The sequence below is a fragment of the Halomonas zincidurans B6 genome (genome assembly GCF_000731955.1).
GTDB classification, from domain to species: Bacteria; Pseudomonadota; Gammaproteobacteria; order Pseudomonadales; family Halomonadaceae; genus Modicisalibacter; species Modicisalibacter zincidurans.
Genome location: NZ_JNCK01000001.1, coordinates 2,725,409 through 2,951,048 on the forward strand (window position 1 = coordinate 2,725,409; position 225,640 = coordinate 2,951,048).

Here is a 225,640-nt window from a genome sequence, read left to right on the forward strand (position 1 = left end):
CGTGGAGCCTTGCCGGAGGCGATGTCGAGCAAACGCTGAACGTGGCACGCCGCTCCGGCCTGCAACGATTCGAGTCGCTCGATGTCGATGCATCGGGTCATCTTGACATCGAAGACTACGACAACCAGCGCCGCGAGATCGAGCTGCGCCTCGACGGCAGCGATTTCTCGACCATCGGAGTGGACAATGCCTGAACGCAACGATTCACGCCAGAGCAACGCTCGCCATGCCGGCGCCGGCCGGGACAATGCCGCCTGGCAAGCGGCGAGGGCCTGGCAGGCCCGTGCACGCCGCGCGCGGCCTTCCGCCACGATGAGCGGCCCGCGGCTGTTCTTCACCTGGCTGATATTCGGCGTGCTGATGCTCGTCGGGACCGCACTCGGGCTGTTCTTCCTGCTGGTCGGCTGGCTGATGCTGCCGCTGGTACGCCATCGCATGAAGAAGCAGGCCGAGGCGTTTCGCGCCCGTCACGCCAGGAATATCGGCGGCAGCGACGCTGCTCGCCACGAGACCCGACCAGGCCGGCAAGAGGTGCTGGAGGGCGACTACGAAGTGCGTGACGAACCCTCTCGTTCGGCGCGGGACCGTGACGGGTTCGACTAGCCGGTTCCAGCGGGGCGAGCAAAAAAAGCCCGCGCCGGGGTTGCGCGGGTCGAGGTGGGTGGAGCTTCGATGCACTCGGAACATGCATAAGCCGGTCTGGTTGGCCTCCAGACACTTCAAGCCTAGGGTCTGCCCGGTCATGCTTCCAATGCATCATCGCCATTGGAGCGATAACGCGAAACAATCACACGCCACCTCGCCCGGCGGACCCGCACCCAGCGAGAACCTGGGCAGGATGGCATGGCTGCGCGGCGCCGGTCGCCGAGCGAGGTGGCTATTCGATGGCCTCGTAGGGCAGCCCGACGTAGTTCTCGGCGATGGTGGTCAGTCCCGCCCGGCTGGCGGTGTAGTAGCCGAGTTCGGCCTGCTGGATGCGTCGACCGAAATCCTCCTGATCGGAAAACCTGTGCAGGTTGGCGGTCATCCACCACGAAAAGCGCACCGCCTTCCAGACCCGCCGCAGGCAGATTTCCGAATAGCGCTCGATCAGCTCGACGCGCCCTTCCCGGTAGACCTCGAGCATGATCCGATAGAGCGTGCTGACGTCGCTGGCCGCCAGATTGAGCCCCTTGGCCCCGGTGGGCGGCACGATGTGCGCGGCATCGCCGACCAGAAACAACCGCCCGTAGCGCATCGGCTCGGCGACGAAGCTGCGCAGCGGCGCGATGCTCTTCTCGATCGAGGGGCCGGTGACCAGCCTGGCGGCCACGTCGTCGGGCAGGCGCGCCTTGAGCTCGGCCCAGAAGCGCGCGTCCGACCACGCCTCGAGCTGCTCGCCCTCGGGCACCTGCACGTAGTAGCGGCTGCGCCTCGCCGAACGCATGCTGCACAGCGCGAAGCCGCGTGCGTGGCTGGCATAGATCAGCTCGTCGGAGACCGGCGGCGTGTCGGAGAGCACGCCCAGCCAGCCGAACGGATAGGTGCGCTCGAAGGTCTTGAGCCGCTCGGCGGGGATGGTCTGCCGCGATACGCCATGGTAGCCGTCGCAGCCGGCGATGTAATCGCACGCCAGGGTCTGGCGCTGGCCGTCCTTGACGAAGGTGACATAGGGCGATTCGCCGTCGACGTCGTGAAGCTGCACGTCATCGGCCTGGTAGAGCGTCGTCGCCCCGGCTTCGCGGCGCGCCGCCATCAAGTCGCGGGTGAGTTCGGTCTGGCCGTAGACCATGACCGTCTTGCCACCGGTCAGTCCGGCGAGGTCGACGCGCACGCGGCGGTTCTCGAAAGCCAGCTCGAAGCCGCCATGCGTCAGCCCCTCGGCATCCATGCGCTCGCCGACACCGGCTTCGCGCAGCAGATCGACCATGCCCTGCTCGAGCACGCCGGCACGAATGCGACTCAGCACGTACTCGCCGGAGCGGCGTTCTAAAATCACGTTGTCGATGCCGTGACGATGCAACAGCTGGCCCAGCAACAGCCCGGAGGGGCCGGCGCCGATGATCGCGACCTGCGTCTTCATGATGGGGACTCCTTCGTGCCGGCCGGGGCGAACGCCGCTGTTCGGCTCCGTCATCGGTCGGCTCGCTATCGATGAATGGTATTTTTCATCGAATCGCGACGGCGAATAAGGCAGAATTCGGACTAAAATCGAGACATTCGCAAGATCTCCCCCTGACTTTGGTCTAGCCCGACGGTGATATCCGCAGGAGCACAGCGCATGGCCGATTGGCCGCACGACATCGTTCCGGTCTTCCAGCTGTACGGCGAGACCGGCCACTGGCCGACCCCCGACCTGCTGCACTGCGAGTCGATCGCCGCACGCAGCCGCCTGCACGACTGGCACATCAAGCCGCACCGCCATGCCGATCTGCTGCACCTGCTGCATATCGAGGCCGGCCGGGTGCAGCTGCATCTCGAGGGCCGCGAACGCGATCTCCAGGGGCCGCTGCTGATCGTCGTGCCGGCCGTGGCGATTCACGGCTTCCGCTTCTCGAGCGACATCGACGGCCACATCATCAGCCTGGCCAAGCCGCTCGCCGCACACCTGCAGGCGCGTCTCGCAGCGCTCGGCGAAGTGCTCGCCCGACCCGCGCCCTATCCACTGGCCGAGCAGCCCGAGCAGGCCGTTATCGCCGAGCTGGTGACGCGCATCGACGACGAATACCGCCAGCCGGCCCAGGGCCGAGGGGCGCTGCTGCACGCCCTGGTCCAGGCGCTCGCCGTGCAACTTGCGCGGCGCGCCGAGCGGCGCCGGCCGCAACGCGTCATGGCCCACGACCGGGGCCAGGGCCACCTGCAACGTTTCCAGGCGCTGATCGAGGCACGTTACGCCGAGCAGCCGAGCATCGAGACGCTGGCCGGCGAACTCGGCGTAACCAGCGCGCATCTCAACACCCTGTGCCGGCGCCTGGCCGCACGCAGCGCCCTGCAACTGCTTCACGAGCGCTTGCTGCTCGAGGCCAAGCGCCAGCTCACCTACACCAACATGACCGTCGGCCAGATCGCCGATGGACTGGGGTTTTCCGAGCCGGGCTATTTTGCCCGCTTCTTCAAGCGCCACACCGGCCAGTCGCCCAAGGCGTTTCGCCTGAGCCGCTGACGCCCCGGTGCAGGGCCCGACACGCAAGCGCCCCGCACGAGGCGGGGCGCTTGGCCGTATCGCGATACCCGCGCGTCAGAGCAGCTTGAGATACTTGGCGTGATAGCGCAGATGGTCGTCGATGAAACTGGCGATGAAGAAGTAGCTGTGGTCGTAACCGGGCTGGCGGCGCAGGGTCAGCGGATGGTTGTTGGTCCGACACACCGTCTCGAGACGTTCGGGCTTGAGCTGCTCGTCGAGGAAAGCGTCGGCCTCGCCCTGGTCGATGAACAACGGTTGCCGCGAGACGCCCTTGACCACCAGTTCGCAGGCATCGTACTGGCGCCAGTCGCCGCGCTCCTCGCCCAGGTAGTTCTTGAAGGCCTTCTGGCCCCATGGCGCATCCATCGGGTTGACCACCGGGGCGAACGCCGATACCGAGGCGAAGCGGCCCGGCTGGCGCAGCGCCAGCACCAGCGCGCCGTGGCCGCCCATCGAGTGGCCGCTGATCGCCTCGCGGCCGTTGAGCGGAAAGTGCTGGCGCGCCACCGACGGCAACTCGTCGTTGACGTAATCGTACATGCGATAGTGGCGTGACCAGGGTTCGCGCTTGGCGTTGAGATAGAAGCCCGCGCCGGAACCGAAGTCGTAGCTGTCGTGCTCGCCGGGCAGGTCGAGACCGCGCGGGCTGGTGTCGGGGCAGATGATCGCCATGCCCAGCTCGGCGGCGAGCCGCTGCGCGCCGGCCTTCTGCATGAAATTCTCGTCGTTGCAGGTCAGCCCCGACAGCCACCACAACACCGGCACCTTGCGCTCCTCGGCCTGTGGCGGCAGGTAGATCGAAAAGACCATCTCGCAGTCCAGGCTACGGGCATGGTGCCTGTAGCGTTTGAGCCAGCCGCCGAACGACTTGGTGGCGGAAACCAGCTCCAGCGATTCGGACATGCTCATGCAGCCTCCTTACTCAATAATGCAGCACACTGCGGATGCTCTTGCCTTCATGCAACAGCTCGAAGGCCGCGTTGATCTGCTCGAAGGGCATGTCATGAGTGACGAACTCGTCGATCTTGAGCTCGCCGTTCATGTAGCGCTCGACGTAGCCGGGCAGCTCGCTGCGGCCCTTGACGCCGCCGAACGCCGAGCCTTTCCAGACCCGCCCGGTGACCAGCTGGAACGGCCGCGTGGCGATCTCCTCGCCGGCCCCGGCGACGCCGATGATGATCGATTCGCCCCAGCCCTTGTGGCAGCACTCCAGCGCCGAGCGCATGACGTTGACGTTGCCGATGCACTCGAAGGAATAGTCGACGCCGCCGTCGGTCAAGTCGACGATCACCTGCTGGATGGGATCCGAGTAGTCCTTGGGATTGACGAATTCGGTGGCGCCGAACTGGCGCGCCAGTTCGAACTTGTCCGGGTTGACGTCGATGGCGATGATGCGTCCGGCCCGGGCCATCTGCGCGCCCTGGATCACCGCCAGGCCGATGGCGCCGAGACCGAACACCGCGACGGTCGATCCCGGCTCGACCCTGGCGGTGTTGAGCACCGCGCCGATGCCGGTGGTGACCCCGCAGCCGAGCAGGCAGATCTTGTCCAGCGGCGCCGCCTTGGAGACCCTGGCCAGCGACACCTCGGGCAGCACGGTATATTCCGAGAACGTCGAGCAGCCCATGTAGTGATGCAGCGGCTGACTACCCAGCGAAAAGCGCGAGGTGCCGTCGGGCATCAGCCCCTTGCCCTGGGTGGCGCGCACCGCGCTGCACAGGTTGGTCTTGCCCGACAGGCAGAACTTGCACTGGCCGCATTCGGCGGTATACAGCGGGATCACGTGATCCCCCGGCGCCAGGCCGGTGACGCCCTCGCCGACTTCCTCGACGACGCCGGCGCCCTCGTGGCCCAGCACCGAGGGAAACAGCCCCTCCGGATCCGCTCCGGACAGCGTATAGGCATCGGTATGGCAGACGCTGGTGGCGACGATGCGCACCAGCACTTCACCGGCCTTTGGCCCCTCCACGTCGATTTCGGTGAGTTCCAGCGGCTGGCCGGCTTCCCAGGCAATGGCGGCGCGTGATTTCATCGATGATCCTCCTGATTCGGTCGGTTGGGCGTTACGAGCGGCGTAGCGGCCCCAGTCTGAACCTGCTCAGTCTAAGCGCTTCGCGGTCGCCGATAAACGCCATGGCCGTCGAGAAATTGTCGAGCAGCGACGCTGCAGCGCCGGCAAGCATCGCGGCCCTCGTCGAAGGGAGCGTCAGGAGACTGCGGCGCGCTATGGCGCACCGCGTGCGAGGCCCATCCGCCATGCCGGCCCTTTGCTGGCCCTTTACTGGCCCTTTGCTGGCCAGCGCAGGATCTCACTTGGGCACCGGCCCCTCATCCCCGGAATGGGCATTGCTCATGCGCATGGCCGCCTCGGTGCCATCGAAGAAGATCGGCCGCACGCTGTCGTTGAGATAACAGTCGTCGAACTCGGCGACCCGCGCCAGCGCCTCGGGATCGGGTAGCGTGACGTGGTGACGCTCGCGCAGCACCAGTCCCTGCTCGCGGAACGCCGAGAACGTCCGGCTGACGTGCACGGCACTCAGGCCCAGCGTGTCGGCCAGCTGCTCCTGGGACAATGGCAGGCGAAAATCACCGTCGCTCAGCGCGCCGGTCTGCAACAACCGCAGGTACATCTCGTAGATGAAATGGGCGAGTTTCTGGTGGGCGGTGCGCCGCGCGAGGTTGACCAAGCGCTCGGTGAGCAACGCCTGCTGGCGGCTGGAGATCGCGAACAGGATCGCCGTCAGGGTGGTCGACTGGTTGAAGATGTCGAGCAGTCGGCGATGCGGGAAATGGCAGATCACGCCGTCGTCGATCATCGCTACGCCGGCCAGGCGCTGGGAGAAGGCGAATTCGCGCAAGCCGATGATGTCGCCGGGCAGATAGATCTCCAGGATCTGCCGACTGCCGTCGCCGAGATTACGGTAGGAATAGGCCCAGCCACGGCTCAGGGTGCAGAACTCGCTGGCGGGGTCTTCCTCTTGCCACAGGACGCTGCCGGCCTTCACGTGTCCCGGGCTCTCTTCGAGACGCAGCAATAGCTTCTTGTCATCGTCCGACAAGCGACAGAAATGATTGAAGTGACGAATGATGCAACTGTCCTGAAGGTTCATTCGGCGGGGTCTCCGGTTGGCTCGCTTCAGCGTCTTGCGTTATGTTCATGAAATGGTGTTCGGCTACTGCGGTTGCAAGGGTGTCGCATTTGCCTTTTTTCTTCCGATAACCCAGGTTAATAAAGCCTCTCGACAGCTGCCAGAAGTTGTTCTATACCCATTCCTTCTTGCCGGCCGGCGCTTCGCTGGCCGTCGCCGGGCGCGGCACCCCGGAAATCGACGTCAATTGTTCCTCGATCCAGGCCTCGACCTCGATCAGCACCGCTTCCGGCGTGCGCCCTTGGGTAGCGATCGGCGCACCGACCACTACGTTCAGGGGCCCTGGATTCTTGACCCAATGCCGCCCGGGCCAGCGCTCGCCGGCATTGTGCGCCACCGGCAGCACCGGCACGCCGGCCCGACAGGCGATCACCGCGCCGCTCTTGTTGTAACGCCGCCGCTGGCCCGGCTCGACCCGCGTGCCTTCGGGAAAGATCAGCACCGACAGGCCTTCGCGCAAGCGCTGCGGACCCTGCGAGAGGACCTGTTTCATGGCCCGCGCCGGGCGCGAGCGATCCAGCGCGATCGGGTGCAATAGCCGCAGCGCCCAGCCGAACAGCGGCAGATTGAGCAGCTCCTGCTTGAGCACGGTGCATACCGGCGGCTTGAGTATCTGCAGGAACAGCGTCTCCCACTCGCATTGATGGTTGGCGAGGATCACCACCGGCCCCGCCGGCACGTTGTCGCGCCCGCGCACCGTGTAACGCACGCCACAGACCCGCGCGAACCAGCCGACGATGAAGTGATTATAGAGATTGAGCAGCCGATAGCGGCCGGCCAGCGGCAACAGCGGCGTGATCGGCAGACACAGCAGACCGAATACCAGGATGGCCAGGAAATAGCCGACATAGAAGATCGCGCTGCGAATCGCGTTCATGGCGCCTCCTGAGCCTGATAGGCCTGGCACCAGGTGTCCAGCATGCGGCCCAGCTCGAGCCGCCAGGGTTTCTGGTGGACGCCGAAGGCATCCAGCACGCGCCGGCAGTTGAGCACCCGTCTCAGCGGTTGATCGTGGTGATGGTTGAGCGCCTTCAGCTCGCCGAGCGTCACCTGCTTGCCGAGCCCCTCGAGACGCGTCGCCAATTGGGTGCGCACCACCGAGGCAAAGGTATAGCCGCTGACCGGCTCGATTCCGGCCAGATGATAGGCGCCCCAGGCATTGGCGCCGCAGCCCTGCTGCTGAAGCATGCCGATCAGGGCCAGCGCCACGCAGTCCACCGATGTCGGGCAGAAGATGATGTCTTCGGCGACCCGGACTTGGCGGCCGGCCATCAGCGTATCGATCAACTCGGTCAGCCAGGCCCCGGCGCCTTCGAGGGCGAACAGCGGCCCCAGGCGCACGATAAGGTGGCGGGCGTGTTGCTCGCGCACCCGGTTGCCGGTCACGATCAGCCGACGCAGGTTCTCGTCGCGAGGCGAGGGAATCACGTGCTCGTCGATCGGCGTGTCGGCGCCGTCTTCGTAGAGCTGGTCGGACACGCACCAGACCAGCGGCATATCGTTGCGCTGGCAACACTCCAGCGCCCCCTCCACCGCTTCCGCATGGGCCATGACCGCCGATGGATCGGCATCGCTCGGCTGTACCAGCGGCGGAATCAGCACGGCATCCGGTGCCACTTCAGCGAGCCGCTCAGGGTCGAGGGCCAACCCTTCCTCGATGATCAGCTCGGTGTCCCCCCGCCGGTTGGCCTCGCGTGCCAGCGCCAGGCTCAAGCAGTGGGGGGCGTCCAGAATCAACAACTTCACGGCGCTTCCCTTGTAAAATTGGCTTCGCGTTCAACGACGCGGCGTGCAGCGCGACTCAGCCCGGCAAACGGTGTCCATACTTAGCACTTCCGCCGAAAGCTGTCATCCGCGTGCGTTCTCATCGCGGCTCGCTTGCGGCACTCTAGTCGAACGCGCCTGTAGCGTTTTCGACGAGGAGCCCATGACCACACAACCGCAAAATCTCTGGAACGCCCGCACCCGGCTCGGCGAAGGGCCCTTATGGTCCAGCGAGTACCGCTGCCTGCTGTTCGTCGACATCCTCGCCAGCCGCCTGCTGAGCTATACCCCGGACAGCGGCGAAACGCGCAGCTGGCCGCTCGAGGAGGCCTGCTGCTGGCTGGCGCCGCATGCCGGTGGCGGGCTCGTCGCCGGGTTACGCTCGCGCCTCGTGCATCTCACTCTGGACGGCGGTTCGCCGCGTATCCTGGAGACCCTCGCCGAACCGGTCGCCGACACCTCCGGCCATCGTCTCAACGACGGCAAGGCCGACCCCCGGGGTCGGCTCTGGTTCGGCAGCATGGACAATCGGGAGCAGGCGGCCAGCGGCCGACTGTTGCGCTTCGACAAGCGCGGCCTGCACGAGATGGACCGCCCCTACACGGTGACCAACGGTCCGGCGATCAGCGCCGATGGCGGCACGCTCTACCACACCGATAGCCCGGCGCGGGCGATCCATGCCTTCGATCTGGCCGACGACGGCACGCTCGCCAACAAGCGACTACACATCCGCTTCAGCGAGGAGGACGGCTTCCCCGACGGCATGACGCTGGACGCCGAAGGCGGCCTGTGGGTCGCCCACTGGGATGGCGCCCGGGTGACCCGCTTCCTGGCCGACGGCCGCCGCGACCGGGAGGTTCGCCTGCCGGTCTCGCGCGTTACCTGCTGCACCTTCGGCGGCGACGATCTCGCCACGCTGTATATTACCACCGCCGCCGAGGGCTGTGATGCACAAAGCCAGGCCGGCGCCCTGTTCAGCGTGCGCCCGGGCATTCACGGCCTTTCGCCGTGTGCCTATCGGCCGTGATCGGCTGCGTGCGCTGGCGATGCCCATCGCATCGGCCGAGACGAACACTGGGCAAGCGCTCGTGCAGCGCGCACCTTACGTCGTGGAGCGCTGTCCCGCCAGGTCGGGATAGTTACATGAAGACATTCTGATAAAAATAAACCTACGTTATCGCGCCGTTCCACTGAGCATGGTTTCTTTGCGTTTTCAAGATCTTGTCGCTGGAGACGTGCGTGCGGAACGCAACCAACCCCATGTTGAAGCGCTTGAGCGCCCTGGTTTCGCTGACAGATGGCGAGATCGAACTACTCGAAGGCCTGACCTTCGAGATGCGCAAGGTCACCGCTGGCGAGTGGCTATGGCATGAAGGCGACAGCGCCGACTCGCTGCTGGTCATCAGCGAGGGCTGGGGTTGTTCGGCGCGCTATCTGAGCGACGGTAGCCGGCAATTGTTCGCCACCTACCTGCCGGGCGATATTCTGGGAATCTTCGAGTTGTTGAGCGGAATACGCCGCAACGACGTGTCGATGCTCACCGATGGTCGAGTCTGCGAGTATTCGTATTCGAGCATCTTCACCCTGCTGAACGCTTCGAATAGCGTGCGCTCGGCGCTGTTCGTGATCGCCAATCAGCATCAGGCCATGCTCGCCGAACGGCTGGTCAGCGTGGCGCGCCGCAATGCCCGCGAGAGTCTGGCGCACTTTCTCTGCGAATGCCGTGCACGCCTGCTGGAGTTCCTTCCCGACGATGTCGATGGCTTTCAGCTACCACTCTCGCAGCAGGATCTTGCCGATGCGCTCGGCATGAGCACGGTGCACATAAGCCGCACCTTCTCGGCATTGGCCTGCCAAGGACTGGTAAGGCGCCAGCATTTCCATATAGTGATCCTCGACCCGCAGCGCCTGGCCGAGATGGCCGATTTCGACGATCACTACCTGAACTGTGACAAGCGGATCCTGACCATCAACAAGCCGATTTCGCTTCCTGAACCAGTCGCCACAGAATGGCTGGCCTCATTGAAGCAAGACTCCAAGAGCCGCCCTTCTGCCGAAGGCGACGAACCGACGGCATCCAGCTAGCCGGAATCAACACGGCACTTCGCTGTAGCGACACGATAAGCCAGCAATTAGCCAACGAACGGGCTCATCGCTCATGGCCGAGTGCCCGCCAGACGAGCATATCAGCGAACGGCGGACCGGTTTCTTCGAGTGTCGGCAGCATGAAGCGCTCGCCATGACAGACGTTGCAACACAATTCCAGCGTGACTTTCAACATCGACGATCCCTTCCTTTCTAAGCGTCGCGGTCGCGTTCAGGCCGCTTCGGCGGTCCTCTTCCAGCAGGTGCTGGCGGCGTTCGCCCGAACGGGCCGGCCTGACGGCTCCACGTTCCTTGCAGTTACCCGATCAATGAGTATCGTCTGGCTATATGCTAGCCTTGCGTACCTACCACCCCATGTACAACATGCGTATAGTAATTTGCTGTTTCTTGCTCCGTTGACACTTACCGAACCCTGCTGATCACCTTGAAACCGACCATGCGTGACCGCTGGCCGCAGACTCCAGACAGGGTAGCGAAGGACGGTGAAGTTTGCCGGGCTCTTCATCGAGCCGGCTGCGACTGACAGGAACTTTCAGCGACACCGCTGGGCGACAACCAACCGGCAGGCCAGTGCCGCCGTTACATGGAGGTTTAACGTGCCGAAATCGCGCAATATCCCTTGGCTGGGCCACTGGCTGGGGCTGGTCTTGATGATGCTCTTCACCCTGCCGGCATTCGCTCAGGACGCCTCCACGTCTTCGAACGTCGCGCCACCGGAACAGTCGGGGCCAGCCTACGCCACACTCGCCGACCTGCTCGAGAACGAGACTTCACGGCAGCGCTTGATCGAGGAGTTACGCTCACTGGCCGAGACGACTACGCCCGGCAAGCGTGCGCTCCCTGCCGAGGCCCCCAGCGCCGGGGCCGTGGCCGAGCAGGCGCCCAGCGACCAGCGCCCCGAGCAGGTCTCTCTGGCGCGGCGCCTGGCGGTAATGACCAGCAGCATCGCCGGCGATATCGGCGGCCAGTTCGCAGCCCTGACAGCCGCTCTAGGCGGGCTATTCGCCCCCCAGGCCAATGCCGGCCCGGGCATCGACACCGCCGCCGTGCTCAACGCGACCATCAACCTGGGCCTGGTGATCATCGCCACCTTCGTGGCGTTCTTTATCTTGCGGCGCCTGGGTCACCCGCTCTTCTCGCGCATCAGCCAGTGGTCTCGCGCCGGCGAAGGGCGCAGCGCGCTGCTGCGCTTGATCGGCGCCGTGGCGATTGCCGCGCTGATTGACGTGCTCATCGTCGTGCTGGCCTATGTCGGCGGTAATCTGATTGCCACGTTCGCCATCGGCGCTAGCGGTAGCCTGTCGACCCAAGCCTCGCTGTTTCTCAACGCCTTCTTGATCATCGAGCTTATCAAGGCGACGATTCGCATGCTGTTCTCCTCGCACTATCAGGGCCTGCGCCTGGTACCCATCGCCGCCGACGAAGCGCGACGCTGGAACCGCTGGCTGGCCACGCTCACCGGCTTCGTCGGCTATGGCATGCTGGTGCTGGTACCGATCGTCAATTTCAACCTGTCACCGGCGCTGGGCCAGGGAATCGGCCTGGTCATCATGCTGCTGGCGTTCATCTACGCCACGCTGATGGTGCTCAAGAACCGCACCAAGGTGCGTGCCGCCCTCGAAGCCAAGGCCGAACAGGCCACCATGGGTCCCAGCCGGGTGGCCCTGCAGCTGTTTGGCAAACTCTGGCATCTACTGGCCATCGGTTACTTCCTGGTCGTCCTGCTGGTCAGCATCGTGCGTCCCGAAGACGCCCTGCCGAGCGTTGCCGCGGCGACCCTGCGGACATTGATCATTGCCGGGCTTGGCCTGCTGCTGTCGGGCGTGCTCACTCAATTGATCGGCCGGCGCATCACGCTCTCCGACGATCTGCGACGCAAGCTGCCCAAATTGGAGACGCGGCTCAATGCTTACATTCCCACCTTTCTCAAGGTAATCCGCGCGATCATTCTGATCGCCGTGACACTGCTGGTACTCAACGCCTGGGGCATCTTCGACCTGGCCGCCTGGTATGCCACCGAGGCCGGCCGCGGCACGGTCAGCAAGCTGATCAACGTGATCATCATCCTGGCGGCCGCCTGTGTTCTGTGGGTCGCCCTGGCCAGCCTCATCGAGCACCGGCTCAACCCGGAGACCGGCACCGGCGAGCCGACCGCCCGCGCCAGGACGCTGCTCAGCCTGTTTCGCAATGCCCTGGCGATCGCCCTGATCACGCTGACCGCAATGATCGTGCTGGCCGAGATCGGCATCAACATCGGCCCGCTGATCGCTGGCGCCGGGGTGCTGGGCCTGGCGATCGGTTTCGGTGCCCAGAAGCTGGTTCAGGACATCATCACCGGGGTGTTCATTCAGGTGGAGAACGCCATGAATACCGGCGATGTGGTCACCGTCGGCGGTATCACCGGCACCGCCGAGCGGCTGAGCATCCGTTCGGTGGGCATCCGCGATCTGGCCGGCACCTACCACATCGTGCCGTTCTCCAGTGTCGATACCGTCTCCAACTACATGCGTGAATTCGGCAACCATGTCGGCGAGTACGGCATCGCCTATCGCGAGAGCATCGACGACGCCATCGCCCAGTTGGAACTCGCCTTCGAGGATCTCAAGGCTAGCGAGGGACACGGCAACAAGCTGCTGGCGCCGCTGACCGTGGCCGGCGTGGTGGCGCTGGCCAACAGCTCGGTCAACATCCGCGTGGTGATCAAGACCACGCCGGGCGATCAGTGGGAAGTGGGGCGTGCCTACAATCGCCTGGTCAAGCTGCGCTTCGACGCCGCGGGTATCGAGATTCCGTTTCCGCACACCACGTTGTATTTCGGCGAAGACAAGGAGGGCGGCGCACCGCCGGCCAATATCCGTCTGGTCGAGGAACGCCGCCAGGCCGTGGATGCCCGCCCCGAAGCGGATAATTCCGGCGACAATGCAGCGCCGCCGGTCTATCAGGTCAGCGACCCGTCTCACCGCAAGCCCGATAGCGACGACGTCGACGAGCCACAGGAACGCTGACGCCGGAGCGATCACCCAGGCCCCGGCGCCGAAGCCATTGCCTTAGCCTTCGCGGCGCGGGATCGCGCATAAATTCGCCCCGCTTAGGCGGGGCGATCTCGTTGAACCATCCATTAAATGGGGGCGCGCTGTAAGGCACGGTGACGCCCCAACCAACGTCGGCCACGTCCTCGGGCCCGGCCGCTGACTGAGGTTCCAAGCTCCCCCGGCTTTGCCAGGGTCGGCTCAGCCAGCGGCGGGATCGGCGTCCTCTTTGCGATGTCGATCATCGAGGCCTTCTATGTCCGAGTGGTTCATGCGGGCAACTTCATTCTCGGCGGCCTCGCGGCTAGCGAATACGCCGATGGTGGCACCAGTGTCGCTGTCGTAGACCTCGTATTCGGAGGCCTCGGCATCTTCATTCCGGGAGTCTGGCAGTTTGCGCCAGGTGATGGTCTTCTTGAGCATCGCGAATTGCCTCCTTGGCGGGATGTCGCTCGAGTGTGGCACAGGGAGGGCCGTGTATCGAAGCGCCAGCGGCTCTGAATGCCGTCTGCCCCGCGCCCTGCGCATGGCTTTCCTGGTTACGTGGCACAGGAGTCGGGCACTCTGCGAGTGTGATACAAGGGCTCGCCTTTACAACGGCATTTTTCATCTCGACGATCTACAGGCCAGGCTGCCAAACTCTGAACTGACGTTTATGCTGCACGTCTTGCTAAGGACAGTAAGAAATGGAAAATGATCGCTCATTACATATCTGCCGCCATTGTTGGACGCTCGTATATATCCAGCATGCGCTGGATGCCATGCCACCTGCTTGTCCGCAATGCCACCGCCATGAATATGCGCCTGTCGTCAGTTCCGCTACCGGCCGTACACCCAAGGCCCTTGGGCATCTCCTGGTTGCCGGGATGCGCCAAGACTTGTCGGCGTAGGAGTGGCTGGGTATGTTGTGAGTGACATTCAACCCAGTGAACCGGGAGTGGCAGCATCGAAACCCTGAGTAAGGCCGCACTTGTTACCGGCGGAGCGACCCGCATCGGTCGTTTCCTTGCGCTGCACCTGGCGCAGCAAGGCTATGATATTGCGTTGCACTACCGTCACTCCAGCGAGCAGGCGATACAGGTAGCCCAAGCGATTCGCGACATGGGCCGGGGCTGTGAGTGCCTGCCCTGCGATTTCCATCTGGGCGATGTCGAGGCGCTCATCCCGCGCGCCAAGGCGCGTTTTCCCAAGCTCTGCGTCCTGGTCAACAGCGCGTCGGCCTATGCGGCAGCGGCCATTGCCGAAACGCCCAGATCGCTGCTGGAGGAGCAATTCGCGGTCAATCTCTTCGCCCCCTTCCGACTGACACGCAGCTTTGCCAGCGAGATCGGCGAGGGTGATATCGTCAACATCCTGGATAACAAGATCGCATTCAATCAGCCAGCCTATGCGGCCTATCTGCTCGCCAAGAAAAGCCTCGGCGAGCTGACCCGCATGGCGGCCCTGGAGTTCGCGCCACGCATTCGCGTCAACGCCATTGCACCCGGCGTGGTGCTACCGGCCTCGGTGCGTAGCGACGACTACCTGGCCTGGCGTCATGGCGGCATTCCGCTGGCGCGCCAGGGCGAGCTGGACGAACTGGGTCAAGCGCTCGACTATCTGCTGAAGAATCGCTTCGTCGCCGGGCAGACGCTGTTCGTCGACGGAGGGGAATCGCTCAAGCGTGAGGGGCGTCACTCCGAGAATTACCCCGGCGATCGTTGAGACGCGGCCATGCCGCTGCGTAAACGCTAAAAGCCGACGGCAAATGAGGATTGCCATCGGCTAGTGCCAACAAGCAGGTCAGGCCTTCTTGCCTCCTTCCTGACGCGTGGCCTTGGAGCCCTTGGGGCGCACGTAGAGTACCAGCGCATGATCGACGAGTTCGTAACCGTGCTCTTCGGCAATCTCATGCTGGAGCCGTTCGATGCCATCGTCGAAGAATTCGACGATCTTGCCGCTTTCCAGGCAGACCATGTGATCGTGATGTTCCTCTTGGGAAACCTCGAACAGGGCGTGGCCGCCATCGAAGTGATGACGAATGACCAAGCCAGCAGCTTCGAACTGAGTCAGCACGCGATACACGGTAGCCAGACCGACATCTTCACCGGCATCCAGCAATGCCTTGTAGACGTCCTCGGCGCTGAGATGGGTCTCCATGTTTCGAGACTTCTCTAGAATTTGCAGGATCTTGACGCGAGGAAGCGTGACTTTCAGCCCTGCCCGGCGCAATTCATGGTTCTGGTCGGCCATGGTTACTCTTCGCAGTATCGTGGTGGGTCGGTTATGATCGACCAAAGCAACGATAGTGAAGAACGGGGCCAAATGCAAAACCTGATCAAAATAGTCATCTTCTCCCTGGTGCTGGTACTCGTCAGCGGTTGTAGCTACCTAAGCGTCTACAAGCGCGACTTGCCCCAAGGCAACCTGATCACCCAAGACATGCTGGCGCAGCTCGAACTCGGCATGAGCCGTGAGCAGGTACAGTATGTAATGGGCAGTCCGCTGCTCGAAGCACCCTTCAATGGCAACCAGTGGGATTACGTGTTCCGTCTGGACGAAGCTTACGGCGGTGTCATCTACAAACGCCTGACGCTGACTTTCGACAATGATCGTCTGGTCGACATTCAGACCTTTGGCGATCTCGACACCAACGTCGATCTCAAGCCGGAGAGTGGGCCTGGCCCGGCAATGCAGGACAATGCGTTGCCGGAGGGCGTGATCGACGCGACACCCAGTCGTACTACGTTTCAAGATGAGCCGATCGAGTAATCGCCCAACGGCCGAGCGATTACGGGGCCCGGCTATTGACCCGCCGAACGATCGGCGCGTCGCCGCCGGGCCTGCTTGGGATCGATGAGCAACGGGCGATATACCTCGACTCGATCGCCGGGTTGCAGGGCATGTAAATGGGGGGCGCGCAGGACCTTGCCGTAGATGCCCAGCGGCGCCTGCGCAAAAGCCGATTCCGGCAACTCGGGAAAGAAGCGACCAAGGTCCGCCTTATGAACGGCCTCACGTGCCGTCGTGCCTGTGGCCAGCGTCAGGGCAACGACCTTCTGTCGCTGGGGGAGCGCGAAAGCCACCTCGATGTCGATCATTTCAGCTTCTTCGCATGCCTCAGTAGCGACCATAGACATCATCGGCACGTCGCGTGAAAGAATCCACCAGCTGGCTGGCGACCTGGCTGAACAGCTTGCCGAACGCCATACCGAGTATGCGATTGGAGAACTCGAAGTTCATTTCCAGGGATACCTTGCAGGTATTCTCGCCCATCGGCGTGAACAGCCACTGGCCCTGCAGACGCTTGAACGGGCCGCTGACCAGCGAAAGTTCGATGCGCTCGGGCGGACAGAGATCGTTGCGTGTGGTGAAGCTCTGCTCGACGCCGGCCTTGGCCAGCGTCAGTTCGCCGATCAGGTGATCTTCGTCACGCTCGATGAGTCGGGTACGCCGACAGCCCGGCAGAAATTCGGGGTAGCGTTCGAAATCGTTGACCAGATCGAACATGGCCTGGGCGGAATGTCGCACCAATGCGGACCGATTGACCGTGGGCATGTACCTCTCCGCTGACTTCCCTGTGACTGGAGCGTATCATGGCTATTTATATCGCCAAGCCCTTGAAGGATATCATGCCTCACTCCATATGGGGCCTACCGGGCGTCACCGCATAGCGACATACGAGGATCCATGGGCAAGAAGAAAGCCGACAAGGCGGGCAGCAGCGCCATTGCCCTCAACAAGAAGGCGCGCTTCGAATACCACATCGAGGAAACCTTCGAGGCGGGTCTGGCGCTGGCGGGCTGGGAAGTAAAGAGCCTGCGAGCGGGCAAGGCCCAGCTGACCGATACCTACATTCTGGTCAAGAATGGCGAAGCCTGGTTGCTGGGCAGCCATTTCATGCCGCTCAACACAACCAGCACCCATGTGCTGGCCGACCCGACGCGCACCCGCAAGTTGCTGTTGCACCGCAAGGAGATCGCCAAGATATTCTCGCGCACCCAGGACAAGGGTCATACCTGTGTGCCGCTCAAGCTGTACTGGAAGAAGAACCTGGTGAAGTGCGAATTGGCGCTCGTCACCGGGAAGAAACAGCACGACAAGCGTGCCACGGAGAAGGAGCGCGACTGGAACCGTCAAAAGGCGCGCATCATGCGCGACAGCAGGTGAGGGAAGTAGCGATGCGGGTTTTACCTGAGCAAAACGCTCTGGTATAATCTGCCACGTCATGGGGGCGACATGGCTTCGACGCTGGTGACAACCCCTGAGGTGCATGCCGAGAGCGTGATGTATCTCGTAAATCCAACATCACGATTAAATAGTCGCAAACGACGAAAACTACGCTCAGGGCGCGCTGGCAGCTTAAAAACTGCTGGTGTTAGCCTGGCCCCGAAGCGATGTGCCCATTCATCGTGGACGGGAGACGAGCGCAAAGTAATGGGATCGCGATTGGCGGCGCCTTCACGTCAATCGTCAAACTTAAGAAGGCTCGCGTTGCTGGATCCTGCCCGTCGGAGTCAGCAACGCTAAAACAAAAGACGGAACTAAGCATGTAGAGCCAATGGGCGAGTGCCGGCGGACGGGGGTTCAATTCCCCCCGCCTCCACCACTCAAGCATACGAATCAAGCACCTACGGGTGCTTTTTTCGTTTCCAGGGGCATGGTTCGGGCTGTTTCGGGCATGCCGTGGACAGCCTCCAAATTGCAGGAACGGAGACGTTCACCATGGCGCGCTACGCCCCCCCCAGCACAGATACCAAGCCAGACGGGTTGAATCGTCGGGATTGGCTAAGGGTCGGAACTGGCTAAGGTGTTGAATATTGGTGGGCCCAGCTGGACTCGAACCAGCGACCAAGGGATTATGAGTCCCCTGCTCTAACCAACTGAGCTATAGGCCCTACGTTGCGCGGGCGTATGATAGCGAATGGAAATGGCTGAGACCAGCGCCCGGCTGCTATTCTCGCCACGGCCAATCCACCGGGAGGAAACGACATGGACGTTCGATACGCATCAATAGACCAGCGCTTTCGTCGCCTGGCCAGCACCCTACTGATCGCCCCGCTCGCGGCCGGGTTGAGCCTGTCGGCGCATGCCGCCTGGCAACTCGACCCCGAGCAGTCGCAGGTGACCGCCACCATCGTCGAGGTCACCCCCAACGGGCCGCTGCCGCGTACCCACCGTGTCAGTGGCCTGCAGGGCGAGTTGAGCGACGCCGGCACCCTGCGCGTGCCGTTGCGCTTCAACCAGACCGACGTCGCCGAGCGCCTGGGCCAGATGCCGTCATGGCTCTCGGGGCTGACCGACGCGCCGCTGGCCACCGTGACCGCGTATTTTCCCGCCCAGCGCCTCGATGAGTTGACCGTCGGCGAGTCGTTGACCGATACGGTGACCCTGGAGGTGCAGAGCAACGGCGGGCGCCGCCAGGAACCATTGCAGGTGCGCTTCACCCGCGAGTCCAGCGCTGTCATCCGGCTGCGCAACGCCGAGCGGGTGGTGATGGACGGCAGCGCGCTGATGGCCAATCAGAACGCCCGCGGCATCCTGCTGTTGCTCGGCTACGAGGAGATCGGCGACGAGATTCCTGTCGAGCTGGACGCCACCCTCGTCGATCGCTGAACCGATGCCCGACGCGCCGCGCACCGCTTCCCTGCCCGCCTGCCTGGGTCCGTGGCTGAACGCCTGGCCGTGGGCCGAGGCGCTGCCCGGCGCTCAGTGGCTGGCACTGCGCTACGCCAAGTCGGCGTTCACGTTTGAGGCCTGGTCGCAGGCGGCGGTTACACCGCCCGATGCGCTGTGTCGCGCCGCGTCCAAGCGCCAGCTTGAATTCCTCGCCGGCCGGCTGTGTGCCCGCGAGGCCCTGAATGCGCTGACTGGCGAACCCCACGTGCCGGTGATCGGCGCCGGCAAGGCACCGCACTGGCCGGCAGGCACGGTCGGCTCGATCACTCATGGCGGCGACCTGGCCGCCGCGCTGGTCGCCCGCGTGGAGTGCTGGCGCGGTATTGGCCAGGACGCCGAGGCGCTGCTCGGCGAGGCGCGCGCCGAACGCCTGGCGCCGCAGATCCTCACCCCCGCCGAGCGACACTGGCTCATTGGCTTGCCGGCGGATCAGCACGGCGAATTCGTCACGTTGGCATTCTCGCTCAAGGAGAGCCTGTTCAAGGCGCTGTTTCCGCTGGTCGGCGTGCGCTTCTATTTCCAGGACGCCGAGTTGATCGTCTGGAACAGCGAGGCGCAGCAAGTAACACTGCAACTGCTCACGCCCCTCGCCCCCGACTGGCCCGACGCCAGCCGGTTGCATGGCCAGTACGCCCTGCTGGATGGCTACCTGATCAGCATGGTGGCTATTCCCGCCTAGACGATAGGCCGCGAGCCATCATTCGCATGATAATTAAATAAGAATCACTATCATTAGCTTTCGCCTTTATTCTAGCATCTTTGACCTGCTTACACAGCAAGGGCAAACAGGTATTGTTAGCAAGGGACCCATAATGAAGAAGACAATGACACTTAGTCTCGCTGTCGCCGCCAGCACCTCGGCGCTACAGCTACAGGCTCAGGAAACCCAGGACACCATGGTGGTGGTCGGCTCGCGCACGCCGACCGAAATCAGTCCGATCCCCGGCGCCGTCTGGGTGGTCGAAGAGGAAGAGTTGCAGCAGCAGATACGCAGCGGCCAGACTCTGAAGTCGGCACTTGGTAAGCTGATTCCTGGATTCGATTTCGGCTCTAGCACTAATCGTACCAGCTTTGCACAGAACTTCCGCGGACGTGATGCCTTGGTAATGATTGATGGCGTCTCACTGAATAACTCTCGGAGCCTGTCACGCCAGTTCGATTCCATCGATCCTTTTAATATCGCGCGGATTGAAGTGCTCTCCGGCGCCAGCAGCCTTTACGGTGGCGGAGCTACCGGCGGGATCATAAATATCGTCACCAAGAAAGGTGATGCAGGTGGGCCGCGCTTCGAGAGTGAAATCGGATTAACCTCTGGGTTCAACAACTCAGACGATCTGGACAAGCGTGCCGCACAGTCCATCGCCGGCGGTAACGACAAGGCTCAGGGCCGTTTGGCGGTTGCCGTGCAGGAAAACGGCTGGTTCTACGATGCCGATGGCGACATTATCACTCCGGATATCGCCCAGTCAGGGCTTCAGGGCAACCGCTCTGTCGATGTAATGGGTAGTCTGAGTGTCGATCTCGGCGATACTCAGAGGCTCGACTTCACAGCTCAGTATTACAACTCTTCTTTCGAGGGAGACAAGGGGCTCTATTACCCTAACTACACGACGGGCTCCACCTACTCCGAGCAGATTCAGGGCAGCGAAGTCCGTGACGGTTACGAGTCAGATGTCGATGCCGAAACCGACCGCATTTACCTGAATGCGAACTACCACAATCGGTCGTTGCTTGGTCAGGAATTCTACGTCCAAGCCTATCATCGGCAGGAATCTTCGGTATTTCATCCTTTCCCAGGTACATCGACATTCACAATATCGGAGCAGAATACCGACCTGACAGGCGCCAAGGCCGCCTTCACGGCTAACATCAGCGATCCGTTCAGCCTTACCTACGGTATCGATCTATCCCGCGAGGAGTTCGATTCGAAGCGATATACCCTTGCCGTCTCCGAGGGCGGATTAGACCTCGACCAAGTCTCGGTACTCGACCCCTATTACCCCGCTTTCGAAGCGGATACCTATGCTGGTTTCGTTCAGGCCGATTATCAACTGACACCTCAGCTCCTGCTATCCGGTGGGGCCCGTTTCGAACAGACAGACGTAGACGTCGCGCCACAGGGTGGCAACGATGGCGGCGAGAATGACTATGACGTATCCCTGTTCAACGCCAAGGCATTGTATGACTTCGAAAATGGACAGCAGGCTTGGCTGGCCTACACACAGGGCTTTGAAATTCCTGATATCGCCAAGGCCTATCGAGGCGTCAGCTTCGATATCTCTAGTAACCCAGTAGACGGTATCAAGACGGAGCAGATCGAAGCCGGCTGGCGACTCTCGAACGGCGACTGGCAGACTCAGATTGCGGCGTACTACAGCTGGTCCGATAAGGATATCGGCTATCTCTACAGTGACTCCGACGAAAACATCGAGATTGGTGTGACTACCATCGACAAGGATGTCAGGACTTATGGAGTCGAAGGGCAGGTACAGCGCTTCGTTGGTCAGAATTGGTCTTTCGGTTCCAACTTCAACTGGGTCCGCTCCGAAGAAAAACGTGACGGAGAGTGGGTCAAGGCCAGCGTGACCGAGGCCAGCCTGCCTACAGCTACCATCTTCGGCGAATGGTCGGACCTCGATACTCGTGCTCGCCTGCAGGCAAGCCGTGCATTCAGCATCGAGGATGATGCCGGCTACGAAATCGATGGGTTCATCACAGTCGATGTTATTGCCAGTCAGGATACCGATTACGGCACGTTCAGCTTGGGGATCGATAACCTGCTGAACGAGGACTACACCACTATTTGGGGTCAGCGTGCTGCGGTGTTTTATGAAGTCTACGGCGCTGATTCGCTGTGGGATCTCCAGGGCCGTGGCCGCACCTACAGCCTGACCTGGTCTCACCAGTACTGATCTATCTTGATACTGTTCGTATCGTTTGCGCCCACCTCTCGCGGTGGGCGTTTTTCTTGCCCTGCTGTCCCGTTCCCGCCGCGACACAAGGCGCTACATAAGGCGACTTGACTTTTTCTATTAAATAACAATAATTCGTATTAACATTTGAGACTCAGGATGCCCTTGTGTTGCCACACCCATGGCGAATCAGCGCCAGCGCCGCACTGCTCGGCCTCGGCCAGAATGGACTGCTCGTCGCCCTACCGGTGCTGGTGGCCCGTTTCGAACTGACCCTCGCCCAATGGGCCGGGTTGATCATGGCCGGCTCGATGCTGTTCGTGATCGGCAGCCCGTTCTGGGGGCGAATGGCGGATCGCCACGGCAGCCGGCCGGTGGTCATCCAGGCGCTGGCCGGTTACATCGTCAGCTTCATGCTGATCGCGCTCATTTTGTGGTTTTCCGCCGCTCATGGCCTGCCCACCCCGGCGCTGCTCGCCGGCCTGCTCGCTGCCCGGGCGATCTACGGCTTGAGCGTGTCCGGCATGGTTCCGGCCTGCCAGCAATGGGCGGTGGCGCTCGATGCCCAGGCAGCAAGCGGCCGGGGCCGCGTCGCGGCACTCGCCACGGTCAGCGCGGGACTCAGCACCGGGCGCCTGCTGGGCCCGCTGGTCGCCGCCGCCAGCCTGACATTGTCGGCCTATGCGCCGTTCGTGACGATGCTGCTGGCCGGCCTGCTGGCGTTGCTGTTGGTTCGCGGTATCGCCAACCCGATCGCAGGACCTGTCGATCCTCAGCCGAGCGTCCGGCTGCCCGCACCGCGCAATGGTGTCTTTCTGATCCAGGCGCTGCTGCTGGCGATGTCGGTGTCGCTGATGCAGCTCGGCCTGCCGGCCGCGCTACAAGCCGCGCTGCCGATCTCCGCCGAGCGGGCCAGCCACCTGATGGGACTGCTGCTGTCGCTCGCCGCCGGCGGCGCGCTGCTGGCCCAGCTCGGCGTGATTCGCAGCCGGCGTCTCGCCTGGCCGGCCCTGCTGGGCATCGGCGGGCTGGCGATGACCGCCGGCTACGCCCTACTGGTGCAGGCCCACGGCCTGCCACTCTTCGCGGCGGGGGTCGTCGTCGCCGGCATCGGCGCGGCACTCGCCGTGCCCGGCTACACCGCCGGGGCGGCCGTTCATCAGGCCCAGGGCGCCAGCGCCGGCTACCTGGCGATGGCCCACACCCTGGGCTACGCCGCCGCCATGCTGTGGGTCGCCAGCCTCTCGTCCGAATACCTGCTGCCGCTTGCGCTGGGCGCCGCCGCCGTGCTGCTCGCCCTGGTGCCGCTGGCCCGATACCTGACGATCCGGATCGAGTACCGCATCGAGCCCGCAGGTCCCGCTAACCGCTCAAGGAGGAAGAACGGATGGCTTTACGCCTCAATAGTTAACGCTTCCCATTCGCCATCACCTAGCCACTACCGATCAGGAGCCTGCGATGACTCATCCCCGACTCGCGACGGCCGCCACCCGCCGCCAGACGCTCGCCCCGAGCGCCATCGCCAGTTGGCGCATCGATGCCCACAACGACCTGCCGGCCAGCTGTTTCTGCAATGCGTTGCTGCGCGAGACCCAGGGCTGGCAGCGGCTGCAGACCGCCAGCGGCCCGGTCATCCGCTTGCCGGTTACCGAGGGCGTGATCTGGCTGCGCCTGCGCCATATCAGCGCCAGCGGCGAGTGTCGCTTCCTGTGGCCGGCCTACTTCGGCGCCCATGGTCACGACGGCGCTACGCAGCCACTGGACTTCGCCACGCTGCTGGAACACGTGCTGGCCACTGCGGCCCTGGTCGGCCCGCTCGCTGCCGAGCAGCGCGAGACGTTTCGTCAGCGGGTGCTCGAGAGCCGCACCAATACCCGCCAGAGCCTTGCCGAGCGCGACGATCTCGATCATCTGCAGTACGGCCCGCTCACTTTCGCCGAGGCCGAGCAGGGCCTGCTGGCCGGCCATGCCTTCCACCCGGCGCCCAAGTCCCGCGCGCCGTTCGATGCCGAGCAGGCGCGTCGCTATTGCCCCGAGCACCGTGCCCGGGTGGCGCTGGCCTGGTGGGCGGTGGCGCCACGTGCGCTGGCGTCGGCCTCGAGCCGCCCGCAGATCGCCGGGGAACTGGCCCATGCGCTGCTGCCCGAGTCGCTCGCCGGCGAATTGCCCCCGGGCTTCACGCCGCTTCCCATGCACCCCTGGCAGGCCCGCCATCTGCGCGAGCAGCCCTGCGTGCGCGCCATGGAGGCCGACTGCCGCCTGGTATGGCTGGGCGAGAGCGAGACCCTGTGGTACCCGACCTCGTCGCACCGCTCGCTTTATGCGCCGAACGCACCGTGGATGGTCAAGGGCTCGCTGTCGGCGCGGCTGACCAATTCGCTGCGCCTGCTCAGCGAAAAGGAGGTCACCCGCGGCGTGCGCCTCGACGCCTGGATGCGCGAGCTCGACACCGCGCGCCGCTTCCCGGGCTTCGCGGTAATGCAGGAACCGGCCTGGCTGGGCTGGCGCAACGCCTGCGGCGATCCCGACCCGGAGAGCCTGGCGGTGCTGCGCGAGAATCCGCTCGCCGACGCCGCGGATGGCGAGACGCCGGTGCTCGCCACGCTCACCCAGCAGCCCTTCGACCAGGCCGGCCTGAGCCTGCTCGGCGCACGCCTGGTGACGCTGGCCGGCGAACGCGCAGCGGCACCCGGCGCAACGGCGCCCGGCACAGCGACACTCGCCGAGACCGCCCGCGGCTGGTTCGCGGCCTACTGCGAGCGCGTACTCACGCCGCTGTTCGGGCTGCTGGTGGAGGACGGCATCGCCCTGCTCGCCCATCAGCAGAACATCGTCCTGCGCCTCGACGACGGCTGGCCGGTCGGCATGTACTACCGCGACTGCCAGGGCAGCGGCGTCACCCAGCACTTCCTCGCCCGGCATTTCGAGCTGGTCGATGCGCCGCCCGAGAACCTCTGGACGCGGGAAACGGTGCGCCGCTACTTCCCCTACTACCTGCTGATCAACTCGACCTTCGCGGTGACCAGCGCGCTGGCCGCCGACGGCCTGGTCGACGAGCACCTGCTGCTCGACGACCTGCGCGATCACCTGAACGCCCTGCGCGAGCGCCTGGTCGGCGACCTCGACTGTCTCGAGCACGTGCTGAGCGCGCCGACCCTCGACGTCAAGGGCAACTTCTTCTGCTACCTGAGCGGCGTCAACGAGGCCACGCTGGGCGACCCGGCACGCCTCTACCGCCCGCTCGCCAACCCGCTCGTCGGCGACGCCGGCGATCACGTTCTGGACGATTCATTGCGCCAAGGAGCCCTGGCATGACCACGACCCTCACCAGCCCCGCCGCTGCCGCCAGCGACGTCAGCGACAACGCCGCCTCGGCGACCTTGACCGAACGGCCGGACGGCCGGACGGCGCCGCCATGCTGGCCTGCCCCGCGAGCCCGCCGGCCTCGCTGATAGGCTATCTCGACGCGCTGTTCGCCGAACGCCGCGGGTTAGCCACGCTGATCCTCGACGAGGCCTGGCGCGCGCACCCCGACTGGGTGCCGCTGTGCGCCGCGCTGGGCAGCCCGCAAGTGCATCGCGCGGTCTTCTACCAGCAACCCTGGCACTGGCTTCGTCATGCCGCCACCGATCCCGCCACGACGCCCTTCGATCCCGGCCTCGGCCGCCCTCGGCGCCCGCCCAAGCCCCGCGGCGAGGTCTACCGGCGCACAGCTCCCGGGCTGGGGCGGGTCTTCTCGCTGCGCGTCATCGACCCCGAGCGCGACCTGGAGCGCTTCGTACGCTGGATGCACCTGCCGCGGATCGCCGAATTCTGGGAGCAGGCCTGGTCCCGCGACGAACTGGCGGCGTTCGTCGAGGCACGCCTGGCCGACGCCCATACCCTGCCGTTGGTCGGCGAGATCGACGGCCGGGCGTTCGGTTACTTCGAGCTCTACTGGGCGGCCGAGGATCGACTCGCCCCCTACTACCCCTGGGAGGCCTTCGATCGCGGCCTGCACCTGCTGGTCGGCGAGCAGGAGTTCCGTGGCGCGCACTTCGTCGACGCCTGGCTCGCCGGACTGTCGCACTACGCTTATCTCGCCGAGCCGCGCACCCGGCGGCTGGTGCTCGAACCGCGCCACGACAACGCCCGGCTGTTTCGCCATCTCGAGCGCCTGGGGCTGCACGCCCAGCGCGACTTCGACTTCCCCCACAAGCGCGCCACGCTGGCCATGGGCCGGCGCGAACGGTTCTTCTCGGAGGTGTTGTGATGCAGACCCTCGACGCCGCCCTGGCGCACCACTGGCCGGCCGCCAACCGCGCGCTGATCGCCAAGATGATCGGCGAGCTCAGCTACGAGCAGATCCTCGCGGCCACCGCTGACGGCGAAGACAACGGCTATCGTCTCGAGCTGGGCGCAGCCGGCGTGTGGCGCTACCGGGCCCGCCTCAACCTGTGGGGCCAGCCGATGGTCGACCCGCAGAGCCTGACTCCGCCGCCCGGCGAGCGCCCCGAGGCCGCCGACTTCCTGCTCGCCCTGGCCCCGGCGCTGGGCATGCACGACGGCCAGGTCGCCGAGCATCTCGAGGACCTGTTCGCCACCCTGCGCGCCGACTGCCAGCTGCGCGAGGCCCGCCGCGGGCTGAGCGCCAACGCCGCCATCCGCCTGGCCGAGCCCGAACGCCAGCGGCTGCGCCAGGCGCTCGCCGAGCGGGTCGCCTACCCGGCGGACTACCGCCTGCTGCCGGTGCACCCCTGGCAGTGGCAGCAGATCCTCGCCGAGCCGGCCGCCGCGGTGCTGTCGCATGCTCAGTATGCGCGCCTGGAGACCGCGCCCTATCGCTATCACGAACTGTTCGGGGTGATCTGGCGCGAATCGCTGGTGCCGCGCCTGGGCGACGATGAACAGGCGCTGTTGATGGCCGAACTGATGCAGTGCGACGAACGCGGCCGGCCGTGGCTGGCCGCCTACATCGACGCCTCCGGCGTGACCGCGGATCGCTGGCTGATCCGGCTGTTCGAGGCCACCCTGGTGCCGATGTGGCACCTGATGTGCCGCTATGGCGTGTCGCTGATCGCCCACGGTCAGAACCTCACCGTGATCCTGCGCGACGGGGTGCCGCATCGCCTGGCGCTGAAGGATTTCCAGGGCGACCTGCGGCTGGTCGACGAGGAGTTCGCCGAGGCCGCCGACCTGCCCGAAGCGCTCAAGCGCGTCACCGTGCGGCTGCCGCCCGACAAGCTGATCCACGACCTGCAGACCGGCCACTTCGTCACCACGCTGCGCTTCATCGCCCCGCTCGCCGAGTCCTGCGGCGTCTCGGAGACGCGCTTCTACCGGCTGTGCGGCGCGGTGCTCGAGCGCTATGTCGCGCGCCATCCCGAGCTCGCCGAGCGTTTCGCGCGCTTCGACCTGTTCGCCCCGCGCATCCTGCGCCTGACCCTCAACCGCGCCAAGTTTCTGCACGCCACCGACCATGCCGCCGAGCGGATGCTCGCCGAGATGCAACTGACGGTCGCCAACCCGCTGCATCACGCCGGTGCTCAAACGCCCGACAAGGAGGTGCTGGATGCCTGACAGGCCCATTCACCACGGTGCTTTCGATCTCGCCGGCCTGGGCGCCGGCCCGTTCAACCTGAGCATCGCCGCGCTCGCCGACAGCCACGTGCCGACGCTGCGCACGCGCTTCTTCGAGCGCCGGGAGACGCTCAGCTGGCATCCCGGCATGCTGCTGCCCGATACCCACCTGCAGACCGGCTTCCTCAAGGACCTGGTCACTGCGGTGGCCCCCGACAGCCCGCATTCGTTTCTCAACTACCTGGTCTGTCACCGGCGCTTCTATCGCTTCGTCAACGCCGAGCTGCCGACCCTGAGCCGCGCCGAGTTCTCCGACTACCTGCGCTGGGTGGGCGGGCGCTTGAGCTCGGTCGAGACCGGCAACGCGGTACGCGAGGTCCGCCTCGACCTCCATGGCTTCCGGCTGTCCTGCGACCACGGCAGCTACCGCGCCCGTCACCTGTGCCTGGGCACCGGCAAGGCGCCGTGGCTGCCGCCCTTCGCCGAGGCGCTGCACGGCCCGCAGTGCCTGCATGCCGCCGAGATCGCCCACGTCGAGCGCGACTTCACCGGCCAGCGGGTGGCGATCGTCGGCGGCGGACAGAGCGGCGCGGATATCTTCATCAACGCCCTGCGCGGCCACTGGGGCCGGCCCGCCGAACTCAACTGGCTGTCGCGTCGGCGCAACTTCCAGCCCCTCGACGAGACCGCGTTCACCAACGAGTACTTCACCCCCGAGTACACCCGCGGCTTCCACGGCCTGCCCGAGGAGATCCGCGAGCGCGAAGTCGCCGCCCAGAAGCTGGCCAGCGACGGCATCACCCCCGCCGCCCTGCAGGCGCTCTACCGTGAGCTCTATCACCGCTTCGACGTGCTCGGCGAGCCACGCTGGGCACGCCTGCTGCCGCATCGCAGCGCGGTGGAACTGCGACGCCAAAGGCCCGGCTTCCACCTGACCACCGAGCATGGCCTGAGCGGCGAGCGGGAAACCTTCGACGCCGATGTGGTGATCTTCGCCACGGGCTTCTGCTCACGCCTGCCGGAGTGCCTGGCGCCGCTGGCCGGACGCCTGGAGCGCGACGCGCGCAGCGAGCTGGTGCTCGGTGCGCATTTCGAGGCCCGCTGGGATGGCCCGGCGAGCCATCGGCTGTACGCCGTCAACGCCGGCCGCCACAGCCACGGCATCGCCGAGCCGCAACTCTCGCTGATGGCCTGGCGTTCGGCGACGATCCTCAACCACGCCTGCGGGCGCGAAGTGTTCGACCTCGGTGACGATGCCGGGCCGATCGTCTGGCAGCCGTTCGTCGAGCGTGACGCCTGGGCGCGGGCGATCTAGCGCGCCGGAATGACTATTGATAACAATTCGTATTTAATTTACCCTCTGCGGCTCGGGACACTGGCACGTATGCAACGGATGCCGCGCCAGCGTCCCGTCCTGCCCATCGCAGCACGTTCGCCCGCACGCGGAGTCCGTCATGTTCCAAGTCAATGCCGCCAGCTTCGCGATCAACGGCAAAACCCTGCTGGAGCCCACCGATCTGCGCTTCGACGAGGGCCGGGTCTACGGCCTGATCGGCCATAACGGCTCGGGCAAGTCGACGCTGCTCAAGCTGCTCGCCCAGCAGCAGAGCGCCAGCCAGGGCGAGATCCGGCTCGACGGCCGGCCGCTGGCCGATTGGGGCAACCGCGAATTCGCCCGCCAGGTCGCCTACCTGCCGCAGCATCTACCCGGCGCCGAGGCGCTGACCGGCCGCGAACTGGTGGCGTTCGGCCGCTACCCCTGGCACGGCCTGCTGGGGCGCATGAGCGACGAGGATCGTCGGCAGATCGAGCGCGCCATCGCGCTGACCCACACCGAGGCGTTTGCCGACCGGCTGGTCGATACGCTTTCCGGCGGCGAGCGCCAGCGCGTGTGGTTGGCGATGCTGATCGCCCAGGGCAGCCGCTTTCTGCTGCTCGACGAGCCGTTGGCGGCGCTCGACATCGCCCATCAGGTCGAGGTGCTGGCGCTGATCCGCAAGCTGTGCCGCGAGTTGCAGCTAGGGGTGATCATCGTCCTGCACGACGTCAACATGGCCGCCCGCTACTGCGATCACCTGATCGCCCTGCATAGCGGCCGGCTGCTCGCCCAGGGCGCGCCCAGCGAGCTGATGTGCGACGCCACCCTCGAGGCGATCTACGGCATCCCGATGCGGGTGATGGCTCACCCCGGCGGCGAGCATCCGATCGCCGTGCTGCATTGAGTCCCGATCGAACCGGCCCTGGAGCCCGAGTGTCGCCAATCCGCCCGCCCCATACCGCTTCGTCGCTGATCGCGGCCCTATTGCTGGCGTTGTTGAGCGGGCTGCTGCTGGCGCGCCCGGCCAGCGCCGACGTTTCGTCGAACACGCCGCCGCGCCTGGCCACCATCGACTGGACCATCGCCGAGACCCTGCTGGGGCTCGGCGTGACGCCGCGGGGCATCGCCCAGACCGGCGCCTATCGCGACTGGGTCGGCGCGCCGGAGCTACCCGCCACGGTGGCCGACCTGGGGCTGCGCGCCCAACCCAATCTCGAGCTGCTCGCCGACCTGGCCCCCGAGCGCATCCTGATCTCGCCGATGTTCGCCTCGCTTGAATCGCGCCTGTCGCAGATCGCCCCGGTCTCGACGGTGGCCCTCTATGCCCGCGAGGGCCCGCTGTGGCCCAACCTGCTGGCCGCGACCCGAGAGATCGCCGAGCTGGCCGGTCGCCCGCAGGCCGCCGAGCGGCTGATCGCCGCCAGCCAGGCACGTATCGCAGCGCTGGCCGACACGTTGCCGCCGATCGAGCGGCCGCTGTTGATGGTGCAGTTCATGAACGCTCGCCATGTGCGCATCTTCGGCGAAAAGTCCCTTTACGACGCCGTGCTCGACCGGCTGGGGCTCGCCAACGCCTGGACCGGCGCCACCAACAGCTGGGGCTTCTCGCTGGTCGGCCTCGAGGCGCTGGCGGGTATCGACGCGCGCCTGGTGGTGGTCGAGCCGCTGCCGGCCGGCGTCGAAGCGGCGCTGGCCGACAGCGGCCTGTGGCGCCGCCTCGAGCCGGTACGTAACGACCGGGTGGTTACCCTGCCGCCGGTCTGGAGCTTCGGCGGGCTGCCCTCGGCGCAGCGCTTCGCCGAGCAGCTGGCCGCTGCGCTGCGCGCGGCCGAAAGGAATGCAGAGGACGACATTCCATGACAGCGACCGCCGCCCACGTCGCACGGCGCCGCCGACTCACCCCGGGGCGCGCCTGCGCCGCGTTCGCCGTGCTGACCCTGGCGCTGGCCTGGTTGGCGGTGGATGCTCAGATGGGCCTGAGCGAGGCCCTCGAGGGCTTGTTCGGCCCCGCAGACGACGCCATCGGCCAGTGGGTCGCGTACTACAGCTTCTGGCCGCGGCTGGGCATCGCCTTGCTGGCCGGCGGCGGGCTGGCATTGGCCGGGGTGCTGATGCAGCAGGTGTTGCGCAATCCGCTGGCCGCGCCGACCACGCTGGGGGTGGCCAGCGGCGCCAACCTGGCACTGCTGGCGGCGACGCTGTTCGCTCCGGGGCTGCTGATGCTGGGTCGCGAGTGGGTAGCGCTGGTCGGCGGCGGGCTGGCCATGGGGCTGGTCTTCGCGCTGGCCTGGCGGCGCGGGCTGACGCCGATGGTGGTGGTGCTCGCCGGGCTGGTGGTCAATCTCTACTTCGGCGCGCTGAGCGTGGTGCTGCTGCTGTTCAATCAGGAAGCGCTCAAGGGCCTGATGATCTGGGGCGCCGGCTCGCTGGCCCAGAACAACTGGGAGGGCGTGATCTATCTGCTGCCGCGCCTGGCGATCGCGTCGCTGCTCGCGCTGGCGCTGATCAAGCCGCTGACGATCCTCGAGCTCGACGACGCCAACGCCCGCAGCCTGGGCGTCTCGCTCAAGCAGATGCGCCTGGCCGGGCTGGGGCTGGCGGTATTCATCACCGCCTGCGTGGTCAGCGTGGTCGGGGTGGTCGGCTTCATCGGCCTGGCCGCGCCGGCCATCGCGCGACTGCTGGGGGCGCGCCGGCTGGGCGCGCGGCTGCTCTGGGCGACGCTGCTCGGGGCCTTGCTGCTGACCGCCACCGACCTGCTGCTGCAGCGCTTCTCGGGTCAGCTGCCGACGCTGATTCCCACCGGGGCGACAACCGCCGCGCTGGGCGCGCCGCTGCTGCTGTGGCTGATCCGCCGCCTGCACCTGGGCGGCCAGCGCCCGCGCGTCGAGGTCGGCGAGCCATCCGTCTCGCACGGCACGCCGCGACGGCTGGCCGGCGTGCTCGGCGTGGCGCTGCTGCTGGCCACCGGCATGAGCCTGCTGGTCGGCCAGGGCACCGAAGGCTGGCAGACGCCGCTTTCCAGTGGCGACTGGTCGACGCTGCCGTGGCGCTGGCCGCGGCTGCTCGCCGCCGCCGGCGCAGGGGTGCTGCTGGCACTCGCCGGGACGCTGATCCAGCGGGTCACCGGCAACCCGATGGCCAGCCCGGAAGTGCTGGGTATCAGCGGCGGCACGGCGATCGGCCTGATCGTCGCGCTGCTGCTGGTCCCGGGTATCGGCTACCTGGGGCTGATCGGCGTGGGCACGCTGGCGGCGCTGGTCACCCTGGCGGTGTTGATCGCGCTCAACCGGCGCAACGGCTTCCAGCCCGAACAGCTGCTGCTCACCGGGGTGGCGATCACCGCACTGTTCGACGCCGTGCGCAGTTTCATCCTCGCCGGCGGCGATCCGCGCGGTCAGCAGATCATCGCCTGGATGTCCGGCTCGACCTACTACATCGACGCTCCGGTGGCGATCGTCGTGCTGGGCCTGGCCGTGGTGCTGGCGATCGCCGCCACGCCGTTCGCCCGCTGGCTCGATCTGCTGCCGCTCGGCGCATCCACCGCCCAGGCGCTGGGCGTCAACGTCGCCCGCGCCCGGCTGTTGCTGCTGGGGCTGGTGGCGCTGCTCACCGCCTGCGCCACCCTGGTGGTCGGCCCGCTGTCCTTCGTCGGCCTGCTGGCCCCGCACATGGCCCGACTGATGGGCTTCAAGCGCGCCCGCGAGCACCTGCTCGGCGCCACGCTGATCGGCGCGCTGCTGATGGTCCTCGCCGATTGGCTGGGCCGCCAGCTGCTGTTTCCTCAGGAGATTCCCGCCGGGCTGGTCGCCACCCTGCTCGGCGGCGCCTATTTCATGTGGGGGCTGCGTCGGCTCTAAGGAAACACTGCATAAATGCCTGCGCGGGCAAATCGCTGCGTTGTGCGGTGCGCGGAATCCTCACATATACCCCATATGCTCCGGTTCCTGTGCGCCGTACGCCTTGCGCTTCAATCCGCTCGCCTATTTATACAGCGTTTCCCTAGCAGCGACGCCAACCTGCCAGTGCTCGCCCCCTCCCCTTCGACTCATCATCCTGCCATCCCGCCCTCGCCAAGATATAGCGCACAAAACGTGCGCTTTTCCTTACTAAAGCGGCACATCCATGCGCCGATAATCCGTTCGGTTGCCAGGTAACCTGATTCACGGATGCCTCCCGGGCGAATGAATGCCTACTGTCGCAGCGTCCACGACGCCCTTCACTGCCAGTCGCGACAGCCCTCTCGTTAGCCACGACCATCGCCGCCGGCTTCATCTTTTCGATGGCCCGGCGCTCGAGACATCCATTCAGAGCAAATGATTCCATGCGCGCAACGATCGACTTCAAACTCCGTAGTGAATGGAACGGCGGTGCCGTCTACGAGGTGTTCATCACCAATTCGGGCAGCGACCCCATCGCCGACTATCAATTCGGCTTCGACCTGCCCGGCGCCATCACCGACATCTGGAGCGCCTCGATCATCGCCCACGCCGGCGAGCGGTATGTCGTCGGCGACAGCGGCAGCGACAGCGATATCGCCCCCGGCGAAACCGTTCGCTTCAAGTTCAAGGTCGCCACCGAGAGCGGCGAGCGCCCCGCCAACTTCACGCTCAACGGCGAGTTGCTCGGCATTGACGATGCCACTTCACCCCCGACGCCGGTCATCGAGGCCCCCGAACCGGATGCAAGCGACGACGCGCCGGTCAGCGTCCCGAGCGAATTCCAGTTCATCGACAAGGCGCTCAGCGTCGACAGCGCCATCAGCGTCGAGACCTTGCAGGCGCTGATCGACGGTGCCCCCGAGGGCGCGGTCATCCAGCTGGCCGCGGGAAACTATCGCTTCGATGATTCGCTCAGTATCGAACGCTCCGACATCGCGCTGATCGGCGCCGGTTCCGGCGCAACCCGCATCACCTTCACCGACCAGGCGCTGGCCAACGACAAGGACACCGGAATCCTGGTGGAAAGCACCGCGACCCGCTTCGCCGGTCAATTGCAGCGCGACGTCGCCGAGGGCAGCGACACCCTGACCCTGGCCAGCGGTCACGGCCTTGCGGCAGGCGATACCGTGCGCATCTGGCAGGACAACGACCCGGCCTACTTCGAGGCGATCGGCGACACCTCCTGGCAGAAGAGCGATGCGCCGCTTCGCACCAGCATGGCCAACGTCCTCGCCGTCGACGGCGACACGGTCACCCTGGATCGCGGCGTGCATTTCGATTTCGCCGGTGGCGAAGCCAAGATCGAGCAGTTCGATGCGCTGGAAAACGTCACCCTGGCGGGCTTCAGCGTCGCTTACGAGCTCGGCGAACCGGACCCCGGCCTGTTCTCCAACACGCTGTCGTCGTTCACGGATTACCAGGCGATCAAGCTCAACGGCACCGTGGCTAGCGAGCTCAGCGACATTCAGGTCATCAACGGCCCCGGTACCGCGTTCGAATTCGCCCTGGCGCTCGACCTCAAGGCCGACTCGCTGGGCGCCCACGGCAGCTTCAACAAGGGCAGCGGCGGTATCGGCTATGCCTACGAGCTGCGTGAAAGCTACGACGGCGTGCTGACCAACCTGGAAGACTCGGGCATGCGTCACAGCGTGCTGTTCGCTTCGTGGCGCTCCTCGGTGGGCAACGACATCGAAGTCAGCGCCACCGACCGCGACATCAACTTTCACGGCGGCCAGGACCACGACAACAGCGTGCGGGTCGGCCAATCGATCCGCAGCGCCGAGAACGACGCCATGTCGACCTCGCTGTGGATCAACGCCGGCGGCGAGAGCTTCGGCGCCATCACCGACATGGCGACCAACCAGGTCACTTTCGACTACCTGGTCGGCTCGCGGCGCGACGATGTCATTCAGGGCAGCGACGACGGCGTCTATCTCGATGGCGCCCTGGGCCACGACCGGCTGACCGGCGGTGCCGGCGACGATCTGCTGCGCGGCGGCGACGGCTGGGGCAACGACATCCTCGATGGCGGCGAGGGCTTCGACACCGCGCTGTTCGATCATGCCTTCGGCGACTACAAGTTCCGTGACAACGGCGACGGCAGCTGGTCCTTCGACGGGCCCGGCGACGACGACACCCTGATCGACATGGAACAGGCCCGCTTCGCCGACGGCATGCTGCTCGACCTGCGCAGCGGCGTCGTCGCGCAAGGCGAAGTAGCGACGATTCCCAGCGCCGAGGAGATTCTCGCCAACGATCCCCATGTCGAGGATCCGCAACCCAGCGTAACCTCGCGCGATGAAGACACTGTCGCCACGCTGCCGGTCGAACCGCAAGTGCCTGTCGGGCCGTCTGAGCCTGCCGCGCCGGATGCGCCCGAAGAAGCCCCGGCCCCGAGCTTCTCGGTGGAACTGGAAACCGTCAGCCGCTGGTCGAGCGGCTACGTGATGCGCGTGAACCTCACCAGCATCGCCGACACCACCGTCGACAACCCGGAAATCGCCTTCGGCCTGGATGCCGACCTGACCACGCTTTACAACGCCACGCTGCTGAACACCGAGAACGGCCGTTACACCGTCGCTTACGAGGGCGGCCGCCAGACGCTGGAGCCCGGCGAGACCCTGAGCTTCTCGTTCAAGGCCTATGCCCCGGAAAGCGCGATTCCCAAGGACCTGACCTTCAACGGCTACGCCGTCGAAATGGATCGAAGCGTCCTGCAGACCGGTGGCGAAACCGACGCCAGCAGCGATACGTCGCCAGACCTGATACTGCTGGGTGACGCAGGTGACGACCTGCTGTTTGGTCTCGGCGGCAACGACAGCCTCTCGGGCGGCAACGGCGACGGCATCACCGATATGGCCATCGAGCTGGTGGGCGGCAATGTCAACGGCGCCGACGGGTTGATCCTGTAACCGCTCAAACGCCAGCGACGGTTGAAATTGCGCATTCAGGCCCTATGTTGAGTAACAGGCGCGATGTAAAGAAATGCCAGGCGGTGTAAGGAAGTAACCGTCTCTTTTTCACGGTCGGCAACGGCCGGCTTCATGCCTCCGGCGTTTCAGCGGCGCCAGTAAGGCGCGAAGGACGAAACGTCTGGACACTCGAAAAGGACTTTGTACAAGGAGAGCCAGATCATGGATATGCACAAGCCGTTCAACAAAGCCCTGCTCGCCACGCTTGCCGCCGGCACGCTGAGTGTCGGTGGGCTGGCCTGGGGTGCGCCTCAGGGACTGTATTCCGCCGATGAATTGACCGACGCCGACGTCTACAGCAAGGACAACCCATCCGAGGATATCGGCGACGTCGAGGACGTGCTGCTCGACGAGAACATGAAGGTCAGCGGCCTGGTAATCGACACCGGCAACCTGCTCGACATGGGCAGCAAGCAGTACGTCATCCAGACCGGCAAATTCACCGTCGAAACCCAGAATGGTGACGATCTCGAGAATATCGCATATCAGGTGCGTGTCGACCTGACCGAGCAGGAAATCACTCAGCAACCCGAATATACCAATGACTGGTGGGCGCAGACCAAGCAGAACACCAGCCAGGCTTGGCAGAACACCAAGGAAACCGCACAGAGCGCCTGGGAAAGCACCAAGGCAGCCACTTCAAACGCCTTGACGGAAGCCGGTAATGCCCTGAGCGAGGCCGGTAACGAGACCGAACAGGCCGCTCAAGAGGCAAGCAACGAAACTCAGGAGGGATTCGACCAGAACAACTGATTTGCTGCCCTAATGGCGCCATAAAGCCCGGTCGATGATAAACCGGGCTTTTTTATGGTTCTTCGCGGATCAGCGTAAAACGTTTGGGCCCCGCTATTGGGAATAAACTCCCTCCCACGCAAACCAGCCTGGATGGCCCACTGGAGCATGGGGACTCCTGTGGGAGGGAACTTGTTCGCGATGATCTGGGCCGCATTTCCCGGCAAAATGCGATGAACCTCTTTTATGGCTGCTAGCAGGGCATTGTTAGCCCGATTGGCTTACCAGCGGTACTTGAGACTGCCGATCACACTGCGCGACTCGCCGTAGTAGCAGTAGTAATCGCAACCGCTGACGTACTCTTCGTCGGTGATGTTGTTGACGTTGACCTGAGCCGTCCAGTGGGCGTTGAAATCGTAGCGGGCCATGGCGTCGTACAGAGTGTAGGACGGTACGTCGCGATCGATACCGCTGCCCGGACTGGCCGCGGTTTCGCCCACATAGCGCATGCCACCGCCGACCGACAAGCCTTCGACGGCGCCGGCCGAGAAATCGTAATCCAGCCACGCCGATGCCATATGATAGGGAATGAGCGGTGCGCGCTGGTCCTGTTGGCTTTCGCTGACGTCGACGCGGGTGTCGGTGTACGTATAGGACGTGGTCAGCTTGAGATTGTCGGTCAGGTAGCCGACACCCTCGATCTCGAAGCCGGTCGAACGACGCTCGCCGATCTGCCGCTGCGGTCCGGCCTCGCTGGTGATGAGGGTGTTGTCTTCGGTCAGATCGAAGGCCGCCACCGTGACATAGCCATCAAAGCTGGCTGGAGCGTATTTCACGCCCACTTCGAACTGCTTGCCCTCGAGCGGTTCATAGGCATTGCCATCGGCATCGGAGCTCGCCAACGGCGTGAACGACTCGCTGTAGCTGGCATACGGAGACAGCCCGTTGTCTGCCAGGTACATGACCCCTGCTGACAGCGACAGTTGATTGTCGTCGTAGCTCTGACGGGTCGTGGCGGTTTCATCGCTGCTTTCCACCGAATCGTGCCGCGCACCGAGCAGGAATATCCAGTCCTCATTCAAGCGAAACTGATCCTGCACATAGAGCCCCAGCTGTTTCTTGTCGACGTCATGGTCGATGAAAGCGGCCTCGCGGACCGGCGTGTAATTGCCGTACTCGGGGTCGAACACGTCGATCGTGCCGAAGCTGAAACTGTCGCCATCGGCATAGCCGAGATCCAGATTCTGATAATCGACACCTACCAGGAAGGTATTCTCGAAGTCCGCCCCGTAAGTACGGGCGATCAGCCGATTGTCAATGGTATAGGCATCGTAGTCGCCATCACGATAGATGATCCCCCGGCCCACGTTACGCGACGTATTGGACGGAAAGGGGTAGACACTGCGCAGATCGAGATCCAGATGGCTATAGCGGAAGTTCTGCTGGAATTCCCAGGTATCGTTGAGTCGGTGCTCCAACTCGTAACCCAACGACACCTGAGTCTGCTCGATGTTGTCGTAACCCGGCTCGCCGAGATTGGTATCGCGATCGATCTTGCCGAACGGCGTATCGTATAGCGTTCCGTAGGCCGGGAAGAACGCCGTGGTCGGTACGCCCTCATCCTTCTGCACACTGGCCAGGAAGGTCACCGTGGTGTCTTCCGAGAAATCGACGGCGAGGCTCGGCGCGAAGTAGTAGCGCTCCTTTTCGGTGCCCTCGAGTTCGCCATCGCCGTCACGATACAGGCCCACCATGCGATAGCGCATGTCGTCCCGCCCGGTGACCGGGCCCGATACGTCCACCCCGACCTGGCGGTGGCCTTTGTTGCCGGCCTGCACTTCGAACTCACCGCGCGGCTCCTCGGTGGGGCGCTTGCTGATGGCATTGATCACCCCGCCCGGAGGCGCCTCGCCGTAGAGGATCGAGGCCGGCCCCTTGAGCAGTTCGACACGCTCCAAGCCAAAGGGCTCGGTCATCCACCAGAAATAGCCGCCGGTGCGGAACAGCCGCAAGCCATCCTGGTATGTGGAACCTTCAGCGCTGAAACCGCGCAGGAACATCCAGTCGGCGTTGTTATCCGAACCGTAGGGCTGCGAAACGACCCCTGAGCGGTACTGGAAGGCCTCGTCGTACTTGGTCACCGCACGCTTTTCCAGCTCGTCCTCATCGACCATCGAAGTGGTCCGCGGCGTTTCCAGCGCCGGCGTGTCGACCTTGAGGGCGGTGCCCATGATGACCATGGTTTCGCTGTCTTCGCTGGCGGTCGTAGCGGCCGAGTCCTGGGCCAGCGCGGCCAGCGGCAGCGCCAGCAGCGCGCCGGACAGCGACAGACCCAGCGCACGGCGGATCGTCAGCGACAAACGCAGGTCCGTCGCGGCAGGAAATGAGATGTGGGACATGGGAGCCTCGAATGATCGGATGGGCTGTTCTTGGTTGTTAACGCGCATGATAAAGATTTTTATTTAGCGTCACAACGGAACTTGGCTCATCGCGAGCTGCCCGGCCACTTTCGACTCCCCTTCAACCAATGCGCGACACCGCATCGCGGCTCGCATGGGCGCGCTGCTCGCCGGTCAACTCGCTCAACTGGCCATCGCGCATCTCCAGCAGGCGATCGGCGTGCTCGAAGTAGCTATCATCGTGGCTGATCGCGAACACCGTCAGGCCCTGGTCGCGCATCGCCGGTAACAGTTCGCGGTAGAACACTCGCCGGAAGCTCGGGTCCTGGTCGGCGGCCCATTCGTCGAGCAGCAGGATGTCGCGCTGCTCGCAGATTGCCACCAGCAGCGCCAGCCGCTTGCGTTGGCCCTGGGAGAGTTGCCGCGAGGTCACCCGCTGGTCGACGAATTCAAGCTTCTCGCGCATGTTGAGACGCTCGAGCCAGGCCTCGACCAATGCCGGGTCGGCGCCGCCTCCCTGCGGCCCCATCAACTGGTCGAAAAGATAGAAGTCGGTGAACACGCTGGCGAAACGCTGGCGATAGGCTTCCCACCGGCGATCGTCGATGAGCGTGCCGTCGACGAGGATCTCGCCCGACTGCGGGTGGTAGAGCCCAGTCAGCAGACGCGCCAGGGTCGACTTGCCGCTGCCGTTGCCGCCGATCAGGAAGATCTGCTCGCCGCGATGCACCGTGAGATCGAGCGGCCCGACGGCGAAGCCGGGCTTGTCGCCGAGCGGGGCATAGCGAAAACTCACGCCGCGAAGTTCGATGCATTGCCAATCGGCCGAGGCGTCTGCGATGTCAAAGCCCTCGCGGTCCTCGGCGAGCCGCAGCGATTCGAGCTTGTTGAACGCCACCTGGGCGCTGAGCAGGGTCGGCAGCGCCCCCACCGCGCCGATCAGCGGGGTGCGCAGGAACAGCAGCGCCAGGGCGTAGGTCGCCGCCACCGTGGTATTGGCCCAGCCCAGGCCATTGGCCAGATAAAAAGCCACGCCGATGGCGCCGAGCATCATGATGTTGGCCCAGTTGTTGGCGCTCAGGTGGAAGGTGTCGGCGCAGATGACGTGATGGCGATAATCGCGCGAGGCGGCATCGAAGCTTCCGCCGTATAGCCGCCGGGCACGATAGCGGTTGAGCGAGAGCTCCTTGCGACCGCCGATCACCGCCTCGTAGTTCTGGTAGAGCCGGTCCTCGGATTCGCGGACCAGATTCAGGTGATGGTAGACCCGCGAGACCAGCCACCAGCCGATCAGCATGGTCAGGGTGATCCACAGCGCGGTGACCGCCAGCATCGGTGCCGACAGATAGCCGAGATAGACGGCCGTGGCGACGGTCAGCACCACCCCCTGGACCAGCTCCGGCAAGCGCACGAAGGCGATGGTGACGTTGCGCACATCGCTCGACAGACTGGCCAGCAGGTGCGCGCTGCCCAGCTGCTCGAGGCGCTCGATCGGGGTGTCGAGCATGCGCTTGATCAGCCGCCCGCGCAGATGATAGACGAACCAGTGACCCAGCATGGTCAGCGCCAGCTGCGCGCCCAGCGATATCGCCAACAGCAGTACCAGCAGACCGATGAAGCCCGGCAAGGCGGTCAGCGCGCTGGCGGTGTCGGCGATCATCCGCTGGTTGATGAACGCGATCACCCCCACGCCCAGCCCGGCGCTCGCCAGGCTCAGCGCCATCACGCTGATGAACGGCCAGCGGTAATCGCGAAAGACGACGCGCAGCAACTCCATGCCAGACCCCGAACGTAGCAGTTTGGCGCCTACCTTTGGGCAAAACGCCCATGGCGTCAATGAAGCATTATCATTTGCCAAGCCATCAGACGGCGGGGATCTCACTCGGCGCTGTCGCTCGCATTTGCCGCCGAGGCTAGCGAACGCTATCGATCCGCGGCTCCCGGAACGCATCGGTAGGCACACCGAACCGATCGGATAAACCACATATCTGGCGCCAGTTCAGTGTGCGTTTGCCTGAAAGAACAGCCGACACCACCGATTGGGCCCCGACTTCCGGAAGGTCGCCCTGAGAAATATCGTGCTCCTGCATGAGGTAACGCAGCACCTCGGCACTCGAAACGCGAGGCATGGGACGATGCTCTTCGTCATAGGCTTCGATCAGGTCGCCGAGACGAGACGCCAGGCTGGCCAGCACGTGATCCTCGTCGTCACCGACAATCTCGAGAATGTCATCCAAGGCTTCGACCTTGGCGTCGTACTCGTCATCGTTTTCAGGCATCTGGAGCAAGGGCGCGACATGGCTCCAATGCTTCTTCGCTTCATCGAGCAGTGCGTTCATGGGGATTTCCTCCATCTGCCCTTGTCGTAATCGACGTGATCCAGAATTTCGTGGATGTACACCCTCTTGGCGCGATAGTGGACGATGGCGATGAGCCGAATTTTGTTGCCGCCGATGTCGAAGACGTGATAGCGGCCGACCTTATCGGTTGCCGGGAAAATGCCCTTCATCGCGGCGAAATCCTTGGGCTCGCTGGCCTTCATGATGCGATACCACGCCTCGAGCGCCGTGGCGATCCGAGGCCATTTCTCCATGGCTTCCCAGATGCGCTTCTGCGTGATGATGTGCATACAAACCTTTCCCTGTTCTGGTTCTGTGTATAGTAAAGCAGAATGCTGTATTCGTATAGCATTCTGCTATATATCGAATTGCTATGCGCTGCATTGCCTACTTGCTACTACATGCCACCAATGATCAGGCCATGCACACCCCGGTCGATCAGGGTATCGATTACCTTGCCCAGAGTATCGAGCGAGACCGTGTTGTCCGCGGCGAACGGAGTTACCACCGGCGTCCAGATACCATCGAAATTCATATAGCACCTTGTGATTGTTGGCTTAGGGTTGATCAATCGATGGTAAGAGGGAGGCCCTCCCTGGAAAAACGACATTTAATCCCAGGAAACAATGACCAGACGTTATGACCCATGTTTTATGGGAACACTCGAGACAGCGCGCCAAAACACTGTGTTTCCGGTGTCGACGTTGCACCGCAGCGTGACGACTGGCGACAATAGGCCGCTCGTCTCCCAACCAAGGACTGTGCATGCTCGCCGAACTCTTCGCGGTGATGGCCCCGGTATTCTTCGGCGCCAGCCTGGGTTATTTCTGGATACGCCTGGGCTACGACTACCCGGTCGAGTTCGTCACCAAGCTGGTCTTCAACATCGGCACGCCGGCACTGGTGCTGGCTGCGCTGGGCAACGCCGAGATCGACGCCCAGAGCTTCGGCCGGACGATGCTCGGCACGCTGCTGGTGCTCGCCGCGATGGGCCTGGCGAGCGTGCTGATGGCCAGGCTGTTGGGCAAGAACTGGAAGGTCATCGTCTCGCCGATGATGTTTCCCAACACCGGCAACATGGGCCTGCCGGTGACGCTCTACGCCTTCGGCAGCGCCGGCTTCGCCTACGCCATCACCGCGATGGTCGCGGTATCGCTGGTCCAGTTCACCTTCGGCGCGCTGCTCGCCAGCCGCAGCGGCCGCCCGCTGCGTACCCTGGCGCGCACGCCCACCGTCTACGCGATCCTGATCGCCACGGCGCTGCTGCTCACCGACACCACCCTGCCGCGCTGGCTGGCCAATACCGTGGACCTGATCTCGGGTTTCAGCGTGCCGCTGATGCTGATCACCCTCGGCGTGTCGCTGGCCAGCATCCAGGTCAAGAGCATCGCCGCCGGCTTCAAGTTCAGCCTGCTGCGGATTCCCGCCGCCGCGGCGATCGCCTACGGGGTAGCTCAGTTGCTCGGCCTGCCGCCGCTGGCGCAGAGCGTGCTGGTGCTGCAGATGAGCATGCCGGTGGCGGTCTACAACTACCTGTTCGCCCAGCGCGCCCGGCGCGAGCCGGAATTCGTCGCCGGCCTGGTGTTCTGCTCGACGCTGCTGTCGTTTCTCTACCTGCCGGTGCTGCTGGCGGTGCTGAACTGACAGCCGTCTGCCCGCCCGCGATCCACGAGACAGTCACAAAAAACCCCGGGCCATTGATGGCTCGGGGTTCTGGCGCTCCACGGCGGCCATGGGCAGCCGCTAGAGTGGATCAGTTACGCTTGAGCGCGGCTCCGAAACGCTTGTTGAAGCGCTCGACGCGGCCGCCGGTGGTCGCCTGCTTCTGCTTGCCGGTGTAGAACGGGTGGCAGTTGGAGCAGACGTCCAGATGGAAATCGTCGCTGGCCGTGGTACCGATCGAGTGGGTCGCACCACACGAGCAGGTTGCCGTGACCGTCTTGTATTCCGGATGGATACCTTGTTTCATCGTGAAGCCTCATGAAGCGGTGTGCCGCCACCCGATCCTGAATCGCTGTTCGGTCGAGCACCGCACACGGGTTGTGAGTAACCGGTTGACTTCCCTGCCTCGCCAGCAACGGCCGTAGCGCCAGCAGCGTGTCAAGATCAGGAAAGGCCGGATATTATAGCAGAACCAGCAGCGGAGGCCAATTGTCAACCACCCCCCCCGAAAGCCCGGCGCCCGGCGTGCTGGGCGTCGCCGTGCCCACGCCCTTGCGCCGCCTGTTCGATTATCGTCCCTGCCAGCCGGCGCCCTCGCGGGGCTGGCAGCCGGGGCTGCGGGTGCGGGTGCCACTGGGCAAGCGCGAGGTGGTCGGCGTGGTTGTCGAATGTCGCGACACCAGCGACTTCCCGCTCGATCAGTTGAAGCCGGTGGTGGCCTGGCTGGACAGCGAACCGCTGCCCGAGGACTGGCTGTGGCTGTGCCGCTTCACCGCGCGTTACTACCAGCACTCGCTCGGCGACACCCTGCATCAGGCGATGCCGGTATTGCTGCGCCAAGGTCGGCCGCTGGAGGCGCGCATTCGCGAACGCTGGCAGCTCACCGCCAGCGGCCGCGACATCGACCTGGCCCGGCTGGGCCGCGCCCGACGCCAGGTCGAGCTGCTCGAACTGCTGCGCCAGCATCCGCGCGGCGTGGTCAGCTCGGTGATCGGCGCCCAGGGCTTCACCCGCGCCCAACTGCGTGCGCTGGCCGACAAGGGACTGATCGACTGCCACGAGGAACCGCTGACCGCCGCGCCGGCGCCCAGTCACGGCGGCCTGCTCGCCGAGCCCTCGCTGAGCCTGAACCGCGAGCAGGCCACGGCGCTGGCCGAAATGCACGAAGGCCTGGATCGCTATCATCCCTGTTTGCTGCACGGCGTCACCGGCAGCGGCAAGACCGAGGTCTATCTGCAACTGATCGAGGCGGTGGTGGCGCGCAACCGCCAGGCGCTGGTGCTGGTGCCCGAGATCGGCCTCACCCCGCAGACCCTGGCGCGCTTTCGGCGGCGTTTTCGGGTCTCGGTGGTCGCGCTGCACTCGGGGCTCAGCGATGCCGAGCGCCTCGACGCCTGGGAGGCCGCCCGCGCCGGTCGCGCGCCGATCGTCATCGGCACCCGTTCGGCGCTGTTCACGCCGCTGGCGCGCCCCGGAGCGATCATCGTCGACGAGGAGCACGACGGCTCGTTCAAGCAGCAGGACAGCCTGCGCTACCATGCCCGCGACCTGGCGATCGCCCGTGCCCATCGTCACGGCATCCCCATCGTGCTGGGCAGCGCCACGCCGTCGCTGGAAAGCCTGCTCCAGGCGCGCGCCGGCAACTATCGCCACCTGCGGCTGACTCGCCGACCCAGTCATCACGCGCCGGCGCGGCTCGAACTGACCGACCTGCGCGGCCGCCCGCGCCAGGGCGGGATGATTCCACCGACCATCGACGCCATCCGCCAGGCGCTGGCCGCCGGCAACCAGGTGCTGGTATTCATCAATCGGCGTGGCTTCGCCCCCACCCTGGCCTGCCATGCCTGCGGCTGGCTGGCCGAGTGCGACCACTGCGACGCGCGGCTGACCCTGCACCGCCAGCCGCCGCAGCTCACCTGTCACCATTGCGAACGCCAGCGCGGCCTGCCCGACGCCTGCCCCGAGTGCGGCAGCGCCGACCTGCGCCCGCTGGGCACCGGCACCGAGCGCAGCGAGGAAACCCTCGCCGCGCTGTTTCCCGAAGTGCCGGTGCATCGCATCGACCGCGACAGCACCCGGCGCAAGGACGCCCTCGAAAACACCCTCGCCGAGATCCGTCGCGGCGAACCGTGCCTGCTGGTGGGCACGCAGATGATCGCCAAGGGCCATCATCTGCCGCATGTCGCCCTGGTAGTGGTGGTGAATGCCGATGCGGGGCTCTACGCCAGCGACTTTCGCGCGCTCGAGCACAGCGCGCAGCTGCTGGTTCAGGTCGCCGGACGGGCCGGGCGTGCCGAACGTCCCGGCCGGGTGCTGGTGCAGACCCTGCACCCCGACGACCCGCATCTGCGCCTGCTCGCCGAGAGCGGCTACGACGCGCTCGCCGAGACGCTGCTCGAAGAGCGCCGGCTGGCCGCCCTGCCGCCCTACCGCTTCATGGCCCTGCTGCGCCTGGAAAGCCCGCGCGAGGCCGATGCCACGGCGCTGGCCGGCGAGGCCGCCGGCCAGCTGCGCCAATGGCTCCGCCACCGATGGAGCGCCGCCAGAATCGCTATCACGTGCAGTTGATGCTGTCGGCAGCCAAGCGCGGCCCGCTGCACGAAGCCTGCGCCTGGCTCACCGCCTGGCTGGAACGCGCGCCGGGCGCGCGCCGGGCGCGCTGGGCGCTCGATGTCGACCCGCAGACGTTGAGCTAACGCCACGAGCCACGAGCCACGAGCCACGAGCCACCGAAGCCCGAAGCCCGAAGCCCGAAGCCCGAAGCCCGAAGCTGACGTTGTGGGTTTAAAGCCCGGCCGCAATTGCCGATAATGGCCGCCCAAATGCTCGCACGCGAGCGACGCTTACACGCCTTCAGCGGCGCGCGACCCGCCTTCATCGCTCGCGCTCCCAGGCCACAGGACTGCACGCAAGCCACATGAAAGACACCATCATTGCACTGCTCGACGAGGCCCTGGCCACGCTCAAGCAGCAGGGCATCGTGCCCGCCGACGCCTCGCCGGCCTACAAGGTCGATCCCGCCAAGGACAAGGCCCACGGCGACTACGCCAGCAACCTGGCGATGACCCTGGCCAAGCCGGCCGGCAAGCTGCCGCGCGACGTCGCCCAGGCGCTGATCGAGGCGCTGCCCGCAAGCGATGCCGTACGCAAGGTCGAGATCGCCGGGCCCGGCTTCCTCAATTTCTTCGCCGCCACCGACGCCGTGGCCCAGGTGGTCGCGGCGGTCCTCGACAGCGGTGACAGCTTCGGGCGCAGCATGCTCGGCGCCGGTCGCAAGGTGCAGGTGGAGTTCGTCTCGGCTAACCCCACCGGCCCGCTGCACGTCGGCCACGGGCGCGGCGCGGCGGTCGGCGACTGCCTGTGCCGGCTGCTCGAGGCCAGCGGTTTTGAGGTCACCCGCGAGTTCTACTACAACGACGCCGGCGCGCAGATCAACAACCTGGCGCTGTCGGTGCAGGCCCGCGCCAAGGGTCTTACCCCCGACGACGCCGGCTGGCCCGCCGACGGCTACCGCGGCGGCTACATCGGCGACGTGGCGCACAGCTACCTGGCCGGCGAGACCGTCGACGCCGACGATCGTCACGTCACCGCCAAGGCCGACCCCGAGGATCTCGACGCGATTCGCGACTTCGCGGTGGCCTACCTGCGTCGCGAGCAGGATCTCGACCTCAAGGCCTTCGGCGTGGCCTTCGACGTCTACTTCCTCGAGTCCTCGCTGTATGCCGACGGCAAGGTCGAGGCCACCGCCGCCAAGCTGGTCGACGGCGGCCACACCTACGAGGCCGACGGCGCGCTGTGGCTGCGCACCACCGACTTCGGCGACGACAAGGACCGGGTGATGCGCAAGCAGGATGGCGGCTACACCTACTTCCTGCCCGACGTCGCCTACCATCTCGACAAGTGGCAGCGCGGTTTCGAGACGGTGATCAACGAACAGGGCGCCGATCACCACTCGACGGTGACCCGCGTGCGCGCCGGCCTGCAGGCGCTGGAAACCGGCATTCCCGAGGGCTGGCCGGATTACGTGCTGCACCAGATGGTGCTGGTCACCCGCTCCGGCGTGGAAGTCAAGCTCTCCAAGCGCGCCGGCAGCTACGTCACCCTGCGCGATCTGATCGACGAGGTCGGCCGCGACGCCACGCGTTACTTCCTCGCCGCGCGGCGCGCCGACTCGCAACTGACCTTCGACATCGACCTGGCACGCTCGCAGTCCAACGACAACCCGGTGTACTACGTGCAGTACGCCCACGCCCGGGTGTGCAGCGTGATGCGAAAGGCCGAAGCCGATGCGCGGCCGTTCGATCACGACCTGGCGCTGGCCAACCTGGCGCTGCTCGAAACCGACCAGGAGAAGGCGCTGATGAATCGCTTGGCCCGCTATCCCGAGGTCGTCGCGCACGCCGCCGCCAGCCGCGAACCGCAGCAGATCGCCCAGTATCTGCAGGATCTCGCCGCCGACTTCCATACCTGCTACAACGCCGTCAAGGTGATGGTCGACGACGCGGCGCTGCGCAACGCCCGCCTCGCGCTGGGCCTGGCCACGCGCCAGGTGCTGCGCAACGGGCTCGACCTGCTGGGCGTCAGCGCGCCCGAGGAGATGTAAGCCATGGCCCGCACCGCCGCACAAAGCTCGAGCCGCAAGCGCGCCCCGGCGAAGGGCGCCACCGCACGTCGCTCCCAGCGCAAGCAGCCCAGCGAGGGGCTGCGCGTGCCGGGCTGGCTATGGGCGCTGGCGGGCCTGGTCGCCGGCTTCGCGCTGGCCCAGTACTTCCAGCAGTCGGCGCCGCCGATGGCGACGTTGATGCCCAAGCCGGCCAGTCAGGCGCAGGCACCGTCGTCGGCCACGTCTTCGTCGTCGGGCAAGGCGCAAGCCCCGGCCCAGGACGAGGCGCGCATGCCGACCTTCGAGTTCTACACCCTGCTGCCCGAGTCCGAGGTGGTCGCACCCAAGGTCGAGGCCTATCAGTCCACGCCACGCCCCAACGACGCGGCCGACGCCGGCCAGGCCGCGCAAGCCGCTGGAGGCGGCAGCTTCATGCTGCAGGCCGCTTCGTTCAAGAACGCCGCCGACGCCAAGCGCCTTGCCGGACGCCTCAAGAACCTCGGCCTGCTGGCCAAGATCACCACGGTCCAGGCCAACGGCAACCAGACCTGGCATCGCGTCCAGGTCGGTCCCTACGAAGACACCCGCGAACTCAGCCGCGCTCAGGATCTGATGGTCACCCAGGGCATCGAACCGCTGATGATCAAGCTGCAGAACTGAAGCCGGCCGCCACCGTGGCCGAACCCGGCCGGCGGCGGATGGGGTCTTCTTTTCCGACGATCCGGCGCGCCATCGGCTCTTCCAGCGCGGGGCGATTGCCCCTTTCGCTTGATTTCCGGGCACCTCGCCCGCATCTCACGATGCATAGCCTTGTTCGAGCACTTTGATTGAACACATAGCCTTGCCGCGGCACTGCCCCGTCACGCAATGCCCCATTCGTCACCGGGCGTCACACGTCAACTCGGCGCCCCGCAACGGAGTTTCCGCCACATGACCACGATCGTTTCCGTGCGTCGCGATGGCCAGGTGGCCCTGGCCGGCGATGGCCAGGTCTCGCTGGGCGACACGGTCCTCAAGGGCAACGCCAGCAAGGTGCGCCGATTGTATCGCGGCCAGGTGCTGGCTGGTTTCGCCGGCGGCACCGCCGACGCCTTCACGCTGTTCGAGCGCTTCGAGTCGCAGCTCGAGAAATACCAGGGCCACCTCACCAAGGCCGCCGTCGAGCTGGCCAAGGACTGGCGCACCGACCGTGCCCTGCGTCGCCTCGAGGCGATGCTGGTGGTCGCCGACAAGACCGCCTCGCTGATCATCACCGGCAACGGCGACGTGGTCGAACCCGAGCGCGGCATCATCGCCATCGGCTCAGGCGGTAACTTCGCGCTGTCGGCGGCCCGCGCGCTGCTCGAGAACACTCAGCTGTCGGCCCGCGAGATCACCGAGAAGTCGCTCGACATCGCCGCCGACATCTGCGTCTACACCAACCACAATACCGTGATCGAGGAGCTCGCCTGACATGTCCCAGATGACCCCCCGCGAGATCGTCCACGCCCTCGACCAGTTCATCATCGGCCAGCACGACGCCAAGCGCGCGGTGGCGATCGCGCTGCGCAACCGCTGGCGGCGCATGCAGCTCGACGACGAGCTGCGCCCCGAGGTGACGCCCAAGAACATCCTGATGATCGGCCCCACCGGGGTCGGCAAGACCGAGATCGCCCGGCGCCTGGCCAAGCTGGCGCGCGCGCCGTTCATCAAGATCGAGGCGACCAAGTTCACCGAGGTCGGCTACGTCGGCCGCGACGTCGAGTCGATCATCCGCGACCTGGTCGAGATGGCGATCAAGATGGTTCGCGAGCAGGCCAAGCAAGAGGTCGCCCACAAGGCCGCCGACGCCGCCGAGGATCGTATCCTCGACGCGCTGCTGCCGCGCCCGCGGGGCAGCGAGTACGACCACGCCCGCGACGAGTCGTCGACCCGCCAGACGTTTCGCAAGAAGCTCCGCGAAGGCCAGCTCGACGACAAGCAGATCGATATCGAGATCACCCCCCAGGGCGGCGGCTTCGATATCAGCACCCCGCCGGGCATGGAGGAGATGACCAACCAGCTGCAGAACCTGTTCTCGAGCATGAGCAAGCAGAAGCCCGAGTCCAAGCGGGTCACCGTCAAGGAGGCCTGGCCGCTGCTGCGCGACGAGGAAGCCGCCAAGCTGGTCAACGACGAGGAGATCAAGCGCCGCGCCGTCGAGGCCGTCGAGCAGCACGGCATCGTGTTCCTCGACGAGATCGACAAGGTCGCCAGGGGCGGCGGCAACCAGAGCGGCGCCGACGTCTCCCGCGAGGGCGTGCAGCGCGACCTGCTGCCGCTGATCGAGGGCTCGACGGTGTCGACCAAGCACGGCATGATCAAGACCGATCACATCCTGTTCATCGCTTCGGGCGCGTTCCACCTGTCCAAGCCGTCGGACCTGATTCCCGAGCTGCAGGGTCGGCTGCCGATCCGCGTCGAGCTCTCGGCGCTGAGCCCCAACGATTTCAAGCGCATCCTCACCGAGCCCTCGGCGTCGCTGACCCGCCAGTACCAGGCGCTGATGGCCACCGAGGGGCTTGAGATCCAATTCACCGAGGACGGCATCGCGCGGATCGCCGAGATCGCCTGGCAGGTCAACGAGGGCACCGAGAACATCGGCGCGCGGCGCCTGCATACGGTAATGGAGCGCCTGCTCGAGGAAGCCTCGTTCAAGGGCGGCGATTTGCAAGGCCCGCTGACCATCGACGCCGCCTACGTCGATTCCCAGCTTGGCGATCTGGCCAAGGACGAGGATCTGTCGCGGTATATCCTCTGACGAGAAGCTGTAAGCTTTAAGCTGCAAGAGCGCCGCTTCGCGGCTGGAAGAGAAGAGCAACCCAGAATGGTGTTCTTCTCTTTCATTTGCATCTCTACCTGGCCCAGCCCAAAACTTACAGCTTATAGCTTATAGCTTATAGCTAGGAGTTTTCTTATGACCGCCCCGATCCCCACCCGCGTGCATTATCATCAGCAGGCCCGCGAACTCGAGCTCGGCTACGCCGACGGCCAAAGCTACCGGCTCTCGGCCGAGTACCTGCGCGTGTACTCGCCCTCCGCCGAGGTCCGCGGCCACGGCCCGGACACCGCCAAGTTGCAGACCGGCCAGAAATTCGTCGGCCTGAAGAACATCACCCAGACCGGGCGCTACGCGCTCAAGCTGCATTTCGACGACGGCCACGACACGGGGCTGTACAGCTGGGACTATCTCTACGACCTGGCGGTCAACCAGGACGCCTACTGGGCGGACTATCTCAAGCAACTCGCGGACGCCGGCGCCTCGCGCGAGCCGCTGGGCATTCCGCTCAAGCCGGTATAGCCTCGGCGCCGTACCCAGAGCCACGCACAGACAAGCCGGCCGGGCGGCGCTACAATGGCGGCCACATCGCCCCGCCTCGATCCGTCACGGCCATTTTCGCGCCGTGCCCGACCGGGTATCGTCGGGGCCTGCGAGTAGCTCGCCGGCATATATGAAGGGATGCTCATGAACAAGCGCACGACTCACTTCGGCTACCAGGAAGTTCCGGTCGACGAGAAGGCCGCCCGGGTGGCCGATGTCTTCCATTCGGTGGCCAGCCGCTACGACCTGATGAACGATCTGATGTCGATGGGCATCCATCGACTCTGGAAGCGCCTGACGCTGGAACGCTCGGGGGTGCGCCGCGGTCACCATGTACTGGATATCGCCGGCGGCACTGGCGACCTGACGCTCAAGTTCGCCCAGCGCGTCGGCCCCGCCGGGCGCGTGGTGCTCGCCGACATCAACGCCTCGATGCTGCGCGTCGGCCGCGACAAGCTGCTCGACCAGGGCGTCGGCGGCAACGTCGAATACGTCCAGGCCAACGCCGAGTGCCTGCCGTTTCCCGACAACAGCTTCGACTGCATCACCATCGCCTTCGGCCTGCGCAACGTCACCGACAAGGATGCCGCGCTGGCCTCGATGGCCCGCGTGCTCAAGCCCGGCGGCCGGCTGCTGGTACTGGAATTCTCCAAGCCGGTGCACGGCGCGCTGTCGCGGGTCTACGACGAATACTCCTTCCGCCTGCTGCCCAAGATCGGCGAGTGGGTCGCCCACGACGCCGACAGCTACCGCTACCTGGCCGAGTCGATCCGCATGCACCCCGACCAGGAAACCCTCAAGGCGATGATGGAGCGGGCCGGCCTCGAGCGGGTCGAGTACAGCAACCTGACCGGCGGCATCGTCGCCCTCCACCGCGGCATCAAGCTGTGAGGATTCGATGGCGTTGACTCCCCCCCTGTTGCTGGCCGCCGCCGAACGAACCCTGAATGCCCTGCTTGCCCGCGACCCCGCCGCGCCCAGCCGGCTGCGTCAGCTGGCCGGCAAGCGCCTGCTGCTGCGCCTCGAACGCCCACGACTGGCGGTGCTGGTCGGCTTCCACGAGCGGGGCCTGGACCTGGCGCAGGCCCCCGACGCCGAAGAAAGCGACGCCGACGCGCTACTCGAGATCGACAACGAGGCGTTGAGCGCGCTGCTCGCCGGCGAGTCGCTGGAGCGGCTGATGTTCTCGGGCCGCTTGTCGCTGCGTGGCCAGACCCACCTGCTCGAGGCTACCCGCACGCTGCTGATGGATATCGACCTCGACTGGGAGGCCAGCCTCGCCGAGTGGCTGGGCGACGTGCCGGCCAACGCGCTGGCCGAGGGCCTGCGGCGCTTCGCCGAATTCGGCCTGCGCAGCCAGCGTGAACTGCGCGCCGACCTTGCCGACTACGTCTTCGAGGAGGCGCGGCTGCTCCCCGGTCAGGCCCAGCGCGAGGTACTGCGCGATCACCTGACCGAGCTCGAGATCGCCACCGACCGTCTGGAAGCGCGCTTCGCCCGCCTCGAGCGCAAGCTCGCCGCACGCCGGGAGCGCGCCACGTGAACCTGCGACTGCTGCGCATTCTATGGATCGTCGCCCGCTATCGTCTCGACACGCTGGTGCCGCTGGATCGACTGCCGGCACTCTTGCGCCTGGCCTTCCGGCTGTCGCCGCTGCGCCTGTTGCCGGTCGGCCGCCACTCGCGCGGGCTGCGTCTGCGCCTGGCCCTGGAGGCGCTGGGGCCGATCTTCGTCAAGTTCGGCCAGATGCTCTCGACCCGGCGCGACCTGCTGCCGCCGGACATCGCCGACGACCTTCGCAGCTTGCAGGACCAGGTGCCGCCGTTCCCCGGCGACCAGGCGCAGGCGTTGATCGAGGAGGCGCTCGAGTGCTCCATCGACGCCGCCTTCGCGCGCTTCGACACGACACCCATGGCCTCGGCCTCGGTGGCCCAGGTCCACGCCGCCCGGCTGCACAGCGGCGAGGAGGTGGTGGTCAAGGTCATCCGTCCGGGAATCGACCGCGTGATGCGTCAGGACATCGCCCTGATGTACATCCTGGCGCGGCTGATACGGCTGGTCCCCGAGGCGCGCCGGCTGCGCCCGGTGGAAGTGATCGCCGACTACGAGGCGACGCTGTTCGACGAGCTCGACCTGCACAAGGAGGCCGCCAACACCTCGCAGCTCAAGCGCAACTTCAAGAATTCGCCACTGCTCTACGTGCCGTCCATCCATTGGCCGCTGACCCGCCGCCAAGTGCTGGTCCAGGAGCGCATCTACGGCATTCCGGTGGCCGACATGGTCAGCCTCGAGGCCCAGGGCACCGACCTGCGCAAGCTCGCCGAGCGCGGCGTGGAAATCTTCTTCACCCAGGTGTTTCGCGACAACTTCTTTCACGCCGACATGCACCCGGGCAACATCTTCGTCACCCGCGACAAGCCCGACGACCCGCAGTACATCGCCATCGACTGCGGCATCGTCGGCAGCCTGACCCGCGAGGACCAGGACTACCTGGCGCGCAACCTGCTGGCCTTCTTCCACCAGGATTATTACCAAGTGGCGGCGCTGCACATCGAGTCCGGCTGGGTCGGCGAAGGCACCCGCGCCAACGAGTTCGCCGCGGCGATCCGCGCGGTATGCGAGCCGATCCTCGAGAAGCCGCTCAAGGACATCTCCTTCGGCCAGGTGCTGCTGGGGCTGTTCCAGACCGCGCGACGCTTCAACATGGAGGTTCAGCCGCAGCTGGTGCTGTTGCAGAAGACACTGCTCAACATCGAGGGCCTGGGCCGCCAGCTGTATCCCGACCTGGACCTGTGGAAGACCGCCAAGCCCTATCTCGAGCGCTGGATGCAGGAGCGCGCCGGACCGCGCGGCTTCTGGGCCTCGTTCAAGAAACAGGCGCCGGAGCTCAGCCATCAGTTGCCCGAGTTGCCGGTACTCGCCCATCAGGCCTTGTTGCAGGTCGAATCCGAGCGCCGCCAGCGCCATCAGCAGGTCGAGACGCTGCAGCACATCGACCGCCACCTGGCGCGCGCCGGGCGCAGCACCCGGCGGCTGCGCCTGGGGGCGCTGGCACTGGCGCTGGCGCTGGCCTGGCAGCCGCTCTGGCAGTGGGCCGAGCAACAACCGTGGCCGGTGCTCGCCGGCGCCGCGCTGGGCGTGATGCTGCTCGCCTGGCGCTGAAGCGCTCCCGGCAAGCGGCGCTCTTACAAGCCTCCAGGCGCCTTGCGTTTACGATTCCCCCACTCAGGACTGTCATCGATGAGCGATACTCTCAAACAGCTCGCCGACGTGCTCGATCAACGCCGCCACGCCGATCCCGATTCCTCGTACGTGGCCTCGCTGCACCACAAGGGCCTCAACAAGATTCTCGAGAAAGTCGGCGAGGAAGCCACCGAGGCGATCATCGCCGCCAAGGATGCGACCAATGGCGGCGCCGACGAACGTCAGGCACTGGTCGCCGAAACCGCCGACCTGTGGTTTCATAGCCTGGTGATGCTGTCGCATCTGGGCATCGATTCGCAGGCGGTGCTCGACGAGCTGGCGGGGCGCTTCGGCATCTCCGGGCTCGACGAGAAAGCCGCCCGCGACACGCAATGAGCGAGGGTCCGCCGACCCCAGAGGAGAAAGTCATGTTAGGTGGCATCAGTATCTGGCAGTTGCTGATCGTTCTCGGCATCATCATTCTGATCTTCGGCACCAAGAAACTGCGCAATGTCGGCACCGACATCGGCGGCGCCGTCAAGGGTTTCAAGAGCGCCATGAACGAAGAGGACAAGGACAAGAAGGACGACGCCAGCCAGCGTCAGGTCCGCCACGACGACGAAGGCCAGACCTTCGACGCCAGGGCCGAGCAGCGCGACACGGCCGAGCAAGAACGCAAAGAGCCGAAGTAAGCCGCCATGTTCGATGTGGGTTTTCTCGAGCTGATGCTGATCGGCGTGGTCGGCCTGCTGGTGCTGGGCCCCGAGCGCCTGCCCAAGGCGGCGCGCACCGCCGGGCTGTGGATCGGCAAGGCCAAGCGCACCGTGGCCAACATGCAACGCGAGATCAACGCCCAGCTCGAGGCCGAGGAGCTGCGCCAGAAACTCAGCGAGCAGGAAAAGAAGTTCAACGCCGGCCTGGGCAAGGCGCGTCGCGAGCTCGAAGGCAGCGGCGAGCCGCGACGCCATGACGAGGATCGCGCCGAGCCCGACGAGGCAAGCCAGCAGGCCGCCCACGAACCCGTCGAGCCGGCCACGACGCCGGTCGATCCGACACCGACCGCCGCCGACAAGGACGCCACGCCGCGATGAGCGACTCCCCTCACTCGTCTGATGACCAGGGCTCGGATCCCTCCCAGGCCCAGGCGCCGCTGATCGAGCACCTGATCGAGCTGCGCTCGCGGCTGATGCGCGCGGTGATCGCCATCCTGGTGATCTTCGCCGCGCTCTACGCGTTTTCCAACGACATCTACACCTTCGTCGCCGATCCGCTGATGGCGCTGCTGCCGGAAGGCTCGCAGATGATCGCCACCGAGGTCGCCTCGCCGTTCCTGGCGCCTTTCAAGCTGACCCTGGTGGTGGCGGTGTTCATCGCCGTGCCGTTCGTGCTGCACCAGGCCTGGGCGTTCATCGCCCCCGGCCTCTACGCGCACGAGAAGCACCTGGCGGTGCCCCTGATAGCCTCGAGCGTACTGCTGTTCTACGGCGGCGCGGCGTTCGCCTACTATGTGGTCTTTCCGCTGCTGTTCAACTTCTTCGTGCACACCGGGCCGCAGGACGTCGCGGTGATGACCGACATCAACCAGTATCTGAATTTCGTGCTCAAGCTGTTCTTCGCCTTCGGCGTGGCCTTCGAGATTCCCATTGCCACCTTCCTGCTGATCTGGACCGGGGCGACCAGCGTCGGGAGCCTGGTCAGGAAACGCCCCTACGTGATCCTCGGCTGCTTCGTGGTGGGCATGCTGATGACCCCGCCCGATGTCGTCTCGCAGACCTTGCTGGCGGTGCCGATGTGGCTGCTCTACGAGGTCGGCATCGTCGCCGGAAGCCTGTTGCAGCGTCGCCGTGGCGCCGATGCGGAAGAGCCCGACGGCGCCGACTAGCCCGGAAGGCGGCCGGCAACGCCACCCGAACGCCGCTCTCCTGCTGAATGCCGACGTCTTGCCGTGGTTATCCGTGCGCTTGCCGACATTGATATACTCGAAGCTATCAGCGTCATTGTCATCGCCTTGTCACATGCGCGGGGCATGGTGGACGACAATGACGGTCGCGTCCCTTCACGACCGGAGAAACCAGCTTGAGCCTGCTAACCCAACGCCAGTATCCGAATACGCGCATGCGGCGCATGCGCAAGGACGACTTCTCGCGGCGCCTGATGCGCGAATCGACGCTGACCCCGGACGACCTGATCCTGCCGGTGTTCGTGCTCGAGGGCGAGAATCGCCGCGAGGCGGTGGCGTCGATGCCCGGCGTCGAGCGCCTGTCGCTGGACCTGTTGATCGAAGAGGCACGCGAAGTCGCCGCGCTGGGCATTCCCGCGCTGGCGCTGTTCCCGGTGATCGATCCGGCCCAGAAGAGCGAGCTCGCCGAGGAAGCCTACAACGCCAGCGGTCTGGTCCAGCGCAGCGTGCGCGCGCTCAAGCAGGCCTGCCCTGAGCTCGGCCTGATCACCGACGTCGCGCTCGATCCCTACACCAGCCACGGCCAGGACGGCATCCTCGACGAGCACGGTTACGTGCAGAACGATCGCAGCGTCGCGACGCTGCTCAAGCAGGCGCTGTCGCACGCCGAGGCCGGCGCCGACATCGTCGCGCCCTCGGACATGATGGATGGGCGAATCGGCGCGATTCGCGCGGTGCTCGAGCAGGAGAACCTGCACAACGCACGGATCATGGCCTACTCCGCCAAGTACGCCTCGCGCTACTACGGCCCGTTCCGCGACGCGGTGGGCTCGGCGGGCAACCTTGGGCGCGCCGACAAGACCACCTACCAGATGGATCCGGCCAACGCCGACGAGGCGCTGCACGAGACCGCACTGGATCTCGCCGAGGGCGCCGACATGGTGATGGTCAAGCCGGGCATGCCGTATCTCGATGTGCTGAGTCGCATCAAGCGCGAGTTGCAGGTGCCGACCTTCGCCTACCAGGTCAGCGGCGAGTACGCGATGCACATGGCCGCCTTCGAGAACGGCTGGCTGGAAGCCGATACGGTGATTCTCGAGTCGCTGATGTGCTTCAAGCGCGCCGGTGCCGACGGCATCCTGAGCTACTTTGCCAAGCGCGCGGCGCAATTGCTCAACCGATAGCGGCGGGCTGCGCCCTTGCCGCGCTGGAGTCGCCCGATGGAAGAAACGTCGAACCAGCCCGTGCCGTCCACCGACACGGCGGGCAGCGATGCCACCAACGAGGCACCGTTGCGGGTCAATCGCACCCGCACCGGCATTCACGCCAAGCCGACACCCTCGCCGGAAGCCGAGCTCGACGATCCGTCGCTGTACTTCAATCGCGAGCTCTCGCACCTGCAGTTCAACATTCGCGTGCTCGAGCAGGCCCTGGACGCCTCGCATCCGCTGCTCAACCGGCTGATGTTCCTGTTGATCTTCTCGTCGAACCTCGACGAGTTCTTCGAGATCCGGGTCGCCGGCCTCAAGCACCAGTTGGCGCTCGGCCACGAGGACGCCAGTGCCCCCGACGGCCTGCCCCCGCGTCGGGTACTCGCCGAAATCTCGCGCATCGCCCACGAACAGACCGAGCGTCAGTATCGCATCCTCAACGAGGTGTTGATCCCCGCGCTCGAGGAGCAGCGCATTCGCTACCGGCGCCGTGTGCAATGGACCCCGCCCCAGCGCGACTGGGTCCGCGAGTATTTCGACGAGGAGATCGCGCCGGTGATCAGCCCGATCGGGCTGGACCCTTCGCACCCCTTCCCGCGGCTGGTCAACAAGAGCCTCAATTTCATCGTCGAACTCGAGGGCAAGGATGCCTTCGGTCGCGAAGGCGGCCTGGCGATCCTGCCGGCGCCGCGCTCGCTGCCGCGGGTCATACGCCTGCCCGATGCGCTCGCCGAGCCGGGCTATACCGACTACGTGTTCCTGTCGTCGATGATCCACGCCCATGCCCAGGAGGTCTTTCCGGGCATGGAGGTGCGCGGCTGCTACCAGTTTCGGCTGACCCGCAACGCCGACCTGACGGTCGATCCCGAAGCGATATCCGACCTGGCCTCGGCGCTACGCGGCGAGCTCCTGGCGCGGCGCTACGGCGACGGCGTGCGCCTGGAGGTCGCCGACAACTGCCCCGACCGGCTCGCCCATTTCCTGCTCAAGCAATTCGAGCTCGGCGAGCCGGATCTCTACCGGGTCAGCGGCCCGGTCAACCTGACCCGCATGATGTCGGTACTCGGCGATATCGAGCGCGCGGACCTGCTCTACCGGCCCTTCATTCCCGGGCTGCCCAAGAGCCTCAAGGCCGACGGCAGTCTGTTCGAGGCAATTCGTAGCAACGACATTCTGCTGCATCACCCCTTCCAGTCGTTCGCGCCGGTCGAGGATCTGCTGCGCGAGGCCGCCCGCGACGCCGACGTGCTGGCGATCAAGCAGACGCTGTATCGCACCGGCGCCGACTCGAGCATCGTCGGCGCGCTGGTCGACGCGGCGCGCAACGGCAAGGAAGTCACCGTGGTCATCGAGCTGCGCGCGCGCTTCGACGAAGCCGACAACCTGGCGCTGGCCTCGCGCCTGCAGGAAGCCGGGGCGATCGTCATCTACGGGGTGATGGCCTACAAGACCCATGCCAAGATGCTGCATATCGTGCGCCGCGAAAGCGGCGAGCTGCGCTACTACGTTCACCTGGGCACCGGCAACTACCATTCGAAGACCGCCAAGCTGTACACCGACTACAGCCTGATGACCGCCAACGAGACGCTGTGCGAGGACGTCCACCGGGTCTTCCAACAGCTTTCGGGGATGGGCAAGCCGCGCACCATCGCCAGGCTGCTGCACGCGCCCTTCGTGCTGCACCAGCGATTGATCGAGATGATCGACCGCGAAGCCAAGGTCGCAGAGATGGGCAAGAAGGCTCACCTGATCGTCAAGTGCAACTCGCTGACCGAGCCGCGGCTGATCCGCGCGCTGTATCGCGCCTCGCGGGCCGGGGTGAGCTGCGATTTGATCATTCGCGGAATGTGCTGCCTGCGCCCCGGGGTGCCCGGCATCTCGGACAACATCCGGGTGCGCTCGAATATCGGCCGCTTTCTCGAACACACCCGGGTGTTCTATTTCCACAACGACGGCAAGCCCGAAACCTGGGCGTCGAGCGCCGACTTCATGGAACGCAACATGTTCCACCGGGTGGAGACCTGCTTCCCGATTCTCGACAAGAAGCTCGCCCAGCGGGTGCGCAAGGACCTGGAGACCTATCTGGTCGACAACTGCCAGAGCTGGCTGCTCCAGGAAGACGGCAGCTACTTGAAGCAGGACCCCTGTGCCAGCGCCCCGGTCAGCGCCCAGGAGACGCTGCTCTACGCCTATGCCAGCAAGGCGTAGCTCGCCCTGACATCCTCTGCCCGACAGACTCCTAGGAGTCTGTCGGGCTTGGCCGATCGTCACGAGAAGCACGGGTTTCGAGTCAAATTTATCGATCGATTGAGGCGAATAGCGCGCTATTTAACGAAATGGATCGATGGAATTGGCCGAAAGGCCGGGATTCGCAGTAGGTCAGTATCAAGTCCGACGGGCTCCTAGTAGGCGCGACGCCGATAGCGACGGTAGCGCGGGTACCAGAAGCTGCGCTCGATCGCCGCGCGCAGCATCTCGTCACTGGAGCTCAGCGCGACACCCTCTTCCTGGGCCTGCTTGGCAACGTCGAAGGCGATCGCCTCGCTCAGCTCGCGAATGTCCTTGAGCGCCGGCAGCAGCGCGCCCTCGCCGTACTCGACGATCGGCGCGCCGTTGGCCAGCGCGTTGGAGGCCGCCATCAGCATGCCGTCGGTGACCCGCGTGGCATTGGCCGCAACCACGCCGAGGCCGACCCCGGGGAAGATATAGGCGTTGTTGCACTGGGCGATGGGAATCTTGCGGCCGTCGACGGTCACCGGCGGAAAGGGACTGCCGGTGGCCACCAGCGCCTGGCCGTTGGTCCAGTCGAGGATGTCCTGGGGCATCGCCTCGGCACGCGAGGTGGGGTTGGACAGCGGCATCACCAACGGGTTGGGGCAGTTGGCGTGCATGCCACGAATCACCGTCTCGCTGAACAGCCCCTTCTGCCCCGACACGCCGATCAGGATCGTCGGCTGGGCCTGCTCGACCACGTCGATCAGCTGGCTGCCCGGCCAGTCGGCGACGATCTCGCGCGGCTGGGCCAGGCGCTGCTGGAAGTCGTGGAGCCCTGCCATGTCGTCGGTCAGCAGGCCGTTGCGGTCGACCATGAAGATGCGCTCGCGGGCCTGCTTGTCGCTGAGACCGTCCGCCTTCATCGCGACGATGATCTGTTCGGCGATGCCGCAGCCCGCCGAACCGGCGCCGACGAACGTCACGCGTTGATCGCTGATGCGCACGCCGCGCGACTTGCAGGCGGCCAGCAGGGTCCCCACGCAGACCGCCGCGGTGCCCTGGATGTCATCGTTGAAGCAGCACAGCTCGTCGCGATAGCGCTCGAGCAGCGGCATGGCGTTGGTCTGAGCGAAGTCCTCGAATTGCAGCAGCACGTTGGGCCAGCGGCGCTTGACCGCCTGCATGAACATGTCGATGAACTCGTCGTACTCCTCGTCGCTGATGCGCTTGTGGCGCCAGCCCATGTACATCGGGTCGTCGAGCAGTTGCTGGTTGTTGGTGCCCACGTCGAGCATGATCGGCAACGTGTAGGCCGGGCTGACGCCACCGCAGGCGGTATACAGCGAGAGCTTGCCGATGGGGATGCCCATGCCGCCGATGCCCTGATCGCCGAGCCCCAGGATGCGCTCGCCGTCGGTGACCACGATCACCTTGACCTTGTCCTTGGTGGCGCTGCGCAGGATGTCGTCCATGTGCTCGCGGTCGGGGTAGGCGACGAAGATCCCGCGATGGTTGCGGTAGATGTTGGAAAATTCCTCGCACGCCTCGCCGACTGTCGGCGTGTAGATGATCGGCATCATCTCCTCGAGATGTTCCTCGAGCAGGCGGAAGAACAGCGTCTCGTTGTCGTCCTGGATCGAGCGCAGGTAGATGTGCTTGTCGAGATCGTTCTTGCACAGGCGGTATTGACGATAGGCGCGCTCGGCCTGTTCCTCGATGGTCTCGACATTCTGCGGCAGCAAGCCGATCAGATTGAAGTCGATGCGCTCCTTGAGCGTGAACGCGCTGCCCTTGTTGAGCAGCGGCATCTCCAGCAGTGACGGGCCGGCGTAGGGGGTGTACAGGGGACGCTTGACGTTTTCGCTCATCTCTCGACTCGAGGTTGGTTCAAGGGTGTCGGCGGGCCCCTATGCGCGTCTGACGCGCAAAGAGCCGAACGCAGTCCAGTGGCGTAAAGATAACACGCCAGCCCCCCGTGCGCCGCCGCCGGACGCGCGCGTCCGGCTTCGCCCCAGCATGACGGCGCTCAGAACCCGTCTTCGACAGTTGAAGCCTCCGGACAAACGCGCTTCAGCGCCCTTCCAGGGTCCGCCGCGGACGCTCGAAGAACCATGGCCGCAGCTTCACGCCCAGCATGTTGCCGGCAAACGCCGCGACCAGCCACAGCCAGCCGTGCAGGCTGCCCGAGGCGATGCCGCCGAAGTAGGCGCCGATGTTGCAGCCGAAGGCCAGCCGCGCACCGTAACCCAGCAGCAATCCACCGATGACGGCGGCCACCACCGAGCGCAGAGGAATGCGCCAGTTCGGCGCGAAGCGCCCGGCCAGCGAGGCGGCTATCATTGCCCCGAGGATGATGCCCAGGTTCATCACCGTGGTGATGTCCGACCACACGCTGGCCCTGAGCGCCTCGGCGTTGCCGGGCAGTTGCCAGTAGCCCCACTGACTGACGTCGCCACCCAGCGCCTCGAAGCCCTTGGCGCCCCACAGCGCGAACGCCGAGGTGATGCCCCAGGGCCGCCCGGCCAGCCACAGGGTGATGAAGTTGAGCAGCGCCAGGCCCACCGCCCCGGCGAGCAGCGGCCACGGCCCGCGCAGCCAGCGCGAGCCATGCCGGGTGTCGTGTTCCGGTGTCGCCTCGAGCCCGCCGTGACGCCGCCGCTCCACCAGCACCGTGACGCCGGCGATCGCCGCGAACAGCACCACGCTGACGGCGATGCCGCCGCCGGCGCCGAACACGTCGACCAACGACACCGGCTGAAAGGCCGGCAGGCTGGTCCACCAACTGAAGTGCGCGGTACCGATCAGCGAGCCGACGATGAAGAACACCAGGGTGATCAGCATCCGCGCGTTGCCGCCACCCACGGTGTATAGCGTGCCCGAGGCGCAGCCGCTGCCCAGCTGCATGCCCAGCCCGAACAGAAAGGCCCCGACCAGCACCGAGATGCCCACCGGCGCCACGAACCCGTTGACCGGGGTGCCGAACAGCGACCCGGCGCCCAGCGCCGGAAAGAACAGCACCACCGCCAATGTCAGCATCACCATCTGTGCGCGCAAGCCACGCCCGCGACGCTGGAGAATGAACACCCGCCAAGCTGCGGTGAAGCCGAAGGCGGCATGATAAAGCACCACGCCAAAAGCGCCACCGACCAGCACCAGCGCCGCCAGGCGCGGGCCGAAAGCGATCCCCAGCGCGACGACGCCGATCGCCAGCAACAGACCCGGAATCCAGGTCGTCGGCGCCATTCGCGGTGCCGCTATGCTTGTCTGCGCCATTCCTGCCTCCGTCAAAAGTCCGATTCGAATAGTTAAGAGCCTAGCTTCTAAGCTGAATAGTGTGAAATGCATAAAAGAAATCGCAACAATAACTTTTTCGCATGAAAAAACGGAGCCCAAGGCTCCGTTCGGTCGCTGTTCATGTCATGGCTCATCGCGCAACGCACCCGTCATGCGCCGGCGACTCGACGTGTTTTAGGCGAAGCGCCCCAGGCCCACGCTCTGGCGTAGCCGATCCATCAACGGCGCGGCCTCGGCGCGGGCGCGTTCGGCCCCCTTCTTCAGCACGTCCTCGATGTACCCGGGGTCCTCCATCAGCGCCAGATAGCGCTCGCGCGGCTCGCGCAGATGCGCGTTGAGGTATTCGAACAGCGAGTCCTTGGCCTCGCCCCAGCCAATGCCCTCGGCGTAGCGCCGACGCATCGCCTGGCTCTCCTCGGCGCTGGCGAAGGCCGAATAGATCTGGAACAGCGTGCAGCCGTCGGGATTCTTGGGCTCGCCCGGCTCCAGCGAGTTGGTCTTGATCTTGCGCACCAGTTTCAAGAGCTTCTTCTCGGAGACGAACAGCGGAATGGTATTGTTGTAGCTCTTGGACATCTTGCGCCCGTCGAGCCCGCCGAGCACCTCGACCTTCTCGTCGACCACCGCCTCGGGCAGGGTGAAGTACTCACCCTTGTAGAGGTGATTGAAGCGCCCGGCCATGTCGCGGGCCATCTCGATGTGCTGGATCTGATCGCGGCCCACCGGCACCTTGTTGGCGTTGAACATCAGGATATCGGCGGCCATCAGCACCGGGTAGCCGAACAGCCCCATGGTCACGCCCTTGTCGGGATCGGAATTGCCCGCCGCCTCGTTGTCGGCAACCGCCGCCTTGTAGGCGTGGGCGCGATTCATCAGCCCCTTGGCGCACACGCAGGACAGCATCCAGGTCAACTCGGGAATCTCGGGAATGTCCGACTGGCGATAGAAGATCGCGTTGTCGGTATCCAGGCCCAGCGCCAGCCAGGTCGCGGCGATCTCGAGGCGCGAGGCCTCCACCCGCTTGGGGTCTTGGCACTTGATCAGCGCATGCAGGTCGGCGAGGAAATAATAGGACTGGACGCCGGGGTCCTGGCTCTCGGCGATGGCCGGCTTGATGGCGCCGACATAATTGCCGAGATGCGGCGTGCCGGTGGTGGTGATGCCGGTAAGAACGCGAGTCTTGTGCATGGCAATAAAGGTGTCTGCAAGCGATGGCAAAGACGCCAGTGTAACGCGCCAAGGCTTTTCAAAGCGACCGCCACCACTACCCTTGCCACCCCGACTGATGCCGGGGTGGTGGAATGTGCCTGACGGGCTCAGCCGGTCAGGCTGACCGGGTCGACGCTCTCCAGACCGAAGGCACTGGCCACCGCCGGATGGGTCACCTGGCCATCGTGGACGTTGAGCCCGGCCATGAAATGCCGATCCTCGGCCAACGCCCGCTGCCAGCCCTTGTCGGCCAGCGCGGCGATGAACGGCATGGTGGCGTTGGTCAACGCCTGGGTGGACGTACGCGCCACGGCGCCGGGCATGTTGGCCACGCAGTAGTGCACCACGCCGTCGACCACGTAGGTGGGCTCGGCGTGGGTGGTCGCCTTGCTGGTCTCGAAGCAGCCGCCCTGGTCGATGGCCACGTCGACCAGCACGCTGCCGGGCTTCATGTCGGCCAGCATGGCGCGAGTGATCAGCTTGGGCGCCGCGGCGCCGGGCACCAGTACCGCGCCGATGATCAGGTCGGACTCGCGCACCGCCTCCTCGAGCGCGTCGGCGGTCGAATAGACGGTATGCAACCGGCCCTGGTAGCGATCATCCAGGGTCTCCAGGCGCGGGATGGACTTGTCGAGCACGGTGACCTCGGCACCCAGACCCAGCGCCATGCGCGCGGCGTTCTCGCCGACCACCCCGCCGCCGATCACCGTCACCCGCGCCGGCGCCACCCCGGGCACCCCGGGCAACAACACGCCCGCGCCGCCCTGGGCCTTCTCCAGGCTGTGCGCCCCGGCCTGCACGGCCATGCGCCCGGCCACGGTACTCATCGGCGCCAGCAGCGGCAGGCCGCCCTGGGGCGCGGTAATGGTTTCGTAGGCGATGCAGGTAGCGCCGCTGGCCATCAGGTCGCGGGTGAGCTTCTCCTCGGCGGCCAAATGCAGGTAGGTGAACAGCGTCTGCCCCGCGCCGAGCCGGGCGACCTCATCGGGTTGGGGCTCCTTGACCTTGACGATCAACTCGGCGTTCTTCCATAGCGCCTCGACGTCGGATTCGAGGGTCGCGCCCGCCGCCTCGTAGGCGGCGTCGGCGAAGCCCGAGCCGTCGCCGGCGCCCTGCTCCACGGTGACCCGATGGCCGCGTTCGACGAGTTCGCGCACCCCGGTCGGGGTCAGGGCGATGCGGTATTCGTGATTCTTGATTTCCTTGGGCACGGCGATCTTCATGGCTGTCACTCCTGCGACGAATAGCGGATTATCTGCCATTAGTACAACACAGCGTGGCGGGTGCGATAGAAGCCGAATAAAAACGAAGATTTATTCGGCATGCGGGATTTCAGACAGCAATATCTGCTGTCCAAAATGCGCAGACAGCAAGCTTTCGGGCGCGGCTCAGGTCGGCTCCTCGACGAGCGCCCGACCATAGATGTCGCGATAGTCCATCGGCATGCGCCGCGCCCGGCCGCTGGAAAGCTCGATGCAGGCGAAGCGCGTACGGGCGCGCAGCAGCGTCGTGGCGTCGCTGTCGCGCACCAGCTGGAAGCGGCGGGTCAGGGTCAGACGGCCGTCGCAGGCGACGATCCAGGTCGCCAGCTCGAGCGAATCGCCGGCACGTGCCGGCGCCAGATAATCCAACTCGTGACGATGGACCGCCATCGCCCGGTCGTGGCGGCGATAATCGTGGATGTCCAGGCCGAGATGCTGCGAATGCGCCCAACTGATGCGCTCGATCCAGCGCAGATACTCGGCGTTGTTGGCGTGCCCGTAGGCGTCGATGGCAGCCTCTTCGACCTCGATGCCGATCACGAAGGGCGACGGCAGTTCCCAGCTCATCACGGGCTCCTGTCTTGCGATTTTCTCCACGGTGGGCGGGGGTCAACCCGGGCGCGCCGTACCGCACTGCCAGCAGGCGTCGAATACGCCGTCGAGACGTTCATGGCACTGTGGGCAGACCCACACCTGCAAGGGTCGCGCGGGACCCGCCAACGCTTCGTCGAGTAGCGCTTGTGCCGCGGTCATCTGGCGACTCTCGACCCACACCGCCGGTTCGCAATCGCCCGGCGGGAGCTCGCCGGCGCCGCCGCCGAGCGTGGTATTGCGCAACTCGCAGGCGATGCCCGCGGCCTCCAGCACGTTGCGGACATGGGCCACCACGAGCAGGTTGGCATGCTGGTAGAGCCGCACCCAGGTCATCGCATCGGCGCTCAGTCGCGGAACACGCGAACCCCGAGCGCCTTGAGATAGGCAGTCTCGGGGATCGACGGGTGCACCGGGTGATCCGCCCCCTGGCCGCCCTGATAGATCAGCTGACCATGACGGTCCTGATGGCGCACCGCGCCGCGCACGCACTCAACCAGGCGCTCCGGCGTCAGGTGCATCGAACACGAGGCGCTCATCAACAACCCGTCGCGGCCCAGCAGGCGCATCGCCTCGCGGTTGAGCCGCGCATAGGCGCGTTCGCCGTTGGGGATGTCCTTGCGCTTCTTGATGAACGCCGGCGGATCGAGGATCACCACATCGAACTGCTCGCCGTCCGCCTTGAGCGACGCCAGCGCCTCGAAGATGTCCGCCTCGCCGATCGCCACCCGATCGCCCACCGCGTTGAGCGCGGCGTTCTCGGCGACCCGTTCGAGCGCCTCGCCGCTGCGATCGACGCACAGCACTTCGGCGGCGCCGTGGGCGGCGGCCTGCACGCCCCAGCCACCCACGTAGCTGTACAGGTCGAGCACCCGCCTGCCCTCGACCAGAGCGTTGAGCCAGGCGCGGTTGGCGCGGTGATCAAAGAACCAACCGGTCTTCTGGCCATCCACTACCGGGGCGGCGAAGCGCACGCCGTTCTCTTCCAGCAGCACCTGGTCGGGCAGCTCGCCGTGGACTACCTCGACATGGCTCTCGAGCTGCTCTTGGCGGCGCCCCGAGGAGTCGTTCTTGAACACGATGGCGCGCGGTGCCAGCACCTTGTCCAGCGCAGCGACGATCTCCTCGCCGAGACGCTCCATGCCCAGCGTGTTGAGCTGCACCACCAGCACGTCGCCGAAGCGGTCGACGACCAGCCCCGGCAACAAATCGCCCTCGCCGAACACCAGGCGGTAGAAGGGCTTGTCGAACAGCCGCTCGCGCAGCGCCAGCGCCTGGTTGAAACGGTGCACCAGCAGCGAGCGATCCAGGCGCACGTTGACGTCGCGCGAGACCACCCGCGCGCAGATCAGCGAGTTGGGGTTGACGTAGGCGATGCCCATCGGCTTGCCGCTGGCCGCCTCGATGACGGCCTGGGCACCCGGCTCGACGCCCTTCAGGGGCGTCTCCTGGGTGTCGATCTCGTTGGAGTAGAGCCACAGATGACCGGCCTTGAGGCGGCGATCGGCGTTCTTCTTGAGGCGCAGGCGTTCAGTCACGGGGACTCCGGTTCAGGTCATCACGATGTTGGCATTTTAACGCGCTCGCGCCCCCCGGGGGAAAGCCCGCGGCCGCACGCGCGTCAGGTCTGACAATGGGCGCAGAACACGCTCGCCCGCTGCCCCAGGGTGATCAGGCGCAGCTCGCCGCTACAACGCCGGCAGGCCTGGCCGGCGCGACCATAGACGTTGAGCCGCTGGGCGAAATAGCCGGGCTCGCCGGTGCCGCTGACGAAATCGCGCAGCGTGGTGCCGCCCTGGGTGATCGCCGCGGCGAGCACCTCGCGAGCGGCCGCGGCGAGGCGCGCGTAGCGCTCGCGGGAGACGCGCCCGGCGGCCCGGCGCGGGTCGATTCCGGCGAGAAACAGCGCCTCCGCGGCATAGATGTTGCCGACACCGACGACCACCGCGTTGTCCATCAGAAACGGCTTGACCGCCAGCCGACGGCCCCGCGACAGCCGGTAGAGCCGCTCGCCGGTGAAGTCCGGCGACAGCGGCTCGGGGCCGAGTTTGGCCAGCCGCGGATCGCTGCGCACGTCGCCCTGCAGCCAGTCGACGAAGCCGAAGCGGCGCGGATCGTGATAGCGCAGGATCATCCCATCGTCGAGCACCACGTCGACGTGGTCGTGCTTTTTCGGCAAGTCGCCGAGGCGGGCGATGCGCAGGCTGCCCGACATGCCCAGATGCCAGAGCAGCGCGCGTCGCTCCGCGTGCGGCTCGCTCAGGGGGATCGTCAGGTACTTGGCGCGGCGCCCCAATTCGCCGATACGCCGCCCGACCAGCGCCTGTTCGAAATCGGCCGGCACCGGGGTGCGCAGGCGGCGTTCGCGAACGATCACCTCATTGATCTCGCGACCCTCGACGTAGGGGGCGATGCCGCGGCGGGTGGTCTCGACTTCGGGCAACTCGGGCATGCTGGGCTCCGTGGCTGACAGCCCGTGACTGGCCGGGCGGACCGGATACGAAAAGACCCGGCGCACGGGGCCGGGTCTTTTCGGGCAGGCGCCACGCCTGCGGTGGAAGCAGTTAAGCCTCGAAGCAATCGATAAATCGACGAGCAGCGTCAAGCGCAAGGCGCACGGCGTGCAGAAAGCGAGACATAACGGGTTGTTAGGCGAGCTTTCGAGCACCGCGCAACGCAGCGATTGGCGTGCGCAGGCATTTATCGACGCTTCGTTACTTGATCTTGGCTTCCTTGTACATTACATGCTTGCGAACGACCGGATCGTACTTCTTGAATTCAAGCTTGTCCGGGGTATTCCGCTTGTTCTTGGCGGTGGTGTAGAAGTGGCCGGTACCGGCGCTGGACACCAACTTGATCTTGTCACGCATGGACCTAACTCCCGTTAAATGCGCTCACCGCGCTTGCGAATTTCGGAAAGCACCGTGTCGATGCCTTTCTTGTCGATGATCCGCATACCCTTGGAGGAAACGCGCAGCTTGACGAAGCGCTTCTCGGCTTCCACCCAGAAACGGTGGGTGTGAAGATTGGGCACGAAACGGCGACGCGTCTTGCGCTGGGAGTGCGATACGTTGTTACCAGTCACCGGACGCTTGCCGGTAACCTGACATACTTTGGACATTGGAGCCTCCAACCGCTGGGCGAGTTGTTCAAAACCTGTCGGGCAAACCGGGAAGAGAGAATGGCAGGTAACCGCCTTCCGCCCCTTAATTAACCCAAGGAAGTCAAAGGGCGTACGTTATACCAGAGCCCCGGCGTCTCGGCAAGCGAGGAAAGCCCGATTGCCCCGAAACGCGGCGATTCTAGCGATTCTTGTCGCCGGCGCCCATGGTTTCCCTTACAGCCAGCCGCGTTCGGCGAACGACACCACCTCGCCGTCGCCGACCACGAAGTGATCGAGCACGCGAATCTCGAACAGCTCCAGCGCCTGCTTCAGACGTTCGGTGATGCGCCGGTCGGCGTCGCTGGGCTCGGCGACGCCCGACGGATGATTGTGGGCGAAGATCAGCGCCCCGGCGCCCAGCTCCAGCGCCCGCTTGGCCACCTCGCGTGGGTAGACCGAGGCGCTGTCCAGCGTGCCGCGGAACAGCGACTCGAAGCGGATCACCCGATGCTGGGTATCGAGGAACAGCGCGGCGAACTCCTCATGTCCCAGGTGGCGCATCTGCGACGCCAGGTAGGCCCTGACCAGCGTCGGCGAGGTCAGCGCCCCGCCGCGCTCGAGCTGGCTGGCCAGGTGGCGGCGCGACAGTTCGAGCACCGCCTGCAGCTGCACGTACTTGGCCTCGCCCAGGCCGTGCTCGGCGCAGAAGCGCTCGCGGTCGGCCTCGAGCAGCGGCCGCAGACCGCCGAAGGAACCGAGCAGGTCGCGGGCCAGGTCCACCGCCGAGCGCCCCTTGACGCCCACGCGCAGGAATATCGCCAACAGCTCGGCATCGCTGAGCGACTGCGAGCCGAGACTCATGAGCTTTTCGCGCGGCCGCTCACCTTCCGGCCAGTGTCGGATTGCCATGCATCACCCGCGAGTCAAAGAAGGCGGTGGGCTGCACGCTGACCGCGGCGCGCCCATGAAAAGCGAGACAAGTCGTCAAGCGAGAGCCCTCAGGGCGGTCGTCATCGCCAACGGCTCGTCGAGGTCGTTCAGGGTATAGGTACTGGGCGGTAAACAGCGGCGATCGGGTATCGATGTCATGACAGGCTCTTGTCGTTGGTTGTCAGGGCGTGGGCGAGTAACGCGCTCGCTCATGGCCGGCCGGTAGTGTCAGTGTATCAGCGAATTTGCATACGTGGTCCTGCCGACATGCCGCCAAGTCAAGGCGGCCCGACTATCGACCAAGGTCTCATCGCGCCTGCTGCCAATCCAACTACCATACTAGTTATATCAGGCAGCCGAAGACCATCGCCATGACGCCGTCGTTACTCGCGCTCTGGGAAGAACAGCCGGAAAGCAACGTCCGCCAGCGCCTTTATGCAGTGCTGCGTCAATCGATCATTCGCATGACGCTGGCGCCCGGTCAGGCGCTCTCCGAGAAGGAGATCGCCGAGACCTTCGCCGTCAGCCGCCAGCCGGTGCGCGAAGCGTTCATCCGGCTATCCGAGGCCGGCCTGGTGGAAGTACGTCCGCAGCGCGGCACTTATGTAGTGCCCATCTCGCAGGCCGCGGTCATGGAGGCGCGCTTCGTACGCGAGGCGCTCGAGGCGGCGGTTGCCCGCTCGGCCGCCGAACAAGGCCTGAGCAAGGCGGTACTCGACGAACTCCGCGAACTGATCGTGCGCCAGAAACGCTGTACCGACAGCGACGATCACGACCGCTTCTATCGCCTCGACGAAGCCTTTCATCGCACGCTGTCGCTGGGCGCTGGCCACGACGCTGCCTGGGGCGTCACCCAGGAGGTCAAGGCCCAACTGGACCGGGTGCGCTATCTGAGCGTGCCGGACGCCACGCCGATCGCCACGCTGATCGAACAGCACACCGCGATCCTCGACAGTGTCGCCGCAGGCGATGCCGATGCGGCCGAGCGCGCGGTCAAGGCGCACATGCGCGAGATCCTGCGCTCGCTGCCCGAACTCATCGCGCGCCATCCCGGTTTGTTCGACGCCGCCAGCGCCCCACTTTTCGCCACCGGGGACCCGGCATGACGATTCGCGACGCCGAAATCTGGTGGTGCTGATGCTGGTGGCGTACATCCCCGCGCTGTCGCTGTGGCTCCCCAACCTGCTGCTCGGGGAGTGACCGATCCTGTGCCGGCCACCGGCGCTCGCGGCGCCGGGGCCATTCCGACCAACCTCGAATCCTCGATGGAGTAGCGAATCCATGGAACACACCTGGCGCTGGTTCGGCCCCAGCGACCCCATCAGCCTGGCCGATGTCCGCCAGACGGGCGCCACCGGCATCGTCACCGCACTGCATGAGATCGCCAACGGCGAGACCTGGCCGGAAGCCGCGATCGCCGAACGCAAGGCGCTGATCGAGGCCGCCGGCCTCGCCTGGTCGGTGGTCGAGAGCGTGCCGGTCCACGAAAACATCAAGCAGCGCCGCGGCGACTGCGAGTGCTATATCGCGCGCTACCAGCAGACGCTGCGCAACCTGGCGGCCTGCGGCATCGACGTGGTGTGCTACAACTTCATGCCGGTGCTCGACTGGACGCGCACCGACCTGGCCTGGCCGCTGCCCGGCGGCGGTACCGCGCTGCGCTTCGAGCAGACCGCGTTCGCCGCCTTCGACCTGTACCTGCTAAAGCGCCCCGGGGCCGAGCGCGACTACAGCGACGCCGAACGCGCCGACGCGCGCCACCATCTCGATGGCCTCGACGACACGGCGCGCCGGCGACTGGTCGATACCCTCATCGCCGGGCTGCCCGGCGCCGAGGAGCACTACACCCTGGCGCGCTTTCGCCAGGCGATCGCCGACTACGCCACGATCGATGCCGTTCGGTTGCGCGACAACCTGGGCCACTTCCTGCGCGCCATCGTGCCGGTGGCCGAAGAGGTCGGCATCCGGCTGGCCATCCACCCCGACGATCCGCCCCGCTCGCTGTTCGGCCTGCCGCGGGTGGTCTCGACCCCCGACGACGCCCAGTGGCTGCTCGACGCCGCGCCCAGCCCGGCCAACGGCCTGACCTTCTGCACCGGTTCCTATGGCGTCAGTGCGGCGATCGATCTGGTGGCGATGGGCGAGCGTTTCGCCTCGCGCATCTATTTCGCCCACCTGCGCGCCACCCGCCGCGAGTCCGACCCACGGACCTTTCACGAGGCGGCGCACCTCGGCGGCGACGTCGACATGGTCGGGGTGATCAAGACGCTAATCGACGAGGAGCGCCGCCGCGAGCGCGACGGCGGGCCGCGCCTGCCGCTGCGCCCCGACCACGGCCACCACTTGCTCGACGACCTGCACAGAGACACGCGCCCCGGCTATCCGCTGATCGGCCGCCTCAAGGGCCTCGCCGAGCTGCGTGGCGTCGAGACCGCGGTCCGCCGGTTGACACGCTAACCGCCCGCGGCCGGCTGACGGGCGATGACGCAAAGCCCCCGGCAGGATGATAAAATCGAATCCCGAACGTTCCAGGGGTGAACCGTCATGTCACAGCTGGCCGCCACGCCATTGATCGGCAAGCGCATCCTGCTCGGCATCAGCGCCGGCATTGCCGCCTACAAGAGCGCCGTGCTCGCGCGCCTTTTGAAGAAGGCCGGCGCCGAGGTGCGCGTGGTGATGACCGAGGGCGCCCAGGCCTTCATCGCCCCGCTGACCCTGCAGGCGCTGACCGGCGAGAGCGTGCGCACCTCGCTGCTCGACCCCGAGGCGGAAGCCGGCATGGGCCATATCGAGCTGGCGCGCTGGGCCGAGCTTATCCTGATCGCCCCGGCCACCGCCGACCTGATGGCGCGGCTCGCCCATGGCCACGCCGACGACCTGCTGACCACGCTGTGTCTGGCCACCCACGCCGAATGCGTCATGGCACCGGCGATGAACCAGGCGATGTGGGGCCACCCGGCGACCCGCGACAATGCCCGTCGCCTCGAGGGCTACGGCTGGCGATTGCTGGGTCCCGATTCCGGCGACCAGGCCTGCGGCGACGTCGGCGCCGGGCGCATGCTCGAGCCCGAGGCGATCGTCGCCGGGCTTTCTGTAACGCCCGGGGCCGCGTCTGCCATGGCGCCCGAAGACGCGCCTCTTTCCATGGCGCCCGAAGACGCGCCTCTTTCCATGGCGCCCGAAGACGCGCCGAGCGCATCCGAATCATCGCCGCAGGCCGACGACGCCCGCGGGCTGACGGTGACCATTACCGCCGGGCCGACTCGCGAAGCCCTCGATCCGGTGCGCTATCTCTCCAACCACAGCTCGGGCAAGATGGGCTATGCGCTGGCCGCCGCGGCCGCGAATCGCGGCGCCCGCGTGCGCCTGATCAGTGGCCCGGTGGCGCTCGCCACGCCGGCCGGCGTGGAGCGCATCGATGTGACTTCGGCCGACGAGATGCTCGCGGCGGCCCGCCAGGCGGCCGGCGACAGCGCCATCTTCATCGGCTGCGCGGCGGTCGCCGACTACCGCGCCGAACAGATCGCCGCGCACAAGCTCAAGAAGAGCGCCAACGATGACGGGATGACCCTGAAACTGGTCAGGAACCCCGACATCATTGCCCTGATCGCCGAGGCTCGTATTAACGCCAGTGTTAGCGAAAGCGCCGCCGCCAGCCCACGGCCGTTCATGGTCGGTTTCGCCGCCGAGACCCGCGATCTCGAGAGCTACGCCCGCGACAAGCTCGAGCGCAAGAACCTCGACATGATCGTCGCCAACGACGTCTCGCAAGCCGGGCTCGGCTTCGGCGCCGACGACAACGCCGCGCTGGTGCTGTGGCGCAATGCCGCCGTCGAGCCCGGGCGCGCCGAGCTGCCGGCGCAGAGCAAGGCCCGCCTGGCCGAGGCGGTGATCGACCAGGCGCTGCGCGGTTATCGTGCAATGCGCTCCGGCCCATCGACCGCAGAAGTTCCGCCCGCCGCGCCGCAACAGGATCCCCAATGAGCGATACAACCCTCGATACAGTCAGCGATACCGCCGTCACCGATACTGCCAACCCCGAGCCGCTGCGTCGCCAGCCGCAGTTGGCGGTCAAGATCCTCGACGAGCGGGTACGCGACTACCCGCTGCCGCACTACGCTACCCAGGGCAGCGCCGGCATGGACCTGCGCGCGCTGCTCGATGCGCCGCTGACGCTGGCGCCCGGCGCCTGCGAGCTGGTGCGCACCGGGCTCGCCGCGCACATTGCCGACCCGGGCCTGGCGGGAATGATCCTGCCGCGCTCGGGACTGGGCCACAAGCACGGCATCGTGCTCGGCAACCTGGTCGGATTGATCGACTCCGATTACCAGGGCGAGCTGCTGATCTCGGTGTGGAACCGCGGCCAGACGCCGTTTACCCTCGAACCCGGCGAACGCCTGGCCCAGTTCGTGCTGGTCCCGGTCGTTCAGGCCGAGATCGAGATCGTCGAAGACTTCGCCGCCAGCCAGCGCGGCACCGGCGGCTTCGGCCACTCCGGCCGCCGCTAGGCGGCACCTCGACACACGCTGACCAACGAGCCAACTAGACTGGAGGCAGCCGCCAACTGGCCGTTTCCCGTCGTCTACCAAGGAGGGACCCCATGAGCGAGATTACCCCGTCCATCTTCCGCGCCTACGATATCCGCGGGATCGTCGATGACACCCTGACCGAGCAATCCGTCGAGCTGATCGGCCGGGCGATCGGCAGTGAGGCCGCCGAGCGCGGCGAGCGCTCGGTGATCGTCGCCCGCGACGGCCGGCACTCCGGTCAGCGCTTGCAGGCGGCGCTGATCAAGGGCCTGACCGCCGCCGGCCGCGATGTCGTCAATATCGGCATGGTGCCCACCCCGGTGCTCTACTACGCCACCAACACGCTGGGCGACGGCACCTCGGGGGTGATGGTCACCGGCAGCCACAATCCGCCGGACTACAACGGCTTCAAGGTCGTGCTGGGCGGCGAGACGCTCTCCGGCGAGGCGATCACCGCGCTCTACCAGCGCATCGCCGACGACGACTTCGCCAGCGGCGAGGGCCGGGTCCGCGAGCAGGACGTGGGCGAGGCCTATCTGGACCGGATCATCGGCGACGTCACCCTGAGCGGCAAGATCAAGGCAGTGGTCGACTGCGGCAATGGCGTGGCCGGCACGCTGGGGCCCACGCTGATCGAGCGCCTGGGCGCCGAGACCGTGCCGCTGTTCGCCGATGTCGACGGCGACTTTCCCAACCACCATCCCGATCCCGGCAAGCTCGAGAACCTCCAGGACCTGATCCGCACCGTCAAGGAAACCGGCGCCGACATCGGGCTGGCCTTCGACGGCGACGGCGACCGGCTCGGCGTGGTCACGCCCAAGGGCGAGGTGATCTACCCCGACCGCCTGATGATGGCCTTCGCCGAGGACATGCTCGAGCGCAACCCCGGCGCGCGGGTGATCTTCGACGTCAAGTGCACCGGCAACCTGGCCAAGGTGATCGAAGAGGCCGGCGGCACCCCCGAGATGTGGCGCACCGGACACTCGCTGATCAAGGGCCGGATGAAGGAGACCGGCGCGGCACTGGCCGGCGAGATGAGCGGTCACATCTTCTTCAAGGAGCGCTGGTACGGCTTCGACGACGGCCTCTACGGCGCGGCGCGGCTGCTCGAGATCCTCTCCAAGCAGCAAGACGATGCCGACACGTTCTTCCATCGCTTCCCGCAGGATCTGGGCACTCCGGAACTCAACGTCCACGTCACCGACGACAACAAGTTCGCCATCGTCGAGCAACTGGCCCGCGAGGGCGACTTCGGTGACGACGGCGTCAAGACCACCCTCGACGGCATCCGCGTCGACTACGCCGACGGCTGGGGGCTGTGCCGCGCCTCCAACACCACGCCGGTGCTGGTGCTGCGCTTCGAAGGCAAGACTCAGGAGTCCCTGGAGCGCGTCCAGGCGCGCTTTCGCGACGCCCTCAAGCAGGTCGTCCCCGACGCCGAACTGCCCTTCTGAGCCGGCTCTCCGAGCACTGTCCCCAAGAACCGGGCCCGCGCCGCCGCCGGCAGCGCGGGCCGATCCAACCGATGGAGAATCGCCGATGAGCGAACACCCCCGGGACCCGCGCCAGGTGGTCGAGGTCCTGTCCGAAGCGCTGCCCTACATCCAGCGCTTTTCCGGCAAGACCGTGGTCGTCAAGTACGGCGGCAACGCCATGACCGAACAGACCCTGGTCGACTCCTTCGCCCGCGACATGGTGCTGATGAAGGAGGTCGGCATCAATCCGGTGGTGGTGCATGGCGGTGGCCCGCAGATCGGCGAGCTGCTCGGCAAGCTCAAGATCGAGTCGCGCTTCGTGGGCGGCATGCGCGTGACCGACGCCGAAACCATGGACGTCGTGGAAATGGTCCTCGGCGGGCTGGTCAACAAGGGCATCGTCAACCTGATCAACCAGTGCGGCGGCAAGGCGATCGGCCTGACCGGCAAGGATGGCGGCCAGATTCGCGCCCGCCAGCTCAAGGTCGAGCAGCACAGCGCGGAGATGCGCGTGCCCGAGATCATCGACATCGGGCATGTCGGCGAGGTCGAGCACGTCTCCACCGAACTGATCGAGATGCTCACCGCCCGCGATTTCATCCCGGTGATCGCGCCGATCGGCGTCGACGCCCAGGGTCGCAGCTACAACATCAACGCCGACCTGGTGGCCGGCAAGATCGCCGAGGCGCTGAATGCCGAGAAGCTGATGCTGCTGACCAACGTCGCCGGGCTGATGAACGCCGCCGGCGAGGTATTGACCGGGCTGTCCACCACCCAGGTCGACGCGTTGATCAGTGACGGCACCATCCATGGCGGGATGCTGCCCAAGATTCGCTGTGCGCTGGAGGCCGTCAAGGGCGGCGTGGCCAGTTCGCACATCGTCGATGGCCGGGTGCCCCACGCCACCCTGCTGGAGATCTTCACCAACGCCGGGGTCGGTACGCTGATCACCGATGCGACGAACCAGGAATAGGGCATACACGACCTTTGCGGTTTGCCCCGGCAAGGAGCCGCCAGTAGGATTAGCGTAACCATAAAATATTATTAGAAGAACGACATGACGCAGGCGACAACCAAGCAGAGCCGCCGGGAGCAGATTCTCCAGGCGCTGGCGCTGATGCTCGAGGAAGACAGCGGCAAGCGTATCACCACGGCATCGCTGGCCCGCCAGGTCGGCGTTTCCGAGGCCGCCCTCTACCGCCATTTCCCCAGCAAGGCGCGCATGTTCGAGGGGCTGATCGAATTCATCGAGGCCACGCTGTTCGAGCGCATCCGCCGGATACTCGACGAAACGCCCGAGGCGCTGCCGCGCTGCCAGCACATCCTGATGCTGTTGCTGGGCTTCGCCGAGAAGAACCCGGGCCTGTGCCGGCTACTCAACGGCGACGCCCTGACCGGCGAGACCGCCCGCTTGCGAGTGCGCATGGGCCAGCTGTTCGAACGCCTCGAGACCCAGCTCAAGCAGATCCTTCGCGAGGCCGAGATCCACGAAGGGCTGCGCCCGGTGCTGCCGGTCTCTTCGGCCGCCAACGTGCTGCTGGCCTATGCCGAGGGGCGCATCGGCCAGTACGTGCGCAGCGATTTCAAGCGCCTGCCGACCAGCCACTGGGACGAGCATTGGCCGTTGCTATCGCGCGACCTGCTGGTTGCCGTGACCCAGGCCAGCCGCGCCTAGCCGGCCGCGCCTAGCCGGCTTCAAGCAACGCCCTGCCCGTCGTGGCAGGGCGTTGCGGCCCGGGTCTAGAGCATGTTGCGCAGCACGAAGTGCAGGATGCCGCCGTGACGATAGTACTCCAGCTCGTTGGCGGTATCGATGCGGCACTTGGCGTCGAGCGTCTTCTCGCCCTTGCTTGATGCGATGGTCACCTTGACGGTGCCGCCCGGCTCCAACTCGCCGAGGCCCTCGATGGAAAACGATTCGTCACCGGTCAGGCCCAGCGACTTGCGGTCCTCGCCCTCGGGGAACTGCAGCGGCAGCACGCCCATGCCGATCAGGTTGGAGCGGTGGATGCGCTCGTAGGATTCGGCGATTACCGCGCGCACGCCGAGCAGCAGCGTGCCCTTGGCCGCCCAGTCGCGACTCGAGCCGGTGCCGTATTCCTTGCCGGCGACCACCACCAACGGCTTGCTCTCCTCGGCATACTTCATTGCCGCATCGTAGATCGCCAGCTGCTCGCCGGACGGCACGTGACGCGTGTAGCCGCCCTCGACGTTGTCGAGCATCTCGTTTCTGATGCGCACGTTGGCGAAGGTGCCGCGCATCATCACCTCATGATTGCCGCGCCGCGAGCCGTAGGAGTTGAAATCCTTGGGCGCCACGCCGTGCTCCTGCAGGTAGCGACCCGCCGGGCTGTCGGGCTTGATCGCGCCGGCCGGCGAGATGTGGTCGGTGGTCACCGAATCGCCGAGCATCGCCAGCACGCGGGCGTCCTTGACGTCCTCGACCGGCTCGGGTTCCTTGCCCATGCCCTCGAAGAACGGCGGATGCTGGATGTAAGTGGAATCCTTGGACCACTCGTAGACCTTGCTCTCGGGAATCTTCAGCGATTTCCAGGCTTCGTCGCCATCGAACACCTCGGCGTATTCCTTGCGGAACATGTCGGTGCGCACCCGCTCGACCGCCTCGGCGATCTCGGCCTGCGACGGCCAGATGTCCTTGAGATAGACCGGCTGACCATCCTTGCCGGTGCCCAGCGGCTCCTTGGACAGATCGAGGCGCACGTTGCCGGCCAGCGCGTAGGCTACCACCAGGGGCGGCGAGGCCAGCCAGTTGGTCTTGACCAGCGGGTGCACGCGGCCTTCGAAGTTACGATTGCCCGAGAGTACCGAGGCCACGGTCAGGTCGCCGGCGTCGATGGCCTTCTCGACCGACTCGGGCAGCGGCCCGGAATTGCCGATGCAGGTGGTGCAGCCATAGCCGACCAGGTTGAAGCCGAGTTCGTTGAGGTCGTCCTGGACACCGCCCGCCGCCAGGTAATCGGTGACCACCTTGGACCCGGGCGCCAGCGAGGTCTTGACCCACGGCTTGGTGGCCAGGCCCTTCTCGACCGCCTTGCGCGCCAGCAGGCCGGCGGCCAGCATTACGCTGGGGTTGGAGGTATTGGTGCAGGAGGTGATCGCGGCGATCACCACGGCGCCCGGGTTGAGCTTGAAGCGCTCGCCGTCGATCTCGCAGTCCTGGCTGTCGCTGTGCTCGTAGTGGCGATGGCTGTCGTGCAGTTCGACGTCGTCGACGGCGTGACCGCCCTCGGAATTCCACTTGGCTTGGTCCTCGGCGGGGGCGTCCGGTGCTTCGGATGCCATGAGCTTCTCGAAGGTCGCCTTCATGTCGGTGAGCGCGACTCGGTCCTGGGGGCGCTTGGGGCCGGCCAGGCTGGCTTCGACATCGTCCATGTCGAGCTGCAGGGTATCGGAGTAGATCGGCTCGTGGCCCGGCTCGCGCCACATGCCCTGAGCCTTGGCGTAGGCCTCGACCAGTTCGATCTGGGCGTCCTCGCGGCCGGTCAGGCGCAGGTAATCCAGGGTCTGCTCGTCGACCGGGAAGAAGCCGCAGGTGGCACCGTATTCGGGGGCCATGTTGGCGATCGTCGCGCGGTCGGCGACCGGCATGTCCTTGAGGCCGTCGCCGTAGAATTCGACGAACTTGCCGACCACGCCCTTCCGGCGCAGCATCTGGGTCACCGTCAGCACCAGATCGGTGGCGGTAATGCCTTCGCGCAGCTTGCCGGAGATCTTGAAGCCGATCACTTCGGGGATCAGCATCGACACCGGCTGGCCGAGCATCGCCGCTTCGGCCTCGATGCCGCCGACGCCCCAGCCGAGTACGCCCAGGCCATTGATCATCGTGGTGTGGGAATCGGTACCGACCAGCGTGTCGGGATAGGCGAAGGTCTTGCCGCCCTCGTCCTTGGTCCACACCGTTCGGCCCAGGTACTCGAGATTGACCTGGTGGCAGATACCGGTGCCCGGCGGCACCACGCGGAAGTTGTCGAAGGCCTGCTGCCCCCAGCGCAGGAATTCGTAACGCTCGAGGTTACGCTCCATCTCGATGGCGACGTTGTCCTTGAACGACGAGGGATCGCCGAAGCGATCGACCATCACCGAGTGGTCGATGACCAGGTCGACGGGGGACAGCGGGTTGATGCGCGCCGGGTCTTCGCCGAGGCGCTCCACGGCGTCGCGCATCGAGGCCAGGTCGACGACTCCGGGCACCCCGGTGAAGTCCTGCATCAGCACCCGCGCGGGGCGGTAGCCGATCTCGCGGGTCGAGCGCGCCGCCTGCTGCCAGTCGACCAGCGCCTGCATGTCTTCGGTCGAGACGCTGTCGGTATCGGCAAAGCGCAGCTGGTTCTCGAGCAGGACCTTGAGCGTGAAGGGCAGGCGATCGATGTTGCCGAGCGCCTTAGCGGCCTTGGGCAGACTGTAATAGTGATAGGTGTTCCCTCCGGCCTCGAGGGAACTCAGGGTATTCGGCGTGTTTTCGGCGCTCATGGACTCTCCTCCTTAATACCAAGCGGGGCTAGCACGTCACCATCGACGGGTGCGGCTGGCTGGTGTGGCGACGTATCCTTGGCCACCCTGCGTGGCACTGAACAGCGCCGTTGCGACTGGCCGATGCCGCTTGCCCGAATGTCAGGTTCTTGAATGACGTACCCAGATACTACGCTTGAGACAGCGATTGTCGACACATCCTGTTGATTATTGCTGATCATCACCTTGTCATGATAGGCGCTGAATTCAACCGCCAGCCAGCGTTCGAGCCAGGCGACCGCGCTGGCAGAGACGCGCATGGCGCCGGGTTGGTCATTCACCCTTGAAAGCGTCTGCAACGATACCCATATCGTTGCTCACCAAGGCGTCACGCAAGCGAGTCGCGCCATGCACGAAGCAATGCTTGCCTCACGACCGGTCAGCTGCCCGTATTGCGGCACGCCGTTCGAATTGCTGGTCGATGGCAGCCAAGGCAGCCATTCCACCTGGGAGGACTGCCCGCGCTGTTGCGCACCGATTCAGGTCAGCGTCGACGTGGCGGAGCCGGACGGCAGCGTGCAGGCCGTGACGCTGGCGCGCGACGACGATGTTCTCTAAGCGGACGCTGTTTGTCCGCGATTCCGTCATCCCTCCATGGCGAGGGCGGATATGCAAAGACGCTTTCGATAGATATTGACTATGCCTGCCATTGGCGTTAACTAATTGGCAGACAAGAGGTGCGACTTTAGTCTAGTCCGTTATCTTTTCAAACCCCTCTAACCTCGAAGGACTAACCTCAAGGAGAAGTTGCATGAGCGTATTGGTTGGACGTCAGGCACCGGATTTCGAAGCGGCAGCAGTCCTCGGCGACGGCACCATCGTCGAGAACTTCAAGCTGTCCGACAGCCACGGCAAGCTGCGCGTGCTGTTCTTCTGGCCGCTGGATTTCACCTTCGTTTGCCCGTCCGAAATCATCGCCCACGACAACCGTCTGGCACAGTTCAAGGAGCTGGGCGTCGAGGTGATCGGTGCGTCCATCGATTCCCAGTTCTCGCATTACGCCTGGCGCAAGACCTCGCCGGATGCGGGCGGTATCGGCGAAGTCGGCTTCCCGATCGTCGCCGACGTCAAGCACGAGATCGTTCAGGCCTACGGCATCGAGCATCCGGAAGCTGGCGTCGCCATGCGCGCCTCCTTCCTGATCGATGCCAACGGCGTCGTTCAGCACCAGACCGTCAACAACCTGCCGCTGGGCCGTAACGTCGACGAGATGCTGCGCATGGTCAAGGCGCTGCAGCACCACGAGAAGCACGGCGAAGTCTGCCCGGCCGGTTGGGACGAAGGCAAGGAAGGCATGAAGGACACCGCGGAAGGCGTTGCCAAGTACCTCGGCACCCATTCCACGAACCTGTAAGCCTTCACGGCTTCATGGGGCGGCCGAGGGCCGCCCTTTTGCCGTCTGGGCTGCGCCCGACGCTGCCAATGCGAAGGCGAAGCCAGTCAACGAGCGGTGCCGTCGTCCGGCGGCGCCTTGCGTGAGAGGATCAATTCATGAGTGAAGTGCGACACGAGCGCCTGATCATCCTCGGCTCCGGCCCGGCCGGTTACAGCGCGGCCGTCTACGCGGCGCGCGCCAACCTGAAGCCGCTGCTGATCACCGGCATGGAAGCGGGCGGTCAGTTGACCACCACCACCGACGTCGACAACTGGCCGGGCGACGCCGACGGGGTCCAGGGTCCCGAACTGATGGAGCGCATGCGCAAGCACGCCGAGCGCTTCGATACCGAGGTACTGTTCGATCACATCGACGAGGTGGAGCTGCGTCATAAGCCCTTCACGCTCAAGGGCAGCAATGGCACCTATACCTGCGACGCGTTGATCGTCGCCACCGGTGCCAGCGCCCGCTACCTGGGCTTGCCCTCCGAGCAGCGATTCATGGGCCAGGGCGTGTCGGCGTGCGCCACCTGCGACGGGTTCTTCTACCGCAATCAGCAAGTCATCGTGGTGGGCGGCGGCAACACCGCCGTGGAAGAGGCACTGTACCTTTCCAACATCGCTTCCACGGTGACGCTGGTCCATCGCCGCGACAGCCTGCGCGGCGAGAAGATCCTGCAGGACAAGCTGTTCGAGAAGGTCGACACCGGCAACATCGCCGTCGAATGGAACCAGGTGGTCGAGGAAGTGCTGGGCGACAACACCGGGGTGACCGGGGTACGCCTGCGCTCGACCCTCGACGGCAGCCAGCGCGAGCTTTCCGCCCCGGGGGTGTTCATCGCCATCGGCCACACGCCCAACACCGGCATCTTCGAGGGCCAGCTGGAGATGGCCAATGGCTATATTCGGGTGCGTTCGGGGCTCGAGGGCAATGCCACCGCGACCAGCGTGCCCGGCGTGTTCGCCGCCGGCGACGTGATGGATCACGTCTATCGTCAGGCGATCACCTCGGCGGGCAGCGGCTGCATGGCGGCGCTGGACGTCGAGCGCTATCTTGAGGGGCTCGATTAGGAGGGGCTCGACTAGCCACGCGACGGCACCGGGCTTCGAAAGTCCTGCTGCGAAGCACCTGACCCCCGCCGGCTTGCCCGCGGGGGTGTCGCGTTTGCAGCAGCCGCTGGCATCAATCTCAATAATGCGGGGGGCGCTCGTCCGCGTCGCTGGTACCCGGTGCATCGAGCGCTGCAAGGGTCTGGTGCTGATCGCGCAGGCGCTGCTGCATCAGCGCGTTGACCCGCTCCAGGCGATCGAGTCGCTGAGCCTGGCCGGCGAGGGCCTGGTCGAGGGTGTCGAGCCAGTGCTCCTGATAGGCCAGGCGGCTCTCCAGCGCTTCGAGGCGCGCCTCCAGGCGGGTGAGCGTGTCATTTTCGATCATGCTAGAATCGCTCCGCTGTGTGTTGCCGTTCATCGCGACACCTTACCCTATGTTCGAAACCCATCGGCACTCGCCGACGTTTCGAATAATAGTTGAGCTTGGAATCATCGCGCTTCGCAACGATCGCTCTTCGAAGCACCGCCCGTCGCACGCGTGGCGTCAGGCCGTCATTGTCAGCACAACAAGAGAGTCCGAGGTCCATGAATCGAAAGGTATTGCTCCGCTGTAGTCTCATCAGTCTCCTGCTTGCCGCTCCCGCCCCGCTGTTGATTGCCCTGTTTGCATCGCTGGTCGACGGCGCCCTGACCGGGGCCCTCGAACAAGCGTTGACCCTGGATGGCATCGAGCGCATCTATGTCGCCAGTGCGGTGGCGGTGTTTCTGATCCTGCTGGTCGCCACCCTTGCCGTGCACAGCCTTACCCCCCAGCTCGTCAACCTTGCCGAGATCGAGAACGACGATCGCGAGATGGGCGAGGTGAAGTGGTTCAACGTCAACAAGGGCTACGGCTTCATCACCCGCGACAACGGGGAAGACGTGTTCGTGCACTTCCGGGCGATTCGCGGCAAGGGTCACCGGACCCTGGCCGAGGGTCAGAAGGTGCGCTATCACGTGATCAACAACGAGCGCGGCCTGCAGGCCGACGACGTGACCGTCATCACCTGAACGCGGCGCTCCCGCGTATGACCGGACGCCCCGGTCGGCTCGTGCCGGCCGGGGCGTTTGCGTGTCGATGCTACTGGCCGGAATCCGGCCAGGTAATGGCACCCTCGTGACCGTCGGGACAGACCTGCCAGAAACGATCGGGGTCGTCGCCCGGCTGCCAGCCGCCCAGCGAGCAGCGTACCTCGCAGGCCAGTGCGGCGACCGCCGCGCGGGCACAGTCGATATCGCGCGGCCAGGGGGTGGCGGCGCTGTCGAACCACAGGCTGGCGAAGCCGTCGGCGGCGTTCTCGACCAGCAGGATCGGCACCAGCGCGCCCTCGCGATGGCCTTGGCCGCGCCACTTGCGCTTGCCGGCGGGCACCAGCGGCGCGGCATCGAGTTGCGAGCCGAGCCAGGCATTGAGGCGTTCGAGCGAGGCGTCGGCCAGGTAGATCTCGATGTCGGGATAGCGTTGCATGGCGAACCTCAGGTGAACAGCCGTTTGATGATCGCTTCGTAGGCCTGGCTCAGGGTATCGAGATCGGCGGCGCGCACGCGTTCGTTGACCTTGTGGATGGTCGCGTTGAGCGGGCCGAGCTCGACCACCTGGCTGCCCAGCTGGGCGATGAAACGGCCATCCGAGGTGCCGCCGGCGGTCGACAGCGCCGGCGTCTCGCCGGTGGCGTCATTGACCCCGGCGAGCACCGCCTCGATCAGCTCGCCCCGGGCGGTCAGGAACGGTTCGCCGTTGAGCGTCCAGTCGAGCCGATAGTCGAGGCCGTGGGCGTCGAGAATCGCCTCGGCGCGTTCGCGCAGCTGCTGATGGGTGACCTCGGTGGAGTAGCGGAAATTGAACACCACTTCCAGTTCGCCGGGAATCACGTTGCTCGCGCCGGTGCCCGCGCGCAGGTTGGAGATCTGAAAACTGGTGGCGGGGAAGAAGGCGTTGCCGTCGTCCCAGTGTTCGCGGCACAGCGCATCCAGCGCCGGCGCCGTGGCGTGGATCGGATTGTGCGCCAGGTGCGGATAGGCGACATGGCCCTGCACGCCCTTGACGTGCAGCACGCCGCCCAGCGAACCGCGCCGGCCGTTCTTGACGGTGTCGCCGAGCCGCTCGCTGGACGAGGGCTCGCCGACGATGCAGTAATCCAGCCGTTCGTGGGCCTCGCGCAGGTGCTCGACCACCGCCCGGGTGCCGTCGATGGCGGGGCCCTCCTCGTCGGAGGTGATCAGAAACGCCAGCCGTCCCGGGTGCTCGGGGTGCGCGGCGACGAAGCGCTCCACCGCGGTGAGCATCGCCGCCAGACTGCCCTTCATGTCGGCGGCGCCGCGCCCGCACAGCTCGCCGGCCTCGTTGATGTACGGCTCGAACGGCGGCGTGTGCCACTGCGCCTCGGGGCCACTGGGCACCACGTCGGTGTGGCCGGCGAAGGCCAGCACCGGGCCGTGGTGGCCGCGCACCGCCCAGAAGTTATCGACATCGCCGAAGGCCAATCGCTGGATGCTGAAGCCGAGACGCTCGAGGCGCTCGATCATCAGCGCCTGGCAGCCGGCATCGTCGGGAGTCACCGAGACGCGGCGCATCAGCTCGATGGCCAGCTCCAGCGTCGCTGACAGGGGCTGGCGGGTCGCGGCAGTGGCGGACGTGGACATGGCGGTTCCGGATAGCGGCGGTTGGGGCGCCCGGTCGGGGCGCCACGGATCAATTGTGGGCATGCAGCGCTTCGTTGAGCGCCACGGCGCTCTTGTTGGTCAGGCATTCGACACGCCCGTTGAGCGAGTTGCGCCGCAGCAGCAGGTCGCTCTGGCCGGCCAGTTCGCGGGCCGCCAGCTTCTCGACTTCCTGGCCCTGATCGTCGAGTACCGCGACCTTGGTGCCGGCGGTGATGTACAGCCCGGCCTCGACGGTGCAGCGATCGCCCAGCGGGATGCCGATCCCGGCATTGGCGCCGATCAGGCAACCCTCGCCGACCTTGATGACGATGTTGCCGCCGCCGGACAGCGTACCCATGGTCGAGCAGCCGCCGCCGAGATCCGAGCCCTTGCCGATCATCACCCCCGCCGAGACGCGGCCTTCGATCATCCCCGGGCCTTCGGTGCCGGCGTTGAAATTGACGAAGCCCTCGTGCATCACCGTGGTGCCCTCGCCGAGGTAGGCGCCCAGGCGCACCCGCGCGCTGTCGCCGATGCGGATGCCCTTGGGCACCACGTAGTCGGTCATCTTGGGAAACTTGTCGACGCAGTCCACGGACAGCGGACGGCCCTCGAGACGTGCCTTGAGGCGCCGGGCGGGCAGCTCCTCGATGTCGATGGGGCCCTCGTTGGTCCAGGCGATGTTGCGCAGCAGGCCGAACATGCCGGTCAGGTCGATACCGTGCGGCTTGACCAGCCGGTGCGACAGCAGGTGCAGCTTGAGATACACCTCCGGCGCGCTCTCGGGCGGCTGATCGAGCGCGATGAAGGTCGCCACCAGGGGGCGCCGGCTGGCTGCCAGTGACGTGGCGAGCTCGGCCTGCTCGGCGTTGCCGGCGGCCTTGAGGGCCTCGGCCAGCTTGCCGCAATGCTCGGGCAGAAAGCTCACCACGGCGTTGCCGGCGGGGGCGTCGAGCGCCTCGCGGGCGGCCTCGGCCAGCGCGCTTTCCGGCTGGAACAGCGGCGCCGGGTAATAGACGTCGAGCCAGTCGCCCTGGGTGTTCTGGTTGCCGATTCCGAGTGCGAAACTCAGCATGCGATTCTCCTGAAGTCTCTTTGATAAGTGTCGTGAGTCGGTGCGCCCGGCCCTGCGGCGTCCGGCATTGCTGCGATCTAGGGTGCCGAGGCGTTCAGGCCGGCATAACCGTCGCGGGGCAGGCCGACCAGCAGCCGCTCGCCGGTGTCGAGCAGCGGGCGCTTGAGCAGTGTCGGCTGGGCGAGGATCAGCGCGCTGGCATGCTCGGCATCGCTGCGCGCCGCCTGTTGCTCGGCGGCGTCCAGGCCGCGCCAGGTGGTGCTGCGGGTGTTGAGCAGCGTGGCCAGATCAGCCATGGCCAGAAAGCGTGTCAGCCGCTCGCGGTCAAGACCGTCGTCGCGCAGGTCGTGATAGCGATAATCGATGCCCTGGGCGTCGAGGGCCTTGCGCGCCTTGCGGCAGCTGTCGCAGTTGTTGATGCCGTATAACGTGTTCATGGGCCGGGTCGGTCCTGATTCGAGAGCGGGTCGAACGTGTCGCTCGTGGGAAGCGTGGATGCGTCGGCGCCAGGGCAGGATTGTCTTGTCATGGGTGCCGTGGGGCGCGAAGCCACCGATTATAGGCAAGCCGTGGGGTTCCCCTCAAATGCGCCGGCCGTGCATGTCATGCCAGGAGCTGAGCGAAAATTCGGCTCAAGTACGAGTCGCCATCGCGAAGCGTGGCAGAAGCGTGCCCCGATTCGTTTTTTCCATGCCAATCCAGACGCAATACACCGCGTTTGATCATGTCTTCGGCTAGTTCCATTTCCTTATCGGTCGGCGAAGAGCCTTTCCAGCGCCCCAGCGGCGACTTATCGCGTAGTAGGATGAATGAATGGATGGACCACTTTCGCTCCGTCCGGCCTTGCAGTTGTTTTGCCAGCTCGACGAGCTGGCCACTGGTGGCGACACGCACCTTGTCGTTCATGCCATCTACACCCTTCAGGCCGAGATCGTCCTCCTTGACGATGCCGGTCTGGCCCTTGGGGTCGAACAGGGCCAGCGTGGTTCTGTTGGCCTTGTCATCGACGATCCAGAGCACGAAATCGGGATAGAAAACGCGGGTTTCGCCTTCCAGATAGATGCCGATCGAGCGCAGCGACTCGACGTTGCGCATCAGGTAAAACTCGCGATGGTCGCGGGGATAGTTGACGTCGATGAACGCCAGGATGTCGCGAAGGAATTTGCGCTCGCCCGCGTTGAGGCTGTCCGGCGATATGCCGATACGCTTGAGTTTATGCTTCTTGAGTAGCGTATCGGCGGCTTCGCCGAGTAGCGGCTCGTATATATGGTAATCGCCTTGGGCTTCCTCGAGATCGAGCTGAATCTGCTGGTTCAGTGAGGCATCGTTCTCGAAGGCGACCTTCTGCGTCTGGTCCGCGAACTCATAAGTCAGGGTGTAGCGATCGATAAAATCGCCGCGCGCGTCCGGCGCATTCTGGCGTACGGTCTCAAAACGATACTGACGCCTGTCGATGTCATAACGCACCTTGTGGAACATCTTTTCCAGCAAATCGCGCTGCACCTCTTCCAGCAGGCGCTCGATGACCGGCCAGTTGCGCTCGCTCAGTGGCTGGTCGTAAAGCACTTCCTTGGTCGGCGCGAGCAGCGCCGCCAGGGTAAGAGGCTGGCTGGCGCCGTCATGGTTCACATACAGCTGCACACGTTGCTGGCTACACCAGATCCGCAGGCGGGTTTGCAGCCAATCGCTGGAGACGAACAGCGCCTGGTCCGCGAGGCACGCTTTCAGGCTAGCCACCAGGTTGTGGCCCGGTTGGCTGCGGTCCGCACGGTAATCGAGGCTGAAACCGGGGTTGGCCAGCCGGCCGCTGAATACATCGCCTTGCTGCGTTCCGTCTCGCTGAAATCCGTCTTGCTGAAACCCGCCTTGCTGAAATCCGTCTCGCTGAAAATAGTGCCAATGCCATTCATGCGTCGCGGCGTTCAGCGTGATGCGCAAGGGCGAATCGAAATCGGCACGTCCTACCTTGAAGGTATGCAGCTTGTGTTGATACTCGGTGAACGCCAACGGCGCACGTTTTTGCTTGTGCGTGCCCACCTGCACGACGGCGGGCTTCACCTCGAGGCTGTAAGGCCCGGCAATCGCCGGCAGGTCTTTTTCCAGTGCTTTGAGAAAGACTTCCAGCCATGACCGGTTGAGGCTGTAGACGTTCAAGGTCTCCAGGCGGCGCAGTTGGCTATCCGGCGTATCGTCCGCCACCAGCGCCGCATAATCGGTGCAGTGTTCTTGATGGCGACGCTTGCCATCCCCGCGCAGGCCTTTCAGGCGCACGCCACGCCCGAAGATCTGGATGATCTTGTTGCCCTTGCTCGAGCCGAGGTTGATCAGACCGATGATCGATACCCGAAAGCAGTTCCAGCCCTCGGCGAACTTGCGGCTGCCGACCAGCACATTGATCGGCGAGCCCACGTCATCGATGGCGTCGAAGTGATAGCGCGCATTGACGATCGGCGCCTTGCTCAATGTCACCCGCGGCTCGCCATTGGCGTCATGCAACTGCGGGTGCGCCTCACACTCCTTGAAGAACTTGTCGCCGTTGCCGACGTTGATCAACCCCCAGTATTGACCATCGCCCCAGGACAGCCAGATCTCATCGGCCACGCCCGGCGAGCGGGTCAGGGTCAGCTTGCCGCTGTGCTGGTCGTTGAAGATGGGGGAATAGGCCTCGCGATCGGTGGCATCGAGATGCGCGAGCCAGACCACGAAGCGGCGAATGTCCGAAACCTCGTCCTTGGCGGTGCCTTCCTTTCTGGGGTCTTCCACCGTATTGCCCATGTAGGCCAGCAGCGGCTTGTCGGGGAAATGCCCGGCGAAGGGCAGCTCGCCGGCGCCATGCGCCTGGCTGACGGTCAAGTGCTCATGCGCGGTGAGTTTTTCACGCAGGGTATCGAAGGTGCTGGCGAAGAAGGCGGCATCGCCCTTGCCGGTATCGGCGAAGCGATCGTCGGCCAGGCTCTGCAGGGCGTAGTCCTTGCCGTAGCCATCCTTGAAGAAGCGGTAATAGTTGTAGTCGTAGACGATCTGTTCTTCGTAGTCGCGCACATGCGTATCGCTGATACCGTGATAGGTTGCCGAGTATTCGAACAGAAAAGCGTTATCCGGCTTGAGCAGTTCCTGACGCAGTTGCTTGAAGGCGCCGACCTCCTTGCCGCCGCTGGCCAGGCCGATATGGCCCTCATCCACCAAGATCAGGCGGAACAGCCGGGTGCTGTCCGGCATGTTGAAGAAACCGGGTTCCTTGTTGAGTAGCGCGCCGGTGGTGGCGACCGTGAGCTTGATGCGGTTGTTGTACAGGCGGTTCAGCTGGCGGACCACTTCGCCCAGCTCGCGCTCATGCTGCTCGATCAGGTTGACGCCCGGCGTGGTCAGGATGATCTGCAACTCGTCGAAGGCTGCGCCGCCGCCAATGTGTGCGATGTATTGCAGAATATTGAGATGCATCAGCAGCGTCTTGCCGCTGCCGGTGGCCATCCAGTACGCCAGCGCTTTTTGCTCGGCAAAACTCTTGCCGGCGCGCTTTTGCTCCAGCACATGCTCGGTGAAATACAGCGCCAAAATCTGGTAATAGCGTAGAGTAAAGGGGCGCGAAAGCAGCTGGTTGTAGTCGTTCAGCCACTTCTGAATCTTGCGCCCCATCGGCTTGGGCAGGCCGCTGCTCTGGCGCGAGGCGAAGCTTTCCACCTGTTTCTGATAGTCGCGTTCATGCCCTTCGGCACGCGCGGAAAACTCGCCCAGCAGCTCGTGCTTGAGATGGTTGTAGAGTTTTAGCTCCATTGTGCCCCCCGCAAGAAGTCGCTGGCCTGAATCAGGTAGGTGTCGAGCTCCAGCCGGCGCAGGTCGGCATCGAAGTTCAGCTCCAGGCGCTGAATGCGGCTGACGCCCTGAGCGTCGGCATAGTGGGCGAGGATGGCGTGCAGGTTGGTGGTGTCGTCTTCGGCGGGATCGATATCGCGAAACACCACCAGCGTGCCGTGGGTGGTTTCCACGGCCAGATACTGCCGGTCGAGATCTGGGTGGGTGTCAGGGCGATACACGCGGCGCGACTTGACCCAGTAGCCCTGCAAATAGCACCAGGTTTCCATCAGGTCGATGGGTTTTTCTTCGCGGGCCTTGCCGATGCGCAGCGTTTGGCTGAACGGCCGGGAAACATCCAGCGAGCTGGACAGACTGTTCTGTTCGGGACGGAACAGGTAGTTGACCGGGATCTGTTGGGGTAGCGCGGCTTCGTCCCAGTGCGTACGCGGCTGGCCGCTATCGTCCAGTGCCAGGTTGTCGAGCAGGTCTTCGTATTGCTCGAGGCGCTGAACCTTGATGATGCCCATCCAGTTAACATCTGATATGGGAACTCCATCCCGCCAGCGGCCGGCATGCATTGTCCTGGTGACTCGTGGTTTGAGAATGGAGTCGAAGTAGTCCCCCATCTCCGCCAGTACAAAACGCCTCCTCTCATTATCCCGTCTATTGAGGGCGATCACAGCCTGTGCTGTGGTTCCCGAGCCGGCAAAGTAGTCCATCACGATATCATCACCTTCAACGATGAAGGGGAGTAAGCTTTCCAGAAGCGCCGAGGGCTTGGGGTTGCTAAATTTCTTTCCCTTCGGGAACATGGCGCGAAGGTCGTTGGCACCGGAGCGGCCATCTAGCTTGATGATGCTGGATAGCTTATCTTCAAATTCGTGGGCATAAACCTTCAGCTCTACGATCTTGTTCTCATCTTCGCCGAAAAGAATTCGGTCTTCGTCCATCAGCCGTTTCATAGTGGTTTCAGGAAAGCGGTAGCCCATCAATGGCTGCTTGCAAGGTCGCCCGGTATCAGGATGGATGAAATCATAGCGATAGCCTTCCTTGCCAGGGTTGTGTACGCTTTGACTACCAGTGTAAACACCTCCGTGGTCAATGTATTTGTATCTATCCATTTGGCCAAGGAATGGCTTGTTTTCCTTGAACCATTTTGCATATTCTTTTTTTAATTCTTTTTCATCGCTATGCTTTTCTGAAAGGGTATTTGCTATTTCGATAAGGGATTTTTTGGCATCAGATATGGCGCTTTTCCATTCGCTTTCTACATTGCTCAATGATTTTGCATAGGAAATAATGTACTCATGTTCATGCGCTATACGTGTGGGATTATTGTCAGTGGCATTGTGCCAGACGATTTCACCTATCTTGTTATTTCCACCCAATGTGGTTGCGAGGATTTCCTGAAGACTATTTCTTTCATTCTGGTCGATTGACGAGAAAATGACGCCATTTTGCGAAAGAAAATTCCTCGACACTGAAAGCCGGTCATGCATCATGCTCGCCCAGCTCGAATGCCGGAAGCTGTCCTTATACAGGAAGCCGTCGCCGCCGGTGTTGTAGGGCGGGTCGATATAGATGCACTTGATCTGTTCGCGGAATTTCTCCTGCAATAGATTCAGCGCCTGCCAGTTCTCCGAATTAATTAACAGGCCATCGGTCTGCTCGTCGAGATCGTCGAATTCGGCCAGGCTGAGCAGGTCATCCTGAAAGGTGGGGTCGCTTTCACGGTAGAGGCGGGTATCAACCACCAGGGTGGGATGCTCGGCGAGTTCGCTGGCGGTGCTGACATCGACCTTGAAAACATCGCGCCACTCGTCGCGCTGGGCCACATTGGCGAAAACCCGCGCATGGAAGTGCGCCGGGAGCTTGCCGACTGACACGAGATAGTGGGTATCGACCACCTTCTTCTTCAGCTCGAACAGACCTTTCTGGAAATTCTCGATGGCGGCGAGAAAACCAATCAGCGTATCCGCGACCTGATTGAAGGTGCGGGCGATCAGGGTGGTGGCGTTGTCCTCGCCGGCATGCAATAGCGCGTCGAGATCCGAGAAGATCACCTGCTTGATGAAGCGGCTTTTCTCGCGGGTGAGGAAACCCTGCAGATCCTTGTGGATAAAGTAGTCGGCGTCGTTGCCAACGTAGAACTTGTTGAGGTTACGGTCGATCTGCCACAGCGCGCCGGCAATCCAGTCTTGCTCCAGCTCTTGCTGGCGCTCGCCGGCATTGCCGCCCAGATCGGCGAACTCGCTGCGCTTGGCCAGCTCTTCAAGATATCTCTCGAACTTGAGGCGCAGCTGGCCGATGCCCTTGATCTGGCCGCCGTCGCTCTTGTCGAAGTCGTCGGTCAGGTCATTGAATAATGGCTTGCCGGGCTCGGGATCGCTTTTGTCGGGCTTCTTGTGCAGATAGGGCGTTAGGTCATCACTGCCTTGAAAAACCGTCTGCCACAGGCGGGTGTACAGCGCGATCTTGGGGGTGGAACTCACCGCCAAGGCGAAACGCACCTGCCAGACGGTTTTTTCATCACCTTCGGCACCTTGCTCGGCAATGGGCTGAATATCCACCAATCGATAATGCTTGCTGTCGGCGTCCTTGTTGTTGTTGCGCTCGCTGGTTTGGCTCTGTTCATTGTCGCCGTGGGTCAGGCGGAATTCCAGCCACTGGCCGGCGACCTGGCAGCGCACGCTATGAAAGCCGTTGCCGGTCTTGATGTAATAGCTGTCCTTGTGCTTCCAGTGGAACAGCGTGTCCGAGCCGTCGTAGTCGGCTTCGTAGGGCACCTTGAAGGCGCTGGTGGCACGGGTGTTGTAGCCGAAGTCACCGTTCTGGTAGTACAGCTCGAAGAAGTTGAGCAGGTGGTTGTAGACCTTGGTTTCCAGCTGTTCGGCAGAGAGCTGGCGGGTCTCGAGGAAGTTGGTCAGCTGGGCTTCGGCCTGTTCGCGCTGCTCATCGCTGAGCACCGGCATGGTGAACAGGCTCCTAAAGCGGGATTGCGCATTTTCATCGTCGGGGTTTTCCGCCACGGCCTGCCAGAGCGGACGGCCCATGTCACCGAATTGGGCGGCAAAGGCCGCCAGCCAGTGGCGTGCGGTTTCGCTCTGACTGTTATGTACGCTACCCAGGGCGTGATTGACGGTACTGCGCAGGCTGTTGTCCGCTTCGCCATCGATGAAAGACTGGATGAATTGACGCTTCAAGCGCGTGATGCGGTAAATGCCGAAGTCCAGGTCGTGGGCCTCGAACTGGAACATGTCCTTGAGGAAGCGGCGTAACTGGTCGAAGGCTTGGATCGGTGCGGTCATGGTTGTCCAAAAGTGTTCGGTAACAAGCTGAGACGTGGTTGAATATCATTTTACTGTATGTTTATCCATTTTGCGCCCCGGCCTTTCCCCGTCGGTTTGACTAGCCCTTCGGCTTTCAGTGCTCGTAGTACTAGGCGCACGGTATCGCGGCTAATGCCGGGACAACTCTCTTCCAGTTCGGAGATCGAAAAAGGTAGGGTGCGATTAAGCGCTTCGGCACGAACCCGATCGCTTTTATTCCCCCGGCTGTTGTCAATGGTGCCGACACGCGCTTCAAACTCCTTATAGGCGCGCAGCAGAGCGCCCCAAAAGTAGTCGAGCCAGGGACGGGCGTTATGTTGGCCTTCGTGCCAGCCCTGGGAACTGGTTTCGAGGGTTTCGTAGTAGCTCTCCTTGGATTCCTCGATTATACGCTCCAGGCTGATGAAGCGACCCACGTCATAATCGAAATGATAGAGCAGTACGAGTGTCAGCAATCTGGCCATACGTCCGTTGCCGTCTGGAAAAGGGTGAATACAGAGAAAGTCCAGGATGGTGAGTGGGACCAGTACGAGAGGGTCGGCCAAATGACGATCCAGGGCATGTTGGTAGCAATCCACTAGCTTGTTCATGGCCATGGGGGTTAGGTGCGCGGCGACTGGCTGGAAGCGAACACGACTGCTGCCATCAGGCCCTTTCTCGATGATGTCATTGTTGGTTGCTTTCCAATTCCCGCCATCCTGCGGCATATAGCGGTAGAGAAGGGCGTGCAGTTGTCTGACGACTCCCACGGAAAGGGGCATATCGCTTGCCGATTCATGAATCAGTGCCAGCGCATCGCGGTAACCCGCCAGTTCCTGCTCGGAGCGGCTTTTAGGCGTAGCGTTGCGTACTATCAAGGGTTTGAGCCGACTGGGCTTTACTACGACGCCTTCGAGGCGGTTAGAAGATTCAGCTGACTCGATGACTGCCACTTGTTTGAGATCACGTAGCACTTCCGGTGACTGAATGGTGAATAGTTGTTGCTTTCCGCGATGCTCTCCTAGCGTACGCAAGGTGGCAAGTTGCAAGCCGTCATAGCGCAGCCTATCCAGAAATTCAGGTGAAAGTGAATGCATGCCGCCCCCTTATTGGAAGGGGAGCATAATAGCTTCAATGGGGTAATTTTTCACCAGTTTGCCCTTATTTTTGCTTTGTTACCCTATTCCTATGGACGAGTGCTTTGTCTGGCCTTTTTTGTCGGGTTGTGTCAAACGCTCAGCATCTCGCGCAGCCGTTCGCGCAGCGCCGCCTGGCGTTCGGGGTCGATGAGCGGCTCGCCGTTCTTGTCGGTGATGAAGAACACGTCCTCGACGCGCTCGCCGAGGGTGGCGATCTTGGCCGCCGACAGCGCGATGTGCTGCTCCATGAAGATCCGCCCGACCCGCGCCAGCAGCCCCGGGCGGTCGGGGGCGATCAGTTCGAGCATGGTCCGCGCGTTGGCCGGGTCCTGTTCGATCAGTACCTGGGTGGGCACGCGGAAGTGCTTGAGCTGGCGCGGGGTGTGGCGATTGACGATCTGCGGGTAGTCGTCGGGATCGTCGAGCTCCTCGACCAGGTACGCGCGCATGCGCTCGAGCCGCGCCGCTTCCCGGATCGGCTCGTTGGCGTCGTCGAGCACGATGAAGGTGTTGAGCGTCCAGTCGTTGCTCGAGGTGGCGATGCGTGCATCGTGGATCGACAGGTCGAGCTGGTCCATGGCCGCGGCGGTGGCGGCGAACAGATCGTCCACCGAGCGGGTATGGATGAACACCTTGGTGCCGCCTTCGCTGGTGTCCTCGGCGGGCGCGCTGACCAGCACCAGCGGCAGCTCGGAGCCGGCGTGGGCGAGGATGCCCTGGGTCTGCCAGACGATCTCGCTGGGCGTGTATTGCATGAAGTAGTCGTCGCCGAGGGTGTCCCACAGCACCTCGACCCGGGCGACGTCGGCGCCCAGGGTGCGCAGCAGGCCGAGTGCCTCGGCGCGGGTCTCGCGGACCCAGTCGTCGCGGTCGATGGGGTTTTCCAGGCCGCGGCGCAGGGCGCGCTTGGTCTCGCCATGCAGCTGGCGCAGCAGCGCGGCGCGCCAGCCGTTCCACAGCGAGGGATTGGTGGCGGTGATGTCGGCGACGGTGAGCACGTAGAGATAATCGAGATGCACCTCGTCGCGCATCTGGTGGGCGAACTCGCGAATCACCTCGGGATCGGAGATGTCGCGCTTCTGGGCGGTCTTGGACATCAGCAGGTGGTGCTCGACCAGCCAGGCGACCAGCCGGGTGTCGCGGGGCGACAGGCCGTGACGCTCGCCGAACTCGGCGACGTACTGGGCGCCGATCAGCGAGTGATCGCCGCCGTGGCCCTTGCCGATGTCGTGATAGAGCCCGGCGATCCATAGAAGCTCGAGCTTGGGCAACTGATGGATCAGCGTGGCGGCGACCGGAAAGTCCTCGCGCCCGGCGGTCTCGCGGAAGCGCTGGATGAACTTGAGCAGGCGCAGGGTGTGGGCGTCGACGGTGTACAGGTGGAACAGGTCGTGCTGCATCAGCCCCACCGCCTGGCCGAACTCGGGCAGGTACTTGCCGAGGATGCCGTAGCGGTTCATGCGCCGCAGCTGGCGCGGCACGTTGCCGCCGCTGCGCAGCAGTTCCATGAACAGGCTCTGGTGGCGCAGGTCGTCGCGGAAGGCCTCGTCGATCATGTGGCGGTGATCGCGGATCAGGCGGATGGTCTCGGCGCGCACGCCCTCGATGCCGGGGTGCTGGGCCATCAGCAGGAACAGCTCGAGCAGTGCGGCGGGACGACGGCGGAAGACGCCGGGGTGGCGCGCCTGGATGTAGCCGCCGCGAATCTCGAAGCGGGCGTTGAGTGGCTGGATCTCGAGCGCCTCGTCGCCGCGCAGGATCATCTCGTCGAAATGCTGCAGCAGCATGTCGTTGAGCCCGGCCAGCGCGGTGACATGCCGGTAGTAGCGCTTCATGAACTGCTCGACGCCGAGTCCTTGGTGGCTGTCGTTAAAGCCGAACAGCTCGGCGATGGCGCGCTGATGGTCGAACAGCAGACGATCCTCGGCGCGCCCGGTGAGGGTATGCAGGGCGTAGCGGACCTGCCACAGGAAAGCCTGGCCCTGGCTGAGGATCTGCAGCTCGGCGTCGTTCATGAAGCCCTGGGCGACGACGTCCTCGTAACGCAGCGGGCCGAAATAGCGCTTGGCCACCCAACCGATCATCTGGATGTCGCGCAACCCGCCGGGCGAGCTCTTGAGATTGGGCTCGAGCTGGTACTCGGAGTTGTTGTGCTTGTAGTGGCGGGCGATCTGCTCCTGCCACTTGGCTTCGAAGAACTGAGCCGGCGGCCACATGTGGCGGCTCGACAGGCGCTCGGTCATGGCCTCGCGCAGGCGTTCGGGGCCGGCCAGGGTGCGCGTTTCCAGCAGGTTGGTGATGACCGTGACGTCGGCGCGCGCCTCGCGCTCGCAATCGGCCAGCGAGCGCACGCTGTGGCCGATCTCCAGGCCGATGTCCCAGAGAAAGGTGATGAAGGCAGTGAGCGGCTCGCGATAGGGGGCGTCGTCGTCGTGCTCGAGCAGCAGCAGCAGGTCGATGTCGGAATGCGGGTGCAGCTCGCCGCGACCGTAGCCGCCCACCGCGAGCAGCGCGACGCCGGCATCGGGCCAGGGGTGGCGGGTCCAGGCCGTCTCGAGCAGCCGATCGAGGCACCAGGCCCGTCCGTGAATCAGGTCGCGGATGTCGGCGCCGTCGCGAAAGCGTGCGTCGAGGCGCGTCTGGATGTCGCGCAGCGCCTGCTTGTACAGCGGGACCGGCGGGCGACCGGTGTCGAGTTCGGCGCGAAAGTCGGCGACGTCAAACAGGCTGTCGTCGGCCACGAAGCGGTAGTGATGCAGCAGCATGCGAAACGACTCTCCAGGCGGCGACGAAGGGCGGGTCAACGAAGACGGCGGTCAGCCGTCGAGAAACGACAGGTCCTCGTCGTGGCGCGCCGTGGTGACGATGCAGCCGCCCCTGGTGACCACCAGCGTATGCTCCCACTGCGCCGACAGACTCTTGTCGCGGGTGACCGCCGTCCAGCCATCCTTGAGCACCTTGGTCTGGTACTTGCCGGCATTGATCATCGGCTCGATGGTCAGGCACATGCCCTCCTTGAGGATCAGGTCGTTATGCTGATCGTAGCCGTCATAATGCAGTACCTGCGGTTCCTCGTGGAAGTTCTTGCCGATACCGTGCCCGCAGAAGTCGCGCACCACGCTGTAGCCGTTGGCTTCGGCATGGGCCTGGATCGCCTTGCCGATGTCGGACAGCCGGGCGCCCTCCTTGACGATCGCCAGCGATTTGTAAAGGCACTCCTGAGTGATCTGCGAGAGGCGTTCGCCCTTGATGTTCTCGCCGATCAGGAACATGCGGCTGGTATCGCCGTAATAGCCGTCCTTGATCACGGTGACATCGATATTGAAGATGTCGCCCTTCTTCAAAAGCTTGCTGAAGTCGGGAATGCCATGACACACCACGTGGTTGAGCGAGATGCAGGTGGCGTGCTGGTAACCGTGATAGCCGATGGTGGCCGATGTGCAGCCCAACTCCTGCTCCAGATAGTCCTGGCACAGCTTGTCGATCTCGCCGGTCGAGACGCCCGGACGGACATGCTCGGCAATCATCTCGAGCACCTGGGCGGCGCAGCGTCCGGCTATCTTCAGCTTCTCGATATCGTCGGGGGTATTGATCGGGACGTTCATGGAATCTCGGGTCGGGAAATGGGGCCGTGAGTGGCCTGATAAGGCCCGGCCGGCTTCATCTTGGCGGTCATCTATGGTATAAAGCCGCGCGCTTGACTGCAAACCGTACTCCGCCTTGGCGCCTCGTCTCGACATTGCATCTGCCGAGCACGGCTTCAGAGCGCGGCGTCAGGCGACAAGCAATCAATGCCTTGAAAAACACACATGCACCGACACATGGTCCCGGGTGCCGTCGGCGAAACACTCGTCGCGGTCGGATCCATGGGGTGCATGGAGGCCTAACCCGATACATCAGGAGTCATTCCCATGGCGCAAGTCAATATGCGTGACCTGCTCAAGGCAGGCGCCCACTTCGGGCACCAGACCAAGTACTGGAACCCGAAGATGAGCAAGTTCATCTTCGGCGCACGCAACAAGATCCATATCATCAACCTCGAGCACACCCTGCCGGCGATCAACGACGCCGCCGCCGTGGTCGAGAAGATGGCCGCTTCCAACAACAAGATCCTGTTCGTCGGCACCAAGCGTGCGGCCAGCAAGATCATCAAGGAAGAGGCCCAGCGTGCCGGTCAGCCGTTCGTCAACCATCGCTGGCTGGGCGGCATGCTGACCAACTACAAGACCATCCGCGTGTCCATCAAGCGTCTGCGCGAGCTGGAAGCCATGCACGAAGATGGCACCTTCGCCAAGCTGACCAAGAAAGAAGTGCTGATGGCCACCCGCGAGCAGGACAAGCTCGAGCGCAGCGTGGGCGGCATCAAGGATATGGGCGGCCTGCCCGACGCGCTGTTCGTGGTCGACGTCGACCATGAGCGCATCGCGATCAACGAAGCCAACAAGCTGGGTATTCCGGTGATCGGCGTGGTCGATACCAACTCGAACCCCGATGGCGTCGATTACGTCATCCCCGGTAACGACGACTCGATCCGCGCCATCCAGATCTACGTGCAGGCGATCGCCGATGCCAGCGCCAAGGCGAAGGAAGGCCGTCCCGACGAGTTCGTCGAGGTAACCGAGAGCATCGAGAGCAACCCTACCGAGAGCAACGAAGTCGCCGAGTGATCGATAGCGGGCCCGCCCGCGCGGCGAAGCCGTCCGGGCAGGCCGATGGGGGCCAGGCCCCGGCTATCAAGCTTGGCTCGGCGCGCCGGGTCTCTGCGATCCGACGCGCCGAGCGCCTACGTTGCTTTGCGTTATTCGACGTCGACAATTTTCAGAGGTATTCACCATGGCAGCTATCAGCGCATCGCTGGTCAAGGAACTGCGTGAACGCACCGGGCTCGGCATGATGGAGTGCAAGAAGGCGCTCACCGAGGCGGACGGCGACATCGAGCGAGCGATCGAGGACCTGCGCAAGAACTCCGGTCTCAAGGCCGCCAAGAAGGCCGGTCGTACCGCCGCCGAAGGCGCGGTGGTGACCCGCGTCGCCGACGACGGCCGCTGCGGCGTGATGCTCGAGGTCAACTCCGAGACCGACTTCGTCGCCCGGGACGACAACTTCAAGGCCTTCGCCGAGAAAGTCGTCGCCAAGGTCTTCGAGACCAGGAGCGAAGACGTCGCCGCGCTGATGGACGGCGAGCTGGAAACCGCCCGCGAGCAGCTGGTACAGAAGATCGGCGAGAACATCAGCGTGCGGCGTGCGGTGGTCGTCGAAGCGCCGGCCGACGGTGTGGTCGGCGCCTACGTGCACAGCGGCCGCATCGGCGTGCTGACCCAGCTCAAGGGCGGCAATGCCGACGCGGCCAAGGATGTCGCCATGCACGTCGCGGCGATCAACCCGCTGGTGGCGCGTCCCGAGGACATGCCCCAGGAGCAGCTCGACAAGGAAAAGGCGATCATTCTGGCCCAGCCGGACATGGCCGGCAAGCCCGAGCAGATCGCCGAGAAGATGGTCCAGGGCCGTCTCAAGAAGTACCTGGCCGAGGTCAGCCTGACCGAGCAGCCGTTCGTCAAGGACCCCAACACCTCGGTGGCGGACTACGTCAAGTCGCACGGCGGTGAAGTGGTTGGTTTCACGCGCTTCGAAGTCGGCGAAGGCATCGAGAAGGAAGAAGTCGATTTTGCCAAGGAAGTCATGGAACAGGCTCGTCGCAGCTGAGGTCCTAGCTTCTGGTTGTTGCATGGCGTGCGCTTCGGCGCACGCCATTGTGTATCCGGCCGGTGGTTTTAGGCGCTAGCGCCGGCTGCCCACTTTTCCGCTGTTACCAGGAGAGACGCCATGCCCGCCCTTCCCGACCCGAATGTCAGCGTCGCACCGCGCAGCGACAAGCCCGCACCGCGCAGCGACAAGTCCGCACCGCGCAGCGACAAGTCCGCACCGCGCAGCGACAAGTCAAAGTACAAGCGGATCCTGCTCAAGCTGTCCGGCGAGGCGCTGATGGGCGATGGCGAGTTCGGCATCGACCCCAAGGTGCTCGACCGCATGGCGCTGGAGATCGGGCAACTGGTCGGTATCGGCGTCCAGGTCGGCATCGTCATCGGCGGCGGCAACCTGTTCCGTGGCGCGGCGCTGCATGCGGCGGGCATGGAACGCGTGACCGGTGACCATATGGGCATGCTGGCCACGGTAATGAACGCACTGGCCATGCGCGATGCCCTGGAACGCTCGAACATCCGCTCGCGGGTGATGTCGGCGATCCCCATGAGCGGCGTGGTCGAGCACTACGACCGGCGCACCGCCATTCGTTATCTCACCTCGGGCGACGTGGTGATCTTCTCCGCCGGTACCGGCAACCCCTTCTTTACCACCGACTCCGCGGCCTGCCTGCGCGGCATCGAGATCGATGGCGACGTGGTGATCAAGGCCACCAAGGTCGACGGCGTCTACGACAAGGACCCCGTGCGTCACTCGGATGCCGTCAAGTACGAGCGACTGGGTTACGATGAAGTGCTCGACCGCAAGCTGGGGGTCATGGATTTGACCGCCATTTGCCTGGTACGGGACCATGACATGCCGGTGCGTGTATTCGACATGACCAAGCCCGGGGCGTTGTTGAACCTGGTCGTGGGTGGTAAGGAAGGTACGCTGATAGACAGAGGTTGAAACCGTGATCAACGACATCAAGCAAGACGCCGAAGCGCGAATGAAGAAGACTCTCGAGTCGCTGCAGACCAACTTCCACAAGATCCGCACCGGGCGCGCCCATCCGACGATTCTGGATTCGGTCACCGTGGAGTACTACGGCGCGCAGATGCCGCTCAACCAGGTGGCCAGCGTCAACGTCGAGGATGCCCGTACCCTGGCCGTGGTGCCGTGGGAGAAGTCGATGGTGCCCAAGGTCGAGAAGGCGATCATGACCTCCGACCTGGGACTCAATCCGGCGACCGCGGGCAGCGTGATCCGCGTGCCGATGCCGGCGCTGACCGAGGAAACCCGTCGCGGCTACATCAAGCAGGCCCGCGGTGAAGCCGAGAACGCTCGCGTGGCGGTGCGCAACGTACGCCGCGATGCCAACAGCGACATCAAGGCGCTGCTCAAGGACAAGTCGATCACCGAGGACGATGAGCATCAGGGTGAAGAGGCGATCCAGAAGCTGACCGACAAGTATGTCGCCGAGATCGACAAGCTGCTGGAAGCCAAGGAACACGACCTGCTGCAGGTCTGAGCCGGAGCGGGCGGCGCGCGTTGCGCCGTCCGTCTCTTACGCCCGCCAGGCGAGATAGCATGACACAACAGCAGACCGACAATCTGCCACGCCACGTGGCGATCATCATGGACGGCAACAACCGTTGGGCGCGTGCCCACGGGCTGCCCGGCACGCGCGGTCATCGTGCCGGTGTCGAGGCAGTGCGCGCGGTGATCCGACGCGCGGCCGAGCGGGGCATCGAGACACTGACGCTGTTTGCCTTCTCGAGCGAGAACTGGAAGCGCCCGTCGAGCGAGGTCAGCGCGTTGATGGAACTGTTCCTGATGGCGCTCAAGCGCGAGGTCAGAAAGCTCCATGAGCACGACATTCGCCTGACCGTGATCGGTGAGCGCGAACGCTTCTCGAGTTCGATCCAGGAACACATCGAACGCGCCGAGGCGCTGACCGCCGACAATCACGGCCTACACCTGGTAATCGCCGCCAACTATGGCGGCCATCGCGACATCGCCCTGGCTGCACGACGCCTGGCGGCGCGGGTCGAGGCCGGCCAACTCACCGCCGAGGCGATCGACGAGCAGTTGCTCGAGCGTGAGATCGACCAAGGCCGCGTGCCGCCGGTCGACCTGTGCATTCGCACCAGCGGCGAGCAGCGTATCTCCAACTTCCTGCTTTGGCAGCTGGCCTACTCCGAGTTCTATTTCTCGCCGCTGTTGTGGCCCGATTTTTCGGCGGATGCCTTCGATGCGGCACTCAACGATTACTGCCGGCGTCAGCGGCGCTTCGGGATGACCCAGGAACAGATCGAGGCCCGGGGTGCTTAAGCAGCGCATCATCACCGCCGCGATCCTGGGACCGCTGATGGTCGCCGGGCTGTTCGGCCTGGACGGCGGCGGCTTCGCGATCTTCACCGGTGGCGTGGTGGCGCTGGCGGCCTGGGAATGGGCCAATCTCGCGGGTATCGTCCGACTGGCGCCGCGGCTTGCTTACGTCGCCGCACTGGTGGCGCTGATGATCGTCGGCTGGTTCAGCGGCGCCGTACACGCCACCTGGCCGCTGTGGCTGGCCCTGGGCGGCTGGTTGCTAAGCCTCTACTGGGTGGCGCGCTATCCCGATGGCGGTCACCAATGGCGCTCGACCCCGCGGCGCGCGCTGATCGGCATGTGGGTGCTGCTGCCATGCTGGGTCGGGTTCGTGCAGTTGCGTGCCGACGGCCTCGAATGGCTGCTCTATGTACTGCTGCTGGTGTGGCTGGCCGATATCGGCGCCTATTTCGCCGGCCGACGCTTCGGACGTCGCAAGCTGGCGTCCCAGGTCAGTCCCGGCAAATCGTGGGAAGGCGTCTACGGCGGCATGATGGTCACCGCCCTGCTGGCGCTGGGCTATGCCACGGGCCTGTCGCTGAGTATCGCCGACACCCTGTGGCTGGTCGTCGCCACCTTGCTGGTCACGCTGGTCTCGGTGCTCGGCGACCTGCTCGAGAGCATGTTCAAGCGCTGGCGCGGAATCAAGGATTCGGGGCGAGTGCTGCCGGGCCACGGCGGCATTCTCGATCGTATCGACAGCCTCACCGCCGCAGTACCGCTGTTCGCCCTGCTGCGGTTATGGCTGTGACACGCCGAGTCGTGAAATTCTCGGCCGCGAGGAGATCCGCATGAGCGAGCTTTCCGTCACGCCGCGCCGTCAGCGGGTCACCGTGCTGGGCGCCACCGGTTCCATCGGCGTCAATACCCTGGACGTGATTGCCCGCCATCCCGATCGCTACCGAGTCCACGCGCTCACCGCGGGCCGGCGTCGCGAAGCGCTGCTCGAGCAATGCCTGTTACACCGCCCGGCGGTCGCGGTACTCGCCGCCGAGCACGATGCCGCCTGGCTGCGTGACCGGTTGGCGGCGGCCGGGCTCGGCACCGAAGTGCGCGCCGGCGCGACGGCGCTCAGCGAGGTCGCCGAGGCCGCCGAGGTCGACGTGGTGATGGCCGCCATCGTCGGCGCCGCGGGGCTGTTGCCGACGCTGGCGGCGGTGCGTGCCGGCAAGCGCGTGCTGCTGGCCAACAAGGAGGCGCTGGTGATGTCCGGGGCACTGTTCATGGACGCCGTCGAGCGCCATGGCGCGACCCTGCTGCCCATCGACTCCGAGCACAACGCCATCTACCAGTGCCTGCCCCCCGGGCGCCGCGGCGGGCTCGGCGAAGCCGGAGTCGAGCAGTTGCTGCTGACCGCCTCGGGCGGGCCGTTTCGTGGCTGGACGCCCGAGCAGCTGCGTGCGGTGACTCCCGAACAGGCCTGCGCGCATCCCAACTGGTCGATGGGCCGCAAGATATCGGTGGATAGCGCCACGCTGATGAACAAGGGGCTCGAGCTGATCGAGGCCTGCTGGCTGTTCGCCGCGCACCCCGAACAGATCCAGGTGGTCGTGCATCCGCAGAGCGTGATCCATTCGATGGCCGCCTACAGCGACGGTTCGGTGATCGCCCAGCTGGGCAACCCGGACATGCGTACGCCGATTGCCTTTGGCCTGGCCTGGCCCGAGCGGATCGACGCCGGCGTCGCGCGGCTCGACCTGTTCGAGGTCGCACGGCTCGATTTCGAACCGCCCGACGAGGCGGCCTTTCCCTGCCTGCGCCTGGCCCGCGAGGCGATGGCTACCGGCGGGACCGCGCCGGCCGTGCTCAATGCCGCCAACGAGGTCGCGGTCGGGGCGTTTCTCGCCGGTCGGCTGGCCTTCGCCGCGATCGGCGAGGTCGTCGAGGGGGTGCTCGCTACGCGCGAGGTGCAACCGGCCGACGAGCTGGCTATGATTCTCGACGAGGATGCGCGGGCCCGCGAGGATGCTGCCCAGCGAATTGCCGCCCAGCGACCGAGGCGTTAACGCGAGGAGAGAAAGATGGACGCGATTCAGAATGTCCTGGCGGCCATCGTGGTGCTGGGGCTGCTGATCACCTTTCACGAGTTCGGGCACTTCTGGGTCGCGCGGCGCTGCGGTGTCAAGGTGCTGCGCTTCTCGGTGGGCTTCGGCAAGCCGCTGTGGTCGCGCTTCGATCGTCATGGCACCGAGTACGCGATTGCTGCCATCCCGCTGGGCGGCTACGTCAAGATGCTCGACGAACGCGAAGGCCCGGTGGCCGAGGAGGAGCTCGATCGCGCCTTCAATCGTCAGGGGGTGTGGGCGCGGATCGCCATCGTCGCGGCGGGACCGCTGGCCAACTTCCTGCTGGCGATTGCCGCCTACTGGCTGATCTTCGTGATGGGCACCAGCACCGTGGCCCCGGTGATCGGCCCGGTGGCGCCGGATTCGCCGGCAGCGCGCGGCGGGCTGGCGAGCGGCCAGGAAATCGTCGCGGTGCAGGGCGATGCCACACCGACCTGGGAGGCGGTCAACCTCGAACTGCTGTCGGCGATCGGTGCCGACGGCTCGCTCGAGATCGCGACCCGCGACCCCGAACGCAGCGACCAGGCGACGAGACGCTATCAGGTGCCGGTGTCCGACTGGCTGGTCGGCCAGGACCCGCCGCAGCCGCTGACCACCCTGGGCGTGACCCCCTGGCGTCCGGCGACACCGGCGGTACTTGGCCAGGTGCTCGACGACGGCGCCGCCGCGCAGGCCGGACTGCAGACCGGCGATCGCATCGTGGCGGTCGACGGCGAGCCGATCGGCGAATGGATGGCTTTCGTCGAGCGGGTGCGGGCCAACCCGGGCAAGACCCTGACGCTGCGCGTCGAGCGCGACGCGGCAACCCGCGAGATGAGCTTGACCCCGCAGCGTCGCGAGCAGGACGGCGAGGCGATCGGCTATATCGGCGCCGGCGTCGAGCCGGTCAGTTGGCCCGAGAGCTACCGCCGCGAGATTCGCTTCGGCCCGCTGGACGCGGTGGCCGAGGCAGTGACCCGGACCGGCGAGATGACCGTACTGACGCTGGATTCGATCCGCAAGATGCTGATCGGGCTGATTTCACCGAGCAACCTGTCGGGGCCCATCACCATCGCGCGTATCGCCGGCGAGACCGCACGCAGCGGACTGGAAAGCTTCGTGGCCTTCATGGCCTATCTGTCGATCAGCCTGGGGGTGCTCAACCTGCTGCCGATCCCGGTGCTCGACGGCGGCCATCTGCTGTATTACGTCATCGAGCTGATCCGCGGGCGGCCGGTGTCCGAAGCGGCTCAGTCGGCCGGCTTGCGCATCGGCCTGGCGCTGGTTGGAACGCTGATGGTGATGGCGCTGTATTTCGACCTGATGCGTTTGTAGAAAGATGGCTGGCGGTGAGAAATGCCCTGCGGGGCCGTGTTAGGGTGACGCGCGGCAAGCGCCATGGTTGGCCTTGTCAGTTACCCGCGTAAATGTATAAGGTGCCTGTTCAGCGAGCCGGCGGAACAACTCGAGCGAAGCGAGCGCATGAAACTCAAGACCATCGGATTGGCGGCACTGCTGCTATGCAGCATCCAAGTGGCCCAGGCGGCCCCCTTTACTGTTTCCGACATTCGCGTGGAGGGGCTGCAGCGGGTTTCGGCCGCTTCCGTCTTCAACGCCTTCCCGGTTTCCGCCAGCGAGCGCGTCGACGACCGTCAACTGGCCGATGCAGCCAAGCAGCTCTTCGACACCGGGCTGTTCGAGGATGTAAGCCTGGCTCGCGACGACGACGTGCTGATCATTCGCGTCGAGGAGCGGCCGTCGATCTCCCGCGTCGAGATCGACGGCAATTCGCAGATCTCCGACGAGGATCTGCGCAAGGGCCTGTCGGATCTGGGGCTGGCCGAAGGTCAGGTCCTGCAGCGCGCTTCGCTGGAGGAGGTCCAGCGTCAGCTGGAACAGCTCTATCAATCCCAGGGTCGCTATAGCGCCAGCATCGACGCCTCGGTCGAACCGGTTGATCGCAATCGCGTGCAGGTCAACATCAACGTCAACGAGGGCAATGTCGCCAAGATTCGCCAGATCAATATCGTCGGCAATCAGGCGTTCGACGACGAGACCCTGCGCGAACTGATGCAGCTCGAAGACCGTCCCGGCTGGCTGTTCGGCTGGTTCTCCAACGACGAATATTCCCGCGAGAAACTCTCCGGCGATCTCGAGTCGTTGCGTTCCTATTATCTCGATCGCGGCTATGTGAATTTCGCCATCACCTCGACCCAGGTCGCGATCAGTCCCGACAAGTCGAAGATCTTCGTCACCGTCAATGTCGACGAGGGCAAGCGTTATCGCATCGACGAGATCGGCTTTGCCGGCGATCTCAAGATCGCCGAGAGCACGGCGCGTTCGCTGATCACTGCCGAGACGGGCGATATCTATTCGCGCAGCGCGCTCACCGAGTCCGCCGAGGCCTTGCGCCAGAAGCTCGGTGCCGAGGGCTTCGCCTTCGCCACCGTCGAAAGCGTGCCCGAGGTCGACGCGGACAGCGACACCGTCGATGTCACCTTCCTGGTCAAGCCCGGGCGCCGGGCCTACGTGCGACGCATCAACTTCAAGGGCAACACCACCACCCAGGACGAGGTGTTGCGTCGCGAAATGACCCAGATGGAGGGCGCGCCGGCCTCCACCGACAAGATCAGCCAGTCCAAGCAGCGCCTCGAACGGCTGGGCTTCTTCCGTCAGGTCGATGTCGAGACCCGTCCGGTTGCCGACGAACCCAACCAGGTCGATGTCACCTACAATGTCGAGGAGCAGCCGTCAGGTTCGATCTCGGCCAGCGTCGGCTTCTCGCAGACCGCAGGGGTGATCTACGGCGCCTCGCTGTCGCAGAAGAACTTCCTCGGCACCGGCAACAAGGTGAATGTCGGCGCCCAGCGTAGCGACACCTATACCAACCTGAACTTCGGTTTCACCGACCCCTACTGGACACTCGACGGCATCTCGCGCGGCTATAACCTGTTCTACCGCGAGACCAATTACGAGAATTCCGACATCTCGACCTACTCGACCGACTCCTACGGCGGCAGCATCAATTTCGGCTACCCGATCAACGATCTCAGCCGCTTGAACTTCGGCGTGGGCCTCGAGGAGCTGAGCGTCAAAACCTACGACGATACCCCGCTGGAGATCGTCGAGTACGTCGACAGCCAGGGCAAGGACGCATCCAGCTACAAGCTGACCGCCAGCTGGACCCGCAACAATCTCGATCGCGGCATTCTACCCACCGCGGGCAGCTACCAGCGCGTGTCGCTGGAAACCGCGGTGCCGGGTTCCGACGCCGAATATTACAAGCTGCGCTACCGTGGCCAGAAGCTGTTCGAACTGAACCCCGACTGGTCGCTCAAGTTCGCTTCCACGCTGGGTTACGCCGACACCATCGGCAACGACCCCTATCCGTTCTACCAAAACTTCTATTCCGGCGGGCTGGGCTCGGTACGCGGCTACTCGGGCAATACGCTAGGGCCGAAGACCCTCGGTCCCGCCGGTGGAAGTAAGGATACTCTGGGCGGCAATGTGCTCCTCGAGGGCTCCGTCGAGTTGATCTACCCGTTCCCATTCATCGAGGACCGTCGCTCGCTGCAGACCACGGTGTTCCTCGATGCCGGCAACACCTATCTGACCGAATGCTATGACCTGCCCGAAGGCTACGAATCGAACTGCGAAAGCGGCGTTCGTCTCGGTGACCTACGCTACAGCGCCGGCCTGGGGCTTTCCTGGCTGACGCCGGTGGGGCCGCTGACCTTCAGCGTCGCCCAGCCGCTCAACGCCAAGGACGACGATGAATCCCAGGTCTTCCAGTTCTCCCTCGGTCAGACGTTCTGATGCCGGCCGAGTCCGCAACCAGGGAGACGCTGGCATGCGCAAGCTAACCGGCGTGCTGTGCCCGTCGGGGGCGCTGTTCGCCCCTGTCTGCGCCTACGCCTACGCCAACGACGTCGCGCGTCACGACGTGCAGGTGCTCGATCACGAGACCGTCGTCCACATGAACGGCGGTCTCGACCTGACTCGGGAAGTGACCGCAATCCTCAATGCCAACTGAGGTGCCGAGCGTTCTGCCGCCGGCCTCGCCGACATGAAGACGACCAAGACCTTTTCCTGCTCGCTGGGCGAGCTGGCCACGCGACTGGGGGCGACCCTCGTCGGTGACGGCGAACGCCGGGTCAGCGGCCTGGCGACGCTCAGCGATGCCGGCCCGGACGATATCAGCTTTCTCGCCAACAAGGCGTATCTCAAGTATCTACCCGCAACCCGGGCGGCCGCGGTACTGCTGCACCCGGCCCATGTCGCCGACTGCCCGGTCGCGCGTCTCGAGCTGGACAACCCTTACCTGGCCTACGCCGAGCTCTCGCGGCTGTTCGATCCCATGGCGATGCCTCAGGAGGCCGGCGTGCATCCGTCGGCGATGGTCGCCGAGGACGTCTCGCTAGGCGCCAACGTGCGTATCGAGGCCCAGGCGGTCGTCGAACGCGGCGCGGTGCTCGGCGACGACGTAGTGATCGGCCCGGGCAGCGTGATCGGCGCCGACTCGTCGCTGGGTGCCGGTTCGCGGCTGTACGCCAATGTCACCGTCTATCACGGCGTGACGATTGGCGAACGCGCCATTCTGCACAGTGGCTGCGTGATCGGTGCCGACGGCTTCGGCTTCGCCCACGACGGCGCGCGCTGGCACAAGATCGCCCAACTGGGCGGGGTGATCATCGGCGACGAGGTCGAAGTGGGCAGCTGCTCGAGCATCGATCGCGGCGCGCTGGGCGATACCCTGATCGGCGATGACGTCAAGATCGACAGCCAGGTTCAGATCGCCCACAACGTGCAGATCGGTGCGCACAGTGCGCTGGCCGGCTGTGTCGGCATCGCCGGTTCGACCCGGGTCGGTCGTCATTGCATGCTGGGCGGTGGTGTCGGTCTTTCCGGCCACCTGACGATCTGCGACGGCGTGCAAGTCACCGGCATGAGCCTGGTCACCAATTCGATCACCGAGCCCGGCGTCTACTCGTCGGGTACCGGCGCCATGCAGAACGCGCTATGGCGCAAGAATGCCGTGCGTTTCAAGCAGTTGGACGATATCGCCAAGCGTCTTAGTCGGCTTGAGCGCGACGCGCGTCAGTCTTGAGGCTGTAAGACGCCCGTAGCAACGCTATAATCCCCCGTCACTTCACAGGCAGCTGGCCTGCCCCAGCATTGCCTGCGCCGCTCGGACAGGCGTGACGCACTATCAGAGGTTGCATCGATGATAATGGACATCAACGAAATTCGCGAGTATCTCCCTCACCGCTATCCATTCCTGCTGGTCGATCGGGTGATGGAGCTGGAACTCGGCGAATACATCGTTGCCCACAAGAACGTCAGCATCAACGAGCCTTTCTTCAACGGGCATTTTCCGCACCATCCGATCATGCCCGGCGTGCTGATCATCGAGGCGTTGGCGCAAGCAGCGGGCATCCTGGGCTTCAAGACGGTCAACAAGCTGCCCCGCGACGGTTACGTCTACTATTATGTGGGCAGCGACAACGTGCGCCTCAAACGACCGGCCATGCCCGGCGATCAGTTGCGTCTGGAAGCCCGGGTGATCTTCGCCAAGCGCGGCATCTGGAAGTTCGCTTGTCGCGCCACGGCCGACGGCGAGCTGGTCTGCGAAGCCGACATCATCTGTGCCGAGAGGAAGGTCGCTTGATTCATCCAACCGCCATCGTCGATCCCGGAGCGCAACTGGCCGACGACGTCGAGGTGGGGCCGTTTTGCGTGATCGGTGCCGATGTCGTGATCGGCGCGGGCTGCCGGATCGGCCCGCACGTGGTACTCAAGGGACCAACCCGGCTCGGCCGGCGCAACCGCATCTTCCAGTTCGCCTCGGTCGGCGAAGAGTGCCAGGACAAGAAATACGCCGGCGAGCCGACGCGTCTCGAGATGGGCGACGACAACGTCGTGCGCGAGGGCGTGACCCTGCATCGGGGCACCGTCCAGGACCGTGGCGTGACCACCATCGGCAGCCGCAACCTGTTCATGGCCTACGCCCATGTCGGTCATGACTGCCTGATCGGCGACGACTGCATTCTCGCCAACCAGGCAACCCTGGGCGGCCATGTCACGCTGGGCGATTTCGTGATCCTCGGCGGGCTCAGCGCGATTCACCAGTTCTGCCATGTCGGTGCCCATGCGATGTGCGGCGGCGGCTCGATCGTCACCAAGGACATCCCCGCCTACCTGATGGTCAACGGCAACCCCGGGCAGGCCCACGGGCTCAACCTGGTCGGGCTCAAGCGCCGCGGCTTCTCGCGCGAGGCGCTCAAGGCGCTGTCCGATGCCTATCGGCTGGTCTATCGCCAGGGGCTGACGCTCGACCAGGCGCTCGCCGAGATCGACGCCCGCTATGCCGACCTGGCCGAGGTCACCGCGTTCAGCGACTCGTTGCGTGTATCGACCCGCGGCATCATTCGCTGAGCCATGAAGATCTATCTGGTCGCCGGCGAGCTGTCGGGTGACATTCTCGGCGTCGGCTTGATGCGGGCGCTCAAGGCGCGCCACCCCGAGGTGCAGTTTCGCGGCATCGGCGGTCCGCGGATGATCGCCGAGGGCCTCGATAGCCGCTATCCGCTGGAAACCCTCGCGGTGATGGGCCTGGTCGAGGTGTTGAAGCACCTGCCGGGGCTGATCCGCGTGCGTCGGCATCTGAAGCGCGACGCGCTGGCCTGGCAGCCGGACGCGATGGTCGGCATCGATGCGCCGGACTTCAACCTGGGGCTCGAGCGTCAACTGCGCGCGGCGGGCATCGCCACCGCGCACTACGTCAGCCCTTCTGTGTGGGCCTGGCGTCAGGGCCGCGTCAAGGGCATCGCCCGCTCGGTGGACGCGATGCTGACGTTGCTGCCGTTCGAGGCGGCCTTCTACGCCCGCCATCGGGTACCGGTCGCCTTCGTCGGCCACCCGCTGGCCGACGAGCTGCCGCTTGCCAACGACCGGCTGGCCGCCCGGCATGCGCTGGGGCTGGATGCCGAGCGACCGGTGCTGGCGATATTGCCCGGCTCGCGCGGCAACGAGATCCACTTCCTGGGCGCCACCTTCCTGGCCGCTGCCGAGCGTCTGGCGGCGCGCATCGAAGGCCTGCAGCTGGTGATTCCGGCGGCCACCGCGCAGCGTCGCGACGAACTCGAAGCGCTGCTGGCCGAGCATCCGCAATTGGCCGAACGGGTCACGCTGATCGACGGCCGCTCGCGTGAGGCGATGATCGCCAGCGACGCGGTACTGCTGGCCTCGGGAACCGCGGCGCTGGAGGCGATGCTCTGCCATCGGCCGATGGTGGTGGCCTACAAGATGGCCCCGGCGACCCACTGGCTGGCCCGGCACATGGTCAAGACCGAATGGATCTCGTTGCCCAACCTGATTGCGCGTGAGAGCCTGGTGCCGGAGCTGATCCAGCATGCCGCGACGCCGCAGGCGATCGCCGCGGCGTTGACGCAATGGCTCGACGACGACACGGCGCGCCAGGCCATGGAATCGCGCTTCGCCGCGCTGCACGCCACGCTGCAGCGCGGCGCCAGCGAGCGCGCCGCCGAGGCGGTGCTGGCGGTGGCGGCGCGCCGGCCCCTGTCAAATGAGCCAGCCGAGTCGAGTGAGTCAGGTCAGGCGAGCACGTCGTCCGAGGATACCCTCGGCGCTGTTTCTTACGGCGGGTCTGACAAGAAGGACGAAGGCCAAGGAGATCGACAATGACCATCGCGCTGGCCAGCCCGGGCGTGACGCATACCCTGCGTGGCCTCGACGGCGAAGCCGAGCTTATCGTCGATTACGCCGGCGAGCGATTGGCCGGGGTCGACGAAGTCGGCCGCGGGCCGCTGATCGGCTCGGTGGTCGCCGCCGCGGTGATTCTCGATCCGTGTCGGCCGATCATTGGCATCGACGATTCCAAGGCGCTCAGCGCGCAGCGCCGCCGGGCGCTTGATACGGCGATTCGCGACCGGGCGCTGGCCTTCGCGGTGGCCGAGGCGTCGCCCGCCGAGATCGACGAGCTCAATATCTATCACGCCACCCATCTGGCGATGCGTCGGGCGATCGACGGCCTGCTGATCGCCGCCGAGTATCTGCTGGTCGACGGCAACCGGTTGCCCGGGCATCATTGTCCCGGCCAGGCGGTGATCAAGGGCGATGCTCGCCATCCGGCCATCGGCGCGGCGTCGATCCTCGCCAAGGTGGCCCGCGACGCGCAGATGGTGGCGTTGCACGAGCGCTTCCCGGAGTACGGCTTCGCCCGCCACAAGGGCTACCCGACCCCCGAGCATCTGGCGGCCCTGGAGCGGCTGGGAGTGCTGCCCGAGCATCGCCGCTCGTTCGCCCCGGTGAAAAGACAGCTCGACCTTTTTTAAGCATTACTGATTCAAAGCGTTACTGACCGTTTCCGACCGAGTCGGCGATGCCGCATCGACCATCGCCCGCCAAGCCCCGGTCACCGCACAACCGCGAGCCCGATATGACCACGCCTTTCGTTCACCTCCGTGTACACAGCGAATATTCCCTCGTCGATGGCCTGGTGCGCCTCAAGCCGCTGGTCGCGGCCACGGCCGAAGCCGGCATGCCGGCGATGGCGGTCACCGACGAGGCCAACCTGTTCGGCCTGGTCAAGGGCTACAAGGCGGCGCTCGGTGCCGGCCTCAAGCCGATCATCGGCGCCGACCTGTGGCTCGAGAACCCCTTCGACGCCAGCCACCCCTACCGGCTGACGCTGCTGGCGATGAACGACGTCGGTTACCGCAACCTCACCGAGCTGATCTCGCGGGGCTGGCTGGAAGGCCAGCAGCAGGGCCTCGCGGTGCTCAAGAAGGCCTGGATCTTCGCCCAAAGCGAAGGATTGATCGCACTGTCCGGAGCGCGCGAGGGCGAGATCGGACGCTTCCTGCTCGCCGACCACCAGGCCGAGGCGCGCACCGTGCTCGAGGAATGGCAGCAGCACTTCCCGGGGCGCTTCTATCTCGAGTTGCAGCGTACCGAGCGCCAGTACGACGAGGACTGCCTGCATCTGTCGGTGGAATTGGCCGGCGCGACCGCAACGCCGGTGGTGGCCACCAACGACGTGCGCTTTCTGACCCGCGAGGATTTCTGGGCCCACGAGACCCGGGTGTCGATCGGCGAGGGCAAGGCGCTCGACGATCGTCGCCGTGAGCGCCGCTACAGCGAGGAGCAATACCTCAAGAGCCCCGCGGAGATGGCCGAGCTGTTCGCCGACATCCCCGAGGCGCTGGAGAACAGCGTGATGATCGCCGCGCGTTGCAACGTCGACGTGCGGCTCGGCGAGATCTTCCTGCCCGAGTTCCCGATCCCCGAGGGCATGACTCTCGACGGCTTCTTCCGCAAGGTCTCCCACGACGGCCTGAGCGAGCGTTTGACGCAGCTGTTCGACGGCGACAGCGCGATCTACGCCGCTCGCGAGCGCGCCGAGCACGAGAGCGCCTATCGCGAGCGGCTGGATTTCGAGCTCGACATCATCATCAAGATGGGCTTTCCAGGCTACTTCCTGATCGTCATGGACTTCATCCGGTGGGCCAAGGACAACGACATCCCGGTGGGGCCGGGGCGTGGTTCCGGGGCCGGCTCGCTGGTCGCCTACGCGCTCAAGATCACCGATCTCGACCCGCTGGAATACGACCTGCTGTTCGAGCGTTTCCTCAATCCCGAACGCGTCTCGATGCCCGACTTCGACGTCGACTTCTGCATGGAAAAGCGCGACGACGTCATCGACTACGTCGCCGAGCGCTACGGCCGCGATGCGGTGTCGCAGATCGTCACCTTCGGCACCATGGCCGCCAAGGCGGTGGTGCGCGACGTGGCGCGCGCCCAGGGCAAGCCCTACTCGCTGGGCGACAAGCTCTCCAAGCTGATCCCCTTCGAGGTCGGCATGACCCTGGCCAAGGCGCATGAGCAGGAGGAGGCGCTGCGCGATTACCTCGCCAACGACGAGGAGGCCCAGGAGATCTGGGACATGGCGCTCAAGCTCGAGGGCATCACCCGCGGCACCGGCAAGCACGCCGGCGGGGTGGTGATCGCGCCGACCAAGCTCACCGACTTCTCGCCGCTGCTGTGCGACGAGGGCGGCGGCAGCCTGGTGGTGCAGTTCGACAAGAACGACATCGAGGACGCCGGGCTGGTCAAGTTCGACTTCCTGGGCCTGCGTACCCTGACGATCATCGACTGGGCGCTGGCGATGGTCGACACGGTGCGTGCGCGCGACGGCCATGGCCCGCTCGATCTCGACACCATCCCGCTCGACGATGCACCGACCTTCGACATGCTCAAGAAGGCCGAGACCACCGCCGTCTTCCAGCTCGAATCCCGCGGCATGAAGGAGCTGATCAAGCGCCTTCAACCCGACTCGCTGGAGGACATGATCGCGCTGGTCGCGCTGTTCCGCCCCGGGCCGCTGCAGTCAGGCATGGTCGACGACTTCATCAATCGCAAGCACGGCCGCGCCGAGCTCTCCTTTCCCCACCCGGATTACCAGCACGAGCTGCTCAAGCCGGTGCTCGAGCCCACCTATGGCATCATCCTCTATCAGGAGCAGGTGATGCAGATCGCCCAGGTGCTGGCGGGTTACAGCCTGGGCCAGGCCGACATGCTGCGCCGGGCGATGGGCAAGAAGAAGCCCGAGGAGATGGCCAAGCAGCGCGCCGGCTTCATGGAGGGCTGCGCCGCCAACGGCATCGACAAGGAGCTGGCGGGCAATATCTTCGACCTGGTGGAGAAATTCGCCGGTTACGGCTTCAACAAGTCGCACTCGGCGGCCTACGGCCTGGTCTCCTACCAGACCGCCTGGCTCAAGGCACACTACCCCGGGCCGTTCATGGCCGCGGTGCTGTCCACCGAAATGGACAACCTCGACAAGGTGGTGCCGCTGATCGAGGAGTGCCGCAACCTGGGCCTTACGGTGACCCCGCCCGACGTCAACGTCGGCGGCTACAAGTTCACCGTCGACGACGCGGGCCGGGTGGTCTACGGGCTCGGCGCGATCCGCGGGGTCGGCGAGGGGCCGATCGGCGCGATCGTCGAGGCGCGTGCCGAGGGCGGCGCCTTCAGTGATCTGTTCGACTTCTGTCGCCGGGTCGACGGCAAGCGCATGAACAAGCGCACCCTCGAAGCGCTGATCCGCTCCGGGGCGCTCGACAACCTGGGGCCCTCGCGGGCGATGCTCGCCGCCGCGCTGGAGGACGCGCTCAAGGCCGCCGCCCAGAGCACCACCAACGCCAACCTGGGCATGATGGACATGTTCGGCGAGGCGTTCAGCGAGCCCGAGACCGGCGACGCCTACGCCGACTACCGCGACGTGCGCGAGTGGAGCGACAAGGAGCGCCTGGCCGGCGAGAAGGATACCCTGGGGCTGTATCTCACCGGCCACCCGATCGACGAGTACGAGCACGAGCTTGCACGCTTCGTGTCGACGCGAATCGGCGACCTCAAGCCGTCCCGCGAGCCGCAGCGGATCGCCGGGCTGGTGGTGGCGATGCGCACCATGAAGTCCAAGCGCGGCGACACCATGGCCTTCGTCACGCTGGACGATCGTACCGGGCGCATCGAGGCGTCGCTGTTCGGCGAGCTGTTCGATCAGGCGCGCGACAACCTGGGCACCGACCAGGTGCTGATCGTCGAGGGCGAGGTCCAGAGCGACGACTATTCCGGCGGCCTGCGGCTGCGCGGCAAGGAGATCACCGCGATGGTCGACGCCCGGGCGCGCTACGGCGAGGCCGTCGAGCTGTTGGTGGACGGCGCGCGCTGCAACGGGCGCTTCGTTGCCAGCCTGCGGGCAAGTCTCGACCCGTGGCGCAGCGACGCCGGGCTGCCGGTGCGGGTGCGCTATCGCAACGACCACGCCAGTGGCTGGCTGGAGCTCGGCGGCGAGTGGAAGGTCTCGCCGGCCGACGAGCTGCTCGCCGCGCTACGCGACGTCGAGGGCCAGGATGGCATCCGTCTCAAGTATCGTGGCTGACGCCTTGGACACGCGAATAAAGGGCACCGAGACAGGTCGAAGAGGAGGTCCGACGCCATGGATGGCGTCGGTAGCGTACACGGGGGTATTCACAGCGCCTCCTCGAAGACCTGTCGACGGTTGGCTGCGATTGTACTGACGGCAAACTCGCGTACCTTGCGTGAGGCGAGCAAGCTGCGATAATACACGGTTACCGCACGCCGATCGTGGCAGCGTCGCAAGACAGCCGTGGCCTCCAGGCTGCCCGTGCCTGTTTCCAAAAGCACTTCGAAAAGCAGAAGCCTTATGAATCCCAACTATCTGGACTTCGAACAGCCGATTGCCGAACTGCAGGCCAAGATCGAGGAGCTGCGGCTGGTCGGCAACGACAGCAAGATCAATATCAGCGACGAGATCGGCAAGCTCGAGGAAAAGAGCAAGAAGCTCACCGAGTCGATCTTCCGCGATCTGTCCGCGTGGCAGGTCTCGCAGCTTTCGCGCCACCCCCAGCGGCCCTACACGCTGGACTACCTCGAGCGGGTGTTCAGCGATTTCGACGAGTTGCACGGCGATCGCCACTTCGCCGACGACGCGGCGATCGTTGGCGGCATCGCCCGGCTCGACGACCAGCCGGTGATGGTCATCGGCCACCAGAAGGGCCGCGACGTCAAGGAGAAGGTGCGCCGCAACTTCGGCATGCCGCGCCCCGAGGGTTATCGCAAGGCCTGTCGGCTGATGGAGATGGCCGAGCGCTTCAAGATGCCGGTGCTGACCTTCATCGACACCCCGGGCGCCTACCCAGGCATCGATGCCGAGGAGCGCGGCCAGTCCGAGGCGATCGCCTACAACCTGGCGGTGATGTCGCGGCTGAAGACGCCGATCGTCGCCACGGTGATCGGCGAAGGCGGTTCCGGCGGCGCGCTGGCGATCGGCGTGTGCGACGAACTCGCCATGCTGCAGTACTCGACCTATGCGGTGATCTCGCCGGAAGGCTGCGCCTCGATCCTCTGGAAGAGCGCCGAAAAAGCCTCGGAAGCGGCGCAGGCGATGGGCATCACCGCCGAACGCCTCAAGGAGCTGGGCTTCGTCGACACGCTGATCGACGAGCCGGTGGGCGGCGCTCACCGTCACCCGCGGGTCACCGCCGAGCGCGTCAAGGAATCGCTGACCGCGAGTCTCGATCGCCTGCAGGCGATGGATACCGACGAGCTGCTCGAGCGACGCTACAAGCGGTTGATGAGCTACGGCGCACCGGCTTAACAGCATTCGTGGGAGCGAACTTGTTCGCGAATGCCAGGTGCACCCGGTTCGAGGATAAATCCTCTTCCACCCGGGCTTCTGCGTTTCTGGAAAAGGGTGGAAGTGGACGCGAGCTTGTTCGCATTGCCCGATTCGAGCAGGCTGATAATCATTTTTGCCAGCCGATTATGCATGACGTCTAGCCATGCCCTTTCACTCTTGATCGGTGAGGCCCTGATGGCTGTGCCGCGAGGGCGCCCGCTGTGGATCGCGCTGTCCGGCGGGCTGGATTCCTCGCTGTTGCTGACTCTGGCCGCGCGCGCCGCCCACCGCGCGCCGCGGCCGCTCTACGCGCTGCACGTCAATCACGCCCTGCAACCGGCTGCCGCCGACTTCGAACGGCATTGCCGGGCGCTGTGTTCGCGCCTGGGCGTGCCGCTGTTCGTCGAACGGGTGACGGTCGAGCGTGCCGACAAGGGGCTCGAGGCGGCGGCCCGGGAGGCGCGTTACGCGGCCTTCGCGCGGCGGGTCGCCCCGGGCGAGACGCTGTGGCTGGCCCAGCACGGCGACGACCAGGCCGAGAGCGTGCTGCTCGCCGCGCTGCGCGGCAGCGGCATCCGCGGGCTGGCGGCGATGCCGGCGCGGCGAGACTGGCGGGGCCGCCAGCTGGTCCGCCCGCTGCTCGGCGTCACGCGGGCACGCCTGGCGGAGGAGGCTGCCGCGCTGGGCGTGCGCTGGTGCGACGACCCGAGCAATGCCGATAGCACTTTCGACCGTAACTTCCTGCGCCGGGAGGTGCTGCCGCTGCTCACCGAGCGTTGGCCGGCGGCGGCGGCATCGCTTGCCGGGGTCGCCGCGCGCGCTTTTGAAGCCGATGCGCTGCTCGACGAGCTGGCCACACTCGATCTGGCGCGTGCCGGTGGCGTGCCGGCGCGGCTCGCGCTGGATGTGCTGCGCCAGCTTTCCGCGCCCCGCCAACGGCTGCTGATTCGCTACGCCTGTCAGCGTCTCGACCTGCCGACTCCGCCCACTGCGCGCCTCGACACGCTGCTCGCCCAGCTCGAGGCACGCGACGATGCACAAGTGCATGTCGCCTGGCCGGGTGGCGAAGCGCGTTGCTGGCGCGGGCATTGCTATCTGCTGGCGCCGCCGGCGCCGCTGCCGAGCGATTGGCGAAGCGAATGGGACGGCCACACGCCGCTGATGACGCCGGTGGGGCGTGTCGAGATACGTCTGAAACCGGCGAGAGGCGCGGTGCAAGCGCTGGTTCTGACCCTGCGGCGGGGCGGCGAAGCGCTGCGCGTCGCCGGGCGCGGCCGGCGTGACGTCAAGCGCCTGCTGCAGGAGGCCGGGGTGCCGCCCTGGCAGCGGCCCCGCCAGTTGCTGGCCTGGCATGGCGAGACGCTGGTCGCGGTGCTGGGTATCGCCGTTGCCGAGGGCTGGGAGCAGTGCTAGTTGCCGCTCGATAGCGAAGCCACGGTGCGTCGCTCGTTCAGACCTCGACCGCCACCGGATCGACCGCCAGCCGGTAACCGGCGCTTTGTTGATACACGGCCTCCTGTTGCAGGTCGTTGAGCAGCAGCGCGTGTTCGGCGAGGTGCCGGGGCAGGGTCAGTTGCAACGCCTCGCCCCCGACGTTCAGGGTGAAGTCCATGATCGGCTGCTCGGGGCGCGAGTGATTGAGCGCCACCGCCAGGCGCAGCAGCCGCGCCAGGCGTGCATAGCGCGGCTGCAGGGCGCAGGGCAGCGCCTCGAGCTCCTTGACGGCGAACTTGCGCCGGTGGCAGCGCACCAGAAACGCCAGCAACTGCTGCTCGGGGCGCGAGAACCCTGGCAGATCGGCGTTTTCCAGCAAGTAGGCGCCGTGACGGTGAAACTGACTGTGCGATATGGCCAGGCCGATCTCGTGCAATTCGGCGGCCCAGGCCAGGAACTGGCCGGCTTCGTCGCTCAATTGCCAGTGCGTCTGCACCTGCGCCAAGGCGGCCATGGCGGTGGCGGCGACGTTGTCGGCCTGGCGGGTGTCGACGCCATAGCGGCGCTTCTGGGCGGCCAGCGTCTGCAGCCGCGGATCCTCGGCGGTGTCGCGTCCGATCAGGTCGTAGAGCACGCCTTCGCGCAGCGCGCCGTCGGAATAGCGCATGTGGGTAAGTTCGAAGGCTTCGAAGATCGCACACAGGATCGCCACGCCGGCGGGGAACACCCGCGCGCGATCGGCCTTGAGGCCGTCGAGGGCCACCCTGTCGAGCTGCTTGCACTTGATCAGGCGCTTGCGCAGTCGCTCGAGGCCGTCGCGCTGGATGATCCCCTCGGGGCTGTCGCCGGCGGCGGCGAGTACCGCGGCGACGGCCTTGATGGTGCCGCTCGAGCCGACCGGGTCGTTCCAGCCCAATTCGCGATAGGCACGCTGAATGTTGGCGATCTCGGAAAGCGCGGCGAGCTCGGCCTGACGAAAGCGCCGCTCGGTGATCCCGCCGTCGGCAAAGAAGCGCCGCGTGTAGGCCACGCAGCCCATGTGCAGGCTTTCCAGCGCCAGCGGCTCGAAATGTTCTCCGATGATCAGCTCGGTCGAGCCGCCGCCGATGTCGACGATCAGCCGCTTGCCGTGGACGTCGGCCAGTGCGTGGGCCGCGCCCAGGTAGATCAGTCGCGCTTCCTCGCGTCCGGCGATGATCTCGATCTCGTGACCCAGCAGCGCCTCGGCGCGGGCGATCAGCGTCTGGCTGTTGCTGGCCGAGCGCAGCGCGTTGGTGCCGACCACGCGCAACTGCTGGGCCGGGATGCCCTCGACGAAGGGCGCGAAGCGCCCGAGGCAGCTCAGGGCCCGCTGCATGGCGGCTTCGTCGAGCCGTTCGTCGTCGTCCAGGCCGGCCGCCAGTTGGACTTTTTCGCCCTGCCTGGCGACCACTTGCAACTCACCTTGGTGCGCGTTGGCCACCAGCAGGTGAAAGCTGTTCGAACCCAGATCGATGGCCGCGAGTCGGCGCGGCTCCCGAGCGGTGGCGGGCATCCTGCTCATGTGCTGTCCCTGTCTGATCATTCAAGCAAGGTTGCTGGCCGCCCGGTGGCTTGTCAATCGCCGTCGGGCGTCGTCCAATGGCGGGTGGAGAGGCATGGCCGCCCTACTATCGACCAACACTTCAACCGACACTTCAACCAACACTTCAACCAACGGAGAATCGAGATCATGGCCGAAGCATCCATCGAATGGCTCTCCGGCGACGTGCTCGAGACGCAGCTATCGGCCCCGGGCAGTCTGTTGCTGGTGTTCGTCGCCGAATGGTGCGAGCCCTGTCAGGCGCTTGTCCCGCGCCTGGAAAGGCTCGCCGCCCAGCAGCGCGAGCGGCTGCGCTGCTACCTGGTCGACGTCGACCGCGACCCCCAGACGGCGCAGAAATACGGCGTGCGCGGGATGCCGACGCTGGCGCTGTTCGAGGATGGCGATCTCGACGCCACGCGGGTGGGCGCGCTCGATGACGCCCAGTTGGCGAGCTTCATCGAAACCGCCCTCGACGCATGAGCGCCGCGCGGTTTCGACGATGGTGCCGGCCCTTTTCGGGGCCCGGCCCGTCGCAGGGGTTGCGTTTATCTTCGCGCTTAACTAGTATCGAAGCGTTCGCCTGTTCCGAAAGCTTCCCGACCGTCGCGCGGTGCCACCGACGCGGTCAATCCCAAGTCGTCAGAAAACCCGCTGTTCATCTCCGCTGTCGATTGGCAGTCGTTGATTGAAGGAACGTAACACCAGGCGAAGGAACAGCGCCTCCCTCGATTCCGATAGTATCCATGGCCTCCTCGCGGAGACGCTATTCGATGCCCACATCCGGCGAGAGGCTCACATCGGGTTCTGAACGCACCGCGCGGCGTACCGTCACCGCCTCCTGTCCTATCGGCCCAAAGCCGCCACGCTGACACGAGCTATTTCTGAACAAAAGATGAATCTTACCGAACTCAAGCAAAAGACCGTTCCGGAGCTGCTGGAGATCGCCCAGGAGATGGGCATCGACAACCTCGCCCGCTCCCGCAAGCAGGACATAATCTTCGCCATCCTCAAGAAGCACGCCAAGAGCGGCGAGGATATCTACGGCGATGGCGTTCTCGAGATCCTCCAGGACGGTTTCGGCTTCCTGCGCAGCGCCGACAGCTCCTATCTGGCCGGGCCCGACGACATCTACGTCTCGCCGTCGCAGATTCGCCGCTTCAACCTGCGCAAGGGCGATTCGATCTCGGGCAAGATCCGCCCGCCCAAGGAAGGCGAACGCTATTTCGCGCTGTTGAAGGTCAATCAGATCAACCTCGACAAGCCCGAAAACGCCAAGCACAAGATCCTCTTCGAGAACCTCACCCCGCTGTTTCCCCAGGAACGCATGTTCATGGAGATCGGCAACGGGTCCACCGAGGACCTGACCTCGCGCATCATCGATCTCACCGCGCCCATCGGCAAGGGCCAGCGCGGGCTGATCGTCTCGCCGCCCAAGGCCGGCAAGACGCTGATGCTGCAGAACATCGCCACCTCGATCACCCGCAACAATCCCGAATGTCACCTGATCGTGCTGCTGATCGACGAGCGCCCGGAAGAGGTCACCGAGATGTCGCGCACCGTGCGCGGTGAAGTCGTCGCCTCGACCTTCGACGAGCCGCCGGCGCGCCACGTGCAGGTCGCCGAGATGGTGATCGAGAAGGCCAAGCGGCTGGTCGAGCACAAGAAGGACGTGGTGATCCTGCTCGACTCCATCACCCGCCTGGCGCGCGCCTACAACACCGTGGTGCCGAGCTCCGGCAAGGTGCTCACCGGCGGTGTCGACGCCCATGCCCTGGAAAAGCCCAAGCGCTTCTTTGGCGCGGCGCGCAACATCGAGGAGGGCGGCAGCCTGACGATCATCGCCACCGCACTGGTCGACACCGGCTCCAAGATGGACGAGGTGATCTTCGAGGAGTTCAAGGGTACCGGCAACATGGAAGCCCATCTCGACCGCAAGCTCGCCGAGAAGCGCGTCTACCCGGCGATGAACATTCGCCGCAGCGGCACCCGACGCGAGGACCTGATCGCCTCCGAGGACGAGATGCAGCGCATGTGGATCCTGCGCAAGCTGCTCAATCCGATGGACGATACCGCGGCGACCGAGTTCCTGATCGACCGATTGAAAGACACCAAGACCAACATCGAGTTCTTCGAGGCCATGAAGCGCCGCTGATCCAGCCTGCTGCGCATGTTTGCTGGTCGTGGGCAGGCTGCAAGCGAACAACAATCCAGGCAGTGAACTGAAGGGGCGGCATGCTATGCTGCCCCTTTCGCGTTCTGGCACGGAAATCCATATGAAGTATAAGGACTTGCGCGAGTTCGTCGCGGCGCTCGAGGCGCAGGGCGAGTTGCAGCGGATCAGCGCCGAGGTCGATCCGTATCTTGAGATCACCGAGATCTGCGATCGCACCCTGCGCGCCGGCGGCCCGGCGCTGCTGTTCGAGAACGTCAAGGGCCATGAAATGCCGGTGCTGGGCAATCTGTTCGGCACGCCGCGCCGCGTGGCGCTGGGCATGGGCCAGGACAGCGTGGCCGCGCTGCGCGAGGTCGGCGAGCTGCTGGCGTTCCTCAAGGAGCCCGAGCCGCCCAAGGGCTTTCGCGATGCCATCGACAAGCTGCCGGTGTTCCGCCAGGTGATGAGCATGGGGCCCAGGACGCTGCGCAAGGCCCCGGTTCAGGAGGTCGTGCACGAGGGCGAAGCGGTCGATCTCGACCGCATCCCCATCCAGCACTGCTGGCCGGGCGACGTCGCGCCGCTGGTCACCTGGGCGCTGGTGGTGACCAGGGGCCCGCACAAGGAACGCCAGAACTTGGGCATCTATCGCCAGCAGAAGCTCGGCAAGAATCGCCTGATCATGCGCTGGCTCTCCCATCGTGGCGGCGCGCTGGATTTTCTCGAATGGCAGCAGGCCCACCCCGGCGAGCCGTTCCCGGTGGCAGTGGCGCTGGGCGCCGACCCGGCGACGATTCTCGGGGCGGTGACGCCAGTGCCGGATACGCTCTCGGAATACGCCTTCGCCGGGCTACTGCGCGGCTCGCGCACCGAACTGGTCAAGTGCGGACACGCCGAACTCGAGGTGCCGGCATCGAGCGAGATCGTCCTCGAAGGCTTCATCTACCCCGACGACACCGCGGAGGAGGGACCCTACGGCGATCACACCGGTTACTACAACGAGGTCGAGACCTTCCCGGTGTTCACCGTTAAGCGCATCACCCACCGTCGCGATCCGATCTACCATTCCACCTACACCGGACGCCCGCCGGACGAGCCGGCGATCCTCGGGCTGGCGCTCAACGAGGTCTTCGTGCCGATCCTGCGCAAGCAATTCCCCGAGATCGTCGACTTCTACCTGCCCCCGGAGGGCTGCTCCTACCGCATGGCGGTGGTGACCATGAACAAGCAGTACCCGGGGCACGCCAAGCGGGTGATGATGGGCGTGTGGAGCTTCCTGCGCCAGTTCATGTACACCAAGTTCGTGATCGTGCTCGACGCCGATGTCGACGCGCGCAACTGGCAGGACGTGATCTGGGCGATCACCACGCGCATGGATCCCGCGCGTGATACGGTGATGGTCGAGAACACCCCGATCGATTATCTCGACTTCGCCTCGCCGATCGCCGGGCTGGGCTCGAAGATGGGCCTGGACGCCACCGACAAGTGGCCCGGCGAAACCGACCGCGAGTGGGGCCGGCCGATCGTCATGGACGAGGCCACCAAGGCGCGGGTCGATGCACGCTGGGCGGAACTCGGCATCAACCTGCCCGATCAATCATGAGGACAGCATGACGGCAAGGACCCTGACCTGCCAGGTCGTCGAGGTCGAGGACCTCACCCCCGACGTCTTCCGGGTGCACCTGGAGGGCCGTGCCGAGGCCATGGCCCATGCGCCCGGCCAGTACCTGGAGATGCAGCTGGACCCCGCGACCTGGGTACCGTTCTCCATCGCCAACGCTCACGGCGGCGATGGCCGCCTGGAACTGCATATCCAGCACTGGCCCGAGCGCAGCAACTCCGCGCGACTGCGGGAGCTGCTGGTGGAAGCCCGGCAGCTGACCCTGCGCCTGCCCGGCGGGGACTGCGTGCTCGACCCCGACAGTACCCGCCCGCTGCTGCTGCTGGCCGCCGGCACCGGCTTCGCCCAGATGAAGGCGATCGTCGAGGCCGCGCTGCATGCCGACCCCGAGCGCGAGATCGCCCTGTGGTGGGCGGCCAGGGAACGCCGCGAGTTCTACCTGGAGAGCCTGGCCCGGGAATGGGCCGCCCAGTACCCGGGCGTGGCCTTCCACGGCGTCAGCGAGCAGGGCATGGACGACACCTTCGCCGCCGAGCGCATCCACGGCCATGTCGGCCGCATCGACGAGGCGCTGGCCGCCGCGCTGGACGATGTCTCGGGCTACGACGTCTATCTCTCCGGCTCGCCGGGAATGGTCTATGCCTGCGTCGACGTCCTGGCGTCGCTGGGGCTCGAGCCCTCGCGGGTGTTTTCCGATGTGTTCGCCTATGCGCCGCGCGAGCCGTTGGTGCCCACGCTAGGCAGCCTGGTGCGGGAGAAGCGGGCATGAGCGCCTCGCCGATCCTGATCACCGGTGGCGCCCAGCGGGTCGGCCACTACTGCGCCCAGCGATTGCTCGATGACGGCCACCCGCTGATCGTCGGCTACCGGCGCGAGCACGCCTCGCTCGAGGCGCTGCGCCGGCGTGGCGCGATCACTCTGCAGGGGGACTTCGCCGAGCGGGCCGGGATCCTCGATTTCATCGCCCGGCTACGCGACGAGACGCAGGCGCTGCGGGCGATCGTCCACAACGCCGCGAGCTGGGCGGCGGACACCGAGGACGACGGCAGCGGGGCGCATTTCGAGCGGCTGTTCAACGTTCACATGCAGGCGCCGTATCTGATCAATCGCCATTGCCGCGAGCTGCTCGAGGCGTGCGGCGAGCCGCAGCGCGACATCGTCCATATCACCGATCACCTGGCCGCGCGGGGAATGCGCGAGCATGCCGCCTACGCCGCGACCAAGGCGGGGCTTGATAACCTCACCCGTTCGTTCGCCGCGCTGTATGCCCCGAGTATCCAGGTCAACGCCATCGCTCCGGGGCCGGTGATGCTCAACGGCGAGGACGACGGCGCGATCGGCGAGGATGCACGCCAACACTCGGCGATGGGCATGGTGCCGGGCCCCGGGGTGATCTATCAGAGCCTGCGCTACCTGCTCGACAATCGCTTCACCACCGGCGTGACCCTGACGGTGGACGGCGGCTCGGCTGGCTGCTGAGCAGCGGATTTGTTCGCTTGGCGTTCGTCGGGGTTGTCAAACCGCGCCGGGCGTGTAGGATTGAAGGCGAATCTCAGGAGACGACCCATGGTCACCAGCCCTAAATCAGTCATCGTCACGGCGCATCGCCGCGCCATCATTGGCGGCTTCGGCGTGTCCGGCTGGCAGGGTTATGGCTATTGGTTTACGCGGGGTGCGCCCGGCGGCCCGGCCGATTAGGCCTGAGCCACGAGCGCACCCTGACCGCCAGGGTTGCCTCCCCAAACCCCCGTCGGCAACCCGGCGGGGGTTTTTTAATGCACGGCAGAACCGATCGCGACAAGGAGACGACCATGACCCGCAGCACATTCGCCTATCCGCGCTATTCAGACGCTTATCGGGGCGCAGGCTATTGGCGATTTAGCCGCTCCCGGTCAGGACAGTCTGCCGCCTCTGGCCGGGCACGTCTGGGCAACCAGTCCATGGGCGGCCAACGAACGCCACGAAGTCTCCCTGCCCGCTGATGCGGGCTTGTGCCAGGAATCTGCTCATGAATGCCCCCCTGACCCTGACCGAAGCCCCGCGCAAGACGCGCAAAACCACCCACGCGCCGCAGCGCGCCTTGCCCACCGCCGCCGAACTGCGTCGCGACATTCCCCTTGGCGGCGCGCTGGCGGCGCGGATCGATGCCCAGCGCCAGGCGATTCGCGCCGTTCTCGACGGCCGTGACGATCGCCTGCTGGTGGTGGTCGGGCCCTGCTCGATCCACGACCCCCAGGCCGCGCTGGCCTACGCCGAGCATCTGGCCGAGCTCAACCGCCGGGTCGACGACCGGCTGCTGCTGGTGATGCGTGTGTATGTCGAGAAACCGCGTACCACGGTGGGCTGGAAAGGGCTGGCCTACGATCCGCACCTCGACGGCAGCGACGACATGGCCAGCGGGTTGGCGCTGTCGCGGCGGCTGATGCGCGACATCGCCGCGCTGGGGCTGCCGGTGGCGAGCGAACTGCTGCAGCCGTTGGCGGCCGGCTACTTCGATGACCTGCTGGCCTGGGCGGCGATCGGCGCGCGCACCACCGAATCGCAGATCCACCGCGAGATGGCCAGCGGGCTCGAGGCCATTGTGGGCTTCAAGAACGCCACCGACGGCGATATTGGCGTGGCGATCGACGCCATGCAGGCCGCCGCGCACGGCCACCGGCATTTCGCCATGGGCCTCGACGGCAGCCCCGAGATGCGCGAGACCGACGGCAACGCCCATACCCACCTGGTGCTGCGCGGCGGCCATGGCCGACCCAACTATGATGCCGCGAGCGTTGCTGCCAGTCGCCGGGCACTCGGCGAGGCCGGCCTGCCGGCCCGGATCATGGTCGATTGCAGCCATGCCAACTCGCGCAAGGATCATCGCCGCCAGAGCGAGGTACTGCTCGACGTGCTCGACCAGCGCCTGGCCGGCGACGACAGCCTGGTCGGGGTCATGCTCGAGGGCCATCTCAACGAGGGCAAGCAGCCGCTCAAGCCCGGCGCGCTGCGCTACGGGGTCTCGATCACCGATGCCTGCCTGGGCTGGGACACTACCGAGTCGCTGCTGACACGCGCAGCCGAACGGCTACGCCGCTGAGCCGCGACGACTGGCATTCACGCCCCGCCTGGCGGGGCGCCTGCATCGTGCTGTCGTTAAGCGCGAGCGCTACCCGATCAGGCCGCCAGCGATTCGCCCAGCTGCTGACGAATCTTCTTCATGGCGTTCTTCTCGAGCTGGCGGATCCGCTCGGCGGAAACCCCGTAGACGTCGGCCAGCTCGTGCAGCGTGGCCTTGCTGTCGGCCAGCCAACGGCTCTGCAGGATGTGCCGCGAGCGCTCGTCGAGGCTGCCCAGCGCCTCCTGCAGGCGACGCGTGGAGTCGGCCTCCCAGTCGCTGTCCTCGAGCTGCACGGCCGGATCGTAGCGGGCGTCGTCGAGATACTGCGCCGGCGCCTGATAGCTGCTCTGCTCGTCGTCATCGCTCGGCGAGGCGTCGAAACCGGCATCGAAGGCCGACAGCCGCCCTTCCATCTCGCGCACGACCTCGGGCTTGACGTCGAGATCCTTGGCGATGGCGTCGACTTCGTCGGTGTTCAGCCAGGCCAGGCGCTTCTTGGCGCTGCGCAGGTTGAAGAACAGCTTGCGCTGGGCCTTGGTGGTCGCCACCTTGACGATCCGCCAGTTGCGCAGCACGAACTCGTGGATCTCGGCCTTGATCCAGTGCACGGCAAACGACACCAGCCGTACGCCCTGATTGGGATCGAAACGCTTGACGGCCTTCATCAGGCCGACATTGCCTTCCTGGATCAGGTCGGCCTGGGGCAGACCGTAGCCCGAATAGCTTCTGGCGATATGCACCACGAAGCGCAGATGCGACATGACCAGACGACGCGCCGCCTCGAGATCGTTTTCATCGTGCAGGCGGAAAGCAAGCTCGCGCTCTTCGTCCACGGTCAGCACCGGGATGCCATTCACCGCCTGGATATAGCCGTTCAAGTCATGGCCGGGTGAAAGCTGGCCAATAGGCTGAAGACTGGTGCTCATGCAGGGTGTCTCCATGTTGCCCAAAAGAAATTACCCAACGCGGGGAGCAGTGGGCTCGACCCGGTAACCGTTGACATTAAAAAAGCCTGACTTCGACGTTCTCATACTAAGACCTTTAGCGTAGAAACAAGTTCAACGCTCGCGCAAGCGGCTCGCGGGCACATTTTACGCCCGAACTGCTTCCCGCTTGCTGCTTCATTTCATGTTGACTTCATTTCGGGTTGATTGTTACTGCCAGCTTAACGCGGGCGGGTTTCGGCAAGATGCCGATGCACCGCGACCCAGCCGCCCAACCAGCCTAACAGTGTACTCGAAGCCAGCAGAATTGCCGAGCCCTGCCAGCCGAGCCCGGGCATCACGAATTGCGCGCCGTAGCTCTCGGCCAGCGTCTGCAACGGCGCGGTCAGCCAGCGCCCGCCCAGGCTCAGCAACAGCCAGGCGCTCAGCCCGCCGCCCAACCCGTACCAGGCGCCGCTGTACAGAAACGGCCGGCGCACGAAGGCGTGGGTCGCGCCGATCAGCGTCACCACCTCGATCTCGCGTCGCCGACTCTCGACGGCCAGGCGGATGGTATTGCCGACGATCAGCAAGGCGCCGAAGCCGAACAGTACCGCCAGGGCCAGGGCCAGGCGCTGGCCGAACGCCGCCAGACTGCTCAGCCGTTCCAGCCAGGCAAGGTCGACGCGCACCTCGTCGACGCCGTCGACGCTCGCCAGCTGACTGCGCAGATCGTCGACCGCCGCGGGACTGGTGTCGAGCGGCGATACCACCACGCTGGCCGGCAGCGGGTTATCGTCGAGTTCGGCCAGCGCATCGTCGAGCCCCAGCGCCTGCTGGAACTCGGCCATGCCTTCGGCGGCGGTGATCAGTCGGGCCCCGTCGACCTCGGGATGGCTGCGCAGGGTATCGGCCAGTTGCATCGCCTGGCGTTCGCCCACCGCGGGCGCCAGGTAGGCGGTCAGCGTGGCGCTCTCCTCGAGTCGCGAGCCGACGCCCTTGGCGCCGTCGAGCGCCAGCCACAGACCCGCCGGCAGCAGCAGCGCGATGCCGATGGCAAGCATCGTCATCAGGCTGGCAAGCGGCTGGCGCAGCAGCCGCCGGGCGCTGTCGGAGGCCATCTGGCGATGGTGACGCACCCAGGCACGGCGGCGACTGTCGAAGCCCGGCCGGTGGCTGCGCGCGCCGCGACGCGGTGCTGGCTGGCGGGAATCGTTGCCGCGCGAGGCGTCGCTCATGCCGCGCCTCCCTGATCGATACGCTCGTCGCTGATCAGGCGCCCTTCGTGCAGGCGCAGCACGCGATGACGCAGCCGGGCGATCAACGCCAGGTCGTGGCTGGCGACCAGCACGGTGGTGCCGATGCGGTTGAACTCCTCGAACAGCCGCATGATATCGGCGGACAACTGCGGATCGAGGTTGCCGGTGGGCTCGTCGGCAAGCAATAGCGCCGGCTTGTTGACCACCGCCCGGGCGATGCCCACGCGCTGCTGCTCACCGCTGGAAAGCTCGATGGGCAGCGCGCGCTCGCGATGCAACAGCCCCACCTTGTCGAGTGCCGCACGCACCCGCCGCGCGCCTTCGCGGGGCTCGACGCCCTGGATCTCCAGCGGCAGGGCGACGTTGGCGAAGATGTCGCGGTCGAACAGCAATTGGTGATCCTGGAAGACCACACCGATCTGGCGCCGGTAGAAGGGGATCTGGCTGTTGTGCAGCCGGTCGATATCGTGGCCGGCCACCAGCAGGCGCCCGCGCGAGGGCCGCTCGAGGCGCATGATCAGGCGCAGCAGCGAACTCTTGCCGGCGCCGGAGTGCCCGGTCAGGAACAGCATCTCGCCGCGCGCCACGCCGAAGTTGATGTCGGCGAGCGCCTCGAAACGCCCGCCGTAGCGCTTGCCGACATGCTCGAAGGCGATCACCGGCTAACGATCCGCGGTGTCGCGGTCGAACAGCGCGCCGACGAAATCCTCGGCGGCGAACGGCCGCAGGTCGTCAAGGCCTTCGCCGACGCCGATGAAACGGATCGGCGTGCCCTGCTGCTTGGCCAGGGCGAAGATGATCCCGCCCTTGGCGGTACCGTCGAGCTTGGTCAGGGTGATGCCGGTGACCGGAATCGCCTCGTCGAAGGTCTTGGCCTGGGACAACGCGTTCTGGCCGGTGCCGGCATCGAGCACCAGCATCACCTCGTGGGGCGCGGTGGCGTCGAGCTTGGCCATCACCCGCTGAACCTTCTTGAGCTCTTCCATCAGGTGGCTCTTGTTGTGCAGCCGGCCGGCGGTGTCGGCGATCAGCACGTCGACGCCACGCGCCTTGGCGGCGGACAGCGCGTCGTAGATCACCGAGGCGCTGTCGGCGCCGGTATGCTGGGCGATCACCGGCACCTTGTTGCGCTCGCCCCAGACCTTGAGCTGCTCGACCGCCGCGGCGCGGAAGGTGTCGCCGGCGGCAAGCATCACGCTGCGCCCCTGGTTCTGGAAGCGCTGGGTCAGCTTGCCGATGGTGGTGGTCTTGCCGACGCCGTTGACGCCGACCATCAGGATCACGAACGGCCCTTCGCCCTTGGCCGGCAGCTCCAGCGGGGTGGTCACCGGCGCGAGCAGGGTGATCAACTCCTCCTGCAGTGCGCTGAGCAGCGCCTCGGGATCGTTGAGTTCCTTGCGCGAGACCCGTGCCGTGAGGTTGTCGATGATCTCGGTGGTCGCCTCGATGCCCACGTCGGCCATCAGCAGTTGGGTCTCGAGATCCTCCATCAACTCGTCGTCGATCTGCTTCTTGCCGAGGAACAGATCGGCCAGGCCGTCGGTAAGGTTGGCGCGGGTCTTGCCCAGCCCGGCCTTGATGCGCGCCAGCCAGCCCCGTTTCGCGCCGCTCGGCTTGTCGCGCCCGGCGGTGGCGCTGTCGGAAGGCGGCGCCTCATCGGCGTCGGCGGAGCTCGAGGGTTCGATGGCCGGCGGCGTGCTATCCACCTCGCCGACGTCGCGCTGCGACTCGGACGCAACCGACGTCGGCACTTCCACTTGCTCGTCGAGTTCCACCTGGCGTTCGGCCGCTTCGCTGTCCGGCGCAGCTGATTCGGCCGAGGCCGCCTCCAGGGCGTCGTCCTCGGGGCGACGCGCTTCCACGGCGAGATCCTCGCGGGTCGTATCGACGGGGCTCTCGTCGGGCACGCTGTCGGATTCGCGCTCGATCTCGTCGAGTGACGGGTCGCGATCGGAGGGTTGCTCTTTCTTCTTGCGCTTGAATAAACCGAACATGGGCGAGTCAGTCGATTGGCAGGTAAACGATTGGCCCATCGTAACACCCCCCGCTACCACTGTGGATAAGCCCCGCGTACAATCCGCCACCTATGAGTCGTCATCGTTCAAGACCGCCGTCGCGCCGCGGGCGGGCCCCCCAGTCGTCGGGCAAGCTGCGCATCATCGGCGGGCAGTTTCGTCGCCGGCTACTGAGCGTCGCCGACAGCCCGGGACTGCGTCCGACACCGGATCGAGTGCGCGAGACGCTGTTCAGCTGGCTGGCGTTCGAGCTCGCCGGGGCCCGCGTGCTCGATCTTTACGCCGGCACCGGCGCACTGGGCCTGGAGGCGCTGTCGCGCGGGGCCGGCATGGCCACCTTCGTCGAATCCGCCACCCCGGTCGCCCGGGCCATCGAGGGCAACCTCGCCACGCTGGGCGTGAGCGGCGAGGTGATCGAGAAGGACGTCATGGCGTTCCTGGCCGGCCCGGCAACGCCTTTCGGGGTAGTCTTCCTCGACCCGCCCTTTCGTCAGCAGCGCGTCGCGCCAACCTGCCGAGCGCTGGAGGATGCCGACTGGCTGAGCGACCCGGCGTGGGTCTATGTCGAACAGGAGGCCGAGGCCCCGGTCGAGGTCCCGGACAATTGGGCGCTGCACCGCGAAGTCGCTGCCGGAGACACCCACGGGCGGCTGTACCGGCGCCAGGCGTCTCCGCCCGGAGACGCTTGCCGAGCCCCGGACCACGGCGTACGCTGACGGCCAGCACGCCGCGCCGCATACAGTGATTCAGGCAAGCAATTCAGGCCAATAATTCAGGAGAAAACGGATGAGCAGCGAACTTTTCAATCAGCTCGAACAGAAAGTCGGCAACGCGATCGAGTCGCTCGAGATGCTGAAGATGGAAGCCGAGGAGTTGCGCGAGGAGAATGCCCGCCTCAAGCAGGAACACGAGGAGTGGGAACGCCGCCTGAACGGCCTGCTGGCCCAATTCCGTGAATTGGAAGGCAGCGAGAGCGCACAGAATTCGATTTCCTGAGCCGGCACGGCCTTCCATCGACGCCGGCAGCCATCATTCGCTGCCGGCGTTTCCCACCATGAGATCCCGCGACATCAGCAGCGCATCCTCGCGCCGCCCGGCATGCGCCGGGTAATAGTTCGCGCGCCGTCCGTCGACGACGAAGCCCATGGCGCGATACAGCGCCTGGGCGCCGTGATTGGTACCGCGCACTTCGAGCAGCATGCGCTCGCTGCCCCATGTCTCGGCCCGGGCGATCAAGCGTTCGAGCAAGCGTCGGGCCACACCACGCCGGCGCATCCCCGGATCGACGGTGATCGCCTGGAGTTCGGCCTCGAACGGCAGCCGATAGAGTATCGCATGCCCCACCAGCGCACCGCGCCCGTCATGCGCCCCCCAGCATTCGGCATGACCGTCGTCGAGCGCCTCGCTGAGCCACGCCTCGCGCCAGGGGTGCGCCTGCCCCAGGCGTTCGAGCGCGGTCAGTTCGTCGATGTCCCCCGGGGTCAATCTGCTCAGCCGTAGCTCAGTCATCGTTCACCCTGCCGCTTTCATCGACGTGGCTCGCGCCGCGATGCCAGGCCTTGCGCCAGTCCACCAACAGCGGCAGCAGGTCCCGCTTGGCGTCGGCCGATGCCATCAGTTCGTCCAGCGCGGGACCGCACCAGGCGGGAAGCTCGAGCAGCCGACTGCGACTTTCGGCAATCTCCAGCACCCGCTCGAGATCGTGGTGAGCGCCGAACAACAGCAGCCGCTCGAGCTGCCAGCCGCGCCGGCGCCGACCCTCGATGAATGCTCGCAGGCCCTCGCGGGCCTCCTCCAGCGGCGTCTGCGCCGGGATGTCGTCCATCAATGGCCAACGGAAGGCTTCGAAGGCCGGTGGCTGCGCGGTCTCGATGGCGGCAGCCTTGAACAGGTTGGCCAGCAGCCGCCGGGCGGCGGACGACGGCGCGCCGTCGGCGACCTGCAGAATCAGCCAACGGCCTTCCAGCGCGGCGACCTGCAGCGTGAAGCGCAGCGCCTCGCCGGGCACTTCCTCGACGCTCATGCCCGCTGAGCCTGCCGATGAGTCGGCGGGAACCGGCGCTTCGGGCTCACTGGCCTGCGGCTTGCCGAGCAGCGCCCGGGCCCGCTTGGTCGGCGAGCCGGCGGCCCGCGGCGTCGGGGTGGCGGCCGGCGGCGTCGCCTGTGCGGTCGCTTCGCGGGCGTCGTCGAGCAGCGCATGCAGGCGCCTTGCCGGCGGCTGACGGGGTTCGACGGGCGCCTCCGGCCATTCGCAACGCGGCGTTTCCAGGGCGTTGGGCAGCCGATAGCGGCTGACCCAGACGGTCAGCCCCATCGCTTCAAGATATTGCGAGCGCTGCGGTTCGCCCGCCGTATCAACCACCACTGCCGCCCCGGCAATTGGGCGAATCGGGGCGCGCATTGCCGCGCGCCTGCCATTCGGCCGGGGTGTACAGGTGCAGGGCCAGGGCGTGCACCGGGCCGGACAGCTCGTCGGCCAGCGTCGCGTAGATCTGCTGATGGCGCTTGACCGGCATCAGCCCGGCGAAACGTTCAGATACCAGCGTGACCTTGAAGTGGGTCTCCGAGTTGGCCGGCACACTATGCATGTGGCTCTCGTTCTCGACGGTCAGATGGACCGGCTCGAGCGAGCGCAGCTTGTCTTCGATTCGTGCCTGAACATTCATGGCGTCTCCTCCCGGGTCGCAAGCGTTTCATTGTAACGTCTAAGCCACGCGCTGGATAAGCCACGCGCTGGATAAGGCTCGCTCACGCCGCGCGGGAACGCCTCGCCAGCGGCACGCGCCACAGGCTCAGCACCAGGGCCACCACGACGAAGCCACAACCTAGCCATAGCGCCAGGGACAGCGAGCCGAACGGCAGCGCCAGCATCATGCCGACCATCGCGGTGCCCAGCGCCTGGCCGAAGGTGCGCACCGAGGCCAGTACGCCGGAGGCGTTGGCGCTGTACTCGAGCGCCACGCTGCCGATCATTTCGCGATTGTTGGGCGCCTGGAAGATCCCGTAGCCGACCCCGCACAGCGCCACCCGCCAGGCGATGTCGCCGGGCAATGCCGCCTCGCCGAGCATGGCCAACGTCAGCATGCCGAGCAGGAAGATCGCCAGCCCCAGCGACGAGATCAGCGTCGGGTTGAAGCGATCCGCCAGGCGGCCGGCGAACGGACCGGTCAGCATCAGTGCCAGCGGCCAGGGCGTGAACAGCACCGCCGCGGCGATCGGGCTCAGGCCCATCACGCTCTGGAACAGAATCGGCAGACCGACGAACGCCGCGCCCTGGGCGATGAACGCCAGCATCGAGATCACCGCCGCCACGCTGAAGCGCGGCTCGCGAAAGATCACCAGCGGTACCAGCGGGCTCATTGCACGGCGCTGACGCCACACGAACAGCACCAGACAACCCAGGCTCGCCGCGAGCGGCAACAGCGCCGCCGAACTGGCGTGGTCGCGGCCGAGGCGGTCGAGGGCGAACACGAAGCCACTGACCATGACCATCGACAGCAGCGCCCCGGGCCAGTCGAAGCGCCCCGCCTCGGGCGTCTCGCGGGGCAGCGCGCGAAGCGCCAGAGCCAGCGCGGCGATGCCGATCGGCACGTTGATGGCGAACAGCCAGGGCCAGCTCGCCAGATACAGGATAGCGCCGCCCAGCGACGGCCCGAAGGCGATGCCGAAAGCCACCACCAGCGCGCCCAGGCCGATCGCCGAGCCCAGCAGGCGCGGCGGGAAGATCACCCGATACATCGACGGGCCGATGCTCAGCATGGCCGCCGCGCCGATCCCTTGCACCATCCGCGACACCACCAGCCATTCGAAACTGCGCGAAAGCGCACAGGCCAGCGAAGCCAACGTGAACACGCCCAACCCGCCGATATACAGCCGGTGACGGCCGACCAACCGGCTCAGCGCGGCGAACGCCAGCAGCGTCGAGGCGCTGACCAGTTGGTAGATATTGGTGATCCATACCGCGCGGGACTCGCTGACGTCGAGCTCGCGGGCCAGGGTCGGCAGCGCGATGTTGACGATGCCGCCGTCGAGCACCGCCATCAGGGTACCGAGTATCAGCACCAGCATCGCCAGACGGCGCTGCGGGCCGGGCAATCCGGTGTCACCGGGGCGGGTTTCGAACAGTCGCTTGATCAGCATGTCGGGCGGCTCCGGCCGACAGGCGCAAGCGAAACGGGCTCAGGGGCGTGGCGGGAATGGCTCGAGCGGCTCACCGACGGTCTCAGTCCTCGTCGGTTTCGAGCAGCAACTCATCGTCGATATCGGAGATCTCGATGGGCTCGTCGTCCTCGAGATCGAGCGCCAGGTAGCTGTGCTCGACCACCACGAAGCGCTCGAACAGCGCCCAGTCGAGGCGGTCGGGCCATTGCCGGGTGTCTTCCTCCCAGGCCCGCAGCTCGTTCTCGAGGATGTCGAGGTGGCGCTCGCGCACATAGGCGGCCAGCGCTTCCGGGGTGTCCATCTCGGGAATCAGGTAGACGGTGCTCTCGCTATCGACGTCGGCGAGGGTCAGGTCGTCCTCGCCGACGGTTGGTTCCAGCGAGTTGACCCAGTCGACGAACGCCTGGGTAGGCTTGACGCTCAGCGCGGAACGGTTGAGCAGTTTCATCGTCACTCTCCTGGAGAAATGGCCTGGACAGATGGGCCTCGACAAACGGCTCCTCGACAGATGGCGTCTTCGACAGACGAACTCCCGGTGGACGGGTCTCGGCAGACCTGTCCGGGAACGCGTGCCGAAGCAGCAGCAAGGTTTCGATGGCGCGACGCGGCGTCGAAACGCCGCTCATTATGGGCGCTCGCGGCGCCGCTTACCAATACTTCCCGCGAGCCGCGAGCCGCGAGCCGCGAGCCGCGAGCCGCGAGCCGCGAGCATCAGGCTAGCCCGTAGCCCGTAGCCCGTGGCTCGTAGCCCGTAGCCCGTAGCCCGTAGCCCGTAGCCCGTAGCCCGTAGCCCGTAGCCCGTAGCCCAGCCTCACTCCGGGCGCATGGCGGGAAACAGCAGCACGTCGCGGATCGAGGCGCTGTCGGTGAACAGCATCACCAGCCGGTCGATGCCGATGCCCTCGCCGGCGGTCGGCGGCAGACCGTACTCCAGCGCGCGCACGTAGTCGGCATCAAAATACATCGCCTCGAGATCGCCGGCGTTCTTCTCGGCGACCTGGGCGGCGAAGCGCTCGGCCTGGTCCTCGGCGTCGTTGAGCTCCGAGAAGCCGTTGGCGATCTCGCGCCCGCCGACGAAGAACTCGAAGCGGTCGGTGACGAACGGATCGGCATCGTTGCGTCGCGCCAGCGGGCTGACCTCGGCCGGGTATTCGACGATGAAGGTCGGCTGGTCGAGGCGATGCTCGGCGACCTCCTCGAAGATCTCGGTCTGCAGCTTGCCCAGCCCCCAGCCGGGCTTGGCCTGGATGCCCAGGCGCTCGGCGGTGGCGCGGGCCGTCTCGAGGGTCGCGATATCATCCTCGGTCAGGCTGTCGCCGTGCTCGAGGATCGCCTGGCGCAGCGTCAGGCGGCGAAACGGCCGGCCCAGGTCGTACTCGGCGCCCTGGTAGTTCAGCACGCTGGTGCCCAGCACTTCCTCGGCGGCATTGCGGATCATCGCCTCGGTGAGATCGAGCAGGTCCTTGTAGTCCGCATACGCCCAGTAGAATTCGAGCATGGTGAACTCGGGGTTGTGGCGCGTCGACAGCCCCTCGTTGCGGAAGTTGCGGTTGATCTCGAACACCCGCTCGAAGCCGCCCACCACCAGCCGCTTGAGATACAGCTCCGGGGCGATGCGCAGGTACATGTCGATGTCCAGCGCGTTGTGGTGGGTGGTGAACGGCCGCGCCGTCGCCCCGCCGGGGATCGGCTGCAGCATCGGCGTCTCGACCTCCATGAAGCCGCGCGCCTCGAAGAAGCGACGGATCGAGGCGATCACGCCGGCGCGCACTTCGAACGCGCGGCGCGACTCGGGGTTCATGATCAGATCGACGTAGCGCTGGCGATAGCGCGCTTCCATGTCGGTCAGGCCGTGGAACTTGTCGGGCAGCGGGCGCAGGCTCTTGGTCAGCAGCTGCGCCTCGTCCATCTTGACGTACAGATCGCCCTTGCCGGACTTGTGCACCGGCCCGCGCGCGGCGACGATGTCGCCGATGTCCCAACCCTTGACGTCCTCGAGCACGTCCTCGGGCAGGCCCTGCTTGTCGACGTAGAGCTGGATCTGCCCGGAGACGTCCTGGATCACCAGAAACGGCCCGCGCTTGCGCAGGATGCGCCCGGCGACCGCCGCCTGACGACCCAGCGCCTCGAGCTCGGCCTTGTCCCTGTCGCCCAGCTCGGCCTGCAGCTCGGCGGCCAGACTGTCGCGGCGAAAGTCGTTGGGAAAGGCGCTGCCGCCCTGGGCGGCCGCCTGCTCGCGACGCGCGGCCAGCTTGGCGCGGCGCTCGGCGATCAGGCGGTTCTCGTCCTGGGCCTCGGGGGAAGATTGCGGGTTGTCCTGATTCGCCATGTCGTTACCTGTAAAGAGTTGGCTACGGGCTGCGAGACACGAGCTACGAGCGCACACCGACGAGCTATCGCTCGGGGCCCGTGGCTCGCAGCTCGAGGCTACAACCCCTGCTTCAAGCTGGCCACGATGTACTGATCCAGATCCCCGTCGAGCACCTTCTCGCAGTTGCTCGACTGCACGCCGGTGCGCAGATCCTTGATGCGCTGGTCGTCGAGCACGTAGGAGCGGATCTGGCTGCCCCAGCCGATGTCGGCCTTCGAGTCCTCGGCTTCCTGCTTGGCGGCGTTGCGCTTTTGCATCTCGAGCTCCCACAGCTTGGCCTTCAACTGCTTCATGGCGAAGTCGCGGTTGGCGTGCTGGCTGCGCTGGCTCTGGCACGAGACGACGATGCCGCTGGGCTCGTGGGTGATGCGCACCGCCGAGTCGGTGGTGTTGACGTGCTGGCCGCCGGCGCCGCTGGAGCGGTAGGTGTCGGTGCGCAGGTCGGCGGGGTTGATCTCGACCTCGAAGCTGTCGTCGATCTCCGGCGACAGGAACACCGAGGCGAACGAGGTGTGGCGGCGCCCGCCGGAATCGAACGGGCTCTTGCGCACCAGCCGATGCACGCCGGTTTCGGTGCGCAGCCAGCCGAAGGCGTACTCGCCCTGCACGTGCAGCGTCGCCGACTTGATGCCGGCCACCTCGCCGGCGGAAAGCTCGACGATGTCGGTCTTGAAGCCATGGTGCTCGCACCAGCGCAGGTACATGCGCAACAGCATGTTGGCCCAGTCCTGGGCTTCGGTGCCGCCGGAACCGGCCTGGATGTCGAGATAGGCGTTGTTGGCGTCCATCTCGCCGGAGAACATCCGCCGGAACTCGAGCTGCTCGAGCGCCGCCTCGAGCTGCTCGAGCTCCTTGCGGACTTCATCGACGGTGTCGTCGTCCTCTTCCATCACCGCCAGCTCCAGCAGGTCGGCGTTGTCGCCGAGGCCCTGGTCCAGCTGGTCGATGGTGGCGACGATCTGCTCGAGCGTCGAACGCTCCTTGCCCAGCTTCTGGGCATGCTCCGGATCGCTCCAGACGTCGGGATTCTCGAGCTCGCGGGTGACCTCCTCTAGCCGATCCTTCTTCTCGGCATAGTCAAAGATACCCCCTCAGGACATCTGTCCGCGCGGACAGGTCCTTGATCTGCTGGTTGATCGGATTGATCTCTTGCATGGTCATCCTGTATCGGCATCGGCGTGCGCAGACACTCAGTAAAAAACTGCAGTCAAGAACACCGGGCAAGGACCCGGCGCACGAAAGAAGATGACCATTGTAGCCAACCCGGACAGCACCGTCATCCGCCATGCCGGGCGCCAGGCGCCATTGCCGGCAAGCGGCCAGCGTCGCGTGCGCCCCGGCCTGGAGCGGCTATGCATATTCCGAAAACCCGTATTCAAAATTCGCAATGGACATCGTCCCGGCGTAGCGAGATGGTCTGACAAGTTCGTGACTTTAGCGAGCCTGCTAATGGCTCAGCCGTCATCGGGACAACAACAACCACCCAGGAAAAGCTATGCACTGCAAACGTCGTTCGCTGATCGCCGCCATCACTCTATCCTCCGGCCTGATGGCCGGCCCGCTGTACGCCGAGACCCTGGACATCGGGGTCATGGGTGAGCTGGCCTCCTTCGACACTTCGCAGGTCTCCGGCGGGGTATGGGAATCGCAGATCCTCATGGACGTCTACGAGGGTCTGCTCAAGCAGAACCCCGAAGGCGAGTTGATGCCCGGCATGGCCACCAAGTGGGAGGTCTCCGAAGACGGCGAGACCTATACGTTCCGTCTGCGCGAGGGTGCCAAGTGGTCGGACGGCGAGCCGGTCACCGCCGAGGACTTCGTGTTCGGCTGGCAGCACCTCCTCGACCCGGCCAGTGCCTCGAAGTACGCCTATCTGCTCTACCCGATCAAGAATGCCGAAGCGGTCAATGCCGGCGACAAGCCGCTCGACGCGCTCGGCGCCGAGTCGCTGGACGGTGGCAAGACCCTCAAGGTCACCCTCGAGTCGCCGACGCCGTTCTTCCTTCAACTGCTGACCCACTACACCGCGTATCCGGTACCCAAGCATGCCGTCGAGAAATACGGCGATGACTGGGTCAAGATGGACAACATCGTCACCAATGGTGCCTTCAAACCCGTCGAGTGGATCTCGCAGTCGCGCATCAGCGTCGAAAAGAACCCCGAATACTATGACGCCTCCGACGTTTCCCTGGACGGCGTCAACTACTTCACCACCGAGGACCGCAACGCCGCGATCTCGCGCTTTCGCGCCGGCGAGCTGGATATCATCCGCGACTATCCGTCGAGCCGCTATCAGTGGCTGAAGGATAATCTGCCGGACGCCACCCACCTGAGCCCGATGCTGGGTTCCTACTACTACGTGCTCAACGCCCGCGAAGGCCGGCCGACTGCCGACGCACGGATCCGCGAAGCGCTCAACCTGGTGGTGCGGCGCAAGGTGCTTTCCGAGCAGATCATGGCCGGCAGCTTCAAGGACGCCTACTCGCTGGTCCCGCCGGGCACCAGCCGTTACGAGGTTCAGCGCATGGACGGTGTCGATGGCGACTATCAAGCGCGCCTGGCCAAGGCCAAGCAGCTGATCAAGGAGGCCGGCTACGGCCCCGACAACCCGCTGAACCTGCAGCTTCGCTACAACACCTCCGACGAGCACAAGAAGATCGCCATTGCCCTGGCGGCGATGTGGAAGCCGCTCGGCGTCAATATCCAGATGATCAACGCCGAGGCCACCGTCCACTATCAGACCATCCAGCAGGGCGACTTCGACATCGCCCGGGCCGGCTGGATCGCCGACTACAACGATGCCGAGAACTTCCTGACCCTGCTGCGCAGCGGTGTCGGCAACAACTACGGCGGCTACTCCAACCCCGAGTACGACAAGTTGCTCGACCAGGCCGCCAATACCCTGGATCTCGACAAGCGCCAACAGCTCCTGCAGCAGGCCGAGAACGTCGCCCTCGACGACTACGCCCTGGCGCCGCTGCTCTACTACGTGACGCGCAATCTGGTGAATCCGTCGATCGCCGGCTGGCAGGACAACGCCGAGGACGACCACCCCTCGCGCTGGGTGACCTTCACCGAGTAAGCCCCTTCCCATGACGAATTCGCCGCCCCTGCCGGGGCGGCGTGCGGAATACTCCATGCTGACCTATACGCTGAAGCGGCTGCTGCAGGCCGTCCCGACGATGCTGGTGGTGATCACCCTTTCGTTTTTCCTGATGCGCGTCGCCCCGGGCGGCCCGTTCGACGGCGAGCGCCAGTTGCCGCCCGAGATCGAGGCCAACCTCAAGGCGGCCTATCATCTTGACGACCCCTTGCCGATGCAGTACCTGCGCTACATGGGCAACCTGCTGCAGGGCGATTTCGGGCCGTCGTTCAAGTACAAGGACTTTTCGGTCACCGAGTTGATCGCTCAGGGCTTCCCGGTGAGTCTCGAGATCGGCGGGCTGGCGATTCTGCTCGCGCTGCTGCTCGGCCTTCCGCTGGGAATCATCGCCGCGCTCAGGCGCAATTCGGCGGTCGATTACGCGGTGATGAGCGTGGCGCTGGCCGGCATCGCGGTGCCCAACTTCGTGATCGCGCCGATCCTGGCGCTGGTCTTCGGCGTGCTGCTCGCCTGGCTGCCGGCCGGCGGCTGGAATGGCGGCGCGCTGCCCAACCTGGTGCTGCCGGTGATCGCCCTGTCGATCCAGCAGATCGCCTACATCGCGCGGATGATGCGCGCCAGCATGATCGAGGTGCTCGGCAGCCACTATATCCGCACCGCGCGCGCCAAGGGACTCTCCGAGCGCCAGGTGATCTGGCGCCACGCGATCCGCCCGGCGCTGCTGCCGGTGACCTCCTATCTGGGCCCGGCGGTCGCCGGGATCATCACCGGCTCGGTGGTGATCGAGCAAATCTTCGGCATTCCCGGCATCGGCCGTTACTTCGTGCAGGGCGCGCTCAACCGCGACTACACCCTGGTGATGGGCACGGTGGTGTTCTACGGCGCGCTGATCGTGCTGATGAACCTGCTCGTCGATCTGATCTATTCCGCGCTCGACCCGCAAATCCGCTATGACGACTGACCGGCCAGGGATGCACTGCCATGACCACTGATACCACGCCCTACAGCGGCCGCAACATGCCGGCCGGCGGCCCCTACCCACCCGCCGAGCCCGACCCGGCGGGCGCTCCGGTCGCCGGCGAGAGCCTCGGCCGGGACGCCTGGCGGCGGCTCAAGCAGAACAAGGCGGCGATGGTCAGCCTGGTGCTGCTGATCGCGATCGCCGCGGCCTGCCTGATCGGCCCCTACCTGCTGCCCTGGGGGCTCGCCGAAGTCGACTGGAGCGCCTTCAACGCCGCGCCGAGCCTCGAGAACGGCCACTTCCTGGGCACCGACGCCAACGGTCGCGACCTGCTCACCCGCACCCTCTACGGCGGCCGCGTGTCGCTGTCGGTGGCGCTGGTGGCGAGCTTCGTCAGCCTGGTGATCGGGGTACTCTACGGCGCCATCTCCGGCTACGTCGGCGGACGCCTGGACAGCGTCATGATGCGCTTCGTCGACATCATGTACTCGCTGCCGTTCATGTTCCTGGTGATCCTGCTGATGGTGGTGTTCGGGCGCAACATCTTCCTGATCTACGCCGCCATCGGCGCGGTCGAGTGGCTGGACATGGCGCGCATCGTGCGTGGCCAGACGCTGGCGCTCAAGCAGCGCGAATTCATCGAGGCCGCCCACGCGCTGGGCGTGCGCGACCGCAAGATCGTCACCCGCCACCTGATTCCCAACGCCATCGGCCCGGTGATCGTCTATGTCACGCTCACCGTGCCCAAGGTCATCCTGCTCGAGAGCTTCCTGTCGTTCCTCGGCCTCGGCGTGCAGGAGCCGTTGACCAGTTGGGGCGTGCTGATCTCCGAAGGCACCGACATGATGCAAAGCGCGCCGTGGCTGCTGATCGTGCCCTCGCTGTTCCTCGCCACGACGCTATTCTGTCTCAACTTCCTGGGCGACGGGCTGCGCGATGCCCTCGACCCGAAAACACGCTGAGGTGACCGTGGCTGACAATCTGCTTGAAATCGACAACCTGAGCGTCGACTTCCAACTGCCCACCGGCACGGTCTCCGCGGTCAAGGGCGTGAGCTTTTCGATCCAGCCCGGCGAGACGCTGGCGCTGGTCGGCGAATCGGGCTCGGGCAAGTCGGTGTCATCGACCGCCGCGATGCGCCTGCTGCCCGAACTGGCCCAGACCTCGGGCGCCATTCGCTTCAAGGGCGAGGATCTGTTGAGGGTCACGCCCAAGCGCATGCGGCGCATCCGCGGCAATGCGATCTCGATGATCTTCCAGGAGCCGATGACCTCGCTCAATCCGCTGCACCGCATCGGGGCGCAGATCGCCGAGGTGCTGGAAAAGCACCGCGGGCTCAAGGGCCGCAAGGCTCGCGCCAAGGTCGTCGACCTGCTCGAGCAGGTCGGCATTCCCGAGCCCGCCCGACGCTCACACAGCTACCCCTACGAGCTTTCCGGGGGCCAGCGCCAGCGAGTGATGATCGCCATGGCGCTGGCCTGCGAGCCGGAACTGTTGATCGCCGACGAACCCACCACCGCGCTCGACGTTACCGTTCAGGCGCAGATCCTGGCGCTGCTCAAGGACCTGCAGGCGCGCTATGGCATGGCGATCCTGTTCATCACCCATGATCTGGGCATCGTCCGCCACTTCGCCGACCGGGTGTGCGTGATGCGTCGCGGCGAGCTGGTCGAGAGCGGCACCACCGGCGAGGTGTTCGGCAACCCGCAGCACGACTACACGCGCATGCTGATCGATGCCGACCCCCACGGTCGCAAGGCGCCGGTCGACGACACCCTGCCGGTGCTGCTCGAGGCCAGGGACCTGCGCGTGCGCTTCACGCTCAACAAACGCCTGTTCCGCGACAGCGAATACTTCGAGGCGGTGCGCGGTATCGACCTGAGCATCCGTCGCGGCCAGACCGTGGGCATCGTCGGCGAGTCCGGCTCGGGCAAGTCGACACTCGGCCGGGCGCTGTTGCGGCTGCTCAAGAGCCAGGGCGATATTCGCTTCGGCGATCACGATCTCAGTGTACTGGACGCATCGGGCATGCGCCCGCTGCGCTCGCGCATGCAGGTGGTCTTCCAGGACCCCTTCGGCTCGCTGTCGCCGCGCATGACCGTCGGCGAGGTGATCAGCGAGGGGCTGGGCGTGCATCATCCGGAATTCAACCGCCGCCAGCGCGAAGCGCAGGTGATCGCCGCACTCAAGGAAGTCGCGCTCGACCCGGCGATGCGCAATCGCTATCCCCACGAGTTCTCCGGCGGCCAGCGTCAGCGCATCGCCATCGCCCGGGCACTGGTGCTCAAACCGGAATTCCTGCTGCTCGACGAGCCCACCTCGGCGCTGGATCGCTCGGTGCAGGTCACGGTGATCGACCTGCTGCGCGATCTGCAGCAAAAATACGAGCTGACCTATCTGTTCATCAGCCACGATCTTTCGGTGGTGCGCGCGCTGGCCGACAGCGTGCTGGTAATGAAGGAGGGCCAGGTGGTCGAGCAGGGCACGACCGAAGCGATCTTCGCCAACCCGCGCGAGCGCTACACCCAGGAACTGATGAGGGCCGCCTTCGTCGATGACGCCGCCTGAGCCGACGAGTCGTAACGAAGAACCCGGCCTGGAGGGCCGGGTTCTTCGTGAGGCACGGAGCGAGAGTCTCAGAAGCGATAGGTCAACTGAGCACCGAAGCCATTGATCGAATTGTCGTAGTCGGCCTGGTAACTGCCTGCCGTAGCCGAGGATTCATCGACCGGGGCGGTATCCTCATCAATATAAGTATAGGCTACATCGATGGTCAGATCCGGGACTGGGGTCCAGCCCGCACCCAACGAGTAGATCATGCGATCGCCGGTAGGTACGCGCACGGTACGTACCTCATCGCTGATCGGCGACTCGTCATAGGCCAACCCCGCGCGAACAACCCAGGACGGCGACAACTGATAGGCCGTGCCAACTGCATACTGCCAGGCGTCGTCGTAATCCTGGACTTCGGTGCGCGTTCCCAACGGACTATCATTCTCGATCACCAGCTGGTCGAAGCTGCTCCACTTGACCAGAGCCGCTCCGGCCATCAGCGTCCAGCGGTCGTTGACATCATGCGTTACCGAGAAGTCGATGGTTTCCGGCAGCGTGATATCCAGCGATGCATCGTAGCTGGCATTGGGCAAGGTAATACCATTACCGACATAGACGTTACGAGTGTCAAAATCGCCCTCCAATTCGTAATCCACATCAGAGCGGTAGGTAATGCCGAAGGTAGTCGACTCGACCGGCTTGTACATTAAACCAAAAGTAAAACCGTAGGCTTCATCGTCGCCCTGAACGTTGACACTACCGTCACCCGAAGCTCCCAAGGTAGCTTTTTCCAACTCTCCTTTAATGCGGTTGTAGGTGATCCCGAAACCGGCCGAGAACTGACTATTGAACTTGATCGACAACGTCGGCTGAACCGTGATGACCGAGACATCGCTGTAGTTGCCGAAGTAGCGTCCCTCGAAACCATCCTCGTAGTCGGTGATCACCCCAAACGGCGCATAGACGCCCAGACCGAAGTGAAGGTTATCGTTGATCGGCTGTACAAAGTAGCCGAAGGGCACGGTTTTGCCAGGTACCATGTCGCCCTCGTTACTTCCAGGGAAGGTACCGCTGGCGTTGTTGATCTCACTCTCGACGTCAAGATAGGTTGCCCCGGCGGTGACCTGGGCACGATCCAGGAACGACATGCCCGCCGGATTGCCGAAAACAATCGAGGCATCGGTGACGTTCGAGCTGCGCCCGGCAAATGCCGTGCCCTGCGAACTGACGCTCTGCTCGTTCAACTGAAAGCCACCGGCCATGGCCTGGCTAGAAACCAGCGCCGCCGAGGCAGCGGCAATCGCGATGGTGAGCTTGTTGATCTTGTTGTGCATGATGATCCGTTCCCTATTCTTAAGCTGGCGTGATGATGGGCTTGCCCCTACCAGATAATGGCAGTCCTAGTCGTTTTGGCTGATCGATGAAACCAAGTCAAGAACAAACGACCGTTTCAATTGCCTGCAACACCTATCCATTGGTCGAAGACGATGCGTACCCTTCTCGCCAGGCCCCGCGCCATGCTGGATAGCGCGGAATCGCTATGTTGCGCTTGGCCGTTTTACCAATCCCTCGACCCGACCCTTTATCCATGTATGATCCTCAGGTTATAGATTCCTTGCCAAGAGCCTGCCCAGGAGGCGCCATGAAAGTCATCGAACTGGCCCGCAGCGCCGGCGTCACCGCCGAAACGGTGCGCCATTACACCCGCGAAGGCCTGCTTCATCCCGAACGTGATCCGCGCAACGGTTACCAGTGTTACGGCAACGACTCGCTGACCCGGCTGCGCTTCATTCAGCGTGCCCGCACGCTGGGCTTCAGCCTCAGGGAGATCGGCGAGATCCTCGGTCACGCCGACCACGGCGATTCGCCGTGTCCCATGGTGCGCGACCTGCTCGCCGCGCGTCTGCCCGAGATCCAGCAGCGCATCAGCGAACTCGAGCAATTGGCCGCGCGCATGGGAAGCGCGTTGAACAGCTGGGCCGAAATGCCCGATGGCGTGCCCGACGGCAATACCATCTGCCAGCTGATCGAGCACTGGAACCAACCGTGCCAATCCGCAAACAGCGTTCATGAGCGAGATCGTTCAACACCGCGCCACCACCTGGCCGCTGACCCCGGCGGCCTGACCTACGGCGGCTGACCAGCCCATCGTTCGTTAGCGCCTCATGGCTTCGGCATTGCTATGCTGAGTCGAATACCGCCATTTCCGGAGAGCCCATGCCGACCCTCAACGGCGTCCTCGAGACGGCGCTGTATGTCGCCGACATGCCGCGTGCCCGCGACTTTTTCGAAACGGTGCTGGGACTCGCGCCGTTCACCGCCGATCATCGCTTCACCGCCTACGATGTCGGCAACCGGACGGTACTGCTGCTGTTCTTGCACGGCGAGACCGGGCAGACCGTCATCCTGCCGGACGCGATGGGTACCATTCCGCCCCACGACGGCGCTGGGCGCAGCCATATGGCGCTGGCCATCGACGCCGACCAGCTCGGCGCCTGGCAAGCGCGGCTCGCCGAACACACGGTAGAAATCGAGGGGCGCACCCACTGGCCGCGTGGCGGCGAGAGCCTCTACTTTCGCGACCCCGACGGCCATCTGCTGGAATTGGCCACGCCCGGCGTGTGGCCGAGTTATTGAAGACAATTACTAAAGCGGCGGCGGGACGCTGTATTTACGTTACGAGCGAAGAGAAGCTGGTCGCCGCAGGAACACAGCTACCGCAGTTGACTTGCTGCTCAATGAGGATGCGACGGTCCGACGCTTCGGTACCTCCGGCGGCCAGCCTATCGAGCGCAATAGTAAATTCAGTGTACCGGCTCGGCATGCTCGATCATCAGTTGAAGCGACTCCCGCCCCTTCCAGCGATTGCGCGAGAGCTTGTAGGCGCAGCGCAGCCGTGCACCGAGATCGAAGGCCGGCAATTCGCCCGGCGTCAGGGCGCGAAACCAGATCGCCCGCACGCTGGCCTGGCCCTGGCTCAAGGTCAGCATCACGTGGCTGCCATCGGCGCCGACCACCCGCAGGCCGTCGACCAGAAACTCGCCATCGAACAGCGGCGCGTCGAACTCGCGACCGAACGGCGCCAGCCGCTCGAGCTCGTCGAGGGTGGTCAGGCACAGCTGCGCCGCCAGCAGCTCGCCGTCGGTATACACGCAAGGGTACAGCTCGCACTCGCCGAGCTGTTCGTCGGCTGCCTGACGCAGCGCCGCGGCAAACTCCTCGAGCCGTTCGCGGGGCACGCCGACACCCGCCGCGCCGCGATGGCCGCCGAAGCGCGGCAGCGCCTGCGGCGCCAGCTCGTAGGCGCGCTGCAGCGCATCGCGCAGGTGCAGGCCGTCGATCGAGCGCCCCGAGCCGGTGAGCATGCCCGGCGTGACCGCCGGAGTCAGCACCAGCGCCGGCCGCCCGAAGGCCTGGACCAGCCTAGATGCGACGATGCCCTGCACCCCGGCATGGCCCTGATCGAGATGCACGATCACCACCCGAGCGCCTTCGGCGAGCTGGGCCATCGCCCGTTCGCGGGCCAGCTCGGTCATTTCGGCCTCGATCGCCTTGCGCGACTGGTTGTCGGCATCGAGCACTTCGAGATGCTCGCGCGCGCTGGCGTCGTCGGCGGCCAACATGAAGTGCAACGCTGCATAGGGGTCGTCGAGCCGCGAGCGGGCGTTGATCCGCGGGCCCATCTGGAAGGCCAGCGTCTCGGCGTCGAACGGCGTGCTGTCGGCGCCCAGGCGCTCGGCCATCACCCGCCAGCAGGGCGACTGCATGCGATTGATCAGCGTCAGCCCCTGGGTCACCACCGCGCGGTTGATGGCGCTGCCGCCCAGCGAGACGCAGTCGGCGACGGTGCCCAGCGCCACGTAGGACAGCCACGGCGACAGCTTGGGCGTCGACGGCGAGGCATGGCCGATCTCGATCAGCACCGCGCGGCTCAGCGACATCAATAGCCAAGCGACCATGCAGCCGGCGATGGTCGGATCGGGGAAGCCGCAGTCCTCGCGGGTCGGGTTGATGGTGGCGTAGGCCGAGGCCGGCGGCCCCTCCACCGGCAGGGCATGATGGTCGCTGACGATGACGTCGATGCCGGCCTCGCGCAGCCGGGCGATGCGCGGCTCGTCGGAAGAGCCACAGTCGGCGGTGATGATCACGCTGGGCCGCGGCGACAGTGCCAGCGCCCGCTCGACCAGCGGCAGGCTGATGCCGTAGCCATCAAAGATGCGATGGCCGATCAGGCTGTGCAGCTTGCAGGCCGGCACCCCGAACAGCTCGTTCAGGGTGCGCAGGATCACCACGTGCGAGGTGATGCCGTCGACATCATAGTCAGTGAGGATGCCGATGTGCTCGCCCTCGACGACCGCCCGGGCGATGCGCTCGGCGCCGCGCCGGGCGTCGGTGAGCCGCTCGGGATGCTCGAGATGGCGCAGGCTGGGTGTCACCAACGGTTCCAGCTCGCCCTGGTAGCCGGCGAGCCGCCCGGCGAGGATACGCGCCTGCAACTCGGAAAGCCCCGCATCGAGCCCACGCTGGTAGAGCGCCGCGTCGCGCGGGCGCGCCAGGATGCGCCGGGTCAGCAGGTCGCTGCTTGGGGATTTGCTCATAGGTTCGGTGATCACGACGGGCACGGCGGCTCCTTGCGACTCGGTCACGACGACGAATACGAGGGACGAGGGGCCGCGCGAGTCGGCCCCTGAATACCGGACGGCGAATCAGGCGGCTGGCGTGCGACGATGCTCGGCGACGAACGCCTGGACCACGGCCAGCTCGGCCGGCAGCACCGTATAGCGCTCCTCGCGCTCGAGCAGGTCGTCCATATGCGACGGCAAGGGCACGCCGGGAAAGCCGGCCTTGACCACGGCATCGGCGAACTTGGCCGGGTGGGCGGTGGCTAGGGTGATCATCGGCGTGGCGGCGTCCGCCCGGCAGACCTCGGCGGCGCGGTAGCCGGTAGCGGTGTGCGGGTCGAGCAGTTCCTTGGTGCGATGATGCGCCTCGCGGATCGCCTCGAGGATCGTCGCATCGTCGACGCTGTGGCTGGCGAATTTCTCGCGCAGCCGGGCCAGCGGCGCCTCGGCCAGCGCGGCGGGCTCGTGCTGGAAGCGTTCGAGCAGCGCGCATACCGCCTCGCCGTCGCGCTGGTAGGCGTCGAACAGCAACCGCTCGAAGTTCGACGACACCACGATGTCCATCGACGGCGCCAGCGTCGCTTCGAGTTCGCGCTTGGCGAAGTCGTTGTCGGCCAGCGTGCGGTGCAGGATGTCGTTGGCGTTGGTGGCGATCACGAACTGCTTGACCGGCAGGCCCATCTGGTAGGCCATGTAGCCGGCGAAGACGTTGCCGAAGTTGGCCGAGGGCACGCAGAAGCTGACCTCGCGGTGCGGCGCGCCGAGCGCCACGCCGGCGGCGACGTAGTAGACGATCTGCGCCATGATCCGCGCCCAGTTGATCGAATTCACTGCCACCAGCCGCGTACCGTCGAGGAACGCCTGGTCGGCGAAGCTGGCCTTGACCATCGCCTGGGCGTCGTCGAAGTTGCCCTCGATGGCGATGTTGAAGACGTTGTCGGCGAGCACCGAGGTCATCTGCCGGCGCTGCACTTCCGAGACGCGGTTGTGCGGATGCAGGATGAAGATGTCGAGATTGTCGCAATGCCGGCAGCCCTCGATCGCCGCCGAACCGGTATCGCCGGAGGTGGCGCCCATGATCACCGCACGCTCGCCACGCTTGATGAGGAAGTGATCGAGGATCCGGCCGAGCAGTTGCAGGGCGACATCCTTGAAGGCCAGGGTCGGGCCGTGGAACAGCTCGAGCAGGAAGTGGTTGCTGTCGAGCTGATTGAGCGGCACCACCGCCTCGTGGCTGAACGTCGCGTAGGCGTCGTGGACGATGTCGCGGAAGGTCGCGTCGTCGATCTCGCCGCCGACGAACGGTTTCATCACTCGGAAAGCGATCTCGGCGTAGGACAGCCCGGCCATCGCCGCGAGTTCGTCGCGCGAAAGTTGCGGCACGCGCTCGGGCACGTAGAGCCCGCCGTCGCTGGCCATGCCGGTGAGTACCACGTCTTCGAAGTTAAGCGCGGGCGCCTGCCCACGCGTGCTGATATAGCGCATGATTCACTCCGTGAGTGACGAGCTTCGAGCCTACGAGCCGCGAGCCATCTCGCTCGATGCCCGGAGCTCGCGGCTCGAAGCTGATGTCATTGCTGTTCGTCGAGCGACTCAACGCGGATCCGGGTCACCGGGCCGGCGATGTCCGACAGCGACTCGAGCTGGCGGATCACCTCGTTCATCTGCTTCTCGCGGGTGCGATGGGTGAGCAGGATGATCGGCACCAGCTCGCCCTCGGTGGCTTCCTTCTGGATGATCGCCTCGATCGAGATGCCCTGTTCGGAGAGGATCGTTGCCACCCGCGCCAGCACGCCGGGGCGGTCCACCGCCAGCAGCCGCAGGTAGTAGGCGGTGACGATGTCCTCCATGGGCAGGATCGGCAGGCTGTCATCGCCTTCGGTGATGCCGCTGAAGGCCAGGTAGGGCACCCGGTAATGATGTTCGGTGGCGATGTCGCGGGCCACGTCGAGCAGATCCGCGACCACCGCCGAGGCGGTCGGCTCGGCGCCCGCGCCGGCGCCGTAGTAGAGCGTCGGACCGACGGCATCGCCCATCACCGCGATGGCGTTCTTGACGCCGTGCACACTGGCCAGCAGGCGCTCCTTGGGGATCAGCGTGGGATGCACGCGCAACTCGAGACCGGCCTCGGTGCGCTTGGAAATGCCCAGGTGCTTGATGATGTAGCCGAGATTATCGGCCTGCTCGACGTCCTCGGCGGTGATCCGCGAGATGCCTTCGGTGTAGGCCTTCTCGAACTGCAGCGGCACGCCGTAGGCGATCGAGGCGAGGATGGTCAGCTTGTGGGCAGCGTCGATGCCCTCGACATCGAAGGTCGGGTCGGACTCGGCGTAGCCCAGCGCCTGAGCTTCGGCGAGCACGTCCTCGAAGGCCCGGCCCTCGTCGCGCATGTGGGTGAGGATGTAGTTGCCGGTGCCGTTGATGATCCCCGCCAGCCACTCGATGCAGTTGGCGCCGAGGCCTTCGCGGATCGACTTGATCACCGGAATGCCGCCGGCCACCGCCGCCTCGAAGGCGACGATCACCCCCTTGTCGTGGGCGGCCCGGAATATCTCGTTGCCGTGCACGGCGATCAGCGCCTTGTTGGCGGTGACCACGTGCTTGCCGTTGGCGATCGCCATCAGCACCAGTTCGCGGGCGACATCGTAGCCGCCGATCAGTTCGACCAGCACGTCGACGTCGGGATTCTGCGCCACCTCGAAGATGTCGGCGGTGACCTTGACGCCGGTGGTATCGCAATCAGGGTTGTCGCGCCGCGCGGCGACCTGCTCGATGACGATCGGCCGCCCCGCGCGACGCGCGATTTCGTCGGCGTTGCGCATCAGCACATTGAACGTGCCGCTACCGACGGTCCCCAGCCCACAGATACCCACTCTCACCGGTTTCAACGTCATGCTCCCTATCTTGTCTGTATGGTCTCGACCCGGCCTGCGGCCGAACGCTTGTCTCCAACGCCTCCGCTCTCAGCCGGACTTGCGTGTATCGAGGCCAAGCATGTTGGCCAGTCGCTCGGCGGAAACGTAACCCGGCACCATGCGCCCGTCGGGCAGCACGATGGTGGGTGTGCCCTGCACGCCCAGCTCGAGCCCCAGATAATACTGCTCCGAGACCGGATTGTCGCAATCCGGGGCATTACTCAGCGTGTCGCCCCGCTTGGCCGCGCTCAGCGCCTCGGCGGGATTGGCGGCACACCACACCTGGGCGAATTGCCGCGCACCGCCGGATTGCAGGCCGCTGCGCGGAAAGGCCAGGTACTCGACCTCGATGCCCATCTCGTTGAGCCGCGGCACTTCCTTGTGGAACTTGCGGGAATACGGGCAGGTGACGTCGGTGAAGACCTGGATGACGGCCCGGGGCTTTTCGCTGCCGCGGAAGACGATGCGCTGGTCTTCGGGCACGGCGGCCAGGCGTTTGGCGCGCTCGGCGTTATTGGCCTGCCGAGTCTGGTTGACCTGCCCCTCGGGGCGGTTGACGTTCAGCGCGCCGGCCTCCGGAGTCGCCGCCTGGGAGAGCACAGCGATCGACAGGGTGGCGATGGCCAGCAGGCCGGCGGACAGAGTGCGTGACCTTCGATGCATGATTCAACCTCGTGGATGGTGTTCGGCGTGCAGCGCCTCCAGGCGCGCCTGCGCCACATGGGTATAGATCTGCGTGGTCGATAGATCGCTATGCCCCAGCAGCAGCTGTACGACCCGCAGGTTAGCCCCATGATTCAACAGATGGGTGGCGAAAGCATGGCGCAGCGTGTGCGGCGACAGCGGCTTGTCGATCCCCGCCAGGCGTGCGTAATGCTTGACTCGGTGCCAGAAGGTCTGGCGGGTCATGAAGCCGTCGCGGCGCCCCGCAAACAGCGGCGCCTGACGGATATCGTCCATCAACTGCCCGCGCCCGCCGCGCAGATAGCGCTCGATCCAGCGCTGGGCCTCCTCGCCCATCGGCACCAGGCGCTCCTTGTCGCCCTTGCCCCGCACCCGCACCACCCCCTGGCGCAGATTGACGCTGTCCTGGCGCAGACCGACGAGTTCCGAGACCCGCAGCCCGCAGGCATACAACAGCTCGAGCATCGCCCGGTCGCGCAGCCCCAGCGGCGTCTCGACGTCGGGCGCCTCGAGCAGCCGCTCGACCTCGGCCTCGTCGAGGGTGTCGGGCAATCTGGCATGCACCCGCGGCAGCCGCACTTCCGTCAGCGGGTCAGCATCGCACATTCCCTGGGCCAGCGCCCAGCGGTAGAAGCGCCTGAGACTCGACAATAGCCGCGCGTTGCTGCGCAGTTGATAGCCCGCCCGGCGGCGCGCCTCCAGCCAGTCGGGCAGCGTCTCGCCCCCCGGCTCGAGCAGCGCAAGGCCACGTTCCGTCAGGCACGCGCACCAGGCCTGCAGGTCATGACGATAGGCGCTCAGGGTATGCTCGCTGGCGCCCTGGTCGAGCCACAGGGCATCGAGAAAGGCATCGATCAGTTGAGTGTCGTCATCGCGACCGCTCATGGTGTCGTCCTATGTCGTCGCCATTGCCCGATGCACAGGGCCAGATACGCAAGCCAGATACGCAAAACCCCGCCCCGCAGGATGCGGCGACGGGGTCGCGTGGCGCGCTGAAGCGGGCTTGTCAGGCCAGCTTTTCCTTGATTCGCGCCGACTTGCCGCTGCGCTCGCGGAGGTAGTAGAGCTTGGCCTGACGCACGTCGCCGCGACGCTTGACCTCGATGGTCGCCACCTGCGGGCTGTAGGTCTGGAAGGTCCGTTCGACGCCGACACCGTGGGACACCTTGCGCACGGTGAAGGCGGAGTTCAGGCCGCGGTTGCGCTTGCCGATCACCACGCCCTCGAAGGCCTGCAGACGCTCGCGAGCGCCCTCGACGACCTTGACCTGCACGATCACAGTGTCACCGGGAGAGAACTCCGGAACGGCCTTCTCCATCTGCTCGGCCTCGAGCGCCTGGATCACCTTGTTCTTGCTACTCATGATGCAACTCCTTGACTGATGTTCTTGCCGGGCGGGTCGCGCCGTGCCTTGGCACGGTGACTGACGGTCCTTTGGCGACCGCACACGCCCGCCTGGCGTGTGATCCCGACGCTCAACGACGCGGGAACGAGTATGGGTGACGCGTGGCGCTCGCGCTAGCCGGTCTCGACCGGCCCCGGGCCACGCTCCTCCGCCGGGTCGGCGTGTTCGGCGATGAAGGCCTCGAGCAACTCGCGCTGCTCGGCGTTCAACGCCTGGCTCTGCAACAGCTCGGGGCGCCTGAGCCAGGTGCGCCCCAGCGACTGCTTGAGGCGCCAGCGACGAATCATTTCATGGTTGCCGCTGAGCAGCACGTCCGGCACCCGACGCCCGTCGATCGTCTCGGGGCGCGTATAGTGCGGACAGTCCAGCAAACCGTCGCTGAAGGAGTCCTCCACGGCGGACCCCTGATGGCCGAGCACCCCCGGCACCAGGCGGGCCGCCGCGTCGATCAGCACCATCGCCGGCAGCTCGCCGCCGCTCAGCACGTAGTCGCCGATCGAGACCTCTTCGTCGATGTCGCTCTCCACCACGCGCTCATCGATGCCTTCATAGCGCCCCGCAACCAGCACCAGGGGGCCGCTGGCCGCCAATTGCTGCACGCCCCGCTGATCCAGAGGCCGCCCCTGCGGCGACAGGTAGACCACCTTGGGCGGGGCGTGCGAGCGTCGCTCGCCCTGCTCGCGCGCCGCATGGATCGCCTGGCGCAGGGTGTCGACCTTCATCAGCATCCCCGGACCGCCGCCGTAGGGCCGGTCATCGACCGTGCGGTGGCGATCCGTGGCGTAATCCCGCGGGTTCCAGAGCTCGATTTCCAGGAGCCCCTGGCTGACCGCTCGACCGGTCACCCCGAAGCCGGTCACGGCTTCGAACATGCCCGGAAACAGTGAGACGACACCAATCCACACGGCAGATCCCTAGGGCCCAAAATCGACAGTGCCCCAAGGCACGTTCGGGCAGCCTGATGCTAGAAATCCGGATCCCAGTCGACCGTCAACCGGCCGGCGTCGAGATCCGCCTCGCGAATCACCTCGTCGGGCAGAAACGGCAGCAGCCGCTCCTTGCCATCAAGGCTGAGTTCGTCGCCCTGCACCACCAGCACATCGTTGGCGCCGGTCTCGAACAGGTAATTCACGTAGCCCAGATCGACGCCCTGCAGCGTCACCACCCGCAGCCCCTCGAGCTGGTACCAGTAGTAATCGCCCGCATCGAGCGCCGGCAATGTCTGCTTGGGCAGCAGTATCTCCGCGCCCGCCAGCCGTTCGGCCTGTTCCCGCGAATCGATGCCTTCGAGACTGGCCACCAGGCCATTGCCCTGACGCCGCCCCTGAACCAGGCACCGGGCCACGCGTTCGCCGCGTGCCACGACGATCCATTGAGGGTAGGCGAGAATGCCGTCCATCGGGCTGGTATACGAATACACCTTCAACCACCCCTTGACGCCGTAGGGGCTGGTCAACTTGCCCAATACGACGTAGTCGTCATCCGACGCGCCGGTAGCGGCACCCTTCATCGCGTTACTCGGCATGCCGGACACCGCCTCAGGCCTGTTGCTTGCGGGCTTCTTTGATCAGCTCGGCGACGCGATTAGAAACCTGCGCACCGAGGCTCTGCCAGTGGCTGATGCGCTCGAGGTCGACGCGCAGACGCTCTTCCTGACCGCGGGCGACCGGGTTGAAGAAGCCGACGCGCTCGATGAAACGACCATCGCGAGACTTGCGCGAATCGCTGACGGCCAGATGATAGAAGGGACGCTTCTTGGCGCCACCCCGTGCCAGACGAATGGTAACCATTGCGTTACTGTCCTTCGGTTGTATTCAGAAATTACGCCACAGTGACGACTGCAGCTGCAGTCATGCGCCGCGCATGCGCGCAGCTTGCCACGAAGACGCAGCATTCTACGGAAATCGGCCGGCGTTGGAAACCTTTTTCCGCTTCGCTCAGCGGCGCGGAAATCCCCCCGGGCCGCCCATGCCGCCCATGCCGCCCATGCCGCCGGGACCGCCCATACCACCCGGGCCGCCCCCCATGCCGGGCATTCCGCCCATGCCGCGCATCATCTTCTGCATGCCGCCCTTCTTGCCGACCTTCTTCATCATCTTCTGCATCTGCTTGTGCTGCTTGAGCAGGCGGTTGAGATCGGGCACCTGCAGGCCGGCGCCGGCGGCGATGCGGCGCTTGCGCGAGCCGTTGATGATGTCCGGCTTGTGGCGCTCCTTGGGGGTCATCGAGTTGATCAGCGCCTCGAGCCTGCCCAGCTCCTTCTCCATTCCCGGACCCTGGGCCGCCTCGGCCATCTGCCCCATGCCGGGCAACTTGCCCATCAGTCCGCCCATGCCGCCCATCTTCTTGAGCTGCTGGAGCTGATCGCGGAAATCCTCGAGATCGAAGCCGTCGCCCTTCTTGACCTTCTTGGCGAGCCGCTCGGCCTTGCCCTTGTCGACGCTGCGCTCGGCCTCCTCGATCAGCGACAGCATGTCGCCCATGCCGAGAATCCGCGACGCCACGCGATCGGGGTGGAACGGCTCCAGGGCATCGACCTTCTCGCCCATGCCCATGAACTTGATCGGCTTGCCGGTGACTTGGCGCACCGACAGCGCCGCCCCGCCGCGCGCGTCGCCGTCGGCCTTGGTCAGGATGACCCCGGTCAGCGGCAACGCATCATGGAAAGCCTTGGCGGTATTGGCGGCGTCCTGGCCGGTCATGGCGTCGACGACGAACAGCGTCTCCTGCGGCGTCAACGCCTTATGCAGCGCCTGGATCTCGTCCATCATGTCGCTGTCGACATGCAGGCGACCTGCGGTGTCGACGATCACCACGTCATGAAACTGGATCTTGGCGTGCTTGACCGCGGCGGTGGCGATCGCCACCGGCTGCTGGTCGCTGGCCGAGGGGAAGAAGTCGACCTCGACCTCCTTGGCCAGGGTCTCGAGCTGGTCGATCGCCGCCGGGCGATAGACGTCGGCGGATACCACCAGCACCTTCTTCTTCTCGCGTTCGCGCAGAAAACGCGCCAGCTTGGCCACCGAGGTGGTCTTGCCCGCACCCTGCAGGCCCGCCATCAGGATCACCGACGGCTGCGTCTTGAGTTCGAGCGGCACGTTGCCTTCGCCCATGATCGCCTCGAGTTCCTGCTGGACGATCTTGACGAACTGCTGGCCCGGCGACAGGCTCTTCGAGACTTCCTGACCCACCGCCCGCTCGCGCACACGCTCGATGAATGCCTTGACCACCGGCAGCGCGACGTCGGCCTCGAGCAACGCGCGGCGCACCTCGCGCAGCGTGTCCTTGATGTTATCCTCGGTCAGTCGCGCCTGACCGGTAATCGACTTTAGCGTCTTCGACAGACGATCCGAGAGGCTCTCGAACATGTGACTCTCCGGCTATGGGTGCACGGTGCCCGGCATGGGCGGGACGGGGCGTCACGCACGGCGGCACCACGCGTTTGGACAACGATTATACGCGTTCACGTGGCGTGTCTCCATGCTCGCGACCGGCACAGGCTGGGCGCGCGCGACACAATTCGCTATAGTGGCGCGCGTATCGATTCGCTTTTCCATCCAGCTCAGAAGGTGGTTACAAACGTCGCTTGTAAGCATCTTCTCAGGTCGGCAGGACCTTTCATGCAGGCGTTCCCCTTCGCTATCTTGGCCATGGTCTTCTACGTCGCCGGCGGCGTTTGCCAGGGCCTGGCGCTGACCCGGCGCGTCCCGCCGCATCCAGTTCTGGTGCGCGCCCTGGGCGTGCTCGCCGTGGCCTGCCACAGCGTGGTGGTGGCCTCCGCGCTGGGCGATCTCGGCGAGATGAGCCTGGGCATCTCGGCCAGCGCTTCGCTGGTCAGTTGGCTGGTCGTCATCCTGCTGCTGCTGGCGAGCCTCTTCAAGCCGGTGCTGAGTGCCGCCGTGGCGCTGTTCCCGATCGCCGCCGCGACCATCCTGCTGGCCACCGAACTGCCGGTAGGCAGCCATCGGGCCGAACTCACGCCGGGGATCATGATTCACATCCTGACCTCGATCGTGGCCTTCGCGGTGTTCGCCATCGCCGCCGTCCAGGCGTTTCTGATGGCGCGCCAGAATCAGGCGCTGCGCCATCACCATACGCGCGGTCTGGTGCAGTCGCTGCCACCGCTGACCACCATGGAACGCGTGCTGTTCGAGCTGATCTGGGTCGGCATGGTGCTGCTCACCGCGGCGATCATCAGCGGCATCGTGTTTCTCGACAATATCTTCGCCCAGCACCTGGTGCACAAGACGGTGCTGTCGTTTGCCGCCTGGGTGATTTTCGCCACGCTGCTCGCCGGTCGGCATTTCCTGGGCTGGCGCGGCAACCGCGCGGCACGCTGGACACTGGGCGGCTGCGCGTTGCTGCTGCTGGCCTACTTCGGCAGCAAGTTTGCCCTTGAAGTGGTTTTCGAGCGAGTCTGAAAGCCCGCACCGATGCCCCTCGCCTTGACACCGGGGCGCTCGATTCCCTACAAACGAGCTTGATACGCGATTGAGGACTCTTCGATCTTGAGCGACGACATCCCCTTGGGACTGCTGTTCGGCCTGCTTTTCCTGCTTGTTTGCCTGTCTGCCTTCTTCTCGAGCTCCGAGACCGGCATGATGTCGATCAATCGCTACCGGCTGAGCCATCAGGCGAAAAGCGGCGAACGGCGCGCCCAGCGAGTCGTGCGCCTACTCGCGCGTCCCGATCGGCTGATCGGGGTGATCCTGATCGGCAACAACTTCGCCAACAACCTGGCGGCGTCGATCGCCACCATCATCGCCATCCATTTCTTCGGCGACGTGTCGGGCCCGGCCATCGCGACCCTGGTGCTGACCATCGTCATCCTGATCTTCGCCGAGGTCACGCCCAAGACCTACGCGGCGATCAAGCCCGAACGCATCGCCTTCCCGGCGTCGCTGGCCCTGGAGCCGCTGCTCAAGGGACTCTATCCGCTGGTCTGGCTGGTCAATGCGATGTCCAACGGCCTGCTGCGCATGCTCGGGGTCAAGAACATCGAGGGCGGCGCCGACAATCTGACCCGCGACGAACTGCGCACCGTGGTCCACGAAGCCGGCACCATGATTCCGCGTCGCCACCAGGCAATGCTGCTGTCGATCCTCGATCTCGAGAACGTCACCGTCAACGACATCATGGTGCCACGCCACGAGATCGCCGGCATCGATCTGGACGACGACCTGGAGAGCATCCTCGCCCAGATCCGCGCCAGCCAGCATACCCGCGTGCCGGTCTTCAAGGGCGACATCAACAACATCATCGGCATCCTGCACCTGCGCAACGCGGCGCGCTTTCTGTCCAAGCGCGAAGTGACCAAGGCGGCGATCGTCCAGGAGGCCCGCGAACCCTATTTCATTCCCGAATCGACGCCGTTGCATACCCAGCTGCTCAACTTCCAGCAGCAGAAACGGCGCATCGGCATCGTCGTCGACGAGTACGGCGACGTGGAGGGACTGGTCACGCTGGAGGACATTCTCGAGGAGATCGTTGGCGAATTCACCACCGACGTCGCCGGCATGCACAAGGAGATCCATCTCCAGGATGACGGCAGCTACATCATCGAGGGCACCGCCAACATCCGCGAGATCAACAAGATGCTCGGCTGGCAGTTGCCCACCGACGGGCCCAAGACCCTCAACGGCCTGATCATCGAGCATCTCGAGTCGTTCCCCGACGCGCCGGCCTGCCTGCAGCTGGGTACGACGCGCATGGAGATCATCAAGGTCAAGGACAACCTGATCACCGCGGCGCGCTGCTGGCAGTCGGCACGTCGCGGCCGGATCGCCTACTGACGCCCCTTGACCGCCTTGCAGGCCAGGCTCTGCTCGGCGTTTTGCTTGAGCGTGCGCACCCGCGCCTCGAGCGTCGCACGATCGGCCTGCCCCGGCGACAATGCCTCGCCGAACACCAGCGCGACCCGCGGCCGGAAGCGCCGCGGCAACTTGGTGAAGGCCCTGCCTTCGCAATGCGAGGTCCATGACCCCCACAAGCCGGCCAGCGCCGCCGGCACCACCGGCACCGCGTCGCGGCGCAGGATCATGTCGACCCCGCGGCGAAAATACTGGACCTCGCCGTCGATGGTCAGCCGCCCCTCGGGAAACAGCATCACCACTTGACCATCGCGTAGCGCTCGGCTGACCTCCTGCATGGCGCGGCGCACCCCGCCGGGATCGCGGCGTTCGGAATCCACCGGAATCGCCCCGGCCAGGCGGAAGAACCAGTTCAGCCCCGGCGACTCGTAGATCGGCCGGTCCATCAGAAAGCGCAGCGGTCGCGGGCTGGCCCCGCCGATCACCAGCGCATCCATGAAGCTGACGTGATTGCAGACCACCAGTGCCGGGCCTTGCGCGGGGATGTGGCCGCGTCCGACGAAACGCAGCCGATAGAGCACCCGCGTCAGGGCAAAGATCGCCAGCCGAAGTACCGCACGCGGGTTGATCGTCAGGGCCGCCAGGCCGATCAGCAGGGCGATGCCCGCCAGCCAGGCGAAGAAGACGTTGAGCGAGACGCCCAGCACGCTCAACAGCAGGATGCCGAAGCCCGCGGCAAGCACCATGAACAGCGCATTGAGCAGGTTGTTGGCGGCGATCATGCGCGCCCGCTGATGCTCGGCGCTGATCACCTGAACCAGGGTATAAAGCGGCACGATATACAACCCGCCACCGACGCCGACCAGCGCCAGCGCCAGCGACATCACCCAGAAGCCCGGAGTGGCCAGCAGCGTGGCGAGTGACATCGCCTCGCCGGCCAGCGCCGGCTGCTCGGCAAACGTCAGCCCGCCGGCGGCGATCAACAACGCCCCCAGCGGCACCAGGCCCAGCTCGAGGCGCCCGGCGGAAAGCCGCGCGCAGAGCAGCGCCCCGCCGCCGACACCCAGCGCGAAGGCACCCAGCAGCCAGCTGACGGCGCTTTCGCCACCATGAACCACATCGCGCACCCACGCCGGCAACTGAGTCAGATAACAGGCGCCCAGAAACCAGAACAGACTGATGCCCACCAGGGCGCGGAAGATCCGCGGTTGACGCCAACTGTCGCGCAGCACCGCGACGCTGCCGGACAACGGCCGCCAGCCGACCGGCCCGGGATCGCTGGAGGGCGCCGCCGGCACGGCCAGGCTGGTGGCGTAGCCGAGCAAGGCCACGCCGATCAGCGTGGCGCCAATCGTCAACCGCGCGGTAGCCGCGTCGAGCGAGGTCAGCACCCCCGCCAGCAGGGTGCCCAGCAGGATCGACACGAAGGTGCCCAGATTGACCCAGGCATTGCCGCGCACCAGTTCAGTGCGCGGCAGATGCTGCGGCAGGATCGAGTACTTGACCGGCCCGAACAGCGCCGACTGGGTGCCCATCATGAATAGCAGGCCGAGCAGCAGCAGAAACTGCTCGAACCATACCGCCGCCGCGGCCAGGCACATGGTGACAAGCTCAAGCAGCTTGAGCCGACGCACCAGACGCTGCTTGTCGAGGCGGTCGGCCAGCGTGCCGCCCCAGGCCGAGAACAGCAGGAACGGCAGAATGAACAGCCCCGCCGCCAGATTGTTGAGCAGGCCGGTATCCCAGCCATAGCGCGGCACCGCAACGAAGGTCAGCAGCAGCAGCAGAATGTTCTTGAAGACGTTGTCGTTGAAGGCGCCCAGTGCCTGGGTCCAGAAGAACGGGGCGAAATGGCGGCGCGCCAGTAACGATCGGCTCACGGCGTCCTCGGGCTGTGCCTGAGCCCGGCGAGAATGGTGGTCAGGAGCTGGTCGAGCAGTTCGCCGACTTCCAGCTGGTGGCCTTGCCAGTAGCCCAGGCGCTCGTTCAGGCCCAACTGGACCAGGCCGTGAACGCTGCCCCACAGGGTGCGCGCCATGCGCCGCGATTCGAGTGCATCGAGATCCGGCTGGTACTCCTTGAGGGTCGCTTCGACACGGGTGAACAGGCCCTCGATCATGCTGCTCTGACGCTGGTCGAGCTCGCCCTCCTGGGCCAGCGGGTAGTCGAACAGCAACTGCCAGCGGTAGGGATCCTGACGAGCGAATTGCCAGTAGGCCGTCGCCAGCGCCTTGAGGCGCGGCTCGGGCGCGGCCTCGCCCATCTCCTCGATGGCTCCGCGCAAGCGTTCGAGGGTTTCGATATTGACGTACTGCAGTAGATTGTTGAAGCTGCCGTACAGCTTCAGCAGGGTACTGGGCGCGCAGCCGATTTCCCGAGCCAGCGCACGCAGCGAGAGCGTATGCACGGGCTGTTCACGCAGCCAGCCATCGCATGCCGTCATGACCTGGGCATGCAACGCCTCGGGCGCATGCTGTCTGGGACGTGCCATTGAGTTCCTCGTCTCGTCGCCCGTCCGACGTTGGACGGCGTGATCGAACACTGTTTTCACCCAGCATATCGACACCGGGCGTAAACGCAAGCCCGCTGAGTGCGACTACACCCTGTGCCGACACCTCCTCACCGCGCGCCAGCGCACCGTTCCAGGAGAGCCCATGGCCGGACGCCTGCACATCGCCGCGCACCCGCTCGCCGAGCTGATGGACGGACTGCACGTCGATCAGCCGCTGCAGCAAAGCCCCAACCGCGCCCCGCGCAATCCGCTATCGATCGTTCGCCAGACAGGCTCGGGATGGCATCTGGCCACGGCGTTCTGGGGGCTGACGCCGCCCTGGCTCAAGGTGCTCGATCACGCGCCGCACTGCGCGCGCGCCGAATCCCTCGATGAACGCGCCATGTTCCGTGACGCCTTTGCCGCGCGACGCTGCGTGATCCCGGTCAGCGGCGTCTACCTGTGGAAGATCCAGCCGCGCATGAAGCAGCCGTTTCTGATCACCCGGGGCGACCGCGGCCCCCTGCTGCTCGCCGGGTTGTGGTGCCGCTACCACACCACGCTGAGTGCCTACAATGATTCCACGGCGCTGATCACGGTGCCGGCCAATCCCTTGCTGGCTCCGCTCAGCGAGCGCTTTCCGGCGCTGATAGCGCCCCAACGCCTTGCCGAATGGCTCGACCCGGCGACGCCGCTGTCGCGGGTACGTGACGGCCTGTCGCCGGCGCCTTTGGAACTGTTGGGCGCTTTTCCTGTATCAAGACAGGTAAACGACCCCGCCAATCAGGATTGGGCCTGCGGCCGCCCCACCGGCAAGATGATCCGTTGGCATAGCGAACAGGAGACATGATGCACTCACTGCGATCCCGGTCCAGCGCCCTTGCGCTGCTCCTCGGCCTGCTGTTCAGCGTACCGGCCATGGCCGACGATGGCAGCCAAGCCACGACGGCCGACTCAGCCTCCCCGATCGTCAGCCCTAACGACAACCGCGACTACCGTAGCCTGACGCTGGACAACGGGCTCGAAGTATTGCTGATCAGCGATCCTGACGCCGACAAGGCCGCCGCGGCAATGAATGTCGCCGTCGGCAGCAGCCAGAATCCCGAGGCCACTCCGGGTCTGGCACATTTTCTCGAGCACATGCTGTTTCTGGGCACCGAGCGCTATCCGCAAGCCGACAGCTACCAGCAATACATCAACCAGCACGGCGGCAGTCACAACGCCTTCACCGCCAGCCGCGACACCAACTATTTCTTCGATATCGAGCCTGGCGCACTCGAGGGTGCGCTCGATCGCTTCAGCCAGTTCTTCATCGCCCCGCGCTTCAACGCCGATTATGTCGACCGCGAGCGCCAAGCCGTGAACTCCGAGTACCAGGCCCGACTGCGTGACGATGGGCGTCGCGTCAACGAAGCCATGAACCAGGCGCTCAACCCCGAGCATCCCTCGACACGTTTCGCCGTGGGCAATCTCGAGACGCTCGAGGATGGCAGCCAATCACTGCGTCAATCGCTGATCGACTTCTACCAGGCCCGCTATGGCGCCAACGTGATGAATCTGGTGGTGATCGCCCCGCAATCGCTGGAAACCCTGGAAGGCTGGGTTCGCGACGATTTCGCCGCCATCCCCGATCGTGGCCTGACCCGGCCCACCCTGCCTCAACCGTTGCTGACCGACGAGCAGCTGCCGGCTCGGCTCGCGGTCAAGAGCCTCGAGGATCGCCGCCAGGTGCGCTTCGTCTTTCCCATCGCCGACCCGCAACAGGATTATCGTCACAAGTCGCTCGACTACCTCGCCAACCTGCTCGGCCACGAGGGCCAAGGCAGCCTGCTGGCTGCGCTGCGCCAAGCCGGCTGGGCCGATGGGCTGTCCGCGGGTAGCGCGCAGGGCGACGGGGACGACGCGCTGTTCGTGGTCGACATCAGCCTGACGCCACAGGGCGCCAAGCGGCTCGACCGGATCCAGGCCAGCCTGTTCGCGATGATCGAGCGTATCCGCAAATCAGGCCTCGATGCCTGGCGCTACCAGGAGCAGGCCCAACTCGCCGAGCAGGATTTCCGCTTTCAGCAGCGCGGCGAGCTCATCGACCTGGCCAGCAGCCTGGCGATGAACATGGCCTACTATCCGCTCGAGGACGTCCAGTACGGGCCGTACCGCATGGATGGCTATCAGCCCGACGAGCTGCGCACGATCCTCGCCAAGCTCACCCCCGAGCGCCTGCTGCGCGTCTACAGCGGGCCCGCTGTCGAAGGCGAGCAAACCACCGAGTGGTTCGACGCGCCCTATCGGCTAGCGCGCCTCGACGAGTGGCCCCCGGCCGAGCCGCTCGACGGGCTGGCATTGCCCGAGCCCAACCCCTACATCGCCGAGAACCTGAGCCTGCTGCCGCTCGATTCCGCACCGCCCAAGGCACTGATCGACACCCCCGAGCACGCCCTGTGGTATCGCCCCGACGCAAGCTTCGGTACGCCGCGCGTCGAGTGGCGCTTCAGCCTGCAGAACCCCGCCGCGGCAAACAAGGCACGCGATGCCGCCCTGACCCGGCTGCTCGCCGGCTGGCTCAACGACAGCCTCAACGAAGCGCTCTATCCGGCGCGCCTGGCCGGCCAGTCGTTCAACGCCTACGCCCATGGCCGCGGCATGACGCTGTCGTTTTCCGGCTGGCGGGACAATCAGGAGCGGGTCATTCAACGCGTGCTCGAACAGCTGCGCCAGGGCGAGATCGCCGCGGACAGCGTGGCGCGCGTCAAGCTAGGGCTCGAGCGCCAATGGCGCAATGCCCCCCAGGGACCGCTCTACCAGCAAATGCAACAGACCCTGGGCGACGCATTGATTCGTCCCAGCTGGTCGAATACCGCCCTGCTCGACGCCATCGACACCCTCGACGCCGACGACCTGCGCGCCTATCGCCGGCGCTTTCTGGATAGCCTGCACCTCGAGAGCCTGGCGGTCGGCAACCTCGAGCCGGCACGGGCGCGTCGCGTGGGGCTGAGCGTCGCCAATGCCCTGGCCCCCGAGCTGGCCGATTCAGCGATCCCCGATCTCGAGACGCTTGAGGTGCCCCGCGAGCCGCCGACCCTGCATCCGCGCTCGACACGCAACGACAGCGCCGTGCTGGGCTACCTGCAGGGCAACGACCGCTCGCTGGATAGCCAGGCCCGGCTGGCAGTGCTCGGCCAGTTGATCGAGACGCCCTTCTACGCGCAGCTGCGTACCGAGGAGCAGCTCGGCTACATCGTCAACGCCGGCTATCAGCCGCTGCTCGAGGCGCCCGGCATCAGCCTGCTGGTCCAGTCACCGAGCGCCGACGTCGCACGCATCCAGTCGCGTATCGACGCCTTCCTCGGCGACTTCGGCAAGCGTCTGGCCGGACTCGACGCAGCGAGCCTCGCGCCCTACCGTCAGGCGGTGCAAGACCGGCTGCTCGAACGCGATGCGTCGTTGTCCGAGCTGACCCAGCGGCTATGGCTCGAGCTGGCCTACGACGACACCGATTTCGATCGCCGCCAGCGGCTGGCCGAACGGGTCTCGAATCTCGACGTCGAGGATATACGCAAGGCCTGGCAGAACCTGCAAGCGAGCCCGGCGCTGACCGTCACCTTCGCCCCCGGCGACGCGCCTAGCGAGGTGAGTGCCCGGACCGCCGGCTTCGAGGCGTTGCCCGAACGGCGCTGAACCGCCATCGCTCAGCGTCATCCGCAAAAACGCCCGCCGGTAATCCCGGCGGGCGTCTTGTTGTGCCTGTTGACCACGGGTCGCTAACGCCGGCCATCCCGTTCACGCTACTCGAAGGCCTGGGGCGGCATCATCGCCTCGACATGCATGACCAGTTCCTCGAGCACCTGACGATCGCGATCGCTCAGCGCGACCTGGTTGAGCTGCTCGATTTCGCGGGCAAACGCCTTGAGAGTCAGAATCCCCAGCGAGGTATCGTTCATCCGCGCCCAGCGAAACGCCTCCCACTGCTGCTGCTCCTCGCTATTCAAGGTGTCGGGATAGCTGCGTGCGCGCAGCCGGAACAGCATCTCCTCGAGTCGCGGGTCCTGAAAGGCGAAGGCCGTCTCGCCCAGCGTCTGGGGCTCGGTTTCGTGAACGCGCTGCATCTGCTGACGATCGGCCGGCGAGAAGAAACCGCCGGAGTAGAGCATCATGTCCGGGTCGCTGGGCGTCTTGCCCGGGCCATCGGCGAACGCCGCAGCGGCCTTGCGGGCCGCCTCGGGGCGTGCGCGCAGCGCCTGCCAGTGACCCTCGCAGCGCGCGCGGTCGAGCTTGAGCCGCGCCTGCACCTCGTCAGTCAGCGCCGAGATCGGCAGCAGTACCGGGCTACGGTTGATGTGGATGACCTTGAGCGGGATCCGCGATTCGCCCTCGCTGAGCTCGTCGGCACTGGCGAAGACCCGGGCGCGGATCGCCGCGACGTCGAGTTCGAACAGCGGCTCGGGATCGACGCTCAGGTCGTAGACGATCACCCCGTTGGGGTTCGATGGATGCTCGGCCAGCGGCATCACCAGCGCACTGCAGCCGCGGCTGGCCGGATAGCGCCGCGAGATGTGCAGCATCGGCTTGTGCGTGGGAATATCCAATAGCCTGGCCACCGCGCGCTTGCGGCGCAGCTCGAGCAGGTAGCCGAACAACTTGGGATTGCGCGCGCGCAAAAGCCGCGCCAGGGCGATCGTCGCGCGCACGTCGGCCAGCGCATCGTGGGCGCCGGCGTGCTCGATGCCGTTGGCCGCGGTGAGATCCTCGAGCCGGAAGCTCGGCGCGCCGTCCTCGCGCAGCGGCCACTTTATGCCCGCCGGGCGCAGCGCATGAAAGGCCCGCACCACGTCGATCAGATCCCAGCGCGAGTTGCCGTTCTGCCACTCGCGGGCATAGGGGTCGAGGAAATTGCGATAGAACAGATGGCGAGTGACCTCGTCGTCGAAGCGCAGGCTGTTGTAGCCCAGCACGCAGGTGCCCGGCACGCTCATCTCGGCGTTGATGCGCGCCGCGAACTCCATCTCGGGCAGCCCGCGCCGGCGCGCCGTTTGCGGCGTGATACCAGTGATCAGGCAGGCCTGCGGCGCCGGCAGGTAATCGTCCGCCGGCTGGCAGTAAAGCGCCAACGGCTCGCCGACCTCGTTGAAATCGGCATCGGTGCGGATGGCCGCGAACTGGGAAGGTCTGTCGCTGCGCGGATCGGCGCCGAACGTCTCGTAGTCGTGCCACAGGAATGTCTGCGGCGAATCGTTGCGCTGCGCCATGCACGCTCCCTCTACCGGCTCAAAGGGTCCAGACTAGCACAGCGCCTCGCCCGACTCAGCAACCCCGGTCAGCGCGGCAACGTGACGTTGAGCTCGAGCACCGAGCAGTCGTCTTCGCTGTCGAGGGTGATGTTGATGGCATCCTGATCGACATTGACGTAGCGCCGAATCACTTCCAGCAATTCCCTCTCGAGCATCGGCATGTAATCCGGCTGGTCACGCTGGCTGCGCTGGTGCGCCACGATGATCTGCAGGCGCTCCTTGGCGACCGACGCGGATTTCTTGCGTTCACGCTTGAGAAATTCGAGTAGCTTCACCGACGACCTCCTCCGAACATGCGGGAGAGCAGGCTCTTCTTCTGATACTCATGGAAACGCAAAGGCACTTCTTCGCCGAGCAGGCGGGAGACCGTATCGGTGTAGGCCTGGCCGGCATCGCTCTTCAGGTCATGGGTCACCGGAACGCCCTGGTTGGACGCTCGCAACACCGCCTCGGACTCGGGGATCAGGCCGATCAGGTTGATCGCCAGGATCTCGTGGATGTCCTCAAGGTTGAGCATGTCACCGCCGGTGACCCGTTCCGGATCGTAGCGCGTGATCAGCAGGTGCTCCTTGACCGGATCGCGATTCTGCTCGGCGCGCCGAGTCTTGGAACCCAGCAGGCCGAGGATGCGATCAGAGTCGCGCACCGAGGAGACTTCGGGATTGGTCACCACCACCGCCTCGTCGGCGAAATACATGGCCAGCTGCGCGCCGCGCTCGATGCCCGCCGGCGAATCGCAGACCACGTAATCGAAGTCCTTGCCCAGGGTGTCGAGCACCTTCTCGACGCCCTCGGCGGTCAGCGCATCCTTGTCGCGGGTCTGCGAGGCCGGCAGGATATGCAGGTTCTCGACCCGCTTGTCGCGGATCATCGCCTGATTGAGCCCCGCCTCGCCCTGGATCACGTTGATCAGGTCGTAGACCACGCGTCGTTCGCAGCCCATGATCAAATCGAGGTTACGCAACCCCACGTCGAAGTCGATTACCACCGTTTTCTTGCCGCGCAGTGCCAGCCCGGTGGCGATGGCTGCTGCACTGGTCGTTTTTCCGACCCCGCCCTTGCCGGAGGTCACTACAATGATCTTGGCCAAGATAAGCTTCCTGTTGCTGATATCGAAGATCGTCTCGCCGCGGCCGGCTCAGGCCAGCGGCGCAATGGTCAGCTGATCGTCATCGAGCCGCGCCTGCACGGCCTTGCCCAGCAGTTGCGGGTCGATGTCTTCCAGACGTTTGTAATTGCCGGCCAGCGAAAGCAGTTCGGCACGCAGTTCGTGACAGAAGATGCTGGCCTCGCGATCGCCGTGGATACCGGCCAGCGCACGCCCGCGCAGCGCCCCGTAGACATGGACGTTGCCGCCCGCCAGCACTTCGGCACCGGCGTTGACCGCGCCGAGCACGACCAGGTCGCCATCCGGCGCGGTAACCTGCTGCCCGGAGCGCACCGTGCCGCGATGAATGCGACTGCCCACCGCGACCACCCCACCGACGCCGGGCACCAGGGGCGGTTTTTCCTCGGGCAGCGCGTCTTCACCGCCCGTCGGCTCGACGCTTTCCAGGTTGCGGACACGTTCTTCCTGAGGCGGGAACCAGCCCAGCCCCAACGCCCAGGCCGACTGCTTGACCGGATCGCCGCCGCCACGCACCGCCACCGGCAACAACTTGTGGGCGCGGCAGACCGCGCAGACACGCTCCAGCGCCAGGTGCGGCTCGTCGAGCTTTTCGACACTCAGCATCACCGGGGTGTGCTGGAAGAAGGCCGGCGCCTGATTGAGCTTGCCGACCAATTGATCGCGAATCGCTTCAGGATCGGCGCTGGTCAGCTCCATGACCGTCATGGGCAGCATGCCACCCTTGAAAGTGAAGGCGCTGCCCGCCCTGTCCACATTGAGGCTCATAGCCGGTCTCCACGGTCGGGTAATGACAGTTAAAACTAAGCGAGGGGTCGCCGGGCTGCAACTGATCATACGCCCAGCGTGCGACGCTTGTCAGTGTCGCCAGGCGACGACGCCCGGGCTTTTCCGGCGTCGATGCGCATGCTTATATAGCATGGAGGCCACAATGACGGCAGCGGATGCCGCCGGATGCCTCACTTTCGTACGCCACATCATCAGGGATGCGTAGCCACTCATGCCAGTCATGCCAGGATTTCTTCGTCACCTCTTCGCCCCACGCTGGCAGCACAGCGATCCCGCGGTGCGCCGCCAGGCCATCGACCGCCTCGACCCCGCCGACGTCGAGGACCGCCAGCGTCTCGAAACGCTGACCACCGACAGCGACGGCGAGGTGCGACGCGCCGCGCTGGCGCGTTTCGACGATCCGGCTCGGCTGGTCGGACTGCTCGAACGTGGCGCCTCCCGCGAACTCCACGAACGCCTGCTGGCCTTGCTGATCGGGCGCGCCGGCGATACGCCGCTGGCATTCCGGCTGACGCTGGTCGAGCGACTCAATGATCCCGAGCTGCTCGAGGCGATCGCCCTGCAGGGCGACAACCAGGACCTGCGGCTGGCTGCCCTGGCACGCCTCGACGACGAAGCGCGGCTGCTCACGCAGGCCTGCGAGAACGGCATCGCCGCGGTGCGCCAGGCGGCCGCCGAGCGCGTCACCAGCGAATCCGCGCTGACCCAGTTGAGCCGCCGCGCCCGGCGCGACAAGCAGGTGGCGCGAATCGCCCGCCTGCGCCTCAACCGCCAACGCGAGGACGCCGCCGAGGCGCGCCAGCGTGCGGCGCGCCGCGAACAACTGCTCAGTGCACTCGAGCAACACGCCGAGCATGCCTGGGAGCCACTCTACGCCGGCCGCTATCGCCATCTGCAGCGTGAATGGGAGGCCCTGCCGGACGTGCCGAGCCGCAGCCAGGAGCAACGCTTTCATGAAGCCGCGCTGCGCTGTCGCAAGATCATCGCCGATCACGAAGCCCGGCACCACGCGATCGCCGCCGCCGACCAGCGCCGCGAGGACGCCGACGAGACGCGGCGCTCGCTGATCGAGGCGCTGGAAGATACCCTTGCCGGCCTGCGCCAGGGCGAGCGCATCGGCGAACAGGATATCGCCAGCTTGCAGGCCCAGAAGCGTCTGCTCGCCAATCGCTGGCAGACGCTCTCCGATCAGCACGCCCCGGACGCCACGCTCAGCGAGCGCTACAACGCGGCACTGCTCGAGCACGAACGCATCCTGGCGGCCTGGCAACGTGCCGAGACCCAGGCCGCGGCACTCAAACAGGCGCTCGAGGCTTGCGACGATGCGCCGCTCCGGGACGCCGTCGCCGCACTGGACTGGCCCGCCGACCTGCCGCCGCCGGCGTTGCTCGCCCGCGCGCAGCGCCGTCTGAACGACCAGCGCGACGAAGCGGCCGGCGAGGCCAGCGCGTCGGCCGAGCGCTTTGCCCGGGAGTTGGGCACGCTCGACGAGCTGCTCGACCGCGGCGCCTTCAAGCGCGCCAGCCGGCTTCATCAGAGCCTGCGCCAGCGCCTGGAGCAGTTGCCCGAAGACGCCCGTCGCGAGCACCTGCCAATGCTCAAGCGCCTTGGCGCCCAGCTCGCCGAACTGCGCGACTGGCGCGGTTTCGTCGCCGGCCCCAAGCGCGAGCAGCTCTGCCATGCCCTCGAAGCGCTGGCCGACGATCGCGATCTCAGCGATGGCGAACTCGACCGCCGGCATCGCCAGCTGGTCAAGGACTGGAAGAACCTTGGCGATGCCGCCGCCGACCGCGAGCTTTCCGCGCGCTTTCGCGCGGCCTCGGATCGCATCCACGAGCGGCTCAGCGCGTGGCGCGAGAAACGCGATGCCAATCGTCAGCAGAACCTGATCGCCCGCCAGGGATTGTGCGAACAACTGGAGGCCCTGATTGCCAGGCCCGACCCCCGGGCCGACCCCGACATGCTGCGCCAGATCCGCGATCGCGCCCGCGAGCAGTGGCGACGCTTCTCGCCGGTCCCGCGCGACCAGGCCGAGGCGGTCGGTCAGCGCTTCGGCACCATCCGCCACGCCCTGCAGATGCTGATCGATCAGCGCGCCCAGGAGATCGCCGCCAGCAAGCGTGAACTGGTCGAGCAGGCACAGACACTGCAGAACGATGACGGCCCCGCTGCGCAACGCGCCGAGCAGGCCAAGCTACTGCAACAACGCTGGCGCGAGCTGGGACGCGCGCCCAAGGGCGAGGAGCAGACGTTGTGGCGCGCCTTTCGCGGTGCCTGCGACAACATCTTCGCCGCTCGCGAGAACGAACGCGACGACCACGCCCAGCGCAGCCGCGAGCGCCTGGACGCCATGCAGGCACTGATCGAGCGGCTCGACGCCTGGCAACCGGAAAACAATCAGGACGCCTCGATACTCGAGGCGGCGATCGCCGAAGCAGAAGATCTCGAGCCATTGCCCCAGGGCCGTCGCAGCGAAGGCATGCGCCGGCGCTGGTCGGGCATCGTGCGCGCCCGCCGCGAGCGGTTATCGCGGCTCGCCGTCAGCGAGGCAATCCACGGCTGGCAGGCCCTGCGGCCGTTGCTCGACGCCCACCTGCAGGCCGACACCAAGGCGCTTGCCGGCGAACCCGCCGAGGATGTCGAGAGCCACGACGCGCTGTCCGCCGACATCCAGCGCGCCCACCGGCAGCGCAACGCGCTGCGTCGCGACCCGCCGGAGGCCAACCAGGTCGCCGATCGGCTGACCCGGCTACGCGTTCATCTGGCGCTGCTCGCCGGCAGCCAGGTGAGCCGCGACGACGAGCCGCTGCGCCTGGCGATTCAGGTCGAACGGCTCAACGAAGGATTGGGTCGCGAACAGACCAGGGCCGAGGAGCTGCACGGCGTGCTCGCCGAGATCCTCGCCACCGGACCGGTGGCGCCGGAACTCTGGCAGCGCGAAGCCGGCGAACTCGACCTGCAGCTGTCGCGGCTGGCCGAGTTGCCGCCCGCCTGATCGATCCGTCCCGCGGCGCACGCAATAGCGCGCGTGAAATAAAACTCATGAAAAAGCGGGCCGCGCCGACGCGAGACCCGCTCCCTGGCTGGCAAGACGCCAAGCGTCCTTCAGCCCATGAATTGCCCGCCGTTGATGTCCAGGTTGGCCCCGGTGATGAACCCCGAGTCACGGTCGGCGAGGAAGCACACCGCCCGCGCGATCTCCTCGGGCTCGCCGAAGCGCTTGACCGGGATACCCTCGCGAATCGACTCGCGGATCTTCTCGGGTATCTTCATGATCATGTCGGTGGCGATGTAGCCGGGGGAGAGAGTATTGACGGTGATGCCCTTGGTCGCGGTCTCCTGGGCCAGCGACATGGTCAGGCCGTGCATCCCCGCCTTGGCCGCCGCGTAGTTGGCCTGCCCGAACTGTCCCTTGCGGCCGTTGATCGAGGAAATGTTGACGATACGGCCGTAGCCGCTCTCGAGCATGTCCTCGAGCACGCAGCGACAGGTGTTGAAGACACTGTTGAGATTGCAGTTGATGACCTCCCCCCATTGTTCGGGGCTCATCTTCTTGAGCGTGGTGTCACGGGTGATGCCGGCGCAATTGACCAGCACGCCGACCGGACCGAACTTGTCGCGAATCTCGCGCACCCCGGCTTCGCAGTCCTCGTAGTCGATCAGGTTGGCACCGGACAGAGCGATGTTCTCGAAACCCTCGGCGCGCTGCTCTTCCAGCCAATGCTTGGCTTTTTCGGGATTGTGATAGCCCGCCACGACCTGGTAGCCCTCCTTGGCCATGGCGCGGCAAATCGCGGTGCCGATGCCACCGGTACCGCCAGTTACCCAGGCGACGGGTGCTGTTTGTGTCATCTTGTCTCCCCCTGAGTCATTTCTATGGGATCGACGCCGAATTTCCATGACGTCTTAGGCAAGGCCAAATGAAGCCGCCTGGAGTCAGTATGGCCGAGACTGGCGGGTCTGCGCGAGCATCCGACAGATGCTTGACTTGGCGTAATTTCCTGGTAATATACGCCACACGATCTGATGCGGGGTGGAGCAGCCTGGTAGCTCGTCGGGCTCATAACCCGAAGGTCGTCGGTTCAAATCCGGCCCCCGCTACCAAATTTGAGAGAGGCAAGTCAGTAACTTACTGGCTTGCCTCTTTTTCGTGGTTACAGCTTTCTTAATGCAGGTACGGCATGAATCGTATCCATAACCCGCTTTTCGACCAAAAAGCTAGAGTGGCTTGCCATCCAGCGAATGCTCCATGATGGCAAGGGTCAAAAAGAAGTGATGTTGGGCAGCCTTGAAGGCTTGGTCACCGTCACGCTTCAGGATCGCCTGTACCAGCATCCTGTCCACCTGAGTTTCTCTGTGAGTGATCATACACTCAAAACCAGGTGGCCAAATTCACTGTGCCACTACAAAAAAACCAAACATGAAAGCCGACACGAACCGTGTCGGCTTTTCGTGTCTGCCCTTCGGCCACCGCTTCAGCCATCTTCACCGACCGGGCCCGCTCCCGCTATCGGACGCGCCAGCCCCACCCGGCCGATGCCCGGCAGCTTGAGCGCCGGTCGCGCCACATCGACGCCCAGCGTCAGCCCCAGCAGGTTCACTTCGATTCCCTCGACCGCGGCCAGGGTCGCCCCCAGCAATCCGTGAAACGAAAACTGATAACCGCTATCGCTAGGCGTGCGCGCCAGCCAGCCGCTCACCAGGTAATCCTTGCCGATGGCCGTCGCCGGCAACGCGACCTCAAGCCCCGGGACCTGGCGAATCACCCAGGCCACGAAGGTGTTGCTATTGGGCCCGGGCCACACGCGATAGCGATCGCGAAACGGATAGCGCTCGACGGCCGCCTCGATGGCCGGGATCAGCGCCGCGGCCTGCGCGCCGCGATAGTCGGCGATCAGTGCGGGGAGACTGCCGTACCAGGCGCGATCGGGGACGCCGGCACGCACCGACACCGTGGGACGCCGCCAGCCAGTGACCTGCAGCACCCGGTAGCGCTGCGCTCCGGGCGGCTTGACCGCCAGCCAGGTATGCGCGCCGAAGGCCCCGCGCCAGCCGAAGGCTCGCGCGGCGTAAACCTGGACTACCGCCTCCCGCATCGCGGCGGGGTCCGGTGCGAGCCCCGCCGAGGAGCGATCGCTAGTTGCCCAGTTGCCTTCCAGTTCGACCTGCGGCCCGGCCAGCATCGCCAGCGGGCCACCGAGCAGCAGCCCCAGGCCGAGCATCAATCCCGCCATCCAGCGACGCCAATGCGTCATATCGCCTCCCCCGCCTCGTAGGGCCGTAATGCATCGCCCGAGTCACCCGCAGCGCTCTTGAATCGATCCCCCGCCGCCCGCATAACTAGGTAAATTTTCCGTTAACCAAGGCTACCATTATGCCGATCGTCGATCCCCGCACCGGAGACCCGCTGAGCACGCCCCAATCCGAGGCGTCAGCAGCTCAGGCAGATCCGTCGCAGTACATCGTTGATGTCGACATGTCGAACTTCCAGCAGGTCGTGCTGGAAGGCTCGATGCAGATCCCGGTGGTGCTCGATTGCTGGGCGCCCTGGTGCGAGCCCTGCAAGAGCCTGACGCCGGTACTCGAAAAACTCGCCCATGAGTATGCCGGCAGCTTCGTGCTGGCCAAGCTCAACATCGAGGACAACCAGCAGATCGCCGCCCAGTTGGGCATCCGCTCGGTGCCCGACGTCAAGCTGATCATGCAGGGCCAGCTCTACGACCAGTTCCAGGGCGCACTGCCCGAGAAGCAGATCCGCGACTGGCTGGGGCAATATCTGAGCGCCCCGCAGGACGCCGAGGCCAGTCCCGAGGAACAGGCCGAGGCGGCACTGGCCGACGGTGACAGCGCCACCGCTCGGGCCATCTACGAGCAGCTGGTGCAGGACTACCCCGATTATCACGATTACCAGATCGGTTTGGCCAGCGCCCTGGTCGGCGAGGGCCGCGCCGACGAAGCGCGAGCGCTGCTCGACAACCTGCCCCCGGAGCATCGCGACGCCGCCAAGACGCGCGGCGTGCGGGCGCGCATCGAATTCGGCGAGGAAGCGCCGGATGCCGAGGAGATCGCCGCGCTCGAAGGCCGCGACGACAGCGAGGCGCGTTTCAAGCGCGCGCTGCGTCAAGTCGCCGATGGTCGCTACGAGGAAGGGCTCGAAGGCTTGCTGGCATTGCTCAAGTCTGACCGCAGCTACGGCGAGGATATCGCGCGCAAGACGCTGTTGCGGGTGTTCGACGCGCTGGGCGCCGAGCACCCGTTGACGGTGACCTATCGCCGCAAGCTGTTTGCGCTGCTCTACTGAGCTGACCGCTCGACGTCATGGACGTATCGGCGATATCAGCGGTCAAGCGTTGCCGAGCACGTCGTCCAGGCGTTGCAGCGCGGCTTCGAGTCGCTCCGGCGTAGTGCCGAAATTGAGCCGTGCGAAGCCCGGCCAGCCGAAGTCGGCGCCATCGGACAGCGCGACCCGGGCCTGTTCGAGCAGGTAGTGTTGCGGGTTGTCGCCGAGCCCCGCGTCGCGCAGGTCGAGCCAGGCCAGGTAGGTGGCCTCGGGCAGCCGGCACGCGACGTTCGGCCAGCCCGCCAGATGGTCGGCGATGCGCTGGCGATTGCCGCGCAGCACCTCGAGCAATGCCTGGCGCCAGGGCTCGCCGTCGCGGTAGGCGACCTCGGCGGCGAGCAGCCCCAGCAGATTGACCTCGGGCATCAACCCGCTCATCGTCGCCTGCCAGCGGCGGCGCAGCGTCGCGTCGCTGATCACCGCGCAGGCGCAGCCCAGGCCGGCGATGTTGAAGGTCTTCGAGGGCGCCCAAAGCGTGACGATGCGCGCGGCCAGGTCGGGATAGAGCGCGGCCAGCGGGCGATGCGGCTCATCATTCAGGATCAGATCGCAGTGCAGCTCGTCGGAGACGATGGTCAGGTCGTGGCGCTCGGCCAGCTCGGCGAGCAGCGCCAGCTCCGCGCGATCCCACACTCGCCCGGTGGGGTTGTGTGGGTGACACCACAACAGCAGCCGGGTCTGCGGAGTGATCGCCGCTTGCAGCGCCTCGCGAGTCAACCGCCAGGGCTCGCCCGCGGCCGGTTCCGCCAACGGCGCCTCCTGGGCGAGCCGGCCGCTGCGCTCGGCGACCTTGAGAAACGGCGGGTAGATCGGCGTCAGCGTCAGCACGCCGTCGCCCGGCTCGGTCAAGGCCAGGCAGGCCAGGTGCAGCGCCGGCACCACGCCGGGCAGCCAGACCTGCCAGTCGGGCTCGATCGGCCAGCCATAATGCTGCGCGCTCCACGCGCACAGTGTGTGACGCAGGCTGTCGGGAGTGGCGTCGTAGCCGAACACGCCGTGTGCGACCCGCGCCTCAAGCGCTTCGACGACCGCCGGCGGCGACGCGAAGTCCATGTCGGCGACCCACAGCGGCAGTACATCGTCGGCGTAGCGCAGCCATTTCTTGGAGGCGTACTGGCGACGGTCGATGGACGTGGCAAAATCGAAGCGCATGCGGGCTCTCGCTTTGTTGAAAGGACCCAGTTGAAAGGACCCAGTTGAAAGGCCGAGTTGAAAGGCCGAGCTGAAAAGGCCGAAAAAACCGATGAGGATTGAAGATGCCTGAAGCCACCTTCTATGCCAAGGCCACGCGCGGCGCTTCGCGGCTGGTCGGTCACTGGCTGCTGATCGGCGCGGCCAGCCCCGATCGGTTGGCGATGATTCTCGCCGACACCGCGCGACTGGCCAAGCTCGGCGAACCCGAGGATACCCCCGACGGGGCCACGTTGAACGCCTGGAGCGGAGACGCCCAGCCACCCCTGTGGGCGGCGCGCACCGCGCTGTTCCTGCTGGTGCAGATGCCTGCCCGCCCGCTGCCGCGCGACGAACTCGAAGCCTGCGCCTGGGCCTACTGCTGGCTGCGCAACCGCGATTTCGAGAGCCTGCCGGATGCACTCGCCGCGTTGCCCGGCCATCTCCACGAGCCATTGCGCGAACCGCTCGAGCAGGCCTTCGTCGACCAGAACAGCCGGCGACTCATCTAATCGCGTTATCCTGAAATTCATTGGCGCCGATCGCCATCCGCGCCCGGCCAATCTGCATTACTTCCCGGAGGTCATCGATGGAGGTTCCCTTCGCCTGGCAGATCGCCAAGCTGCTGGTCTCGGTGGGCATCGTGCTGGGCCTGTCGCTGATTGCCGAGCGCATCAGCACGCGTGTCGCCGGGCTGCTGTCGGGCTATCCGCTGGGCACGGCCGTCGCGCTGTTCTTCATCGGCCTCGAGATCGGCCCTCGGTTCGCCGCCGACAGCGCGGTGTATACCCTGGCCGGCTTCACCGCCACGCTCGCCCTGGGCGCCGGCTATCTGCTGTGTGGTCGGCGCGACGGCCTCGTCGGCGTGCTGGCCGGCAGCGCCGGCGGGCTGGTCTGCTGGCTGGCGGTCAGCGCGGTCCTGGCGAGCGTCGACTTCACCCGCGTGAGCGGCAGTCTGACCACGCTGATCGCGATCGCGCTGTTCAGCGCCCTCTATCGGCGCATCCCCGAGCGACGCACCACCGCGCGGGGCGACTTTTCCTGGTCGGCGCTGATCTTCCGGGCCGCGCTGGCCGCCGCAATCATCTTCCTGATCACCGGCCTGGCGCATGTGCTGCCGCCCGCCTGGGCGGGTCTGCTGTCGGCATTCCCGGTCACCTTCTTCCCGTTCCTGGTCATCCTGCATCTCGGCCACGGCGCGGCGCCCACGGCGACCGTCATCAAGCATTATCCGGCCGGGCTGGGCTCGTTGCTGAGCTATGCGCTGTGCGTCTCGCTGACCTACCCCGCCTGGGGCCTGGCGCTGGGCACCCTGGCCGGCTTTGGCGTCGCCACGCTGTGGCTGTTGGCCTGGACACGCCTGCAGGCCCTGCTCGCCCCCGCCAGCCTGGTGCGCCAGACTTGACCGCGCCCACCGGGCGCTGGATTCTGAATGGCCGACAAGGAGCCCGCCATGTTCACCCGTAGCCTGAACCCGACCTTCAGCGACACCGATGCGTTGGGCCATATCAACAATACCCGCATTCCGGTGTGGTTCGAGTTCGCGCGTAACGACGTCTGCCAGCTGTTCACCCCGGATCTGGATCCGCGGAAGTGGGTGTTGATCCTCGCCCGTATCGAGGTCGATTACCGCGCCGAGCTCTATTTCAATGCGCCGATCGAGATTCGCACCGGCGTGTCGCGGATCGGCTCGAGCTCGTTCACGGTCAGTCAGGCGCTATACCAGAACGGCACGCTGGGCGCCGTGGGCAAGACGGTGATGATCCACTACGATCATCAGGTCAAGCGGGCCAAGCCGATTCCCGACGGCGTGCGTAGTGAGCTGGAAAGCCACCTGATCGACACAGCGGCGTTCGTCTCGTGACGCCGGCGATTCGCGCCCTCGAGCAGGCCGGGGTCGCCTTCACGCTGCACGAATACCGCCACGACCCGGCGACGCCGGGCTACGGACTGGAGGCTGCCGAGGCACTCGGAGTGCCGCCTGCCAGCGTGTTCAAGACGCTGCTGGCGATGCTCGACGGCAAACGCCTGGCGGTGGCCCTGGTGCCGGTATCGCACACGCTCGATCTCAAGGCACTGGCCCGCGCGGCCGGGGCCAAGAAGGCCGGCATGGCCGAGGCCGGCGTCGCCGAGCGCGCCACCGGCTACGTGGTCGGCGGCATCAGCCCGCTGGGCCAGAAGCAACGCCTGGCGACCTTCATCGACGCCAGCGCCGAGGCACTGGAGAGGCTGCACGTCAGTGCCGGCCGCCGCGGGCTGGAGATCAGCCTGGCAACCGCCGACCTGGTGCGGTTCAGCGCGGCGCGCTATGCCGAGCTGGCCCGCTAGGGCCCGCGCCATTCGATCCTGGAGCGATACGAGCATGGCCATTCGCTACGACCTGTGGATCGACCCGGACGACACCGAGCGCCACCGCGCCGTGGAGGCGGATCTCGAGCGCTACTTCGTCGAGCGCTTCGCCGACTACCCGCACATCCGCTTGTTCGGCGACGACCCTTGCGATTATGATGCGCCGTTCAATCGCCTCTACGATGCGCTGATCGCTCGCGCCGACGACTACTGCGAGCGCCAGTGGCGCTACGCGCCTTCCCCGGTGCAGCTCAACCAGGCGTTCTTTCGCGCCGTGGCGCGCTCGAACAAATTCCTGCGGGATCCCTTCGATGCTGATCCGAACCGATGAACGCCCCAACGACCGTCAGCTGGCCCTGATCGCCGAGCAACTGGGCCGCGCGCCGCGCGGCATCCAGGCAATCACTGCCAGCGATGGCGAGGGCACGCCGCTGGTGCTGCGCATGGAATCGATCGTCGACGACAAGCCGTTTCCCACCCTCTACTGGCTGTGCTCGCAGCGTCTCAAGATCGAGCTGTCGCGCATCGAGGCCGCCGGCGTGATCAAGCAGCTCGAGGCGCGCCTGCAGGACGAGCCCGAGTTCCTCGCCGCCTATCACCGCAGCCACGAGGATTACCTCGCCCGTCGCTGGGCGAGCATGCGCGAGGCGCATCGCCAGCTGGCCGAGGCGCGCGGCTACGACGCCTTGTTCCGCGAGCGCGGCATCGGGGGCATCAGCAACTGGGACCAGGTGCGCTGCCTGCACACCCAATACGCCCATCACCTGTCCGGCGACAACGTCATCGGCCAATGGCTCGATCGCGAATACGGCGTGATCGATTGCCTGCCCTGAAGCGACCCATCGCACCGATCTGCCATTGCCTCGAGGAGCACCCCATGCCAAGCATCTGCGTCTACCTGGGCTCGCGCGAGGGCCACGACCCGCGCTTTCGCGACGCCGCCGTGGCGCTCGGCCGCGAGATTGCCGAACGCGGCCTGACGTTGGTCTATGGTGGTGCCCGGATCGGGCTGATGGGCGCGCTGGCCGATGCCACGCTGGCCGCCGGCGGCGAGGTGACCGGGGTCATCCCGCATCATCTGGTCGACCGCGAACTGGCCCACGACGGGCTCACGACGCTGATCCGCGTCGCCGACATGCACGAGCGCAAGGCGAGCATGGCGGCGCACGCCGATGCCTTCGTCGCCCTGCCCGGCGGCATCGGCACGCTGGAGGAGCTGTTCGAGATCTGGACCTGGCAGTACCTGGGGCTGCACGACAAGCCGATCGGCGTGCTCGACGTCGCGGGGTTCTACCGCCCGCTGCTGGGATTCCTCGACCAGGCCGCCGAGAGCGGCTTCCTCGATGCGGCGACCCGGGCCCGGCTGGTCGCGGCCGCGGAACCCGACGCGCTGCTCGATCGGCTCATGCAATCGGCGGGCGTGACCGCATCATCGTAGCCTCGCCGGTCGTCGGCGGCGCGTGGCCGGGGTCGCGTGCGATGCCGATCATGGTCCACCCTGCGCTTGTCGGTAGCGAACCGGGATGCCGATGGCATAGGACAATGACGTGGCCGGCGAGGCTTGGCTACAGTGAGCAGACACACCAGCGAGGAGCAACGGATGTTCGCCATCGCCATCGAAGATGATCAGACGCTGACCTGGCAGCAGCGGGATGCCCCGCGCAGCGAGAGCCCTCACGAGGTACGCATTCGCGTTGCCTGGGCGGGCATGAACCGCGCCGACGTGATGCAGCGGGCCGGTCAGTATCCGCCGCCGCCCGGCGCCTCCGAGATTCTCGGCCTCGAGATCAGCGGCACGGTGATCGACGCCGGCCCGCAGGTGGAGCGCTTGCGCCCGGGCGACAAGGTCTGCGCGCTGCTGGCGGGCGGCGGCTACGCCGAGGAGGTCGTCGTCCACCAGGATCAGGTATTGCCGCTGCCTCAGGGCTTCGGCCTGCGCGAGGCGGCAGCGTTGCCTGAGGTCTACGCCACCGCCTGGCTGAACCTGTTCATGGAAGGCGGACTGCGCCACGTCGAGGGGCGGCCCGAGCGGGTGTTGCTGCATGCCGGGGCGAGCGGCGTCGGCACCACGGCGATCCAGCTGTGCCGAGCCTTCGGCTACCCCTGCTTGGTCACCGCCGGCGACGACGGCAAGATCGCCCGGTGCCGGCAATTGGGCGCCGACGACGGCTGGAATCGCCATCAGGGCAGCTTCGTCGAGACCGTCAAGCAGTGGGGTGGCGCCGACGTGATCCTCGACCCGGTGGGTGCAAGTTACCTGGCCGACAACCAGCAGGTGCTCAATCTGGATGGCCGATTGGTGCTGATCGGCTTGATGGGAGGGCGCTACGCCGAACTCGACATGGGTCGCATGCTGATGAAACGCCAGCGTCTGATCGGCTCGACCCTGCGCAGCAAGTCGCCACAGGCCAAGGGCGCGATCCTCGATAGCCTGCATACGCATGTCTGGCCACGCCTGGCCAGCGGCGAGTTGCGCGCATTGATCGACCGTGACTGGCCGATTCAGCAGGCTGGCGAGGCGATGGCGTACCTGGAAAGCAATACCAGCTTCGGCAAGGTGTTGCTGTCGATCAGCGGCGAGGGCTGAAGCGCGTGAATAGAAGAAGAGGGGGCGGGCGGTGTCGGTCTCAGCACCCGGCGTCGCGGGTACGCAGGTAGGTGAGCTGCAGCAGCCGCGCGTCTTCGCCGGCACGATGACGCTGGATGCCGCGCTCGCGGATCAACGCTTCCTTGGTGCGCTTCCAGCAGCGCAGTTGCGACTCGTCGAGCAGCGAGCGCAGGGCCTCGAGGCGAAAGCGCGGCAGCATGCCGGCATGATGGAACAGCAGCGATAGCCAGGTGCTGTCGTAGCCCCAGCTATCGCTGTAGGCGATGCCGATCTCGGCCAGCTCGTCGTTGAGCCAGCGCGCCACCTCGATCGCCGGGTAGCCCTCGCGCTCGAGCCGGCTGCGCGAAATGCCGTGCAGCAACTCCGCCTTGGGGTCCCAATGGGTCCATTCGTTCTGGGGCTGGATGAGGAAGGCGCAGACGCTGCCGTCGGCCCGGGCCAGACCGACCTCGATGGGATAGCTGCCCCGGCCGAAACCGGACGCTTCGATATCGAGCAGAGTGGGCAGCGTCACATCATCTATCCTTTGTTACCGGCAGCGGCGGCGAGCAATAAAGCCAGTGGAGTCCCGCGCCGCATGACGGCACGGGGCGAGGCTGCCCGACCTGCCCAGCGTACGGGGTTAGACGACGCGAGGCGACCCCTTGAGTGGTGCTCAGTGCGTGAGGGTGCGCTGATCGAGCTGGCCAACCTCGCTGTAGCGCTCGGCAAGCGCCTGCCACTGGGCCGCGCGTTGCGGATCCACGGGCAGCCCCAGCTCGCCGAGACGATAGGCGTGGGCGAGGCGCTCTGCCGCTTGCGGATGCCCGGCTTCACCGGCCCGCGCATACCAGGTCACGGCATGATCGTCACGCCGTGGATACTGAGCACAGCCGTACTCATGGATGCGCCCGGCCTGGTACTGGGCACGACTGTCGCCGGTCTGGGCGGCCTGGAGCACGTAGCGCGCCCCCTTGGCCTTGTCCTGCGGGGTTATGCCGCGATGAAACAGCATATGCCCGTAAACCGACAATGCCGTGACATGTCCCGCTTCCGCACAGCGCTGGAAGAGCCGCAGGGTCAAACGCTGCGTGCGCGGTGAACGGGGTAGCCAGCGGGTGTGGAACAACTGCTCGGCCAGCCGGAACTCAAGCCGGGTGAACAGGGAAGATGGCTGCGCCATGGCGACTAACACCTTGATCGAGTTTGCCTGGGTGACGGCGTCGAGGGTGGCCTGGCCCCTCCCGAGCCAATCCACGCCTCATCTCCTGACTGCCAACCGCCCGGTCTCCGCCGGGGCAACGGGTGGCAAGCATACGCTCCACCCTGGCCCGACTCAACCCCCATTTGCTGCTTCGCAGAGACCCCGTTACCATGCTGTTTTTCCGCCCTTTTCGGAGCCTCGAACATGCAGCAACGAGCGTTAGGCGATACCGGGATCAGTGTCAGCCGGCTCTGCCTGGGGACCATGACCTTCGGCGAGCAGAACAGCGAAGCCGATGCCCATGAACAACTCACTCGGGCCGTGGACGCCGGCATCAACTTCATCGATACCGCCGAGATGTACCCGGTGCCTCCCAGGGCGGAAACCCAGGGGCTTACCGAAGCCTATATCGGCAGCTGGCTCAAGACACGCGGCGGACGCGACGCTCTGATCCTTGCCACCAAGGCGGCCGGTCCGGGGCGCATGGAACACATTCGCGGCGGCGCACAGCTGACCCGCGAGCACATCCAGCAGGCCATCGACGCCAGCCTGCAACGCCTGCAGACCGATTACGTGGATCTTTACCAGCTGCACTGGCCGGCACGCAGCGTCAATATCTTCGGCCAGTTGGGCTATACCCCCGAGTCCGACGAGGACGCCACGCCGCTCGAGGAAACACTGACAGCACTCAAGGAACTGGTCGACGCCGGCAAGGTGCGCGCCATCGGCCTTTCCAACGACACCCCCTGGGGCGTGATGCGCTGCCTGCAACTGGCCGATACCCTCGGTCTGCCGCGTGTCGCCAGCGTGCAGAACCCCTACAACCTGCTCAACCGCAGCTTCGAGGTGGGCCTGGCCGAGATCGCCCATCGCGAGAACGTCGGCCTGTTGGCCTATTCGCCACTGGCCTTCGGCGTGCTGTCGGGCAAGTATCTGGGTGGCGCCCGTCCCGCCGGGGGGCGCATTACCCTGTTCGAGCGCTTTTCGCGCTATACCTCCGAGGCCGCCGAGCAAGCGACACGCGCCTATGTCGATATCGCGCACCGCAACGATCTCGACCCGGCGCAGATGGCCCTGGCCTTCGTCAACTCACGGCCGTTCCTGACCAGCAACATCATCGGCGCCACGACCCTGGAACAGCTCGACAGCAATATCGCCAGCGAAGACCTGGTCCTGTCCCAGGCGGTGCTCGACGAGATCGAGGCCGTACATCGCCGCATCTCCAACCCCAGCCCGTAACTGCAGAGCTATGAGCCCAATAGCGGGAGGCCGATCGGATCCCCGCCAGCGGCTTGATATACTGCCTTGCTGATCATTCGCTTCTGGAGCCCGCCATGCTGAGCGTGATTTCCCCGGCCAAGACGCTGGATTTCGAAACCACCCCGACCACCACGATGCAGACTCAGCCGGACTATCTGGCCCAGAGCCGCGAGTTGATCGACATTCTGCGCGACTATTCGCCCCAGCGACTCGCCGAATTGATGGGGATCAGCGACAAGCTGGCCGGTCTCAATGCCGCACGCTACGCCGAATGGCAGCCTCCGTTCAATCTGGACAACGCCAAGCAGGCCGCGCAGGCCTTTCAGGGCGACGTCTATGTGGGGCTCGACGCGCCCGCCTTCAGCGATGACGACAACGCCTTCGCCCAGGACCACCTGCGCATCCTCTCCGGCCTGTATGGCCTGTTGCGTCCGCTCGACCTGATCCAGCCCTATCGCCTGGAAATGGGCACCCGCCTGCCCAACCCCGCCGGCAAGGACCTTTACGCGTTCTGGCGGCAGCGCCTGACCGACGATCTCGATCGCGCCGTGGCCGACAGCGGCACCCCGGTGCTGGTCAACCTGGCCTCCAACGAGTACTTCAAGGCGATCGACACCAAGCGGCTGTCGTCACGGGTGATCACGCCGGTCTTCAAGGACGCCAAGAACGGTCAGTTCAAGATCATCAGCTTCTACGCCAAGAAGGCACGCGGGCTGATGAGCGCCTGGCTGATTCGCCAACGTCTCGATGAACCCGACGGACTCAAGGACTTCACGGTCGCCGGCTATCGCTATAACGCTACGCTCTCCCGGGGCGACACCTGGGTGTTCACCCGCGAAGCCGCGGATCATCGCTAACCGGGGTCATGGCTGATATCGCTGTGAGCGCTCCGGGTAACGCAGTAGAATGGAAGCCACGCCTTCAAAGCCGCTTCCGGAGAACTCCATGCGCCATTTGTTCATCATGCTGATGGTCGGTCTGCTCGGCTTCGGCCTGGCCGTCGATCACGCCGAAGCCCGCCGTCTCGGCGGCGGCAAGAGTTTCGGCTCCTATTCCCGTTCCACGGCGCAACAGCCCGCCGCCACCCAACGATCAGCGTCGACACCGCAGCGCAAACCCTCGACGGGCCTGTCGCGCTTTGCCGGCCCGTTCGCCGGGCTGCTCGCCGGCGGCCTGCTGGCTTCGCTGTTCTTCGGCGGCGGTTTCGACGGGCTGCGCATGTTCGACATGCTGTTGATCGGTGGTGCCATCTGGCTGGCCCTGCGTCTCTTCAGCCGACGCCGCACGGCTAACGCCGATGGTCCGACCGTCTATCGCAGCCAGCACGACTCGGCTCAAACCGCACATCCCCAGGCCTTTACCCCTCCCGGCAGCGCCGGACTTGGCGCTCAGCCCGAATGGTTCGACAGGACGCGTTTTCTCAACGATGCCAAGGAGCACTACATGGCGCTGCAGCGCGCCTGGGACAATAACGACCTGAGCAAGATCCAGGAATACGTGACGCCCGAACTCTACAACCTGCTACGCGAAGAGCGGGCCAACCAACCGGCCAATAACCGCACCGAAATCGTGCGGCTTTTCGTCGAGCTTGGCGACGTGCAGGAGTACGCTCAGCAAGCCGAAGCCTCGGTGATCTTCCATGGCATCATCGATGAGAATGGCGATCACAACGAGTTCAACGAAACCTGGCACTTGACCCGCGACCTGCGTGAAGGATCGCCCTGGTACGTGCAGGGCATCGAGCAGAACCCCAGCGCCCGAGGCGATTGGGCGCACTAAAAAACCGGGCTTGGGCCTTAATGCCAGTCAGTTAAACCTATCCTCGAAAAGCTGATGATGAGCTCGTCCCGTGTCGGATTTACCGACACGGGACGATTCATGCACTCCAGCGACGCCATTGCGGCCATCGCTAGAGAGCCGGTCCTGGCAGTGTGTTGCGACGTCTTCCACACTGTTCAAAGATCCGCCGATAGAGACATGTGTCGTCGGCGTTCGCTATTTCAGCCAGGGAGGCAATTGCATGACCCAAGCCATACGCTTTCACGAAACCGGCGGCCCCGAGGTACTGCGTTTCGAGGAGCACGACCCCGGCGAACCCGGCGATCAGGAATTGCGCGTGCGCGTCGAGGCCATCGGCCTCAACCGCGCCGAGGCGATGTTCCGGGCCGGCAACTATCTGGAAGACCCGCAGCTGCCGGCGGGCCTCGGCTATGAAGGCTCGGCGGTGGTCGAGGCGGTGGGCGAGGGTGTCACGGGCTTCGCCGAGGGCGACGCGGTGAGCGTGATCCCCGCCTTCTCGATGAACCGCTACAGCCTCTACGCCGAGCGCGCGATCGTTCCCGCCCATGCGGTGGCACCGCGCCCGGCAGGGCTCGACGCAGTGCAGGCCGCAGCGATCTGGATGCCGTTTCTGACCGCCTACGGCGCGCTGATCGACATCGCCCGGCTGTCCCGCGGCGAGGCGGTGATCATCCCAGCGGCGTCGAGCAGCGTGGGCCTGGCAGCGATCCAGATCGCCAATAGCGTGGGCGCGGTGCCGATCGCCGCGACCCGCAGCGCGGCCAAGGCCGACGAGCTGCACCAGGCCGGCGCGGCCCACGTCATCGCCACCCAGGAGCAGGATATCGCCGCCGAGGCCATGCGCATCACCGATGGCGCCGGCGCCCGTGTGGTGTTCGACCCGGTCGCCGGTTCCGGCACGCCGGCACGGGTCGATGCCATGGCGCCTTATGGCACCTACTTCGTCTACGGCGCCCTGAGCGGCGAACCGACGCCGTTCCCGATGATCGCCGGCATGAACAAGGCGCTGACCATGCGCGGCTATACGCTGCTCGAGATCATCGCCGATCCGGAGCGTTTCGAGGCCGGCAAGCGCTTCATCTACGCCGGGGTCGAAGCGGGCGATTTCAAGCCGATCGTCGCCCGCACGTTCCACTTTGCGGATATGCCCGACGCCCACCGCTACCTGGAATCCAACCAGCAGTTCGGCAAGATCGTCGTCAGCGTGCCGTGATCAGAACTCTCTGCGACAAAACAAGGAGCCCGCAGCGAATGCGGGCTCCAGGCCAAGCTCGGGCTAGAACGGGATCTCGTCGTCGAAATCGTCGAAGCTGCCGGGCTGCGGGGCGCCGTAATTGCCGCCCTGCTGAGCGCCGCCCTGTTGACCGCCCTGTTGACCGCCCTGGGCCGGCGGGCGCTGCGGCTGCGGCGGAGCATTGTCGGCATAACCGCCCTGCTGGCCACCCTGAGGCGCGTAACCAGCCTGCTGGGATTGTTGCTGGGGAAAGTCGCCGCCGCGTGAATCGAGCATCTGCATGTCGTTGGCGACGATCTCGGTGCTGTACTTGTCCTGGCCGTTCTGGTCCTGCCACTTGCGCGTCTGCAGGCGACCCTCGATATACACCTTGCCGCCCTTCTTCAGATACTGCTGGGCGATCTCGGCGAGCTTGTTGAACAGCACCACGCGATGCCATTCAGTACGCTCCTGGCGCTGGCCGCTCTGACGATCGGTCCAGGTATCGGTGGTCGCCAGGTTCAGGTTGGCCACCGCCGTTCCCGACGGCGTGAAGCGCACTTCGGGGTCCTGACCCAGATTGCCGATCAGAATGACCTTGTTAACACCACGGGCCATGGTTGACTCCTTGCTAGTGTGCGGGCGCTCATGCGCCCCTTGAATCGTGTCGGGTGCCGGCCACGCGGGCCAGCGCCTCGGCGTCCAGTCGTTGGCGGTCGACCTTGAGGTAAGCGACGCGTTCCTCGGGCACGACGAGTACGTCCTCGACGCCCGCCACGTCGGCGAAGCGGGCCATCAGCGTATCCAGAGCGTCGGCGGGATGCTCGTCCAGCGTCACGATCTCGCTGGACAGATGGCGCGGCGCGGGCATCTTCCAGATCACCGCCAGCCACACGGCACCCAGCAAGGCACCGCCCAGGAACACTGCATCATACCCGAAACGCTGCGACAGGGCCCCACCCAGCACCCCACCCAGGAAGGCGCCGAGGAACTGGCTGGTGGAGTAGACGCCCATTGCGGTGCCCTTGGCGCCCGCCGGAGCGAGCTTGCTGATCATCGATGGCAGGGTCGCCTCGAGCAGATTGAAGGCGACGAAGAAGGCCCACAGCAGGCCGATCAGCGTCCAGCGCTGGTGGCCGAGCTCGCCGAGCGCCAGCAGCACCAGCGTCATGCCCGCCACCGCGCCGATGAAGGTCGACTTCATGCGCCGGCGTTTCTCGGCGACGATCACCAGCGGCACCATGCCGACGAAGGCCAGGCCCATCACCGCCAGATAGACCCAGCCCTGGCTGGCCGCCTCGATGCCCACGTTGACCAGCCGGAACGGCACGGCAACGAACGCTGCGGTGAGGATCGTATGCAGCGCGAAGATCGAGAAATCCAGTCTCAGCAGGCTGGAGCTGGTCAGCGTGATGCGCAACTGCTGACGGTCGAGGCCGACGTCCTGGTGGCGCGCCACCCGCGGCGCCGCCGGAACCAGCCGCCAGAGTACCAGCAGGCTCGCCAGGGCGAGCACGGCAGTCAACCAGAACACGCTGGTCAGGCCGAACTGGGCGGCCATCAGCGGGCCCACGACCATGGCGATGGCAAACGCCACGCCGATCGACAGGCCGATGGTGGCCATCGCCGCGGTACGGATCTCCTCGCGGGTCTGATCGGCGAGCAGCGCCATGATCGCCCCGGCCACCGCGCCACTGCCCTGCAGGCAACGGCCGACGATCACCGTGGCGATCGAATCCGCCTCGGCGGCGATCACGCTGCCCAGCGCGAACAGCAGCAGGCCGCCGGCGATCACCACCTTGCGACCGATACGATCGGACAGCAACCCGAAGGGGATCTGGAAAATGGCCTGGGTCAGGCCGTAGGCGCCCAGCGCCAGGCCCACCAGCAGCGGCGTCGCGCCGGCGAGGTCTTCGGCGTACAGCGCCAGCACCGGCAGCACCATGAACAGGCCGAGCATGCGCGTGGCGTAAAGCCCGGCGAGCCCGGAGATGGCGCGGCGCTCAGAGGTCAACAGTCGAGCAGTCATGGCAGGTCGCAGTCTGGGTGAACGGGAAGGAAAACAGCGTGCGAGTTGCGTCGACCGGCAGCGGTCGCGCGCCTCAACTATTCTACCGGTTCGCCCGTCGTCGGGAAAAGCCGCGGGCCATCTAGCGACAGCGGTTTGCTCGCTGCGCGTTTTGCCGGGCCTTCGCTCGACGCCGTATAATCGCTCTTTTGCGCGCTTACGAGGTGGCAATGGACAAGATTCAGGTCCGTGGGGCCCGCACCCACAACCTCCAGAACATCGATGTCGAACTGCCGCGCGACCGGTTGATCGTGGTCACCGGGCTGTCCGGCTCGGGCAAGTCGTCGCTGGCCTTCGACACGCTCTACGCGGAGGGTCAGCGGCGCTACGTCGAATCGCTGTCCACCTACGCGCGCCAGTTCCTGTCGATGATGGAAAAGCCCGACGTCGATCATATCGAGGGGCTGTCGCCGGCGATCTCGATCGAGCAGAAGTCGACCTCGCACAATCCGCGCTCGACGGTCGGCACCATCACCGAGATCTACGACTACCTGCGCTTGCTGTTCGCCCGCGCCGGGACGCCGCGCTGCCCCGAGCACGACATCGATCTCGAGGCGCAGACCGTCTCGCAGATGGTCGACCAGGTGCTGACGCTGCCCCAAGCCAGCAAGCTGATGCTGCTGGCGCCGGTGATCAAGGGCCGCAAGGGCGAGCACCTGCAACTGCTCGCCGAGCTGCGCGCCCAGGGCTACGTGCGCGCGCTGGTCGACGGCCAGGTCCATGAGTTCGACGAGATCCCGCCGCTGGACAAGAACAAGAAGCACGACATCAGCGTGGTGGTCGACCGCATCAAGGTGCGCGACGACCTGCAGCAGCGCCTCGCCGAATCGTTCGAGACCGCGCTGAATCTCGCCGACGGCATCGCCATCGTGCACTTTATGGACGGCGAGCGCGACGACATCACCTTCTCGGCGCGCTTCGCCTGCCCGGTGTGCGGCTATTCGATCGCCGAGCTCGAGCCACGGATGTTCTCGTTCAACAACCCGGCCGGCGCCTGCCCGACCTGCGACGGCCTGGGCAGCCAGCAGTATTTCGACGCCGACAAGCTGATCAGCCACCCCGACCTGTCGCTGGCCGAGGGCGTGATCAAGGGCTGGGATCGGCGCAGCGTCTACTATTTCAACCAGTTACAGGCCCTCGCCAAGCACTACCGCTTCAAGCCCGAGACGCCGTGGAACGAGTTGGCTCGCCACGAGCGCGAGATCGTCCTGCATGGCAGCGGCGACGACGACATCGCCTTCAGCTACGTCAACGACCGCGGCCGCAAGGTGACCCGCGAGCACCCGTTCGAGGGCGTGCTGCCCAACATGCAGCGGCGCTATCGCGAGACCGAATCGAGCATGGTCCGCGAGGACCTGGCCAAGTACCTGGCGGTACAGCCCTGCCCGACCTGTCACGGCAGCCGCCTGCGTCGCGAATCGCGCCACGTGTTCATCGACGATCACACCCTGCCGGAGATCGTGCGCTTCCCGATCGGCGACGCCTGGCGCTATTTCCAGGCGCTCGCGCTGCCCGGTCGCAAGGGCGAGATCGCCGCCAAGATCGTTCACGAGATCCAGGCCCGCCTGGAATTCCTGGTCAACGTCGGGCTCGACTATCTCAACCTCGAGCGTAGCGCCGAGACGCTGTCCGGCGGCGAGGCCCAGCGGATTCGTCTGGCCAGCCAGATCGGCGCCGGCCTGGTGGGGGTGATGTACATCCTCGACGAGCCGTCGATCGGCCTGCATCAGCGCGACAACGACCGCCTGCTCAAGACCCTCGAGCGGCTGCGCGACCTGGGCAATACGGTGATCGTCGTCGAGCACGACGAGGAGGCCATCCGCGCCGCCGATCACGTGCTCGACATCGGCCCCGGCGCCGGCGTCCACGGCGGGCGCATCGTCGCCCAGGGCACCCCGGGTGACATCGAGCAGTGCGGGGAGTCGCTGACCGGCCAGTACCTGGCCGGCACCCGGCGCATCGACGTGCCGCCCTATCGCATCCCTGGCCACCCCGACAAGGTCCTGCGACTGAGCGGCGCCCGCGGCAACAACCTGCAGAACGTCGATCTCGAACTGCCGCTGGGACTGTTCGTCTGCGTCACCGGGGTGTCGGGCTCGGGCAAGTCGACGCTGATCAACGCAACGCTGATGCCGATCGCCGCCCGCGAGCTCAACCGGGCCACCTCGCTGACCCCGGCGGCGTACGATCGCATCGAGGGGCTCGAGCGGCTCGACAAGATCATCGACATCGACCAAAGCCCGATCGGGCGCACGCCGCGCTCCAACCCGGCAACCTACACCGGCATCTTCACGCCGATCCGCGAGCTGTTCTCGGGCACCCAGGAGGCGCGTTCGCGGGGCTACAAGCCGGGCCGCTTCAGCTTCAACGTCAAGGGCGGGCGCTGCGAGGCGTGCCAGGGCGAAGGCATGATCAAGGTCGAGATGCACTTCTTGCCCGATATCTACGTGCCCTGCGACGTCTGCAAGGGCAAGCGCTACAACCGCGAGACCCTGGAGATTGCCTACAAGGGCAAGAACATCCATGAAGTCCTCGAGATGACCATCGAGGAGGCGCTGGCGTTCTTCAGCCCGGTCCCGGCGATCGCCCGGCGCCTGCAGACGCTGATGGACGTGGGGCTGTCCTACGTGCGCCTGGGCCAGAGCGCGACCACGCTGTCGGGCGGCGAGGCGCAGCGCGTCAAGCTGGCCCGCGAGCTGGCCAAACGCGATACCGGACAGACGCTGTACATCCTCGACGAGCCGACCACCGGGCTGCATTTCGAGGACATCCGCCAGTTGCTCGGCGTGCTGCACCGCCTGCGCGATCATGGCAATACCATCGTGGTGATCGAGCACAACCTCGACGTGATCAAGACCGCCGACTGGCTGATCGATCTCGGCCCCGAGGGCGGCTCCGGTGGTGGCCGGATCATCGCCGAGGGCACCCCGGAGCAGGTCGCCGAGCGCGAGGACTCGCACACCGGGCGCTTTCTCAAGCCGCTGCTGGAGAAGCGGGCAACGAGCCGCGAGCCGCGAGCCGCGAGCCGTGCGGAGAGCTGATCAGGCTCGAAGCCCGAAGCCCGAAGCCCGAAGCCCGAAGCCCGAAGCCCGAAGCCCGAAGCCCGAACGCAGCATAAAAGAAGACACCCCCGCAGCACAGCCACGGGGGTGCCTTCTTCAAGCTGCGGGAAGCGCAGCGACGCTCTTCACGCTTGCCGCTAAAAAAACCGGCTCCCTGAGGGAGCCGGTTTGGGTATCGCGAAGCGCGCCGAGGATCACTCCTCGCCGGCGGCTTCCTCGATGACCGGGCGGTCGAGGAGCTCGACGTAGGCCATCGGCGCGTTGTCGCCGGTGCGGTAGCCGCACTTGAGGATGCGCACGTAACCGCCGGGGCGGTTGACGTAGCGCGGACCCAGCTCGTTGAAGAGCTTGCCGACCGCATCCTTGGAGCGGGTACGGCTGAAGGCCAGGCGACGGTTGGCGACGCTGTCCTGCTTGGACAAGGTGATCAGCGGCTCGATGTGACGACGCAGTTCCTTGGCCTTGGGCAGGGTTGTCTTGATGACTTCGTGCTCGACCAGCGAGACGCACATGTTCTTGAACATGGCGTGGCGGTGCGAGCTGGTACGATTGAGGTGACGACCACTCTTACGATGACGCATGGTTGTGATTCCTTAACTGGAGCTCGAGTCGACGCTCACGCGGAGGCCTTGTCGTCCTTGAGGCTGGACGGCGGCCAGTTTTCCAGCCGCATGCCCAGAGACAGGCCGCGCGCTGCCAGGACGTCCTTGATCTCGTTCAGAGACTTCTTGCCGAGGTTGGGAGTCTTCAGAAGCTCGACTTCGGTACGCTGAATGAGATCGCCGATGTAATAGATATTCTCGGCCTTGAGGCAGTTGGCGCTGCGAACGGTCAACTCGAGATCGTCTACGGGGCGCAGCAAGATAGGATCGATATGATCCTGCTCCTCTTCAACTTCCTGTTCCTTGTCGGCTTCCAGATCGACGAACGCACCCAGCTGCTCCTGCAGGATGGTTGCGCTGCGACGGATCGCCTCTTCCGGATCCAGGGTGCCGTCGGTTTCCAGGTCGATGACCAGCTTGTCGAGGTCGGTGCGCTGTTCGACGCGCGCCGCTTCGACCGCATAGGAAACCCGACGTACGGGGCTGAAGGTCGCATCCAGCTGCAGGCGACCGATGGTGCGAGACTCGTCATCCGCGCCGGCACGAGTATCCGCGGGCTCATAGCCACGTCCACGCGCCACCTTGAGCTGCATCTTCAGCTCGGCGCCTTCGTTGACGTGAGCGATCACGTGCTCGGGATTGACGATATCGACATCATGGTCGGTGGCGATGTCGCCGGCCGTGACGACACACGGGCCCTGCTTGTTCAGCGAGAGCACCGCTTCGTCGCGGCTGTGCATCTTGATCGCCACGTCCTTGAGGTTCAGGAGGATCTCGATGACATCTTCCTGGACCCCTTCGATCGCACTGTATTCGTGCTCAACACCGGCGATTTCCGCTTCCACCACGGCACAGCCGGGCATGGAAGACAGCAGGATGCGACGTAGAGCATTCCCCAGGGTGTGACCGAAACCGCGCTCGAACGGCTCGAGCACGATCTTCGCGTGGTGCGCGTTGATCTCTTCGACCTTGATATCGCGAGGACGGAGAAACTCTGTCACTGAACGCTGCATATGAACACCTTTCAGGCTGCCAAACGGATACTCGGTACTCGGAGCCGGGCGCGCGGCGCGCTCCCGGCATCACGCGTGGGACGCTGATTACTTCGAGTACAGCTCGACGATCAGGTTTTCGTTGATGTCGGCAGACAGGTCGCCGCGTTCCGGGACAGCCTTGAAAGTGCCTTCCATCTTCTTCGAATCGACATCGATCCAGGTCACGTCGCCGCGCTGACCGGACAATTGCAGGGCGTGCTGGATACGCGCCTGGTTCTTGGCCTTTTCACGCACGGTGACGACGTCGCCGGGACGGACCTGATAGGACGCCACGTTGACGCTGCGACCATTGACCGCGATCGCCTTGTGGCTGACCAACTGACGCGCCTCGGCACGCGTGGAGCCGAAGCCCATGCGGTAGACGACGTTGTCCAGTCGGGATTCGAGCAGTTGCAGCAACAACTCGCCGGTCGCGCCCTTCATGCGGGCCGCTTCCTTGTAGTAGTTGCGGAACTGGTTCTCGAGCACGCCGTAGATACGACGCACTTTCTGCTTCTCGCGAAGCTGCAAGCCGTAGTCGGAAAGACGCTGACGGCGCTGGCCGTGCACACCCGGGATCTGCTCGGATTTGCACTTCTTCTCGAAGGGAGTGACACCGCTCTTGAGGAACAGGTCGGTGCCTTCACGACGAGACAGTTTGCACTTCGGTCCAATATAACGAGCCATGAGTCTGTCTCCTTAAACGCGGCGTTTCTTCGGCGGACGGCAGCCGTTGTGGGGAACGGGCGTCGCGTCGGTGATGCTCTGCACGCGGAAGCCGGCGGCATTCAATGCGCGCACGGCGGACTCACGGCCAGGACCGGGGCCCTTGACCAGCACGTCGACGTTTTTCACACCATACTCGGCTGCAGCAGTCGCTGCACGTTCGCTTGCCACTTGAGCAGCGAACGGGGTGCTCTTGCGAGAACCACGAAAACCCGAACCACCGGCAGTCGCCCAGGAGAGCGCGTTGCCCTGGCGGTCTGTGATCGTCACGATCGTGTTGTTAAAAGAGGCATGGATGTGGGCTACCGCATCCACTACCTGCTTTTTAACCTTTTTTCGGTTACTACGCGGGTTAGCCATGTTGATGTTTCTTCCTGTCTTAACGCCAGAACATGCGTTTTATTTGCGAATCGGTTTGCGCGGGCCCTTACGGGTACGCGCATTGGTCTTCGTGCGCTGGCCGCGCAGGGGAAGACCACGACGATGACGCAGACCACGATAGCAACCCAAGTCCATCAGACGCTTGATATTCAGCGTCGTGTCGCGACGAAGGTCACCTTCCACGGTGTACTTGCCGACCTCGGTACGCAACGCATCTACCTGCTCGGCAGACAGATCCTGCACCTTGGCGGTGGGTACGATGCCGACCGCGGCACAGATGTCCTGCGCGCGAGTACGGCCAATCCCGAAGATATAGGTCAGCGAGATCGCCGCATGCTTGTTGTCCGGGATATTGACGCCTGCAATACGGGCCATCAGCTTACTCCGAAATTTGAGCGGCTTGCTCGTTTGTTCATCTACAAAAGGCGCGAAAGCTTACACCTTTGTCCCTCCCGAGACAAGGGTGCAAGCCGGCGCCCGCTTTCGGTCAGCGTCAGGGATTGAATCAGCCCTGGCGCTGCTTGTGCCGCGGCTCGGTGCAGATGACGCGGACCGCGCCATTGCGCCGAATGATCTTGCAGTTACGGCACATTTTCTTGACGGAAGCTCGAACTTTCATCGTTCTCTCCATTGCGCGGTCGGCGTGCGCGCTCAGCGCATCAGGCCGCCGCTTCCGTAGCCTTTCAGGTTGGACTTCTTCATCACCGACTCGTACTGGTTCGACATCAGATGCGATTGAACCTGGGCCATGAAGTCCATGATGACCACCACCACGATCAGCAAGGAGGTTCCGCCGAAGAAGAACGGAACGTTCCAGGCAATGATCAGGAACTGCGGCATCAGGGAAACAGCGGTGATGTAGAGGGCACCGAACAACGTCAAGCGGGTCATGACCTTGTCGACGTAGCGAGCGGTCTGCTCGCCGGGGCGGATGCCCGGAAGAAACGCGCCTGACTTCTTGAGATTGTCAGCCACATCCTTGGGATTGAAGACCAGCGCTGTATAAAAGAAGCAGAAGAATACCACTGCCGCGGCGAAAAGCAATATGTACAGCGGCTGCCCCGGGCCCAGCGACTGCGAGATCACCTGCAACCACTCGAAGCCTTCGGCGGAGCCCATCCACTGTCCGATCGAGGCCGGAAACAGCAGGATGCTCGAGGCGAAAATCGCCGGAATGACACCGGCCATATTGACCTTGAGCGGCAAATAGCTGCTCTGCCCCGCATACATCTTGTTGCCGACCTGACGGCGAGGATAGTTCACCGTGATGCGGCGTTGGCCACGCTCGATGAACACCACGAAGGCCACGGTAGCGATCGCCAGCAGCGAGAGCGCCAACAGCGGCAGCACGTTCCAGGCGCCATCGTTGCGCGCCAGCTCGAAGGACTGCCCGATCGCGCCCGGCAACCCGGCGACGATGCCGGCGAAGATAAGCAGCGAAATGCCGTTGCCGATCCCCTTCTCGGTGATCTGCTCGCCCAGCCACATCAAAAACACCGCACCGGCGACGAACGACACGATCGCCGTGAAGTAGAAGCTGAAATCGCTGGTGTAGGTCACGCCCTGCCCGACCAGACCGACTGCCATGCCGGTCGCCTGAATCAACGCCAGCAACACGGTCCCGTAACGGGTGTACTGGCTGATCTTGCGCCGGCCGGCCTCACCTTCTTTCTTCAGCTGCTCAAGCTGAGGCGAGACCGCCGTCAGAAGCTGCATGATGATCGACGCGGAGATATATGGCATGATCCCCAACGCCAGAATGCTCATGCGCGACAGCGCACCCCCGGAGAACATGTTGAACATGCCCAGGATGGTGCCCTGGTTTTCCCTGAACAAGGCAGCGAGCTGGTCAGGATCGATACCGGGCACGGGGATATGGGCACCGATGCGATACACCACGATGGCGATGAACACGAAGCGCAAGCGCGCCCAGAGTTCACTCAAGCCGCTTCCCCCCATTGCCGGCATGTTTCCTGACTTAGCCATTTATTCCTCGACCTTGCCGCCGGCGGCTTCGATCGCGGCACGGGCACCCTTGGTGACCTTGAGTCCGCGCACGCTAACCGCCTTGTTCAGTTCGCCGGAAAGGATCACCTTCGCGAATCGCGTGGCGTCCTTGAGCACGTTGGCCTGCTTCAGCGTTTCCAGATCGACGATCTCGCCTTCGACCTTGGCCAGCTCGCCGAGACGCACTTCCTCGGAAACCAGCGACTTGGCCGACGTGAAGCCGAACTTGGGCAGCCGACGCTGAAGCGGCATCTGGCCACCCTCGAAGCCCGGCTTGACGCTGCCACCGGAACGAGATTTCTGGCCCTTGTGGCCACGACCGCCGGTCTTGCCCAGACCGGAGCCGATGCCACGACCGACACGCTTTTCGGCGTGCTTGGAACCCGGAGCCGGGCTCAGGCTATTGAGTTTCATGGATCACTCTCCCTCAACACGAACAAGGTAATTGACCTTGTTGACCATACCGCGTACGGCCGGGGTGTCTTCCAACTCGACGGTGTGCCCGATGCGGCGCAGCCCAAGACCCTTCATGGTGGCCTTGTGCTTGTTCAGAATGCCGATGGTGCTGCGCACCTGAGTAACCTTGATCAAAGCTGCCATGGTGCCTTACCCCGCGATCTCTTCGACGGACAGGCCGCGCTTGGCGGCGATGTCGTCCGGTGACTGCATGGCGGAGAGACCGTTGATGGTCGCGCGCACCACGTTGACCGGATTGGTGGAGCCGTAGCACTTGGCCAGGACGTCATGGACGCCGGCCAGCTCGAGCACGGAGCGCATGGCACCGCCGGCGATGATCCCGGTACCTTCGGAAGCCGGCTGCATGAACACCTTGGAGGCGCCGTGACGGGCCTTCACCGGGTACTGCAGCGTGCTGCCACGCAGGTTGACCTTGACCATGTTGCGGCGCGCCTGGTCCATCGCCTTCTGGATCGCCACCGGCACTTCACGCGCCTTGCCGCGGCCGAAGCCGACCCGGCCGTTGCCGTCACCGACGACGGTCAGCGCGGTGAAACCGAAGATACGGCCACCCTTGACCACTTTGGCGACACGGTTGACCTGCACCAGCTTCTCTTGCAGGTCGCCGCCTTTCTGTTCGATATTCGCCATCGTTAAACCCTTTAGAATTCCAGGCCGCCTTCGCGTGCGGCATCGGCCAGCGCCTTGACGCGGCCGTGATACTTGAACCCGGCACGATCGAAGGCGACCTGAGTGATGCCCGCCTGCTTGGCGCGCTCGGCAATCAAGGCGCCCACCTTGGCGGCAGCATCGGCGTTGCCGGTTCCGCCCTCACGCAACGAGCTATCCAGCGTGGAGGCACTGGCCAGGACCTGGCCGCCGTCCGGCGAGATGATCTGCGCGTAGATGTGGCGCGGCGTACGATTGACGCTCAGGCGATACACGCCCAGCTCGCGAATCTTGGCGCGAGCGCGGCGGGCACGACGGAGACGAGATTCTTTCTTCGCGTTCATAACCCTGCCTTACTTCTTCTTGGCTTCTTTGCGGCGGACAACTTCGTCGCCGTACCGTATCCCCTTGCCCTTGTAGGGCTCGGGCGGACGGAAGGCGCGAATTTCCGCTGCCACCTGGCCGAGCTGCTGCTTGCTCGCGCTCTTCAGCACGATGACGGTGTTCTTGGGCGTTTCCGCCGTGACACCTTCGGGCAACGTGTATTCGACCGGGTGAGAGAAACCCAGTGTCAGGTTGAGCGTCTTGCCACTTGCCTGGGCACGGTAGCCGACGCCATTGATCTCGAGAGACTTGGTGAAGCCTTCGGTGACACCGGTGACCATGTTCTGGACCAGTGCACGTGTGGTGCCGACCATCGCCCAGCTCTTGGCGGACTCGCCCGGAGCGAAGGTCAGCTGACCCTGTTCCTGACCGATCACCACGTCGGGGTGAACGGTCATGCTCTGGGAGCCCTGACCGCCCTTGACGGTCAGCTGGGCGGCGTCGAGCTTGACCTCGACGCCGCTCGGCAGTTTAACCGGATACTTGGCTACGCGGGACATTCGTCACTCCTAGAATACGGTGCAGATGACTTCACCACCGACACCGGCGCTGCGCGCTGCGCGATCGGTCATCACCCCGTTGGAGGTGGAAACGATCGCGACACCCAGGCCATCCGCGACTTTCGGCAGCTCGCCCTTGCCCTTGTAGATGCGCAGGGACGGCTTGGAAACGCGCTGGATGTGCTCGATGACCGGCTTGCCCTCGAAGTACTTGAGGGTCACCGACAGCTGCGGCTTGGCGCCTTCGGCAACCGCGAAGTCGCCGATGTAGCCCTCGTCCTTCAATACACGGGCCACTTCGACCTTCAGCTTGGAGGACGGCATGGTGACCGTCTCCTTGGTAGCCATCTGCGCATTGCGGATACGGGTGAACATATCCGCCAGCGTATCTTGCATGCTCATTACGTTACGCTCCTGATTCTTCGTGGCGTTACCAGCTGGACTTCTTGAGTCCGGGAACGTCGCCACGCATGGCTGCTTCGCGCAGTTTGTTGCGACCCAAGCCAAACTTGTTGTAGTAGCCGTGCGGTCGTCCGGTGATGCGGCAGCGATTACGCTGACGGACCGGACTGGAATCGCGCGGCAACGACTGCAGCTTGAGCTGGGCGTCGAAGCGCTCTTCATCGGAAGCGTTGACGTCGTAGATTACAGCCTTGAGCTCGGCGCGCTTGGCGGCATATTTGGCCACCAGCTCCGCGCGCTTCTGCTCACGCTCAACCATGCTTTTCTTTGCCATGATCCCACCCTTATTTCTTGAACGGGAAGTTCAGCGCGCTGAGCAGCGCACGGCCTTCATCATCGCTGTTGGCAGTGGTGGTGATGGTTACATCGAGACCACGAATCCGGTCGATCTTATCATACTCGAGCTCCGGAAAGATGATCTGCTCACGCACGCCCATTGAGTAGTTGCCACGGCCGTCGAAGGACTTCGGGTTGAGACCCCGGAAGTCGCGCACGCGCGGGATAGCGATGTTCACCAGGCGATCGAGGAAGTCCCACATGCGCTCGCTGCGCAGGGTCACCTTGATCCCGATCGGCCAGCCTTCGCGGACTTTGAAACCCGCGATGGACTTGCGTGCCTTGGTGACCATCGGCTTCTGACCGGAGAGCTTCTCCAGGTCACCGATAGCGTTGTCGATCAGCTTCTTGTCGCTGGTCGCGTCACCGACACCCATGTTGAGGGTCACCTTGGTGATCCGGGGTACCTGCATGACGTTGGCGTAGCTGAACTGCTCGCGGAGTTGAGCCACCACCTCGTTCTGATAACGTTCTTTCAAGTTCGCCATTTTGCCATCCGACTCGCGTTAGGCGTCGATCTGCTTTTGCGTCGACTTGTAGATACGTACCTTGGTACCGTCTTCCGACATCTGGAAGCCGACGCGATCCGCTTTGCCGGTCTCCGCATTGAAGATGGCCACATTGGACGCGTGAATCGAAGCCTCGCGCTCGACGATACCCCCCTGGTTGCCCAGCATGGGGTTGGGCTTGGTGTGACGTTTGATCATGTTCACATCCGACACGACATAGCGGTCGTTATCGAGAACGCGCTTGATCTTGCCACGTTTGCCCTTGTCCTTGCCGGCAATGACGATTACTTCGTCGTCACGTTTGATCTTTTGCATATCCGCCTCGCTCCTTACAGCACTTCAGGCGCTAAGGAAATGATCTTCATGAACTTCTCGGTACGCAGTTCACGAGTGACCGGCCCGAAGATACGGGTACCGACCGGCTGTTCGTTGGTGTTGTTCAACAGAACCGCCGCATTTCCATCGAAGCGGATCAGCGAACCGTCGTTGCGACGGACGCCACTGCGGGTGCGGACCACGACCGCTTTCATGACCTGGCCTTTCTTGACCTTGCCACGCGGAATGGCCTCTTTCACCGTTACCTTGATGATGTCACCCACGCGGGCGTAGCGACGGTGCGAACCGCCCAACACCTTGATGCACTGCACCCGGCGCGCGCCGCTGTTGTCGGCGACATCCAGCATTGTCTGAGTCTGAATCATCGGTTTTCTCCAAACCTAATCTGACTGCACTGGTTCCGAAAGGCGCGAGCCGATCAGCCCTTGGCCTGCTCAACGACCTCAACCAGCGTCCAGGCCTTCTTCTTGGACAGCGGCCGGCATTCCTCGATGGATACCGTGTCGCCGGCCTTGGCCTGGTTCGCCTCGTCGTGGGCGTGCAGCTTGGTGGAGCGCTTCATGTACTTGCCGTAGATCGGATGGCGTTCACGACGCTCGATCATCACGACAATCGACTTGTCCATCTTGTCGCTCACCACCGTTCCGGTGAGCGTACGGGCTTTCTTTGCTTCGGCCATCTCAGTCACCTGCCTTCTCGTTGAGCACCGTCTTCACGCGGGCAATATCCCGGCGCACCTGCTTGAGCAGATGGGTCTGGCTCAACTGGCCGGTGGCCTTCTGCATACGCAGGTTGAACTGCTCGCGGAGGAGTTCGAAAAGCTGCTCCTGCAGCGCTTCGACCGATTTTTCACGAATTTCCTGGGCTTTCATCACATCACCGTCCGTTTCACAAAGGTGGTCGAGACCGGGAATTTCTGAGCCGCCAGCGAGAAGGCTTCACGCGCCAGCTCCTCCGGGACCCCTTCGATCTCGTAGAGCACCTTGCCGGGCTGGATCTGCGCGACCCAGTACTCGACGGAGCCCTTGCCCTTACCCATCCGGACTTCCAGCGGCTTTTTGGTCACTGGCTTGTCCGGAAAGACCCGGATCCAGATCTTGCCGCCACGCTTGACGTGGCGCGTGATCGCACGCCGACCGGCTTCGATCTGGCGAGCGGTGACGCGACCGCGACCCGTCGCCTTGAGGCCGTATTCGCCGAAACTCACCTTGCTTCCGCGGTGTGCCAGGCCACGATTGCGGCCCTTCATCACCTTGCGGAATTTCGTACGCTTGGGTTGCAACATCGATTACATCTCCCCTTACTTGGAACCTTTCTTCTTGGGCGCAGCCTGAGCCTGTTGCTTCTGCTTGGCACGCACCTCTTCGATGCCCCCGAGGATTTCACCCTTGAAGATCCACACCTTGACGCCGATGACGCCGTAGGTGGTGTGGGCTTCGTAGGTCGCGTAATCGATGTCCGCACGCAGGGTGTGCAGCGGCACACGGCCTTCGCGATACCATTCGGTACGCGCGATTTCCGCACCACCAAGACGCCCTGACAGCTGGATCTTGATGCCGCCGGCGCCCAGGCGCATGGCGTTCTGTACGGCGCGCTTCATGGCACGACGGAACATCACCCGGCGCTCGAGCTGGCCGCACACGTTCTGCGCGACGAGCTGGGCGTCGAGTTCCGGCTTGCGGACTTCCTCGATGTTGACGTGTACCGGCACGCCCATCATCGCGGTGACGTCGCGGCGCAGCCGGTCGACATCTTCGCCCTTCTTGCCGATCACGATGCCCGGACGGGCAGTGTGAATGGTGATACGAGCGTTGTTCGCGGGGCGCTCGATGGTGATGCGGCTCACGGAGGCGTTCTTCAAACGCTGTTCCAGGAAGCTGCGCACTTCGAGATCGCTGTTCAGCTTGTCGGCATAAGCACCGCGTTCGGCGTACCAGACCGAAGTATGGTCCTTGACGATACCCAGCCGAATACCTGTCGGATTTACTTTCTGACCCATCTGGTCGACTCCTACTTCTCGGCTACCTTGACGGTGATGTGGCATGTGCGCTTCAAGATGCGATCCGCACGGCCCTTGGCGCGCGGCTGGATGCGCTTGAGCGTCATGCCCTCATCGACACAGATGGTCGAGACACGCAGCTCGTCGATGTCCATGCCGTTGTTTTCTTCCGCGTTCGCAATGGCGGACTGAAGCGTCTTCTTGACCAGCTTGGCAGCCTTCTTCGGCGAGAAGGTCAGCAGGTCAATCGCTTCGGCGACCGGCTTACCGCGCACCTGGTCAGCCACCAAACGGGCCTTCTGGGCGGATAAACGAGCGCCACGCAGCTTAGCTGTGACTTCCATCTCTAATCCCTCTCTGGCTTACCGTTTGGCTTTCCTGTCCGCCGCATGGCCGCGATAGGTGCGGGTAGCAGCGAATTCGCCCAGCTTGTGGCCAACCATTTCCTCGGAGACGTGCACCGGGACGTGTTGGCGACCGTTATGGACTGCAATGGTGAGCCCGACCATGTTGGGCAGGATCATCGAACGACGCGACCAGGTCTTGATCGGTTTGCGGTCGTTCTTTTCCACTGCAGTCTCAACCTTCTTCAACAGATGAAGGTCAATAAATGGACCTTTCTTCAGTGAACGTGGCACAGCCGTTACCTCTTGATGTCTTGGCGTTGGATCTTATTTCCGGGCCTTGCGGCGACGGACGATCAGCTTGTCGGTGCGCTTGTTCTTGCGGGTCTTGTGGCCCTTGGTGGGAACGCCCCACGGGCTGACCGGATGACGGCCGCCACTGCTGCGGCCTTCACCGCCGCCGTGCGGGTGGTCCACCGGGTTCATCGCGACACCGCGAACGGTCGGGCGCACACCGCGCCAGCGCTTGGCACCGGCCTTGCCGAGTTGACGGAGGCTGTGCTCTGAGTTGCTCACCTCACCGAGTGTCGCGCGGCATTCCGCCAGCACCTTGCGCATCTCGCCGGAGCGCAGACGCAGGGTGGCGTAGTTGCTCTCGCGAGCGACCAGCTGGGCGCTGGCACCGGCACTGCGTGCCAACTGCGCGCCCTTGCCGGGCTTGAGCTCGATGCAATGAACGGTGGAACCCAGCGGGATGTTGCGCAGCGGCAGCGTGTTGCCACGCTTGATCGGCGCATTGACCCCGGATTCCAGCTGATCGCCCGCGCTCACGCCCTTGGGCGCGATCACGTAGCGACGCTCGCCGTCCAGATATTTCAGCAGCGCGATGTGAGCACTGCGATTGGGATCGTACTCGAGGCGCTCGACGATGGCGGGAACGCCATCCTTGTTGCGCTTGAAGTCGATCTGGCGATAATGCTGACGATGGCCGCCGCCCACGTGACGCGTGGTGATGCGGCCATGGTTGTTACGCCCGCCGGACTTCGACTGCTTCTCGAGCAGCGGCGCGTACGGCCGGCCCTTGTAGAGCTCGTCGTTGACGACCTTTACCAGGTGGCGACGACCGGCGGATGTGGGTTTGGTCTTAACTACTGCCATGATCCGTACTCCTGCCCTTATTCGGCGCCAGAGAAGTCTTCGAGGGTCTCGCCCGCTGCCAGCGTTACGTAGGCCTTGCGGTAGCCCTTGCGCAGGCCCGTGCCATTCTGGGTGCGCTTGGTCTTGCCCTTCACGTTGAGGACCTGCACGCGCTCGACCTGCTTGCCGAAGAGCGCCTGAACGGCCTTCTTGATCTCCGGCTTGGTCGCGTCACTGGCCACCTTGAACACGTACTGGTTGTTCTCGGCGGCGAAGGCGGCCTTCTCGGTCACGTGCGGTCCGAGCAGAACCTTGAATACACGTTCCTGGTTCATGCCAGCTTCTCCTCGAATTTGCGCAGAGCGGAGACGGTGACCAGCACCTTGTCGAAGGCGACCAGGCTCACCGGATCGGCAGCGGGGACGTCGACCACATCCACGTTGGGAATGTTGCGAGCGGCCAGATAGAGCTTCTCGTCGATGTCGTCGCTGACGATCAGCACTTTTTCGAGACCCAGCTCGCCCAGCTTGGCCACCAACTGCTTGGTCTTGGGCGTCTCGACGGCGAACTCCTCGACCACCACCAGGCGTTCCTGACGGATCAGCTCGGAGAGGATCGAACGCATCGCCGCGCGGTACATCTTGCGGTTGACCTTCTGGGTGTAGTCCTGGGGACGTGCCGCAAAGGTCACACCGCCGCTACGCCACAGCGGCGAGCGGATGGTACCGGCGCGTGCGCGACCGGTGCCTTTCTGGCGCCACGGCTTCTTGCCGCCGCCACGCACGTCGGAACGGGTCTTCTGAGCGCGGGTGCCCTGACGGCCCGCCGCCAGATAGGCGGTGACCACCTGGTGGACCAGCGCTTCGTTGAATTCTTTGCCAAAGGTTGCGTCGGCGACTTCGACAGTACCGGCGCTTGCACCTGCAAGATTCAGATTCATCGGTAGTTACCCCTCAGCGAGCTTTCACGGCTGTGCGAACGATCACGTCGCCGCCCGGCGCACCAGGAACGGCGCCCTTGATCAGCAGCAGGTTGCGTTCGGCATCGACACGGACGATTTCCAGGCTCTGGACGGTAGTCCGGGCGTTGCCCATCTGACCGGCCATCTTCTTGCCCTTGAAAACGCGCCCCGGGGTCTGGCACTGGCCGATGGAGCCGGGTGCCCGATGGGACAGGGAGTTGCCGTGGGTCATGTCCTGGGTGCGGAAGTTCCAGCGCTTGACGGCGCCCTGGAAGCCCTTGCCCTTGGAGGTGCCGGTCACGTCGACCTTCTGACCAGCTTCAAAGAGGGATACGGTGATTTCGCCGCCCACTTGCGGAGCTTGCTCGCCTTCGGCAAGACGGAACTCCATCAATGAACGACCGGCCTCGATGCCTGCCTTGGCGAACTGGCCTGCGGCCGCCTTGGTCAGATGCTTGGCCTTGCGGGAACCGGTTGTCACCTGCACCGCGTTGTAACCGTCGCTTTCGACGGTCTTGACACAGGTCACGCGGTTAGGCTCAACCTCGATAACGGTTACGGGCACGGATGCGCCATCTTCGGTGAAGACGCGGGTCATACCGCTCTTCTTACCGACCAAACCGATAGTCATGTTCAGTCTCCTATAGTGTACGGGGCTATCACCCGCTATGGCTGCCCTTTCCAGAGCATTCCACTAGCACGTTGTATGACGCCATCACGGCGTGGCGGCTGCTGCTGATACGGTGTGACCAGCGCTGGGCCGCAGTGACTAGTGTGGTATCAATCGAGCTTGATTTGGACGTCCACGCCGGCGGCGAGGTCGAGTTTCATCAGCGCATCGACGGTCTTCTCCGTCGGCTCGACGATGTCGAGCACGCGCTTGTGAGTGCGAATCTCGTACTGGTCGCGCGCGTCTTTGTTGACGTGCGGCGAGATCAGCACCGTGTAGCGCTCACGGTTGGTCGGCAGCGGAATCGGGCCGTGCACCTGAGCCCCGGTCCGCTTCGCGGTATCCACGATCTCCTGGGCGGACTGGTCGATCAGGCGATGGTCGAATGCCTTCAGCCGAATGCGAATCTTCTGGTTCTGCATTAGCCCTAAACTCCAATGGATGTCGACGGCGCGAGCCGTCTACCCACGCATTTAAAGGATGCGCATTATAGGCATGCAACTTCCCAGAGTCAAACGGGAAAGCCAACATGCGCAGAAAAGGGGGCTCCTTGCGGAGCCCCCTTCAATCATCAGCAGTCCGAGACTTACTTGACGATCTTGGCGACGACGCCGGCGCCCACGGTACGACCGCCTTCGCGAACCGCGAAGCGCAGGCCGTCTTCCATGGCGATCGGCGCGATCAGCGTGACGGTCATCTGCACGTTGTCGCCCGGCATGACCATCTCGACGCCTTCCGGCAGTTCACAGGTTCCGGTCACATCGGTGGTCCGGAAGTAGAACTGCGGACGATAGCCCTTGAAGAACGGGGTATGGCGACCGCCTTCTTCCTTGGACAGCACGTAGACTTCGGCTTCGAAGACGGTGTGCGGGTTGATGCTGCCCGGCTTGGCCAGGACCTGGCCACGCTCGACGTCGTCACGCTTGGTGCCACGCAGCAGGGCACCGATGTTCTCGCCGGCACGCCCTTCGTCGAGCAGCTTGCGGAACATCTCGACACCGGTAACGGTGGTCTTGACGGTGTCCTTGAGACCGACGATCTCGACTTCCTCGCCGCTCTTGACGATGCCGCGCTCGACGCGACCGGTCACCACGGTACCGCGACCGGAGATCGAGAACACGTCCTCGATCGGCATCAAAAACGGCTGGTCGATGGCACGCTCCGGCTCCGGGATGTACTCGTCGAGGGACTTGATCAGGTTGGCAACGGCGGTGGTGCCCATGCCGTTGTCGTCCTTGCCGTCGAGCGCCATCAGCGCGGAACCGATGATGATCGGCGTGTCGTCGCCCGGGAAGTCGTACTCGGAGAGCAGTTCGCGCACTTCCATCTCGACCAGCTCGAGCAGCTCTTCGTCGTCGACCATGTCGGCCTTGTTCAGGAACACGACGATGTACGGCACGCCGACCTGACGCGACAGCAGGATGTGCTCGCGGGTCTGCGGCATCGGGCCGTCAGCGGCGGAACAGACCAGGATCGCGCCGTCCATCTGCGCAGCACCGGTGATCATGTTCTTGACGTAGTCGGCGTGTCCCGGGCAGTCGACGTGGGCGTAGTGACGCGTCTCGGATTGATACTCGACGTGCGCGGTCGAGATGGTGATACCACGCTCACGCTCTTCGGGAGCGTTGTCGATGGTATCGAAGGCGCGCCAGTCGCCACCGAACACCTCGGCGGAAACACGAGTGAGAGCCGCAGTCAGCGTGGTCTTGCCGTGGTCGACGTGACCGATGGTGCCGACGTTGATATGCGGTTTGGAACGCTCAAATTTTTCCTTAGCCACTGCTATAACCTCTTTACGTTAGCTAACGGTTAACCGTTCTGGTTGATGACGGCTTCAACGACGCTGGACGGCGCCTCTTCGTAATTCGCAAACTCCATGGTGTAGCTTGCGCGGCCCTGGGTCTGAGAACGCAGATCGGTCGCGTAACCGAACATCTCAGCCAACGGAACCGTGGCGCGGATGACCTTGCCCATAGAGGAGTCATCCATGCCCTGTACAAGGCCACGACGGCGGTTCAGGTCGCCCATGACATCACCCATGAAATCCTCCGGGGTCACGACCTCGACCTTCATCACCGGCTCCAGCAGGACGGCCTTGGCCTTGCGAGCCCCTTCCTTGACCGCCATCGAAGAGGCGATCTTGAACGCGGTCTCGTTGGAGTCCACGTCATGGTAGGAGCCGTCGAACAGCGTAACCTTGACGTCGATCATCGGGTAACCCGCGATGACACCGTTCTGCAGCTGCTCATAGGCCCCTTTCTCGACGGCCGGCACGTATTCCTTGGGAACCACACCGCCGACGATCTCGGACGCGAACTTGAAGTGCATGTCCTCGTCCTCGCCCTTGTCTTCGGCCGTCAACGGCTCGATGCGCAGGTGCACGTGACCGTACTGACCGCGACCGCCCGACTGACGGACGAACTTGCCTTCCTGCTCGACACTGCGACGAATGGTCTCGCGATAGGCCACCTGCGGCTTGCCGATGTTGGCCTCGACCTTGAACTCGCGACGCATGCGGTCGACGAGGATGTCGAGATGCAACTCGCCCATGCCGGAGATGATCGTCTGGCCGGTCTCCTCGTCGGTCTGGACGCGGAACGACGGGTCTTCCTGAGCCAGCTTGCCCAGTGCGACGCCCATCTTCTCCTGATCGGCCTTGGACTTCGGCTCGACCGCCACCGAGATGACCGGATCCGGGAACTCCATGCGCTCCAGAACGATCTTCTCGTTGATGTCGCACAGGGTGTCACCAGTGGTGACGTCCTTGAGACCGATACAGGCCGCAATGTCACCCGCCAGAACTTCCTTGATTTCTTCACGGGAGTTGGCGTGCATCTGGACGATACGGCCCACGCGCTCTTTTTTCTGTTTAACAGAGTTGTAAACGCTGTCACCGGACTTTAGCACGCCGGAATAGACGCGAATGAAGGTCAGGGTGCCGACGAACGGATCGGTAGCGATCTTGAAGGCCAGGGCCGAGAACGGCGCACTGTCGTCCGCTTCGCGCGTGGCGATGGTGCCGTCCTTGTCGTCCAGCTCACCCTCGATGGCCTTGACCTCGGTGGGTGACGGCATGTACTCGATGACGCCATCGAGCACCGCCTGGACGCCCTTGTTCTTGAACGCGGAGCCACACGTGACCAGCACGATCTCGTTGTCCAGCGTGCGACGACGCAGGCCGGCCTTGATCTCGGCAATCGTCAGCTCACCACCTTCGAGGTACTTCTCGGTCAATTCCTCGGACGCCTCGGCGGCGGCCTCGACCATTTCCTCGCGGTACTTCTCGGCGGTTTCCTGCAGGTCAGCCGGAATGTCGACCAACTCGTAGTTCATGCCGTGGTTGGCTTCGTCCCACAGGATCGCCTTCATCTCGATCAGGTCGACGACGCCCTTGAACTCCTCTTCCGCGCCCCAGTTGATCTGGATCGGCACGGCATTGGCGCCCAGCCGGCTCTTCAACTGATCGATGACCATGAAGAAGTCGGCACCGGCACGGTCCATCTTGTTGACGAACACCATGCGCGGGACTTCGTACTTGTTGGCCTGACGCCACACGGTCTCGGTCTGCGGCTGAACGCCGGAGCTGCCGCACAGCACGACGACTGCACCATCGAGCACGCGCAGGGAGCGCTCGACTTCGATAGTGAAGTCGACGTGCCCCGGGGTGTCGATGATGTTGATGCGATGCTCATCGAACTGCTTGCTCATGCCCTGCCAGAAGCAGGTGGTCGCCGCGGAGGTGATGGTGATGCCACGCTCCTGCTCCTGCTCCATCCAGTCCATGGTGGCAGCGCCCTCATGGACCTCGCCGACCTTGTGGGACAGACCGGTATAGAACAGGACACGCTCGGTAGTGGTGGTCTTCCCGGCGTCGACGTGGGCAACGATACCGATATTGCGGTAACGCTTGAGTGGTGTCTTACGTGCCACGATGGGACTCCCCGTTGGTTAGAAGCGACGCTTTAGAAGCGGTAGTGAGAGAAGGCCTTGTTGGCTTCTGCCATGCGATGCACGTCTTCACGCTTCTTCACGGCAGCGCCCTTGCCTTCGGCGGCGTCCAGCATTTCGCCGGCCAGACGCAGCACCATGGTCTTCTCACCACGGTTGCGGGCGGCGTCGACCAGCCAGCGCATGGCCAGCGCCTGACGCCGCGAGGGACGCACTTCCACGGGCACTTGATAAGTCGCACCACCAACCCGGCGTGACTTGACCTCGACCATCGGCTGGATCGCCTCCAGGGCCTTGTCGAAGATTTCCAGCGGCGCATCTTTCCCGCGCTCGGCAACCCGGTCCAGCGCACCGTATACGATACGCTCAGCTACAGATTTCTTGCCGCCGTACATCAAGTGGTTCATGAACTTAGCCAGGCGCTCGCTTCCGAATTTAGGATCCGGAAGAATCTCGCGCTTAGCGGCAACTCTTCTTCTAGGCATGATAAGCCCTCAATTGAAGGGTCCTTCAGGTAAACCCGAGACTCGCGCGCCGAGACCTACAACCGCGGGCGCCGCTCGACCTTACTCTTATCTGACCGTTGTTACGCTCGAAATAGTTACGCTGATATTGCGACGTCCGGACGGTTAGGTCTTGGGACGCTTGGTGCCGTACTTGGAACGGCCCTGCTTACGATTCTGCACGCCCGAGGTATCGAGTGCGCCACGCACGGTGTGATAGCGCACACCCGGCAAGTCCTTGACACGGCCGCCACGGATCAGGACCACGGAGTGCTCCTGAAGATTGTGGCCTTCACCGCCGATATAGGAGGTGACTTCGTAGCCGTTGGTCAGACGAACGCGGCACACCTTGCGCAGTGCTGAGTTCGGCTTCTTCGGCGTGGTGGTGTACACGCGGGTGCAGACCCCGCGGCGCTGCGGGCAGGCCTCAAGCGCCGGCACGTCGCTCTTGGCGGCCTGGCGCTTGCGCGGCTTGCGCACGAGCTGGTTGATCGTTGCCATGTCTGTAGCTGTCTCCAATGGTTGCCTTGCCTTAATAGCAAGCGCGGGCGTACCCACCCCACTATTAAAGGCTGGGCATTCTAAAGTCTTGCCACGAGCGGCGTCAAGGCCGGCGCCCAAGGTGCCGGCCCCTCCCGCGCACTGCCTTACAGGTCGTCGTCGTCGGCATCGAGCGCGGTCAGCTGGGCACCCAGCTCCTGCTCGACGTCGTAGGCCGACGGCTGATACGGATTGGCCGCCTCCTCGCGCCGGCGACGGCGCTCGGCGTGATGCGTCAAGCCGGTGCCCGCCGGGATCAGACGACCCACCACGACGTTCTCCTTGAGCCCGCGCAGGTAGTCGCGCTTGCCGGTCACCGCCGCCTCGGTCAGCACCCGCGTGGTCTCCTGGAAGGAAGCCGCGGAGATGAACGACTCGGTGGCCAGCGAGGCCTTGGTGATGCCCAGCAGCACGCGTTCGTACTTGGCCGGGAACTTGTCCTCGCCGGCCAGGCGGGCGTTCTCCTCGAGCACCCGGACCAGCTCGACCTGATCGCCGGGAATGAAGTCGGCGTCGCCGGCGTCGGTAATCTCCACCTTGCGCAACATCTGACGCACGATCACTTCGATGTGCTTGTCGTTGATGCCCACGCCCTGGAGGCGATAGACCTCCTGGATCTCGGCGGTGATGTACTTGGCCAGCTCGGCGACACCCAGCAGCCGCAGGATGTCGTGCGGGTTGCTCGGCCCGTCGGAGATCACCTCGCCCTTCTCGACGGTCTCGCCCTCGAACACCGCGATCTGGCGCCATTTCGGAATCAGCATCTCGAACGGATCGCCGGATTCCGGAGTGATCGTCAGACGACGCTTGCCCTTGGTCTCCTTGCCGAAGCTGATCACACCGGTGATTTCGGCGAGGATCGACGGCTCCTTCGGCTTGCGCGCCTCGAACAGGTCGGCGACCCGCGGCAGCCCCCCGGTGATGTCTTTGTTGCCGGATGCCTCCACCGGGATGCGCGCAATCACCTCACCGACGCCGATCGTGGCGCCGTTTTCCGCCGAGACAATCGCCCGGCCGGGCAGCAGGTACTGCACCGGGGTGTTCGAGCCCGGCAGCGTGACGTGCTCGCCGGCCTCGTCGAGCAGCATCAGCAGCGGCCGCTTGTCGCGACCCGCCGCCGGCCGCGACGCCGCCTCGATCACCTCGATCGACGACAGACCGGTCATCTCGTCCACGCTGCGGTGGATGGTGATGCCCTCGTCCATGTCGATGTACTGCGCCTTGCCCTCGACCTCGGCGACCACCGGGTGGGTATGCGGGTCCCACTTGGCGACCGTCTGACCGCCGTCGACCGCATCGCCATCCTTGACCGACAGCTCGGCGCCGTAGGGCAGCTTGTAGTACTCGCGCTCGCGACCGTGGTCGTCGGCGACGGCCAGGGCGCTGGAACGGGACACCACCACCAGCTTGCCGTCGGCGCGCTCGACGTGCTTGATGTTGTGCAGCCGCACCCGGCCGCCGTGCTTGACCTGCACGCTGTCCACCGCCGAGGCGCGCGACGCGGCGCCGCCGATGTGGAAGGTACGCATGGTCAGCTGGGTACCCGGCTCACCGATCGACTGGGCGGCGATGACGCCCACCGACTCGCCCTGGTTGACCTGATGGCCGCGCGCCAGATCGCGTCCGTAGCACGCCGAGCAGACGCCATGCGGGGTCTCGCAGCTGATTGCGCTGCGCACCACGATCTCGTCGACACCCATGGTGTCGAGATCCTCGCACCAGGCCTCGTCGAGCAACGTGCCCTTGGGAATCAGCACCTCGTCGCTGGACGGATCGACGACGTCGCGGGCCACCACGCGACCCAGCACGCGTTGGGCCAGCGAGACGATGATGTCGCCGCCCTCGATGACCGGATGCAGCGTCAGACCTTCCTCGGTGCCGCAGTCGGTGTCGGTGACCACCAGGTCCTGGGCGACATCGACCAGACGCCGCGTCAGGTAGCCGGAGTTGGCGGTCTTGAGTGCCGTATCCGCCAGGCCCTTGCGCGCGCCGTGAGTCGAGATGAAGTACTGCAGAACGTTCAGGCCTTCACGGAAGTTGGCGACGATCGGGGTCTCGATGATCGAGCCGTCCGGCTTGGCCATCAGCCCGCGCATGCCCGCCAACTGGCGAATCTGCGCGGCGCTACCCCGCGCCCCGGAATCGGCCATGATGAACACGCTGTTGAACGAGTCCTGCTCGACCTGGTTGCCTTCGCGGTCGGTGACGGTTTCCTTGGAAATCCCCGTCATCATCGCCTTGGCGACCTTGTCGTTGGCCTTCGACCAGATGTCGATGACCTTGTTGTACTTCTCGCCGGCGGTGACCAGGCCCGAGGAGAACTGATCCTCGATCTCCTTGACCTCGTCCTCGGCGGCGTCGACGATCTCGGCCTTCGCACCGGGGATGACGAAGTCGTTGACGCCGATCGACGCCCCGGACCAGGTCGCCAGCCGAAAGCCGGTGTACATCAGCTGGTCGGCGAAGATCACCGTTTCCTTGAGGCCGGCGCTGCGATAGACCTCGTTGATCAATCTAGAGATCGACTTCTTCTTCATCGGCTGGTCGACCAGCGAGAACGGCGCGCCCTTGGGCAGGATGCGGAACAGCAGCGCACGGCCGACGGTGGTGTCGTACAGCGAGGTCTTCTCGATGAGCTCGCCGTCTTCCACCTCGGGCAGATACTCGGTCAGACGAACCTTGACCCGGGCATGCAGCGACACGCTCTGGGTGCCGAAGGCGCGCTCGACTTCCTTGAGATTGGCGAACACCATCCCCTCGCCCTTGGCGTTGATCTTCTCGCGGGTCATGTAGTACAGACCCAGCACCACGTCCTGCGACGGCACGATGATCGGCTCGCCGTTGGCCGGCGACAGCACGTTGTTGGTCGACATCATCAGCGCGCGCGCTTCGAGCTGGGCTTCCAGCGTCAGCGGCACGTGCACGGCCATCTGGTCGCCGTCGAAGTCGGCGTTGTAGGCGGCGCAGACCAGCGGGTGCAGCTGGATCGCCTTGCCTTCGATCAGCAGCGGTTCGAACGCCTGGATGCCCAGGCGGTGCAGGGTCGGCGCGCGGTTGAGCAGCACCGGATGCTCGCGGATGACGTCGGCGAGGATATCCCACACCTCGGGCAGCTCGCGCTCGACCATCTTCTTGGCGGCCTTGATGGTGGACGCCTGGCCGCTGGATTGCAGCTTGGAATAGATGAACGGCTTGAACAGCTCGAGCGCCATCTTCTTGGGCAGACCGCACTGATGCAGGCGCAGGGTCGGGCCGACGGTGATCACCGAACGCCCGGAATAGTCGACGCGCTTGCCCAGCAGGTTCTGACGAAAGCGCCCCTGCTTGCCCTTGATCATGTCGGCCAGCGACTTGAGCGGACGCTTGTTGGAGCCGGTGATCGCCCGGCCGCGACGGCCGTTGTCGAGCAGCGCATCCACCGATTCCTGCAGCATACGCTTCTCGTTGCGCACAATGATGTCCGGCGCATTGAGATCGAGCAGGCGCTTCAAGCGGTTGTTGCGGTTGATCACTCGGCGGTACAGGTCGTTGAGATCCGAGGTCGCGAAGCGTCCGCCGTCCAGCGGCACCAGCGGACGCAGGTCCGGCGGCAGCACCGGCAGCACTTCCATGACCATCCACGCCGGGGCGTTGCCGGACTTGTGGAAGGCCTCCAGCAGCTTGAGGCGCTTGGAGAGCTTCTTGATCTTGGTTTCGGAGTTGGTCTGCGGAATCTCCTCGCGCAGACGCTCGATCTCCTCGCCGAGATCGATGTCCTTGAGCAGCGCCTGGACCGCTTCGGCGCCCATCCGCGCGTCGAAGTCGTCGCCGAACTCCTCGAGCGCCTCGAAGTACTGCTCGTCGTTGAGCAGCTGACCGCGCTCGAGGGTGGTCATGCCCGGATCGATGACCACGAACGATTCGAAGTACAGCACCCGCTCGATGTCGCGCAGGGTCATGTCGAGGAACATGCCGATGCGCGACGGCAGCGACTTCAAGAACCAGATGTGCGCGACCGGGCTGGCCAGCTCGATGTGTGCCATGCGCTCGCGGCGCACCACCGCCTTGGTCACCTCGACGCCGCACTTCTCGCAGATGATGCCGCGATGCTTCATGCGCTTGTACTTGCCGCACAAGCATTCGTAATCCTTCACCGGGCCGAAGATCTTGGCACAGAACAGGCCGTCACGCTCGGGCTTGAACGTACGGTAGTTGATGGTCTCCGGCTTCTTGACTTCGCCATACGACCAGGAGCGAATCATGTCCGGCGACGCCAGCGATATCTTGATCGCGTCGAACTCGTCGGACTGTGACTGCGATTTGAGGACTTTCACCAAATCTTTCATGGGGTCGCTCCGTTGCGGAGTTGTCATGAGCGGGACCCGAATCCAGCGGGGTCCCGCGGACCGTCATTGTTCAGCGTCGGGCGTTCAGCCTTCCAGCTCGATATCGATACCCAGCGAGCGGATTTCCTTCACCAGCACGTTGAAGGACTCCGGCATGCCCGCCTGCATGGCGTGGTCGCCGTCGACGATGTTCTTGTACATCTTGGTGCGCCCTTCGACATCGTCGGACTTGACCGTGAGCATCTCCTGCAGGGTGTAGGCGGCGCCGTACGCCTCGAGCGCCCACACCTCCATCTCGCCGAAACGCTGACCGCCGAACTGCGCCTTGCCGCCCAGCGGCTGCTGGGTGACCAGCGAGTAGGAACCGGTGGAACGCGCATGCATCTTGTCATCCACCAGGTGGTTGAGCTTGAGCATGTACATGTAGCCCACGGTCACCGGACGGTCGAACTGCTCGCCGGTACGCCCGTCGTAGAGCGTCATCTGGCCCGAGTCGGGCAGATCGGCGAGCTTGAGCAGGCCCTTGATCTCCTGCTCCTGGGCGCCGTCGAACACCGGCGAGGCCATCGGCACGCCGCCGCGCAGGTTCCTGGCCAGGGCGATCACCTCGTCGTCGGACAGCGACTCGATGTCCTCGTGACGGGTGCCCTGGGTGTTGTAGACCTTGCCCAGGAACTCGCGGATCTCGCCGACCTGCTGTTCGCGGGCGTCGCGCAGCATGGCGTCGATCTTCACCCCGAGCCCGCGCGCGGCCATGCCCAGGTGGGTCTCGAGGATCTGCCCGACATTCATCCGCGACGGCACGCCCAACGGGTTGAGCACCACGTCGACCGGTTCGCCCTGGTCGTCGAACGGCATGTCCTCGATCGGCATGATCGCCGAGATGACGCCCTTGTTACCGTGACGGCCGGCCATCTTGTCGCCCGGCTGGATGCGCCGCTTGACCGCCAGGTAGACCTTGACGATCTTCAGCACGCCCGGCGCCAGGTCGTCACCTTGGGTCAGCTTGCGCTTCTTGTCCTCGAAACGCTCGTCCATCTCCTTGCGGCGATTCTCCAGCTGTTCGTCGGCCTGGGCGAGCAGTTCATTCAGGCTTTCATCCTGCAGGCGCAGCTTGAACCACTGCTGACGCGGCAACTCGTCGAGGTACTCCTCGGACAGCTCGTCGCCCTTCTTGAGCTTGGGCCCGCCGTTGACGGCCTGGCCGGACAGCGCGCGCTTCAAGCGCTCGAAGGTCGCCTCCTCGGCGATGCGGTAGGTCTCCTGCAGGTCCTTGCGCACCTCGTCGAGCTGCATCTGCTCGATCGCCAGCGCCCGCGAGTCCTTTTCGACGCCGTCGCGGGTGAATACCTGAACGTCGATGACCGTACCCTTCATGCCGGTCGGCGCACGCAGCGAAGTGTCTTTCACGTCGGAGGCCTTCTCGCCGAAGATCGCCCGCAGCAGCTTCTCTTCCGGGGTCAGCTGGGTCTCGCCCTTGGGCGTGACCTTGCCGACCAGGATATCGCCGGCGCCGACTTCGGCACCGATGTAGACGATCCCCGCCTCGTCGAGCTTGGACAGCGCCGACTCGCCGACGTTGGGAATGTCCGAGGTGATCTCCTCGGCGCCCAGCTTGGTGTCGCGCGAAACGCTGGTCAGTTCCTGGATGTGGATGCTGGTGAAGCGATCCTCCTGCACCACCCGCTCGGAGACCAGGATCGAATCCTCGAAGTTGTAGCCGTTCCAGGGCATGAAGGCCATGCGCATGTTCTGGCCCAGCGCCAGGTCGCCCATGTCGACGGACGGGCCGTCGGCGAGGATGTCGCCACGCGCCACCGCATCGCCCGGGCGCACGATCGGGCGCTGGTTCATGCAGGTGTTCTGGTTGGAACGGATGTACTTGGTCAGGTTGTAGATGTCGACGCCGGCTTCGCCGCCGATGATCTCGTCCTCGTTGATCCGCACCACGATTCGCTGGGCGTCGACCGAGTCGATCACCCCGCCGCGCCGGGCCACGGCACACACGCCGGAATCGCGGGCGACGAAGCGCTCCATGCCGGTACCCACCAGCGGCTTGTCGGCGCGCAGCGTGGGCACCGCCTGACGCTGCATGTTAGAGCCCATCAGGGCGCGGTTGGCGTCATCGTGCTCGAGGAACGGAATCAACGCCGCGGCGACCGACACCACCTGGCGCGGCGAGACGTCCATCAGGGTCACCTTGTCGGGCGCCATGAAGGTGGTTTCGCCGCGGTGGCGGACCTGCACCAGATCGTCGACCAGCTTGTTGCCCTCGTCGACAGTGGCCGAGGCCTGGGCAATGATGAAGTCACCCTCCTCGATCGCCGACAGGTGAACCATCTCGTCGGTGACCTGACGATCGACGACCCTGCGGTACGGCGTCTCGAGGAAACCGTAGCTGTTGGCGCGACTGTAGGTGGCCAGCGAGTTGATCAGGCCGATGTTCGGCCCTTCCGGGGTCTCGATCGGGCACAGCCGGCCGTAGTGCGTGGCGTGAACGTCGCGCACCTCGAAGCCGGCCCGCTCGCGGGTCAGACCGCCCGGCCCGAGCGCCGAGACACGCCGCTTGTGGGTGACCTCGGACAGCGGGTTGTTCTGGTCCATGAACTGCGACAGCTGGCTCGAGCCGAAGAACTCCTTGACCGCCGCCGCCACCGGCTTGGCGTTGATCAAATCCTGCGGCATCAGGCCTTCGCTCTCGGCCATCGACAGGCGTTCCTTGACCGCACGCTCGACGCGCACCAGGCCGACACGGAACTGGTTCTCGGCCATCTCGCCGACGCAGCGGATGCGCCGGTTGCCGAGGTGGTCGATGTCGTCGACGTCGCCGAAGCCGTTACGGATGCTGATCAGCTCCTTGAGCACCGCAACGATGTCGTCGTTGTCGAGCACGCCCGGGCCGGTGTCGGATTCACGACGCAGACGCCGGTTGAACTTCATGCGACCGACGCCGGACAGGTCGTAGCGGTCCTCGGTGAAGAACAGATTGTGGAACAGCGTCTCGGCGGCTTCCTTGGTGGGCGGCTCGCCGGGGCGCATCATGCGGTAGATCTCGACCAGTGCCTCGAGCGCGGAACGCGTGGTATCCAGCTTGAGCGTGTCGGAGATGAACGAACCGCAGTCCAGGTCGTTGGTGTAGAGCGTCTCGAGCTGGGTGATGCCCGCCTGGGCCAGCTTGTCGAGTAGCTCGACGGTCAATTCGCTGTTGCACTCGCAGATCAGCTCGCCGGTGTTGGGATCGACCTGATCCTTGGCCAGCGTCTTGCCGTACAGGTACTCCATCGGCACCTCGAGGCGCTCGAGGCCCGACTTTTCCAGCTGACGGATGTGCTTCTGGGTGATGCGCCGGCCTTCCTCGACGATCAGGCTGCCATCGGCGTCCTTGATGTCGAAGGTCGCGGTCTCGCCGCGCAGGCGCGACGGCACCAGCTCCACCGAGAAGCCGGACTTCTCGATGTGGAAGGTGCTGGTGTCGAAGAAGATGTCGAGGATCTCTTCGGCGCTCATGCCCAGCGCGCGCAGCAGCACGGTCGCCGGCAGTTTGCGGCGACGGTCGATACGCACGAAGACGTTGTCCTTGGGGTCGAACTCGAAGTCCAGCCAGGAGCCGCGGTAAGGAATGACCCGTGCGGAGTACAAAAGCTTGCCGGACGAATGGCTCTTGCCCTTGTCGTGATCGAAGAACACGCCCGGCGAGCGGTGAAGCTGGGAGACGATGACCCGCTCGGTGCCGTTGACCACGAAGGTGCCGTTCTCCGTCATCAGGGGGATTTCCCCCATGTAGACTTCCTGCTCCTTGATGTCCTTGATCGCCTTGTTCGACGATTCCTTGTCGTAGATGATCAGTCGAACCTTGACCCGCAGCGGTGCCGAGTAGGTTACGCCGCGCAGCTGGCACTCCTTGACGTCGAACGCCGGAGTGCCGAAACGATAGCTGACATATTCGAGCCCGGCGCTACCTGAAAAGCTCTCGATCGGGAACACGGACTTGAAGGCGGCATGCAAGCCGACTTCGAGGCGCTCCTGGGGCGCCCGGTCCTGCTGGAGGAAGTCGTAATAGGAATCAAGCTGGATGGCCAGCAGGTAAGGCACATCCATCACTTGGGGCAGTTTGCCGAAATCCTTGCGGATGCGTTTTTTCTCAGTGTATGAGTAAGCCATCTGTATTCCCCAGCTTGTTCACCATGGGTGACCGATGCGTGGTCGGCGCCGCCTGCCGGGGCTACCCCGTCAGGCGCTGACGGCAAGCCCCCCGCAAGAGGCTCGCCGTCGGAATTCGCTTAGCGACTTATCGGCCGTTTTAGCTACACGATAGGACGCTAGTAACAACAGAAAAAGGCCGGCAGCGGGTGTCCCGCCACCAGCCAGGGAAGCTTACGCAGCGCGTGAAGCCTCGGAGCGCAAGGGTTACTTGAGCTCCACAGACGCGCCCGCTTCTTCCAGCTTCTTCTTGGCTTCTTCGGCGTCGTCCTTGGACATCGCTTCCTTGATGGTCGCCGGAGCGCCGTCGACGGCCCCCTTGGCTTCCTTCAGGCCAAGACCGGTGATCTCGCGAACCACCTTGATGACGTTGACTTTCTTGTCGCCGGCAGCGGTCAGGACCAGGTCGAACTCGGTCTGCTCTTCTTCAACAACCGCTTCACCGCCACCCGGGCCAGCCACGACGGCGGCCGCGGCGGATACGCCGAACTTCTCTTCCATCGCTTCGATCAGCTCGGCGACTTCCATCACGGACATGTCGGCGACGGCGTTGATGATGTCTTCTTTGGTCAGTGCCATGTTTGCTTTCCTAAACTTTGCGGAGCGCCCCGTAGCGGGTTCGGCGCTCGATAACGGGAACTACGATTCGGGCTGCGGCAAGCAGGCGCCTTAAGCGGCTTGTTCCTGCTTCTGATCGCGCAGCGCAGCGAGGGTGCGCACGAGCTTGCCGGCAGAAGCTTCCTTCATGACGGACATCAGCTTGGCGATTGCCTCATCGCGTGTCGGCAGCGTTGCCAGACGGTCGAGATCGACGGCCGGGATGAACTCACCCTCGTAGGCCAGCGCCTTGACTTCGAAGTCCGACTGATTCTTGGCGAACTCCTTGAACAGACGAGCGGCAGCGCCCGGATGTTCATAGGAGAAGGCCAGCATGGTCGGACCGACGAACGTCTCGTTCAGGCACTCCCAGGGAGTGCCCGACAGCGCACGGCGTGCCAGCGTGTTGCGGACAACACGGATCTGCACGCCGTTCTCGCGAGCCTGCTTGCGCAATACGGTCATTGCGCCCACATCGACGCCGCGAGAGTCGGCGACTACAACGGAGAGAGCGTCCTTCGCTGCCTCACTGACCTCAGCAACTATCGCTTTCTTGCCTTCGAGACCTAGTGGCACAGTGTTCACTCCTTCATGCCGAGGCGCTTGCGAACAAGACTGCCCCGGTGGTTACCTTCTCCGCCCGCCCACTGGTGGGGGCACCATCTGCGCAGGCGACCGTTAAGCCATTAAGTCACCCGGGGATGACGCCTGCGGTCTTTGACGGCGCCCCGCCAGCGCTGCGCAACAGCGCACGGGGACCGCAAAGTTACTGCCTGGTACGACACGTCAGATATACGCAGAGTGATCGACGGTCAGACCCGGGCCCATGGTCGTGGACAGGGTCATTTTCTTGAAGTAGATGCCCTTCGAGGTGCTCGGCTTGAGGCGCTTGAGGTCGTTGACCAGCGCGTCGAGGTTGCCACGAATGGCATCGGCCGAGAAATCCACCTTGCCCAGCGTGGAATGAATGATGCCGTTCTTGTCGGTACGGAAGCGCACCTGACCGGCCTTGGCATTCTTGACCGCGGTCGCCACGTCGGGCGTCACGGTACCCACCTTGGGGTTGGGCATCAGGCCGCGCGGACCGAGGATCTGGCCCAGCTGGCCGACCACGCGCATCGCGTCGGGAGAGGCGATGACCACATCGAAGTCCAGATTGCCCTTCTTGACCTGCTCGGCAAGATCGTCCATGCCGACGATATCGGCACCGGCTTCCTTGGCCGCTTCCTCGTTGGCACCCTGGGTAAAGACGGCAACGCGCACGTCCTTGCCGGTACCGTTGGGCATGACGGTGGCGCCACGCACGACCTGGTCGGATTTACGCGGATCGACGCCCAGATTGATGGCGACGTCGAGCGACTCCTTGAAGTTGACCTTGGACAGCTCGGAGAGCAATGCCACGGCCTCGTCTACCGAATAGACCTTGGAGGCGTCGACTTTCTCGCGGAACAGCTGCGCGCGCTTGGACAGTTTAGCCATGATCAGAGACCCTCCACGTTGAGGCCCATGCTGCGGGCGCTGCCGGCGATGGTGCGCACGGCGGCGTCGAGATCGCCGGCCGTCATGTCCGGCTCCTTGGTCTTGGCGATCTCTTCGAGCTGCTCGCGGGTCACGGTGCCGACCTTGTTCTTGTTCGGCTCACCCGAACCGGACTTGATGCCGGCCGCTTTCTTGAGCAGCACGGCAGCAGGCGGCGTCTTGGTGACGAACGTGAAGCTGCGATCGGAGTAGACGGTAATCACCACCGGCGTCGGCAGACCCGGCTCGATGTCCTGGGTTTCTGCGTTGAAGGCCTTGCAGAACTCCATGATATTGACACCGTGCTGACCCAGCGCGGGGCCCACGGGGGGACTCGGATTGGCCTTGCCCGCTGCGACCTGCAGCTTGATGTAGGCCTGGACTTTCTTAGCCATGATGAACTCCAGTTGGGTAGTAGCGCCTCGCGGCTCCCCGGATTGGCGGACCGCCTCGACGGCCCGACGAAAAATTGGTGGCGAAGGACGTCAGTCCTTCTCGACCTGGGCGAACTCGAGCTCCACCGGTGTCGAGCGACCGAAGATCAGCACGCTGACATGCAGGCGGCTCTTCTCGTAGTTGACCTCTTCGACCACCCCATTGAAGTCGGCGAACGGGCCGTCGACGACGCGCACCGCCTCGCCCGGCTCGAACAGCGTCTTGGGTCGCGGCTTGTCGGTGCCATCCTGCACGCGGCGCAGGATGCCGTCGGCTTCCTTCTGGGTGATCGGCGCCGGTTTCTCCGGCGTGCCGCCAATGAACCCCATCACCCGCGGGGTTTCATTGACCAGGTGCCAGGTCTGGTCGTTCATTTCCATCTCGACCAGCACGTAGCCGGGATAGAACTTGCGCTCGCTCTTGCGCCGCTTGCCGTCACGCATCTCGACGACTTCTTCGGTCGGCACCAGGATCTCGCCGAACTGATCCTCCATGCCATAAAGCTTCACGCGCTCGATGAGCGAGCGCATGACATGCTTCTCGAAACCGGAGTAGGCGTGTACGACGTACCAACGCTTGGACATGGAATCTCCTAACCGATGATGCCGGACATGGCCCAGCCCAACAGGGTGTCAATCAGCCACAGCATCAACCCCACCAGCAGCACGGCGACCAGCACGATGATGGTCGTCTGCACGGTCTCCTGGCGCGTGGGCCAGACGACGCGCTGGATCTCCTTGCGCGAACTGCGAGCCAGCTCGATAAGATCCCGCCCCTTGGCGGTGGTCAGCGCCACGCCAGCGGCGGCGAGCCCCAGGGCCACCACGCCCAGAACGCGGTAGAGCATGGCCTGATCGGCAAAGTAACTGTTGCCAACCACGGCCAGCGCGGCGAGGATGACGGCTACCGTCCACTTGAGAGCATCGTGGCGCGACTTCTGCACCTCGGCGTTTTGCTTCATGACGATGGAACTCCTCAAGGCGCAGCACGCGAAAAAGACGGAAGTATATGGAATGACGCCAGCCTGGGGAAGACTGGCAGGCCAGGAGGGAATCGAACCCCCAACCTGCGGTTTTGGAGACCGCTGCTCTGCCAATTGAGCTACTGGCCTGCATTCTGAAAACGCAAATGCCTATTGCAGGCAGTGACGCTACAGCGGGCAGAATGATACCTAACACATCTTGCCTTGACAACCCTTTCCACCCCTCTGAGCAGAAAGACAAAAAGCGAGCTCGCGCTCGCCTTTTGCAATGTGGAGCTCATGGACGGATTTGAACCGTCGACCTCACCCTTACCAAGGGTGTGCTCTACCCCTGAGCTACATGAGCTGAACCGCCTTTACAACCAACTTCTACACCAGCACATAACTGGAGCGGGCAGCGGGGATCGAACCCGCATCATCAGCTTGGAAGGCTGAGGTTCTACCATTGAACTATGCCCGCCTACCCACTCTGCACTACCGGCACGACACGAGCGCGTCGACATGAATCTGGTGGAGGGGGAAGGATTCGAACCTTCGAAGCTTTCGCGGCAGATTTACAGTCTGCTCCCTTTGGCCACTCGGGAACCCCTCCAACGTGGCGGCTAATTCTACCGCCTGAGGCAACACTGTCAAGCCCTTGCTGTACAAAACTCAGCTTTTACAGCGACTTGAACTACTGACGAGTCAAAAGGCCCGGCCCCAGAACGCCGCGTATTGTTTCAAAGCAGCATCGACAATGCAAGACTTGCGCGCAGCTTTTCCAGCCCCGCGGGACTTGGTACCTGCGGCGCGCCGGACAATCGCCCGGCACGCTCGGCGGCAGTCAGCGGAAAGCTTGCCTCGAGCCCCGCATAGACCATGTCGGGCCAGAGCGCATGGGGCACCCGCAGCCCCCGCGAAACGACCCGCGCGTCGCCACCGGTCATCAGCAGCGGCAGGGCGACGCCCTCACGATCGCAGACTTCGCCGTAGATGCGATTCACGGCACTGACGGCGGCCATAAAGATGCCGTGATTGACCGCCGCCGCGGTGTTTCTTCCCGGCAGCAGCAGGCTGTCGGCCTCGCTGTCCGGGTCGATCGCCACGTTGCGCGTGCCGAGCTTGAGGCTATCCTTCATCAGCCGCAGTCCGGGCACGATATAGCCTCCCAGATGACGGCCACCGGGAAGCACGAAATCGATGGTGATCGCGCTACCGCAGTCGACCGTACAACACCCCCCCGTCAGGTGGTAGCCCGCCAACGCGCCCATCCAGCGGTCGACGCCGAGCCGCTCCGGTTCTTCGTAGCCGCAACTGACGCCCAGCGCCTCGCGGGTTGAGTGGGCCACATGCACCACCCCGACCTGGCGTCGCAGCAGAGCCACGGTCTCCTCCAGGACAGCGCGCCGGGCGACGCTGGAAATCCGCACCGTGCTAACCACGTCAAGGTCGGGGATATCGGCGCCAGGTCGCCACGCTTCACGGGTCCATACCGCCCCGCGCGAGCGGATCTCGCTGCTGGCCACGTCCTTCAAGCGCCACTTGGAAAGCGTGTTGCCGATATCCAGGTCCAGGATCATGAGCGGCCCCGCACGCTGATTTCACCGCCCACGAGACGCTCCTGGCGGCCCTCGCGTCGCACACAGAGATTGCCGGCGGCATCGACCTCCTCGGCAATGGCGGCGTATCGGGCCTGCCCCTGGACCACATCGACCGTCTGCCCGGCATGCGCGTGGCGCTGATTCCAATCCTCCCGCCACACCGTGAAGCCCTCCTGCTCGAAGTCGACCAGCAGCCCCAGCAGACCCTCCAGCAGCTCGGCGGCCAGCGCATTGCGGGAAATTCCCGGCGCCTGGTCGGCGACCGCGGCAATTGGCTGGTCGA

217 protein-coding genes, 6 tRNA genes, 1 other RNA gene and 2 pseudogenes (2 of these 226 cut by a window edge) are annotated in these 225,640 nt (G+C 65.1%); 104 read left to right on the top strand and 122 right to left on the bottom strand.

Annotated features, from left to right (window positions below; all coding sequences use genetic code 11):
- A protein-coding gene (locus HALZIN_RS0112705) for a hypothetical protein (protein WP_150113115.1) crosses the window boundary here: on the top strand, window positions 1-194 show its 3' end. It extends 280 nt beyond the left edge of the window; 194 of the gene's 474 nt are visible here — the last part of the coding sequence; its start codon lies off the left edge, out of view; it ends in the stop codon at window positions 192-194.
- Entirely contained in the window at window positions 187-603 is a 417-nt protein-coding gene (locus tag HALZIN_RS0112710) for a hypothetical protein (protein WP_031384584.1), read from the top strand. The genes HALZIN_RS0112705 and HALZIN_RS0112710 overlap by 8 nt, the downstream gene beginning before the upstream one ends.
- A 274-nt stretch (window positions 604-877) precedes the next feature.
- Here the strand turns inward: HALZIN_RS0112710 and pobA are convergent, their stop codons facing one another.
- Entirely contained in the window at window positions 878-2,062 is a 1,185-nt protein-coding gene (pobA, locus tag HALZIN_RS0112715; RefSeq protein ID WP_031384585.1) for a 4-hydroxybenzoate 3-monooxygenase, read from the bottom strand.
- Window positions 2,063-2,260: 198 nt separating this feature from the next.
- Here pobA and HALZIN_RS0112720 point away from each other — a divergent pair, with 198 nt between their 5' ends.
- On the top strand, window positions 2,261-3,142 hold the full coding sequence (locus HALZIN_RS0112720) for a helix-turn-helix domain-containing protein (protein ID WP_031384586.1): 882 nt from the start codon (window positions 2,261-2,263) through the stop codon (window positions 3,140-3,142).
- A 75-nt stretch (window positions 3,143-3,217) separates the two neighbouring features.
- On the opposite strand, the gene fghA is transcribed toward HALZIN_RS0112720, so the two are convergent.
- The 5 genes from fghA to HALZIN_RS0112750 form a co-directional block, all read right to left on the bottom strand.
- The gene (gene fghA, locus HALZIN_RS0112725; RefSeq protein ID WP_031384587.1) at window positions 3,218-4,072 is read right to left on the bottom strand and encodes an S-formylglutathione hydrolase; all 855 of its coding nucleotides are present in this window, start codon (window positions 4,070-4,072) and stop codon (window positions 3,218-3,220) included.
- Between the two features lie 13 nt (window positions 4,073-4,085).
- Window positions 4,086-5,195, bottom strand: a complete 1,110-nt coding sequence (locus HALZIN_RS0112730) for an S-(hydroxymethyl)glutathione dehydrogenase/class III alcohol dehydrogenase (RefSeq protein WP_031384588.1) — start codon at window positions 5,193-5,195, stop codon at window positions 4,086-4,088.
- Between the two features lie 277 nt (window positions 5,196-5,472).
- Entirely contained in the window at window positions 5,473-6,273 is an 801-nt protein-coding gene (locus HALZIN_RS0112740; RefSeq protein WP_084173581.1) for a Crp/Fnr family transcriptional regulator, read from the bottom strand.
- 151 nt (window positions 6,274-6,424) lie between these two features.
- The gene (locus HALZIN_RS0112745; protein WP_031384590.1) at window positions 6,425-7,189 is read right to left on the bottom strand and encodes a lysophospholipid acyltransferase family protein; all 765 of its coding nucleotides are present in this window, start codon (window positions 7,187-7,189) and stop codon (window positions 6,425-6,427) included.
- Complete coding sequence (locus HALZIN_RS0112750) at window positions 7,186-8,058, bottom strand: sugar nucleotide-binding protein (RefSeq protein ID WP_031384591.1); 873 nt, start codon at window positions 8,056-8,058, stop codon at window positions 7,186-7,188. The genes HALZIN_RS0112745 and HALZIN_RS0112750 overlap by 4 nt, the downstream gene beginning before the upstream one ends.
- Before the next feature lie 181 nt (window positions 8,059-8,239).
- Here HALZIN_RS0112750 and HALZIN_RS0112755 point away from each other — a divergent pair, with 181 nt between their 5' ends.
- Both HALZIN_RS0112755 and HALZIN_RS0112760 read left to right on the top strand, forming a co-directional pair.
- Entirely contained in the window at window positions 8,240-9,103 is an 864-nt protein-coding gene (locus tag HALZIN_RS0112755) for an SMP-30/gluconolactonase/LRE family protein (protein WP_031384592.1), read from the top strand.
- A 212-nt stretch (window positions 9,104-9,315) separates the two neighbouring features.
- Window positions 9,316-10,161: a Crp/Fnr family transcriptional regulator gene (locus HALZIN_RS0112760; RefSeq protein WP_150113116.1), complete on the top strand. Its 846-nt coding sequence runs from the start codon at window positions 9,316-9,318 to the stop codon at window positions 10,159-10,161.
- Window positions 10,162-10,225: 64 nt separating this feature from the next.
- Here the strand turns inward: HALZIN_RS0112760 and HALZIN_RS18550 are convergent, their stop codons facing one another.
- The gene (locus tag HALZIN_RS18550) at window positions 10,226-10,357 is read right to left on the bottom strand and encodes a hypothetical protein (RefSeq protein WP_268871184.1); all 132 of its coding nucleotides are present in this window, start codon (window positions 10,355-10,357) and stop codon (window positions 10,226-10,228) included.
- Between the two features lie 475 nt (window positions 10,358-10,832).
- Here HALZIN_RS18550 and ybiO point away from each other — a divergent pair, with 475 nt between their 5' ends.
- Window positions 10,833-13,187, top strand: a complete 2,355-nt coding sequence (gene ybiO / locus HALZIN_RS0112770) for a mechanosensitive channel protein (RefSeq protein ID WP_051907641.1) — start codon at window positions 10,833-10,835, stop codon at window positions 13,185-13,187.
- 225 nt (window positions 13,188-13,412) lie between these two features.
- Here ybiO and HALZIN_RS0112775 read toward each other — a convergent pair whose 3' ends face one another.
- Window positions 13,413-13,634 (bottom strand): hypothetical protein, encoded by a 222-nt coding sequence (locus HALZIN_RS0112775; protein WP_031384595.1) that lies wholly within the window; start codon window positions 13,632-13,634, stop codon window positions 13,413-13,415.
- 531 nt (window positions 13,635-14,165) lie between these two features.
- Between HALZIN_RS0112775 and HALZIN_RS0112785 the strand changes: the two genes are divergently transcribed.
- Complete coding sequence (locus HALZIN_RS0112785; RefSeq protein WP_031384597.1) at window positions 14,166-14,915, top strand: SDR family oxidoreductase; 750 nt, start codon at window positions 14,166-14,168, stop codon at window positions 14,913-14,915.
- A gap of 78 nt (window positions 14,916-14,993) precedes the next feature.
- Here HALZIN_RS0112785 and fur read toward each other — a convergent pair whose 3' ends face one another.
- On the bottom strand, window positions 14,994-15,443 hold the full coding sequence (fur, locus tag HALZIN_RS0112790) for a ferric iron uptake transcriptional regulator (RefSeq protein ID WP_031384598.1): 450 nt from the start codon (window positions 15,441-15,443) through the stop codon (window positions 14,994-14,996).
- 33 nt (window positions 15,444-15,476) lie between these two features.
- Here fur and HALZIN_RS0112795 point away from each other — a divergent pair, with 33 nt between their 5' ends.
- The gene (locus HALZIN_RS0112795) at window positions 15,477-15,962 is read left to right on the top strand and encodes an outer membrane protein assembly factor BamE (protein ID WP_328286635.1); all 486 of its coding nucleotides are present in this window, start codon (window positions 15,477-15,479) and stop codon (window positions 15,960-15,962) included.
- A gap of 32 nt (window positions 15,963-15,994) precedes the next feature.
- Here HALZIN_RS0112795 and HALZIN_RS0112800 read toward each other — a convergent pair whose 3' ends face one another.
- Both HALZIN_RS0112800 and HALZIN_RS0112805 read right to left on the bottom strand, forming a co-directional pair.
- A complete protein-coding gene (locus HALZIN_RS0112800) occupies window positions 15,995-16,291 on the bottom strand; it encodes an RnfH family protein (RefSeq protein WP_031384600.1) in 297 nt (98 codons plus the stop codon).
- Window positions 16,292-16,310: 19 nt separating this feature from the next.
- Window positions 16,311-16,748, bottom strand: coding sequence for a type II toxin-antitoxin system RatA family toxin (locus tag HALZIN_RS0112805; protein ID WP_031384601.1), 438 nt, complete (start codon window positions 16,746-16,748; stop codon window positions 16,311-16,313).
- Between the two features lie 132 nt (window positions 16,749-16,880).
- Here HALZIN_RS0112805 and smpB point away from each other — a divergent pair, with 132 nt between their 5' ends.
- A complete protein-coding gene (gene smpB / locus HALZIN_RS0112810) occupies window positions 16,881-17,360 on the top strand; it encodes an SsrA-binding protein SmpB (RefSeq protein ID WP_031384602.1) in 480 nt (159 codons plus the stop codon).
- 60 nt (window positions 17,361-17,420) lie between these two features.
- Window positions 17,421-17,799, top strand: a transfer-messenger RNA (tmRNA) gene (ssrA, locus tag HALZIN_RS17600).
- Window positions 17,800-18,011: 212 nt separating this feature from the next.
- On the opposite strand, the gene HALZIN_RS0112815 is transcribed toward ssrA, so the two are convergent.
- Window positions 18,012-18,088 (bottom strand) — tRNA-Ile (locus tag HALZIN_RS0112815).
- A gap of 94 nt (window positions 18,089-18,182) precedes the next feature.
- On the opposite strand from HALZIN_RS0112815, the gene HALZIN_RS0112820 reads away from it, so the two are divergent.
- From HALZIN_RS0112820 to HALZIN_RS0112885, 14 genes and pseudogenes are all read left to right on the top strand, one after another.
- Window positions 18,183-18,806, top strand: a complete 624-nt coding sequence (locus tag HALZIN_RS0112820) for a hypothetical protein (RefSeq protein ID WP_051907517.1) — start codon at window positions 18,183-18,185, stop codon at window positions 18,804-18,806.
- Window positions 18,807-18,810: 4 nt separating this feature from the next.
- Window positions 18,811-19,548, top strand: a complete 738-nt coding sequence (locus HALZIN_RS0112825; RefSeq protein WP_031384604.1) for a 4'-phosphopantetheinyl transferase family protein — start codon at window positions 18,811-18,813, stop codon at window positions 19,546-19,548.
- A gap of 133 nt (window positions 19,549-19,681) precedes the next feature.
- Window positions 19,682-21,781 carry a TonB-dependent receptor gene (locus HALZIN_RS0112830; RefSeq protein ID WP_031384605.1) on the top strand — a complete coding sequence of 700 codons (2,100 nt, stop codon included), beginning with the start codon at window positions 19,682-19,684 and terminating at the stop codon, window positions 21,779-21,781.
- Window positions 21,782-22,035: 254 nt separating this feature from the next.
- Window positions 22,036-22,944, top strand: a pseudogene (locus HALZIN_RS18710) (MFS transporter); the annotation flags it as partial.
- A 295-nt stretch (window positions 22,945-23,239) separates the two neighbouring features.
- Window positions 23,240-25,096 carry an IucA/IucC family protein gene (locus HALZIN_RS0112845; RefSeq protein WP_051907518.1) on the top strand — a complete coding sequence of 619 codons (1,857 nt, stop codon included), beginning with the start codon at window positions 23,240-23,242 and terminating at the stop codon, window positions 25,094-25,096.
- On the top strand, window positions 25,093-25,233 hold the full coding sequence (locus HALZIN_RS18220; protein ID WP_201448254.1) for a hypothetical protein: 141 nt from the start codon (window positions 25,093-25,095) through the stop codon (window positions 25,231-25,233). The genes HALZIN_RS0112845 and HALZIN_RS18220 overlap by 4 nt, the downstream gene beginning before the upstream one ends.
- Window positions 25,197-26,033 (top strand): GNAT family N-acetyltransferase, encoded by an 837-nt coding sequence (locus tag HALZIN_RS0112850; protein WP_051907519.1) that lies wholly within the window; start codon window positions 25,197-25,199, stop codon window positions 26,031-26,033. Before HALZIN_RS18220 ends, HALZIN_RS0112850 begins: the two co-directional genes overlap by 37 nt.
- Window positions 26,033-27,340 (top strand): IucA/IucC family protein, encoded by a 1,308-nt coding sequence (locus HALZIN_RS16925; RefSeq protein WP_051907520.1) that lies wholly within the window; start codon window positions 26,033-26,035, stop codon window positions 27,338-27,340. The genes HALZIN_RS0112850 and HALZIN_RS16925 overlap by 1 nt, the downstream gene beginning before the upstream one ends.
- Entirely contained in the window at window positions 27,333-28,655 is a 1,323-nt protein-coding gene (locus HALZIN_RS0112860) for a lysine N(6)-hydroxylase/L-ornithine N(5)-oxygenase family protein (protein WP_031384609.1), read from the top strand. Before HALZIN_RS16925 ends, HALZIN_RS0112860 begins: the two co-directional genes overlap by 8 nt.
- Window positions 28,656-28,794: 139 nt before the next feature.
- The gene (locus HALZIN_RS0112865) at window positions 28,795-29,562 is read left to right on the top strand and encodes an ATP-binding cassette domain-containing protein (protein WP_031384610.1); all 768 of its coding nucleotides are present in this window, start codon (window positions 28,795-28,797) and stop codon (window positions 29,560-29,562) included.
- 29 nt (window positions 29,563-29,591) lie between these two features.
- Window positions 29,592-30,518: an iron-siderophore ABC transporter substrate-binding protein gene (locus HALZIN_RS0112870; RefSeq protein WP_231662915.1), complete on the top strand. Its 927-nt coding sequence runs from the start codon at window positions 29,592-29,594 to the stop codon at window positions 30,516-30,518.
- Entirely contained in the window at window positions 30,515-32,518 is a 2,004-nt protein-coding gene (gene fhuB, locus HALZIN_RS0112875) for a Fe(3+)-hydroxamate ABC transporter permease FhuB (RefSeq protein WP_031384612.1), read from the top strand. Before HALZIN_RS0112870 ends, fhuB begins: the two co-directional genes overlap by 4 nt.
- Before the next feature lie 464 nt (window positions 32,519-32,982).
- Entirely contained in the window at window positions 32,983-35,511 is a 2,529-nt protein-coding gene (locus tag HALZIN_RS0112880) for a cellulose binding domain-containing protein (protein ID WP_051907521.1), read from the top strand.
- Between the two features lie 222 nt (window positions 35,512-35,733).
- Window positions 35,734-36,324: a PRC-barrel domain-containing protein gene (locus tag HALZIN_RS0112885; protein ID WP_031384614.1), complete on the top strand. Its 591-nt coding sequence runs from the start codon at window positions 35,734-35,736 to the stop codon at window positions 36,322-36,324.
- A 260-nt stretch (window positions 36,325-36,584) separates the two neighbouring features.
- Here HALZIN_RS0112885 and HALZIN_RS0112890 read toward each other — a convergent pair whose 3' ends face one another.
- The 5 genes from HALZIN_RS0112890 to HALZIN_RS17950 all read right to left on the bottom strand — a co-directional run bounded on the left by HALZIN_RS0112890 (window position 36,585) and on the right by HALZIN_RS17950 (window position 41,576).
- Window positions 36,585-38,702 (bottom strand): TonB-dependent siderophore receptor, encoded by a 2,118-nt coding sequence (locus tag HALZIN_RS0112890; protein ID WP_031384615.1) that lies wholly within the window; start codon window positions 38,700-38,702, stop codon window positions 36,585-36,587.
- A 121-nt stretch (window positions 38,703-38,823) separates the two neighbouring features.
- On the bottom strand, window positions 38,824-40,479 hold the full coding sequence (locus HALZIN_RS0112895) for a multidrug ABC transporter permease/ATP-binding protein (protein ID WP_031384616.1): 1,656 nt from the start codon (window positions 40,477-40,479) through the stop codon (window positions 38,824-38,826).
- Window positions 40,480-40,615: 136 nt separating this feature from the next.
- Window positions 40,616-41,041: a helix-turn-helix domain-containing protein gene (locus HALZIN_RS0112900; protein ID WP_031384617.1), complete on the bottom strand. Its 426-nt coding sequence runs from the start codon at window positions 41,039-41,041 to the stop codon at window positions 40,616-40,618.
- A complete protein-coding gene (locus HALZIN_RS0112905; RefSeq protein ID WP_031384618.1) occupies window positions 41,038-41,331 on the bottom strand; it encodes a type II toxin-antitoxin system HigB family toxin in 294 nt (97 codons plus the stop codon). The genes HALZIN_RS0112900 and HALZIN_RS0112905 overlap by 4 nt, the downstream gene beginning before the upstream one ends.
- A gap of 107 nt (window positions 41,332-41,438) precedes the next feature.
- Window positions 41,439-41,576 carry a dihydrodipicolinate synthase family protein gene (locus HALZIN_RS17950; RefSeq protein WP_150113117.1) on the bottom strand — a complete coding sequence of 46 codons (138 nt, stop codon included), beginning with the start codon at window positions 41,574-41,576 and terminating at the stop codon, window positions 41,439-41,441.
- 230 nt (window positions 41,577-41,806) lie between these two features.
- Here HALZIN_RS17950 and HALZIN_RS0112915 point away from each other — a divergent pair, with 230 nt between their 5' ends.
- Window positions 41,807-42,685 carry an AEC family transporter gene (locus tag HALZIN_RS0112915; RefSeq protein ID WP_031384619.1) on the top strand — a complete coding sequence of 293 codons (879 nt, stop codon included), beginning with the start codon at window positions 41,807-41,809 and terminating at the stop codon, window positions 42,683-42,685.
- Window positions 42,686-42,794: 109 nt separating this feature from the next.
- Here the strand turns inward: HALZIN_RS0112915 and rpmE are convergent, their stop codons facing one another.
- Window positions 42,795-43,010 carry a 50S ribosomal protein L31 gene (rpmE, locus tag HALZIN_RS0112920; protein WP_031384620.1) on the bottom strand — a complete coding sequence of 72 codons (216 nt, stop codon included), beginning with the start codon at window positions 43,008-43,010 and terminating at the stop codon, window positions 42,795-42,797.
- Between the two features lie 182 nt (window positions 43,011-43,192).
- On the opposite strand from rpmE, the pseudogene HALZIN_RS16930 reads away from it, so the two are divergent.
- From HALZIN_RS16930 to ppk1, 15 genes and pseudogenes are all read left to right on the top strand, one after another.
- Window positions 43,193-45,399 (top strand): annotated as a pseudogene (locus HALZIN_RS16930) (primosomal protein N').
- A gap of 221 nt (window positions 45,400-45,620) precedes the next feature.
- Window positions 45,621-47,306, top strand: a complete 1,686-nt coding sequence (gene argS / locus HALZIN_RS0112930) for an arginine--tRNA ligase (protein ID WP_031384621.1) — start codon at window positions 45,621-45,623, stop codon at window positions 47,304-47,306.
- 3 nt (window positions 47,307-47,309) lie between these two features.
- Window positions 47,310-47,966, top strand: a complete 657-nt coding sequence (locus tag HALZIN_RS0112935) for an SPOR domain-containing protein (protein ID WP_031384622.1) — start codon at window positions 47,310-47,312, stop codon at window positions 47,964-47,966.
- Window positions 47,967-48,236: 270 nt separating this feature from the next.
- Window positions 48,237-48,758, top strand: a complete 522-nt coding sequence (gene hslV, locus HALZIN_RS0112940; RefSeq protein WP_031384623.1) for an ATP-dependent protease subunit HslV — start codon at window positions 48,237-48,239, stop codon at window positions 48,756-48,758.
- A 1-nt stretch (window position 48,759) separates the two neighbouring features.
- A complete protein-coding gene (gene hslU / locus HALZIN_RS0112945) occupies window positions 48,760-50,085 on the top strand; it encodes an ATP-dependent protease ATPase subunit HslU (protein WP_031384624.1) in 1,326 nt (441 codons plus the stop codon).
- 156 nt (window positions 50,086-50,241) lie between these two features.
- Complete coding sequence (locus HALZIN_RS0112950) at window positions 50,242-50,625, top strand: gamma-butyrobetaine hydroxylase family protein (protein WP_031384625.1); 384 nt, start codon at window positions 50,242-50,244, stop codon at window positions 50,623-50,625.
- A 165-nt stretch (window positions 50,626-50,790) separates the two neighbouring features.
- Window positions 50,791-51,537, top strand: coding sequence for a bifunctional demethylmenaquinone methyltransferase/2-methoxy-6-polyprenyl-1,4-benzoquinol methylase UbiE (gene ubiE, locus HALZIN_RS0112955; protein WP_031384626.1), 747 nt, complete (start codon window positions 50,791-50,793; stop codon window positions 51,535-51,537).
- A 7-nt stretch (window positions 51,538-51,544) separates the two neighbouring features.
- Window positions 51,545-52,189 (top strand): ubiquinone biosynthesis accessory factor UbiJ, encoded by a 645-nt coding sequence (locus tag HALZIN_RS0112960; protein ID WP_031384627.1) that lies wholly within the window; start codon window positions 51,545-51,547, stop codon window positions 52,187-52,189.
- Window positions 52,186-53,808: a ubiquinone biosynthesis regulatory protein kinase UbiB gene (gene ubiB, locus HALZIN_RS0112965; protein ID WP_031384628.1), complete on the top strand. Its 1,623-nt coding sequence runs from the start codon at window positions 52,186-52,188 to the stop codon at window positions 53,806-53,808. The genes HALZIN_RS0112960 and ubiB overlap by 4 nt, the downstream gene beginning before the upstream one ends.
- A 78-nt stretch (window positions 53,809-53,886) precedes the next feature.
- Window positions 53,887-54,225, top strand: a complete 339-nt coding sequence (locus tag HALZIN_RS0112970; protein WP_031384629.1) for a phosphoribosyl-ATP diphosphatase — start codon at window positions 53,887-53,889, stop codon at window positions 54,223-54,225.
- A 32-nt stretch (window positions 54,226-54,257) separates the two neighbouring features.
- Entirely contained in the window at window positions 54,258-54,521 is a 264-nt protein-coding gene (gene tatA / locus HALZIN_RS0112975; protein ID WP_031384630.1) for a Sec-independent protein translocase subunit TatA, read from the top strand.
- A 6-nt stretch (window positions 54,522-54,527) separates the two neighbouring features.
- Window positions 54,528-54,920, top strand: a complete 393-nt coding sequence (gene tatB, locus HALZIN_RS0112980; RefSeq protein ID WP_031384631.1) for a Sec-independent protein translocase protein TatB — start codon at window positions 54,528-54,530, stop codon at window positions 54,918-54,920.
- Window positions 54,917-55,711, top strand: a complete 795-nt coding sequence (tatC, locus tag HALZIN_RS0112985) for a twin-arginine translocase subunit TatC (RefSeq protein WP_031384632.1) — start codon at window positions 54,917-54,919, stop codon at window positions 55,709-55,711. Before tatB ends, tatC begins: the two co-directional genes overlap by 4 nt.
- A 194-nt stretch (window positions 55,712-55,905) precedes the next feature.
- Window positions 55,906-56,913 carry a porphobilinogen synthase gene (gene hemB, locus HALZIN_RS0112990; protein WP_031384633.1) on the top strand — a complete coding sequence of 336 codons (1,008 nt, stop codon included), beginning with the start codon at window positions 55,906-55,908 and terminating at the stop codon, window positions 56,911-56,913.
- 36 nt (window positions 56,914-56,949) lie between these two features.
- Window positions 56,950-59,148 (top strand): polyphosphate kinase 1, encoded by a 2,199-nt coding sequence (gene ppk1 / locus HALZIN_RS0112995; protein WP_031384634.1) that lies wholly within the window; start codon window positions 56,950-56,952, stop codon window positions 59,146-59,148.
- Between the two features lie 194 nt (window positions 59,149-59,342).
- Here ppk1 and HALZIN_RS0113000 read toward each other — a convergent pair whose 3' ends face one another.
- The 11 genes from HALZIN_RS0113000 to radC all read right to left on the bottom strand — a co-directional run bounded on the left by HALZIN_RS0113000 (window position 59,343) and on the right by radC (window position 69,522).
- Window positions 59,343-61,022: an NAD-dependent malic enzyme gene (locus HALZIN_RS0113000; protein ID WP_031384635.1), complete on the bottom strand. Its 1,680-nt coding sequence runs from the start codon at window positions 61,020-61,022 to the stop codon at window positions 59,343-59,345.
- Between the two features lie 202 nt (window positions 61,023-61,224).
- A complete protein-coding gene (locus tag HALZIN_RS0113005) occupies window positions 61,225-62,427 on the bottom strand; it encodes a YeeE/YedE family protein (RefSeq protein ID WP_084173585.1) in 1,203 nt (400 codons plus the stop codon).
- A 195-nt stretch (window positions 62,428-62,622) separates the two neighbouring features.
- Window positions 62,623-63,636 (bottom strand): tryptophan--tRNA ligase, encoded by a 1,014-nt coding sequence (gene trpS / locus HALZIN_RS0113010; RefSeq protein WP_031384637.1) that lies wholly within the window; start codon window positions 63,634-63,636, stop codon window positions 62,623-62,625.
- A gap of 128 nt (window positions 63,637-63,764) precedes the next feature.
- Window positions 63,765-64,880, bottom strand: a complete 1,116-nt coding sequence (gene ald / locus HALZIN_RS0113015) for an alanine dehydrogenase (RefSeq protein ID WP_031384638.1) — start codon at window positions 64,878-64,880, stop codon at window positions 63,765-63,767.
- Window positions 64,881-65,045: 165 nt separating this feature from the next.
- On the bottom strand, window positions 65,046-65,486 hold the full coding sequence (locus HALZIN_RS0113020; RefSeq protein ID WP_031384639.1) for an acyl-CoA thioesterase: 441 nt from the start codon (window positions 65,484-65,486) through the stop codon (window positions 65,046-65,048).
- Between the two features lie 42 nt (window positions 65,487-65,528).
- Entirely contained in the window at window positions 65,529-65,846 is a 318-nt protein-coding gene (locus HALZIN_RS0113025; RefSeq protein WP_031384640.1) for a putative signal transducing protein, read from the bottom strand.
- 11 nt (window positions 65,847-65,857) lie between these two features.
- Window positions 65,858-67,048 (bottom strand): class I SAM-dependent rRNA methyltransferase, encoded by a 1,191-nt coding sequence (locus HALZIN_RS0113030; protein ID WP_031384641.1) that lies wholly within the window; start codon window positions 67,046-67,048, stop codon window positions 65,858-65,860.
- 83 nt (window positions 67,049-67,131) lie between these two features.
- Entirely contained in the window at window positions 67,132-67,962 is an 831-nt protein-coding gene (gene mutM, locus HALZIN_RS0113035) for a bifunctional DNA-formamidopyrimidine glycosylase/DNA-(apurinic or apyrimidinic site) lyase (protein ID WP_031384642.1), read from the bottom strand.
- A gap of 262 nt (window positions 67,963-68,224) precedes the next feature.
- Window positions 68,225-68,380 carry a 50S ribosomal protein L33 gene (rpmG, locus tag HALZIN_RS0113040; RefSeq protein ID WP_031384643.1) on the bottom strand — a complete coding sequence of 52 codons (156 nt, stop codon included), beginning with the start codon at window positions 68,378-68,380 and terminating at the stop codon, window positions 68,225-68,227.
- Between the two features lie 14 nt (window positions 68,381-68,394).
- A complete protein-coding gene (gene rpmB / locus HALZIN_RS0113045; protein WP_031384644.1) occupies window positions 68,395-68,631 on the bottom strand; it encodes a 50S ribosomal protein L28 in 237 nt (78 codons plus the stop codon).
- 216 nt (window positions 68,632-68,847) lie between these two features.
- Complete coding sequence (radC, locus tag HALZIN_RS0113050; RefSeq protein WP_031384645.1) at window positions 68,848-69,522, bottom strand: RadC family protein; 675 nt, start codon at window positions 69,520-69,522, stop codon at window positions 68,848-68,850.
- A 392-nt stretch (window positions 69,523-69,914) separates the two neighbouring features.
- Here radC and HALZIN_RS0113055 point away from each other — a divergent pair, with 392 nt between their 5' ends.
- The 7 genes from HALZIN_RS0113055 (at window position 69,915) to slmA (ending at window position 77,222) form a co-directional block, all read left to right on the top strand.
- Window positions 69,915-70,649, top strand: coding sequence for a GntR family transcriptional regulator (locus HALZIN_RS0113055; protein WP_031384646.1), 735 nt, complete (start codon window positions 69,915-69,917; stop codon window positions 70,647-70,649).
- Window positions 70,650-70,824: 175 nt separating this feature from the next.
- Window positions 70,825-72,000: a mannonate dehydratase gene (gene uxuA, locus HALZIN_RS0113060; RefSeq protein WP_031384647.1), complete on the top strand. Its 1,176-nt coding sequence runs from the start codon at window positions 70,825-70,827 to the stop codon at window positions 71,998-72,000.
- A gap of 87 nt (window positions 72,001-72,087) precedes the next feature.
- Window positions 72,088-73,527, top strand: coding sequence for a bifunctional phosphopantothenoylcysteine decarboxylase/phosphopantothenate--cysteine ligase CoaBC (gene coaBC, locus HALZIN_RS0113065; protein WP_051907522.1), 1,440 nt, complete (start codon window positions 72,088-72,090; stop codon window positions 73,525-73,527).
- Window positions 73,524-74,051, top strand: a complete 528-nt coding sequence (gene dut, locus HALZIN_RS0113070; RefSeq protein ID WP_084173587.1) for a dUTP diphosphatase — start codon at window positions 73,524-73,526, stop codon at window positions 74,049-74,051. The genes coaBC and dut overlap by 4 nt, the downstream gene beginning before the upstream one ends.
- A 92-nt stretch (window positions 74,052-74,143) precedes the next feature.
- Window positions 74,144-75,526: a phosphomannomutase/phosphoglucomutase gene (locus HALZIN_RS0113075; RefSeq protein WP_031384650.1), complete on the top strand. Its 1,383-nt coding sequence runs from the start codon at window positions 74,144-74,146 to the stop codon at window positions 75,524-75,526.
- 85 nt (window positions 75,527-75,611) lie between these two features.
- Window positions 75,612-76,520 carry an acetylglutamate kinase gene (gene argB, locus HALZIN_RS0113080; RefSeq protein WP_031384651.1) on the top strand — a complete coding sequence of 303 codons (909 nt, stop codon included), beginning with the start codon at window positions 75,612-75,614 and terminating at the stop codon, window positions 76,518-76,520.
- Window positions 76,521-76,604: 84 nt separating this feature from the next.
- Window positions 76,605-77,222, top strand: a complete 618-nt coding sequence (gene slmA / locus HALZIN_RS0113085; protein ID WP_031384652.1) for a nucleoid occlusion factor SlmA — start codon at window positions 76,605-76,607, stop codon at window positions 77,220-77,222.
- Between the two features lie 65 nt (window positions 77,223-77,287).
- Here slmA and acnA read toward each other — a convergent pair whose 3' ends face one another.
- Entirely contained in the window at window positions 77,288-80,038 is a 2,751-nt protein-coding gene (acnA, locus tag HALZIN_RS0113090; RefSeq protein ID WP_031384653.1) for an aconitate hydratase AcnA, read from the bottom strand.
- Between the two features lie 387 nt (window positions 80,039-80,425).
- Between acnA and HALZIN_RS0113095 the strand changes: the two genes are divergently transcribed.
- From HALZIN_RS0113095 to trxB, 3 genes are all read left to right on the top strand, one after another.
- Entirely contained in the window at window positions 80,426-80,635 is a 210-nt protein-coding gene (locus HALZIN_RS0113095) for a CPXCG motif-containing cysteine-rich protein (RefSeq protein ID WP_031384654.1), read from the top strand.
- 193 nt (window positions 80,636-80,828) lie between these two features.
- A complete protein-coding gene (locus HALZIN_RS0113100) occupies window positions 80,829-81,431 on the top strand; it encodes a peroxiredoxin (RefSeq protein WP_031384655.1) in 603 nt (200 codons plus the stop codon).
- 137 nt (window positions 81,432-81,568) lie between these two features.
- Window positions 81,569-82,522, top strand: a complete 954-nt coding sequence (trxB, locus tag HALZIN_RS0113105; RefSeq protein ID WP_031384656.1) for a thioredoxin-disulfide reductase — start codon at window positions 81,569-81,571, stop codon at window positions 82,520-82,522.
- 118 nt (window positions 82,523-82,640) lie between these two features.
- On the opposite strand, the gene HALZIN_RS0113110 is transcribed toward trxB, so the two are convergent.
- On the bottom strand, window positions 82,641-82,886 hold the full coding sequence (locus tag HALZIN_RS0113110) for a SlyX family protein (RefSeq protein ID WP_031384657.1): 246 nt from the start codon (window positions 82,884-82,886) through the stop codon (window positions 82,641-82,643).
- Window positions 82,887-83,086: 200 nt separating this feature from the next.
- Here HALZIN_RS0113110 and HALZIN_RS18605 point away from each other — a divergent pair, with 200 nt between their 5' ends.
- Window positions 83,087-83,551, top strand: coding sequence for a cold-shock protein (locus tag HALZIN_RS18605; protein ID WP_031384658.1), 465 nt, complete (start codon window positions 83,087-83,089; stop codon window positions 83,549-83,551).
- Between the two features lie 70 nt (window positions 83,552-83,621).
- Here HALZIN_RS18605 and HALZIN_RS0113120 read toward each other — a convergent pair whose 3' ends face one another.
- From HALZIN_RS0113120 to map, 9 genes are all read right to left on the bottom strand, one after another.
- A complete protein-coding gene (locus HALZIN_RS0113120) occupies window positions 83,622-84,008 on the bottom strand; it encodes a hypothetical protein (protein WP_031384659.1) in 387 nt (128 codons plus the stop codon).
- A gap of 8 nt (window positions 84,009-84,016) precedes the next feature.
- Window positions 84,017-85,183: a succinyl-diaminopimelate desuccinylase gene (gene dapE, locus HALZIN_RS0113125; protein ID WP_031384660.1), complete on the bottom strand. Its 1,167-nt coding sequence runs from the start codon at window positions 85,181-85,183 to the stop codon at window positions 84,017-84,019.
- A 49-nt stretch (window positions 85,184-85,232) separates the two neighbouring features.
- Window positions 85,233-86,258, bottom strand: coding sequence for a 2,3,4,5-tetrahydropyridine-2,6-dicarboxylate N-succinyltransferase (gene dapD, locus HALZIN_RS0113130; RefSeq protein WP_031384661.1), 1,026 nt, complete (start codon window positions 86,256-86,258; stop codon window positions 85,233-85,235).
- Window positions 86,259-86,335: 77 nt separating this feature from the next.
- Entirely contained in the window at window positions 86,336-86,695 is a 360-nt protein-coding gene (locus HALZIN_RS0113135; protein ID WP_031384662.1) for an arsenate reductase, read from the bottom strand.
- A 166-nt stretch (window positions 86,696-86,861) separates the two neighbouring features.
- A complete protein-coding gene (locus tag HALZIN_RS0113140; protein ID WP_031384663.1) occupies window positions 86,862-90,032 on the bottom strand; it encodes a DEAD/DEAH box helicase family protein in 3,171 nt (1,056 codons plus the stop codon).
- Window positions 90,023-93,361, bottom strand: a complete 3,339-nt coding sequence (locus HALZIN_RS17160) for a site-specific DNA-methyltransferase (RefSeq protein WP_051907523.1) — start codon at window positions 93,359-93,361, stop codon at window positions 90,023-90,025. Before HALZIN_RS17160 ends, HALZIN_RS0113140 begins: the two co-directional genes overlap by 10 nt.
- Before the next feature lie 50 nt (window positions 93,362-93,411).
- Window positions 93,412-94,458, bottom strand: coding sequence for a Fic family protein (locus HALZIN_RS17610; RefSeq protein WP_084173589.1), 1,047 nt, complete (start codon window positions 94,456-94,458; stop codon window positions 93,412-93,414).
- Between the two features lie 131 nt (window positions 94,459-94,589).
- Window positions 94,590-97,265, bottom strand: coding sequence for a [protein-PII] uridylyltransferase (locus HALZIN_RS0113160; RefSeq protein WP_031384667.1), 2,676 nt, complete (start codon window positions 97,263-97,265; stop codon window positions 94,590-94,592).
- A gap of 51 nt (window positions 97,266-97,316) precedes the next feature.
- Entirely contained in the window at window positions 97,317-98,105 is a 789-nt protein-coding gene (map, locus tag HALZIN_RS0113165) for a type I methionyl aminopeptidase (protein ID WP_031384668.1), read from the bottom strand.
- Between the two features lie 306 nt (window positions 98,106-98,411).
- On the opposite strand from map, the gene rpsB reads away from it, so the two are divergent.
- From rpsB to tilS, 18 genes are all read left to right on the top strand, one after another.
- Complete coding sequence (gene rpsB / locus HALZIN_RS0113170; RefSeq protein ID WP_031384669.1) at window positions 98,412-99,167, top strand: 30S ribosomal protein S2; 756 nt, start codon at window positions 98,412-98,414, stop codon at window positions 99,165-99,167.
- 166 nt (window positions 99,168-99,333) lie between these two features.
- Window positions 99,334-100,203 carry a translation elongation factor Ts gene (gene tsf / locus HALZIN_RS0113175; protein ID WP_031384670.1) on the top strand — a complete coding sequence of 290 codons (870 nt, stop codon included), beginning with the start codon at window positions 99,334-99,336 and terminating at the stop codon, window positions 100,201-100,203.
- Between the two features lie 120 nt (window positions 100,204-100,323).
- Window positions 100,324-101,148 carry a UMP kinase gene (gene pyrH / locus HALZIN_RS0113180; RefSeq protein WP_035575363.1) on the top strand — a complete coding sequence of 275 codons (825 nt, stop codon included), beginning with the start codon at window positions 100,324-100,326 and terminating at the stop codon, window positions 101,146-101,148.
- A 4-nt stretch (window positions 101,149-101,152) separates the two neighbouring features.
- The gene (gene frr / locus HALZIN_RS0113185) at window positions 101,153-101,710 is read left to right on the top strand and encodes a ribosome recycling factor (protein WP_031384672.1); all 558 of its coding nucleotides are present in this window, start codon (window positions 101,153-101,155) and stop codon (window positions 101,708-101,710) included.
- Between the two features lie 59 nt (window positions 101,711-101,769).
- Window positions 101,770-102,513, top strand: a complete 744-nt coding sequence (uppS, locus tag HALZIN_RS0113190; RefSeq protein WP_031384673.1) for a polyprenyl diphosphate synthase — start codon at window positions 101,770-101,772, stop codon at window positions 102,511-102,513.
- Complete coding sequence (locus HALZIN_RS0113195; RefSeq protein WP_031384674.1) at window positions 102,506-103,303, top strand: phosphatidate cytidylyltransferase; 798 nt, start codon at window positions 102,506-102,508, stop codon at window positions 103,301-103,303. The genes uppS and HALZIN_RS0113195 overlap by 8 nt, the downstream gene beginning before the upstream one ends.
- Before the next feature lie 40 nt (window positions 103,304-103,343).
- On the top strand, window positions 103,344-104,558 hold the full coding sequence (ispC, locus tag HALZIN_RS0113200) for a 1-deoxy-D-xylulose-5-phosphate reductoisomerase (protein WP_031384675.1): 1,215 nt from the start codon (window positions 103,344-103,346) through the stop codon (window positions 104,556-104,558).
- A gap of 15 nt (window positions 104,559-104,573) precedes the next feature.
- Complete coding sequence (rseP, locus tag HALZIN_RS0113205) at window positions 104,574-105,932, top strand: sigma E protease regulator RseP (RefSeq protein WP_031384676.1); 1,359 nt, start codon at window positions 104,574-104,576, stop codon at window positions 105,930-105,932.
- A 147-nt stretch (window positions 105,933-106,079) separates the two neighbouring features.
- Window positions 106,080-108,413 (top strand): outer membrane protein assembly factor BamA, encoded by a 2,334-nt coding sequence (gene bamA, locus HALZIN_RS0113210; protein WP_031384677.1) that lies wholly within the window; start codon window positions 106,080-106,082, stop codon window positions 108,411-108,413.
- Between the two features lie 34 nt (window positions 108,414-108,447).
- Window positions 108,448-108,630, top strand: a complete 183-nt coding sequence (locus HALZIN_RS0113215; RefSeq protein ID WP_031384678.1) for a hypothetical protein — start codon at window positions 108,448-108,450, stop codon at window positions 108,628-108,630.
- Between the two features lie 33 nt (window positions 108,631-108,663).
- Entirely contained in the window at window positions 108,664-109,704 is a 1,041-nt protein-coding gene (gene lpxD / locus HALZIN_RS0113220; RefSeq protein WP_031384679.1) for a UDP-3-O-(3-hydroxymyristoyl)glucosamine N-acyltransferase, read from the top strand.
- 117 nt (window positions 109,705-109,821) lie between these two features.
- Window positions 109,822-110,265: a 3-hydroxyacyl-ACP dehydratase FabZ gene (gene fabZ, locus HALZIN_RS0113225; RefSeq protein WP_035575365.1), complete on the top strand. Its 444-nt coding sequence runs from the start codon at window positions 109,822-109,824 to the stop codon at window positions 110,263-110,265.
- Entirely contained in the window at window positions 110,262-111,032 is a 771-nt protein-coding gene (gene lpxA, locus HALZIN_RS0113230) for an acyl-ACP--UDP-N-acetylglucosamine O-acyltransferase (RefSeq protein WP_031384681.1), read from the top strand. Before fabZ ends, lpxA begins: the two co-directional genes overlap by 4 nt.
- Window positions 111,033-111,035: 3 nt before the next feature.
- Window positions 111,036-112,301 (top strand): lipid-A-disaccharide synthase, encoded by a 1,266-nt coding sequence (gene lpxB / locus HALZIN_RS0113235; RefSeq protein ID WP_084173591.1) that lies wholly within the window; start codon window positions 111,036-111,038, stop codon window positions 112,299-112,301.
- Complete coding sequence (gene rnhB / locus HALZIN_RS0113240; protein ID WP_084173593.1) at window positions 112,298-112,951, top strand: ribonuclease HII; 654 nt, start codon at window positions 112,298-112,300, stop codon at window positions 112,949-112,951. The genes lpxB and rnhB overlap by 4 nt, the downstream gene beginning before the upstream one ends.
- 104 nt (window positions 112,952-113,055) lie before the next feature.
- Window positions 113,056-116,559 carry a DNA polymerase III subunit alpha gene (gene dnaE / locus HALZIN_RS0113245; protein ID WP_031384684.1) on the top strand — a complete coding sequence of 1,168 codons (3,504 nt, stop codon included), beginning with the start codon at window positions 113,056-113,058 and terminating at the stop codon, window positions 116,557-116,559.
- A 285-nt stretch (window positions 116,560-116,844) separates the two neighbouring features.
- Entirely contained in the window at window positions 116,845-117,798 is a 954-nt protein-coding gene (locus HALZIN_RS0113255) for an acetyl-CoA carboxylase carboxyltransferase subunit alpha (protein WP_031384685.1), read from the top strand.
- A gap of 216 nt (window positions 117,799-118,014) precedes the next feature.
- Window positions 118,015-119,232 (top strand): tRNA lysidine(34) synthetase TilS, encoded by a 1,218-nt coding sequence (tilS, locus tag HALZIN_RS0113260; RefSeq protein WP_236254991.1) that lies wholly within the window; start codon window positions 118,015-118,017, stop codon window positions 119,230-119,232.
- Window positions 119,233-119,269: 37 nt separating this feature from the next.
- Here the strand turns inward: tilS and ppx are convergent, their stop codons facing one another.
- Entirely contained in the window at window positions 119,270-120,796 is a 1,527-nt protein-coding gene (gene ppx / locus HALZIN_RS0113265; protein WP_031384687.1) for an exopolyphosphatase, read from the bottom strand.
- A 168-nt stretch (window positions 120,797-120,964) separates the two neighbouring features.
- Here ppx and HALZIN_RS0113270 point away from each other — a divergent pair, with 168 nt between their 5' ends.
- The 7 genes from HALZIN_RS0113270 to HALZIN_RS0113300 all read left to right on the top strand — a co-directional run bounded on the left by HALZIN_RS0113270 (window position 120,965) and on the right by HALZIN_RS0113300 (window position 127,669).
- Window positions 120,965-121,297: a thioredoxin family protein gene (locus HALZIN_RS0113270; RefSeq protein WP_031384688.1), complete on the top strand. Its 333-nt coding sequence runs from the start codon at window positions 120,965-120,967 to the stop codon at window positions 121,295-121,297.
- A 412-nt stretch (window positions 121,298-121,709) separates the two neighbouring features.
- Complete coding sequence (gene rho, locus HALZIN_RS0113275) at window positions 121,710-122,969, top strand: transcription termination factor Rho (protein WP_031384689.1); 1,260 nt, start codon at window positions 121,710-121,712, stop codon at window positions 122,967-122,969.
- A 121-nt stretch (window positions 122,970-123,090) separates the two neighbouring features.
- A complete protein-coding gene (gene ubiD, locus HALZIN_RS0113280; RefSeq protein ID WP_031384690.1) occupies window positions 123,091-124,572 on the top strand; it encodes a 4-hydroxy-3-polyprenylbenzoate decarboxylase in 1,482 nt (493 codons plus the stop codon).
- 7 nt (window positions 124,573-124,579) lie between these two features.
- Window positions 124,580-125,359, top strand: a complete 780-nt coding sequence (locus tag HALZIN_RS0113285) for an NAD(P)H-flavin reductase (RefSeq protein ID WP_031384691.1) — start codon at window positions 124,580-124,582, stop codon at window positions 125,357-125,359.
- The gene (folM, locus tag HALZIN_RS0113290; RefSeq protein ID WP_031384692.1) at window positions 125,356-126,069 is read left to right on the top strand and encodes a dihydromonapterin reductase; all 714 of its coding nucleotides are present in this window, start codon (window positions 125,356-125,358) and stop codon (window positions 126,067-126,069) included. The genes HALZIN_RS0113285 and folM overlap by 4 nt, the downstream gene beginning before the upstream one ends.
- 87 nt (window positions 126,070-126,156) lie before the next feature.
- Window positions 126,157-126,288, top strand: a complete 132-nt coding sequence (locus tag HALZIN_RS18555; RefSeq protein WP_268871185.1) for a hypothetical protein — start codon at window positions 126,157-126,159, stop codon at window positions 126,286-126,288.
- A gap of 310 nt (window positions 126,289-126,598) precedes the next feature.
- Window positions 126,599-127,669 (top strand): 3-deoxy-7-phosphoheptulonate synthase, encoded by a 1,071-nt coding sequence (locus tag HALZIN_RS0113300; protein WP_031384693.1) that lies wholly within the window; start codon window positions 126,599-126,601, stop codon window positions 127,667-127,669.
- 77 nt (window positions 127,670-127,746) lie between these two features.
- On the opposite strand, the gene rpoH is transcribed toward HALZIN_RS0113300, so the two are convergent.
- The 4 genes from rpoH to ftsY form a co-directional block, all read right to left on the bottom strand.
- Window positions 127,747-128,616 (bottom strand): RNA polymerase sigma factor RpoH, encoded by an 870-nt coding sequence (gene rpoH / locus HALZIN_RS0113305; RefSeq protein WP_031384694.1) that lies wholly within the window; start codon window positions 128,614-128,616, stop codon window positions 127,747-127,749.
- 239 nt (window positions 128,617-128,855) lie between these two features.
- Window positions 128,856-129,851, bottom strand: a complete 996-nt coding sequence (gene ftsX, locus HALZIN_RS0113310) for a permease-like cell division protein FtsX (RefSeq protein ID WP_031384695.1) — start codon at window positions 129,849-129,851, stop codon at window positions 128,856-128,858.
- Window positions 129,848-130,531, bottom strand: coding sequence for a cell division ATP-binding protein FtsE (gene ftsE / locus HALZIN_RS0113315; RefSeq protein WP_031384696.1), 684 nt, complete (start codon window positions 130,529-130,531; stop codon window positions 129,848-129,850). The genes ftsX and ftsE overlap by 4 nt, the downstream gene beginning before the upstream one ends.
- A gap of 3 nt (window positions 130,532-130,534) precedes the next feature.
- Window positions 130,535-131,866, bottom strand: coding sequence for a signal recognition particle-docking protein FtsY (gene ftsY / locus HALZIN_RS0113320; protein WP_031384697.1), 1,332 nt, complete (start codon window positions 131,864-131,866; stop codon window positions 130,535-130,537).
- A gap of 92 nt (window positions 131,867-131,958) precedes the next feature.
- On the opposite strand from ftsY, the gene rsmD reads away from it, so the two are divergent.
- Window positions 131,959-132,603 (top strand): 16S rRNA (guanine(966)-N(2))-methyltransferase RsmD, encoded by a 645-nt coding sequence (rsmD, locus tag HALZIN_RS0113325; protein WP_031384698.1) that lies wholly within the window; start codon window positions 131,959-131,961, stop codon window positions 132,601-132,603.
- Between the two features lie 70 nt (window positions 132,604-132,673).
- Window positions 132,674-132,883 carry a cell division protein ZapB gene (locus tag HALZIN_RS0113330; protein WP_031384699.1) on the top strand — a complete coding sequence of 70 codons (210 nt, stop codon included), beginning with the start codon at window positions 132,674-132,676 and terminating at the stop codon, window positions 132,881-132,883.
- 33 nt (window positions 132,884-132,916) lie between these two features.
- Here the strand turns inward: HALZIN_RS0113330 and rimI are convergent, their stop codons facing one another.
- From rimI to prfB, 7 genes are all read right to left on the bottom strand, one after another.
- Window positions 132,917-133,396: a ribosomal protein S18-alanine N-acetyltransferase gene (gene rimI / locus HALZIN_RS0113335; protein ID WP_031384700.1), complete on the bottom strand. Its 480-nt coding sequence runs from the start codon at window positions 133,394-133,396 to the stop codon at window positions 132,917-132,919.
- Window positions 133,389-134,288, bottom strand: coding sequence for a hypothetical protein (locus HALZIN_RS0113340; protein ID WP_150113119.1), 900 nt, complete (start codon window positions 134,286-134,288; stop codon window positions 133,389-133,391). Before HALZIN_RS0113340 ends, rimI begins: the two co-directional genes overlap by 8 nt.
- Window positions 134,242-134,553 (bottom strand): BolA family protein, encoded by a 312-nt coding sequence (locus HALZIN_RS0113345; RefSeq protein WP_031384702.1) that lies wholly within the window; start codon window positions 134,551-134,553, stop codon window positions 134,242-134,244. Before HALZIN_RS0113345 ends, HALZIN_RS0113340 begins: the two co-directional genes overlap by 47 nt.
- Before the next feature lie 82 nt (window positions 134,554-134,635).
- On the bottom strand, window positions 134,636-136,027 hold the full coding sequence (locus HALZIN_RS0113350) for an MFS transporter (RefSeq protein ID WP_031384703.1): 1,392 nt from the start codon (window positions 136,025-136,027) through the stop codon (window positions 134,636-134,638).
- A gap of 82 nt (window positions 136,028-136,109) precedes the next feature.
- Entirely contained in the window at window positions 136,110-136,496 is a 387-nt protein-coding gene (locus tag HALZIN_RS0113355) for a hypothetical protein (protein WP_031384704.1), read from the bottom strand.
- 363 nt (window positions 136,497-136,859) lie between these two features.
- Window positions 136,860-138,377, bottom strand: coding sequence for a lysine--tRNA ligase (gene lysS / locus HALZIN_RS0113360; RefSeq protein WP_031384705.1), 1,518 nt, complete (start codon window positions 138,375-138,377; stop codon window positions 136,860-136,862).
- Window positions 138,378-138,475: 98 nt separating this feature from the next.
- Window positions 138,476-139,574, bottom strand: a protein-coding gene (gene prfB, locus HALZIN_RS0113365) for a peptide chain release factor 2 (RefSeq protein ID WP_150113120.1) whose coding sequence is annotated in 2 segments (ribosomal slippage) — window positions 138,476-139,498 and window positions 139,500-139,574 — 1,098 coding nt in all. Because the reading frame shifts where the segments join, the coding sequence is not laid out codon by codon here.
- A gap of 340 nt (window positions 139,575-139,914) precedes the next feature.
- On the opposite strand from prfB, the gene HALZIN_RS0113375 reads away from it, so the two are divergent.
- Genes HALZIN_RS0113375 through HALZIN_RS0113390 form a run of 4 tightly spaced genes read left to right on the top strand, consistent with a single transcriptional unit; the run spans window position 139,915 to window position 145,051 of the window.
- Window positions 139,915-141,501, top strand: coding sequence for a peptide ABC transporter substrate-binding protein (locus HALZIN_RS0113375; protein WP_031384707.1), 1,587 nt, complete (start codon window positions 139,915-139,917; stop codon window positions 141,499-141,501).
- 55 nt (window positions 141,502-141,556) lie between these two features.
- Window positions 141,557-142,483, top strand: coding sequence for an oligopeptide ABC transporter permease OppB (gene oppB / locus HALZIN_RS0113380; protein ID WP_031384708.1), 927 nt, complete (start codon window positions 141,557-141,559; stop codon window positions 142,481-142,483).
- Window positions 142,484-142,539: 56 nt separating this feature from the next.
- Complete coding sequence (locus HALZIN_RS0113385) at window positions 142,540-143,445, top strand: ABC transporter permease (RefSeq protein WP_035575673.1); 906 nt, start codon at window positions 142,540-142,542, stop codon at window positions 143,443-143,445.
- Window positions 143,446-143,452: 7 nt separating this feature from the next.
- Window positions 143,453-145,051 carry an ABC transporter ATP-binding protein gene (locus HALZIN_RS0113390; protein WP_236254992.1) on the top strand — a complete coding sequence of 533 codons (1,599 nt, stop codon included), beginning with the start codon at window positions 143,453-143,455 and terminating at the stop codon, window positions 145,049-145,051.
- Between the two features lie 68 nt (window positions 145,052-145,119).
- On the opposite strand, the gene HALZIN_RS0113395 is transcribed toward HALZIN_RS0113390, so the two are convergent.
- A complete protein-coding gene (locus HALZIN_RS0113395) occupies window positions 145,120-146,370 on the bottom strand; it encodes an OmpP1/FadL family transporter (RefSeq protein ID WP_031384711.1) in 1,251 nt (416 codons plus the stop codon).
- 308 nt (window positions 146,371-146,678) lie between these two features.
- Here HALZIN_RS0113395 and HALZIN_RS16935 point away from each other — a divergent pair, with 308 nt between their 5' ends.
- Window positions 146,679-147,176 (top strand): MerR family transcriptional regulator, encoded by a 498-nt coding sequence (locus HALZIN_RS16935; RefSeq protein WP_035575371.1) that lies wholly within the window; start codon window positions 146,679-146,681, stop codon window positions 147,174-147,176.
- Between the two features lie 77 nt (window positions 147,177-147,253).
- On the top strand, window positions 147,254-147,673 hold the full coding sequence (locus HALZIN_RS0113405; protein ID WP_031384713.1) for a VOC family protein: 420 nt from the start codon (window positions 147,254-147,256) through the stop codon (window positions 147,671-147,673).
- Between the two features lie 167 nt (window positions 147,674-147,840).
- Here HALZIN_RS0113405 and HALZIN_RS0113410 read toward each other — a convergent pair whose 3' ends face one another.
- The 10 genes from HALZIN_RS0113410 to ffh form a co-directional block, all read right to left on the bottom strand.
- Window positions 147,841-149,634 carry a single-stranded-DNA-specific exonuclease RecJ gene (locus HALZIN_RS0113410; protein ID WP_031384714.1) on the bottom strand — a complete coding sequence of 598 codons (1,794 nt, stop codon included), beginning with the start codon at window positions 149,632-149,634 and terminating at the stop codon, window positions 147,841-147,843.
- 108 nt (window positions 149,635-149,742) lie between these two features.
- Complete coding sequence (gene thrC / locus HALZIN_RS0113415; RefSeq protein WP_031384715.1) at window positions 149,743-151,143, bottom strand: threonine synthase; 1,401 nt, start codon at window positions 151,141-151,143, stop codon at window positions 149,743-149,745.
- A gap of 86 nt (window positions 151,144-151,229) precedes the next feature.
- On the bottom strand, window positions 151,230-152,546 hold the full coding sequence (locus HALZIN_RS0113420) for a homoserine dehydrogenase (RefSeq protein WP_031384716.1): 1,317 nt from the start codon (window positions 152,544-152,546) through the stop codon (window positions 151,230-151,232).
- 75 nt (window positions 152,547-152,621) lie between these two features.
- Window positions 152,622-153,236 carry a DsbC family protein gene (locus HALZIN_RS16940; protein WP_084173595.1) on the bottom strand — a complete coding sequence of 205 codons (615 nt, stop codon included), beginning with the start codon at window positions 153,234-153,236 and terminating at the stop codon, window positions 152,622-152,624.
- A 3-nt stretch (window positions 153,237-153,239) separates the two neighbouring features.
- Window positions 153,240-154,142, bottom strand: coding sequence for a site-specific tyrosine recombinase XerD (xerD, locus tag HALZIN_RS0113430; RefSeq protein ID WP_031384718.1), 903 nt, complete (start codon window positions 154,140-154,142; stop codon window positions 153,240-153,242).
- Between the two features lie 121 nt (window positions 154,143-154,263).
- A complete protein-coding gene (gene rplS / locus HALZIN_RS0113435; protein WP_031384719.1) occupies window positions 154,264-154,620 on the bottom strand; it encodes a 50S ribosomal protein L19 in 357 nt (118 codons plus the stop codon).
- Window positions 154,621-154,775: 155 nt separating this feature from the next.
- Complete coding sequence (gene trmD, locus HALZIN_RS0113440) at window positions 154,776-155,567, bottom strand: tRNA (guanosine(37)-N1)-methyltransferase TrmD (protein ID WP_031384720.1); 792 nt, start codon at window positions 155,565-155,567, stop codon at window positions 154,776-154,778.
- Between the two features lie 59 nt (window positions 155,568-155,626).
- The gene (rimM, locus tag HALZIN_RS0113445; RefSeq protein WP_231662846.1) at window positions 155,627-156,187 is read right to left on the bottom strand and encodes a ribosome maturation factor RimM; all 561 of its coding nucleotides are present in this window, start codon (window positions 156,185-156,187) and stop codon (window positions 155,627-155,629) included.
- A 13-nt stretch (window positions 156,188-156,200) separates the two neighbouring features.
- Window positions 156,201-156,452 carry a 30S ribosomal protein S16 gene (rpsP, locus tag HALZIN_RS0113450; RefSeq protein ID WP_031384722.1) on the bottom strand — a complete coding sequence of 84 codons (252 nt, stop codon included), beginning with the start codon at window positions 156,450-156,452 and terminating at the stop codon, window positions 156,201-156,203.
- Between the two features lie 147 nt (window positions 156,453-156,599).
- On the bottom strand, window positions 156,600-158,030 hold the full coding sequence (gene ffh, locus HALZIN_RS0113455; RefSeq protein WP_031384723.1) for a signal recognition particle protein: 1,431 nt from the start codon (window positions 158,028-158,030) through the stop codon (window positions 156,600-156,602).
- Window positions 158,031-158,282: 252 nt separating this feature from the next.
- Here ffh and HALZIN_RS0113460 point away from each other — a divergent pair, with 252 nt between their 5' ends.
- Both HALZIN_RS0113460 and HALZIN_RS0113465 read left to right on the top strand, forming a co-directional pair.
- Entirely contained in the window at window positions 158,283-159,083 is an 801-nt protein-coding gene (locus HALZIN_RS0113460; protein ID WP_031384724.1) for a cytochrome C assembly family protein, read from the top strand.
- Between the two features lie 87 nt (window positions 159,084-159,170).
- Complete coding sequence (locus HALZIN_RS0113465) at window positions 159,171-160,454, top strand: HlyC/CorC family transporter (protein ID WP_031384725.1); 1,284 nt, start codon at window positions 159,171-159,173, stop codon at window positions 160,452-160,454.
- Here HALZIN_RS0113465 and HALZIN_RS0113470 read toward each other — a convergent pair.
- Both HALZIN_RS0113470 and HALZIN_RS0113475 read right to left on the bottom strand, forming a co-directional pair.
- Complete coding sequence (locus HALZIN_RS0113470; RefSeq protein ID WP_031384726.1) at window positions 160,448-162,352, bottom strand: MFS transporter; 1,905 nt, start codon at window positions 162,350-162,352, stop codon at window positions 160,448-160,450. The two genes, HALZIN_RS0113465 and HALZIN_RS0113470, sit on opposite strands and share 7 nt — an antisense overlap.
- Window positions 162,349-162,963, bottom strand: a complete 615-nt coding sequence (locus tag HALZIN_RS0113475) for a TetR/AcrR family transcriptional regulator (RefSeq protein ID WP_031384727.1) — start codon at window positions 162,961-162,963, stop codon at window positions 162,349-162,351. Before HALZIN_RS0113475 ends, HALZIN_RS0113470 begins: the two co-directional genes overlap by 4 nt.
- A gap of 163 nt (window positions 162,964-163,126) precedes the next feature.
- Here HALZIN_RS0113475 and HALZIN_RS0113480 point away from each other — a divergent pair, with 163 nt between their 5' ends.
- Entirely contained in the window at window positions 163,127-163,813 is a 687-nt protein-coding gene (locus HALZIN_RS0113480; protein WP_031384728.1) for an SOS response-associated peptidase, read from the top strand.
- Entirely contained in the window at window positions 163,813-166,638 is a 2,826-nt protein-coding gene (locus tag HALZIN_RS0113485) for an insulinase family protein (protein WP_150113121.1), read from the top strand. The genes HALZIN_RS0113480 and HALZIN_RS0113485 overlap by 1 nt, the downstream gene beginning before the upstream one ends.
- A gap of 107 nt (window positions 166,639-166,745) precedes the next feature.
- On the opposite strand, the gene sbcB is transcribed toward HALZIN_RS0113485, so the two are convergent.
- The 4 genes from sbcB to minC form a co-directional block, all read right to left on the bottom strand.
- A complete protein-coding gene (sbcB, locus tag HALZIN_RS0113490) occupies window positions 166,746-168,206 on the bottom strand; it encodes an exodeoxyribonuclease I (protein WP_031384730.1) in 1,461 nt (486 codons plus the stop codon).
- A gap of 68 nt (window positions 168,207-168,274) precedes the next feature.
- On the bottom strand, window positions 168,275-168,523 hold the full coding sequence (gene minE / locus HALZIN_RS0113495) for a cell division topological specificity factor MinE (RefSeq protein ID WP_031384731.1): 249 nt from the start codon (window positions 168,521-168,523) through the stop codon (window positions 168,275-168,277).
- A complete protein-coding gene (minD, locus tag HALZIN_RS0113500; RefSeq protein ID WP_031384732.1) occupies window positions 168,520-169,338 on the bottom strand; it encodes a septum site-determining protein MinD in 819 nt (272 codons plus the stop codon). The genes minE and minD overlap by 4 nt, the downstream gene beginning before the upstream one ends.
- A 48-nt stretch (window positions 169,339-169,386) precedes the next feature.
- A complete protein-coding gene (gene minC, locus HALZIN_RS0113505; protein ID WP_031384733.1) occupies window positions 169,387-170,142 on the bottom strand; it encodes a septum site-determining protein MinC in 756 nt (251 codons plus the stop codon).
- 241 nt (window positions 170,143-170,383) lie between these two features.
- Here minC and HALZIN_RS0113510 point away from each other — a divergent pair, with 241 nt between their 5' ends.
- Window positions 170,384-173,158, top strand: coding sequence for a DUF349 domain-containing protein (locus HALZIN_RS0113510; RefSeq protein ID WP_031384734.1), 2,775 nt, complete (start codon window positions 170,384-170,386; stop codon window positions 173,156-173,158).
- 110 nt (window positions 173,159-173,268) lie between these two features.
- Here HALZIN_RS0113510 and phbB read toward each other — a convergent pair whose 3' ends face one another.
- Window positions 173,269-174,015, bottom strand: a complete 747-nt coding sequence (gene phbB / locus HALZIN_RS0113515; RefSeq protein WP_031384735.1) for an acetoacetyl-CoA reductase — start codon at window positions 174,013-174,015, stop codon at window positions 173,269-173,271.
- 175 nt (window positions 174,016-174,190) lie between these two features.
- Here phbB and HALZIN_RS0113520 point away from each other — a divergent pair.
- Window positions 174,191-174,267: transfer RNA gene (locus HALZIN_RS0113520), tRNA-Met, on the top strand.
- Between the two features lie 371 nt (window positions 174,268-174,638).
- Here the strand turns inward: HALZIN_RS0113520 and HALZIN_RS0113530 are convergent.
- Window positions 174,639-175,418 (bottom strand): DUF3750 domain-containing protein, encoded by a 780-nt coding sequence (locus HALZIN_RS0113530; protein ID WP_031384736.1) that lies wholly within the window; start codon window positions 175,416-175,418, stop codon window positions 174,639-174,641.
- Window positions 175,419-175,537: 119 nt separating this feature from the next.
- On the opposite strand from HALZIN_RS0113530, the gene HALZIN_RS0113535 reads away from it, so the two are divergent.
- Window positions 175,538-176,464 (top strand): tetratricopeptide repeat protein, encoded by a 927-nt coding sequence (locus tag HALZIN_RS0113535; RefSeq protein WP_031384737.1) that lies wholly within the window; start codon window positions 175,538-175,540, stop codon window positions 176,462-176,464.
- Window positions 176,465-176,506: 42 nt separating this feature from the next.
- On the opposite strand, the gene HALZIN_RS0113540 is transcribed toward HALZIN_RS0113535, so the two are convergent.
- Entirely contained in the window at window positions 176,507-177,655 is a 1,149-nt protein-coding gene (locus HALZIN_RS0113540) for a MalY/PatB family protein (protein WP_031384738.1), read from the bottom strand.
- 104 nt (window positions 177,656-177,759) lie between these two features.
- Here HALZIN_RS0113540 and HALZIN_RS0113545 point away from each other — a divergent pair, with 104 nt between their 5' ends.
- From HALZIN_RS0113545 to HALZIN_RS0113580, 8 genes are all read left to right on the top strand, one after another.
- Window positions 177,760-178,185 (top strand): hypothetical protein, encoded by a 426-nt coding sequence (locus HALZIN_RS0113545; protein ID WP_031384739.1) that lies wholly within the window; start codon window positions 177,760-177,762, stop codon window positions 178,183-178,185.
- Between the two features lie 77 nt (window positions 178,186-178,262).
- Window positions 178,263-179,078, top strand: a complete 816-nt coding sequence (locus HALZIN_RS0113550) for a hypothetical protein (RefSeq protein ID WP_051907526.1) — start codon at window positions 178,263-178,265, stop codon at window positions 179,076-179,078.
- A gap of 48 nt (window positions 179,079-179,126) precedes the next feature.
- Complete coding sequence (locus HALZIN_RS0113555) at window positions 179,127-179,537, top strand: acyl-CoA thioesterase (RefSeq protein WP_031384741.1); 411 nt, start codon at window positions 179,127-179,129, stop codon at window positions 179,535-179,537.
- Complete coding sequence (gene ybaK / locus HALZIN_RS0113560) at window positions 179,534-180,001, top strand: Cys-tRNA(Pro) deacylase (protein WP_031384742.1); 468 nt, start codon at window positions 179,534-179,536, stop codon at window positions 179,999-180,001. The genes HALZIN_RS0113555 and ybaK overlap by 4 nt, the downstream gene beginning before the upstream one ends.
- Before the next feature lie 34 nt (window positions 180,002-180,035).
- Complete coding sequence (locus HALZIN_RS0113565; protein WP_031385300.1) at window positions 180,036-180,353, top strand: hypothetical protein; 318 nt, start codon at window positions 180,036-180,038, stop codon at window positions 180,351-180,353.
- A complete protein-coding gene (locus tag HALZIN_RS0113570; protein WP_031384743.1) occupies window positions 180,334-180,855 on the top strand; it encodes a DUF501 domain-containing protein in 522 nt (173 codons plus the stop codon). The genes HALZIN_RS0113565 and HALZIN_RS0113570 overlap by 20 nt, the downstream gene beginning before the upstream one ends.
- 44 nt (window positions 180,856-180,899) lie before the next feature.
- Window positions 180,900-181,460 (top strand): LOG family protein, encoded by a 561-nt coding sequence (locus HALZIN_RS0113575; protein WP_031384744.1) that lies wholly within the window; start codon window positions 180,900-180,902, stop codon window positions 181,458-181,460.
- A 162-nt stretch (window positions 181,461-181,622) separates the two neighbouring features.
- The gene (locus tag HALZIN_RS0113580) at window positions 181,623-182,609 is read left to right on the top strand and encodes an NAD(P)H-quinone oxidoreductase (RefSeq protein ID WP_031384745.1); all 987 of its coding nucleotides are present in this window, start codon (window positions 181,623-181,625) and stop codon (window positions 182,607-182,609) included.
- A gap of 40 nt (window positions 182,610-182,649) precedes the next feature.
- On the opposite strand, the gene HALZIN_RS0113585 is transcribed toward HALZIN_RS0113580, so the two are convergent.
- Window positions 182,650-183,144, bottom strand: coding sequence for a 3'-5' exonuclease family protein (locus HALZIN_RS0113585; protein WP_031384746.1), 495 nt, complete (start codon window positions 183,142-183,144; stop codon window positions 182,650-182,652).
- 141 nt (window positions 183,145-183,285) lie between these two features.
- Entirely contained in the window at window positions 183,286-183,792 is a 507-nt protein-coding gene (locus HALZIN_RS0113590) for a tetratricopeptide repeat protein (RefSeq protein WP_031384747.1), read from the bottom strand.
- Between the two features lie 225 nt (window positions 183,793-184,017).
- Here HALZIN_RS0113590 and HALZIN_RS0113595 point away from each other — a divergent pair, with 225 nt between their 5' ends.
- The 4 genes from HALZIN_RS0113595 (at window position 184,018) to HALZIN_RS0113610 (ending at window position 188,086) form a co-directional block, all read left to right on the top strand.
- Window positions 184,018-185,052, top strand: a complete 1,035-nt coding sequence (locus tag HALZIN_RS0113595; protein ID WP_031384748.1) for an NADP(H)-dependent aldo-keto reductase — start codon at window positions 184,018-184,020, stop codon at window positions 185,050-185,052.
- 95 nt (window positions 185,053-185,147) lie between these two features.
- On the top strand, window positions 185,148-185,930 hold the full coding sequence (yaaA, locus tag HALZIN_RS0113600; protein ID WP_031384749.1) for a peroxide stress protein YaaA: 783 nt from the start codon (window positions 185,148-185,150) through the stop codon (window positions 185,928-185,930).
- A gap of 88 nt (window positions 185,931-186,018) precedes the next feature.
- Entirely contained in the window at window positions 186,019-186,852 is an 834-nt protein-coding gene (locus tag HALZIN_RS0113605; protein WP_031384750.1) for a Tim44 domain-containing protein, read from the top strand.
- Window positions 186,853-187,093: 241 nt separating this feature from the next.
- Window positions 187,094-188,086 carry a zinc-dependent alcohol dehydrogenase family protein gene (locus tag HALZIN_RS0113610; RefSeq protein ID WP_031384751.1) on the top strand — a complete coding sequence of 331 codons (993 nt, stop codon included), beginning with the start codon at window positions 187,094-187,096 and terminating at the stop codon, window positions 188,084-188,086.
- A 63-nt stretch (window positions 188,087-188,149) separates the two neighbouring features.
- Here the strand turns inward: HALZIN_RS0113610 and ssb are convergent, their stop codons facing one another.
- Window positions 188,150-188,704: a single-stranded DNA-binding protein gene (gene ssb, locus HALZIN_RS0113615; RefSeq protein WP_031384752.1), complete on the bottom strand. Its 555-nt coding sequence runs from the start codon at window positions 188,702-188,704 to the stop codon at window positions 188,150-188,152.
- Between the two features lie 28 nt (window positions 188,705-188,732).
- Window positions 188,733-190,115 (bottom strand): MFS transporter, encoded by a 1,383-nt coding sequence (locus HALZIN_RS0113620; protein WP_031384753.1) that lies wholly within the window; start codon window positions 190,113-190,115, stop codon window positions 188,733-188,735.
- Between the two features lie 209 nt (window positions 190,116-190,324).
- On the opposite strand from HALZIN_RS0113620, the gene uvrA reads away from it, so the two are divergent.
- A complete protein-coding gene (gene uvrA, locus HALZIN_RS0113625) occupies window positions 190,325-193,195 on the top strand; it encodes an excinuclease ABC subunit UvrA (RefSeq protein WP_031384754.1) in 2,871 nt (956 codons plus the stop codon).
- A gap of 215 nt (window positions 193,196-193,410) precedes the next feature.
- Here the strand turns inward: uvrA and rplQ are convergent, their stop codons facing one another.
- From rplQ to HALZIN_RS0113855, 46 genes are all read right to left on the bottom strand, one after another.
- Complete coding sequence (gene rplQ, locus HALZIN_RS0113630) at window positions 193,411-193,797, bottom strand: 50S ribosomal protein L17 (RefSeq protein WP_031384755.1); 387 nt, start codon at window positions 193,795-193,797, stop codon at window positions 193,411-193,413.
- A 35-nt stretch (window positions 193,798-193,832) separates the two neighbouring features.
- Entirely contained in the window at window positions 193,833-194,831 is a 999-nt protein-coding gene (locus tag HALZIN_RS0113635; RefSeq protein WP_031384756.1) for a DNA-directed RNA polymerase subunit alpha, read from the bottom strand.
- An 87-nt stretch (window positions 194,832-194,918) separates the two neighbouring features.
- On the bottom strand, window positions 194,919-195,539 hold the full coding sequence (rpsD, locus tag HALZIN_RS0113640) for a 30S ribosomal protein S4 (protein WP_031384757.1): 621 nt from the start codon (window positions 195,537-195,539) through the stop codon (window positions 194,919-194,921).
- Window positions 195,540-195,551: 12 nt separating this feature from the next.
- Window positions 195,552-195,938 (bottom strand): 30S ribosomal protein S11, encoded by a 387-nt coding sequence (gene rpsK, locus HALZIN_RS0113645; RefSeq protein WP_011505752.1) that lies wholly within the window; start codon window positions 195,936-195,938, stop codon window positions 195,552-195,554.
- Window positions 195,939-195,977: 39 nt separating this feature from the next.
- Window positions 195,978-196,334: a 30S ribosomal protein S13 gene (rpsM, locus tag HALZIN_RS0113650; RefSeq protein ID WP_031384758.1), complete on the bottom strand. Its 357-nt coding sequence runs from the start codon at window positions 196,332-196,334 to the stop codon at window positions 195,978-195,980.
- Between the two features lie 130 nt (window positions 196,335-196,464).
- Window positions 196,465-196,578 carry a 50S ribosomal protein L36 gene (gene rpmJ, locus HALZIN_RS0113655; protein WP_031384759.1) on the bottom strand — a complete coding sequence of 38 codons (114 nt, stop codon included), beginning with the start codon at window positions 196,576-196,578 and terminating at the stop codon, window positions 196,465-196,467.
- A gap of 32 nt (window positions 196,579-196,610) precedes the next feature.
- Entirely contained in the window at window positions 196,611-197,945 is a 1,335-nt protein-coding gene (gene secY / locus HALZIN_RS0113660; RefSeq protein ID WP_031384760.1) for a preprotein translocase subunit SecY, read from the bottom strand.
- Window positions 197,946-198,380: a 50S ribosomal protein L15 gene (gene rplO, locus HALZIN_RS0113665; RefSeq protein WP_031384761.1), complete on the bottom strand. Its 435-nt coding sequence runs from the start codon at window positions 198,378-198,380 to the stop codon at window positions 197,946-197,948.
- A gap of 3 nt (window positions 198,381-198,383) precedes the next feature.
- Window positions 198,384-198,566: a 50S ribosomal protein L30 gene (rpmD, locus tag HALZIN_RS0113670; protein ID WP_031384762.1), complete on the bottom strand. Its 183-nt coding sequence runs from the start codon at window positions 198,564-198,566 to the stop codon at window positions 198,384-198,386.
- A gap of 6 nt (window positions 198,567-198,572) precedes the next feature.
- Entirely contained in the window at window positions 198,573-199,073 is a 501-nt protein-coding gene (rpsE, locus tag HALZIN_RS0113675) for a 30S ribosomal protein S5 (RefSeq protein WP_031384763.1), read from the bottom strand.
- An 11-nt stretch (window positions 199,074-199,084) separates the two neighbouring features.
- Window positions 199,085-199,435, bottom strand: coding sequence for a 50S ribosomal protein L18 (rplR, locus tag HALZIN_RS0113680; RefSeq protein ID WP_031384764.1), 351 nt, complete (start codon window positions 199,433-199,435; stop codon window positions 199,085-199,087).
- A gap of 9 nt (window positions 199,436-199,444) precedes the next feature.
- Complete coding sequence (rplF, locus tag HALZIN_RS0113685) at window positions 199,445-199,975, bottom strand: 50S ribosomal protein L6 (RefSeq protein WP_031384765.1); 531 nt, start codon at window positions 199,973-199,975, stop codon at window positions 199,445-199,447.
- Window positions 199,976-199,984: 9 nt separating this feature from the next.
- Window positions 199,985-200,377 carry a 30S ribosomal protein S8 gene (gene rpsH / locus HALZIN_RS0113690; RefSeq protein WP_031384766.1) on the bottom strand — a complete coding sequence of 131 codons (393 nt, stop codon included), beginning with the start codon at window positions 200,375-200,377 and terminating at the stop codon, window positions 199,985-199,987.
- A gap of 28 nt (window positions 200,378-200,405) precedes the next feature.
- The gene (gene rpsN, locus HALZIN_RS0113695; protein ID WP_031384767.1) at window positions 200,406-200,711 is read right to left on the bottom strand and encodes a 30S ribosomal protein S14; all 306 of its coding nucleotides are present in this window, start codon (window positions 200,709-200,711) and stop codon (window positions 200,406-200,408) included.
- Between the two features lie 10 nt (window positions 200,712-200,721).
- Complete coding sequence (rplE, locus tag HALZIN_RS0113700; protein ID WP_031384768.1) at window positions 200,722-201,261, bottom strand: 50S ribosomal protein L5; 540 nt, start codon at window positions 201,259-201,261, stop codon at window positions 200,722-200,724.
- A gap of 18 nt (window positions 201,262-201,279) precedes the next feature.
- Window positions 201,280-201,597 carry a 50S ribosomal protein L24 gene (gene rplX / locus HALZIN_RS0113705; protein ID WP_031384769.1) on the bottom strand — a complete coding sequence of 106 codons (318 nt, stop codon included), beginning with the start codon at window positions 201,595-201,597 and terminating at the stop codon, window positions 201,280-201,282.
- Between the two features lie 14 nt (window positions 201,598-201,611).
- On the bottom strand, window positions 201,612-201,983 hold the full coding sequence (gene rplN, locus HALZIN_RS0113710; protein ID WP_031384770.1) for a 50S ribosomal protein L14: 372 nt from the start codon (window positions 201,981-201,983) through the stop codon (window positions 201,612-201,614).
- A gap of 53 nt (window positions 201,984-202,036) precedes the next feature.
- Window positions 202,037-202,297: a 30S ribosomal protein S17 gene (rpsQ, locus tag HALZIN_RS0113715; RefSeq protein WP_031384771.1), complete on the bottom strand. Its 261-nt coding sequence runs from the start codon at window positions 202,295-202,297 to the stop codon at window positions 202,037-202,039.
- A gap of 1 nt (window position 202,298) precedes the next feature.
- Complete coding sequence (gene rpmC, locus HALZIN_RS0113720) at window positions 202,299-202,490, bottom strand: 50S ribosomal protein L29 (protein ID WP_019020535.1); 192 nt, start codon at window positions 202,488-202,490, stop codon at window positions 202,299-202,301.
- Entirely contained in the window at window positions 202,490-202,903 is a 414-nt protein-coding gene (gene rplP / locus HALZIN_RS0113725; protein WP_031384772.1) for a 50S ribosomal protein L16, read from the bottom strand. Before rplP ends, rpmC begins: the two co-directional genes overlap by 1 nt.
- Window positions 202,904-202,918: 15 nt before the next feature.
- Window positions 202,919-203,617 carry a 30S ribosomal protein S3 gene (gene rpsC / locus HALZIN_RS0113730; RefSeq protein WP_031384773.1) on the bottom strand — a complete coding sequence of 233 codons (699 nt, stop codon included), beginning with the start codon at window positions 203,615-203,617 and terminating at the stop codon, window positions 202,919-202,921.
- Between the two features lie 11 nt (window positions 203,618-203,628).
- Window positions 203,629-203,961: a 50S ribosomal protein L22 gene (gene rplV, locus HALZIN_RS0113735; RefSeq protein WP_031384774.1), complete on the bottom strand. Its 333-nt coding sequence runs from the start codon at window positions 203,959-203,961 to the stop codon at window positions 203,629-203,631.
- A gap of 18 nt (window positions 203,962-203,979) precedes the next feature.
- Window positions 203,980-204,255 (bottom strand): 30S ribosomal protein S19, encoded by a 276-nt coding sequence (gene rpsS, locus HALZIN_RS0113740; protein ID WP_031384775.1) that lies wholly within the window; start codon window positions 204,253-204,255, stop codon window positions 203,980-203,982.
- A 33-nt stretch (window positions 204,256-204,288) separates the two neighbouring features.
- Window positions 204,289-205,119 carry a 50S ribosomal protein L2 gene (gene rplB / locus HALZIN_RS0113745; RefSeq protein WP_031384776.1) on the bottom strand — a complete coding sequence of 277 codons (831 nt, stop codon included), beginning with the start codon at window positions 205,117-205,119 and terminating at the stop codon, window positions 204,289-204,291.
- Between the two features lie 17 nt (window positions 205,120-205,136).
- Entirely contained in the window at window positions 205,137-205,433 is a 297-nt protein-coding gene (gene rplW, locus HALZIN_RS0113750) for a 50S ribosomal protein L23 (RefSeq protein ID WP_031384777.1), read from the bottom strand.
- A complete protein-coding gene (gene rplD, locus HALZIN_RS0113755) occupies window positions 205,430-206,038 on the bottom strand; it encodes a 50S ribosomal protein L4 (RefSeq protein WP_031384778.1) in 609 nt (202 codons plus the stop codon). Before rplD ends, rplW begins: the two co-directional genes overlap by 4 nt.
- Before the next feature lie 13 nt (window positions 206,039-206,051).
- Window positions 206,052-206,690, bottom strand: a complete 639-nt coding sequence (gene rplC / locus HALZIN_RS0113760; protein ID WP_031384779.1) for a 50S ribosomal protein L3 — start codon at window positions 206,688-206,690, stop codon at window positions 206,052-206,054.
- A gap of 149 nt (window positions 206,691-206,839) precedes the next feature.
- On the bottom strand, window positions 206,840-207,151 hold the full coding sequence (gene rpsJ / locus HALZIN_RS0113765) for a 30S ribosomal protein S10 (protein WP_031384780.1): 312 nt from the start codon (window positions 207,149-207,151) through the stop codon (window positions 206,840-206,842).
- A 164-nt stretch (window positions 207,152-207,315) separates the two neighbouring features.
- Window positions 207,316-208,509, bottom strand: coding sequence for an elongation factor Tu (tuf, locus tag HALZIN_RS0113770; RefSeq protein ID WP_031384781.1), 1,194 nt, complete (start codon window positions 208,507-208,509; stop codon window positions 207,316-207,318).
- A 29-nt stretch (window positions 208,510-208,538) separates the two neighbouring features.
- The gene (fusA, locus tag HALZIN_RS0113775; RefSeq protein ID WP_031384782.1) at window positions 208,539-210,659 is read right to left on the bottom strand and encodes an elongation factor G; all 2,121 of its coding nucleotides are present in this window, start codon (window positions 210,657-210,659) and stop codon (window positions 208,539-208,541) included.
- Window positions 210,660-210,691: 32 nt separating this feature from the next.
- Window positions 210,692-211,162, bottom strand: a complete 471-nt coding sequence (gene rpsG / locus HALZIN_RS0113780) for a 30S ribosomal protein S7 (protein WP_031384783.1) — start codon at window positions 211,160-211,162, stop codon at window positions 210,692-210,694.
- A 144-nt stretch (window positions 211,163-211,306) separates the two neighbouring features.
- Complete coding sequence (gene rpsL / locus HALZIN_RS0113785; RefSeq protein ID WP_031384784.1) at window positions 211,307-211,681, bottom strand: 30S ribosomal protein S12; 375 nt, start codon at window positions 211,679-211,681, stop codon at window positions 211,307-211,309.
- A gap of 146 nt (window positions 211,682-211,827) precedes the next feature.
- A complete protein-coding gene (gene rpoC, locus HALZIN_RS0113790) occupies window positions 211,828-216,045 on the bottom strand; it encodes a DNA-directed RNA polymerase subunit beta' (protein ID WP_031384785.1) in 4,218 nt (1,405 codons plus the stop codon).
- A gap of 84 nt (window positions 216,046-216,129) precedes the next feature.
- On the bottom strand, window positions 216,130-220,206 hold the full coding sequence (gene rpoB, locus HALZIN_RS0113795) for a DNA-directed RNA polymerase subunit beta (RefSeq protein WP_031384786.1): 4,077 nt from the start codon (window positions 220,204-220,206) through the stop codon (window positions 216,130-216,132).
- Between the two features lie 246 nt (window positions 220,207-220,452).
- A complete protein-coding gene (gene rplL, locus HALZIN_RS0113800) occupies window positions 220,453-220,824 on the bottom strand; it encodes a 50S ribosomal protein L7/L12 (RefSeq protein ID WP_031384787.1) in 372 nt (123 codons plus the stop codon).
- Window positions 220,825-220,914: 90 nt separating this feature from the next.
- Entirely contained in the window at window positions 220,915-221,418 is a 504-nt protein-coding gene (gene rplJ, locus HALZIN_RS0113805; RefSeq protein WP_031384788.1) for a 50S ribosomal protein L10, read from the bottom strand.
- Between the two features lie 210 nt (window positions 221,419-221,628).
- On the bottom strand, window positions 221,629-222,321 hold the full coding sequence (rplA, locus tag HALZIN_RS0113810; protein WP_031384789.1) for a 50S ribosomal protein L1: 693 nt from the start codon (window positions 222,319-222,321) through the stop codon (window positions 221,629-221,631).
- 2 nt (window positions 222,322-222,323) lie between these two features.
- Window positions 222,324-222,755: a 50S ribosomal protein L11 gene (rplK, locus tag HALZIN_RS0113815; protein WP_031384790.1), complete on the bottom strand. Its 432-nt coding sequence runs from the start codon at window positions 222,753-222,755 to the stop codon at window positions 222,324-222,326.
- A 90-nt stretch (window positions 222,756-222,845) separates the two neighbouring features.
- The gene (nusG, locus tag HALZIN_RS0113820) at window positions 222,846-223,379 is read right to left on the bottom strand and encodes a transcription termination/antitermination protein NusG (protein WP_031384791.1); all 534 of its coding nucleotides are present in this window, start codon (window positions 223,377-223,379) and stop codon (window positions 222,846-222,848) included.
- An 8-nt stretch (window positions 223,380-223,387) separates the two neighbouring features.
- Window positions 223,388-223,756 carry a preprotein translocase subunit SecE gene (gene secE, locus HALZIN_RS0113825; RefSeq protein ID WP_031384792.1) on the bottom strand — a complete coding sequence of 123 codons (369 nt, stop codon included), beginning with the start codon at window positions 223,754-223,756 and terminating at the stop codon, window positions 223,388-223,390.
- A 74-nt stretch (window positions 223,757-223,830) separates the two neighbouring features.
- Window positions 223,831-223,906: transfer RNA gene (locus tag HALZIN_RS0113830), tRNA-Trp, on the bottom strand.
- 142 nt (window positions 223,907-224,048) lie between these two features.
- A tRNA-Thr gene (locus HALZIN_RS0113835) sits at window positions 224,049-224,123 on the bottom strand.
- Between the two features lie 40 nt (window positions 224,124-224,163).
- Window positions 224,164-224,237, bottom strand: a tRNA-Gly gene (locus HALZIN_RS0113840).
- Between the two features lie 48 nt (window positions 224,238-224,285).
- Window positions 224,286-224,369, bottom strand: a tRNA-Tyr gene (locus tag HALZIN_RS0113845).
- 127 nt (window positions 224,370-224,496) lie between these two features.
- Window positions 224,497-225,336, bottom strand: coding sequence for a type III pantothenate kinase (locus tag HALZIN_RS0113850; RefSeq protein ID WP_031384793.1), 840 nt, complete (start codon window positions 225,334-225,336; stop codon window positions 224,497-224,499).
- On the bottom strand, window positions 225,333-225,640 hold the 3' end of the coding sequence (locus tag HALZIN_RS0113855; protein WP_031384794.1) for a biotin--[acetyl-CoA-carboxylase] ligase. 673 nt of this gene lie beyond the right edge of the window; 308 of the gene's 981 nt are visible here — the last part of the coding sequence; its start codon lies off the right edge, out of view — the gene reads right to left on this strand; its stop codon occupies window positions 225,333-225,335. The genes HALZIN_RS0113850 and HALZIN_RS0113855 overlap by 4 nt, the downstream gene beginning before the upstream one ends.

Bases quoted from the DNA above. Each gene is read 5' to 3' on its own strand.
- HALZIN_RS0112710 (WP_031384584.1), top strand. From the start codon at position 187: ATGCCTGAACGCAACGATTCACGCCAGAGCAACGCTCGCCATGCCGGC.
- pobA (WP_031384585.1), bottom strand. From the start codon at position 2,062: ATGAAGACGCAGGTCGCGATCATCGGCGCCGGCCCCTCCGGGCTGTTG.
- HALZIN_RS0112720 (WP_031384586.1), top strand. From the start codon at position 2,261: ATGGCCGATTGGCCGCACGACATCGTTCCGGTCTTCCAGCTGTACGGC.
- fghA (WP_031384587.1), bottom strand. From the start codon at position 4,072: ATGAGCATGTCCGAATCGCTGGAGCTGGTTTCCGCCACCAAGTCGTTC.
- HALZIN_RS0112730 (WP_031384588.1), bottom strand. From the start codon at position 5,195: ATGAAATCACGCGCCGCCATTGCCTGGGAAGCCGGCCAGCCGCTGGAA.
- HALZIN_RS0112740 (WP_084173581.1), bottom strand. From the start codon at position 6,273: ATGAACCTTCAGGACAGTTGCATCATTCGTCACTTCAATCATTTCTGT.
- HALZIN_RS0112745 (WP_031384590.1), bottom strand. From the start codon at position 7,189: ATGAACGCGATTCGCAGCGCGATCTTCTATGTCGGCTATTTCCTGGCC.
- HALZIN_RS0112755 (WP_031384592.1), top strand. From the start codon at position 8,240: ATGACCACACAACCGCAAAATCTCTGGAACGCCCGCACCCGGCTCGGC.
- HALZIN_RS18550 (WP_268871184.1), bottom strand. From the start codon at position 10,357: ATGTTGAAAGTCACGCTGGAATTGTGTTGCAACGTCTGTCATGGCGAG.
- ybiO (WP_051907641.1), top strand. From the start codon at position 10,833: ATGATGCTCTTCACCCTGCCGGCATTCGCTCAGGACGCCTCCACGTCT.
- HALZIN_RS0112775 (WP_031384595.1), bottom strand. From the start codon at position 13,634: ATGCTCAAGAAGACCATCACCTGGCGCAAACTGCCAGACTCCCGGAAT.
- fur (WP_031384598.1), bottom strand. From the start codon at position 15,443: ATGGCCGACCAGAACCATGAATTGCGCCGGGCAGGGCTGAAAGTCACG.
- HALZIN_RS0112795 (WP_328286635.1), top strand. From the start codon at position 15,477: ATGATCGACCAAAGCAACGATAGTGAAGAACGGGGCCAAATGCAAAAC.
- HALZIN_RS0112800 (WP_031384600.1), bottom strand. From the start codon at position 16,291: ATGATCGACATCGAGGTGGCTTTCGCGCTCCCCCAGCGACAGAAGGTC.
- HALZIN_RS0112805 (WP_031384601.1), bottom strand. From the start codon at position 16,748: ATGCCCACGGTCAATCGGTCCGCATTGGTGCGACATTCCGCCCAGGCC.
- smpB (WP_031384602.1), top strand. From the start codon at position 16,881: ATGGGCAAGAAGAAAGCCGACAAGGCGGGCAGCAGCGCCATTGCCCTC.
- HALZIN_RS0112820 (WP_051907517.1), top strand. From the start codon at position 18,183: ATGGACGTTCGATACGCATCAATAGACCAGCGCTTTCGTCGCCTGGCC.
- HALZIN_RS0112825 (WP_031384604.1), top strand. From the start codon at position 18,811: ATGCCCGACGCGCCGCGCACCGCTTCCCTGCCCGCCTGCCTGGGTCCG.
- HALZIN_RS0112830 (WP_031384605.1), top strand. From the start codon at position 19,682: ATGAAGAAGACAATGACACTTAGTCTCGCTGTCGCCGCCAGCACCTCG.
- HALZIN_RS0112845 (WP_051907518.1), top strand. From the start codon at position 23,240: ATGACTCATCCCCGACTCGCGACGGCCGCCACCCGCCGCCAGACGCTC.
- HALZIN_RS18220 (WP_201448254.1), top strand. From the start codon at position 25,093: ATGACCACGACCCTCACCAGCCCCGCCGCTGCCGCCAGCGACGTCAGC.
- HALZIN_RS0112850 (WP_051907519.1), top strand. From the start codon at position 25,197: ATGCTGGCCTGCCCCGCGAGCCCGCCGGCCTCGCTGATAGGCTATCTC.
- HALZIN_RS16925 (WP_051907520.1), top strand. From the start codon at position 26,033: ATGCAGACCCTCGACGCCGCCCTGGCGCACCACTGGCCGGCCGCCAAC.
- HALZIN_RS0112860 (WP_031384609.1), top strand. From the start codon at position 27,333: ATGCCTGACAGGCCCATTCACCACGGTGCTTTCGATCTCGCCGGCCTG.
- HALZIN_RS0112865 (WP_031384610.1), top strand. From the start codon at position 28,795: ATGTTCCAAGTCAATGCCGCCAGCTTCGCGATCAACGGCAAAACCCTG.
- fhuB (WP_031384612.1), top strand. From the start codon at position 30,515: ATGACAGCGACCGCCGCCCACGTCGCACGGCGCCGCCGACTCACCCCG.
- HALZIN_RS0112880 (WP_051907521.1), top strand. From the start codon at position 32,983: ATGCGCGCAACGATCGACTTCAAACTCCGTAGTGAATGGAACGGCGGT.
- HALZIN_RS0112885 (WP_031384614.1), top strand. From the start codon at position 35,734: ATGGATATGCACAAGCCGTTCAACAAAGCCCTGCTCGCCACGCTTGCC.
- HALZIN_RS0112890 (WP_031384615.1), bottom strand. From the start codon at position 38,702: ATGTCCCACATCTCATTTCCTGCCGCGACGGACCTGCGTTTGTCGCTG.
- HALZIN_RS0112895 (WP_031384616.1), bottom strand. From the start codon at position 40,479: ATGGAGTTGCTGCGCGTCGTCTTTCGCGATTACCGCTGGCCGTTCATC.
- HALZIN_RS0112900 (WP_031384617.1), bottom strand. From the start codon at position 41,041: ATGAACGCACTGCTCGATGAAGCGAAGAAGCATTGGAGCCATGTCGCG.
- HALZIN_RS0112905 (WP_031384618.1), bottom strand. From the start codon at position 41,331: ATGCACATCATCACGCAGAAGCGCATCTGGGAAGCCATGGAGAAATGG.
- HALZIN_RS17950 (WP_150113117.1), bottom strand. From the start codon at position 41,576: ATGAATTTCGATGGTATCTGGACGCCGGTGGTAACTCCGTTCGCCGCG.
- HALZIN_RS0112915 (WP_031384619.1), top strand. From the start codon at position 41,807: ATGCTCGCCGAACTCTTCGCGGTGATGGCCCCGGTATTCTTCGGCGCC.
- rpmE (WP_031384620.1), bottom strand. From the start codon at position 43,010: ATGAAACAAGGTATCCATCCGGAATACAAGACGGTCACGGCAACCTGC.
- argS (WP_031384621.1), top strand. From the start codon at position 45,621: ATGAAAGACACCATCATTGCACTGCTCGACGAGGCCCTGGCCACGCTC.
- HALZIN_RS0112935 (WP_031384622.1), top strand. From the start codon at position 47,310: ATGGCCCGCACCGCCGCACAAAGCTCGAGCCGCAAGCGCGCCCCGGCG.
- hslV (WP_031384623.1), top strand. From the start codon at position 48,237: ATGACCACGATCGTTTCCGTGCGTCGCGATGGCCAGGTGGCCCTGGCC.
- hslU (WP_031384624.1), top strand. From the start codon at position 48,760: ATGTCCCAGATGACCCCCCGCGAGATCGTCCACGCCCTCGACCAGTTC.
- HALZIN_RS0112950 (WP_031384625.1), top strand. From the start codon at position 50,242: ATGACCGCCCCGATCCCCACCCGCGTGCATTATCATCAGCAGGCCCGC.
- ubiE (WP_031384626.1), top strand. From the start codon at position 50,791: ATGAACAAGCGCACGACTCACTTCGGCTACCAGGAAGTTCCGGTCGAC.
- HALZIN_RS0112960 (WP_031384627.1), top strand. From the start codon at position 51,545: ATGGCGTTGACTCCCCCCCTGTTGCTGGCCGCCGCCGAACGAACCCTG.
- HALZIN_RS0112970 (WP_031384629.1), top strand. From the start codon at position 53,887: ATGAGCGATACTCTCAAACAGCTCGCCGACGTGCTCGATCAACGCCGC.
- tatA (WP_031384630.1), top strand. From the start codon at position 54,258: ATGTTAGGTGGCATCAGTATCTGGCAGTTGCTGATCGTTCTCGGCATC.
- tatB (WP_031384631.1), top strand. From the start codon at position 54,528: ATGTTCGATGTGGGTTTTCTCGAGCTGATGCTGATCGGCGTGGTCGGC.
- tatC (WP_031384632.1), top strand. From the start codon at position 54,917: ATGAGCGACTCCCCTCACTCGTCTGATGACCAGGGCTCGGATCCCTCC.
- ppk1 (WP_031384634.1), top strand. From the start codon at position 56,950: ATGGAAGAAACGTCGAACCAGCCCGTGCCGTCCACCGACACGGCGGGC.
- HALZIN_RS0113000 (WP_031384635.1), bottom strand. From the start codon at position 61,022: ATGAGCGAAAACGTCAAGCGTCCCCTGTACACCCCCTACGCCGGCCCG.
- HALZIN_RS0113005 (WP_084173585.1), bottom strand. From the start codon at position 62,427: ATGGCGCAGACAAGCATAGCGGCACCGCGAATGGCGCCGACGACCTGG.
- trpS (WP_031384637.1), bottom strand. From the start codon at position 63,636: ATGCACAAGACTCGCGTTCTTACCGGCATCACCACCACCGGCACGCCG.
- ald (WP_031384638.1), bottom strand. From the start codon at position 64,880: ATGAAGATCGCCGTGCCCAAGGAAATCAAGAATCACGAATACCGCATC.
- HALZIN_RS0113020 (WP_031384639.1), bottom strand. From the start codon at position 65,486: ATGAGCTGGGAACTGCCGTCGCCCTTCGTGATCGGCATCGAGGTCGAA.
- HALZIN_RS0113025 (WP_031384640.1), bottom strand. From the start codon at position 65,846: ATGACCTGGGTGCGGCTCTACCAGCATGCCAACCTGCTCGTGGTGGCC.
- mutM (WP_031384642.1), bottom strand. From the start codon at position 67,962: ATGCCCGAGTTGCCCGAAGTCGAGACCACCCGCCGCGGCATCGCCCCC.
- rpmG (WP_031384643.1), bottom strand. From the start codon at position 68,380: ATGCGTGACAAGATCAAGTTGGTGTCCAGCGCCGGTACCGGCCACTTC.
- rpmB (WP_031384644.1), bottom strand. From the start codon at position 68,631: ATGTCCAAAGTATGTCAGGTTACCGGCAAGCGTCCGGTGACTGGTAAC.
- radC (WP_031384645.1), bottom strand. From the start codon at position 69,522: ATGGCAATCCGACACTGGCCGGAAGGTGAGCGGCCGCGCGAAAAGCTC.
- HALZIN_RS0113055 (WP_031384646.1), top strand. From the start codon at position 69,915: ATGACGCCGTCGTTACTCGCGCTCTGGGAAGAACAGCCGGAAAGCAAC.
- uxuA (WP_031384647.1), top strand. From the start codon at position 70,825: ATGGAACACACCTGGCGCTGGTTCGGCCCCAGCGACCCCATCAGCCTG.
- coaBC (WP_051907522.1), top strand. From the start codon at position 72,088: ATGTCACAGCTGGCCGCCACGCCATTGATCGGCAAGCGCATCCTGCTC.
- dut (WP_084173587.1), top strand. From the start codon at position 73,524: ATGAGCGATACAACCCTCGATACAGTCAGCGATACCGCCGTCACCGAT.
- HALZIN_RS0113075 (WP_031384650.1), top strand. From the start codon at position 74,144: ATGAGCGAGATTACCCCGTCCATCTTCCGCGCCTACGATATCCGCGGG.
- argB (WP_031384651.1), top strand. From the start codon at position 75,612: ATGAGCGAACACCCCCGGGACCCGCGCCAGGTGGTCGAGGTCCTGTCC.
- slmA (WP_031384652.1), top strand. From the start codon at position 76,605: ATGACGCAGGCGACAACCAAGCAGAGCCGCCGGGAGCAGATTCTCCAG.
- acnA (WP_031384653.1), bottom strand. From the start codon at position 80,038: ATGAGCGCCGAAAACACGCCGAATACCCTGAGTTCCCTCGAGGCCGGA.
- HALZIN_RS0113095 (WP_031384654.1), top strand. From the start codon at position 80,426: ATGCACGAAGCAATGCTTGCCTCACGACCGGTCAGCTGCCCGTATTGC.
- HALZIN_RS0113100 (WP_031384655.1), top strand. From the start codon at position 80,829: ATGAGCGTATTGGTTGGACGTCAGGCACCGGATTTCGAAGCGGCAGCA.
- trxB (WP_031384656.1), top strand. From the start codon at position 81,569: ATGAGTGAAGTGCGACACGAGCGCCTGATCATCCTCGGCTCCGGCCCG.
- HALZIN_RS0113110 (WP_031384657.1), bottom strand. From the start codon at position 82,886: ATGATCGAAAATGACACGCTCACCCGCCTGGAGGCGCGCCTCGAAGCG.
- HALZIN_RS18605 (WP_031384658.1), top strand. From the start codon at position 83,087: ATGAATCGAAAGGTATTGCTCCGCTGTAGTCTCATCAGTCTCCTGCTT.
- HALZIN_RS0113120 (WP_031384659.1), bottom strand. From the start codon at position 84,008: ATGCAACGCTATCCCGACATCGAGATCTACCTGGCCGACGCCTCGCTC.
- dapE (WP_031384660.1), bottom strand. From the start codon at position 85,183: ATGTCCACGTCCGCCACTGCCGCGACCCGCCAGCCCCTGTCAGCGACG.
- dapD (WP_031384661.1), bottom strand. From the start codon at position 86,258: ATGCTGAGTTTCGCACTCGGAATCGGCAACCAGAACACCCAGGGCGAC.
- HALZIN_RS0113135 (WP_031384662.1), bottom strand. From the start codon at position 86,695: ATGAACACGTTATACGGCATCAACAACTGCGACAGCTGCCGCAAGGCG.
- HALZIN_RS0113140 (WP_031384663.1), bottom strand. From the start codon at position 90,032: ATGGAGCTAAAACTCTACAACCATCTCAAGCACGAGCTGCTGGGCGAG.
- HALZIN_RS17160 (WP_051907523.1), bottom strand. From the start codon at position 93,361: ATGACCGCACCGATCCAAGCCTTCGACCAGTTACGCCGCTTCCTCAAG.
- HALZIN_RS17610 (WP_084173589.1), bottom strand. From the start codon at position 94,458: ATGCATTCACTTTCACCTGAATTTCTGGATAGGCTGCGCTATGACGGC.
- HALZIN_RS0113160 (WP_031384667.1), bottom strand. From the start codon at position 97,265: ATGCTGCTGCATCACTACCGCTTCGTGGCCGACGACAGCCTGTTTGAC.
- map (WP_031384668.1), bottom strand. From the start codon at position 98,105: ATGAACGTCCCGATCAATACCCCCGACGATATCGAGAAGCTGAAGATA.
- rpsB (WP_031384669.1), top strand. From the start codon at position 98,412: ATGGCGCAAGTCAATATGCGTGACCTGCTCAAGGCAGGCGCCCACTTC.
- tsf (WP_031384670.1), top strand. From the start codon at position 99,334: ATGGCAGCTATCAGCGCATCGCTGGTCAAGGAACTGCGTGAACGCACC.
- pyrH (WP_035575363.1), top strand. From the start codon at position 100,324: ATGCCCGCCCTTCCCGACCCGAATGTCAGCGTCGCACCGCGCAGCGAC.
- uppS (WP_031384673.1), top strand. From the start codon at position 101,770: ATGACACAACAGCAGACCGACAATCTGCCACGCCACGTGGCGATCATC.
- ispC (WP_031384675.1), top strand. From the start codon at position 103,344: ATGAGCGAGCTTTCCGTCACGCCGCGCCGTCAGCGGGTCACCGTGCTG.
- rseP (WP_031384676.1), top strand. From the start codon at position 104,574: ATGGACGCGATTCAGAATGTCCTGGCGGCCATCGTGGTGCTGGGGCTG.
- bamA (WP_031384677.1), top strand. From the start codon at position 106,080: ATGAAACTCAAGACCATCGGATTGGCGGCACTGCTGCTATGCAGCATC.
- HALZIN_RS0113215 (WP_031384678.1), top strand. From the start codon at position 108,448: ATGCGCAAGCTAACCGGCGTGCTGTGCCCGTCGGGGGCGCTGTTCGCC.
- lpxD (WP_031384679.1), top strand. From the start codon at position 108,664: ATGAAGACGACCAAGACCTTTTCCTGCTCGCTGGGCGAGCTGGCCACG.
- fabZ (WP_035575365.1), top strand. From the start codon at position 109,822: ATGATAATGGACATCAACGAAATTCGCGAGTATCTCCCTCACCGCTAT.
- lpxB (WP_084173591.1), top strand. From the start codon at position 111,036: ATGAAGATCTATCTGGTCGCCGGCGAGCTGTCGGGTGACATTCTCGGC.
- rnhB (WP_084173593.1), top strand. From the start codon at position 112,298: ATGACCATCGCGCTGGCCAGCCCGGGCGTGACGCATACCCTGCGTGGC.
- dnaE (WP_031384684.1), top strand. From the start codon at position 113,056: ATGACCACGCCTTTCGTTCACCTCCGTGTACACAGCGAATATTCCCTC.
- HALZIN_RS0113255 (WP_031384685.1), top strand. From the start codon at position 116,845: ATGAATCCCAACTATCTGGACTTCGAACAGCCGATTGCCGAACTGCAG.
- tilS (WP_236254991.1), top strand. From the start codon at position 118,015: ATGGCTGTGCCGCGAGGGCGCCCGCTGTGGATCGCGCTGTCCGGCGGG.
- ppx (WP_031384687.1), bottom strand. From the start codon at position 120,796: ATGAGCAGGATGCCCGCCACCGCTCGGGAGCCGCGCCGACTCGCGGCC.
- HALZIN_RS0113270 (WP_031384688.1), top strand. From the start codon at position 120,965: ATGGCCGAAGCATCCATCGAATGGCTCTCCGGCGACGTGCTCGAGACG.
- rho (WP_031384689.1), top strand. From the start codon at position 121,710: ATGAATCTTACCGAACTCAAGCAAAAGACCGTTCCGGAGCTGCTGGAG.
- ubiD (WP_031384690.1), top strand. From the start codon at position 123,091: ATGAAGTATAAGGACTTGCGCGAGTTCGTCGCGGCGCTCGAGGCGCAG.
- HALZIN_RS0113285 (WP_031384691.1), top strand. From the start codon at position 124,580: ATGACGGCAAGGACCCTGACCTGCCAGGTCGTCGAGGTCGAGGACCTC.
- folM (WP_031384692.1), top strand. From the start codon at position 125,356: ATGAGCGCCTCGCCGATCCTGATCACCGGTGGCGCCCAGCGGGTCGGC.
- HALZIN_RS18555 (WP_268871185.1), top strand. From the start codon at position 126,157: ATGGTCACCAGCCCTAAATCAGTCATCGTCACGGCGCATCGCCGCGCC.
- HALZIN_RS0113300 (WP_031384693.1), top strand. From the start codon at position 126,599: ATGAATGCCCCCCTGACCCTGACCGAAGCCCCGCGCAAGACGCGCAAA.
- rpoH (WP_031384694.1), bottom strand. From the start codon at position 128,616: ATGAGCACCAGTCTTCAGCCTATTGGCCAGCTTTCACCCGGCCATGAC.
- ftsX (WP_031384695.1), bottom strand. From the start codon at position 129,851: ATGAGCGACGCCTCGCGCGGCAACGATTCCCGCCAGCCAGCACCGCGT.
- ftsY (WP_031384697.1), bottom strand. From the start codon at position 131,866: ATGTTCGGTTTATTCAAGCGCAAGAAGAAAGAGCAACCCTCCGATCGC.
- rsmD (WP_031384698.1), top strand. From the start codon at position 131,959: ATGAGTCGTCATCGTTCAAGACCGCCGTCGCGCCGCGGGCGGGCCCCC.
- HALZIN_RS0113330 (WP_031384699.1), top strand. From the start codon at position 132,674: ATGAGCAGCGAACTTTTCAATCAGCTCGAACAGAAAGTCGGCAACGCG.
- rimI (WP_031384700.1), bottom strand. From the start codon at position 133,396: ATGACTGAGCTACGGCTGAGCAGATTGACCCCGGGGGACATCGACGAA.
- HALZIN_RS0113340 (WP_150113119.1), bottom strand. From the start codon at position 134,288: ATGCGCGCCCCGATTCGCCCAATTGCCGGGGCGGCAGTGGTGGTTGAT.
- HALZIN_RS0113345 (WP_031384702.1), bottom strand. From the start codon at position 134,553: ATGAATGTTCAGGCACGAATCGAAGACAAGCTGCGCTCGCTCGAGCCG.
- HALZIN_RS0113350 (WP_031384703.1), bottom strand. From the start codon at position 136,027: ATGCTGATCAAGCGACTGTTCGAAACCCGCCCCGGTGACACCGGATTG.
- HALZIN_RS0113355 (WP_031384704.1), bottom strand. From the start codon at position 136,496: ATGAAACTGCTCAACCGTTCCGCGCTGAGCGTCAAGCCTACCCAGGCG.
- lysS (WP_031384705.1), bottom strand. From the start codon at position 138,377: ATGGCGAATCAGGACAACCCGCAATCTTCCCCCGAGGCCCAGGACGAG.
- HALZIN_RS0113375 (WP_031384707.1), top strand. From the start codon at position 139,915: ATGCACTGCAAACGTCGTTCGCTGATCGCCGCCATCACTCTATCCTCC.
- oppB (WP_031384708.1), top strand. From the start codon at position 141,557: ATGCTGACCTATACGCTGAAGCGGCTGCTGCAGGCCGTCCCGACGATG.
- HALZIN_RS0113385 (WP_035575673.1), top strand. From the start codon at position 142,540: ATGCCGGCCGGCGGCCCCTACCCACCCGCCGAGCCCGACCCGGCGGGC.
- HALZIN_RS0113395 (WP_031384711.1), bottom strand. From the start codon at position 146,370: ATGCACAACAAGATCAACAAGCTCACCATCGCGATTGCCGCTGCCTCG.
- HALZIN_RS16935 (WP_035575371.1), top strand. From the start codon at position 146,679: ATGAAAGTCATCGAACTGGCCCGCAGCGCCGGCGTCACCGCCGAAACG.
- HALZIN_RS0113405 (WP_031384713.1), top strand. From the start codon at position 147,254: ATGCCGACCCTCAACGGCGTCCTCGAGACGGCGCTGTATGTCGCCGAC.
- HALZIN_RS0113410 (WP_031384714.1), bottom strand. From the start codon at position 149,634: ATGAGCAAATCCCCAAGCAGCGACCTGCTGACCCGGCGCATCCTGGCG.
- thrC (WP_031384715.1), bottom strand. From the start codon at position 151,143: ATGCGCTATATCAGCACGCGTGGGCAGGCGCCCGCGCTTAACTTCGAA.
- HALZIN_RS16940 (WP_084173595.1), bottom strand. From the start codon at position 153,236: ATGCATCGAAGGTCACGCACTCTGTCCGCCGGCCTGCTGGCCATCGCC.
- xerD (WP_031384718.1), bottom strand. From the start codon at position 154,142: ATGAGCGGTCGCGATGACGACACTCAACTGATCGATGCCTTTCTCGAT.
- rplS (WP_031384719.1), bottom strand. From the start codon at position 154,620: ATGAGTAGCAAGAACAAGGTGATCCAGGCGCTCGAGGCCGAGCAGATG.
- rimM (WP_231662846.1), bottom strand. From the start codon at position 156,187: ATGCCGAGTAACGCGATGAAGGGTGCCGCTACCGGCGCGTCGGATGAC.
- rpsP (WP_031384722.1), bottom strand. From the start codon at position 156,452: ATGGTTACCATTCGTCTGGCACGGGGTGGCGCCAAGAAGCGTCCCTTC.
- ffh (WP_031384723.1), bottom strand. From the start codon at position 158,030: ATGTTCGAGAGCCTCTCGGATCGTCTGTCGAAGACGCTAAAGTCGATT.
- HALZIN_RS0113460 (WP_031384724.1), top strand. From the start codon at position 158,283: ATGCAGGCGTTCCCCTTCGCTATCTTGGCCATGGTCTTCTACGTCGCC.
- HALZIN_RS0113475 (WP_031384727.1), bottom strand. From the start codon at position 162,963: ATGGCACGTCCCAGACAGCATGCGCCCGAGGCGTTGCATGCCCAGGTC.
- HALZIN_RS0113480 (WP_031384728.1), top strand. From the start codon at position 163,127: ATGGCCGGACGCCTGCACATCGCCGCGCACCCGCTCGCCGAGCTGATG.
- HALZIN_RS0113485 (WP_150113121.1), top strand. From the start codon at position 163,813: ATGCACTCACTGCGATCCCGGTCCAGCGCCCTTGCGCTGCTCCTCGGC.
- sbcB (WP_031384730.1), bottom strand. From the start codon at position 168,206: ATGGCGCAGCGCAACGATTCGCCGCAGACATTCCTGTGGCACGACTAC.
- minC (WP_031384733.1), bottom strand. From the start codon at position 170,142: ATGAGCCTCAATGTGGACAGGGCGGGCAGCGCCTTCACTTTCAAGGGT.
- HALZIN_RS0113510 (WP_031384734.1), top strand. From the start codon at position 170,384: ATGCCAGGATTTCTTCGTCACCTCTTCGCCCCACGCTGGCAGCACAGC.
- phbB (WP_031384735.1), bottom strand. From the start codon at position 174,015: ATGACACAAACAGCACCCGTCGCCTGGGTAACTGGCGGTACCGGTGGC.
- HALZIN_RS0113530 (WP_031384736.1), bottom strand. From the start codon at position 175,418: ATGACGCATTGGCGTCGCTGGATGGCGGGATTGATGCTCGGCCTGGGG.
- HALZIN_RS0113535 (WP_031384737.1), top strand. From the start codon at position 175,538: ATGCCGATCGTCGATCCCCGCACCGGAGACCCGCTGAGCACGCCCCAA.
- HALZIN_RS0113540 (WP_031384738.1), bottom strand. From the start codon at position 177,655: ATGCGCTTCGATTTTGCCACGTCCATCGACCGTCGCCAGTACGCCTCC.
- HALZIN_RS0113545 (WP_031384739.1), top strand. From the start codon at position 177,760: ATGCCTGAAGCCACCTTCTATGCCAAGGCCACGCGCGGCGCTTCGCGG.
- HALZIN_RS0113550 (WP_051907526.1), top strand. From the start codon at position 178,263: ATGGAGGTTCCCTTCGCCTGGCAGATCGCCAAGCTGCTGGTCTCGGTG.
- HALZIN_RS0113555 (WP_031384741.1), top strand. From the start codon at position 179,127: ATGTTCACCCGTAGCCTGAACCCGACCTTCAGCGACACCGATGCGTTG.
- HALZIN_RS0113565 (WP_031385300.1), top strand. From the start codon at position 180,036: ATGGCCATTCGCTACGACCTGTGGATCGACCCGGACGACACCGAGCGC.
- HALZIN_RS0113570 (WP_031384743.1), top strand. From the start codon at position 180,334: ATGCTGATCCGAACCGATGAACGCCCCAACGACCGTCAGCTGGCCCTG.
- HALZIN_RS0113575 (WP_031384744.1), top strand. From the start codon at position 180,900: ATGCCAAGCATCTGCGTCTACCTGGGCTCGCGCGAGGGCCACGACCCG.
- HALZIN_RS0113580 (WP_031384745.1), top strand. From the start codon at position 181,623: ATGTTCGCCATCGCCATCGAAGATGATCAGACGCTGACCTGGCAGCAG.
- HALZIN_RS0113590 (WP_031384747.1), bottom strand. From the start codon at position 183,792: ATGGCGCAGCCATCTTCCCTGTTCACCCGGCTTGAGTTCCGGCTGGCC.
- HALZIN_RS0113595 (WP_031384748.1), top strand. From the start codon at position 184,018: ATGCAGCAACGAGCGTTAGGCGATACCGGGATCAGTGTCAGCCGGCTC.
- yaaA (WP_031384749.1), top strand. From the start codon at position 185,148: ATGCTGAGCGTGATTTCCCCGGCCAAGACGCTGGATTTCGAAACCACC.
- HALZIN_RS0113605 (WP_031384750.1), top strand. From the start codon at position 186,019: ATGCGCCATTTGTTCATCATGCTGATGGTCGGTCTGCTCGGCTTCGGC.
- HALZIN_RS0113610 (WP_031384751.1), top strand. From the start codon at position 187,094: ATGACCCAAGCCATACGCTTTCACGAAACCGGCGGCCCCGAGGTACTG.
- ssb (WP_031384752.1), bottom strand. From the start codon at position 188,704: ATGGCCCGTGGTGTTAACAAGGTCATTCTGATCGGCAATCTGGGTCAG.
- HALZIN_RS0113620 (WP_031384753.1), bottom strand. From the start codon at position 190,115: ATGACTGCTCGACTGTTGACCTCTGAGCGCCGCGCCATCTCCGGGCTC.
- uvrA (WP_031384754.1), top strand. From the start codon at position 190,325: ATGGACAAGATTCAGGTCCGTGGGGCCCGCACCCACAACCTCCAGAAC.
- rplQ (WP_031384755.1), bottom strand. From the start codon at position 193,797: ATGCGTCATCGTAAGAGTGGTCGTCACCTCAATCGTACCAGCTCGCAC.
- HALZIN_RS0113635 (WP_031384756.1), bottom strand. From the start codon at position 194,831: ATGCAGCGTTCAGTGACAGAGTTTCTCCGTCCTCGCGATATCAAGGTC.
- rpsD (WP_031384757.1), bottom strand. From the start codon at position 195,539: ATGGCTCGTTATATTGGACCGAAGTGCAAACTGTCTCGTCGTGAAGGC.
- rpsK (WP_011505752.1), bottom strand. From the start codon at position 195,938: ATGGCTAACCCGCGTAGTAACCGAAAAAAGGTTAAAAAGCAGGTAGTG.
- rpsM (WP_031384758.1), bottom strand. From the start codon at position 196,334: ATGGCCCGTATTGCAGGCGTCAATATCCCGGACAACAAGCATGCGGCG.
- rpmJ (WP_031384759.1), bottom strand. From the start codon at position 196,578: ATGAAAGTTCGAGCTTCCGTCAAGAAAATGTGCCGTAACTGCAAGATC.
- secY (WP_031384760.1), bottom strand. From the start codon at position 197,945: ATGGCTAAGTCAGGAAACATGCCGGCAATGGGGGGAAGCGGCTTGAGT.
- rplO (WP_031384761.1), bottom strand. From the start codon at position 198,380: ATGAAACTCAATAGCCTGAGCCCGGCTCCGGGTTCCAAGCACGCCGAA.
- rpmD (WP_031384762.1), bottom strand. From the start codon at position 198,566: ATGGCAGCTTTGATCAAGGTTACTCAGGTGCGCAGCACCATCGGCATT.
- rpsE (WP_031384763.1), bottom strand. From the start codon at position 199,073: ATGGCGAATATCGAACAGAAAGGCGGCGACCTGCAAGAGAAGCTGGTG.
- rplR (WP_031384764.1), bottom strand. From the start codon at position 199,435: ATGAACGCGAAGAAAGAATCTCGTCTCCGTCGTGCCCGCCGCGCTCGC.
- rplF (WP_031384765.1), bottom strand. From the start codon at position 199,975: ATGTCCCGCGTAGCCAAGTATCCGGTTAAACTGCCGAGCGGCGTCGAG.
- rpsH (WP_031384766.1), bottom strand. From the start codon at position 200,377: ATGAGCATGCAAGATACGCTGGCGGATATGTTCACCCGTATCCGCAAT.
- rpsN (WP_031384767.1), bottom strand. From the start codon at position 200,711: ATGGCAAAGAAAAGCATGGTTGAGCGTGAGCAGAAGCGCGCGGAGCTG.
- rplE (WP_031384768.1), bottom strand. From the start codon at position 201,261: ATGGCGAACTTGAAAGAACGTTATCAGAACGAGGTGGTGGCTCAACTC.
- rplX (WP_031384769.1), bottom strand. From the start codon at position 201,597: ATGCAAAAGATCAAACGTGACGACGAAGTAATCGTCATTGCCGGCAAG.
- rplN (WP_031384770.1), bottom strand. From the start codon at position 201,983: ATGATTCAGACTCAGACAATGCTGGATGTCGCCGACAACAGCGGCGCG.
- rpsQ (WP_031384771.1), bottom strand. From the start codon at position 202,297: ATGGCCGAAGCAAAGAAAGCCCGTACGCTCACCGGAACGGTGGTGAGC.
- rpmC (WP_019020535.1), bottom strand. From the start codon at position 202,490: ATGAAAGCCCAGGAAATTCGTGAAAAATCGGTCGAAGCGCTGCAGGAG.
- rplP (WP_031384772.1), bottom strand. From the start codon at position 202,903: ATGTTGCAACCCAAGCGTACGAAATTCCGCAAGGTGATGAAGGGCCGC.
- rpsC (WP_031384773.1), bottom strand. From the start codon at position 203,617: ATGGGTCAGAAAGTAAATCCGACAGGTATTCGGCTGGGTATCGTCAAG.
- rplV (WP_031384774.1), bottom strand. From the start codon at position 203,961: ATGGAAGTCACAGCTAAGCTGCGTGGCGCTCGTTTATCCGCCCAGAAG.
- rplB (WP_031384776.1), bottom strand. From the start codon at position 205,119: ATGGCAGTAGTTAAGACCAAACCCACATCCGCCGGTCGTCGCCACCTG.
- rplW (WP_031384777.1), bottom strand. From the start codon at position 205,433: ATGAACCAGGAACGTGTATTCAAGGTTCTGCTCGGACCGCACGTGACC.
- rplD (WP_031384778.1), bottom strand. From the start codon at position 206,038: ATGAATCTGAATCTTGCAGGTGCAAGCGCCGGTACTGTCGAAGTCGCC.
- rplC (WP_031384779.1), bottom strand. From the start codon at position 206,690: ATGACTATCGGTTTGGTCGGTAAGAAGAGCGGTATGACCCGCGTCTTC.
- rpsJ (WP_031384780.1), bottom strand. From the start codon at position 207,151: ATGCAGAACCAGAAGATTCGCATTCGGCTGAAGGCATTCGACCATCGC.
- rpsG (WP_031384783.1), bottom strand. From the start codon at position 211,162: ATGCCTAGAAGAAGAGTTGCCGCTAAGCGCGAGATTCTTCCGGATCCT.
- rpsL (WP_031384784.1), bottom strand. From the start codon at position 211,681: ATGGCAACGATCAACCAGCTCGTGCGCAAGCCGCGCAAGCGCCAGGCC.
- rpoC (WP_031384785.1), bottom strand. From the start codon at position 216,045: ATGAAAGATTTGGTGAAAGTCCTCAAATCGCAGTCACAGTCCGACGAG.
- rpoB (WP_031384786.1), bottom strand. From the start codon at position 220,206: ATGGCTTACTCATACACTGAGAAAAAACGCATCCGCAAGGATTTCGGC.
- rplL (WP_031384787.1), bottom strand. From the start codon at position 220,824: ATGGCACTGACCAAAGAAGACATCATCAACGCCGTCGCCGACATGTCC.
- rplA (WP_031384789.1), bottom strand. From the start codon at position 222,321: ATGGCTAAACTGTCCAAGCGCGCGCAGCTGTTCCGCGAGAAAGTCGAC.
- rplK (WP_031384790.1), bottom strand. From the start codon at position 222,755: ATGGCTAAGAAAGTCCAGGCCTACATCAAGCTGCAGGTCGCAGCGGGC.
- nusG (WP_031384791.1), bottom strand. From the start codon at position 223,379: ATGTCCAAGCGTTGGTACGTCGTACACGCCTACTCCGGTTTCGAGAAG.
- secE (WP_031384792.1), bottom strand. From the start codon at position 223,756: ATGAAGCAAAACGCCGAGGTGCAGAAGTCGCGCCACGATGCTCTCAAG.
- HALZIN_RS0113850 (WP_031384793.1), bottom strand. From the start codon at position 225,336: ATGATCCTGGACCTGGATATCGGCAACACGCTTTCCAAGTGGCGCTTG.